Genomic DNA, 172,358 nt, shown 5'->3' on the forward strand with positions numbered 1-172,358 from the left:
ACGGCCTCGACCTGATCCCGTCGAACCTGCGACTGTACAATCTGGAATATGAAATCGCCGGCTACATGGCGCAGAACCAAAACATGGAAATAATCGACCTGATTGCACAAGCGATCGATTCGGTGGTCGAGGACTATGACATAGTGATCATGGACCCACCGCCCGCGCTCGGCATGGTATCGATGGCGGTTCTCCAGGCAGCAAACGCAATGGTGATCCCGGTGCCGCCGAGCCTGGTGGATTTTGCTTCGACTGTCTCGTTCATCGACATGACGAGAACGACGATGAAGCAGCTTGAGAAGCTCGCTGGACGTGGCCGGCCTGCCTATAACTTCATCCGGCTGGTCGGCAGTCGCGTCGATGAAAGCAAGTCTATGCATCGAGAGATTCTCTCGATGATGCGGCAGGTTTTTGGCGGCTCGATGACGCAGTCCGTTATGGTCACCAGCGCCGAGATCGACAACGCGAGCTCTCGCATGAAGACGGTGTTCGAACTCGAGAAGCCGGTCACCTCGCACGAGGTTTATAATCGTTGCTTGCGGCATCTCAACGATGTCTGCCACGACATCGAAACGGACGTTTTGCGCATGTGGGCGAGCAGGGCAAGGGATCAGGTTTAGAGGTCAGTTGCCACGTGGCAACACCACATAAAAGACGGTAAAAACAATAAGTTGGATAGAATTGGCATGGAAACCCGAGACGACGTTTTGCCCCTCTTAAATGCCCTGAAAGAGGCCTTGTTGCCACGTGGCAACAGGGCCTCATCGAGGGGGTGCCGCGCAGTAGGGTGTGAAGAAGGAACGAGCCGATGAGCAAAGGCAACAAGGGCTTCGGCACGATGTTTACGGAGGGCCTCGACGAGGAAGCTGCCCTCGACACATCCGCTCCGGCCGAGGGTATCATGGCAAGCCGCAGCCAAACATTGGCTCGGATCGCGACCGGTAAAACGGTGGCCGATCGGACCGAGTGGGTCGACCCCGCGCGTTGTCGTCCCTGGCGGATGCATAATCGGGATCTCGACCACCTGACGGAAGACAGCTGCCGCGATCTGATCGATTCGTTTTTGTCAGCGAAAAAGCAGCGCATTCCAGCGATCGTGCGTCGGCTGAAGGACGAGCCCGACTACGACTACGAGATCATCGCCGGCGTGCGCCGGTGGTGGACCGTGCGCTGGCTGCGCGACCATCATCACCCCGAGTATGATTATCTCGTCACGATCCAAAACGTCACTGATGAAGAGGCGTTTCGGGTCTCCGACGTCGAGAACCGCTCGCGCAAAGACATCTCGGATTGGGAGCGCGCGAAGGAATATACGGTCGCGCTCGCCGAATTCTACGACGGTTCGCAGTCTCAAATGGCCGAGCATCTCAATCTTTCCCGCTCGTGGTTGAGCAGGCTGCTCGACGTCGCTCGGCTGCCCGAGGAGATTGTCGCCGCGTTTTCCGACACGCACGACATCACTGTTCGTGTGGCTCGCGACATCAAGCCCTTGGCCGGCGACGCCAAGGCCTTCCCGAAGATGCGAGACGAAGCGAAGCGCATCGAAATGCAGCGGGTGACCGAAGGGCTTACCATCAGCGGTCCCGAGGTTGCCAAGCGCCTCGTCAAGGCGACCGTCGAACCTGTGGCGAAGGCTGGCGGTGAGAAAGAGGTAACTGGCGAAGGGGGGAAGGTTATCTTGCGGTACGCGAAGGCGAGGGGAGGGGGGCTTACCATCAAGGTCGCTCCCAAGACGGGCGCCACGACAGCGGAGGTACTTAAAGCAATTGAGGGGTTGTTGACTTAGGTGTGAGTCTCGGCTCCGCGCGGAACTGAGCTCAATAGCAAGGCGCAGACACCCTCACGTCGCCTGCCGATCTCGGCCTCGCGCTGTGGCAGCAGATCCTTTCCTCAAGGCATCAGCAAGGCTTCAGATAGCCGAAATCGCGCCTAGCGGTTAAGCAATGCCGTCATTCTCGGGCACCGTGATCGTCCCAAAGCGGCTGTCGAACTCCGCCATCTCCCGATCGAAGGTGGCGAGGATGTCCTCGACTTCCTTGGGAGGCGCCGCGGGCTGCACGGACTTGCGGGGACGGCCGCGTAGGGCCGGGGCGAGGCCCAGTGCGACTGCGACGTCCGGGGCGGCATAGACCCGCCACGAGCGTCGCCCGCTCACCTCCCTAACCAGGCCGACCTTCGCGGCGCGTTCGAGCAGCTTGCCGGCGCCGGAGAGCGTCAGGCCAAGCGTCTCGGCAGTCCGATCGGGGCTGGTGACCGGATGATGCAACAGCGCGACTGCGAGCGTGGTGAGCTGGCCTGGTCGGTGGAGCGCCGCGAAGACAGCGATGGCACGCCGGCGATCGTCCTCGATCATCGTGAGCGTCGCGAGCGACCGATCCGCGGCCTTGGTCATCTGGCGGAGCAGGCGCAGGCATTGCGGTCCTGGCTGAAGGGTGCCGAACCGCAAAGCCTTGTCACCACAGGCGAGCGCGGGGAGGGGGCATTGGGTGATGCCCATGCGGTGGAGCAGGATGGGGAACCAGAGCCAGGGCAGGATCGACCGGTCGGCCTGGGTGAACTGTCGGGTGATCTCCCAGGCGCGCAGCAAGGCCGGGGCGGCGGCGAACCCGTCGCTGAGTTCGGGCGTGAACGGGAGCTGTTCCTGCCAGTGATGGCCGATCGCGGCCAACGCGCGCCGCCACGGATCGAAGGCCGAGAACGGGTCGTCCAGCGACGATCGTTGCTGCCGACCGGGCAAATGGACCCCTGTTCCCCACGAAAATACGTCCGCTTCGTCGATTTCCACGCCCTGCAGCTGGAGGGCGGTGGCATAACCGCTCCACGCGGCGCGTAGCGACCAGGCCGTAGCCACGGAACTGACGGAAATCCGGGCATCGAGGCGCGCGATCGCGAGGGCGGCGGCCTCGAGCGCGGAGGCGAGTTCGGCCGTCCACGGAACCGATATCAGGGCAGGGGAGGGGCGCGCCATCCCCTGATTATATCCTGGAAGATAGTTTCGGTCCATGTTGTCGATATGCGTAGTGTTGATAATGGACCGTTATCACCACTCTATACAATAGAAGGTGTCTGCGCTATCGCTGGTGTCGGTTTCCCCATACGACCGGACTCTGGCTTACCGCGCGACGTAGCGCGCCAGATTGTCCCCAAACCGCCGGATTCTGGGTAGCAAACCCCCGGACTGGTGCGGCCTCTGCCGAGAAAACCCCGCAGACTGCCCGCATTTTCGAGCTCGCCAGGATGTGAAAGCCGACGCTGCCTGTCCGCGCGGGAGAGCCGGGCTGACAGCGGGTTCTGTGGCCGTCGAGATGGGCCGATCGAACTCGACCACCTCAATCAAAGCTGGCCATAAGGTCCTCGAATTCATATCATATGGGGGCAACCGGTCGTTTGACCCCGTTATATGGAATGTGACAAATGGCTTTGATCGGCTACGCGCGGGTCTCGACCGACGAGCAGGACACGGCCATCCAGCTCAGTGCGCTGCGCGCCGAAGGCTGCACGGTGATCCTCGAGGACAAGGCGAGCGGGGGCAGCCGCGATCGTCCGAACCTCGCGCGTGCGCTCGCACGCGTCGGGCATGGCGATACGTTGCTGGTGGTTCGGATCGACCGTTTGGCACGATCGCTTTCGCATCTGCTCGAGATCGTGGAGACCCTGAGGGGGAAGGGCGCCTATTTTCGCTCGATCAACGATCCGATCGATACATCGAGCGCGCAGGGCATGCTGATGACGCAAATGCTCGGCGCCTTCGCGGAGTTCGAGCGTGCGCTGATCCGCGAGCGGACCCGCGCCGGTCTTAAGGCGGCCGTTGCACGAGGAGCTAAACCTGGAAACCCGAAGATGCGCGCACGCGATCCGGCGGCGATCGCCGATATCCGCTACAGCCTCAAGGAACGCTATCTCAATGAGTTGATCGACGATCGGCACCGCTGGTTGCCGACGGTTGCCAGATTGCGGCCGCATCTGCCTTGGGCACTAGTCCTACGGCAAATCCGCGCCATCACGCCACCCGTGCGCTCGTTCAGCGAGCGAACTCTGGTGAAAGCGTGCCGAGCCCTGGTAAAGGCCGGCTATGCCGATGCAATCATCCTTGACCAGGCACCGCGCCTGCCGCCTGATACGCGGGTCGCGCGGCTTGTCGCCGATCGCCTGAAAACGCATCCGGATTCCTCGTTACGGGACATTGCGTCCTGGCTGACCCGAGATCTGCGTGAGCCAACGCCGCGCGGCGGATTGGCATGGTCGCCCGAGGGCGTGCGGCGGGTGATTGGGCAAGCGCAGAAGCTGCAATTGCTCCAGGATTGATCCAGAGCTTCCTTTTTGCGAATAATTCGCAGATAAGCGCGGTCAGGAATTGCGAAGTTCGCAGGATTCGGGCTTAAGAACACTTTGGAAGGAAAGGCCTCTCGACCTTGCTATGTTGATCGTCCGGCTACTTTCCTTGCTGTTCGTGCTGACGCTGGCTTTCTCCCACGGCGGTCCGATCGCGTCGATCAGCCACGATCACGCGCTCACGGCCGAACATCATCATGCCGGGCATGGCCATAGCCCTAGCGATGCGCCCGATACCGATCATGAATCGGACGGGACCAGCGCCCATGTTCATCTGCTCGTCGACCGGCTCGCGTATGCGGCGCCGGTCCCGGCGACGAGGCTTGACCGAGCGCCCCGACACTGGCCGCACAACCAACCGCAACTGCCATCGGCCGTTCTCGCGCCGCTGCTCGAGCCACCCGCCGCCTGAGCCTGATGCGGCAGCCGCCGCGTGAACGCGGTGCGGGTTTGTTTCGCGCCGTTTCTCCAGGCATGTGCCTGGCGGGCCGCTTGCCCGTCCGGCGCTCAGGAAAGTCATGTCATGAATTCCTTACGGGCCAGACCTCCGGCGATTTGCCGCACGGTCCTCCTTGCCCTGATGGCCTTTTCCTTCGCTGGCGCGGCTTTCGCGCACGGCGTCGCCGAGGGCGATCAGGGCTATATCGAACAGACGAGCGGGCCACAGATCGGCGCGTTCCTCTATCTCGGCGCCAAGCATATGGTGACGGGCTACGACCATCTGCTGTTCCTGTTCGGCGTGATCTTCTTCCTCTACCGGATGAAGGACATCGCCGCCTATGTGACGCTGTTCGCGATCGGTCACTCGACGACGCTGATCGCGGGCGTCCTCATGGGCACGAATGTCAGCGCCTATCTGGTCGATGCGATCATCGGCCTGTCGGTCGTTTACAAGGCGCTCGACAACCTCGGCGCGTTCCAGCGATGGTTCGGCGTCCAGCCCAATACCAAGGCGGCGGTGCTGATCTTCGGCCTGTTCCACGGCTTCGGCCTTGCGACCAAGCTACAAGACTTCTCGCTGTCCCCGGATGGGCTGATCGTCAATCTCCTCTCGTTCAATGTCGGCGTCGAGATCGGGCAGATCCTCGCGCTCGCCGCCATCCTTATCGTCATGGGCTACTGGCGGCGCACGCGCAGCTTTTCGGCCCATGCCTTCACCGCCAACGTCGTGCTGATGACCGCGGGCTTCGTGCTCACCGGCTATCAGCTCGCGGGCTTTGCTCTGGAAGGAGCCGCATCATGAACCAAGTTCCGCAACCCGGCATCGGGGAGTTGCCGAGCCTGCGCCAGCTCAACCGCGCGACCCTGATCGCTCTCGGAGCCGCCGCCGTCATTCTTGTGACGACCGTGCTTCCGGCCGAATATGGCGTCGATCCCACCGGCGTCGGCCGCTTGCTCGGGCTGACTGAGATGGGCAAGGTCAAGCGGGCGGAAGCCGCAAGCCATGCCGTCCCGGCGACGCCCGTGGCCGCAGCGCCCGCCGCATCCCCGGCGCCCGCGCTGAAGGCCGGGGAACCCGTCGAGGTGAAGCTGACGCTCGCTCCCAATGAAGGCCGTGAGGTCAAGGCGACCATGAAGGCGGGCGGCGAGTTCGACTATCGCTGGGCCACGGATGGCGCGGAGGTCCGTTTCGAGCTGCACGGCGAGCCGGCAGGCGCTGCGAGCGACGACTATACGAGCTATGAGAAAGGCAGCTCGGCTGGCGCATCGGGCAAGTTCCGCGCGCCCTTCGACGGCACGCATGGCTGGTATTGGAAGAACCGCACCGACCAGCCCGTCACCATCACCGTGACCGCAACCGGCGACTTCGAGAAGTTCGCCGCGCTTCCCTGAACCTCATTTCCAATCTGAAAAGGATATTTCCATGCGTATTGCTCTTATCGCTCTTGCCGCCTTCGCGCTCCATGCTGCCCCGGCGCTCGCCCATCCCGACCATGACGACGAGGAGCATGAGGCGCGCACCCCCCAGCAGACCGCCCGCGACAATGTGGTGCGGCTCATCAGCCAGGCGAAGCTGCCGGCGAGCTGGTCGAAGGCGACCGTTGCCGGCACGCGCGAGCGCACCAGCCAGGGTCAGCGCCAGACGATCGTGACCTTTCGCAACGAAGCCGAACCGAATGCGGCGCGCAAGCTGTTCCATGTCGTGCTGACGGCAGGCGGCCAGTTCGTCTTGGGCGACTTCCGCCAGCCTTGACCCTGCAAGGACGCCGGGGCCATCCCCCGGCGTCCGCTTTTCCGACTCCGCGATCCTATCGGATCGGCCAGTGCGGATGCAGTTCGTCGATCACGAATATATGGGCCGCGCGACCCTGCGGATGGCCTACGGCGAGATGGGGATGGTCGGGCGGAAGGGCGGCGTGATCGTGCTCCACCACGTCGGCATCCTCCTTTGGCCAGATCAGGAACGCTAGTCCCACGCCGATCAGCGACAGCGCGGCGGCGACCGCGAACGCCAGGCCCATGCCACCCTGCGCGCCGGTCTGGCCAGCCAGCGGATAGGCGACGAGCCAGCACACATGGCTGAGCGCGAACTGCGCGGCGAACAGGGCGGGCCGATCCGCTTCGCCCGACGATCGTCGTAACAGGCGGCCGCCCGGCGTGATGCTCGCCGAATAGGCAATGCCGAGCACCGCCCACCCCGCGAGAATGACGCTCCAATAGCCGGGCGAGGCATGACCGCGCCATGAGAGAGCCAGCGCGGCCAGCGCGATGGTCATTGCCGAGGCCGCCGCAAGCATCACCGTGCGGTCGGGCAGCTTGTCGAGCAGGCGCGGCAGCAGCAGCGCGGCCAACATCGAGCCGCCGCCGAACGCGGCGAGCGTGATCGCCACCTCCCGTTGCCCCAACCCGAGCGCCGCCTGCACCAGCACCGGCGTATTGACGATCACCATCGCGCTCGCGGCGGCGGCGGCGAGCGTCACCGCCAGCAGCCCGCGCAGCCGGGGCGTCTTGAGATAGAGCCGGGCGCCGCGCGTGGTGTTGTCGTAGATGCCGCCTTTTGGCTTGGCGGCGGCAGCACGCGGCAGAACCGTCGTCAGGACCAGCAGCGCCGAGCAGGCAAAGCCGATCGCGGTGCCCGAAAACAGCCAGTGGAAGTTCATCACCGTCAGCAGCGCGGCGGCGAGCATCGGGCTGGTCAGGCTTTCCATGTCGTAAGCGAGGCGCGAGAGCGACAATGCGCTAGTATAGTCCTTCTCGTCGGGCAGCACGTCAGGAATGGTGGCCTGGAAGGTGGGCGTGAATCCGGCCGAGGCTGATTGCAGCACGAAGATCAGGAAATAGACCTGCCAGACCTGATCGACGAACGGCAGCGCCAGCGCGACCAGCCCACGGATCACGTCCATCGCGACAAGGAAGCTGCGGCGCGGCAAGCGGCTCGCATAGGCGCCGACGGCCGGGGCGACGCCGATATAGGCGATCATCTTGATCGCCATCGCCGTGCCGAGCACGGCCCCCGCATCGGCCCCGGCGATGTCATAGGCGAGCAGGCCGAGCGCGACCGTGGCGAGGCCGGTGCCGACCAGCGCGATTATCTGCGCCAGGAACAGGTGGCGGTAGGTGCGATTGGCGAGAACCGAGAGCATGGGCAATTCCTCAGACTGTCCGCTCCCATGCGCGATCGACGCATGGGAGCGGCATGGGTCAGTTTATGGCGGGCGCCATGTCCGGCGGCGTTCGCGTTTCGGGTTCGGCCCTGCGGCCATGCACGAGGCGATAGAGCGCGGGCAGGACCAGCAGCGTCAGCAGTGTCGAGGAGATGATGCCGCCGATCACAACTGTTGCGAGCGGCCGCTGCACTTCCGCGCCCGCGCCGACGTTGAACGCCATCGGCACGAACCCGAGGCTTGCCACCAGCGCGGTCATCAGCACGGGTCTCAGCCTGGTGAGGGCGCCTTCGCGGATCGCATCCTCAAGGCCGTTGCCACTGGCGCGGAGCTGCCGGATGAAGCTTAGCATCACCACGCCGTTCAGGACCGCCACGCCCGAGAGCGCGATGAACCCGACACCCGCCGAGATCGAGAGCGGCATACCCCGGATCAGCAGCGCCGCCACGCCGCCGGTCAGCGCCAGCGGCACGCCGGAGAAGACGATGGCGGAATCCCTGGCGGATCGGAACAGGCCGTAGAGCAAGCCGAAGATCAGCAGCAGCGCGGCGGGCACCACCAGGCGCAGCCGCTCGGCCGCCGAGATCAATTGCTCGAACGTACCGCCATAGCTCACCCAATAGCCGGAGGGGACTTCGACCTCGGCGTCCACCTTTTGCTGAAGCTCCTCGATGAACGAGCCGAGATCGCGCCCGCGCACGTTGGCGGTCACGACGACGCGGCGCTTGCCGTCCTCGCGGCTGATCTGGTTGGGTCCGATCACCACCTCGACCTTGGCGACATCGGCGAGCGGCACGAACCCGCGCGGGTTGGCGCCATTGCCTGCCAGCGGAATCCGCAAGCGCCCGATCTCGTCGGCCTTGCTCCTGATGTCCTCGGGCAATCGCACGATCACCGGGAAGCGCCGGTCGCCCTCGAATATCCGCCCGGCCTCCCGGCCGCCGATCGAGACCGCCACCACCTCCTGGATATCACCGATGTTGAGGCCGAGCCGCGCCAGCGCCGCCCGGTCGGGCGTGATCTGGAGGACGGGCAGCCCCGTAACCTGCTCGACGCTCACATCCTGCGCGCCCTCGATGCCGCTCACCACGCCTTCGACGGCCTGACCGATCTCCAACAACTGATCGAGATCGTCGCCGAACACCTTGATCGCGACATCGGCCCGGACGCCCGACAGCAGTTCGTTGAATCGCATCTGGATCGGCTGGGTGAACTCGTAATTGTTGCCGGGAATGGTCGCGGCGGCTTCCTGCATCTCGCGGACCAGCTCGGCCTTGGGCTTGCGCGGGTCCGGCCATTCGCTGCGATCCTTGAGCATTATAAAGGTATCGGCGACCGAAGGGGGCATCGGATCGGTCGCCACTTCGGCGGTGCCGATCTTGGCGACGATCCGCTCGACCTCGGGGAACCGCTTCAATCGCGCTTCGAGCGTGGTCTGCATCTGGATCGCCTGGCTGAGACTTGTGCCGGGGATGCGCAGGGCGTGGAGCGCGATGTCGCCCTCGTCGAGATTGGGAACGAACTCCGATCCCATGCGCGTCGCGGCAAAGCCCGCGATGGCGACCAGCGCCACCGCGCCCGCGACGAACGCAACCCGGAGCCGCAGGGCGGCATCGAGCGCGGGCGCATAGACCTTGCGCGCCCAGCCCATCAGACGGCTTTCCTTCTCCTCAACCTTGCCGGTGACGAACAGCGCGACTGCCGCCGGCACGAAGCTCAGCGACAGGATCAGCGCGAAGGTCAGCGCCATGACGACGGTGATCGCCATCGGGTGGAACATTTTCCCCTCGACGCCGGTGAGCGCGAAGATCGGCACATAGACCAGAGCGATGATGAGCATCCCGAACAGCGACGGCCGGATGACCTCCGACGTCGCCGACGCGGCGAGCGCGAAGCGTTCCTCGCGTTTCAGCAGCCGCCCTAGCTGGTGCTGTGCCTCGCCGAACCGGCGCAGGCAGTTCTCGACGATGATGACCGCGCCATCGACGATCAGCCCGAAGTCGAGCGCGCCCAGGCTCATGAGATTGCCCGAGACGCCCGCGCGCACCATGCCGGTGATGGTCATCAGCATGGTAATCGGGATCACCGCCGCCGTGATGAGCGCCGCGCGGATATTGCCGAGCAGCAGGAACAGGACGACGATCACCAGCAGCGCACCTTCGAGCAGGTTCTTCTCGACGGTCCAGATCGCCCGTTCGACGAGATCGGTGCGATCGTAGATCGGCACGGCCTTCACGCCCGCCGGGAGCGCCCTGGCCGCTTCCTCGAGCCGCGCGGCGGCCGCGCGCGCGACGATCCGGCTGTTCTCACCAGCCAGCATGAACACGGTGCCGAGCACGACTTCCTGGCCGTTCTCGGTCGCCGCGCCGGTGCGCAGTTCTTCGCCCATGCCGACATCGGCGACATCGGCCACGCGGATCGGTATCCCGCCCCGATTGGTTACGATGATCGACTTGAGATCGTCGATGCCCGACGCCTGGCCCGGCACGCGGACCAGATATTGCTCGCCGTAGCGCTCGACATAGCCCGCGCCGACATTGGCGTTGTTGCGCCCCAATGCCTCGACAACATCGTTGAGAGTAAGCCCATAGGCCGAGAGCCGGTCAGGCAGCGGCGTCACATGATACTGTCGCTCATAGCCGCCGATGCTGTTGACCTCGGTGACGCCGGGGGTGTTCCTGAGCTGGGGCCGGATCACCCAATCCTGAAGCGTGCGCAGATCTTCGGGTGTATAGCGGCTCCCATCCGGCTTGCGGGCATTCGGCGCCGCTTCCAGCGTATACATGAAGATCTCGCCCAGCCCGGTGGCGATCGGCCCCATCTCGGGCGCGACGCCATCGGGAAGCTGGTCGCGCGCCGTCTGGAGCCGTTCGTTGATGAGCTGGCGCGCAAAGTAGATATTGGTGCCGTCCTCGAACACGGCCGTTACCTGGGAAAGACCGTAGCGCGAGATCGAGCGGGTATATTGCAGGCCCGGCAAACCGGCGATCGCGGTCTCGACCGGGAAGGTGACGCGCTGCTCGGCTTCGAGCGGCGAGAAGCCGGTCGCTTCGCTGTTGATCTGCACCTGGACGTTGGTGATGTCCGGCGTCGCGTCGATCGGCAGGCGCTGGAAGGCCCAGACGCCGATGCCGCAGAGCAGCGCGACAACGACCAGCACGGCCCAGCGGAAGCGGATCGCGGAGGCGACAATCTTTTCCAGAAGAGGTGGGCGTTCAAGCAAGGGCGTATGCTTGTGGGTGGCGGTCTCAGTGGTCATGGCTGGCCCCCGACTTGTCGATGTCGGCGCGGATCAGGAAAGCGCCGTCGGTCACATATTCGGTGCCGGGTTCGAGGCCGCCGAGCACTTCGGTCCATTCAGGCGTGCGCCGCCCGATCTCCAGCATCCGCACCTCGTAGGTGTTGCCGACCCTGGCATAGACCACCTCGAAATCGCGGAACCGCTGGATGGCCTTGGTCCTGACCGCGAGCGGCACTTGCGCTTCGGCCACGGCGAACGATCCCTCGACGCCCATGCCGGGGCGGAAGGTTCGCGACGCTTCGGGCGGCAGATGGACATGCGCCATCATCGTCTGGCTGGCGACGTCCGCGGTCGGCAGCACGGCTTCCACGGGCGCGTCGAGCTTCGCTTCGCCCGACAGGCTTCGCACGCTCACCCGCTGGCCCACGCGCACGCGCTCGGCGTCGCGGGGATAGACGAAGAACTCGGCATGGAGCTTCGTGGGATCGGCAACCACGAACAGCGCCCGGTCGCCGGTGGTGTCGCCGACATTGGCGTTCTTCTCGATGATGGTGCCGCTGATCGGCGCCGGCACCGCGTAGGTCTGGAGCGAATGGCTGGACTCGACGCGCAGGAGTGTCTGCCCCCGGCTGACCCGATCGCCCAGCTTGCCGGTCATCCAGACGATCTGGCCGGGAAGCCGGGCGCGGACATCGGCCTTGCCTTCGGGCGTGATCTCGATCCGCCCGCCCATGTCGATCAGCTCGGCAACGGTCGCGGAACCCGCGCGCTCGGTCTTGACGCCTCCGGCCCGCGCCGCCTCGGCCGAAATCGTCGTCCGGCCCTCATAGGAGGCGTAGGTCCAGTTGTGCGTGCGGCCGCCTTCGACCGCGCGCACCTTCACGTCGAACGAATGAGGCTCGATCACCACACCGCCGCCGCGCAGATAGTCCTCCTGCGGGGTGAAGGCAAAACGATCGACCTTGCCGCCAAGGCGCGACAGCTCGATCGCAAGCTGGACTTCGCCTGGCGGAATGGGCTTGTCTTTCCGGTAGGCATAGACGTGGAACTCGGGATCTACGCCATCCTCGAAGATGGTGATCTCGACCGCGAAATCGCCGTCGCGCAGCATTCGCCCGCGATGCGGCCCGCGTTCATAGTCGTCGGCGGCAGCGGCCGCCTTGGGTTCGGCCGCCTCCTTGGTGGCAGGGGACTCGCCGCATCCGGCGAGCAGGGAAAGAGCGAGCAGCGAGCCCGCGAAAAGGAAGGATCGTGTCATCAGCGGTTCTCCGCGCTGGCAAGGAGGGAGGCATGGCGACCGGTCAGCCGGTCGAGCCGGGCGCCATCGAGATGGAAGCGGCGCAGCAGCTCGACCCGGCGGGACCGGGCATCGACGACGGCCTGCTGGGCCTGGTTGACTTCGAGGAAGGTGAAGGCGGTGCCGCCGCGCGCGAAACCATCGCGCACCAGCACCACCGCGCGCTCCGCGCTCGGCAGAACCTCGCGTTCGATCCGGACGATCTCGGCGGCAAGGCTCGCCCGTTCGGCTGTCAGCCGGTCGATTTCACGCCGCACCTGCACCCGCGCGACGGCGATCTCGGCTTCGGCGGCCTGAGCTTCGGCATTGGCGCGCGCGACATTGCCGCGATTGGCGGCGCGGTTGCCGAGCGGGATCGAGCCGCCAACTATAATCGCCACGTCATTGCCTTGCCCGAAATGGCGAACGCCAACCCGCGCGGTCGGGTCGCCGGCATTGCCGGTCTCCGCAAGCCGCACGCGGGCACCGGCAGCGTCGCGCTCGGCGGCGAGCAGGGCGAGGTCGGGACTGTCCTCGGCCGCCGTCGCGCCGGGGGTAGCGATCCCGAACGGCGAGGGATCGAGACTGTAATCGGCCGTGCCGCCCCAGAAGGCAGCGAGACTGGCGCGGGCGATCCGCGCAGTCTCCCGCGCCTGATCGAGCGCGATGCGGGCTTGCGCCACGGCGGTCCTCGCCCGTTCGCCCGCGAACAGCGGATCGAGCGCGCGCCCGACACGGCGGCCGGTCTCCGCTTCCACGCGCTGGGCGGCGGCGAGGCGCTGTTCGGCAATAGAGATCACTGCTTCGGCTGCCAGCGCATCGACCCAGGCGGCTTGCACCTGGGCCAAGAGGTCGAGCATCCGTAGGCGGTTGCGCTCGACAGCGATGCCCAGGTCCGAGCGGGCCGCACCGATGCGGGCTTCGCGCTTGCCGCCGCGTTCCCACGTTCGCTCATACCAGGCGGTGGTCTGCGATCGTTCGAGCGGGGAATAGGGGCCGGTGCCCGCGAAATCCTCGACATCGACGCCGACGACATCGCGTGGCCGCACATCGGCTTGGGTAATGGCGGCATCGGCCGCACGGAGCCGCGCGGCGTTCGCTGCGACGGAAGGATCGCCGGATGCGACGCGCGACAGCGCATCCGACAGGCTGAGGGACTGCGCCGCGCCGATTGAAGGCGCGGACAGGGCGGCCAGCGCTGCGCCTATCGCAAGCGCGCGCCGCAAACGCGCCGGTCGGCGCGCAACGAGGATGGAAAGCATGACAAGAACGGCCTCACGAGCAGGCGTGGCAGATGCCGCGCCTCACATGACGCGGCGGCTCAGCTTGGGATCGCGAGGCTCTTGGGAGGTCGTTCGGGGCCGGGAATGCGCAGGCCTGGTGTCTGGTTATCCGGCGCAAGCCCGAGCAGTTCGCTGGACAAAGCGACTTGGACGGAATCCGCCGAGGCCGTCACCGGCACAGCCGAGCCGCCATCGCCATGATGGTGATGGCTGCCGGGTAGATGGTCGGACGGATCGTTGTCGCCGGGTTGGGGCACGTGATGATCGTCGGCATGGTCTTGTATGATGGAAGCATCGCTGAATAAGGAATGGTCGTGTTCGAACGAAACACCCGGCGCATGCTGGATCTTGTCGATAGACGTGGAAAGCGAGGCGCCAGCAAAGACGACGGCCAAGGCGATACAAAACATCGCCCAAAACCGGTTCGCCAGGAAGAGCCTCGAAATGCGCATGGATGGGGTTCTAGCCGGTGAAGGGCGGGGGCTCAATCAGTAACCGCTTCCAACGACATGGAATCAGCTTTGGCCAGCGAGATCGCGAGGTTCGGTTTGTTCGTTTGTCGATGCATGGGCGAATACGTTGCGTATCGCTCGATGCGCCGCTTCCAGCTTCGAGATCGTGAACCGGCGGGCCATTCGCTCTCGTGCGGCTTTGATCTGAGAGATAAAGGCGGAAGACCAGTGTCCGTCTGTCATCAGCAAGCGATCGAGCACGCCACGATCTGCTCTGGCAATGAACCGTTCGATCGCTGACGGTGCGTCAGGACCAAAAAGCGCGGCGCCTATCTCGGGATTGGTCTCGATGATGCCGCAAGCGGCGGCAAGCAGGCGCCGGCGCAGGAGCGGCGATGCGGCGGCGAGCGGGTTGAGAGTGTCGCTCGAATAGAATTGGAGGCCCATGTAACCGGGCGTCATCGCGTCGCACGCGAAATCGTTCAGCGGGATGTTCCGTGTCCTGCACCACCAATATTCGTCGTTTGGCGGCTTCCTGGTCAGGAGGCGGCAAATGCCTCGAACCTCGTTGAGGAGTTGGTCGGCCGACGTGAAGTTGAAGCGGAACTGGTCGGGGGTCCTACCCTTTATCGCGCCTATGCATTGCTGCTCGAACGCAATAACATGATCCCAGCAGAGCAGGGCGTCCTTCCCGGCATAAATGGCCGGGGCCGAGGTTCTTTCCATCGGTTGCCAGCAGGCATCGCAAATCATCCGCAGCGGACCGCGCGCGGGCATCGCAAATCGCCATGTCCGCGATCCGCAACCATTACAACGATCCTCCAGCGGCCAGCGGTGCCGATGGCAATAGCCCACAGCGGCCAGTACCCACTGACGCCGGACGTGCGCTGGCCGGTCGGATGCGAAATCTTCCGCGAGGCACCGGCTGCACCAACTGACGTGCAGCCGCGGCACCGGGATCAGCCCGGTAGAACCGGCTGAGCCCGGCGGGTGTTCCCAAGCCAGAAAATCGACCGGTAAGTAGGGATAGTGCTTCGCAAGACTATGTTCGACTAAGCGCGTCGCCGGCACGTTGAGGTCGTCGGCAGTCCCATTGAGCCAGGCTCTTGTCGGGCGAATATCCGGGTGGCGCCAGTCGCCCTTGCGATTTCGGACAGCCTTTGGCTCCGGTAGCGCTCGCCCTCGGCGGGAATGGCGCTGACGCGCGTGCCAGGACGTCAGCAGTTCGTCAGCGAAAGGATTTTCATGCCGCACGGCGCCGCAATGCCCGCTTGGCACTGGCGATGACCTGCATCGAGACGAGCGGGAGCAATAGCTGCTCATCATCGAAGCTGTCGGCGTCGATCATCTCGCGGCCGCTTCGGATCGCCGCGATCGCGACAGCCTCCATCAACCGGAAGATTCGGCCTGTCACGCCCTCACTCAATGCGATGACGCGCTGGCGGACCTCAGCTTCATCGAGCAGGGAAGGGCGGCGCAAGGGGAGCAGACCGGCGAAGCTCGCCATGAGCTGGCGCAGGGCGTGATCGTTGCGCCAGGGTGAAAGCTCGAATGCGGCGAAGCGGTCGGCGAGATTGGGATCGGTGAGGATCGCGATACGCGCATCTTCCGTGCCCGCGCACACGATCGGAATTCTGAGGTCGTTGGTCAGAAAGCGAATGGTGTTGAGAAAAATCCGCTGCTGGCGCGGCGAGCCCGCCAGCATCTTGTCGATTTCGTCCAGAACCAGCACCTTGGTCCCGAATTCCCCGAGGGTGCGACGGGCCAGAGAGCGCAGTGATCGCAGGGAGATATGGTCGAACTCGGAGTAGTTCATAGCCAGCATAAGCTCGGTGTAGAACTCTTCCTCGGTAGGCTGTGGCGGCATCTGGACCATGACGACCGGCATAATCGTAAGGCCGGCATTCTTATCGTACCGGGTTGCGTGCAGCTCTGCGAAGCGATTGAGGATCTCGCTCTTGCCCATGCCAGTGGAACCGAAAAGCAGGAGGCAGGGCATGCGGCCGCGCGGGGGATAGGTCAGCAGATCTTCGAGCCTGCCGAGCGCGGCTTCGGATTGTGGCAGCGATAGCCATCGATCGCGTCTCAGCCAGTCGATGCGTTCGTCGTCGGATAACCCTGCCTGCTCGCGATATGCCGGAAACAGATGATCGTAGAGGTCGGTCATAGTCGCTCCTCGATCTGGAATGGAACGATAGGCGCGCTATCCTCCGGCTCGGACGATACCGGCAAAGCCATTGAAGGAACTGCGGTGGCAGGAGGGAGGCCAGCCTCCAGCGCATAGGCGATGCGCTGGGCGGATTTTCGCGCAGCCTTGGTCTTGTGGGCCGCTTCGAGGACGATGCGCCGCTGCTCGTTCACCATGTCAAACAGCGATTGCTCGTCGACGGCCTGACGCCCGCGTTCGCGCAGTGCTCGCACCGCGAGGTCGTGCTCGAACTTCGTGATGGCAGGCCGCCGCCGATCACGGAGCGGAACCGTCAAATGCTCGGTATCGGACAGCTCGACGTAGACAGCCGAGAGGTTGAGCGGATTATACTTGATCGGGAGCTTGTGATCGCAGTTCGCGAGGAGGCCGGACAAACTGCCATGCCAGTAAAATGCATGGAACAGCTCGATACCCTCACGCCTGACCTTCCGCATCTCGAACGGGAGAAAGTTGAAGAGGAAGCGAGCGGGATCAGCCGGGAGCCGGAGCGGGTCAGCGCGGCTCCCGAGCCCGTCAGCCCAGGCCGTGAGCGGAGGAACGCCAAGCTCGCTGTGAATCGAGCCATGATAGACGCCGACCTCGAGTGTAAACCAGCGCTCGAACTCGCGCAGCGTCATGCAGGCTTGGCCCTCCGCGTCGTAGTCGCCTTTGGCCTGGATGTTTGAGAAGGTCGTACCCGGTAGGAGATGCACGGCGCCGACCGCGGTTCCGATCAAGCGTTCGATGTGGCCACCGTAGTGCGGCGTGCGCCGGGGGCGGTGCTTGAGGTCGATGCCATGCTGCTCACAGCCACGCTCGAGCGCCCTGGACCTAAACTCTGCGGCATTGTCGAGATGCAGAGTTTCGGGGATGCCAAAGACGGGATAGTCGAGATTGATCTCGCGTTCTTGAAGCCAGGCTGCCTTTGGCAGGACCGCATGGCGGATCGCCATGCCTACAGACGTAGCTGAGGGTTTCTCGAGCGAGATGTAGAAGCCCGGAATGACTCGGGTCGCTATGTCGATCTGGAGGGTGAGCGTTGGTCGGCCAAGCGGTTTGCGGAAATGCTCGTCGACGATGATGATATCGGCGGGTGTGTGGTCTATTTGTACGATCTGCAGCGGGTAGTCGGCAGTGTAAGATCGAATCACGGGTCGGTATCGATCAGACGCTGCCTTCGCGCCTTCGCGCGTTCTGGTGAGGCGTTCTCGGTCAATCGCGGCAACGCGCGCGGCGATGGTCTTGCGAGTGGGCGCGCGAAGGCCGCGTTCATAACAGGCATGCCGGATGTCGCGCTGCAATCTCGCGAGGGTCGGTTTGGGGCGCGTCAAGTAGAACCGTTCGATTTCGGAGGCGATCACTTGGTCGATCTCCGGCGCCAGTCGGCGACGCCCTTTGGGAAAACCTTCGGGCCGATCGACGAGGGAGCTGGTAACGGGCTCAGCGCGATAGCGGGCGACAAGCTCAAAGACGCGCGACCTGCTCAGGCCCAGCTCCGCGCTCGCGTTCAACATCGCAGCGCGGGTAATCTTGGGCAGGCTGGCGAGTGCACGAATAGCCGGCTCGCGATTGCAAGCAATGCTCCAGGCTGTAGAATCCGCTCTCGTAAGAGCTGTGCCCGTTTCGGCCATGACCTATCCCCGATCTTGCCAGGGACTCGTGTTGCCGGGTCCACCGGTATTGTATCAGAAACGGGATGGACGGGCGAGAGTCCGGAGGTATTTGGGATAGATGAAGATTGAAAAGCCTGGCAATTTCGGTCTGTCCGTTTGGTCAAACTGACAGCTGGCCCTGTCGATGCAGACGCTGGCAGGATCGGCGATCCTGGGCGCCGCGCACCGGCGTTCCGTGCCGCGGCCGGGCCGTGCGAGAGGCTCGCACGCGGCGTGCGCGAGAAGGGAGCGTGGCGATGACCGGTGAAGCCGACCTCTATTATCGGGACCTGGCCGCCCATCTCGATCCGGATAACCCGGCGCTGGGCGCGTGCGCGATCGATGTCGCCATCCTGCGCTTGCTGCGCGCGCGCTACGCGCGGCGCAACCGGTCGCGCCTGATGTGGCTGCTTGGCCAAGTCGGGACCGTCATCGGGTTGGTGTCGATCGGGTTGCCGATGCTCCGGTGGCTCGACCCGCAGCTGCCGCACACGATCGTCGACGATTTCGTTCGGGTCTTTCCGCTGGGGCTCGGCTTGGCGGTGCTGGCGGTGTCGCTGGCGCTCGTTGCCACCGTCACCCTGCGCGATCCCGAGGGCAATCCGGACAGTCTCCCGAAACCGCCGCCCGCCATCGCCGCCTGGCTTGCCGCGCGGGGCAAGACGCACGGCTTGCGCTATTGGCATGAGGTCTATTGGCCGGATCTGAAGCGCCGGGTTCACCGCCGCGAGGTCTTCGGGTTCACCTTCTGGCCGAAGGAACCCGCACCCCTTGCCGTCTACGAGGCGCTGATCGCGCGCGACCTAGCGCGGGGGCGCAAGAAGGGCGCGTCGGCCGCCGACCTCAAAGCCTATGCCGACCATTTCGAGGGATTGCGGCCGCGGCTATGAGGGGTGCCATCGCGCGGCCTCAGCGCATGACCGCCAGCCCCGGCACCGCGCTGCTGCCCCGGCGTGACGAGGGCAGCATCACGCTCGTCGACGAGGTGCGCGCGCTCGTCGGTGCGGCTACCCCGATCGACACCGCGCTGCTCGACGCGGCGATACGGGGGTGGTCGGCCAATACGCGCCGGGCGTTCCGCTCCGACCTGACGCTCTGGGGCGCATGGTGCCGCAAACGGCGCGTCGCGGCCGCCAGCGCCACGCCCGAACTGGTTGCGGCCTGGGTCCGGGCGCTGGCCGGTACCGACCCTTCCGACCAAAAGCCGCGCGCGGCCGCGACGATCGCGCGCTACCTCGTCCATGTCGGCTGGGCCTACCGCATGGCCGGGCTCGACGATCCGACCGCCGCGCCGCTGGTGCGGTTCGAGGTGAAGGCGGCGCGCAAGACGCTTGGCACGCGCCAGCGCCAGGCGCGCGCGCTGCGCTTCAAGGGCGACATCGCCGACCTCGACAGCCCGGCGAGCGGCGTCTGCCTCGCGCATCTGCTCAAGGCCTGCCGCCGCGACCTGTTGGGGTTGCGCGACGCGGCGCTGCTGCGGGTCGCCTATGACAGCGGCTGCCGGCGCTCGGAGCTGGTCGGAATCGCGGTCGACGCGATCGAGGGGCCTGACGGCGAGGGGGCGGGGACGCTGTTCATTCCGACAAGCAAGACCGACCGCGAGCGTGCGGGGGCGGTCGCCTATCTGTCGCCGGGGACGATGCGCGCGATCGCCCGCTGGCGCGAAGCCGGTCCTATCGACAAGGGACCGCTGTTCCGCCGCGTGGAGACGCATTTCGACGGGTCGGTGCGGTCGGTGGGGCAGGGGGCTTTGCACCCCAACAGCATCACGCTGATCTACAAGCGGCTGATCCGCGCCGCGTTCGACAAGAAGCTGCTGGGCGAGATGAGCGAGGCCGAGCGCGACCGCTGGCTCAAGGCGGTGTCGAGCCATTCGATCCGGGTCGGGGTCGCCCAGGATAATTTCGCGGCCGGCGAGAGCCTGCCCGCGATCATGCAAGCCTATCGCTGGCGCGATCCCAAGACGGTGATGCGCTATGGCGCGAAGCTCGCCGCCAAGAGTGGGGCGGGCGCGCGAATGGCGGCGCGATTGCGGGATGAGTGATCGCGCGGCGAGGCAGAGCATAGCGATCTGACCACGATTTACAGGATTTCGATAAACCGCTATAAGATCGCTATGGATCGCCGTCGCAACCCCTTTGCTCCCGGAGCTGGCACGCCGCCGCCCGAGCTTGCGGGACGCGACGATTTGCTGGAGCGAGCCGCCGTAGCGCTGGCGCGCGTTCGTGGCGGCCGCGCGGCACGCAGCGTTATCCTCTACGGATTGCGCGGCGTCGGCAAGACCGTGTTGCTGGCGACCATGTGGAACGCCGCCGAGGACGAAGGCATGGTCGTGGTGTCGATCGAGGCTCCCGAGAACCGTTCCCTGCCAGGCATCCTCGTGCCCGCGTTGCGCGCCAGCCTGCTGCGCCTCGACCGGATCAAGCGCGCGACAGCGGGAGTCACACGTGCGCTGAAGGCCCTTGCGGGCTTCGCCAAGCTTAAATTGCGCTACGACGATCTTGAGGTGGCGCTTGATTTCGAGCCTGAGCCCGGTTTGGCGGACTCGGGCGATCTCGATGCGGATCTTGCCGATCTGTTGGTCGCGGTCGGCGAAGCGGCAAGGGAGCGGGAGACCGCGGTTGTGCTCGCCATTGACGAGCTGCAATATGTGCCCGAGCTGCAGCTTGCGGCGCTGATCTCGGCTCTCCACCGGGCGAGTCAACGCCAATTGCCGATCACCATGATCGCCGCCGGACTGCCGCAGCTGCTCGGGCAGATGGGCAATGCCAAATCCTACGCCGAACGCCTGTTTGAGTTCGTGCCGATCGGAGCGCTTGACGCGCCGGCCGCCACCGACGCGCTGCGGCTACCTATTGAGCGCGAAGGCGAGGCGATTGACGAGGGCGCGATTGCGGCGATCATCGCCGACACCGAGGGCTATCCCTATTTCCTGCAGGAATGGGGCAAGCATAGCTGGGATGTGGCCGATGCGTCCCCGATCGGCGTGGCCGATGTGACAACCGCGCGCGCGATCGCTCTCGCAGACCTCGACGCCAGCTTCTTTCGCGTTCGCTTCGACCGGCTTACCCCGAAGGAGAAACAGTATCTGCGCGCCATGGCAGAGCTGGGACCCGGCCCCCACAGGTCGGGCGACATCGCCGACGCCATGCGTGTCAAGGTGACCAGCGTCGCGCCGACGCGCAACAGCTTGATCGCCAAGGGTATGTTGTTCAGCCCGTCACATGGCGACACCGCATTCACCGTTCCGCTGTTCGATGCCTTCATGCGGCGGGTTATGCCGGATTTAGCCTGATCTCGCTGTTTCGCCGGGTCGAGACGCATTTTGACGGGTCGGTACGGAGGGTAGTGCAGGGGCCTTTGCATCCCAACAGCATTACGCTGATCTACAAGCGGCTGATCCGCGCCGCGTTCGACAAGAAGCTGTTGGGCGAGATGAGCGAAGCCGAGCGCGGTCGCTGGCTCAAGACGGTGATGCGCTACGGCGCCAAGCTCGCGGCGAAGAGCGGGGCGAGTGCACGGATGGCGGCGCGAATTTCAGCCCTGGCCGAAAGTGACGGATAGGCACACATAGCCGAGCGGCGACGAAGTGTGGGCAGCTTTTGTCATGACAATGTCGGACAAATAGGCTATATGCCGATCCGCAAAGGAGTCGTAACCATGGGTGTTGCAGCGTCACGTACCGAAAAGCTGGACCTTCGCCTGACGTCGGCCGCCAAGCGCACCTTGCAGCAGGCCGCGCTTGCGGCACATCGTTCGGTCAGCGAATTCGTGCTGGAAAGCGCACTCGCGCGCGCTGAGGAAACCCTACCGGATCGGCGGCACTTCGGCCTTGACACCGAACAGTGGCAAGCCTTTTTGGCGGCGCTCGATGCACCGCCGCGCGCGACGCCGAAGCTTGATGAGCTGCTGTCGAAGCCGAGCGTGTTCGAGCAAAGCCGGTCGGCATGATCCGCCTCTTGTGACGGCACCATTGCGGATCGAGAAACTGGCGCGAGACCATCCGCTGGAGGGGTTCGATTGCGGCAGAGAGGCGCTCAACCGCTTTCTGCATCGCTTCGCCTGGACCAGCCAGCAGGCTGGTGCATCGCAATCCTATGTGGCGCTGGCCGATGACGCTCTGGTTGGCTTCTACACGCTCGTCGTCGGCGACGTTGACTATGCGGGCGCACCCGAGCGCTTGACCAAGGGGATGGCGCGCCATCCCATTCCGCTCATGATCCTCGCGCGTCTGGGCGTCTCGATCGACTGGCAGCGCCAGGGCCTCGGCTCGGGTCTTCTCAAGGATGCGATGCTCCGGACGCTGCAGGCGGCCGAAATTGCCGGCATTCGCGCGCTGGCGGCGCACGCGAAGGATGATGAAGCCCGCGCTTTCTACGAACGCTATGATTTCATCGCTTCGCCCAGCGATCCCTATCATCTGTTTCTCTTGCTCAAGGACATTCGGGCACGCGCGTAGTGGGCTTGGAAGATCAGCCGGCGGCCCTTTATGGCCGACTGAATGAAAGCGCATGGGCGGCTGTCTGAAATCATACTCGAGAGATGCGGAAGACTCGCCTATCCGTTGTCAGCGACGACGGCGGCTTTCCGACACGCGATAGCGCGGACATTTTTGATCGGCCTTAGCGCAGCAGACGGAGCGCGACGTCGCCGTAGCTGAGAGGATGAACGTTGTCTTTTGAGAGAAAGCGCATCAGATCGAGGGTTTCGTCGCCGAATGTCGCGGCGACAGAGCTGACGGTATAAGCTTGCGGCCGCGCGTAGGGGAGAAGCCAGATGACCCGGCGTGTCGTGATGCTGGCCCGAATTCTCAGTAATCGATCAGCCAATCTCGGGCCCGCGTCATCATTGGAGCCGATCGCAAGGATTGACGTGCCATATTTCTTCGCAGGGTGCCGCCACGCGAGAATCTCACCAGCTGTGGCGCGTTCGGCGGCCTGCACATCGCATTGCTGGGCGTAGCGCGCGTTGATCGCTTGCGCCGTGCCGACGCCAGTGCTGTCTCCCAGGATCAGGCACTCAAACATGCACGGGTCGCTCCCTGCAAGCAGGGTAATGCCAGCAGATCGAAAGCGAAATCGAAAACTGGAAAACGATCATGATCGTTCAGGGGATGGGCAGCACCCCACAGTCATCGGCGTTCAACTCGTCGATGCGATCCGCCAGCTCCGTGAGGTCAGCCTCGGCGAGGATGAAAAGATCGCCCTCGTCGGCGAAGAACATCTTGACGCGTTGTTGCTCTTCGAGAGGGTAGGGCTCATCGCGGAACCGTTGGTGCCACCCGCCGTCCACGAACTTCATAAGCGCGGTCCATGCGGCGGGCTCGGCATCGTGGACTGTAATCGTCTCGACGCCCTGATAGACAATAACGAGGACCGTCACCAGCATAGCTCTGTCGTCCGCCTGGAAGTCGGTGAGCCCGGAGCCAAATTCCGGTTCACCTAGCCTCATTCACGTTGTGCAACGCAATATGTAGTTCCCCGACACTTGATTTCTCGGCGATTATGCGATGGTGTGTTGCCGTTTGACGGTGAGGCAAAACATCCAGGTTGGGGATATTGCCTGTACGACGGCGGTTAAGTCTTTCTTCACCATGATCGGGTAGAGGGCGGGGCAGAGATGTCAGGCGGAACCGCCACATGCTGGGCGCAAATCTGAGGCGAGTAGTTGGAAGGGCGATGACATCATCATGGCGCATCTGACACAGGTCGAGATCGCGAACTGGATCGCTCTGTACGTCGCCGCAGGCCTGTGTTGCGGCATCGCGGTTGTGCTGTCGGTCGCAACTACCTGTATCGAAGTCTATCGCGAGCGAGCGTGGACAAATATCGATTCTTTCCGCTCCGCAGCTCTCTTTCTGCCAAAGACCTGGTGGCGGTGGCAGAAGCTCTATTTCATATCGACCCCCATCACGCTCGGCATCGTGGGCGCTTTCGCCGCCTCGATGTCATGGAGTTGATGGTCGCCGCCTCGCTATAGCGGATCAAGCGGAGAGCGCGCCAGCCAGAATGCGCTGGACATGGCCCTCGCGGACGTCTGCGGCCGAGATGCTGACCATCGGGGCGATCTGCGCCATGCGTGGATGCGTGACGGCCTTTGATGCCTTATAGTCCTCATCCTCGAAGCCCATTGCTTCCACGATGAATTGCCGGATCTCGCCCGTGGAGCGTGAGCGAGCCTCGAGGAGGAAATCCGGCCTGCAGGCGCCGATCGGCGTCAGTGTGTCAAAAACGGGCTTCTCGATCGCGATGTCGATCCCATCTCGATCGAAATAGCGCCGCGCCTTCAGCAACTCGCGCAGAACGGTCCGCTCAAACTCTGAATCGACAGGAATGAACCGCCTTCCCGAATAGATGGGCTGGGCATAGGCCCGCAAGGGTGCGTAGCCGTGCGCTTCGGGATACTCGCCGGCGACGACGATGACGAGATAGGGGCCCTTGATCGGATTTCCCCGCACAGAGGGAGATTGAACCCGATTGGCGATCACGACGGGTTCGCACCCCGAAAGGTGGACGAGCGAGCCTTTGAACGATGGCGAGAAGAGGGTTAGGAACGCTTGGGGTGCATGGCCTCGGGGCCAGTTTCGAGACAATTCGCGAAGTCCGGCATAAACCCGGTTGCTGTGAAGCGCCTTGGCGTGGGTCCACAGCGCTCGGCCGAGTTCAATGCCAGGCGCGATCTCGATCTTGCTCGCAGCGGCGGTGAGCGCCTTGAACTCATCGCTGATCGAATGGTCGGCCAGGTCATGCGACAGCGGCGGGCAGAGGTTGAGGCCCGAGACATCCAATAGTCGCCATAGCAGCCGTGCGAGGCGGGGGACCGAGGCGTGCCGGGTCCGATCGTCGCTCGTGTCTTCCTCCGGTCGCTGCGCCAGCTTCTCGGGAGCGGGCCGCAACACCTCGAAATAGCCTATGGGAGGATCCGCCGGCGTCTGGCGGCTACGGACCTCGGTGATGCGGTTCGTCATCTGATCGCGGAAGAATGGGCAATCGGGTTGATGTTCGGGGCGTTTCACGCTGGTGAGGCGGCGCAGATAGTAGGTCTCTGCCTCGGAAAGAAAGGCAGGCGTCAGGATGGGTGGCGGCGTGTCGTCGTCGAGGCAGTCACACGCGATCCACTTACCGCCGATCCGGGCTTGCTGGACCAACGTGATACCGGCTTCCTCGTCCCCTCGGGAGCCCTCGCCGACGTACCAACGGACTAGAGCCGACCTGACAGGGTCGGGCAGGGGGATTCGGCGCGCACCGCGCCCGTCGCTAAAGCGATCGATCAGCCACATGAACGACCCTTTCGGAAGGGGGATAGGGCAATTCTCACTCACGCTAGCGGGATTGACAACCTCGTTTTGTTTGATCTCCACTTTCGAAATAGTGGTTCAGGAGGCCGAAAATGAGGTCTTATCTTCTGGTTGGGATAGCAATCTTGATGGGCAGCGCGTCGATGCTGCAGGCGGCGCCTCAAGGTCGAAAAGCCGTTCGCACCGTGCAGTTGATCTCGATGACGGGCGCCACGCCAGCGCCGGCATCGGCCGAAGCGCCGCGAGCGCCGGGCGCTGGAATAGGGGAGAACGCCAAGCCTTCAGTCGACGCGGGGGCCGAATTTCGGGTGCATGATCTCAGCCGGCGGTGGGTCGAATTTCAGATGGCCAACAGCTTCGCCTCTCCAACTCCTTCAGCGGCGCAGGCGACCGTCGACGACGAGGATCCGTTCGCGCATGTCGGGGTCGCCCAGCTCGGCGCAGCGCCCGTCGCAGGCTATACGGTCCCTTCGGTATCGTCGATGCCGATTCCGGCATGGATGAGGGGAGGGGCCGTGTTTGCGGCCGCAGTGAACCGTTATGTGCCTGGTGGCTGCGCTGCGGCCGGCTATCGGCCCAGCGGCTTCCTTACAGGCGACGCCGAATATCGACGGCAGAGTTACTATTCGATGATGAGCAACATCGCCTGCCAGTACGGCATCCCGGTCGGCCTGTTCGATGCGATGATCATCCGCGAGAGCCGCTATCAATCTGGAGTCTACTCCCCCAAGAACGCCTTCGGCTTGACGCAACTCATGCCGGACACGGCAGCGGGCCTTGGCGTAAATCGCTACAATGTCGAGGATAATTTGCGAGGCGGGGCCAGGTATCTCCGCGAGCAGCTTGATCGGTTCGGTCAATACCACTTGGCGCTCGCGGCCTACAACGCGGGACCAGGCAGGGTACGCAATGGCGTGGTGCCGCGGATCGCCGAGACCCAGGCCTATGTCGAAGATATTCTCCTGAACTGGTCTCGACTGAGCGGACTCTCGAGGATGGCCACGGTTGAGACCGGGTCATCGCCGGTGCCTTCTGTCCAGCGCGCGCGGCTCGGGCGCTCTGCCACCGTGTCGACCTTCTGAGATCACGCGCAATCAGATCAAGAGCGTCCGTGTCCTCAGGAAACCGTGATAAAAAAAGCCCGGACGGGCTTCGTTGTCATATTGTGAGACTGGCTATTTCTGAAAGACTGGCTCTGCGGGCGAGGACGGAACTTACTTCTTTGACCAACCTTTGGACCACCGCTGTTTGCAGTGGCCCTGCCCATTCTTTTCGGACTTCGGAGCCATCCATCCCTTCGATTTCTTCCAGGGCTGCGATCAGCATCGAGGGCAGGCCTTTGAACACTTCGCTTAGCATGGCAATCAGCGTGGCGTAGCGTTGGTCGCGCAGGAGCGTCTGGTCGCGAAACGTCTCTACGCGAATGATGGCTTGGATAATGTTTATGTCCAGCGCGTGCAGGACCGTCTGGAATTCGACCAGCGTCATGAGGGCGCGCTTGGCTGGATCGTGATGCAGGATAAGGGCGAGGCGGGTCTTGCTGATGCCCGTTTTCAGGGCAAGCTTGCGCTGACCCGTGTCCTTCTCGGCCATCGCCTGAAGGATCATTGGAATGTAATCCCGTTGCTCATCTTTAGCCGCTAAAGCGGGTGCTTCGGTTGCCTCTATCCTGGCAAGGGATGACATTGTCGGGCCCCCTGTTTTTTGCTCGGCTCAAGCAGCAAAACATACGAGCACAGCCATGGCAACCCCGTCTAGCGACGAAGATTGCGCCACGATGAACCGGTAACTACTTGAGACGAAGTACATTTTCGTCTTGCGACTCGATCGCATTCGACTCGACGCATTTTCCCTTCGGCTCGTCGAGACCGAGCCGTTCAAGTATCCGCGTCGCCTTCTGTTCGACGACGTAGTCAAAAAGAAGTATAGACAGAGCGTCTCCGACGGTCAGGTTTGACCCGATCTGATCTCCGAGGCGTTTCTTTGCTTCCACAAGTGAATCGGCGCTGGAGCGCGAGATACTGAGGTAAATCCGGATATCGCCCTTCGTCGGTATCGTGACGAGGTGATCACGTATCGTCTCGGGATCATGCTCTTTCATTTTACAACTGTAAGCGGCCCGAGCGTTAACCAGGCTAGCAAGCGTCTGATATCGCTTCGTTTCATTGGAGCGCAGGCGCAGACTTTCTGTGGTCAAGTGGAAAAGGTGCTCCGAAATATCGAGCGCATAGCCGCGGGAGTCCCCACTCATTCCTGTACGTCCTGACCCTGTTATTGTTTACCCTCGGCGAACGGCCGACCGCAGAGCTTACTGGAATTTTAGGCGTCTGAAACCGCCTCGATTCCAGAGTGCGAATCTACTCCCATCCGGGCCGATCCGCAATTGACCGAAAGGCCGCCCCGCTATGCGGGGCAGCATGCCCCGAAGCACGGGGCGGAGTGCCCCGAAATACGGGGCAGGGTGCCCTGCCGGGCGGGGCAGAGCGCCCCGGAAACCGGGGCAGAAGGTCCTTGAGCTGAGGAAAATTTCACGATTCGCCAGGTTCTCCGAAACCTCGCGTTGCAGCCGGACTCCTGCCGGGGTCACCTTTCGAATGGGCGCGGATCCGTCGCGTCTCCACTGAAGGGAAAACCCATCATGCAGTCTGTCTTGAAAACGAGCGGACGCGCGGAGTTGGCGATCCTCGCCCTTGCCGCACTCGCGTTTGCACTCCTCATGTTCGCCGGACCGGCATTCGCCGGCGCCGACACCACGTTCGATACGGCCCTGACGAAGTTCACCGACTTCCTTGAGGGTTCGGGCGGCAAGATCATCACCGTCCTGTCGCTCGCGGGCGGCATCGTCGCGCTGGCCTCGGGCCGCTTCTCCATGGGCCAGATCGCGATCCCGGTCGGCGTCGGCGTCGGTGCCGGCACCGGTATTCCGATCGTCACCTCCACGGTGACAGCCACGATCTGACACGTCCCAGGACCGGTCGAAGTAGCAGCTTCGATCGGGCTTAGGAGAGGGTGGTGCAATGGCCGCGGACAAGTACGTCATACCGTCTCATCTGGATGATCCCGAGCTGATCGGGCTGTGGACGCTGGATGAATTCCTCGCGATGGTGATCCCATTCGTCTGGGGAATCCTGTCTCAGCATATCCTCATTGGCATGTTGCTCGCGGGCGCAGGCTGGTGGGGTCTCAAAAAGGCTAAGGCAGGTCGGGCGGCGTCCTGGCTGCTCCACATGGCTTATTGGCATCTTCCTGCCGGCTTCACCGGCATGAAGGCGACACCACCCTCTTATCTCCGCTTGATGGCAGGGTGACATGGAAATCACATATCAGCACGCGCAAAATCAGCGCATCCTCAAGCAGCGCAATCTTCTTGTGGTGGTGGCGGCCGCGCTCGCGGCCCTGACGACGCTGCTGTTCTTTGTGACCGTCACGCGCGATCGTGAAATCGTCCTGCAGCCGGTCCTTCGCTCCCCGCTCACCGTGAGCAGCGTAGGCGTCTCCCGCGAATATCTCGAGCTGATTACGCGCGACACCGCGGTGCTCACGCTCGATCGCAGTCCCCAGAATCTCGAATATTGGATGAAGTCGGTTCTCGACATCACCGCACCGAGTGCCCAGGGCAAGCTGAAAGCCGATCTCATGAAGATCGTGAATGAGCAGCGTGGGTCATCCATTGCGCAGTTCTTCACGATTCAGACGATGGAGATCGACCCCAAGAATCTGTGGTCCACGGTGACCGGCGATCTCCACACGATCGTCGGCAACAAAGTCGTCTCCAACGAACGCCGGACCTTTCGCTTCGACTGGGAATATTCCGGAGTCTCGCTGAAGCTGGTCGGCTTCGGAATGGTGACGACCGGCAAGGAAAAGGATCAATGATGTCGGTCTACGCCCTTGGCAGCGCCGTGACCGGCGTCGTCTTCCTGTCGCGCACCTATTGCCACGCAAGCCGCTTCATCGGGGCGTCTCTGGTCGGCCTGGCTGTTCTTCTCATGGCGGATCCTGCCTGGGCCGATCAGACGATCATGGCGTCGGATAGCAGTCAGGTCGATTGCGCTGCGTCGGCCAAGGATCTCACGCGGATCAGCCTCGTCGAGGATGAGTTCGCGTCCGTGTCGAAGATTTCGACCGGTAATCCGCAGGACGATTTCTCGGTCGTCAACGAGCCGGTGCGAGGCGATATCTATCTGTCGGTCCCGGACGGCTTCGGGAGGCCGGCGCTGTCGTTCTTCGCGACCAGCAAGCGCGGTTACGTCTACAAGTTCGTATGCCGCATCGCCGGCGAGCAGGCGGTGCAGGTCTTCATCTCCAATCCCGCGATAGCCAAGGAGAAGGCGGGCGAGAATGCGGCGCCAGAGAAGGCCGGACCCCAGGATGCCGCCGTCGAGCTCGTCCAGGCCATGTATTCCAACAGCGTCGTTGACGGCTACGAGATGCGCCAGCGTGCGCTCAAGCCCGTCTATGTCGGCAATCTCAAGGTCCAGATGATCGCGGAATATCGCGGGTCTGACCTGACCGGCAAGGTGCTGCGGATCGAGAACAAGAGCGATGCGCCGGTCGAGTTGACCGAGGCGACCGTTGCCCCGGCGAGTGCGCTCGCTGTCTCCATCGCCGAGCCCAGGCTCGCACCCGGTAAGGTCACCACGGCCTACCTCGTCTCGCAGAACGGGAGGTAAGGACATGGCTTTTGCCGATCTCTTCCAACGCAAGCGCAAAGCCTTCGACAGCGAGGAAGGGGAAGGGGTTTCCCCCGTCGCCAACGAGCTGTCGGCCAATGAGGCTGTGCGGAAAAAGCAGCGGATGCTGCTGGCCGGCGTCGCTGGCGCCGGCCTTGTCGCGTCGTCGTTCTGGATCTTCGGCAGCAGCGAGGACAAGGCCAAGGTCGCTGGTGATGGTGTCACCAAGGTCGAGGTCTCGACCAACGATCTCGTCAATCGCAATCTCTCGCAGCAGGAATGGATGGCGCTCTCCGAGAACCGCTTCCAGTCGACCGAGAACCAGCTCAAGTCGGTCAGTTCGCAGCAGCAGCGCATGGATCAATTGGCTCAGCAGATCGAGCTTCTCAAAGGCCAGAACCAGGCGATGCAGGCTGATGGCGCGCGCGTGTTCTCTGCCTATCAGGCCGAGAACGAGCAGCTCAAGCGGCAGATCGCCGACAAGCGTGCCGCGCCTCCCCCGGTTCCAGGTCCTGGCGCGATGTACGGACCGAACGGGACGCAAGCCTATCAGCGCCCCGACGGCGCGCCTGACTCCCGCCTAGCCGACATGGGGCGGGGGAGCGAGGTCAAGATGGTCAGCTTCTCGACGGCCGATACCGGCACGGCATCGAAGGTGGCCAAGGGCAACACCGTTTACACCGACAGCATCAACTACCTGCCGCCCAACAGTTTCGCATCGGCGAAGGTCATCGTGGGCGTGGACGCGAGCGCGGGTGTCAACAGCCAGACCGATCCGCTGCCCGTGGTTCTCCGGGTTACCGGGCCTGCGCGGTCCGTCTACCAGAATGGCAGGTTGCTCACGACCAAGATCGAAGGCTGCCTTATCAACGGTGCGGCGCGCGGCGATCTCTCGAGCGAGAAGGTCTACGTCAAGCTGCAGAAGATGACATGCCCGCAGCCGGGCGGGCGCTATGCCGTCTCCGAGGTGAAGGGATTCATCGCCTTTGGCGGCAAAACCGGGGTCCGCGGTCGTGTCGTGTCGCGCGAGGGTTCTCTGGTCACCCAGGCATTTATCGCGGGCCTAGCCGGGGGCTTCGGCCGCGGCTTTTCGGCCAACGCCAATTCCGTTTTCCAGGGCACCAACATCAGCACCAATGGCAAGCGCGACAAGCTGTCGACGGGTGAGATCCTCGAAGGTGGCTTTGGCGAGGGCGTGGCTCAAACGGGCGACATGGTCTCGAAATATCTGATCGAGCGCGCCGAGCAGTACCAGCCCGTCATCGAGATGCCGACCGGTGTCGACGTCGAAATCGTCTTCTTGGAGGGTGTGTATGTTCGCAATTGATCGTTTGGGCGGCTTTCGCGCACTGGCGCGACCGTCACGCCTGATGCTCGTGGCTGCGGTGCTGAGCGTTGCCGGCATCGCGCTGGCAGCCGACGTTCAAAAGCCCGAGGACAAGGTTCGCCTTCTGCTCAAGACGCGGTTGCCGAAGACCCCGATCAGCGCAATCGACTGCGGCAAGGTCAGCGGGCTCTGCGAGATAACCGCTGGCTCCAACCTGTTCTATGTCGATAGCGGGGCGCGATATCTGGTCATCGGCCGCGTTTACGACATGCAGACGCGGCAAGACATAACGGCCGCGCGCCTGCTCGAGATGAACCCCGACATGCTCGTTGGCGGCGCGGCCAAGGCGAACGCCGCTGCCGCCACCGGAGAGCCGGAGGAAGCATCGGCCGATATCCGGACGCCCGCTGCCGGTGTCAGGAGGACGTCGCTCCCGTCGAAGCCGGCGATGCTGTCGCTAGCCGGCCTTCCCAGGGAGGGCGCAATTGTCTGGGGCAACAAGGCCGCGGCCGATACCGTCACCGTTTTCACCGATTTTCGCTGCGGCTATTGCCGCGCGCTGACTTCCGTGCTGCGCAGCATGAACGTGCGCGTGGTCGAGCGGCCGATTTCGGTCCTGGGCAGCCGCGACGTCGCCGATCGTGTCTACTGCGCCATGAACCAGGAGCAGGCGCTGCACGCCGCTTATGCTGGCGAGCCGTTCAAGAGCGAGGCGTCGTGTGACACCAAGGGGCTCGATGCGAACGAGAGGTTCGCGCATCAGCATGGCCTTAGCGGGACACCGGTCATAGTTCGCAGCGACGGCGCGGTGCTCGAGGGCTACCGACCCAAACAGTTCCTCGAGGCTTGGCTCAAAGGAGCGAAGTCGTGAGCGCGCCCGCCCGTCGCGGCGTTTCGCGGCGCCTGCCGGCGTTCGCGAGTTTGATGCTGATGGTGGCGCTTGGCGGATGCGCCAGTTTCGGCGGCAATGTTAAGGGCAGCTTTTCATGCGCCGCGCCAGATGGGATCTGTGCGCCGACGTCGACCATCGACGATCGCGCGCTGGCGATGATCTCGGGCGATGCCAACGGCGCCTCGACGGCGCCAGCGGGGCCGTACATCGACACCGCGCCGAAGGCCCGCGGATATCGTGCCGCAGCTTCCGACGTGCGCACCCCCGTGCAGCAGGCCGATGCCGGCCGCACCCAGGAACGCGTGCTGCGCATCGTCTTCCAGCCCTATATCGACGAGCGCGGGCGTCTGCATGAAGCGAGCGCCGTTCATGCCGTTGTCGCGCGCGGCGAATGGCAGCAACAGGCGCTGGCGACCGCGACGCCGATACCGGAACGGAACGCCCTCGCGACGTCGCAGCGCCCCGAAACGCTCGTGGAAGCGGTGGACCGGGCTGATCCGCCAGACACGGTTGTCGCGTCGATCGATCCCAACCTTCCTGATCCCGCCGCGGTGGCCGCCGCTCGTGCACGCAAGGCCGATCCCGTCGATGCGATCAAGGCCGATGTTGCGGCCCGCCTCGCCCCCAAGGCGGGTCGCACGCCGACCGTCACGACGGGCGCGCCGGCAGCCTTTACCCCGGCGAGTGGGGCGCCGGGTGCGTCGCAACCCGTAGCGTTGACCGTTCCGTCGGCCGCCTCGAGAAAGACGTCTCCAGCGGGCACGTCGGCGCCGGCCCAAGCAGCGGCTGCGGCCACGACGCGGCCGGCAGGCGAACAGGCTGCACTTGCCGCGCCGCCTCCGAAAACGACCTCGGGTGTCGAGGCGCAGGCACGAGTCAAGGGCGATCCGCGCTATCGATCTGCAACGCGCAGCGTTGAGCAGACCGCCGAGCAAGCGGCATCTGAAGCCGTTCTTCCAGAAGCGAAGCCGACGTTGAAGCCGACGATCCGTGCAACCGGGTTCCCCGCCGCAGTCCCGGAGGACAACTGATATGAGCGCCCAGTCCGGCTTCTTCGACAATCTGCTTGCCGGCGTGTTCGGCGACGCCAAGCGTCCCGACGCGCAGCGACCCGATCTCGCGGCGCCGATGCTGGCGCATTGGCTTCCCTACCGCAGCTACGACCCGAAAACGGGAATATTCTACAACAGCGCCTCGCGCGGCTTCGTGATCGAGACAGCGCCGCTGGTCGGGGCGGACGAGCGGACGGGCGAGATCCTGACGCAGTTCCTGTCGGAGGGAATCCCGGCGCCGGGCTGCCTGCAATTCCATCAGTGGATGTCGCCGCGGATCGGCGAACGGCTCTCCAAATGGTATCTCCCGCGCTACGCGGCGCGCGGCGTCTACGAGCGCATGGCCAAGCATCGTGTCGACTTCCTGACCGATGGTGTCTGGGAATCGCTCTCGGCCGATGCCCCATTCTGCCTGCGCAACCACCGTGTCGCGATCTCCTACTCGACGCCCGAGACGTCCAGCATCTCGGTCGAACAGATTGCGTCGATCATGGACGGTCTCATATCCGCCCTTGCGTCGGTGAATGTCTCGGCCCGCAAGATGGATCCCGTCGCGCTGATCGGGTGGATCGACGACATTACGTCGCCGACGACTGCCGCCGGCGACGACGTTGTCAGCTACAATCCGCTGGACCCGATCGCCGATCAGGCGGTGCGCCGCGATATCGAGCTGCAGGTCGAGCCCGACCGGATGCTGCTGCGCACCGAGCGTTTCCGCCCGACCGGCAAGAAGGTCCAGGGCGCGCCCGAAATCGGCGAGATCTACCCCGACGTGTTCGACGTTCGCTCCTTTTCGGTCCGCAACCTGCCGAACCGCTGGGCGCCGTGGGATGTCGCGCGCCTGATCGGCGACATGTTCACCGACAAGCTCAGGATGCCGTGCCCGGTCTCGACGAACCTTTGCCTCGAATATCCCGATGTCCAGGCGTCGACGAACAGGGCCAGCTTCAAGTTCATGCGGACGACGAGTCTCGCGGACTCCAAATCGGCGCGCTTCCTCCCGCAGCTACGCGATCAATCGCAGGAATGGCGGTACGTCAACGAGGAAATCCGGCAGGGCCGCAAACTGGTTCGCTGTTTCTACAGCGTGACGTCCTTCTCGCCGAAGGGAAGGGGGGACGCCAACGAGCGGGTGCTGAAGTCGGTCTACCGTGCCGCGGGCTGGGATCTTCTCGACGATCGCTACCTGCAGGTGATGGGCCTGCTGTGCGCCATGCCCATGACGATGGCCAACGGCCTGTCCAAGGATCTCGAGCGCATGAAGCGCATGAGGACGCTGCTGACCACGACGGCGGCCAATCTCGCGCCGCTGCAAGGCGAGTATTTGGGTGGCCAGGTCCCCCACCTGCTGCTCATCGGCCGCCGCGGTCAGCCGTTCTTCTGGAGCCCGTTCGAGAACGGCGCCGGCAACCACAATGTCGCGGTCTTCGGCAAATCGGGATCGGGCAAATCTGTCGCGCTGCAGGAACTGTGCGCCTCGCTGTGCGGAGCCGGCTCCAAGGTGGTGGTGATCGACGATGGGCGATCATTCGAGCACTCGGCGAAGTTGCAGGGTGGGGCATTTGTCGAATTCACGATGAGCTCGGGCTTCTGCCTCAACCCGTTTTCGATGATCGACGAGGAGCAGGCGCGGGAGGACGAGGACTATCTGCTTGACTGCATGGCGATGCTCAAGGCCATCATCAACCAGATGTCGCGGCATATCGACCGGCTCAACGATACCGAGCGCGGCCTGATCGACGGCGCGGTCAATGAGGTTTGGGAAAAGCACGGGCGTCACGGCTCGATCGACCATGTGATCGAAGCGCTCGACGCGACGGGCAACCCGCTCGCGGCCGATCTCGGCATCGCGATGCGGCCATTCTCGTCGGGCGGCACCTACGGCAAGTTCTTCAAGGGCGAGGTGTCCTTCGAATTGAAGGCGCAGCTTACCGTGTTCGAGCTGTCCGACCTGTCGGCCCGGGAAGAGCTGCGCAGCGTCGTGCTCACGGCGATCATGTTCATGTCGCAGCAGATGATGCGCAAGGTCGACCGGGCGATCCCGAAGGCGCTCCTGCTCGACGAGGCGTGGCAGATGCTGCGCGGCGGTGCGATGGCCGACTTCATCGAAACCTATGCGCGCACCTGCCGCAAATATGGTGCGTCGCTGGTGACGGCGACGCAGTCGCTCAACGACTATTACAAATCGGCCGGCTCGATAGCCGCGCTCGAAAACTCCGACTGGTTCGTCATCCTACAGCAAAAGCCGGAGACGATCGCGGACTTCAAGAAGCACGATCGCTTCGAGATGGACGATTACACGGACGCTCTTCTACGGTCGCTCAAGCGCAACGGGTTCGAATATTCCGACATCATGATCAAGGGGCCGGAGACGCTCGCCGTTGGCCGCCTGGTGCTCGATCCTTATTCGGCCGCGCTGTTCTCCTCGAGCCCCAAGACCTTTGCCGCGATCGACGCGATGATCGCTGAAGGGCTCAGCATGGACGAGGCGATCGAGCGCATTGCCTATCCCGACAATCCCGAGAAATGGGTGAGCAATGTCGTCCCCCATGACGACGTCGCCATCGCCGCGGAGTAAGCCAATGGCGACGATTATTCCCGATCCGATCGACCAGGTCGTTCCTGCGCCCCGGTGGTCAGCCATCGATGGCCGGTATCTACTCTATTTCTACCTCCATTTCGCCGGGTTTCTGGCCACGACGCTCCTGATGACGTGGGGGCTGTTCTTTCTCTTTGTCCTCGCGATCGGCGGCTTCTCCTTCGATGGGCTGATGCACCAGCTCAACAATCTCGCGAGCCGGTATGTCGCAGCGGACGCCGACCGGATCGCGTCGTTCAAACAGACCATCATCATCGCGCACCTGATCCTGTCGTCGGCGATCATTGTCTTCCGCCGGAACAGAATCCTGCCCGCGCGCACCCCTGAAGGGAGCCTCCGACATGGCTGAGCAGCCCGAACTCGATCTTCCGCCCGGTTCCCCATCCGCGCCTGAAGCCGTTGCGGTGAAGCGCCGGACTGTCTTCGCGGGCTTCACAAAGGCGCAGATCATCATCGGCGCCCTGGTGCTGCTGGCGATCATCTGGTGCATGTGGGTGACGAAGGCCCTTGTCGCTCCGAAACAGGATCACATCGTCTCCGCGCGGCTGTCGTCGATCGTGGGCGAGTATGTGCAGGGGCAGGCTCGGTCAGCGTCGCCGCCCGCTCAGGTCGAGTCTGAAATGCGGACCTTCATGGCTTCGCTCGACAGGGAACTGCAGCGGCGCAGCGCCAACGGTCAGGTGGTGTTGGTTGGCGAAGCCGTCCTGACGAAAAACGTACCGGACATCACGGACAGCCTGAAGGCGGCAGTCTATGCGTCCGGTATTGCGCGTCCCAAACCGGCATCGACCGAGGATCTGCAGCGGCTCGAACAGCTTGGCGCCGCACAGATCCCGGCACAACCGACGGCGGCGGCGGCGCCCTTTGGCCCGGCTGCAACGATCGATCCGATGGCTGCGGCCCAGGGCATGCCGCCACAGGCGATGCCGGTCCAAGCCCTGCCGCAGCAGCCGACGCAGTACGAAGCGCCGGGAGCCACGGTATCCACCTTTGGAGGCCCCGATGGCAACGGCGGTCAGTGAGGCGTCCGCGCCGTCCTGGCGGCCGCGCAAGCGGCTCTGGGGGATGCTGGGCGCGTTCCTTGTCGGCAGCATCGTCCTGACGGCCGTCAGCGATTGGCGCGACACGCACGCCTTCCTCATCAACACCACGGATTCGCTTCCGAACTGGGCATTCGTGATTCACCGGAACCAGCTGCCGGCGCGCGGCGACTATGTGTTTTTCGATCCTCCCAGCACCCCGCTGGTGCGTCGTCATTTCGGCGCCAAGCCAAAAATGTTCGGCAAGATCGTCTATGGAGTGCCGGGCGATGTTGTCGGCCATGACGGGCCGAACGTGACGATCAACGGCAAGACCGTCACGCGAATGAAGCCGCTGACGCGGTTCGGTGAACCGCTTACCCCCGGCATCGTGGGCACGATCCCGCACGGCTGCTACTTCGCCGGCACGCCCCACAAGGACGGCTTCGACAGCCGCTACGCAGATATAGGTCTCGTCTGCCGCAAGCAGATCGTCGGGACCGGGGAGCCGATCCTGTGAGACCGGCGCTCGATCTCCTGACCGTCGGCGTCGCTGCGTGCGTGGTCACTATGACCGCAACGTTCGTGGGCTCTGCGCGGATCGAGGCCAAGGATTACGGGCAAGCGGGGCAAGCCTTTCCGGTCATCGAGCCGGATCTGCTTACGACGATCGAGTCGCGGTTGAAGCGCGCGGAAGCTTCCGGCGAATTGGCGAGAACCAACGAGATGTTTGCCAGGCGCGCCGAGGCCAAGGTGCGTCGGCCGACCCCGGTCGCGGGCATCACGCCGGCGGAAGAGGCGCGGACCTGGGACTATGATCCGTCGGTCACGCTCGAGCGCGACATCCGCGATCAGAAGGGCAATCTGATCGCGGCTGCTGGGCAGAAGATCAATCCGCTCGATTTCATTGCGATCAAGCAGGATCTCGTCTTCATCGACGGCGACAATGCCGCGCAGATCGCGTGGGCGACTGGTCGCTACACCGATCTCAAGGCCAAGATCATCTTCGTGAATGGCTCGCCGATCGAGGCGATGACGGCCCGGAAGCGGCGCTTCTATTTCGATCAGGAAGGGAAGTTGAGCGGCAAGTTCGGCATTCAGCATACGCCTGCCGTCGTGACCCAGGCCGGCAAGATCATGCGCGTTTCCGAGCATGTGCTGAAGAAGGGGAGCGTCGGTTGATGCCGCTGTGGCTGGATCTGCTCCGCACGCCGATGGCGGCGCCCGAGAGCCGCTCGCTCCGCCGCATGCGGTTCACCTGGCAGGGGCTTTGCCTGTCGCTGGCGCTCAGCGTCGGCCTGTTCACGCCGTTTCATCGCATGGCGGGCCAACTGGCGCCCGTCCTTGTGGCGGTCCTGCTGCTGGTAACGGCCCTCTACACCGGCCTCTACGTCGCGCGGAAGCAGCGCGTCGACAAGGCCTTCCTCGAGGGGGTTGGGGAGAGCGGATGATGCACCGGTTGCGTCCAATCCTCGCTGTCCTCTTGGCTTTGGCCGTCGGGTTCGCGTTTGCGCCCAAGGCGGAGGCCGCGGGACCCACCTGCAACGGCAAATTCGTCAATCCGATCACCGACGTCTGTTGGTCGTGCCTGTTTCCCCTGTCGGTGGGAGGGCTCAAGATCTGGCCGAGCAGCCGGCCCGACCCGAGCAATCCGGCGTCGCCGGTATGCGTCTGCAACGATCCGCTCCCGCGCATCGGGATTTCGGTCGGGTTCTGGGAGCCGGCGCGGCTTGCCGACGTGACGATGAAGCCGTGGTGTTTCCCCAATCTCGGCGGGCTCCGCATCGCGCCTGGCTTCGATATCGGCCAAGGCTATCTGGCCGGGCCGTCGATGGTCGGCGGTCGCTCCCAAAGCACGGCCAAATGGCACGTCCACTGGTATGTCTATCCACTTCTCTACTGGATGGAGATCCTGACCGATTTCGTGTGCTTTGAGCAGGCATCGTTCGACATCGCCTATATGACCGAGATCGATCCGCTTTGGCAGGATGATGCGTTGACCACGCTCATCAACCCGGAAGCGATCGTCTTCGCCAATCCGATCGCGCAGGCGGCGTGCGCGGGAGATTGCATCGCCGGCACGGTCGGGCTTCCGCTCGATCCGCTGTTCTGGTGCGCCGGTTGTCAGGGCAGCATGTACCCGCTCAACGGCAACATCCCGGCGTCGATCGGGCATGTGCAGTCGTCACGTCTCGCAATTTCCCGGTTCGCCTACAAGATGCACCGCGAGGCGCTGGCTTGGGGAACGATGGGCTCCAAGGGCCTGTGCAAGAAATATCTCATGCCGATCATGCGGAAGCAGCAATATCGCTTCCAGATGGTCAACCCGATCCCGACCGTGAGCGGCCGCTTCGCCTGCTCGGCGATCGGGGCTTCCACCATGCCGCCCGATGCGGGTCGCGCCTACCCCGCCGGCGGCGAGGACATGGGCTATCTCATCTGGCGCAAGCGCAATTGCTGCGTGCTGTAGGGGACCGACGATGCGCCTATTCGCTTGGGGCATCACCGCCCTCTTGGGAACCGCCGGCATTTCGGCCCTGCTCGCCCAGACCGTCGATGGGCTCGACGTACAGGCGATCAAGAAGCGCTCGGCCGACCTCGCGGCCGATGCACAAGCCTTCGTCGACCAGGTCAAGGACCGTGGAGACGAGTTCAGGGAAGAAGCGGTCGCGATCCGCGAGGCCGGCACGGAGAACATGCGCCAGGTCGCGGCGAAGGATCTGCCCAAGGGCCCAGCCGGGCCGATCGACTTCGATGAGATCGTGCAGGGGGCTTCGAAAAACGCCAACGCAAAGGGTGGGGACGCCCCGCAATTCATTGCTTTCGCAAGCCTGTCGATGCCGCCGCAGTCGCTCAAGCAGCTCATCAAGGATACGGCGAGGGCAGGGGGCGTCGTCGTCTTCCGGGGTTTCCCGAACAATTCCATGAAGGCGTTCGCGGGCAGGCTCGGCCAGATCGTCGAAAGCCAGGACGATTTCACAAACATCGGCATCGATCCGCGCCTCTTCCGCGCGTTCAACGTGCAGGCGGTCCCCACCTATGTGGCGGTTTCCTCGGACTTCGACCTCTGCGCCGGCTTTTCCTGCCAGACCAGGGTTCCACCCTATGACCGCATGACCGGCAATGTGACGGTCGAATATGCGCTCAATTCCTTTGCCGAGGGCAACGGACCGGGGGCTCGCATCGCCGCGGTCGGGCTTTCGAATATGCGGAAGGGGCAGGAGTGAAGGCTTGCGCTCTTGTCATCGGGCTCGTCACCGCCTTGCTCGCCGCCGGTCCCCTAGGGGCGCAGATGACGGTCGAGCAGGCGCGTGAGGAAGGAAAGGCGATGGCCGATGAGAAGCGGTCGGACTCTTCCCTCGTTCCCACCGACAATGCCCAGGCAGAGGCCGTCCCCGGCTATAGTGGGACCTCCCTGCCCGAAGGGTCCTATTTCGATGATCCGGACAAGCTGGAGGCGGCCGCCCAATCTGCGAAATCGACCGATGAGCAGTATCGGATCGTGACCGATGCCGATCGCACGCGCCCGACCTTCAGTAACGCGGAAATCCTCGCGACGACCGAGCGCGCGACGGCGGTCGAGAACGACCCATCGACCTATCTTGAGGGCGAAGACATCTCGAGTGGCGCGGGAACCTGTACACCCTTGCCGCCAGCCACCGGCAGCGCTGGCTATTATGAGGCCACCTGCAACGCCGGTGGAAAGGTTGAGGAAACGACCGCGACATGTTCGGTTGGCCTTAACCACCAGTTCGACGACCGCTTCAAATACACCTGTGGGACCGCATTTCTGACGCGGGAGCAAACCACATGCGTCAGATTTGTGGGTCGGACATGCGCGGAATGGAAGACAACGATCGTACCGATCGAGACGCACAACAGCTGCACGGGCTTTGAAAGCGCCGCGCAGTGCACGATGACCTCGGAGGCCCTTGGCGACAATCATCGCCGGATCACGGTCGGACGGGGCATCACCTACTGGTCGACGACGTCCAACAGGACCTATAGCTGTACATCCGAGGCGGCATCGACGCCCGGAGGCAATGCCACTCTGTCATATTGGCGCCGGACTGTCGCTCCGCCCAATTTCGCGGGAATGGAAAAGCGCTACGTCGGATCGTCGCGTGACGAAAGTGCCTGCTCCGCCTCCGCCGGCAACTCTGAATGCAGCCTCAAGGAGGAGGTCTGCACCTCAAGCGATCCGGTGACGCGGATCATAGATGGGGTGCCGATCACCCAGCCGTGCTGGGCCTGGAGCCGTACTTATAGCTGCAATCACATCACCACCGGCAATGACTGCGGGGAATTGGAGGCGAAGAAAGAGTGCACCTATGTGCGCGACGAATGTCTCGACGAGAATCCCGACGGCGGTCCCTGCAAGGTAACGGAAAAGGTCTACCGGTGCCCAACGCCGGGTCCGGCTACGACCGACGACAAGCAATATATCTGCGGTGACGATGTCTATTGCATCAACGGCGATTGCGAGCCGATCGTCCGGGAGGCGTCGACGGAGTTCAAGGACGCCCTTGTTGCCCTTCACTCGATCGACCAGGCGGGCAAGGAGTTCGACAAGACCAATTTTACGGTTTTCAAGGGCACGCGTGAGACCTGCCACAAGCCGGTCTTCGGCCTGATCAATTGCTGCGCGGGCAAGGTTTCTGGCGCTGTGCCGGTCGCCGCCGGCGCGGCTGCGCTGGCGGGTGGCCCACTTGCGATCGCGGCCTTCGCGACGCCGTTCCTCACCCTGTTCGCCTGCTCTCAGGATGAGATGAAGCTCGATATCAAGGATCGCATGGGCTTCTGCCACAAGGTCGGGACATATTGTTCGTCCAGCTTCCTCGGCATCTGCAAGACCAAGCGGACCGCCTACTGCTGTTTCGAAAGCAAACTCAGCCGCGTGCTTCAGGAGCAGGGTCGGGTCCAGCTCGGCAAACCATGGGGCACGCCCAAAAAGGAACAGTGTAACGGCTTCACGATCGAGGAGTTTGCCTTGCTCGACCTGTCCGTAATGGATTTCACCGAGGTGTATGCCGACTTCATGGATGCAGCCAAGCTACCCGATGAAGTCGAAACCATGAGCGACATTCAAGACAAGATCCAGGGCTACTATGATCTCCATGGCAAATGACCTGCTCTCGTCAGGCGGGGGTTCGCCCAGCGGGTGGAACATGACTGTGTTCCAGCTCGCGATCTTCATGTGCAGCTATCGCGCCAAACAGCCCATGCGCCTGGAGGAGCTTTGCACCGTCCTGGCGGGCTGGTTCGAATGTGCCATCCCGCCGCAGGTCGCAGCGGGACCAGTTGCCGACATGGTCGAACGGGGCTGGCTGATTCCGGTCGCTGATCGGCTGAAGGCCAGCAACGAAGGCCGGGAAGCGGCACGTCCACTCATGAACGGGATGATCAGAATGCTCGATCAGGGCACGCGCCTGATCGATGTGGCGCTGATGATGTCCGTCCTTCGGCTAACCAAGGGGGAACTGGACAATGGCAATGTTGATCGTTGAGCCCTCCATTATCGCGTTGATGGCCACGGCGATGGCGGCGACAACGCCCGCCGCCCCGCCACCCTCTACGCCGAGTGCTCTCCCCTGCGGCACGTCGTCGCCAGCTAAGGGCTTCGACTGCTGCTTCCACTACGCGATCTGGCAAGGACCATCTTCGGCCAGCGATCGCCCCATCTATTCCGCGCCTGCGGACGCAACCGACGGAAGGACGATGCGCGATGTCCAGACTCGCTAAGCTGTCGATGCTGCTCCTCACGTTGTCACCGATCGCGGCGGCGGCACCGCTTCGAGCTCAGGATGCTGCAGCATCCCGCGACTCCCTCGACCGTGATGGCAGCGGCGATGATTTCTACTGCGGCGAGCGCAAGCTCGGCCAGTGGTTCTATTGTGCCAAGCCGAAGCCGCCGGAGCCCAGGCAACAGGCTCAACAGGTGCCGGAGATCAGCGCGGCCGAACGGATGGCGGCGATCACCAAGCAGCTCGACGAGTTGAAGGCCCGCGCCATATTGGAGCCGTCCGAGGAAAACGTGATCGCCTATGTCCGGTTCCAGCGCGAACAGCTCGATCGCGCCTCGACTTTCTCGGATACCTGGCAGCGCGCGCTCTGGCAGAACCCCGATCTCGACTACACGCTGCAGCGGCCAGTCTCGACGGTTGGCAAGCGTGCCTGGCTCGACAACCGCAAGGCGGATCGCGACGCCGTCCTGACCAATCTCAGCCAGCGCTACGGGCTCTTCTATTTCTATGCGCAGAGCTGCGGCGCGTGCGAGCTGTTTGCCCCGATCCTGAAGTCGGTCGCCGACAGTCATCGCATGGCGGTGATGGCGGTCTCGATGGACGGTGGTCCGAACCGCGAATTCCCCAACTATGTGGTCGACTCCGGGCAGCGGGCGCGGATGGGCGTGCCGGGCAACCAGACGCCGGCGCTGGTGCTGTTCGATACGCGGACCAAGCGGACGATCCCGGTTGGGTACGGCGTCCTGAGCGCTGATGAGATCATGGATCGGATCTTCATGTTGACCAACACCAAGGTTGGGAGCGACTATTGATGGAACAGGATCGCAGAAGCGGCAGGGTCCGCAGATTTCTTCGGCAGGCCGCAGGGTGCTTGAGCCTGGTAGCGGCATCGCATTTCGCGCTGGCCGGTGTCGCCCGCGCCGATGTCGCGTCGGAAATGAACGGGTTCTTCAACGACGCCGGCGGCGCGGCAAACGTGACCGGTCCAACTGCGTTCCAGGGCCAGTCGGCCGGTTACTATTCGCTGGGCAACGTCTGGACGCGTTTTCCGCAGAAAAGCGTGTCGCCCTTCAACCTGCAGCTACCGAGCGCGCGTGCGGGGTGTGGCGGCATCGATCTGTTCAGCGGCAGCTTCTCGTTCATCAACGCCTCGGAAATCGTCGCGATGCTGAAGGCGACGGCCAACAATGCCCTCGGGTTCGCCTTCAAACTGGCGATCGATTCCGTGTCGCCGGAGATCGGCAAGGTCATGGACGAGTTCAGCCAGAAGGCACAGCTTCTCAACCAGATGAACATTTCCAGCTGTGAGACGGCGCAGGCGCTCGTGGGCGGCATCTGGCCCCAGATGGAGACCACGCGCTCCACGATCTGCGAGGCGGTTGGCAACAGTCAGGGCGTGTTCTCCGATTGGGCGGCATCGCGTCAAGGCTGCAACAACGGCAACCGTCGTGACAGCACGATCGCCGGCAACACCGATGCATCGATGAAGGACCAGCTCGTCGGTGAACCCCACAACTACACCTGGGAGGCGTTGAAGAAGTCGGCCAAATTTGGCGCGTTCGACCAGTCCTTCTCCGAATATATCATGACGCTGGTTGGAACGGTCGTGACCACGCCATCGACCGATCCGAGTGTCGGCGGCAAGGTCGTCATGTTTGGGCCGGCCGAAGAGGCTGTGGTGACGGCGTTGCTCGACGGCACGGCCGATGCGCCCGCGGTCAAGATGCTGAAGTGCAATGATGAGAACTGCTACGACGTAGGCGAACAGACCCTGACGGTGCCGGCGTCCTCGGCGCTTCGGCCGCGCATCAGCACCATGATCAAGTCCATGAGCGACAAGATCCGGACGGATACGGCGCTCGACGCGGCGGAAAAGCAGCTCCTCAACCTTGCGACGGTGCCGATCTACAAGATACTCGCGGTGCAGGCCTACGCCCATTATGCGCTGACCGACGGTGAGATTCAGACGCTGTCGGAGATCGTCGCGGTCGATCTTTTGGCGGCGATGCTGGACAATATGCTCGATCGTGTCGAGCAGGCGAAGGTCCACTACCAGACGTTCGATCAGGAAACCGCGACGCAGTGGAAACAGCAGATCGCCGCGACCCGGGCTAAATTCGCCCAACGCGATGTGAAGCTGAACAACAAGCTGCAGGTGACGATGCAGATCATCAACCGCAGCATCATGCTCGAGTCCACACTTCAAAACTCAATGACGCCCGGCATGGCATCCGCGCTCAATTTCTCGCGCGGGTTGAACGCGCAGGGCCTCATGTAAGGGCGCGGGAGCAAGGCGATGCTGGAGGTCTTCACGGTTGGCGGCGGCGAGTATCTCGTCAATACCTTCAATGCCGTGGCCGCATGGTCGGGGGGAGGGGGCTACCGCTCGCTCCTCCGTGTCGTGATGGTGATGGGCCTCATCTACTCGCTGCTCGTGGTTGCCTTCACCCTCAACTTCCGCGCCTGGATGAACTGGTTTCTTCAAGCGACCGCGATCTACCTTTGCCTCATGGTCCCGACCATCAGCGTCAAGGTGACCGACCGAATCAATCCTTCGCTGGCGCCCGCGACCGTCGACAATGTCCCGCTTGGGCTTGGTGTTTTGGCGAGCTTCACGACCCAGGTTGGGGATTGGCTCACACGAACGGCCGAAACGGTCTTCGTGATGCCGAGCGAGCTGAACTACACGACCAACGGCATGGTCTATGGCACGCGCCTTTTCGATGCGACGCGCAATTTCGTGATCCGCGACGCGGAGTTTTCGACGAATCTGGAGGAGCATTTCAAGAAGTGCCTGTTCGGCGACGTGATGCTCTATCAGAAATCGCTGACCAATCTCGCCAATTCCAAAGACCTTTGGGCTTCAATCGGACCTGGCTCTGAGGCGCGCTCGCAGGAATGGCTCGAGCGACAGGGGGACGGGACCGTCCAAAGTTTCATCATTACCTGCAGACAGGCGTATCAGGCGCTCGACGCGCAGTGGACCCCGATGATCGAGGCGAACGCGCCACTGTGGGGCAAGGAACTGTACCCGAAGCTGAGCAACGCGCTGGCGGCCGACAAGCTCAAGCACGATCTCCCGATCGTCAATTCGGCTTTCACCGGGTCGGGAAGCAACTTTACCGAGGCGATGCGGCAAAATACGGCGATCAACGCTTTCATGCAGGCCCGCAACAGCATGGCCGGTGGAAGCGGGTCAGCCGCAATCGACACCTTCGCGCAGACGCGTGCCGATATTCAGGCGCGCAACACCTATAATTCGATCGCCCAGCAGGCGATGGCCTGGGTGCCGATCCTGAATATCGTGCTGACGGTCGTTTTCTTCGCGATGTTCCCGGTCATATTCCCGCTGTTCCTGATGCCGCAGACCGGCGTCAGCTCGCTCAAGGGCTATGGGATGGGGTTCTTCTATCTCGCGGCATGGGGGCCGCTATACGTTATCCTGCATATGATCTGCATGACGCGGGCGGAATCGGCCGCGGCCGGGGTCGCTTCGGGCGGCGTGACGCTCGGGAGCTATGCCGGCATCGGCGCGGTCAACGGGGAGACGGCGACGATCGCGGGCTTCATGCTCATGAGCGTGCCCTTCCTGGCCGCGGGTCTCGCGCGTGGTGCCATGTCGATCGCTGGTCAGTCGATGTCTATGCTCGCCCCGGCACAGAACGCGGCCGAGGCGGCGGCCGTGGAGCAGACGACGGGCAACTACTCCTATGGCAATGTCAGTTGGGCCAATGCGACGTCGAATATGCGGCAGAGCGACCAATGGTCGACTGCGCCCAGCTTCATGGGCGGCGGCCCGAGTTTCGGGTGGCGTCAGGACAACGGCGCCGTGGTGTCAGGCTTCGGGAACGGGCAGGACGTCATCGATACGAGCGGCGCGATCTCGCGGCTCGGCTTCACGCCGACCATGAACACCGGCACGGTCGCGGAATGGCGGGAGATGGCCAGCGAGGCGCATCGGCAAGCCCAGGCTTATGAGAATGCGGCGAACGACATCCTGACCAGCACGCACACAAATCGCAGCGCGTTCGGCACGTCGAGCGAGCGTTCGTCGGGGTGGGATTCGAGCAGCGGCCGGTCGGCCAACACATCGATCGACCAGTTTGATCGGACGACGGGAAGCAGTTCGCAGGGTCTCGAGGAGCGGTCGTCTACTGGCCAGAGCTTGCGCGTTGCCAACGCTCACGATCGCTCAGCGGGAACGCTTGATCAGGTCAGCGGCCGTCTCGATGGTGGAATTGGTAGTAGCGGCGGGAAAGGTGGTTCAGGCGGGCGGAAGCGGGTCGGTGGGCTCCTCCCGTCTGTGGGCGGAAGCCTTGGTGTCAGTAAGACTGGACAGCAGGCGGACAGTCTGCGGCATGGAACGGAGGAGTCGCGTTCCTCCGATAGCTCCAGCTCGGCATCGAGCGGCGTTCGCGATGAGCATTCAAGCGGCAGCGGCGCTAATACGTCCGACGGCACCTACGATCGCGATGGAGTTTTCAGCCGCGCGTCACAGTCGTCGTCGTCTTCCGTCAGCACCGAAGATGCGCTGGCGAGGGCCAGGTCTTACTCGGAGACGGCCCGGAAGCTCGAGGAGCTGTCGCAGTCGCTTTCCCGCGATGCCAGCTATGCCGAAACGCACGGGATGCAGCTCAGCGAGAACCTCAGCCAGGATCTTGCCCGATGGTATCGGCAGCAGCAAGCGTCCAACAGTGGTCTGAACGCACCCGAACTTTGGGCTACGGACCTGACGGATCATCAACGGACCGTGCGCCAGGAGATGATCTCGCGCTGGATGCAGGATAAGCGCGATGCCATTCGTGAGGAGATCCAGGGCCGGATTGACGCGCCCGATCTCGTGGACGTGCATCAAATTGACATCGGCAGTGCCGCCGACGTGCGTGCCACATATCGTCCGCATGGCGCTGGCGGGATCCCCGCAGGACCGGGGGGCGGAAATCCGGGCGCAGCCGCGGAGATCATCGAAGCGGGACGGACGTCGCTTGAAAACGATAGGGCCGCAGCGCAGGCGAGTCGCACCAGCCGCGCGCAGGGATCGGTGGACGTGCAATCGGAGGTAAACCGGGACCACAACCGCGGGTTCTTCAACGATCCCGAATTGAGGAAATGATCGCAGTGTTAGAGGGCCAAGCCCAGATAGGCGCCAGCGGCGGCCAGCAAGCCAAGGGAGATGAAACCCGCGATCAAGCCGCCGCGGGTCGCAGGTCCGGTCGCCTCATCGTCGATCTGAGAGGGAGTAAAGACTGGCTCTTCCGGACGAACGATTGGCCCACCGGGAAGCGTTTGCGTAAGCCCATAGGTGACGGTGTCGATCATTGTTCAAACCTCCGAACGTGTAGAATATACGGCGTTCGAAGTTTGTTCACAAGCTGGCTGAGCGCGGAGATTTCCTGATGGCAGCCCGCTTCCGGGAGAAGGATATGCGGCCGAGCCCGCTCGAGCATCTGAACCTCGGGAATGCGCTGGTATTCGGCTTCTCATGGATGCTGGTCATGGTGATTGGGCTGATGCCGATCTTCGAGACGATCATTCAGCGACCGCCGTCGATCTCGATGCCGGCGGTGATTGCCTTTTTCACCGCCGTCGGCAGCGGGGTGGCGCTACGTAGACAATATGGATGGGTTGGTTTGGTTCTTCACATATTTGGTCAGATCCTGATCTGGTTATCGATATTCGTGATGTCGCTAGCGGCGGTCCTGTATGCGCGGGCCGGATGAAGGGATCACATCTCCAAGTCTACGGACGCAGCACCGCAACAATTCATCGGCTGAAATCGGATTGAATGGGCTATCAGAGCCATTGCTCGACTGCCCGACCGGATCACGGCAACCTCAAAGTCGCTCGATCTCTACGATGGTTGCCGTTCCTTGCGCCTCAAGTCGTCGCGCATCATCGCGGACGCTTTTGTGATGCGTGAAGAGCAGGACCTGATTGGTTTCGGCGAAGCGGGCCAGCAGATCGAGCGTGGCGGCGCTACGCTCATCGTCGAAATGCACCAGAATGTCGTCGGCCACAAAGGGCAGCGGCTCGGTCGACGCGGCATAATTTTCAAGGCTGGCCAAGCGGAAAGCAAGGAAGAGCTGGTCGCGCGTGCCGTCGCTCATTGTGGAGACCCCGACCGTGGCCCCCGACTGGCGCCGTCCAACCACGACGGGCAGGCCCTTCTCGTCGATGTCGGTATCGATCCCGGCGAATTCGCCATGCGTCGTGAACGCGAAGAGTTCGCCGGCGCGGCTGACGAGCGGATCCTGCTGCTCGCTCCGGATCCGGTCGATCGCTTCGGTGATTAAGGCGCGGGCTACGGAAAGCTCGACATAGCGCTCGACGGCCGCCTGCATCCTTGCGGCCGCGCTCTCGCGCTCGGCAAGCGCCTGATTGATTCCTGACTCGGTCGCATAATGATCAAGTGCATCCTGCGCCGATTTCTGCGCAAGGATTGCCACCTCGACGTCTGTCTCCAGCTGGTCGGATCGCTCGCGGGCGACGGCGAGGGCGCCCCGCAGGGTGTCGAGATCGCGTCCGGCCGCCTGCTCTCGCAACTCGGATACGGTGAGGCCATCGCTGACATCGGCGATCGAGCGCTCGACTTGCATGGTCTCCTGCAGAAGCCGAGCGCGGACCGCGCAGCGGCTGGCAATGCCAAGTAGCGCTTCGTCTTCATTCGCAACGCTTGCGCTGACGGCGAGCGCTGCCACCGCCGCATGTGCTTCTTGCCCGCCTGACTCGAGCGCCACGCAGTCGGCTTTGGCGTCCTCGACATCGGGGGCGAGCGCGACACGCTGAAGGCGCGTCGCGTCCTGCTCCTGCCATCGCGCCGCTATCTGGTCGGTCGCCGCCAGCGGGTCGTCAGGCAACGAAAGGCCAAGCGTCGTGCCCAGCGCGGCAACTGCAGCCTTCAGCGTGTCTTCATCTTCGTCCATCCGCGCTAGGCGTGTGCGGGTCTGTGCGATCGTGCCGAGGGTCGCCCGGGCACCTGACCATTCACTGACCAGAGCGCCAGCGCGCTCTGGCGCAAGATCGGCATCAAGGCCCAGGCCGGCCAGGGCGGCACTCCACTGCTGCTGCCAACTCTGTTGCGCGGCGAGCATATCGGCGAGATCCTCGTCGGCCCGCTTGGCGGTCGGCCGCAGCGTCTCGCTGTCGCGCAGATCGCGTCGAAAATCGGCATGACCAGTCTCATGCTGGCCGAGGGCGGCGCACAGCGTTTGCACCTCGACCGCAAACGCCTGGCCTTCGACGCGCGAGACCTTCATCACATTCTGCGCGCTGTCGAACAGGCTATGCAGCGGCTCAAGCTCAGTTGTCTGGCGGTCGGCGTCGTCCGAGAGCCCGCGGGCGGCTGCGATCGAGTCGAGCGCCTTCGCGCGCCGTTCGACAAAATCGAGCAGGCCTGCAAGTTGCGGGAAGCGCGTCGTCGCATCGGGAAAGGCTTGCGCAAACGCTGCCGAACGCTGCTCAAGCCGTGCGCGAAGGTCGCCAATCAGCGTGCCGCATCCCGCGATCTCGCTCGTGCTGGTAGCGAGCTGCTGACGGGCTACTGCAAGGTTCGCGGCGCGTTGCGCCTCGGCCGCACGCCGGTCCGCGAGATCATCGGCACCCAGAACCTGGCCCTCATAGGCATCGATGCCTGCCCGCCGCACCGTGACATCCGCAGGAACGTCGGCATCGAGATACGCATCCCGCAGCGGCGACCAGGCGCTAGCACGGGCTTGGCGGGCATCGGCCAATGCTTCGTCTGACGCAACCGGACCGGCAGCCTCGAGCTGTGCGATCGTCTCGCTCGCGGCCTTCGCCTTCTTCTCCGCCTCCACCCTTTTTTCAATCTGGTTCGCCATCGCTGTCTCGAGTTCGGCGCATGCAGACTGTTCGGCGCGGATCGTGTCGGCGGAGGGACAGACATAAGCGGCAAGAGCCTCCGGTGTAGCGACGCCAAGCGCCGTGATGGCGCTGGTTGCCGCCGACAGGGACTGGTCGGCTTGCCGTCGTGCTGCTCCCACCGAGGCCGCCTGCGCGGCCAGGCCGGAAAATTGCGACGCACTGAACGCAGCCGGCTTGTCGTGGCCCGCCGCGATGGCAGCATCGAGGCGATGCTGCAAAGTGGCGAGCCGGTCGGCGAGATCAGCCGTCCGCTCGCGGGCGGCTGCAATGGCGCCGGCCCGCTCGATCGCGTCGGTGGCCAGTTGCTGCACCCGGTCGAGCGCGTTCTGGCCGGGCAAGCGCGAAGCGAGATCGGCATCGGCAGGCAGGTGCAACATGCGGCGCAGCGTCGCGAGCCCGGCTTCGGCAGCCTCGATATCGCTGAGCCGATTGGGACGATCTCCGCGCGCCTTGCGGACGTGAATCGCTTGCTCGGTAAGATCGCGAACCTGCGCCTCCGCCTCGATAAACGCCTCCGACACAGCGAGCGCGTCGAGCCGCTGCACGAGCCGGTCCCGCTTTGCTTGTCCGTCCGAGAGAGCGGTGGTCGCTGCATCGCGCCGCTGCAGGGCTTCGTCCACCTGCCGGTCGAAGTCCGTCGGAAGCGCAGCAAGATCGGCATAATCGCTTAGCGATGTCGCCAGCCGATCGAGCTCGAGCATATGGGGGATGGCCCGGACCAGGCGCTCAAGGGCAGAGATTTCAGCGCTCACACTTTGCTTCTCGGCCCGGGCCTCCGCAAGCTTGCCCTTCGCGGCGTCGGCAGCCTTGCGGCTCTGCTCATAGGCTTCGCGCGTGACAGTGCGCTGCTTCACGTCGCGGTCGGCAGCGTCGAACGCATCGAGCGCCTTGTAGAAAATCCGGTCGGCGGAGCGACGCGACGCGAAAAGCTTGTCCGCTTCTTCGTCGAGAGCGTCCAAGCGTGCCATGAGTGAGCGAAGACCGCCACCTGCCTCGACGATCAAACGGCCGATATCGCCATCGGCGGCGAGAAGGCGTGATCCGCCGGAACGCAGCGTCTCATGATTGAGGCCGAACAGCGTGGCGAACCGCTCGCGGGTCGTGGCGCCGAGCAGGCGCGTGAGAACAGAATCCTCAACCGGCGCCCCGGCTCCGTCCGTCAGCGTGCGGCCGCGTCCGCGCCGCCTGCGCAATGTCATAGCGGTCCCGCTCGCATCGACCAGCGTCGCGCTCACGCGCATTCCGTCATAGCCGAACAGGGTGGCATGCGGCGTGCGTTCCGGAATTCCGAAGAGAAAGTCGCTCAGTGCGACAAGACAGGTGCTCTTGCCGGCTTCATTCGGTCCGTAGATGATCGTGAGGCCCGCGGTCGCAGGGATGGCGAGGCTGCGCTCGGCAAAGGCGCCGTACCGCTCGAGGGTCAGCTCAGCGAGCCGCATCGCCGGCCTCCGTCTCGCCGATCAGGGACAGCGCCAAGGCGCGGGCGCGCGCCGGCGCATCGCTGCGCAGGGATTCGAAGAAAGCCTCGGCATGCGCCCCCGCCGGCATCTTGGCGCGAACCTCGGCCAGCCGAGCTTCGATCAAGTCGTTCATTTCGTCGGCCCCCAGCGCGCCGATCTCGGCCGCGAGCCGACCGGATACAGTCGGATCAAGCGTGCTTGGCTGTGCCGGTGCTGCCGTCGCCATCACCAGCTTCTCCAGCCAGATGTCGCTGGCCAGCGTCGCCAGCAGCGCGGCGACATCGTCGCGCAGTGACTGCGGATCGATTAGTAGGCGATGGTGCTGGGATGTCTCGCCGATGAGGCGCAAACGGACGGCCAGCGCGCGGTCACCCGCCTCGGCGCAGGCCTGCTCAATCGTCTCGCGGCTGCGATCGAGCAGCTCGGTGCGAGTGTCAACCCCCGTTGCGTCGACCGACAGCGACGCCCAGCGCACGACGTCGAGGTCGTGATGCGTGACCTCGCTGATCCGGCCGTCGTTGACGGCGATGAGCGTCACCCCCTTCGGCCCGGTTTCCCTCGGGCTTCGTCCCTGGAGATTGCCCGGATAGACGATGTGCGGATCGGTGTGCAGCACCGCGCGCGCATGGACATGACCCAGCGCCCAATAGTCATAACCATGATTGGCGAGCTGCTCGATGGTGCATGGCGCATAAGGCGCATGGTAGCTCTCGCTGCCCTGGCACGCGGTGTGGAGCACGCCGATATTGAAATGGCCGGCGACCGCGGCGGGATAGTCGCGGGCGATGTTCTCGGTCACGTCGCGTTGCGGGAAGCTCCGCCCATGGACCGTGACCTGCAACGCTTCGATCGCGATCGCCTCGGCATGCTTGCTGTTGAATACATGGACATTGGTCGAAAGGGAAAGCTTGGCGGCAAAGCGATTTTCGGCATCATGATTGCCGAGGATGAGGAAAGCCTGGATGCTGGCCTCCTCGAGACGCCGTATCTGGTCCATGAAAAACAGGCCGGTCTCGAAATTGCGCAGATCGCCGTCGAAGATGTCGCCCGCGAGCACCACGAAGCTGCAGCTCTCCTCGATTGCCAGAGCGATCAGCCTCTCGAAAGCATCGCGTGACGCACGATCGACCCGCGCGGCGTAATCGGCCGATTTGGTGGCCAGGCCGAGCAGCGGGCTGTCGAGATGTAGATCGGCGGCGTGGAGGAACTTGAACATCATGGCGCAGAGGCCTCCCCTTGTCGGTGCATGTCGCCTATTCCCATCGGGTGATCGAGACAGCGCTCCAGCAAGTCCACCTGCGCGCCGAACTTCTCGGCATTCTGGTCCCGCAGCCGCTGCAAATTGAGCAATTTCCAGCGCACTGCGGGCAGCTCGGCCATCTGGTCGCTGAGGCCGATCGCGGACCAGTCGGGATCGAGCATGAGAAAGCTGGTCAGGAAGCGGCGGCTGTCCGCGGTCCCGGCGCGTTGCCGGACCATGCCGATAAGGGTCTCGCGGGCGGCGAGCAACGTGTCGAGCGCTTCGACCTTGACCGTCATTCCCGCGAACTCGTCATTATATTGAGGCGCGATGTCGAGGCGATGCGGACAGAGGAGCTCATGCGCCGGCCGCGGATGGCTGACGAGATAGATCAGAAATGCGCGAAACAGGTCGTCATCGATCCCCTCCTGCGCGAGCAGATGGTGAATATCGAACAGGTCGCGCGGATGCTGGCGGTCAAGCGCTGCCGCCATCTTGCCGGCGTAGAGATCGGGCAGTGACACAACCTGCATCTCGGCAAAGCCAAAGCGCTCCTCCACGCTCGGACTGACCGATCGCATCTCGGGCGGGAAGACCGTGCCGCGCAGCACGGGCGAGACCTCCACCTTGATGGCGGTGCTGCCCGAATGCACCAGCAGGCGCTTCCCGTCGACAAGGAGATGCCGCTCGACCTTGAAGCCGAGCCGTGCTTCGAGGCGTTGTGCGATCCGCTCCAGGTCGTCGCGGACGGCATTGAGCGACGCCTCCCGCTCCGCAACGGGCAAGTAAACGAGATCAATATCGACCGAGAGGCGTGGCAGGTCGCGCACGAACAGATTGATCGCCGTTCCGCCTTTCAGGGCGAAATCAGGTTCGGAGGCGATTTCCGGGATCGTGCGCAGCAAAAGCGCAACCTGGTCCAGATAGCGCTCAGCCGTCATCGCTCGCCTGGTCGACGCTGGCGGGGAGCGAGGCGGGTATGGTGATCTGGTAGCGGGCGTCGAGCCGCCCACCCGGCGCCAGCTGCCGTTTACCCTTGCCGAGATCGACATGCGTGCGATCGACATGCTTGACCCACGCATGCGCATGGCGGTCGGCATAGAAAAAGAAGAGCCGCTTCGCCCGCACGCTGCGGCATGTTTCGAGCAGGCGGGTGACGAGCCGCGGCCGCAGATTGGACAGGCCCTGGAAGATTTCCTCGGCATGGTCGAAGCCGACCTTGCCAGGAACCTCGTCGAGCATCTCGATCGCCGCACGTTCTTCGCCGGCAACGCGGAGGAAATGGTCCCAAGGGTTCGTCTTGGTCGGCTCAGCGACCGCCGCACCGAGGCGCCCGGTGCCAAGTTCGAAGCGTCGCCATTCCAGTCCCAGAAGAGTGTCGGCAAAGAGCGAGCGGGTACGCAGCAACAAGGTCGCATCGAGCGGCAGTTTCATCAACCAGGCCGGCGCGGTGCGATCGGGATCGTACAGATAGATTGCCGGATGTCCGCCGAGGCGCAGATAATGGCTTCGCCCCAGGAGATCGAGCGCGGTGAGCCCGCCGACATAGAAGGTCGATGGGCGCAGCTCCAGCGCGGATAGGATCGCAGCATCCCAGCGTTGGGCGGAAGACTCCGAGCCGGTGGGACGGCGATAGACACGCGGCGCAACGCGCTCGAGCCAGCCGTTCTGGACATAGGCGTGGATCGAGGGGCGCGAGACGCCTTGATCCTGGAGCCAGGCGCTATCCACCAGCTGACCGGGATCGAGCTGGGACAGAAGCCGGTTTAGAGAGGGTCGTCTTCGTTCATTCACGCTGAACTTTTTGGCACATTTGTAAACTGGCGGCAAGATCGGGTTTAGGGGAGGCGTATAAAGTTCATCCTCGGTGAACAAAACCCACGATTGATAAACTGGAGGCCGAAGGCCCTTGCGACGCTGCCACACGGCGGCGGCGGGACTGTCATGGCAAGCCACCCTCATCCCTGCGGCATCTCGGGCGCGGCAGGCAGCGCGATGATATTCGCCGCGCCGAACCAGGCCGTCAGCTTCGCCATGGCGTTGGCGCTCAGGATCTGCGTGAAGAGAAGCGCAAGGCGAACCTTGGGGCGTGAGCAGGCGACATAGAAGAGGTTACGGTTGCTCTCGAAGAGGGCCGCCTTGTCGGCAGGCGGACCGGCATCGATCCACTCGAGCATCTGCGCGAAATTATACTTGTTCCAGCCGCGACCGACAATCACGAGCACATTCTCGAACTCGGCGCCTTTCACGCCATGCTTGGTCGCAAACGGCGTGTGCCCATCGATGAAGCGGTCGAGGGCGATAAGCTCCGTGTAAGGAACGGCGCGCAGCTTGCGCAGCTGGGTAACGCGGCGGGACTCTCCCTCTACGGGCTCCGGCCCCACGTCCGCCAACCTGCGCTCACGGTCCTCGACCGCCTCGGGGAGCCGCATGTGCGGTTGCGCGGCGATGAAGTCGATCACCTCGCCGATCGAGGCGGACAGGCGAAGCGCGATCAGCGCCTGCATCGCCTCCGCCCACGCAACCTTGTCCTGATGCCGTCGAATGCGCGGCATGCCTGCCCCGAAACATTCGAACATTTCGCCAAAACGCTGGCTCGCAAAGGCCGCGCTGGCGGGCTCAAGCTGATCGGTCAGGAATTTGATATGCGGATCATCCTTCTTCAGCCAGGGATCATTGAACTGGCCGTAGATGGGCGGGATGCTGGCATAGCCTTGCTCGCGTGCCAGCACGCTGTGGCTGAGCATGAGGATTTTGGTCTTCTCGATCGCAAAGTCCCAGCCTTCATCGGCAAGCCGCGTCTTTATGTGCTGGAAATAGGCCCGGGCTGCTTCGGGGCTGGTGTCGCCGGTCCAATGACCGCCGCCCTGGCCCGTGCGCCGGACGCCCGGCCAGCCATTGGTATGGAAGACGCGCGCTTCCCCCGGCGCGTCAGGATCGCCCACCATCTGCGGAAGGGCAGGGCGCATGCGATTCAGCATTTGGACGATCGGATCGACCGAGCGAAAGTTGGCGTTCTTGTCGATGACCTCCAATGCGGCGTGCTCGACCAACCCACAACCCTCGCCATAGATCTTCTGCCAATGATCGCCGAACAGCCCGATCAAGGGACCTTCCCCGAGATCGAGGAACCAGCCCTTGAGCGCATCGACAAAGGGGGCGTCGGTATCCTGATATTCGTCGATCAGCAGGATAGGATAGCGCGCGGTCAGCACCTTGCGAAACTTCGGCAACGCCAAGGCTTGAATCATCAGCGCCAGCACGTCCTCGTGCCGAAGCGTGACCTGCTCGTCGCTGACACTGGGATATCCCAGCTCGTAGTGGACACGCCGCGTGCCAATGCCGCCGACGGGTTCGAGGCGCTCGGGCCAATCGGGAAGGTCGGGCACCAGCTGACGCAGCGTCGTCTGGAAATCCTGCAGAACCGACCAGCAGAAGCCATGCACCGTTTCTGGGCGAACCGCGGGATGCGCTTGGATGCGAGAATTGATCTCGTCCTTGGCGACATTCGTATATGTAATGCAGCCTACCTGCTGACGCCGGCGCAAAAGCTCGACGCCACGCCGGTCGATCAGCCGGCGCAGCGCCTTCTCGAGCGAATAGGTCTTGCCCGCGCCGGCGCCCGCTTCCAGGCGAAAGCTCCGGCCCTCGTCGAGGCAGGCGAACATGCGCTCCAGCGCGACGCGGCCGGCGGCATCGGCGGGACTCTCGGGTCCGTCAGCCATCCTCGCCAACCTCGGCCACATTCACCTCGACGCCCACTGCATCGGCGATGATCTCGATCGCGACGGCCACTGGCGGCACGGCCGGTGCCGGGTTGCCTTGCGCCAGCCAGCGCAAACCCTCGGCAATGTATCGGGGCACATTCCAGTCGGTGTGCTCGATCGCATGGGCGAGCGCGAAGGTCGATTTCTTCTGATCGGCGGCATGTTCATAAGCGAGCATTGCCGGATCGCCCTCGCCGAGGTCGAAGCGATCGGGATTGGCGAGAATGAAGGCGTCCTCGAAGCTGCGCGCGCACGGCCCGCCGTCCGCCTCAGGTATTTGGTAGGCGAGTCGGCGGCTACCGGCCGTTTTGTCAACCGGCGCCTTGGCCAGCAATTCGGGCGGGGACACGGCGTTCCCGAACCAAGCCTTGATGCAGCCGTTGCTGGTGAACTCTCCTTCGGCCACGGGGACTGCCTTGCGTTTGCCGTTCTCGCTAGGCTTCACGGCGTCGATGTCGGTGATGATCAGCGTCCGCAATTCGAGGAAGGTGAGGAGATCGAAGAAGCGGTGCGCGTAGGCGCCGCCGACTTCCATCAGCGTCAGATACTGGCTGCCGAGCTGGGGCTCTCCGGCAGCGGCCGCATCCGTCTTCCGGATCATCGCAGGGAGCAGAAGGCGCTCCGAGGTTCCTTCGATCAGCACGGCCTTGTCGGCGAAGAACAGGTCGCACCGCGTGAGCGTCAGATACTGGTGCAGGAACTCTCGATCGGGCGCAGGCGCACCCCCCATGCCCTGGCGCAGATCCTTGACCACCGAGCGCCGCAGACCATCGCCGTCGGCTACCGACAGGAAATAGCGCATCGACTCGAAGCGGGCTTCATTCGCCATGTGGGGCGAATGGGTCGTCACGACGAACTGCACCGGCCAGGGCCGGTTTTCATTGAGCTGCGCCACGAAAGCATTCGCGATTTGGTCGAGCTGGCGGATGAAGACCTCCTGCATCTGGGGATGCAGATGGGCCTCCGGCTCCTCGATGAAGATCAAATGGACGCCAGCCGCCGCCGGGGTTGCCTGATATTCGCGAAAGAAGCGCAGCAGCTGGAGGAGCATGTACACCAGGTTGCGCACGCCGAGGCCGTTATAGGTTTCGGGCAGGGTGACGCCGTTCACGCCGACATAACGGACCTTGGTATGGTCGTTCAGGAGCTTGTCGACGTCGAAGCTGGTTTCGGTAACGAGCCCGGGATCGGCCAGGCCCGGATAGCCAAACAGGTCAAAAGTGGGCAGCAGCGAAGTCAGGTTCGCGTTGAATCCGGCATGAAGGTCGCTCTGGATTTGCTCCACCGCCGCCTGGAGCTGCTCAGCCGTCGAGCGCTTTTCGGGATCCAGCGGATCCACCAGAGCCGATTGAAAGAGGACTTCGACGACCTTGCCGAGCACATCGCGTTCGCGGTGGGTGTCGTCGTCGAGCCCACGCTGCGCGTTAATAAAGCCGCCGTGGATCAGCGCGGTGAGCGTCTTCGGCTCGAGCGCCTTGCGGTTGGTCGGATCGTTGGGATCGACCGCTTCGAGCGAAGTCGCATAGGCGGCGGGCAGACGGCTACCGAGTGCGCGAAACAGCGTGACGCGGTCTGCTGCCGCATCTTCGCCGGGCGCGACGATCCCATCGAACAGCGCCTCGGCAGCCGTCGGGCGGGGATCAAAGGTGAGGACCAGCCGCGCGTCTGTACAATCGGGATTGAGATCGATGATACAGTCGCTGAGGGGTCCTAGGTCGGGTGCGTCGACATCGTAGGCGATATCAAGCGTGACGGTGATCGATGGCAGGTGATCGCGGACGTCGGCAGCGCCGGCGCGATAGGCCTCAAACGCGGTCCAGAAGCATTCATGGCAGCCTAGCGAAAAATCCTCGAGCCTGAAGGTTAGCTTCTTGTCGGAAAGCAGCCGGCGGAACAATTCGGCGATCGAGGTCTTGCCGCTATTGTTGCGGCCGACGATGAGCGTGGTCCGCTCCTCCAGCCCGACCGCGACGTTCCGTAGAAGCCGGAAATTCTCGATCTCCACATGTTTGATTCGCATGCATTTCCGCCCTCATTCGCCCAACGCTCAGTGTCGCGATTATCTCTGTGCCGACAACCTCATTCGCTCGTGTCGGTTGCAGCATGACTGCATCGGCCAGCGTCACCGTCATCCTTGAGAAACTCAAGCAAAGACTGCAGCTTGGCGAGCAGCTCATCAAATGTAATGATGATCACGTCCTTCAGTCCATTGCGGAAGAGTTCAAAGGACTTCCTTTTGGCTTCGTCTCCGGGATTGCGGCCCGCGATTAAAACGCATTGAATTCCGTAGGAGTAGATGTCGAACTGGTGGGAATCGACTTTCTTCTGTTTGATATCCATCTGGAGCTTATATCGCTGTTCGGCCACTTGCGTGACCGCGCCTGACAAATGCCTGGTGGGCGCATGCACCTCGTCGCGATAGCTTCGTGCCTCAACCAGACCGGTCTGCGGCGTCTTGATTTCGATGATGCCAAGATTGCCATATAGACCGGCTTTCATCACGAAATCCGCAATCTTCCCGCCGGAGCCATCAAACTTGGTGCCTCCGACCGTCACTTGATCCCTGAACAATATCACCGGAAGGCCAAAGGCGAGCCGCAGCACGAACGGATTGGCGAGGAAGAACTTCTGCCAGAACGCCTCGGCGTGATTTTCGTCGATGCGCAGCGACAGGCGCGCGATAAGATCCTCAAGCGTGATCAGCTCTATCTCTCGGCTCAGGTCGAGCAGATCGACCGGATCGGCTTCCACGAGTTCCCGAGCAGATGCCTTAACTGTCTTCAGCGCAGCTGCAGCCACACCCAAGGGGCGCTTGCGGCCGGTTTGGGCGAGGGAGCTGGCGAGCGATGTCGCGAGCGCGTCGAGATCCTGAGGCTGAGCGGCGCTGCCGGCAATGCCGAGCTCTCGCTCCACCTGGCCGCGGAGATAGGTCTGCTTTGACTGATTTCCGAACAAGACCGCCGTGTTGTGGCTCCGCCGGATAGCCCGGCGCCATCGATCGAGAGTGTCGTAGGGGAGGCGCAGCGTCCCCTCGGCCTGAGTGGTTTCGAAATCCTCGCACAAGGTGATGTCGCTGACACCCTCTATCCGCTCGAGTGCCTGGATGATGAAGCGATATTCGTGATTGAGTCCGAAACCCGCATAGGGCTGGCGCACACAGCCAAGCGGCAGCTCCTCAAACTCCAGCGAGACGTTCCCGTCGCCGCCGAAGATGTTGCCGTGGCCTTCAAAGGTGATGGTCCGGATTTTCCGATATTTCGGCTTGAGGAAATATCGGCTGTCGCTCGTCAGCGTCATTGGGAAGGTCGTGAGCCGGTCATGGTCCACGTCGTATCGTGCCAGGACGATCCCTCCATCCGGCACAGTGAATTCTGGGTTGGCCGTAACGGCGCGGGTAATGGCCTTTTCCGAGAGGAGGACCTGCAGCATGAAATGTCCGGCGCTCCGGGTCAGCTCGAGCCCAAGCGCGTCCTCCGTCCGGTGCGCCACGGCGTAGACTTGGAGGAAGTCGTCGGTGACCGCAGCGCGCTCTATCTCGAGCTTCTCGGCCGACGGTCGGATAGGACGTCTCATAGGAATTGCGCCCCAGCTTGATAGCGAACGGGTCGGACAGGAGCGCCCTCATCCGCATGCGTAAGGCATGGCTTGCTAAGCGTGGGTTTCAGCCTTGGTTCGGCGGCGTCGTGGCGCTTCGGGCTCCGCTTCCAGATCACCAATCTCCTTGATAGTGACCGGCGGACGATCGGGAAACTCTGCGACCAGATTGAGGTGCCCGCCCATCGCTTCGATGTAACCACGGAGGGTGGACAGGTGCATGTCGGTGCGCTGCTCGACACGAGACACGCCGTCCTGACCCATCTTCAACTTACGCGCGATCGCCTTCTGCGTGAGGTTTCGCGCTTTGCGAAGATCGCGCAGGGTCAGCTCTTCAGCGATCAGGGCGCGCGCGCGCGCCTTGACGCGTGCCTGCCGCTCCGGCGACATGCTGTTGAAAACGTCATCGATGGGAACGGTTTTATAGTCATTCGCCATGGTTGGCCTCACTTGCCCGCAAGGGCTGCTAAATGTTCGTCGAAACGCTCGTCGGCCTTGTCGATGAGTTGCCGATAGAAGCGCTTCTGCTTCACCCCTGACTTGTCCCCTCCCGTCAGCAATATGGCCTGGCGGTCTGGATCGAATGCAAACGCCACCCGCCAAACCCCATCGGCTGCTTCAAATCGCAGCTCTTTCATGTTTGCATGCCGCGACCCGCTCAACGTGTCGCAATGCGGGCGGCGCAGCTGGGGACCAAACTTCTTGAGCAACTCGGTCATGGCCACCAGCTCATCGACGACTTCTTCCGCCAATTCGTCAAGCTCGACACGAAACCGGGGGTGCAGGTCTACCGTCCAAGCTATCACCGCATATATGGCTTAGATGACATATGTTGTCAACGCCATATTTGCCAATGAGCCAGCTAGGTCGGCGGGCGACCAGAAATCGTCGCCGCTACAGAAATTGCGCACCGGCATGATCGTCGAACAGCTCGGCGCTGCGCACATATTCCGAGAGCACCTGGACCGACTTGTGCCGGCTGACGTCCTGCATCTTGAAGATGCTCGCCCGGTTGGCGGCCGCTTCGGTGAGGAACCCCGCCCGCAGCGAATGACCGGCATAAAATGCCGGATCGTAGCCGGCCGCCGCAGCAGAGCTCTGAACCAGGCGCGCGATCGCCCGGTCGGACATGCGATCGTCGGTAAGCTGGTCGCCGCGGGTGAGCCGCCGGAACAGGGGCCCCTCGGCGTGGCCGGCGGCGGCCATCCAGGCGAGCAGCAACGCCTTCGGCCGGATCCGCTTGCCTTCGGGAATGGCGACGATGACGCCTTCGCGGGTCTGGTCGGTCTTCGATTTGGCGATCATGAGCTCGATGCCTTTCGCGACGAGCCCGACATCGGGCACATCGAACGCCACCAGTTCGGACCGGCGCAGCGCGGCCGACATGCCGATCGCCAGGATCGCGCGGTCGCGGACCGCCCGCAGGCCATCGCCTTCGATCGTATCGAGCATGTGGCGGAGCATCGACGCGTCGGCGGCACGCTTGCGGACCTTGGGCTTGCCGTGGGTCGCGCGGATGCCGGCGAGCACCTCGAGCAGCCGGCCGGAGCCGGGCACGGTGTTGGGCGGGGCGTAACCCGCCTGGCGGTGATAGTAGGCGATTGCCGAGATCCGCTTGCCGATGGTGCGCGGATTGGTGCCGGCGTCGGCCTCGGCGCTGGCGAACACGGCGACGGCGTCGGGGCTCGCCGGCAGCGGATCGATGCCATGGCGATCGCACCAGGCAGTGAAGATCTTCCAGTCGGCCTCATAAGCGCGGCGGGTCGACGGTGCGCGCGAGGCCCTGGCATAGTCGGCGGCGCGCTCGATCTGTGCGTGGAGAATATCCGGCAGCGCAGGCTGTGCGGGCACCACCGGCAAGCGCCGCGACGGATCCTTTTCCTCGGTCATCGCACGACCCATATCTTACCCCTATCCGCGCATCAATCCACTGTCCGAGAATCACACTTCTCGGACAGTGGCGGGGCCGTCGCCCATTTCGAGCGGCGCCTGATCTCCGAACGCACGCGCGACGGCATCGCGGCCGCGCGGGCAATAGGGCAAGCGGCCTGGTCGGCCGCCCCTCGACATGACCAAGGTCGATGCCGCCATCAAACTGGTTGAAGCCCGGATTTCGCCGGCAGAAGCCGCCAGGCAACTTGGAATCGGTCGATCAACCATCTATCGGGAAATGCGCAGGATGGGTGTCGAGCGTCCCGCCTGATCGGCGGGTTAGCTGGATTGTGGACGGTCCGCTGTTGCGCCAGAAGGTGTAGTTTGCGAGAGAACACGAAATCCTAACGCTCAGCGCGTCATGCGAGCACCTCGATGATCGGGCAGTCTGGCACCATATCGTCGGAGCATTGCGCAGCGGTCTGGGTCAGCACTTTCTCGATGCGCCTGAGATCGGCGATCTTCGCGCGCACATCGGCCAGATGCCGCTCAGTGCGCTCCTTGACCTCTGCGCAGGTCTGCGCGCCGCCCTCGACGAGGGCAAGCAGGCCGCGTACTTCGTCGAGCCAAGAGCCGAGTTCGCGGCCGCGCAAGATGAAGCGCAGGCGGGATACGTGGTCCTCGCCATAAATGCGGTAGCCGGAGGCCGTGCGCGGCGGGTCCGGCATCATGCCGATTTTCTCGTAATAGCGGATGGTTTCCAGATTGCAGCCCGTAAGCTTGGCCAAGTCAGCGCGCTGCATTCCCTTCCCGAAAACGTGATCGCTCATCGGTCCAAAAAACCTCTTGTGTCTGTAGTACCTACAGAGCGTAGCATGAAGTGGAATAGCAATCGAGAGGTGAGTCGCATGGATCGCGCCAATGTGCAAATGCAGGTGCCCGAGCAGCCAAAGGCAACGGTGAATCGCCGGCCAGGATGGTTCGCGGCGGGCGGCGTGGTCGGAGCGATCCTCGCCTCGACCTGTTGCATCGCGCCGCTTCTCCTGCTGATGCTCGGCGTTTCCGGCGCCTGGATGGGCAACCTCACGGCCCTTGAACCCTACAAGCCTTACGCCGCCGCCGTAGCGCTCGTCTTTATCGGACTCGGTTTCCGGCAGGTCTATTTCAAGCCGAAGGCGGCCTGCGCGGAAGATTCCTACTGCGCCCGCCCGCAATCCTCGCGCATCACCAAGGCGGCGCTATGGCTGGCCACGGTTCTGGTCCTGCTTGCCCTGACAATCAGCTGGTGGGCGCCGCTGTTCTACTGATCACGCTACCCCATAGGAGAAACCCATATGAAACGACCCCTTCTCATCGCGATCGGCGCGGCGGCCCTGGGCGCCGCCGGCCTTCTCTCGGCGCCGACGTTTTTACCGCTTGCCGCGCAAGCTGCCCCCGCCCAAGCCGCCGCGGTCCAGAAGACAACGTTCAGCATCGAAAACATGACCTGCGCCATGTGCCCGGTGACAGTGACAAAGGCGATGAAAGGCGTCGCCGGAGTGAAGTCCGTCACCGTCGACTTCGCCGCCAAAACGGCGACGGTCATTTATGACCCGGCGACCGCCACCGTCGCAGCCATTGCCGCCGCGTCCAGCAATGCCGGCTATCCGGCCCGCCCGGCGTGATGAGGGCCGCAGCATGAAGGACGCAACGCTTCTGAAAACCGGCATCGCCGGCTCGCTCATTGCTGTGATCTGCTGCGCCACGCCTTTGCTGGTTGTCCTGCTCGGCGCAATTGGGTTGTCGGCCTGGCTGGGCTGGATCGATTATGTCCTCATGCCGGCGCTCGCCTTCTTTGTCGTGCTCACCGGCTATGGCCTCTGGCGCCGACAGCGCGCCGCAGATTGCTGTGCGACTGAAACACAAACGAACAAGGAAAATAGCTGAACATGTCAGACTGCTGCACCACCGAAGGAAGCCGTAAGGGCGGCTACGACCTTGCCGTCATCGGCGCCGGATCGGCCGGATTCTCGGCCGCGATCACCGCCGCCGATCAGGGCGCCAATGTCGCGCTGATCGGCCACGGCACCATCGGCGGCACCTGCGTCAATGTCGGCTGCGTGCCGTCGAAGACGATGATCCGCGCGGCCGAGGCGCTGCATGGTGTGCGGGCCGCGCAACGCTTTCCCGGCCTGGTCGGGGAAGCAAGTGTGGCCAACTGGCCCGCGCTCGTCGCGGCCAAGGACGAGCTGGTCACCAGCTTGCGGCAGAAGAAATATATTGACCTGCTGCCCGAGTACAACGGCGTTGCCTATCTGGAAGGCGCGGCGCGTCTGAACGGGCAGGGCGTGATGGTGAATGGCGCCGCGATTTCAGCGGGCAAGATCATCATCGCGACCGGCACGTCGCCGGCCCTGCCGGACATTCCCGGCATTGAGGATGTGCCTTATCTCACCAGCACGACTGCCCTGCAGCTTGGCGCGCTGCCGCGCTCATTGCTCGTCATCGGCGGCGGCTATATCGGCTGCGAACTGGCGCAGATGTTCGCGCGCGTCGGCGTGGCGGTGACGCTCATCACCCGCCGCCGCTTGCTGCCGGAGGCCGAGCCGGAAATCTCCGAGGCGCTGACCGGCTATCTCCGCGACGAGGGCATTACCGTCCGGACCGGACTATCTTATCGCGGAATCGCGCGCACGGCTGCCGGCGTCGAGCTGAGCATCACCACCGACGGCGCACAGCAGGTGATCGCCGCCGAGCAGGTGCTCGTGGCCACCGGACGGGCGCCGAATACCGATGGCCTCGGCCTTGCCGAAGCGGGCATCGCCCAAGCCGGCAACGGCAGTGTGGTCGTGGACGACCGGATGCGCACCTCGAGACCGGATGTCTATGCGGCCGGCGACGTCACCGGGCGCGATCAGTTTGTCTATATGGCGGCCTATGGCGCGAAGCTCGCCGCGCACAACGCGCTGAACGGCGACGACCTCGTCTACGACAATACGGTCATGCCCTGGGTCACGTTTACCGACCCACAGGTGGCGGGCGTGGGACTGAGCGAAAGTGCAGCGCAGGCAGCGGGCTTCGAGACCAAGACCTCGATCGTCGCCCTCGACCAGGTGCCGCGGGCACTGGCCGCTCGCGACACACGGGGGTTGATCAAGCTGGTCGCTGACAAAACGTCCGATCGCCTGCTGGGCGGTCAAATCGTCGCGCCCGAGGGAGCCGACAGCATCCAGACCATGGTGCTCGCGATCAAACACGGCATGACGACGAAGGCGCTGGGCGAGACGATCTTTCCCTATCTCACCACGGTCGAGGGCCTGAAACTCGCCGCACAGGGCTTCGGCAAGGATGTGGCAAAACTGTCCTGCTGCGCAGGATGAAAGAGAGCGTCATGAGCCCCACTACATATATCGAGCATTTCCCGTCGATCAGTCGGTCTCAAGATTCCGCGGAACTCCTCGTCGCGCTGTTGCGGGAACTCGCCAAGGGGCGCCCGGTATCGCGAACCACGCTTGCCGGGATTCTCAACTGGCCTGATGAGCGCATCGCCGCCGTGCTCGCGCAAACCGCCAGTACCGAATATGATGATGACGGAAACATCATCGGTCACGGCCTCACCCTATGCGAAACGGCGCATTGTTTCGAAATCGACGGTCGCCTCCTCTACGCTTGGTGCGCGTTGGATACATTGATGTTTCCGGCGCTGCTCGGCTGTACAGCCCGCGTCTCATCGCGTTGCGCTGCCACCGGAGCGCCCGTTTCGCTTACCGTTTCACCCGTCGATATACAGGCTGTTGAACCCGCCGACGTCGCGGTATCGTTGGTGCCGCCGCAGGAAACAAACGACGTTCGTCAGTCCTTCTGCTGTCATGTCCATTTCTTTGCTTCTACCCATGTGGCGCAAGACTGGGCCTCCAAGCGTCCGGGGTTGACCATCATCGGCGTTCGGGAGGCTTTTTGTGTGGGCCAGGAGCTGAATCGACAGCTGTTGCACCCCGCCACACCGGGCAACGCCATGATCGCATACAACCCAGTTGACATCGGATTTGCAGCGCGCGGATCGAACTCCGGGGAGCGCATGCCCTGCCGACTGAGGAGGGAGGTGTCCGATGCCCCTTACACAGCGTCCCGTCTGGCCCATGATGCCGGAGTGAGCGTACATATTGTGCGCGACTATGTGCTGCGCGGGCTGCTGCGCCCGGCGCGCCGCACGCAGAGCGGTCACCGTCTCTATGACGATCATGCGCTGGAGCGGCTGCGCTTTGTGCGCACCCTGTTCGAGGCGGGCGTCGGCCTCGATGAACTGACCAGGCTGTGTCACGCTCTGGACGGCGGCGGCGATGCCATCGAATTTCTGCTATGCCTGCGGGCACAACTTGCCGCGCGGCGCGCGGCCCTGGACGTGCTGGACGGGCATCTGGAGCAAATGATTTCCGCCATCGGTGCCGACACCGCCAAAGAATCCGCCCGTGCCTGACAACCCTGCTTCCGAATCATCCTTCCACTGCCGCCTTTGGCCGGGCGGGTCGCCGCAATTGCGCCCGGCCAGCGCCGCATCGCTGACCATAGGCGATCATACCCGTGAGCCCCCGCCCGGGCGATCGCCTGTTCGCGGCGGCGATGCGGCGCATCATCCCTCGTCGAGCGCTGCCACGCGCTTGATGGCTCGCGATAAAGTCATTCCCAATCCGGTTATCCTAGACTTCAATGTCGAGCGGCTCGAGCGGGTGACGCTTGAGGGTCCGCCAGCGCTGACCGAGCGCGCTCATATGAGCCCCTACGTCTGGGCGGCCGAGGATGGGGGCTATGAGATACTGATCCGGGCGCGCCCAAGGAGGCAGGCGGCGTGCACCGACACCGGCGTCATCTGGCACGGCCGAAGCAAGGATGGCGTCCATTTCATCATGACCGACAGGCCGGCGATCATGCCCGGTCCTGACCCGATCGACATCGGGGGATGCGAGGATCCAACACCGGTTTGCATGCCTGACGGCAGCTACGTCGTTTACTACACAGGCGTTCTCGATGATTTGGCGACTGGCCAGCTGCTCTACGCGACAGGGCCCGCTATTGATCGGCTGCAAAAGAAGGGCATCGCGCTCGCCTCATCGAAATCCAAGGGCAACACGAAAGAAGCGACGGTGATCTGCGCGCCTAGCGGGCGCTGGCGGATGTTTTACGAATATGCCGAGGATGACCACTCGGTGATCGGGCTCGCGTGCGGCCCAGACGCCGCGGGTCCCTGGAAAGAGGGACCCGAGCCCTTCCGTCCGCGCGAGGATAGCTGGGACAATTGGCATCTGTCGACCGGCCCTATGCTGACCGATGATCCTGACATGCCAGTGATGTTCTATAATGGCGCCACCCGTGACGCACGATGGCGCATCGGCTGGGTGGCGTTTGACCGCGATTGTTCTCACGTCGTCTGCCGCGGCATCCAGCCGCTACTGACGCCGCCGCCGGTCGAGGATCGTTCCGCGACCGACATTGCCTTTGCGTCGTCTGTAATCGTTGAGGACGGACGCATCTGGCTCTATTACTCGTTGAAGGACGCCGAACTGGCACGCGCGGAGCTTCGACGTAGCTAGTCGCTTAGCCGAGCCACAACCCGTCGTTCTCGCCTACGGCATCGGCGTCAACTCCACCGCGCTGCTGGCCGAACTGGAATCGCGCGGCGAAGCGCCTGACCTGGTTCTCACCGGCGATCCCGGCGGTAAGCATACGCCGAGGACCGCGGCGAAGTTGGATCAGGCGGCGATAGCGACCTTGACGGCGGGCCAATTCCACGGGAGCAATTCGTCGAGACGACTGACAGGATGATCGGCGATGCGGGCAAGGACATCGGCGAGCCAGGCCTGAGGATCGACCTCGTTGAGGCGACAGGTCTGGATCAGAGAATAAACGACCGCCGCTCGCTGGCCGCCTCGATCGGAGCCGCAGAATAGCCACGACTTGCGCCCAAGAGTCACGCAGCGCAGAGACCGTTCGGCGGCGTTGTTGGAGAGGCAGACCCTGCCGTCATCGAGGAAACGGGTGAACGCATCCCAGCGGCGCAGCATGTAGTTGATGGCCTTGGCCACGTCGTGGTTGCGTGAGATCCGGGCGAGCTGCGCGTTCAGCCAGTCTTTGAGTTCCGCCATCAGGGGCGCGCTGAGTTCCTGACGAACCGCGAGGCGCTCGGCCGCGCTCGTGCCATTGATGTCGCGCTCAATGGCGAACTGGGCGTCGAGCTTCTGCACGGCCTCCAGAGCGATCGGGTAGATGATCGGCGCCTTCTCGCCGCGGCTCTTCTTGCGAGCCGCGCCCTCGACGTCGGCCAGTTCGAAAAACTTTCGGCGCGCATGGGCAAAGCATCCTGCCTCCAGGATAGGCGCGGGCTTGCGATCGGCCGCGTACAGCTCGGTGAACCCGGCATAGGCGTCGGCCTGCAGGATGCCGGACCAGGCCGCAAGGTGGCCTCGTGGGCGATCGCCGCGTCGGTCGGGCGAATAGTAGAAGACGACCGAGGGCGGATCACTGCCTCCGAAGGGCCGGTCGTCGCGCACGTAATCCCACAATCGGCCGGTAATGGTCTTGCCCTTGGCCATGATCGGCACGGTGGTGTCGTCGCCGTGCAACCGCTCGGCGGCCAGCGTGTGGGCCTCGATCAACTGGTAGATCGGCATGAGCGCTAGACAGGCAGCGCCGATCTGGTCGGCGAGCGTCGATAGGCTGAGTGGCACGCCTTCGCTGGCAAAGCGCTCGGCCTGGCGGTGGAGCGGCTGATGCTGGCCGTACTTGTCGAACAGCAGCATGGCGAGAAAGCTCGGGCCGGCCCATCCCCGCGAGGTGACGTGGAACGGCGCAGGCGGCTGCGTGATCTTCTCGCAGTCCCGGCAGGCGAACTTCTCGCGTACGGCCTGGATGACCTTCCACGAGCGAGGGATCACCTCGAGCGTCTCGGTCACATCTTCACCGAGCTTGGACAAGCGGTCGCTGCCGCAAGCCGGGCAAGAGCACGGCGCGGAAACGACCACGCGTTCGCGTGGCAGATGTTCGGGAAACGGCTTCCTGACCGGCTTCTTGCGCTCGAATGCGGGAATGGTCGTCGTCTTCGCCGCGGCGGCTTGGGCAGCCAACTCGTCCTCGGCCGCGTCGGCTTCGAGATCCTCAAGCACGAGCTCGTACTGTGCGAGCAGGCGCTCGGTGCGTTCGGCGCTGGCGCCAACCGCGTCGCGCCTGTTGGTCTTTACCCTGTCGCCTGGTCTCCTCGGGATCAATGATGGCGCGACCACGTCGCAAGGGTGACCCATGGCCGTGATCAACCGATAAAGACCGTAGCCGGTCGGTCCGGCTTCGTAGCAGAAATGGGCGTCGCCTCAAGGTTTGTGCGTCAGACAACGATTTCATGGACAAAGGCGGGAAAGGCTTTTCATGTCGCTGATCGAAGGTACTGATAGAGGGTTTCCCGGCTGATCCCAAGATCGCGAGCGATGGTAGCCTTCTGCTCGCCAGCTGCAACCCGTTGCTTCAACTCGGCCACCCTGTCATCGGAAAGCGACTTCTTCCTTCCGCGATAGGCGCCGCGCTGTTTGGCGACAGCAATCCCTTCGCGCTGTCGTTCGCGGATCAAGGCCCGCTCGAATTCGGCAAATGCCCCCATCACCGACAGCATCAAATTGGCCATCGGCGAATCTTCACCCGTGAACGCCAGGCTTTCCTTGACGAATTCGATCCGGATGCCCCGCTTGGTGAGGGACTGGACCAGCTTGCGCAGGTCGTCGAGGTTGCGCGCGAGGCGGTCCATGCTATGCACGACCACCGTGTCCCCCTCGCGGATGAACGATAGCATGGCTTCAAGCTGTGGCCTGTCGACGTCCTTGCCCGATGCCTTGTCGGTGAAAATCTTGTCGAGTGCGACACCATCCAGTTGGCGATCGACATTCTGATCGAATGCACTGACCCGGACGTATCCGATCTTTTGCCCATTCATCGTCCGCTCCTGGCCAATATGTCAGGTTGGACTCTATAAACTTGGTACGCATATGTCAAGAAATGTGATTCGGCGTTCTTATCTGACACAATTACCGCAAGCATCCTGACGTCCAGGTAGACTATACTCCAGATTGACGACAGAAGATCAAATCCCGCAAAAATAGCGGCCTCACTTGTCCTATACGGACGAAAACTGAAGTGCGTCCAAAATAGGACATTCGGCAACGTCGTCGCCGGTGCATTTGTCTAATGTTGTCGCCAGCGCCGCCTCTATCTTCTGCAAATCGGCAATACGGCGACGGACATCGTCAAGGTGTGCTTGGGTTCTCCCCATCACCTCTGCGCACGTTTGCGCTCCAACGTCGGTCAGCGACAACAAAGACCGAATCTCATCCATCGCAAAGCTCAGATCGCGGGCGCGCAGGATGAACTGCAACCTTTGCACCAGTTCCGGCGAATAGACCCGGTAGCCATTGGCGTTGCGCGCCGGTGCTGGCAGCAATCCGACCTTCTCGTAATAGCGGACGGTTTCGAGATTGCAGCCGGTCCTCCGGGCAAGCTGAGCGCGTAAAATGCCAGATTGTGGCTGCATGAAAAACCTCTTGAGTCTGTACCTACTACAGAGGCTACACTGCGAATCACGAAGGCGGAAGAAAGGATTTGCGGCATGGCCTCAGCGCCTGAATCAGGACAGTCAGCCCTCACTGAAAACGACGAGCCGAAGCGGGCGAACTGGGTCGCCACGGGCGCGCTGATCGGCGCGGGGCTGGCCTCCGCCTGCTGCGTCGTGCCGCTCCTGTTCGTTACGCTTGGCATATCCGGCGCGTGGATCGCCAACCTGACCGCGCTCGAACCTTACAAGCCTTATGTCGCGGCGGTGACGCTGGCTCTGCTCGGCTACGGCTTCTGGCATGTCTATTTCAAGCCGAACCCACCCTGTGAGGACGGCTCATATTGCGCTCGTCCGCAATCGGCCCGCACTACCAAAGCGGTGCTGTGGCTGGGTCTCGCCATCGTCATCCTCGCGCTCACCATCGACTGGTGGGCACCTTGGTTTTATTGAAAGGGTACACCCATGAAGAAGACTATACTCATTGGGCTGGCCGTGCTGGCAACCGCCGGTGGCGGGGTCGCCCTAGCACTTGACAATTCAGCACAGGATCGCCCTGCGGCCACCGCAACCGCTCAGAGGCAAGCCACCTTTGCCATCGAAAACATGACCTGCGCCACCTGCCCGATCACCGTGAAGAAGGCGATGGAAGGCGTGGCAGGTGTCAGCGCGGTGACGGTTGATTTCGCCGCCAAGACCGCGCGCGTAACATATGATCCTCGCCGCGCGAATGCTGCTGCGATTGCCGCTGCGTCGACCAATGCGGGTTATACGGCGCGCGCTATTCAAAACTGAATGACGGCGCCCGTCGCGCCTGAAGAAAGCTGTATCCAATGAACGATTGTTGCAACCGCCCTGGGCGGGATGGATATGACGTGGCCGTCGTCGGTGCGGGCTCGGCGGGTTTTTCCGCCGCGATCACCGCCGCCGAACTCGGGGCGAAAGTCGCGCTGATCGGCCATGGCACGATTGGCGGCACCTGCGTCAATGTCGGCTGCGTTCCGTCCAAGACGCTGATCCGTGCCGCCGAGGCGGTGCACGGTGGGCGAGCCGCCACGCGCTTTCCCGGCCTTGGCGGTAACATTCAACTAGGCGATTGGGCGCAGCTCGCGGCATCAAAGGATGAATTGGTCAGCACGCTGCGCCAGAAAAAATATGTCGATCTTCTGCCCGCCTATTCCGGGGTAAGCTATATCGAGGGCAAGGCACGCTTCGCAGACGGTGCGCTGATCGTTGACGATGTGCCGATAAAAGTCGGCAAGGTCATATTGGCGATGGGTGCGCACGCCGCCGTGCCGCCGATTCCGGGGATGGACAGCGTGCCCTACCTAACCAGCACATCGGCGCTAGCGCTGGATCGCCTGCCCAAATCGCTGCTGGTGATCGGTGGCGGGGTGATTGGGGTTGAACTGGGACAGATGTTTTCGCGTCTGGGCGTTGATGTCACCATCTGCTGCCGAAGCCGCCTGCTTCCCGAAATGGACCCGGAAGTGAGTGCCGCGCTAAAAAACTATTTGGAAGCCGAGGGCGTGCGGGTTTGCGCAGGTGTCGGCTATCAGCGTATCGCCCAAACACAGAGCGGGGTCGAATTGACCTGCGAGGGGCATCGCGACACCGTCGCGGCGGAACAGGTGCTGATTGCCACCGGACGCCGACCCAATAGCGACGGGCTTGGGTTGGAGGAGCGCGGCATAGTGCTTGCCCGTAATGGTGGAATCGTCGTCGATGACCACCTCGAAACGTCGGTCTCAGGCATTTACGCGGCGGGCGATGTAACGGGACGGGACCAGTTCGTCTACATGGCCGCCTATGCCGCAAAACTGGCCGCGCGCAACGCGGTGACGGGCAACCAATACCGCTACGACAATTCCGCCATGCCATCCGTCGTTTTCACTGACCCGCAAGTCGCCAGCGCAGGCCTCACTGAAACTACAGCACGGGCGCAAGGCCTGGACATCAAGGTTTCGCTGCTCCCGCTCGACGCTGTGCCAAGGGCACTGGCAGCACGCGATACGCGGGGTCTCATCAAACTGGTTGCCGACAAGGCAAACGACCGTTTGCTGGGTGGCCAGATCATGGCACCCGAAGGCGCGGATTCGATCCAGACACTGGTGCTGGCGATCAAACATGGCATGACCACCCTGGAATTGGGTGCAACGATATTTCCTTACCTGACCACTGTGGAAGGCCTCAAACTGGCGGCCCAAACGTTTGATAAGGATGTCGCCAAACTGTCTTGCTGCGCCGGGTGATTGCTCGGGGATCAATCTACAACGAATAGACACCCTCCAGCGCGAGCCGCTTTGGTGTTAATTTTGTCGTTCGACTCAGCGGGAGAGCAAAATGGCACGGCGCCGACTTCTGACCGGAGACGAGCGACAGCGCCTGTTCGATCCTCCTGTCGAGGAAATCGCGATCATTGGGCATTATACCCTTTCCGCGGAAGATGTTGAATTGGTTGGGCGCCGCTATGGTCCAGCAAATCGCCTCGGTCTGGCTGCACAAATCGCTTTGATGCGACATCCCGGCTTTGGTCTGCAACCCGAGATCGGGCTTCCCGACGTCATTCTTCAGTACCTCGCGGCACAGTTATTCGTCGATCCTTCCTCCTTCTCTGCATATGGTCAGCGCGCGCAAACACGTACCGATCATGCCGATCTCGTGGCGCGTTATCTTGGCATACGCCCGTTTCGACGCGGCGACCTGGCACTTGCCCTGAATCTTGCCGCGCAGGCCGCCGAGTATACAGACAGAGGTGAACCGATTGTTCGCGCCCTAATGGTTGGCCTGAAGGGTGAGCGGTTCATTCTTCCGTCAGGCGACACGCTGGAACGCGCCGGTCTTGCTGGCCGGGCACGCGCACGCAAAGCTGCCGCAGCCGCAATCGTCGAAGGCCTCAGCTCTGCTGAACTGACACGGCTAGACGAACTCGTAATCAACAACCCGGATTTCGGCATGACGCCGCTGGCGTGGTTGCGTAATTTCAAAGAAGCCCCGACTGCGGCCAATATCAATGGCTTGCTTGAGCGCCTGCGCTATGTTCGCGGCATAAGTGTCGACCCGGCAGTTGGGGGCGCCATTCCGGAATTCCGCTTTACCCAGTTTCTCCGCGAAGGCGGCGTGGCACCGGCATTCCTCCTGTCGGATTACAGTGTCAATCGCAGGCGGGCGACGTTGACGGCCGCAGTGATCGACCTTGAGGCCAGACTTGCCGACGCGGCGGTCCAGATGTTTGACCGGCTTATCGGCGGCATGTTCACGCGTGCCCGACGTGGGCGCGAACGTCGCTATCAAGACAGCATTCAGTCGGTGGGGCAACTTATGCGGCTGTTTGGTGCCACAATCACAGCACTTGATGAGGCTGTCCAGAATGGCGGCGATCCGTTCGAATTGATTGACGAAGCGGTGGGCTGGCACCGACTTGTTGCGGCAAGGGCCCAAGTCGATGCCCTTGCTGATCTTGCCGGCGAGGACGCACTGGTAACGGCAACCGAGCGTTACGCCACGCTACGGCGTTTCAGCCCAGCATTTCTGGACGCTTTCGCGTTCAAGACATCGGGAAGCGGATCGGCACTACTCAAGGCTATCGATGTCATTCGCGATGCGAACACACGAAAGTCGCGCGACCTTCCCGATGGCGTTCCACTGCCATTCCCCAATCGGCAATGGAAGCGCCTCATCACCGAAAACGGCCGTATCGACCGCCGACGTTATGAAATTGCGATCATGGCAACCTTGCGCGATCGTTTGCGCGCCGGTGATGTATGGATCGAGGGAACCCGCAACTATCAGTGCTTCGATGCCTATTTGCTGGGTCGGCGCGACGCCGCCAAAGTGGCCGATGCGCTTCCGTTCGATTCAAATGCTGCGTCCTACCTCGCTGACCGGTCACGAAATCTTGACTGGCGGCTGCGCCGATTTGCCAAACAGTTGAAAGCAAACAAGCTTGAGGGAGTGTCGCTCGAACGAGACCGGCTCAAGCTTCAGAAAATGCCGCCTGTCACCCCACCGGAAGCTGAAGCCCTCGATCGTAAGCTCGATACCCTGCTTCCCCGCGTGCGCATCACCGAGCTGCTGCTTGAAGTCGCCGAACGCACTGGTTTTTTGAACGCATTCCGTGACCTGCGTTCAGGCAAGGAGCATGACAACCCCAGCACGGTACTCGCCGCAATTCTGGCTGACGGCACCAACCTCGGGCTGGAGAGGATGGCCAATGCCAGCGAAGGCGTCAGCTATGCCCAGCTCGCATGGACCCACAACTGGTACCTTTCCCCCGACAATTATCAGGCCGCACTGGCCATGATTATCTCAGCCCACCACGAGTTACCCTTCGCGCGGCATTGGGGTGCTGGCACCAGTTCGTCGTCCGATGGCCAGTTCTTCCGGTCGGGGCGGAGCCGTTCGGGGGCGGCGGACGTCAATGCCAAATATGGAACCGAACCTGGCGTGAAAATCTATTCCCACCTTTCCGATCACTTCGCATCATTCGGATCACGGATCATGTCCGCGACGGCAGGTGAAGCGCCCTACGTGCTCGACGGCCTTGTCCTGGGCGCTGGCAACCTTCCGTTGCATGAGCACTATACCGATACCGGCGGCGCGACCGATCATGTTTTCGCACTCTGCCACCTGCTCGGGTTCCGCTTTGCGCCCCGACTGCGCGATATTGCCGACCGCAAACTGGGTTCGATCGCTGCGCCATCGACATACAAGGGCATCGAAAGCCTGATGGGCCGCACCATCAAAACCGCAGCGATCGAGGCTGATTGGGATGACATCGTCAGGATTGTCGCCTCAATCAAGGATGGCACGGTGGCGCCGTCAGTAATCTTGCGAAAGCTTGCCGCCTACAAACGCCAGAACAGGCTGGATTTTGCATTGGCTGAACTGGGCCGTATCGAGCGCACTTTGTTCACGCTCGATTGGCTCGAACAACCGGAACTGCGCCGTGCCTGTCAGGCCGGTCTCAACAAAGGCGAAGCGCGGCACACGCTTGCCGCCGCCATCTATACCAACCGGCAGGGCCGGTTCACCGATCGCTCGCTGGAAAATCAGGAATTTCGTGCATCTGGGCTGAACTTGCTGATCGCGGCGATTTCCTACTGGAACACGGTCTATCTCGACCGCGCCGCCAAGCACCTCAACGCCGTCGGCACAACGTTCGATGCGGCACTGCTCGCGCACCTGTCTCCGATGGGCTGGGCGCATATCAGCCTGACCGGCGATTACCTCTGGGAACAGGCAAGGCGACTTCCCGCAGGTGAATTCCACCCACTCAACGAGCCAATGGCGCGGTTGAAGCGTGTTGCGTAGCCGATGTTCCGCTTATGTCCGAGAAATCGTTGTCTGGCGCACGAACCTTGAGGTAACGCCGGATGGGTACGATACAGGATCGCCTCGACAATGCGCCGCAGCGGCCATTTGCGAGGTCGCGCAGCATGCGACGCTGGAGGCAACAGCGGCTCCAGAACTGCCCACTCCGCATTAGTCATATCGCTTGGCACATTGCGATGCCGTCTGGGGAGGGCGGCAACCACCCCATCTTGGCAAAGCCAGCCCGCTTCGCGCATGAAGGGCGCGAGTGGTATCAGTCCACATCGTTGGATCCACGGTAGTTTTTGGCGAAACCCCTGAATCAACGACAGGCAAAGCCGTCAAGCTAACCTACTGATACCACTCAACTTAATTTCCGATCAGACACTTAGATGCCGCACAGGTGCGTGGATCACAGAAAGCAGGATTTGCTGAAGCCCCTGTGCACAAACATGTCTCAACGGGCATGTACAGCTTATTGCCTCACTTTCTGAGGCGGCCTTTCAGCGCGAACAATGGCCGAGCGTGGGATAGCCGTTGGAGCGTCGGACCCTCCGACCCGGTCACGATTCGGCGATAGAAACAACTGGTTCGGCCGGTGTGACAACAGCCGCCGTCGCCCGCGACGCGCACCTTGAGCCAGACCGTGTCCTGATCACAGTCGATGCGCAGTTCATCGACCTGTTGGATCTGCCCGCTTGTCGCGCCCTTATGCCAGAGACGCTGGCGGGACCGGCTCCAGTACCAGGCCTGGCCGGTCTCGATCGTCTTGTTCAACGCCTCCGCATTCATCCACGCCAGCATCAGCACCACTCCACTCGCGACGTCTGTCGCCACAGCGGGAATGAGCCCGACCTCATTGAACCCTGGCAACAAGGCCGAGCATTCTTCGATCATCTCCGCAGGGTCCGCTCTTAATGGGTCAGGTCGCTGATCTTCCAGTGGCATGGCATTCCTTGATTGGCACGTACCAGTTCTATGGATGATCGTCCGGCCTGAGCGATCGCACCGTGCGCTCCGGACCGCCCGAATCATTGCGATTAACGGGTCCGCCGTTCGTTCGCAGGCTTGACGATATCAAGCTCGACGTCCTGCCGCGCTTCAGATACATCGCATGCGCAAGTCGGGTCGGCATCCACGCGATTGGACGAAGCCCTGCGCCAACGCATCACGGCGTAGCCGATGGCCGCGGCCAAGAATGCCAGCACGGCGGTCAATGCAAGACCCTGTCCGCTAAGCCAGCCCACGACACCACCTACTGCCGAGCCGATAAAAAGCGGCCCAAGGCAGCAAAGCGCGACCAGTGGCGCGACGACAATCGCCGTCATAAGTCCGGCTGCTGGCTTTTCGTTCATGAAACCTCTCTTTCCGCGCTAGTGGCGCTGCCAAGCCATCTGTGCTGCGCTGCTCGTTAGTTCACATTGACGATCGTCACGTTAGAACTGCTACACCCTGTACTAAGTACAGGGTCAATGCCGAATTTTCATCCGATTGGCTCGTCGACTAGCTTCACCATGTCTGCGCCCGCGCTCCTGGGTTGGCGCATCGCCGACGAAGCGATTAGCTACGTCGAAGCTCTGCGCGTGCCAGTTCGGCGTCCTTCAACGAGTAATAGAGCCAGATGCGTCCGTCCTCGATGATTACAGGAGACGCAAAGGCATTTAGAGCATGTAGCCGATATCCGAGGCGCCGGTGGGATACGCGAACATCGTCGTCTTCAAATTGTCGGCCGTTAGGTCGTGGCGGATCGCCAGGGCAAACAGATTAATTACTTCATCGGCATGTGGTCCGACGAGATGTGCGCCTAGGATACGCCTGGTGTCGTCCTCCACCATCACCTTGAAGCCATAGGTCTTCTCTGCGGCCTGGCGAGCAGTAAACCAGTCGGACGCCTTCTGGGACTTGGTCTGGAATTTCAGGCCCTGCTGACGTGCTTCGTCCTCGCTCAGTCCGACAGCAGCGATCGGCGGAATCGTGAAGGCCACGCTCGGCACACCGCGATAGTCGGGCGTATGCCGATTGCCCTCCAGAAGATTAGCGGCGACCACCTTGCCGTCGTGGCTTGAGACCGGAGTGAGTGGTGGGCCCTTCTGTGCCGCATCGCCGGCGGCGTACACGGCCGGGTTCGAGACGCTCTGCAGGTGCTCATTCAGTTTGAGCCGGCCGTTCTCCGTCGCGATGCCGCCGGTTTCAAGATCAAGCGCGTCGAGCGCGGGCGCCCGACCGGCCGCATGAACAACAAGGTCGGCTTCAAACGTCGTGTCACCGCTTTCTGACGAGGCGCGAACGACAAAGCCAGCACCCTTCTTCTGGATTGTCTGTACTGTGGTCCGCAGGCGCACATCGATCCCGATCTCGCCGAATTTGTCCATGAGCCAGCCGACAAGTTCAGGCTCAAAGTGCGTAAGCATCCGCTCGCCACGTTGAAGGATGGTCACTTGCGCACCCGCGCGCGCGGCGATGTGGGAAAATTCCGACGCGATATAGCCGCCTCCCACCAGCACAATGCGTTGGGGTAGTCGCCCCATCGCTAGGAAATCCTCATTGGTCGCGAAATATTCTTCACCGGGAATGTTCAGCTTTATCGGTTCGGCGCCCGCAGCGATCAAAACGTGACGGGCTTCAAGGCTCTCGCTACCCACTGTCAGGCTGTTCTGGCCTACGAAACGCGCGTGACCGTGATAGGTATGGATGCCCTTTTCGTTGTAACGATGCTCGTGCTTTTCGGGGACCGGGTCGGTAAAGGTGCGCTTGAAGGCGATCAATTCTGGCCAGTCGATATGGACGTCGCCGGCAACGCCATTGCCACTCATGCGCCGGACATGGTCGAGAGCCGAGGCGCCGCCGACAAGCATCTTTTTCGGGTCGCAGCCCCGCAGTGCGCAGGTTCCCCCGAAAGGCCGGAAGTCGATGACCGCCACGCTCCAACCGGCGGCGCGCACTCGCATCGCGGCGACCATGGCCGCAGTGCCGGTTCCTATGATTATAAGGTCGTATTGGTTGGCCATTGGTCTCTCCTACTTGTTCGTCGTTCATCGTTTTGTATACGTGTTGCTACCATACGAACGTGGCGGTAACTCCGGGGAGAACACCCGCATGGACCGCAGCATCATCGTGCCTGCGCTGGCCGCACTAGTCGCAACAGTACGTTTTCGCTCCGCACGGGCTGGGAAAGTTCACCACAGCGCGCAGGTCTGTACCGCCTCGACGGAACGGGATTAAAGGTTTGCCAACCGGGCGGACATTCTCATAGGCCGCCACGCTGCGTCTCCGTATCTGGTCGCCCGGGCTGCGGCGAGATGGTGGGTTTCAAATCGAGAACAGAAGCACGCGAATTGGTTCGCGAGCCGTCGCCGTTGATGTCCTGCCAGATGGCCTCACGGGCGGCCGTTCGTTTCGCGCGATCGGCATGCGTTCCAGCGAGGGCTTCCACCCCCTTGTTCTCGTAGAGCTGCAAGTGAATGGCGCTGTTGATCAGAGCGAGATGCGTGAAAGCTTGGGGGAAATTGCCGAGAAATGCACCGTCGTGTGGACGGACCTCTTCCGCATACAGGCCGAGATCATTGCCCTTGTTTATGAGGCTCTCAAATAACGAGCGCGCTTCCACCGCTCTATCCAGCGCAAGGAGTGCATCAACCAGCCAAAAGCTGCAGATGAGAAAAGCGCCTTCGCCGCCGGGAAGCCCATCAGGGGTCCTGTAGCGCAGGACGTAGTCGCCCTCGCGTAGTCGCCTCTCCACGGCATCCACCGTGCGGGCTAGCAGGTCGGGCGGAACCGGGAGATCGAGCAGCGGGGCCAGCAAGAGTGCGGCGTCCGGTTCCCGGGACCCAAAAGCCTGCGTTAAGTAGCCGCCCTCGGGATCAATGCCGGAGCGCAGGACCGCCTGAAGCACGGCTTTCCGCTCGGTTTCCCAGATGGGATTTGGTCCCAGCAGACGGATCGAGCGGTCGAGGGCAACCCAAGCCATGAGCTTACCGTGAACATGATGCCGCGGCTCGCCGCGCATCTCCCAGATACCCTGATCGGGTTCGCGCCAATGAGCGGCCACATAATCGGCAGCGCCGCGGAGGATTTGCTTCAGAGTCGCGTCGAGGGGCTCACCAAGCGCGTGATGGAGAAGTGCCCAGTCCGCAATTTCGCCGTAGATATCGGCTTGCTTTTGGCGGTAAGCGGCATTGCCGACGCGGACAGGCCGGCTGCCGTCATAGCCATCGAGATGGTCCAGCCTTTGTTCGCGGAGCTCCGTCTCACCGCGAATACCATAGAGGATTTGCAGTCCAGGTAATGTCTGCACGCAGCAAAGGCGTAGGAAATCGCAATAGCGGCGGGCTTCACCGCTGTAACCAAGCGCCGCGAATGCTTGGAGCACGAAGGCGGAGTCTCGAAGCCAGCTAAAACGGTAATCCCAATTCCGTTTGCCGCCCGGTTCCTCGGGCAGGGACGTGGTAGGCGCGGCGACTATGGCCCCCGTCGGGGCAAAGGTGAGCAGCTTCAGGGTTAACGCGCTGCGCCGCACCGCCCCGCCATACGGGCCTTGATATTGGCAGCGGCCGCACCACTCTTGCCAGAAGGCGCACGTGATCTGCAGTAGTCGAGCGGCCTGACCAGCGGGGGCTGCGGTCGCGGCCGATACCGGCGCAAGCACGAAGGCAAGCCTTTCCCCAGCGGCGACTTCGATCGCTTCGTTGGCGGCCGTGACTCCTTTGGGCGCCCCTCGGCACATGTAAAGGGCGAAGGTTTCGAATGCGCACACATCCTGGGGCAGCTCGTCCAGGGCGGCGCCGTCGAAGGAGGCTTTTGGCGGACGATACTGGACCCTTATCGTCACGCGGCCCGCCACGCCTTCCACGATGCGCACCAGCCAGCCCGGAGCGGACAGGGTGACATAGTCGTCTTTCGTCGCAGCAGGCGCCCGGCCGACCGGCACAAAGTCAGTCACCGCAACGCGGCCGCCGCGAGTCGTCCAGACTGAGCGCAAAATGTTTGTATCAGGAAGATAGGCCCGCTCCACCTCCGCATCATCTTCGGGACAGATTTCAAAGACCGGGCCCTTTTCGGCGTCGAGGAGACGCCAGAGGACTGGGTCAGCGTCGAAGCGCTCTGGGCACCACCAGTCGATCCCGCCGTCGCGGGCGACTAATGCTGCGCCATGACAGTCGCCGATGAGTGCGTAATCTCGGATAGGAACGTAAGAACGCCGGCTCGACGCGGCCAAGGGTTCGGCGGATTTGTGTGGTGTCAACACGGTTAGCCGCCCTCCCGAAAGGCGGGATACAGCACCATCCCGCCATCCACGAAAAGGGTTGTGCCCACGACATAATCGGAGTCATCGGAAGCCAGCCACACCGCGGCCTGGGCCACGTCCTCGGGCTCGCCGACCCGGCCGTAAGGAACGAGCTTGAGCAGCTTCTCTTTAGCGGCTTCGGTTTCCCATGCCTCCTTGTTGATGGCCGTCTTGATCGCGCCTGGCGCGATAGCATTCACCCGGATCTTCTCCGCCGCTAGTTCCTGCGCCATTGTCTCCATGAGCAACTTCAGTCCGCCTTTCGCAGCGGCGTAGTTGGCATGTCCACTCCAAGGTATTGTTTGGTGGACGGAATTAGTGAAAATGATCTTGCCAAGCGCGGGTGAGCGGTCGGGACGAAGCCCCTGTTTGCGAAACCGCCTGACGGCCTCCTGCGCGCAAAGGAATTGGCCCGTCAGGTTGACGTCGATGACCATGCGCCAGTCATCCAGGGTCAGCTCCGTAAACGGGGCGTCGCGTTGGATGCCAGCATTGGCGACAACGACATCAATGCCGCCGAACTGATGCGCCGCCGCATCGAATAACCGATTGCAATCCTCAGAATTTGAAATGTCTCCCTGAATTGCTACCGCGCTGCCCCCGCGTGTGTTTATCTCTCCAACTACCCGCTCGGCCCCTTCGCGGTCCGACCTATAGTTGACGAGAACCAACGCGCCCGCCTGGGCGAAGGCCCGGGCGATCGCTTCGCCGATGCCGGTACTAGCGCCCGTTACCAATGCCCGGCAGTCCTGAAGTGCTCGGTCTCTCATACATGTTCCTCACTGAGGATGACGCGGCTCGCCGGCGCGGTCAGCTAACGCGTGGAAACTCTTCGGCTGCGGCAGCCAATGCGGCGCTGTAGGCCAGATGGCCAAGCAAACTTCGCATGTACGTTGCGCCCGGGCACTCTCGGTTCGATGCCCGAAGCCGCGCTCTGGCGTCACGGATTCGTTCCGGGATGACCGACATGCTGATTACCGATGATAGGAAGGGGTTTCAGGTGGCCGCTTTCTAGGGCCATCTCATATATCGCCACGTGCCAGCGATTGGCTCTGTGATAGTTGCGAATGAAGGCGTCGCGCACATCGGTGCGCTGGCTCATGATCGCGAAGTTGTCCCACAGCGTCATGAATCCGCGGATGGCGAACCATTGCGCGATCACGATGGCGCGGTCGTTGATCGCGTTCATGTCGACTTCGCGAATATCATCCGGACCCTTCGTTTCCTCCATGGGGGCGGGCAGCGTGTAGCCACCATCGTCAAGTATCTTTTTCATTTCCTGGATGTTCGGATTGCAGACGTCTTCGAGGTAAACTTTGATCGACTCTTTGATCTTCGGATCCTTGGCCGACCCGAGGTAAAGGTTGCATTGGCCCATGCACACGAACTCGCGAAGGTATCCCTCGGTCACCGCCACATACTCGCTGGCCGAGAGCGTCTGGCGCTGGCTCCGGGCCTGCTCGTAGTAGCGTTCGGCGTATCCGCTATAGGATGTCTTCCCTTCGGGGCGACCAATCTCGACCTGCTGAGCCATGACAGCTTCCTTTCATCCAGTTAGATTTTCGGGGTAATGGCGCGGCGGCCCTCATTGCGGGGACAGGAGGCGCAGCCGCGTTTGAAGTACCAGACGAAGCCGACTATTCCGAGTAGGGCTAGAACTCCAGCGGCTACCGGCCAGTAAGGCGTTATAAACGCGAGTGATACCCCGGAGAGCAGCAACAAAGGCAGCCCACAGCAGATGAAATGCAAGAACGCGAAAAGCATTATCTTCCCGCCTGAATTGCTTTGAGTGCCTATGGGCATGATTTCGACCAGTCCGCTTGAGGATATGCTATGCTTGCCCGGCTCAAGGAGATGGCCGCAGCTACCATAAAATTGGAAACACACCTGTAGCGGGTACAGGTTTCACGCGAATGAGACTTTTTTTGATGCCAGAGAGACTGAACTGGCGAGCTCAGCGTTCCCGCAGAGAAATTTAGCCCGCAGCCACGCTCAGCAGGCCAGATGGAATGGCGGCTCATACGTCACAGGGGGTTAGGCACGAACTGCTGCCGGTTGGGCCGCACGCACGGTCACTAAGCTGTCCCATCGGGCTGAAGACTGTACGGCGAGGTATGGCGCCTTAGCGATGGCCACGGGGACTTCTCGCCGGTTTTGTCCCTGGCTTTGCCGATCTGGCCGTAGGTTCGCGGAACAAGGTCTCGATGAGCGGGCATTCCGGCTGCGTGCCGTCTCCGCATTGAACGACGACGTTTTTGAGCACGCCCTCCATGCGCTTCAAATCGGCGATCTTCGCCCGCACGTCCTGAAGGTGGGTAGCTGCTACGGTGCTAGCTTCGGCGCATGGTCGGTCGCGCTCTTCTGCCAACCGCAGAAGCTCACGGATCTCTTCCAGGGAAAAGCCAAGTTCGCGAGCTCGCAGGACGAAGCGAAGGCGCCGTTCATGCGTCGAGCTGTAGGCACGATGACCACCCGAGGTGCGCGGCGGCTCTGGCAAGAGGCCAATCTTTTCGTAGTAGCGCACGGTCTCGATATTGCAGCCCGTCCGTTCGGCAAGCTCTCCCCTCTGGAGGCTTTTTACTCCTGCGTGACCGCTCATCGAATTTCCTTCTTGCACCTGTAGTGACTACAGCCCGTATAATACGATTCGAATCGATTTCGGCAAGGGGAGCAAGGTCTGACATGGTGAATGCATCGCACCCCGTACCGGCGGCGACAACGCCTGTCACCGCGGATTTGCACGCGTCGCAACACGTCGCTGTGGAGCGGCGGCGCTTGGTTGCCGTCGGCGGTATTCCTCGGTGCGGTGGCCACCTCGTCCTGCGGTATCGGACCGCAGATCATCTTCAGCCTCGGCATCGGAGCGGGGCCATGGATCGCCAACCTGACGGCGCTTGCGCCCTACACGCCGCTGTCAGTGGCAGGAACGGCCGGGTTCCTCGACTACCACTTCTTCCTTGGTCTGCTGGAAGCTCAGCGGGCTTGAGTCGAAGAAGCTTGCGCGCTGCCTCCCCCCGACGGCGTCGTGAAGTTTTAGCCGGGCTCAATGCCACTCAAACCCAAGGCGACGGCGTGTTTCAGCCGCGCGGCGCGGCCCGACCGCTGATCACAGGGGAGATTTGAATATGGCCGCCGCTACTACCAATTTCGACGACTCGATTTTCGATGGCTTTCGACAGGGGCGAACGTCCAGGGACTTCTGGCTGCCGCGCATCCTGGCGCTTGCGGCGTCCGTTATCGGGCCTCTGCCTCTGATCCTCGACGTCAGGTGGGGCGTGCCGATGTCGACCATCGGACCCATCTTCTGGCTGGTGTCAATCCTGCTCGTCATCGGCTCCGTCGCTCTGGCCAGACGGGCTGGCGATCAGCGTTTCGTCTCGACGGTCATCGTGGCTCTTCTGGCCGGCTATATGGCAACCGCGACCTATGATTCCAGCCGGGTGGCGGGAATCAGCGCCGGGGTGATCGACATGGACGAGGCGCTTGGTTTTGGCATGCGCCTCTCAGGGCACGGCTCCATGGGCGATTCAATGGGTGATTCCATGACTAGCACCGCGCACGGGTCGCAAGGCGCGACGCCTCCCATGGCTGATTCAATGGCTAGCAGTGGCCGCGGGTCGCAAGCCGCGGCACCTGCGATGGGTTCGGACGCAATGGCGCCCTCGAACGGGGCGCAAAAACCACAAGCAGGACACGCCGGAAAACCCGAATCCGTTTTGTCCCGCAGCCGCCTGGCAATCGTCGCTCTGGGTTATGCCTGGCATTATTGGAGCGGGATCATGTTCAGCCTGGCATTCCTGGTTCTGTTCGGCGCGCGAGGATGGAAGTGGTCGATTCCCTTCCTGGTGCTCGTGTTTTATCCTGGCATGCTCCTGGCAATGCCCTCCACCAGTTTTGCCAATTTCATCTGGGAGGGTTTGGGACACGCGGGCTTCGGTCTTACCTTAGGCATTGTAAGCAGTGCTCTCCTGAGCCGGGGATGAAACGTCAGGAAGGTGCCCTCAGGCTGATGATGGAACAAGCCCAGCTCGGAGATACGACGGCTTACCGAACTCTCCTGGAACAGCTGAGCTCGCTGCTTCGCGGCTATATGAGGAGTAAGCTGAGCCAAATGGGACGGAACGTCGCCGATGCTGAGGACGTCGTCCAGGAAGTGCTATTGGCGGTGCACACCCGACGAGATACCTATGATCCCTCCGAGCCCTTCACGCCATGGGTGTACGCGATCGCTCGCTACAAGCTTATCGACCATCTCCGCCGGAGCAAGATGGCCCATGCCGAGGGGCCGCTCGACGCGGCCGAGGCAATGTTGGACGGGTTCGATCATATGGCGGTGGAGTCCGGAATCGATATGGAAAAACTGCTTGCGACCATCCCGCAACATAGCCAGCGTGTCATTCGCGACGTCAAACTCGACGGACGAAGCGTCGCCCAAGCCGCCGCTCGTGAAGGCATTACTGAGGCGGCCGCGAAAGTCCGGATCCATCGGGGACTCAAGGCGATGACTGTTGCCATCGGCGGGAGGTTGTGGCGTGAAGACCGCTGATCTGATCAACCGGTTGACGGTCGATCTCAAACCCGTTGACTATCGTCGCGCCTCACGCGCCTTAGGCCTCGCATTCGCAGCGGGAAGCCTAGCGGCTGTCGCCGCGATCTGCCTGACCCTCGGCCTGCGGCCCGACCTTCGAGAACCCCACGCTCTTGGCTTTCTCATGCTGAAGCTTGTATTTGCGGCTGGAGTGGCGGCCACCGCCTTCCTGTTGTTGCTCCGGTTCGCCAGGCCGGGGCAAGCACGACGGTCGTCGAACTTTGTGGCGGCGCTACCTTTCGTCGGAATCGTGTTGCTGGCGGCGCTGGACCTTTACGTAACACCTGCCACACAATGGGCAGCTTTGATTGCTGGTCATGGGTGGCCGAAGTGCCTGGTGATCATCCCGGTTATGGCCGCGGTGCCCTACGCCTTGATGGTGCTGGCGCTGCGCTGGGGGGCGCCCACAGAACTCTGGCGCACAGGCGCACTCGCAGGGCTGCTAGCCGGCGGCGTCAGCGCTAGCGCCTATGCCCTCGCTTGCGGTGACGATTCTCTGCCCTTCGTCGCTTGCTGGTACAGCAGTGCCATCCTGATGTGCGGCTTGATCGGCGGCATGCTCGGACAACGGCTTCTGCGCTGGTAGTTCATCGCGAAGTTTCTGTCCTCGCGGAGAAATCGCCTGCACCTTCCGGTCGAAACCGACATTCGATGTAACCGATCGAGCCGCGCTTGCGAACTTATGTTCGTATGGGCGCCTGTCGGAGGCGCTTGGAGCCATCTGGAATTTGCATGCTCGCCAATCCCGTAACTTTACGTTGTTCTGAGCTGTTTGACAGCAGAAGCCATGCTGTCATCGGCATCAGCCCCTTCAACAGCTACTTCTCAGAGATACGAATTTCTGAGCTTGCTCGGTGGGCGCGCCGAAACTTTACAGCCTTTCACTTCTATGTGCCCGACAGATCCGCTGCGCTCACGCTCGAGGCGCTAGGGTATTCTCCCGCACGCGCAGAGAAGAAGGCGCGACGACAAGCGAATTACCTCGAGAACAAAATCGCTCGCGCGCTTTCGACCGTAGAAGCTGAAGACGAGCTCAGCACCATATTGCTGAACGGTCGCGTTCTCGATGAACATCGCAACTATTCGGCCGGGCACGCTCGTTATCAAGACCTCTTCGCCTCCGATCCCGAGTTCCGAGAAGGTTGTCTTGAGAGTGCAGCCTGGGTTCTTGAGAAGCACCAAGATCGAAAGGGCCCCTTGACGCCAACGGCGATTGAGATGGGCGCCCGCTACTTCCTCGCCGAAGTGCCGTTCTTTCTGGACACGCCGTCTATTTTGGGCGTGGAGCACTCGGTGTTTTGTTACCATCAGTGCCCGGTTTTTCTGCGCAAGCTGCTTGAGACACAACGGGGAGCGATAGCCAGCCCTAACCAGGGCTTTATCGAAGTCACCCCAGTGTCCGGCTAACCCCATGGGGCGTGTTCGAAATTCACTGAGTGAGGCGGGCCGCGGAGAGTCGCCGGTCTGGCTCAGGCGGGCCACCGTTGGGCCGCGCCATCCTGCTGCGCGACGGCATCGCGCAATGCTCAAGCGGCGGCTTCGTCACTGGCAGTTGGCGGCTCAATATCTCACGCTCAAGTTCGCGCAAATAAATCACATTCGATGTAACCGATCGAGCGGAGCTTGCGAACTTATGTTCGTAGGGCGCCTGCAGCGCGAGCCGAAGACCTCGCTCGCAACCGTTACAGCATGTCGGCAAAAAATGACGTCGGTGGAAGTTCCAATGGAACCTTCGAGAGAAAGGAACAATAGATGAGAAAAACCTTCATCGCCTTGGCGTGTGCGGTGGTTAGCGTCCTGTGGACGACGGCCAGCTTTGCCGACGAGGGCAGGTCGAGGGTTCAACCCGAGACTATAAGCTTGTTCCAAGTGCCCTGGCAGTGCCCCGCGGCTCCGGAGATCGCATGCGGCGGGCTCGCCAAACCGGTTCTCCTCGAACTCGAGCAAAATACGGGAATTGCTGAGGCCTGGATAAACCGGACCGGGACCGTGCTCGCCGTGGTGGGATCAGACCGGAACCGCGAGGCGCGCACGAAAACCGTTCGCACGCTCCTGCAGGAAATATTCGAGAAGGATGTCGCGACAGAGCTCCAAGGCGAAGCACGGACAACGGAGCTGGCCAGCTTCCGGTCGGACGCTCCTTGGTATCGAGCGGCTCAGGTGGATGCCCTCAGCATCGAGGAGGCCGATATCATCGCCGCCCGGCTCGTGCACCGAATCGAGGCGAAGGTGGCGCTCTCCGAAGACAAGACACGGTTGCTGACGGTGAGCTTCGCCGACATCCTCAAGGCACGTTTCATCCGCAGCTCCGATGCGCCCCGCACAGGCGATCAAAAGCCCCGCGATGAGCAACTTCGAGACATAGCGCGAGCACAGCTCGGCACAGCTGGAGTGTCAGCATTCGACGAGGCGCTTGCGAAGGGAGAGCGCCCCGCGCCCGGTGAAAAATAAGACGCTTAGCTCGTGTTGGACCACGCGCGAGCATTCTGGTCCAGATCGCACCTGCCGCCGGTTCACCCTCAGAGAAGCAAAGCAGCTTTCGCGCTGTGCATCCCAAGGAAATAGCTATGAAACATACACGCTACATCACCGAAATTGCTGAAAGTCTGGCGCCAGCTAATCAGCCCGAAGGGTTCGGGCAGCTGTTCGTCGTGCTGCTGCGTGAGCTGGCCAAGGGGCGTCCGGTTTCGCAAACGACACTTGCCATGTCTCTCGACTGGCCTGCTCAGCAAGTGAATGCCGTGCTCGAACGGGCCACCAGTACCGAGTACGATAGTGATGGGAATATCGTTGGTTATGGCCTCACCTTGCGCGAGACTTCGCATATCTTTGAGATTGATGGCCGCCGTCTATACGCCTGGTGCGCACTGGACACCCTGATGTTCCCGGCGTTGATCGGCAAGACGGCCCACGTTTCGTCCCATTGTGCCGCAACCGGAGCGCCAGTTTCACTCACGATTTCGCCGAACGAGATAAGGGATGTCGTGCCGGCCGACGCCGCAGTGTCGTTGGTCCTGCCGCAGGAAACAGCGGACATTCGTCAGTCATTCTGTTGCCATGTCCATTTCTTTGCATCGGTCGTGACGGCGAAAGATTGGGCCTCCAAGCATCAAGGCGTGGAGATCGTAAGCGTCCAAGATGCCTTCCGCTTGGCCCAAGAGCTTAGTCGACATCTGCTGCAGACGATTCCATCGAGAAAATCGTGATTGGATAACGATTCTACAGCCCGGTATTCGCTTCGTAGGTGCTGATTGCACTCTGCGAAATCGACCCGGGTAGCCCCGCGAAGCAATCAAAGCGGGTGTCTAATGGTTCCCTACACGGAATCTCGTCTGGCCCACTATGCCGGCGTGAGCATCGACCGGCGGGGGCGAGGGTCTTGCCCGTCTCGGGCCTGTGCCATCCCGCGCGCGTTGCCCGAGTCGATTGGGTCTTTGGTGGTCGTCCAGCGCAGCGGCTCCGCCTGTCCCTTGGGAACTGCGGTTGCAGGGCTGCGCCGCGCTCCTGCCTGGCGTCGAGCAGTGCAGGCAAAGGCGCTTAGAAAGCGCCTTCAGTTCCCGCTGAAAAACAACATTCGATGTAACCAATCGAGCCGCGCTTGCGAACTTATGGTGAGAGAGGCGCTTGTCGGCGGCGCCTGGAGCGCGAGGCTGCACGGCTCGCTCTGAAACAAGACTTGAACCTGTAGGCGATACAGACCCTATCTTGAAAAGATCGAGGAGAAAAGGAATGAGTGAGCATGTTCGAACGGCCCCGGCACGGCTGACCGGCAAACCCGAAGCGGGGAGGTCGCAGGGCGGGCAAAAACTGTTGATGGCGGGCGGGGTCCTGGCCGCCCTTGGTGCATCGTCCTGCTGCATACTGCCGCTTGTTCTGTTCAGCATTGGCGTGAGCGGGGCGTGGATCGGAAACCTGGCTGCGCTTGCGCCTTACCAGCCCGTCTTTGTGGTCGCAGCGCTTGTCTTTCTCGCTGTGGGCTTCTGGCGCGTCTACCGCCAGCCGAAGGTGGCCTGCGCGGAAGGTAGTGCTTGTGCTCGCCCGGGCACGAGCCGGATTGCCAAAATCGGACTGTGGACTGCGACCGTGCTCGTCTTCGCAGCGGTGGCGTTCCCTTACGCTGCGCCGTTCCTACTCGACCTCTGATGCAACCTTTCAAACCAGGAGACTTGTGACCATGAAGATCTTGATTCGCACTGCAGTGACCGTTGCCGCCTTGACTCTCGCCGGTGGCGCTTACGCCGCCCCTCGGACCGCCACGCTTGCGGTGGAGAATGTGAGCTGCGTGTCCTGCGCCCCAATCGTAAAAAGAACGCTCTCGCGCATCCCCGGCGTCAGCCAGGTCGTGGTCGTGGAGCGGGACGGTCGAGCCACGGCGACCGTGACCTACGACGATCAGAGGGTCACGGCCAAGGCACTGGCCCAGGCGACCACGAATGCAGGCTATCCTTCGACCGTGGCGGGCGTGAAGACCGCGGCTCCCGCCCGCTGACGTGACCGGAATTGAATAGTCGCGCCCTTTTTCGAACCGGCTTCATTGGGGCGGTCGTGGTGGCGCTCTGCTGCGCGACCCCAATCCTTGGGATTGCGCTAAACGCGGGACGTTCCCTTGGCCCCGCCGGCCCGGGAACCTGTAGTGGGTTCAGCTTCGTTCCCCTCCAACTCAGCTTCGTTCCCCTCCAACAAAGGGACAATGGCGATCAAGACCGATGACCCCGCTGCCGAAAGCGAAACGCAATTCGCGAAGAGCTCGGGCCTTGCCTGGCTGGCCGTTTTTTTCCTCGTGCTTTGCTGCGCAGTGCTGCCGCTTGTGCTGGTTTCGGGGGTATCTCTGGCGCTCGTGTCGAGATGGCCGGTCATCGGAGCCATTGTGGCGGTGCTGGGGGCGATCGGGTTGGTCTGGTATTGGCGCAAGCGCTGTTAAAATCGCGAGGCGAGCCGAGACCAAGCCTGTTCGAGAGGCAAATCGTCTCATGGCGGCTAGGCTGAGGACTGGGCATGGACTGTAGCTCGCTCAAGGTCAGTTACGGAGTTCTCTTCAGTTACGGAGTTCTCTGCGGTGTGCATGGCCAGTCCACGGCCCGGCCCGGGCAAGCGATCGGGCCGTCCAGGCACGGATACGAGGCTCGTGAGGATGGTCGACAAGAACGTTCTTGAGGATCTTGCGCCCAGGTTCACCATCGGCGTGCTATCGCGCAAGACTGGATGCAACATCGAGACGATCCGCTACTACGAGAAGGCCGGGGTGCTCCCGCATCCAGCGCGATCAGGCGGCGGCCATCGGCTCGATGGCTCCGGGCATCTGAGCCGGCTTGCGTTCGTCATGAAGGCTCGGTCCCTTGGCTTCAGCGTGTCTGACGTCAAGGCGCTGCTTCTGCTCGTCGATGAACGGGACCGGCCGTGCGCCGAGGTGCGGAATGTGGCGGCTACGCGCCTCAAGGACGTGAAAGCAAAGCTCGCGGATCTCCGGGTGATGGCGGCCGTGCTGAATGAGATGGTGACCTCCTGCGAAAAGGAAGAATCGATCGAATGTCCACTCATCGAGCGCATGTTCAAGGAGCCCAGTTCCATTTGATGACCGGTGCATGCCGACGCTAGCAACGCTGGTATCGAGGGCAGGCTCGTCACCCGGCAAGGCCTACGGCCAGGCTGCGCCAAAAAAAGCTTGCACCTGTAGTGGGTACAGGGCCTATCCGCTCGGCCAAGATTTCATCGAGCACTGGCGGGCCAGTCGTCAGCAGCTCATTATGCCACGGGAGCTTTCGTATGGCCACTCAAGATACTGTCACCCGGACCGCTGACAAAGCCGGCGTCATCGGCGCGATCCTTGCAGCAATGGGCTGCGCTGCCTGTTTTCCGGCGATCGCCAGCCTCGGCGCGGCGATCGGCCTGGGATTTCTGAGCCAGTATGAGGGCGTCCTGATCCGCTACGTGCTGCCGCTGTTCGCGCTCATCGGCCTGGCCGCCAATGTCGCTGGCGGCCTTCGTCACCGCAATTGGTCGCGCATGTTCCTCGGGATGATCGGTCCGTTGCTGGTGCTCGCGGCCGCCCTGCTCATGGTATTCTACATGAAGCGGGCAGAATGGCTGCTCTACCCTGGCCTGGTGCTCATGGTTGCAGTCGCCATCTGGGATTTGGCCTCTCCGCCCCGCAAGAGATCGTCTCGGCCCGCCTGACGGTTCTCTGCTCGAAGGCAAAGACCGCCCATCCAACGCGTGGGATGACCTTCCTGCGGGCGGATCCCTGGCGATTAGTTGGTCAGCTCTCGCTGGCGATTCCAGTCGCGCCAAGTGGACCCAGCTATGACGCGAAAGAAATGAATAGCTACAACCGGTCGAGGTAGTTTGGAGGTCCTCCGGAACATGCACAACGTGCCGCCGTTCAATTCCCCGGCGGATCCCACCAGGAGGCACCCCTTTTGGACACGCCGCGCAATGAGATCGATCCGTCTGCTACGACGGATTATGGAGCGAAACCTCCCTTGGGCCTTGCTGTCGGTCTGGTGACGGCGCTCCATCTTCTGTGCTGTGGCTTGCCCCCTCTGCTGCTTTCCGGGGTCTCGCTCGTCAGGATCATTCCGAGTTGGCCCGTAGTCGGCGGAATTCTCGCAACCCTCGGGCTCATCGGTTTCAACTGGTACCTGCGCAAGGGCCGCGCCACCTGCGCCGGTCCTACGTCATTGCCTGAACAGGTGAACTTCCAGGTCAGACAAAGGAGAGAGCCAATCCAGGATCAAGCCGAACGCGACGCCTGCAGCGGAATTGTACCGTGCCGGCCAAGCGGCTCCTGAAGGTCCGGCGCCAATGTCCGGCGCATTTGGTCAGACGATATGAACGGTGACAGCTCGCTCAAGGTCAGCGCCAGACCGGCGGCGCGAGCGGGGGATGCGCCTGTGTGGCCGGCGCCAAACATGCGTTCGGCGCCGGCGCGACATCCGTCATGTTCGCGACTGGCATCGAGAACAGCTATCCCACCATTACCGGCTCGGACGGCCGCGACCGCCGCGTCGATGAAATGGCGAAGACGCGCCATTACGAGCGGTGGCGCGAGGATTTCGCCCTCGTTGCAGAGCTCGGCATTGAATATCTGCGCTACGGCCCGCCCTATCACCTGACCCAACTCGGGCCGGACAAATATGACTGGGATTTCGCCGGCGAGACCTTCGCGGAGCTTCGGCGACTCAACATCCAGCCCATCGCCGACCTCTGTCACTTCGGAGTTCCGGACTGGATCGGCGATTTTCAGAACCCCTATTTTCCGGAACTGTTTGCAAAATATGCCCGGGCATTCGCGTCGCGTTATCCCTGGGTCCGCCTCTACACGCCGGTCAATGAGATCTTCGTCGCAGCGTGCTTTTCGGGGCTGTTCGGCTGGTGGAACGAACGCCTTCGTTCGGACCGCGCATTCGTCACCGCGCTGAAGCATCTGGCGCGAGCGAGCGTGCTCGCCGAAGCCGCGAGCCTTTCGGCGCGGGGAGAGCGCGGCACCCTGTTAATCCAAAGCGAATCGACGGAATATTCCCATTCGGCGGAACCCGGGGCCGCTGACCGCGCGGATCTGCTCAACGAGCGGCGGTTCCTGTCGCTGGACCTTTGTTATGGCCACGACGTCCGCGCCTGCATGTACCAGTATTTGACCGACAGCGGCATGACGCGAGCTGAATACGATTGGTTCATCCAGCACGCACCGAGGCTCAAGCCCTATTCGATCATGGGCAACGATTATTATTTGACGAACGAGCATATGGTGGCCACCGGAGATGGGCCGATCACGCCGTCAGGAGATATCTTCGGCTATTACATCATCACGAGGCAATATTTCGATCGCTACCACCTGCCCGTGATGCACACCGAGACCAACCTCGCCGACGCGAAGAGCGCTCCCGACTGGCCCGAGAAGGAGTGGCTCAACATGCTCCGTCTCAAGCAGGACGGGCGTGCCGATCATCGGATTTACCTGGTACAGCCTCCTCGACCAGGTCGATTGGGACACCGCGCTCCGCGAGGACAACGGGCACGTGAACCCGCTCGGGCTGTTCGAACCTCGATCGCAAGATCAGACCCGTGGGCGAAGCCTACTGCAAGCTCGTATGCCGCTGGAGGGATATCCTTCCAGCGGAGAGCGTCTGTCTCAGCGCGGACTGAGCAACCGATCGGCCGAGCCGTTCGGCCGCTTTCTCCGCTGCGATCAAAGGTGCGGAATTGGGAGCGAAAGTCGCGATCATCGAGCATGCGACCATCGGCGGCACCTGCGTGAACATCGGCTGCGTGCCATCCAAAACGCTCATCCGCGCCGCCGAACACTGCTTCCATTCCGCATATCCCAACTTCGAGGGACTGGCCGCCTGCCCGCCGCCCTCAGATTGGCAAAGGGTGATCGAGCAAAAGAATGAACTGGTCGCCGCCCTTAGGGAAAATACGTCAATGTGGCAGGCGCCTATCCCAACATCACGATCGTCCGGGGACGCGCCGAGTTGACGGGCGGGCGGGGCCTTGATGTCGACGGCCGAGCCGTGACCGCCAGCAAGATCCTTATCGCCACCGGCTCACGTCCCGCAGCGCCGCCAATACCCGGGTTGAAGGAAGCCGGTTATCTCGACAGCACGGACGCGCTTGACCTTCCTGTGCTGCCCAAAACGCTGATTGTGATCGGCGGGGGCGCAATAGGTCTCGAGCTGGCCCAGCTCTTCAATCGTTTCGGCGTCAAGGTGACCGTGCTCGAAGGCGCGGCGCGGATCGTGCCGCAAGAGGAGCCGGAAATCGGCGACGCGCTGTGCGGCTATCTGAACGATGAAAAGATGGAGGTCTTGTGCGGCGTCAAGATCGAGCGAGTCCATCGTGACGAGAGCGGCTACAGGATCGACCTGGTCGTCCACGGCGCGAAGCGCACCATTGAATCCGAACAGTTGTTGGTCGCCACCGGCCGGCGGCCAAATACGGAAGATCTTGGCCTTGAACGCGCTGGCGTGAAGCTCGATGAGCGCGGCGGAATAATCATCGACGGACGCTTGCGAACCGACAATCCGGACATCTACGCCGCCGGGGACTGCATTGGAAATCCAATGTTTGTCTACGTCGCTGCCTATGCCGGCGGCCTCGCCGCCGACAATGCTATCGGGAACGCAGAGCGCGGCTATGATCTGACCGCATTGCCGCGCGTGACCTTCACGGATCCGCAGGTTGCGAGCGTCGGCATGACCGAAGAACAGGCGCGGGCGAGCGGTCGAAACGTGAAAGCAGCCGTGCTGCCATTGGACTATGTGCCGGCGGCCATCGCGGCCCGTAACACCAAAGGCCTGATCAAGCTCGTTGCCGAGGAAGGCAGCGGAAAACTAGTTGGTGCGCATGTCCTCGCTGCCGAGGCGGGCGAGGTCATTCAGGAAGCCACGCTCGCCATCCGCTTAGGCTTGCGGGTCCACGATCTCGTTGAAACCTTCCATCCCTACCTCACGAAGGCGGAAGGCCTGAAGCTCGCCGCGATCACCTTCACCAAGGACGTCAAGCAGTTGTCGTGCTGCGCAAGCTGATGCGGCTTTCGGGTGCAAGAGCCGCACCGCGGAACGGATATTTGGCAAAACGCCTACGGCAGGACTCGGCTTCCAACTCGATTGGCACCCCGGGGCGGATCAGCATTTTTTCCTTTCGCCTCCGCCTTGTGTCTTGCCCCAGGAGGCACGGAGCCGGGAGTCGGGGCTCCAGAGCAAAGGCGCAATCGGATTTTCGCTTGACCCCGTAGCCCCTACAGAGCGCAAGACCGATTCGCTGAATCGGAGGGCCCGACCAGGCTGTCCTCCGATCGGAAGGCAGGAGCGACGAAATGACAACAGCAGCAGCAATTCCGAAGCTCGGGATAACCAGCTATCCTTGGTTCTCCCCACGCTTCAGAGGCCTTGACGGCCCGATCATCTGGGGACGCTGAAGGTTGGCAAAATCCCTCCCACGAGAGCGGGTTTTGACACGCCGTGATCCATCGCGGGTGGGGCTTCTCTTGTGCGGCGGTGGCAGTCGCGGTGCCATGGAGGCTGGATTTTACCGGGCGCTGACAGAGGCCGGCGTGCGGCCGGATTTCATCCTCGGCAGTTCCATCGGGGCGCTGAACGGCGCCTATATTGGTGGTGGCATGGCTCCGTCCGAACTCATCGCGCTGTGGCGCGCGTTTCGGCTCCGCCGAGCAATCTCGCCCAATTGGGCCTGGCTTTTCCATCCGAGGCGTCGCCCCGGCTTCCTGAGCCTCGCGCCGCTGCGGAATTGGCTGCGTCGCACGCTGCCTGCGACGCGGTTTGAAGATCTCGCCATCCCGTTGGCGGTCGTCACGACCGACCTCGAAGCGGGCCGCGCCTGCTATTGGCATGGACAGGGGGATCTGGTCGAGCCGGTGATCGCTTCGATGAGCCTGCCAGGCATATTCCCGCCGGTCGAACTCGACGGCCGGCTGCATGTCGACGGCGGCATCACGAACAACGCTCCGCTCGACAAGGCGCACGAGCTCGGCGCCCGGTCGGTCTACATGATCGAATGCATGTGCGCAGAACGCTGCCCCACTCCGCTGCGAGGCTGGGCTGACATTGTCATGCGGAGCTTTTCCATTGCGCTCGACAGCAAGTATCGCGCCGAATTGAAGCATTTTCACCGGCATATCGAGGTTCATTCCATCCGGCCAGATCTCAGAGAGGAGGTGGACGTCCTGGACTTTCGGCATACGGGATATCTCATTGAGGCTGCCTATCGGCAGACCCGCGCCCGATTGGCTGCTCGCGCCGAGCCGGGAATGAGCTGAAATTGCCCGCATCCGGTGTTGGAGGACTGGGCCTCCAGCCACCAAGGCTTTCTCCCCGCGGTGCGCCGCAGTCCTTACCTCGCTGGATGGACAAATGGAGCACATGATTTCCGCTGGTGGTGCCGACAGCAAAGCTTGCTTCACTAGGGAGCCCCTCCATGCTGTTTCCTGAGCTCATCATCGACATCCTGCTGCCCCTTGCTGTCGCCGCGGCGGTTGGCCTGACGCTGGGCCTCGAGCGGGAACTGTCGCGCAAACCCGCGGGCCTTCGGACGCAGTTTCTGGTCACGGTGGGCACGGCCATATTCGTCCTGGCCGGGCGGTCCGTCCCGGGGATGGAATCCGGGCGGATTGCGGCAAATGTGGTGACCGGCCTCGGCTTCCTCGGGGCGGGGGTCATATTGCAGCATCGCGGGACCGTGCGCGGACTGACTACTGCCGCTCTTATCTGGGTGAACGGCGCCCTGGGCCTGGCCGCCGCCGTGAAGGAATATGTGTTGGTGGGAATGGGCGTCGGCTTGACGCTCGCCGCGTTGCGTGTGCTCGCGCTCATCGAGAAACGACTGGGCGAAAAGTGGCGCATCCTCGAATATCAAATCACGACATTTGAAAATGAGGACGTCGTCCAAGCCGTTCATGATGCGCTCAGCAAATGCCGGTTCCAGGAGGGCCCGCTTGCATACCAGCGGCTGCAGGGAAAATTCCTGATGCACATCTCATTTTGTGACACGCCCACGCGGCATCGCGAATTCATGGATCGACTCCGTCAAATGTCAGACGTCACTGATATCAGGGTGCTGTGATGCCGGGCGGCGCTGACCGATCGAGCCGGAATCTGTCAGCAGCCCCACGCATTTTTCGCACTTTCGCAGCGGCAGAAGAAAAAGGCCGTGAACCTACCAAATGGAGAGACACCAACCTCCAGCGGCCTCTCCGTAGGCGGCGTGGCCATGGCGGCGCTCGTCCACGGACGTCGTGCCCACCTGTCGGGCTCCAGATCAAAGGCACTCGATCGGATTTTTCGCTTGACCCTGTAGTCTCTACAGAGCGCAAAACCGATTCGGTGAACGAGCGCAGACCCTCGAATGAAGGTCGCCAGGCTGCTCGCCTCCATTAGGATAGGAGCGATGAAATGACTGTAGCGGCAATTCTGAAGGCCAAAGGTGACTGGATGGTCATGGCCGAGCCGGACACGTCCATTACCGAGGCCGTTGAGCGGATGAGACTTGACGCGATCGGGGCCCTGCTTGTCAGCACCGACGGCCGCAAGCTGCTCGGGTTCCTTTCGGAACGTGATGTTCTGCTTGGCTTCGCAAATCATGGCGCCGCCCTGGTCAAGCTGAAGGTTCGCGACGTGATGAGCCCTCCTGGACCAACCTGTTCTCCGGATGACAGCGTCAGGCGGGCGATGGAGATAATGACCGCAAGCAGGGCGCGTCATCTGTCGGTGCTCGACTCTAATTGCTTATGCGGCATCGTCAGCATCGGCGACGTGGTCAAGTTTCTCCTTCGAGACGCGGAGTTGGAGAACAAGGTGCTTCGTGATCTTTGCCCGATGCCAGGCTTTGGGCGGCCGTCCCTCGCGCTCTAATCTCCTTCGGCACGCTGCGCGGAACGTCACCTAGCGCCAGACGGCCACGTCCATGACGCGCCGGCACTCATTTGGGGCTCTGCGCTCAGGAGCTCGCAAGCGTTCGATCAGACGTCAGCATTTGGAATGATTGAAGATGACCATAAATGGATATTCTCGGGTTGCTCGCACGACATTGCCGCTCGACGTTAATGGCACGTCGAGGGTCTTGTCGGCGTACGCATATCGTCGCGACCAGCCTAGGGACGAACTCATCGCGCTCGTTCATCGCGCGGCAGACTCCGAGGGTTTGCTGCCGATCGTGCGCCTTCACAGCGCCTGCGTGACCGGTGACGCGTTAGGCTCCCTCCGGTGTGACTGCAGATATCAGCTTAATGCCGCACTATCGATCATTGCCGCGAGCAATTACGGCATACTGATCTATCTTAACACGCAAGAGGGTCGCGGTATCGGTCTTTCCAACAAGATCAGGGCCTATGCTCTGCAGGATACCGGCGTCGACACCGTCGACGCCAATGTCGAGCTTGGCCTTGCGATCGACGCCCGGGACTATGCGGGCGCAGCCGCGGTGTTGCACGATCTCGGAGCACCCAGCGTCAGGCTGCTTACGAATAACCCCGAAAAGGTCAGAGCCCTACATCGATTTGGTATTGCGGTGGAGGAGCGTATCCTTCTCACTGGTGGCGAAACACCATTCAATCATCAGTATCTGGCGACGAAAAGATCCAGAATGAATCATTGGCTTCCGTGAGTGCGGAGAACTTGTGGAGGCCGGTCAATCCCCGATTTGGCAAAGCCAGTGCCGGAATATCACCTCCGAGTAACCGGCCACTGACGTGCAACGAAAAGGGATCGGGGTTTTGTGTCTTGAAGGAGGAAAGTCATGAGCGCTACCGCAATCGCCACTGCCACCGCAGCGTTCGCCATCCTCGCCGGCTGCACCCAAGGCGCCCAAAACTCCCAGAACCAGCAGCAAACCGCTGGGGCGAATGCTCCCAACGCCGAGATGGGCAACATGGCGATGGGCGGCAACATGGCCGCGCAGGGCAATATGGCGGCGATGAACGCCACGATGGCCAAGCTGGGCACGGGTTCGGTCGAGAAATGCTATGGCCTTGCGCGAGCCGCGCAGAATGATTGCCAGGCCGGACCGGGAACGACCTGCGCCGACACGTCCAAGGTTGATTACCAAGGCAAATGCGTTCAGGCTGGTCCCCAAAGGGACCTGCACTAAGATCAAGATCCCGAAAGGCACTGGACCGCTCAAGCCGATCGCTTGATCGAAGCTCGCAAGAAATACCGTTGTGGGGGCTCGCAGTGCCGGGCCTGCAGCGCGTTCGTTGCCGAAAGATACTTCTAAAGCAGGTGCTGGCCGCCGGGCGTCAGAACGGCACGGATCTTGCCGCTGTCATGGTCGAGTTCGCCCCTGACTAGCCGTTGCCGCTCCAGTCCGACGAGAGATTTCTGCAGAGACGGCGCCGGAACGCCGACCAGACCGGAGAGCCCGTCCAGCGTGAGCTCGTTGTGCTCGTCGGCATAAAGTGCAAGCAGAGCGTCCCAGGCCGCTTCCCCGAACATTGTTGGGGGGACAAGATCGGCGCGCGTGAAACATTCGACGCGCACCTCGTTTCTCCAATCGCATTTCATCGAAGGTCTCCCACGAATGAGATTTGCGGCGTGCGGCCAGCCACTTCGGAGCTACTGGCAATCAGGCCGATGGCGACCGTCCCGATCATCAGGCTGCGCAGATACCTATGGTCCTGCTTCGGCTCCAATTACACAGTGCCGGCAACAATGCGCCGATCATGAAGAGCATGACGAGCGGGCCCATCAGCCGGTACAGGAGCGACGAACCTCCGAGCCCTACATCGTGCAGCGACCAGAGGACCGTGGCCGCGTAGACCGCCATGTAGGCCCAGGCGCCCGCGACGTGCCGCCTGGCGAGCAAAGTCCCTGAAGCGATGAGACCGAGGCCGCGAGCATGTAAAAGATCGACCCGTCCGAGGTGGCGAATACGCCGGCCGCCGCAAGGATGGCTCCCCATCAAGGCGAACAGCGAGCCCGAAATGGCCAGAAGCGACCTTGCCCAAAGCGGCGTGTCCCGCGAGGCGGCACACCAGCGCTGGTGAACAATCATCGGCATGGACATGGCTGCATTCCTTGAAGCGAAGGGCTCTGCCCGCGCGCACGAGTCGGGGCATTGACTCGGGGCGCGGGCAGAGCGTGAACGGAGCTGGAAGGTCGACGGGAGGGGGCGATCGACTCTTCCAGCCCCGAAAAGAACTCGAGCAGATCATCCTGGATCACGGGCATGCAGCCGCGGCGCCGGGCAACATGCTCGAGAATTCGGAGAATGTCGGCGGGTGAATAGCCGGCGTCGATGCGCGCGAGCCGCTTCAAAAGCCCATCGGGATTGAGGCTGCGCGGCCCGTCCGCTTTGGCCATTTCCACTATTTGCCACTCGACGTCGCGCCGATCGATCAAAGCTGGTTTGGTTGATGATTCGCTCCGGCGGTCCGGCATGGCGCTTGAAATCCGGAGGGCGCGATCGGCTGGAGAGTGTCCATTGCGAATCACCTTGCGTTCAGACAGAGACCGTATAAGGTCTGTAGAACGTACAGGCTCAAGGACTTTTTTTCGCATGACCCATAAGCTGATAGGCTTGCAGCGGGCTCAGCTGGCGCGGCAGACCGGATGCAACCTCGAGACCATCCGCTATTATGAGAATATCGGGATGATGCCCGATCCGCCACGCACGGCAGCCGGGTACCGCATCTACGATCAGACCCATGTCGCTCGCCTCCGCTTCATTCTCCGCGCGCGGGAGCTCGGCTTCTCGATCGAGGAAATCCGCGGGCTCCTCACGCTCATCGACGTCGCCGGCCAGACTTGCGCCGAAGTGAAGGAGCGGACGGAGACGCATCTCGCGGACATTCGCGCGAAGATCCGCGACCTGAACCGTATCGAGAGCATCCTGGCCAAGACTGCGTCGCAATGTTCAGGCGGCACCGTCCCCAACTGCCCGGTGCTTGACGCGCTCGCGGCGTAGGAATCACCGGAGCGCTCCAATTAGATTGAAGACGCGGGAAGGCCGACGTCGCGGAAGGTGGAACCGCCATTCGGCACCGAGCGGAGATTCGATGCCGTCGATCGCTTCTCGCGCTACCGAGGCGCTACTCCGCCGCCAAGGGTTCGATGTCCGGCGTCATGGGATGCGCAATAGATGGTCGAGCGAGACCCTGCCCCCGCCGCGGGCGATCAGGGGGATCAGGATGGCGGCCAGCTCAGATGCGTCGGCCACGCGTCGGGATAGACGAAAATCTCGATCGTCAGCGTCATGATGAACAAAGCGAGCGCCGAAAGCCGGGTGAATAAGCCCAGCACGAGCAGGATCGGGAATATGTGCTCGGACGCGGCGGCAATGTACGCCGCTGGGACCGGAGCGATGAACGGCAGCCGGTATTCGGTCTGGAACAGATAGAAGGTGCTGTCGGTCAGGGTGAAGATGCCCTCGACCTTCGTCCGGCCTGACTGGGGAAGAACACGGCCGCGATGCCGACCCGCTGGATCAGCGGGAGAAGCCAGCTCGGGATCGCTTCCGCCGCGCGGGCGAAAAGACGGAACGGCGTCCACAATCCCGGACGTCCCTCAGCAACGGTCACCATGGTCTGCCGTCCTCCAAGGGCCTGATCGTGAGGGCCGCGGTCGAAATGATCGTCGTCAGCGATTTCGAGAGGTCCGCGTCCGGGTGGGATTCGGCAGTGGCGGTGATCGCGGACCCGAGAGGGTGGCCGCTCTTGATTGCGGCGAGCATGGCATGGGCGGCCTCGTCGATGAGATTCACGCTGATCCCGGCTGCTGCGGCGGGTGACGAGCGCACTCTCTGCTTTCCATTCGGGCTCGAGTTCCTCGAACTCGCCGCCGGCGCGGTGCGCCTGCCAGATCGTCACGGCCGGCGTTTCGAAGCGCGCGATCCGCGTCGCGGGATGCAGACGCACCTTGCGCCTCACCAGTTGCGACGGTTTCAAGGTGGCATAATCCTGCTCTTCGAGCACGGGCGCATCGGGAGCGAAAAAGCTCTCGGTCCAGATGATGAGCGCGCCGGGCGTTCGCGAGCAGCTGTGGCTTGGCTCGACGTGGCAAACCTGCCTTGTCGCGATCACCATGGTGCCGGTGCTGCTCGGGGTCGCCTGGGCGTTCAAGCGGCTGGCGCCGACGCGACTGCGGCTTGCCGGCTTGCTCGCGGGAGTGACCGCCGGCTCTACCGTGGCGGTTGTCTATGCGCTCTTCTGCCCCGAGACGACCGCGACGTTCCTAGCGAGCTGGTACACGGCAGGCATTTTCGCGGCCGGAGTAATCGGCCTGCTCGTCGGGCCCCCCTCCTGCGCTGGTGACTGCAGCCGATGGGGGTCGCGGCGGGAAGCCCTTCAGTCCGAGCTCCGGAATGCCCAGTAGCAGCCGTAGCTCGCCACCGCGAACGGCACGAAATAATTGAGCGCGAACTTCCAGATGATCAGCGGATGGCCGGCGATCAGCTCCGGCCCTTGATTGATCGCGTTGAGAACCGTTCCCACGGCGACCGCCACTGTGAGCGAGCGCCGGAGCGGTGCCCGGGAGCAGGTGCGTCGTAGGGCTTCCTTCGGCGTCATACCGGATTGCTGCCACGCTGGCGCCTGGCGCACAATCGGCATTTGTTGTGTGGCCCAGCGATCGGCCTAAGTAACCTTTTCCCGGCTTGCCGCGAACTAAGGGTGAGGCCGCCAGCCCCCGCGGCCTTTCATGCCGCACGCCCCTGCGGCCGCCGGCTGCGCGGCGCCCCTGTTCGCGCAGCCGGCGCTTTGCCAAGCTCTGATGATCGCGCGAACCGATGAGCCGATCCGCGCGGCGACTTCTCCCGTTGCGCGGAACCCGCGGGTCGAAGCCCTGTTCGTGATTTCAACGGCGACGTGCCCGTGATGCGCATCGGAAAAATTTTTGCCGGGAAGGAGAGTTCATCATGGCCTTGACCATCGGGCGAGCGCCCTTTGCTCCGAAGGCGCCGGCTCCTTCAATTTCGAGCGGCAAGGGCCGGAACAGACCCTCTATTGGGAGGAATTCCCGAAGCGCGTCCGCGTGGAATTCGGCGGCGAGACGATCGCCGACAGCCGGCGGGGCGCTAATCCTCTTCGAAACCAGCCTTCCGCCCCGCTTCTGTTTGCCGCCCGAGGCGGTTCGGACCAAGTTTCTGACCCGCAGCCAAAAGGTGACGCAGTGCCCTTACAAGGGCGAGGCCCGGCACTGGCATGTCGAGGTCGAAGGCAAACGCGTCGAGGACGCGGCCTGGACCTATCCGGCGCCGTTCGGCGAGGCCGACCCTATTCGTGACTGCCTCTCCTTCTATCCATCGAAGGTGCGCATTGAAGTCGACGGCGAGCAGCTCGGTCCGGAGTGAGCGAAGGTCGCGGCCTCGCGCCCCCGGCCGCCATGCGTTTCGCTGGTCCACGAACGGAAGCTTGGCCGGGGGCCAGAAGCGAATCTCCGAGCGCCGGCGATAGGCGGGAACGCCGGTCTGGATGCGAGCCGGCCGGTCGTAGGTCACGCTTGAGAGCCCGGAATCAGCGCATCTCTCGTTCCCCCGGGCCGCTGGCATAGTCTCGGGCGCGTGGGATACCGATGGCTGGCATTGGTCTCCTTGAGATCGCCCCAGGTCCCGTTTCCCGGCGCCTGGCTTTGACCTGGGAAAGCTGCCGGGCCCTCGAAACCATCGCTCTCGTACTCATTTCCCCGCCCGTTTGCACGGGCTCCTCGCGGCCGCTTCGCTCACAAATGAGCGCTTCGCTCCGGTCCTCCGCTGCCGCTCCGGCCCTTCGGGTTCATGGCCCCGGCTCCCGGCCGTCCCTTTGAGGTCAGCTGTCGCCCGGAAATGGTTCGGGGCGAAAGAAGGAGACTTATCAATGCCTGCAATCGGACATGTCACCCGCAATTCGAATGGCGGCTTCAAGGGTCAGCTCGGGATGCTGACGATCCGGGCCGAGATCGACATCGTGCCCAACGAGAAGAAGGCCAGCGACGCCCAGCCCGACTTCCGCATGCTCTCCGAAGGCATCGATTATGCGTAGCGCGGGATGGCCACACTGATCCAGAGCAAGAGCAGCGCGAACCCAAGGAACCGCGATGGTTTGGGCGCTACTGTGCTGCAGCACCGCGACGGGATTATAGCGAACGAATCCGAATGCCATTCCCCAACCGACGACGGTCAGGATTGTAAATGGCCCTCGGCCGACCCGTCCCTTCAGCACGAAAAGAACCTCGCCCAATGTCCATCGCCCCCTCCCCCTTTTCTCAGTTTCTCCTGGCCGGGACCGGCTTCGTGGCCGCCGTGGGTGGCGCTGCAGGCGGGGTCGTGGCGACAGGCGCGATCCGCCGCTGCGCGTCGAGCGTCAGCTTCCTGAAGGCGTCCAGCATGGCGAGGCTAAGCACTTTGCCCGGGTCCGTGTTCGTATATGCACCGCCTAGCGCGCCGACGCCCAGACTGAGCAGCAAACCGCCACCGACCACGCTATAGTCCTTCTTTCGCGCGGAACCGGTCGCAACGGCCTGCTGGATGCCGGTCTTGACGTTGACGAGGGTCAACATGGTCTGGGATTCGAGGGTCTTGGTCTTGAGGCCCACGGCCGAACCGAACATGCCGCCGCCAGCGCCGCCACCCTTGCCGTTGTCGTCGGTATAGAGGACCTGGGCGGTCAGGAGATAGTCGGCCGCCTTCAGGGTTGCGCCGGTCAGGGCCGAGCCATTCTCGACGGAGCCGCCAGCGGCAAGAAGGCGCTCCTTCTGCAGCGCGTCGAATGTCTCGCCGCGCTCGGCCACCTGAAAGCAGCCCGATCGGGCCACGAGCAGCTTCAGGAGCGGCAGCGGATCCACGCGCGCGGTCGACCCGCCGTTCTGGCGCTCGGCGAGTTGCACAAGTGCCCGCATGCCAGGGGGAAGCTGCTCTTCAACTCCGGCGACGCTGCTATCTTCAACGAGAGCGACGATGCCGAGCGACTGGCTGCACTGCGGCAGTTCCGAACTCTCGTCGACGCCGGTGCCTCCCTTGCCAAGTTTTTGTGCGGTTGCGGGCGAGGCGAGGGCCGCAGCGGTGGCGAGAGCGAGGACGCAGGTTTTCATGGGTAAAGTTTCCTCATGCAACGCGGTACGAGTCGACGGGATCGGCTCGCGCAAATCGCCGACGGGCGCGAGGACGCCGGGAATTGTGGGCCGGGCTGGTGCGGAGATCCGGACGGTTGTGCAGGGTATTCACCACCGTCCCCTCCCGCTCAGGTCCAACCGTCGCGGCGGCCCTCGCCGCTGTCGCGCAGCGAGCGGCCATCGAGCGCGGAGCGACGGATCTCCAGTTCGACCTGGTCACCCTTCCGGCGGGTGCGGATGTCGCGCACGTCGATGTTGTTGCGCTTGGCATAATCTTCAGCGGCGCGTTCGCTGCCGAATTTGCCTGCTTCTTCGAAATCCCAACCAGCCATAGTCAGTCTCCCTAAATTGCCCCCGGCACCATGCCGGCGGGTATGCACTTACAAATCGAGGCCCAGACTGCGCTCCGGCAGCGGCGGCACCACGTCGCCGCGGTCGGGCTTGAGATCCGGGGGCGCCTTGAGATCGGCGCCCTTCGCCGGCTCCGCAGGCTTGGCGGCGCGGTCGGGAAGGGGCGGAAGATCGGTGGGCATGGGCGGCAGATCCGACAGATCGATGCCGTCGATCAGGCCGGGGTCGAATTTCTCGGGCTTCCTCGGCCCCTTCTTGCCATCGATATCGAGGCGGCCGAGCGTTTCGAGCGCGGAGGTCTTGTTGCCGGGGTTCAGGTCGAGCTGACGCTCCAGCTTCTCCTTGTCGTCGACCACCATCGTCAGATCGTCACGCACGCGGGTGACGCCGACGTTGAACAGACGCTGGTTGGAGAGATTCCGCTCGTGGCTCGACATGACGGTGATCGCCTTGTCGGTCGTGATGCCCTGCGCCATGTGCATGTTGAGGCTGTAGGCAAGGTCGAGCCGCGACAGCATCGGATCGCCCAAATCGAGGGTGAACCGCTGTTTGCCGGCGGTTTCGACGGTGACGCCGTTCGCGTCGACGGTGAGCACGCGGGCGAGCGCGGAATTGTGCAGCCCGCGGTCCTTGTCGTTGACGGTCCAGCGGATCTTGTCGCCTTCGCGCAGGTGGAGGTCCTTCTTTTCGGTGAGCTCGAGCCGGTCGCGCTTCTCGGTTGGCGACAGCTTTTGCGGATCGAAGCGGATCTTCCTTCGGCCGTCGTTCAGCTCGACCTTGCCGTTGGGCAGCACTTTGGTGATGTCGTAGCGACCCTGCTCAAGGCCGACGTCCTGAGCGCCCCCGCGGCCGACATCGAGCGTCTGGCCCTGCCGGTAGCTCGACGCGTAGCGCAGTTCCTCCCGGGTCAGGTTGACGCGCTCATAGACGGTGAGGTGGATGCCCTCCCCCCTCACGCTACCCTCTGCCGCCAGTCCGTCTTGAATGCGCTGATTGATGACCGCTCTCGAGGCACGGCCCGAGGCGAAGACGGCGGTGGCTTCGCGATCCGCCGAGGAGAGCCCCAGCCACATTTCGGCGGCGGCATCGGCGGGGCTCGCGCTTTCGACGACATTGCGCCCAAGAACCTTCAATGCCTCGCCGGCCTTGCCGACATTGGCAAGGGCAGCGACCGTGCGCAGCGTGTCGGTGCGCTGACGGATATTCTCGTCCATCCGCGCCATCGTGCCGCCGCCCGCCTGGATCATCGCGAACGACTTGCCGGCGTCGATCGACGAGAGCTGCTGGCGATCGCCGACCAGGACCAGCTTGTCCACGCCCAGCGCTTGCGCGATCTGGTGCAGCTTGAGCATGTCGTCGCTCGAGACCATCGACGTCTCGTCGACGACCAGCATGGTGCCGTCGAGTTTCGCCCGGGCTGCGTCGTAGCGCGGGGTATCGCGCTCGCTGATGTACCGCTCGTTCGCCAGCACGAACGATGCGATCGTCTGGCTCTTGATGCCGGCACTCTCTGCCAGGTCCGCGACCATCTTGTTCTGGAAAGCAAGGCCGGTGATGTCGCGGCCCTGCGCCTCGGCCATTCGCGCGACCGCCTGCAGCATGGTCGACTTGCCGGCGCCGGCGACGCCCTGCACAGTGACGGTGCGGTCGGCCGACGAAACGATGAGCGTCGCGGCGGCGAGCTGGCCAGGATTGAGAGCCCGTGTTGCAGCAGCCTGCAGTCGCGACGGCGCGTCGCTGGCCGCGATCATGGGCGATGCCCTGCCGCTACCCGCTGCCACCGCCTTCAGGATGCTCTCCTCGGTGCGGAGCGCCTCCTGCGTCGTCACCATGCGGATGCCCTTGTCGCCGTCGCGCACGGCGCCCGGGATGAGCTGCCGTTTCTCCACCATCTGCGCGATGCGGCGCTCGACGGTATCGATCGTCACGCCCTTCAGGCCGAGATCGAGCGCCGTCTTCGCGACGAGATTGACGTTGAAGGCCGCCTCGCGCTCCGAGAGGATCCGGACGGCCGATGCGACCGCGAGTTGGGTTCGTGCCTCGGCCGGCGATTGGGTCACGCGCGAGAGCGCGCTGTCGACGAGCGGATCATGCGGGCGAAGGAAGCTACCGAGCTTTTCACGCGCACCGCTGATGGCTTCGCTGACCGCGCGGAAGCCCCGTTCCAATTTGCTGTCGGCAAGCGAGTGACCCGCGCGCGCCACGGCGGAGGCGACTAGGCCCTTCCCGTCGAAACCGAGCGCAGCCGCCTTGTCGATCCAGTCCTTTTGAAGGCCGTCGCGATCCTCGACGTTGAGCTTGGGATCTCGCGTGTTTGCCGTGACGGCGAGGCGTCCCTTCGGGGATACGATCCCGAGTTCTGCGGCCTTTTCGAGGATCTGTTCACGCCGCTGGCTGAACGCCTCGAGGACCGCCTTCGGCACCCCGGAAATCTCGAAGGTGCCGTGCTTGCCCTTGGCGTCGATCTGGTAGCCGAGCGTCTCCAAGCCCTCCCGCAGGAAGGCGTGGTAGATCGAGCCGATCGTGGTGTTGCTGCTCCAGATTCTGTCGGCATGAAGCGCCTGCCATTTGCCGTCGGGCATCTTGGTGAGATTGGCGATGACGGCATGGATATGGGCCTGGGGATCGAGCGCGCGGCTCGTGTCGTGCTGGAAGAGCGCGTAGACGAGATTGCCGGTCTGCACCGGCACCTTGCGTCCCTCGACATCCTTGCGGCCTTCGGCGAGGTTCTTTTCGACCCATGCCATCGTCTTGCGGACGGCCGCCATATTGGCGTCGAGCACGCGTTTGTCGCCGGCGATATAGGCCATGACCGATGCCGACTTCGGCATCGAGAATGTGAGGTCCACCCCAGCACGCCGGTTTTCGTGCCTCGCGACCCCTTCGCCATTGGGGAGTATGCCGTGTAGGATTGCTTCGAAGGCGTCCTTTGACACCTCGCCCTGCAGGCCGAGCGCGTCGGCGCCCTCCCCTTCCCACATGCTGACTTCGGACGAACCGTCGGCGGTGTAATAATTGTCCTTGAAGTCGTCCTTGGCGAAGTAGTTCGCAGCGCCGGATGCGGAGCGGACGGGGGCGACCGAGAGCATGGGCTAGATCCCCATGTCCATGCTGTCGTCGTCGCGTCCAGGAGTGAACGCCTGGCGCAGCTCGACGAGGGTCTGATCCTCGACCTGTGGCGCGCGCTGGGCGTGGTGGCCGTCGCGCCGATCATCACGATCGCGCGGGGCTGTCGTCTGCTCCTCGCCATTGCCGCGCGCCGCCTGTGCCTTGTCGGCGGCGTGGGTGGTCGGCGGCGACTGCTCATCACGATCGTCACTGCGCTGGGATGCTCTGCGGGCGGTTTCCGCATTCTCCTCCTCGATCGGATCGGAGAGGATCCGCGCCGCCATCTCCTTCGCGATATTGGTGGCGTCGACCACCTCTTCCACGATCTGCAGGGCGCCATCACGCCCGCCTGCTTCGCCGCCGTCCCCGCCAAAGACTTCCTCTCCGCGCCTCGACCGGACGGGCTGCAAATCGGGCCGTGGAATGAAGCCCTCCGCGACTTGCGGGTAGTCCTTCCACTCGAGCAATATCCGGGCGGCGGGGAAGCCGTCGGGGAATTTCACGAAGCCGTGCATCGACGGCAGGTTCGTGATGTCGTCGGCGATGACGAGCGGTTCGACCTGCTTGCGGGGCGTCAGGGTCGAGGCGTCGCGGGTGTTGTTGTAGCCATAGCTGTACGCCTCATCCATCTGGCGCACCTCGCGGTTGCCGATATAGCGCGCGCATTGCTCGGCGGTGTCGAGATCGGCGGTGGCGAGGATCAGCTTGGAGCGGGCGAGCGAGGCCAGGTTGCGGGCACCCTGTTCGCCGTAGACCTCGACCAGTTTTTCGAAGCTGTGGATACCGAGGATCATGGCGCCGCCGAAGGCGCGGGCGGTCTGCAGGCCGTTTTCGATCGCGGGCAGTTTATGGAGCGCGCCAAGCTCATCGAACATGAACCAGGTGCGCAGCGAGCGGGTGCGCGGCATGGTCATGAGGCGGTTGATCGTGAGGTCCATCCACAGCGTCAGCAGCGCCCGGTTCATCGGCAGATCGACATAGTTGGAGGTGATGAACAGGATGCTGCCGGGCTTCTTGTCGCGCGTGATCCAGTCGCGGATCGAGAAGGGCTCGCCGGTGTCGGGCAGGAAGCGGAGAACCTGCGCGTTGGTATTGAACACGGCGCGGATCGATTCGGCCATGCGGGCGGCTTCAGGGGCCGTCAGCGGATCGGCGATGGTGTTGGCGAGGAAGCGGTGGACGCGCTTCAGATCGGCGGTCATCAGGTTCTCTGACAATGCGAGATTGGTGGTCTGTCCGCGCTCCTGCAGACGGACGCACATCTCGATGAACAGGGTCCGCGCGGCGAGCGCCCAGAAGGGATCGGACGATCCACCGTCGGAGGGGATCAGCGCGGCGGCCGCGGCGGTGAATTCGCTGTGGGTGCGGCAATCATTGAAGATCGACCAGGCCGGGCATCGCAGGTCCATCGGATTGAGGATCGTATCGCGCGCCGGGTCGTAGAAGGCTTCGACATAGGCACCGGTCAGGTCGAAGATGACGGCGGTGTCCTGGCGGTCGCGCATCTGCCGGACCAGGCTGCGCAGCTCGGTGGTCTTGCCCGAGCCGGTGGTCCCGATCAGCATCGTGTGCGACTGCTCCATCCGGTGCGGATAGGGAATGCCGGCGAGCGAGTAGGGATGATGGATGCCGGCCGCTTTGCGCTCCGCGAATGGGAGCTGCAGGACCTTGGCCGGTGACATGCCGGGGAAGTGCTGGCGGGCTTCCTCTTCATATTTGGCGAAATTGTGCTGGCTGACCTCCGAATAGAGGATGTCACGCGTCACCAGCATCGCCCCTCGCTCATGCCGCTCCTGAAGGATATACTTGCCGCGCCGGCGCGAGATATCGACGAACCAGAGGGATAGCGGAAGGACGACAAAGACCGAAACGAGGAAGGAGCCGAGGAGGCCACGCATGGCGACGGACCAGGCCTGCTGAACCTCAGGGATGTGCGGGACGACGGGCATGATCGTTCGCATGATTTCGCCGGTCGGGAGCGTGACGTTGACGCGCTTGTTGGGATTGAGATCGACCCAGTTCCAGAGCGTCGCGTAGAGCTTCATGCAGATGAGCTGGAACCCGTGTTCGTCCAGCTTGATCGACAGGATGATGAACCAGGCCGCGAGGAAGACGAAAAACCAGACGACGAACGGCAGTTTGGCGCCCGAGAACCACATCAGTATCTCATGGGTGAGAAGCTGGCTGCCGCGGGTGAAATTGCCCGAGTTGCGATGGACCTGACCGCGCGCCGAATGGTGGGTCAGCGGGATGTTCTGCCCGTTCGAGCGGATGTCCTTACGCGCCATGATATTGCACCAGGCGCTTGTCGGTTTCCGCGATGATCCGGTCGCGAAACTCGGGGAATTGCTCGCGGATAATGATGTCGAGCGCGAGTTGCTGGAACTCGCTTATCCGCGCCAATCGGCGCTGGCTGGCTGTGATGAGATCGGCCGACGTCAGGAAGGCGTCAACGGCGCTCCTGATCAGTTCGGAGGGGCTGCAATCGCGCTCGGCCGCAATGGCGACGACACGATTGTACTTCTCACGATCGAGCCGGACCGTGCAGTGCTTGAAAGCGGTGGTCAAACCAAGCCTCCTAGCAGGGAGGCTGGCGGGGTCTCAAAAAGTGTCCCGCTTATAGCGTGGGCCGGGCTACGGGGCAAGAAAATCCGGGAAGGCCGAAATGGCGTGTTCGCTTGTAGCACGCCCAAGCCTTTGGAATTGCAGGATATTCGATCCTGCCGAAACGTGTCCCACAACGTCCCACACGTTATTCAATGGATAACCATTTGTAAAACAAAGGAAAAGTCATGCACCTTGGTGCGTAAGGTGTGCTAATCCTTAGAGATTGATCCCCTGCTCCGGGTCGTCTGTTGGCGTTTCTGGACGGGGGTCGTTTCCGAGTCCGGCGAGGTTCAAAGCCGTCCTTTGGACGGAACCGGCTGAGGGTCCCCGGCGCTGCTTCAGCATCGTTGGAATGCCGGTCGCGGGCGAATGATTCCGGGTTCGACCGCGGGATGCGAGCGGAGCGATACCGTCCCAGCGCGCATGGGGCGAAGACCCAGCGCGCCATCGACGGTGGCCCCGTCCACCGTCGGACGGCAGGGGATCGTTACCCCACCGGGCGGAGACAACGCGCCAGCGTTGGCTCCGTGAGCTTGGTCGGCGGCGGCCCGAAGGGGCGTCGGCGGCCTAGCGAATAGAGCCCCGGTCGGCGGGCCGAAGGACCGCCGAGCCGCCACGCTCAACTGCATCTTCCGGCCAACCAGATCAGCGGCTATAACGTCACCGTTCATAGCCCGATCAGCGTGAACCAAGAGGCCCCTATGGCACGCACATTGGAACAGGAAAGAGCGGCGATCGAAGAGGACGCACGCAGGTTGGAAGAGCGTCGGCAGAAGCTGGCGGACAAGGAGCGGGAGCAGATGATTCAGGCGGTCGAAAAGTCCGGTCTGCTGAAGCTGGCACCCAAGCGCCTCGATGAGCTGGTCGGCAAGATCCGGAAGCTCGGAATCGAGGAAGTCGAGAAGCGGCTAGCGGCTTGAGGCATCCCCGCCGCGACGACAGTCGCGGCACGGGCATGGGGGGCTCGATGCCCCTCATGCCCGTATTGTCCGACAGCAAAAAAGGGGAGAGGCCCGAGGCCCCTCCGCTGTCGTTTCTAGAGTTCGTCGTCCATGCGCCCGGGCGTGGTGTAGACGATGCGGTCGATGAGCGTCGTCGGCAGGGCGCCGTAATCCGCTTCGTCGATGGTGAAGTAGCCGATGTCCTCGTCCTCGATAACGTGCTGGTCGAAGAAGCTGTGGAGTGCGCGGCGCTCGGCGCAAGCGACGGCGGCGAGGTAAGCGGCGGTATCGGTGCCGGCGACGGTCGAAGTGGTCTGCATGTGAGCCTCCTGCTGTCTTGAATGACAGGGGAGTGGCCGTCGTGGGGGGTGAGGTCGGGTCAGGGACGCGGGCGCAGCCCGCGCCGCGAAGCGGGGAGTGGGGGAGCCGATTTTGTCGTGGGTGGAGTGGAGCGTAGCGGAGCGGAGGCCGCGGCAAAATTGGGGGCACCGCTCATCCTTGACGCGGCCTCGCCCCCCACGACAGACTGGGAAGTCTGTGAGAGATTTTATTCCTCTGAGGGTGGGGATGGTTGCCCGGCCGCCATGCTCTGCCGCAGAAGGGTTTCGAGATGATCGGCGGCGCGTTGGTGAAGCGCGCTGCTATCGCTCGTCAGCTTCTCACCGGAGGGCATCCGGCCGCTTTCCACAGAGTCCCGCAGCAGGTTGATGGCCGCGCGAAATGCGATCTCGTCTTCGCTCATGCTGCTCTCTCTGGTTGGTGCGCATCGCCATCACTAGCGCATTGGAGTTGAGCGCGTAACCGACGCCAGGCGATCTGCCCGTCGAAGAAGATGGGTGCGCCAGCGGACCGACGCCCCCGTCCCCGTCGCGATAGAACGCGGTGGAATTATGCCCATTCCGCTCGGGTCGCTAATCATAGACGCCGAGGGCGATGAGGCGCTCCGTTTCGAGGTGCGAGATGATCTCGTAGTCGTCGCTTTTCCAATGATAGTCGCCGTTGGAGATGTCCCCCAATGTGGCCCAGCTGCCGTCGGCCCAGAGTGCGATATCGTCGCAGCTGCGTGTTGCTTCGTTGGTCATGATTTCCTCCATCCATGAGAGGCCGGTGCCGGGGTCATGCGAGGCGCGTCCGGGGCAAGGACCGCACGCTTGCGGGCGGCCGCCCGGCGGGGAGCGGGGGAGCCGATTTTGCCATGAGCAAGCGTAGCGAAGCGCAGGTCAAAATTGGGGGAACCGCTCATCCTTGCGGCGGGCGCGGGGTGCATGGCATCATGGGATGCCTGTGGAAGCTGGGCCCATTCCAGTCGGGACGTTTCGTCGGAATCAGCCGTGGCGAGAAGCCGGTCGAGCCGCTCGACATAGCCGGCGACCCCTTCTTCGGCGGCGCGCCTGCGGATGGCCGGATTGGCGAGGCGTTCGCGGATCGTTTCGATCGGGATTTCGCCGACGCTGTCGGGGCGCAGACCGAGGCTTTCGAGCAGCGCGTAGGCGTTGCTCGAAGCGAGGTCGAGCTCGAGGCCGAGGTCCGATGTGAGCGCCATCCGCATGTGGATCGTGCCGCCCCGCTCACAGCGGTAGACGCTGATGCGCCGGCCTCGGAACTGGGCTTCCTCGACGACGCTGATGACATCGGGCGCGAAGTCGAAGACCTTGGCGAGAGCGGCGAGCGCAAGCGGGCAGACGCGGGCCTCGAAATGATAGGACAGGAACGCGTCCTCTGCCGCGTCGGGATCGAGTAGCACTGTGCCGATGCGCACGCTCTCCTCGCGCAGATAGGTGCGCAGGGCGGCAAGCTGGCGGGCGTTGATCGTGGCGATCGGGCCGTCCAGGTCGTCGGCGGCCGTGGCGATGCGGAATGTGATGGACATCTCGTCCTCCCTTGTTGAACCACACCCCCCATCCCCCTCCCCTTTGCCGCTCTGGCGGGTCGCGAAGTGTCGGGCGCGCAAGCGCGCGAAGCCCCGCGGCGCGAAGGGGCTCGATGCCCCTGAGCGCCGCCGTCCCACGCACAAAAGAGGAGAGGCCCCGGCTGCGAGCCGGAGCCTCTCCGAATGGGCGTCATGCCCGGCGTTCGACACGCTGCTGGGCGAGACGGACGATGTGTAGCGGGACGCCGGCCTGCCGCAGTTTCTGGGCGAGGTTCTGCTGGATGCCCGATCCTTCGCAGATCACCGCTTCGACCGGCTTCAGGTTCAGGATGCGGTCGTTGCGGACGAAGGCGGCGCGGTTGCCCTGGCTCCGATCGAGGCGGAACTGGATGACCTTGACGCCGCGCGCTGCGGCCCAGGCGTGCGCCACGGCATCGCAACCCTTGGCCTGCGCGGTGGTCGCCAGGATCATCTCCGGGATGCGCGCCTTGATGCTGTCGAGCCCCTTCCACAGAAGCTCGCCATCCTCCCAGGCCTGACCGCCGGAGAAGGCGACGACGGGACCCTCGGGGGCGAACTGCTCGCGACGCTCCCGGGCGCGGGAGGCGAGATAGTCGCGGGCGTCAATCATCGAGGCGTTGAGCGCGCTCGACACCCGGCTGCCACGCACCGGCGAGAAGGGCTTGCCGGTCTCGACGCGGTACATTTCGGCGGCATGGTCGCGCATGCACTCCATCGCCTCGCGGCACCCCTGCAGCGTCTGGCAGAGGAGCTGGGTGTCCTCCAGCTCGGTCGCGTAGATCTCCGACGGGTCATAGGCGCGGGCGAGTTCGCCCAGCTTCTTGGCGGCGTCGTCCTCGCGGCCTTCGATGCGCTTGGCGACGACGTGGAAGCTGTTGGCGAAACCCCAGACGAGGTCGGTCGCGAACGGCTCCATGCGCGTGTCGCGCAGCACGTCGAACATCGTCTGCATCATCATCTCGACCGCGGCTCGCACCTGCTCCGGATCGGGCATGTCGAGTGCTTCCGGCGCATCGACAATGCTGAGCTTCGCCATTTCGCTATGCTCGATGAACGCGCCCTCGTAGGTTTCGGTCAGATCCTCGTTCACGCGCGCTGCCGCGATGTGGCTGGCAAGATCGGCGAAGTTGTTGAAAGAAGTCATCATAGCCTCCGAACAAGTCGATCTCTCATCCGGGATTGGATGAAAGATGAAATCTCATCGGATGAGCTGGCGGGCTTTTGTCAGGGACGCGGGACTTGTCCCCGCGCCGCGCAGCGGGGCGCGGGGGAGCCGATTTTCCTGGGTCCAGAACGGAGCGAAGCGAAAGTGGCGGGTCCATGAAAATTGGGGGAACCGCGCATCCTTGCACAAAAGGCCTTAAGGCTCATCAGACTATGGCGATGAAGCTTGTCTGATACCGAGATGTTAGAGAGAGAATTGGATTTGCCCCGGCCGCGCTGCGGGCGGGTTAACAGCAAATCGCCTCCAGCTGTCCTGGTCGAAAACGCTGGAGCATTCCCCGCAAGGGACTGTCAGGTGAGAAGTCGCAGATTCGCTTCGAGGTACGGTTCGTACCAGAGCGTCGATCACCGTTGCCGCCGTTCGCATGCCCGAGCGAATCCTCGGTCTGTCTGTGTTATGGTCGGAGTCGCGACAAGCGACATGGCGGCGCGGCCCGGGATCGTTCGGACAGACCACCTGTCGAAACCGCTGCGCCACGAGGTCAGTTATGAACGAGGAAATGATCCGCGAAGCGGCGCGCGCGCTCGCGGCGAGGCTCAAGCACTTGTTGGATGAAAGCCTGGCAGGTGAGATCCGGCTGACCCGTGACGAGGCCGTGCTTGCGCAGGGTTTTGCGGAAAGCGTTGCGGACCTGCTGTCCCCCTCGAGCGGCGGAAAATAGGATGGGGGAAGAACCGCATGATGATCGGGAGGACGGCGCGACGCATATCGCCGGGATCTCCGAAGATGGCATCTCGGTGGTGATTGATGGCGAGCAGCGCCTCATCGGCTGGTCGGCGGTCTCTGGCATCTCCAGCGCTGTGTCGAAGCGCGACGACGACATGGTTTTCGTCGCGATTGCGATCGACGCCGCGGATGGCGAGCGCAGCCTTCTCGTCGCCCAAGATGATCCGATATGGACCGAACTGGTCGAACTGCTCCATCTTTGCCTGCCCGTAGCACCTTTGGAAGCGTGGGCAGCGGGAACAGCGGCGTTCCCTGGTGCCTACACGCTGTACCGGCGCCCGATAGTCGGATGATAGGGGCGGCGCCGGAGCGCCGCCCGATCGATCAGAAGAAATCGATCTTGTCGGCGATGATTTCGCAGCCGTAGCGAGTAACCCCGTCGCGGTCCTCCCAGCTCGAATAGTGGAGCCGCCCGGTGATCGCGACGACGTTGCCCTTCTCGCGGGTGGCGGCGGCTTTGCCGAGCCCATTGAAGCAGGTGACCTTGTGGAACTCGGTCTCCTTGGCGGTGTAGCCGGTGGCCTCGTCGACATAGGTCTTGCCGTCCTTGAGCTTGACGCGGTCGGTGGCGACGATGACGGTGGTGACGGTGCCGCGGGTCTCGGGATCCTTGGCAACCCGGCCGGTGATGTTGACGTTGTTCATGGCGGTGCTCCTTGGTGGGTCCGACGGCCTTCCCGCCGGTGACACCGAAAGAGCGGCGTGCGGTGTCGCATCGCACCGGAGCGCCAGCGGAGGGGAACCCGCGTGAGGGAGCTGGCGCGGGCAGCCGCGTAGCGGCAACACGGGCGACCGTAAGCGGGTTGCGATGCGACGCCGTCTCGCCGCAGGTGTCACAGGACAGGCGACGGAAGGCCTTCGGACCCGCCGGGGACTTGCGCTGCCGCGACGTCACCGATCTCCGGAATCGCGGAGAGGTTCGGCCGACCCGCAGGGCCTTCGGCCCCTGCTGCAATCACCGCGCGAGGCTAGGAGGTGCGATCGATCTGGCCCACCCGGCGCGCGTCGAAGGCGGCGAGCCATTTGGTCCGAACGAGATCGTACAGGCCGGCGGGGAGAAGCCCGTAGGCGACATTGGCGTCCGCATCCCCGGAAACCGGGCGCAGGTCGGGACCAGGCCATTGGAAGCGGTTCGCCTCGGACAGGACGATCCAGGAGCGCGCGTCGTCGAGGCCGAGCCGGGCCTTGGTCCCGGCCGGAATCTCGACGGCCAGGCGTTCGTCGGCCGGCGGCGTGTGGGTCACCGGGAGCACCGTGACGATCTCGCCGCCGTCCTTGGTCGTCGTCGCCAGCAGAACGGCGCAGGGCCGGTCCTTGCTGCCGTCTTCGTTCCCGGCCTTGGCTTCATGACTCCAGAGGAATGAGTATCGGATGACGAGGCCTGGAACCGGCTTGGGAAGCGGCATCAGCTATGCCGGAACTCGTCGTCGTACTGCGTCGCTTCGGCCGGCGCGCGGGCGGCGGCGATGGCGGCGCGATCCTCGTCGGTGAAGTCGCCAAGCGCGAGCACCTCGCGGTCGCGGCTCTTGAGCCGCTGATATTCGGCGTGCGACATGAGCACGAGGCTGTCATGGCCGTGATGGGTGATGGTAAGCGGGCTCTCCAGCGCGCGGCGGCTGATCCGGCCGAACGCCTTCGACACCTCGACGGAACTGACGGACTTGGGTATGGCGATTCTCCTATCCGGAAAATACGGAGTTTCCGGAGAGATTGCAAGGTCTACGTGCGCAGTGCGGGCCACTGCGGAACAAGAACAGGGCCCGCTTCGCAGGCGCGAAGCGAGCCCTGTGAGGGGGCCGCGCGCCTGACGAAGGCGCGCGGTCGGGGAGAGGCGGTGCGATCGATCAGTCGGCCATCTCGGGCGTGCGGCGCTTGCGGCCACCGGCGGCGGCAGGCTCGCCGCCGAACGCGCCGTCGGCCGAGGAGTCGCCCAGCCCGTCGCCACCGGCCGGAGCGGCAGGCGCTTCGGCGCCGGGCAGCGGCGGCAGGCCGTCGTCGGCCGCGACCGTGTCGGTGGGCGCATCGCGGCGACGGGTCGGCCGCGACCAGACGATGTTGTAGGAACCGTCCTCCTGGCGGAAGGCCGAGATGTAGAGCGGCTTGTCGAGGCTGGGATCCTCGATCTTGCCGTTGAGGAAGGTTTCGCCGGTCGAGTTGGAGGACAGTTCAAAGAGCGCGCCGACCTGAACCCACTGGCGGGCGGCGGAAAGCGCGAGGATCTCGAACTTGGGCGCGCGCGGATTGGTCGACTGGACGGTGCGCAGGGCGATCACGATGGCCACGGTGAGCGTCGAGATCTTGCCAGTGTAGGTGCCGCTGGCGTTCTGGGTGATGGTGCCGATGTTCATGGGAAGTCTCCTGAGTTGTGCGCTCGAACCCCTTGTCCGAACACACTCTCTCACCCACTCAGCTCCTCGGCCGTTCGGCCGAGTAAGGCGCGTCAGCGCCGCTCCGACGCGCACCCCTTCGGCGCCGTCGGGTCGTTCTGGACCGCCTTAGGGTCGTAAAGGCCGTCAGGTGGTGGGCGGCGGCGCCGGCGAGCGCCACATCGCAATGATATCCTGCATCTCCTCAGCGAAGCCGAGGCTGTCGATATAGACGGCACCGCGATCGTTCTGGCCGAGAAAGCCGATCACGGTCGTGATGTCGTTGGCGATCGCGAAGTCGAGGCCGAACATGTCGGCAATCTCGAAATGGCCGAGGTCGGGACCGTTCCACCAGGCCATCAGGAAGTTGGCGACACGGCGCGCCTGACCGGTGTCGCTCATCGCGATGGGCAAGAGGCGCGTCAGCGCCGCGCGCGCGGCATCATAGTCGGTCGGGATCGAGGTCATCGGCTGTCTCCGAGCGCCGAAGGTATAGGTCTATGCGGAGGGCGCAACTGCGATGTAGGGGTCAAAGGCGAAGCGGCGCGGGCAGGCGAGCCATTCCGGCTGATCGTGGGCGATAGGCACGTCGAAATTCGCGGCCTCGGCCTCCGAGAAGATCCTGGCGCGGGAAAGACGATCGAACCCGTCGGTGTCGTTCCAGAAGCTGAGGCCATGTTCAGGGTGCCGGATCGTCAGGACAAAACCGTCGGCGCCTTCGTCGCGGGCGCGACCCATCGCGCGATCGAGCATCTGCGAGGTGTGGCCAAATTCCTTGGCGGTCTCGGTGATCGCAACATAGCCGCCGCCGAATTCACCAGGGCGCAGACGATCGTGGTCAGACGCCCATTCGAACCCGAAGGGGAGCGCCGATCGCGCGCAGCGCTGGATCAGATTGGCGGCGGTCTCGATGCCGAACTGTTCGCCCGAGAGGAAGACGATGACCTGCCCCTCCGCATTGGGTTCGCCGATGTCGATATCGAAGTCGAGGACGAGGTAATTCTCGTCGGGGAAGAGGTCGAGCAGCCCATCGAAAGGGCTGAGCTCGGTGCGCGGGAAGAGCGCAGCGAAATCTGCGCCGATGGTCGCGTAGTGCGCCTCGAGCGCGTCGATGCTGGTTTCGGCATCGCCGATCATCTCGATCGCGGTGATGACGCGGCGCAGGAGATCGGCCTCGGCACTGGTAATGGCCAGGCCGAACGCGGCCTTGGTGTAGCTATTCGACATGCGCTGCTCCTGCCGCATGAGAAATGATGTCCATTGGTGCGGCGGGCTCGAGGACGTCGCCTTCTACGACGAGCGGCGGCACGGCGAAATCGGCGGCGGTGAAGTGCGCGAGGACCGCGTCGAACGAGCCGAGCTTTTCGACAGCTTCCCGCGCGATGACGACGGCGTCATCCTCGGTGACCGCATAGGAGGTCAGTATCCCATCGCCGGTGTGGACGATCCGCTCCGGACCCCACTCGCCGCCATAGCCACCAGACCATCTGGCGAACGCGACCTGATTCCGGGCACACCAGCTTTCGAGCTCGTCGAAATAGCCCCAGGCTACTTCATGAGCGCAGAGGCTGAGCGACTGGCCGATGGTTCGGTGGTGCGGTTCGAAGGCCTCGCCGTCCCATTCGATGGAAAGGCCCTCGTTGCCGATGATTTCGACAAGTTCGGCGAAAGCTGAGGTCGAGAGCGATCCGCCGAGAACGATCGACGCTGAAACGCGGTCCGCCATATGTGGCTCCTTGATGGTCGGCGCCGAGAGCACACGACGCTGAGCGCGGCCGACAATGCCGGCGACGAGGGTGGGTGAAGGAGTGTTCGGGTGGCGGCCGCATCGACCGCGAGATCATCGACGCGAAAGCGTCAGCGGGTGATCAGTGGATCGAGCCAAAAAGCGACCGCTTGGCGGCGGCCTGGTGGCGGCCATCCTTGATGCCGGCAGTCGCGTGCATCTCTGCCGTCAAGCGGTCTGCAAGGTCGCCGGGGATGTCCGCATAAAGCGCGACGACCGCGATCGCGGCCTCGGCGGTAGCCAGCTCGCCGGGTTCGGTGCCGTGCCAGATCAGCGGCTCGCCCTCCTCCTCGGCCTCGGTACGGAAGAATATCTGCGCGAAGAAGGTCTGAAGGGGTCGGTCCCAACCGACGGTCACGCGGACGACGTCCGGATTCTCGGCCTTGGGCTGAAGATCGTGCCGGCTCATCCAATCGTCCTCCGGATGCGATGTTGTACGTGCCGCGCAGCGCCTTCGGCGCTGCTGATCGCTTTGCCGGCCGCCGAGGCGGCCTGGCGGGCGCCGGCCTGTCGCAGCAACGTACGGGCTTCGCGCAGACGCTCAACCGCTATTGCAATCGCTTGGCCGTGTTCGGGCGTGGCAGGCGTTATCCGGCGCATGGGGTTCTCCGGTCCGGTGTTAAGAAAAGCGGTACGCCGACCGCAAGGCTCACGGCTGCACGGCCTCGGTCGTCCCGATCGGCTCGATACAGAGCTCCAAGGTGTCGCGGCCGATGACGGCATGAAACTGCCGTCCTTCCGGCGCGAACCATTGGACCCGATAGGCGAGCACCGCTCTCAGGCGCTCGAGGAGTGCCGCGTCGTCACCCATGAGGATGCGCGTTGCCATCTCGCGGGCGTCGAGAAGGAAGCGATCGTGCTGCGTTTCCCAGCTGTCGGCGTCATGATCGTCGCTGGAGGAGAAACAGGCGCCCTCGAGAAGATCGACCAGTTCTGCCGGCGTCACGGCCTCGCGGGAGGTCATGACGACATTGGCTTCCTCGAAGCTCCAGAAACTGCTGTCGTCATATTCGATCATCACCGGCGCCGAAATCGCGACGCTTTCCGTCGCCGGGCCCGCGATGGTCAGCATCAAGTCGAGACGGTCGACGATGCCGCTTTCGAGGCCGGGAAGATTGGTATCGTCGAACAGGCAGGTCTCGCCGACGCGCTCGATCTCGAAGGTCATGCCGGTGATGCGCGCAAGCCGGTCGTACCAGGAATAGCCCACCATCTTTAGGTCCGGAGAAGCGAGCCGGTCCGCGAAGCGTCCGTCGCGGGACAGCGCGAAATGCGCGCACTGTTCGAGCGCTGCGCCGAAGGAGTCGACGAGGAGGAGATCGTCGGTCGATGTGAGCTGGCGCCTGGTGATCCCGGTGTGAATGTCTGCGGTTGCCGGCGACCATTCGGTCAATTCGGAGCGCGCCTCGGGCAGAGAAATGCCGAGGTCTGCGGCCTCGGTCCAATGTTCGAACGACAGGCGGTGGCTGCCTTGGGTCCCGATGTGGCGATAGATCGCGCGGCGCGCGGCGCGGCGCAGCCGCAGCAGCGCCTCGTTCTCGACCATCTCCTTGCGAGCCGGCAAGACGAGCTGCAGCTGTGGCGCGTCGACGATATCGACGCGGACGCACCAGCTGACGTCGCTTTCGGCGATCGACGGCAGAGCGCCCGGGACGGTGACCCCGTGAAAGTTGATCGAGACGCTGTGCCGATTGGCACGATGATCGTCGAAGACGCCGATCCGGACGCCGTCTTCGACCAAGACGGCCTTCGCGCCATCCGACCAGTCCTGCTGCTTGAGGCGCTCGCCGTTAAGGTGGACGGGGATCGGGCAATGGCGCGCGGCGTTTTGCGCCGCCGAGTCGAGCGCATTGGCCCAGGAAGGATCAAGGGTCACGACGACCTCGGTTCCGAACGACCGGGCGCAAGGATCGACCGGAATAGGTCGGCTGTCTTCCCACGCATCGGGCGCGATCGCGATCTGCCATCCCTCGCCCGTAGATCGCGGGCAGGATCGGATGACGACGTGGCGGCCGGCCAGGCTGAAAACCCCCATGCCGGCGGGATCCTCGCGCTTCGCCACCGTCTCACTCCAGTCGGACCGGCCGAGCGCGAGCACCACCGAAGGGTCCGCGATGCCCATGCCGTCATCGGCAACGGACAATTGCGCCACGCCCTCGGCCTCGGTGACATGCAGGTGGACGATGCTGGCCCCGGCGCGACGGGCATTCTGGATGAGCTCGGCAAGGACGTCGCCAATCGTGTTGTTGAAGAGGCGCGTCACCTTGGTGACGGCGGCCGGATCGACTTGACTGCGGATGACGGTTGGTAAGGTCATCTCGGTGCTCCTTGCATCGAGCTTCATTGCTCCCCAACCCCACCCCTCTCTTCTCTTCTCTCCTGCGGGCGCGGGGGTAGGCGGCGCGGCGAGGATTCAATCATCCTCGGGGAGCATGATCGTCATGACGCGCGTCGTGAGGGTGGCATCGGCGGGATCCTCGGAACCCCATTCGAGCGACGGATCATAATAGTCGATCTTGAACCGGACGATCTGCGCACGGACGACAAGTTCGCCACGATTGTGCTCAGCCCCGTCCTCGGGCCTGAAGACATAGCGGCGGACCGCCGCCATCACTGCGGCCTGGGCGAGGATCCCGGCCGCGGTTCCGTTATCCGTCGCCAGAGCGGCAAGACAGGATGCGGTGATGAGAATGCGCGCATTGCGGTCGAGGCCGAGACGGCACCGATCGTTCAGATTTACGATCCGAGAGAGTTGATCGGTCATGCTGCCTCCATCAGGCCGGCGTTGAATGTCTCGATCCACGCTTCCATCGTCGGCCGCTCGCTCAAGGGCACGATGCTGGCGGCATCCTGGAAGCGGATGAGATCGGTCGGAGCGTCGCGGCGGATCGCATCGATCTCGGCCTCGGGGAGCAGCCGCTCGCCGCGGATGAAATCGGTTATCCTGCCCGGTTTGGTCTTGGTCGAGCGACGCCAGAGGCCCTCGACCGTGCGTAGCCGCGGTTCGGCCCGCGCTTCGATGAGGACGATCAGCCGAAGGCACCATGGCGGCAGCGCGCGAACCTCGTCGGGCTGGATCGCGCCGCAGAAGAAGCAGCTCGATTTGGGTGGCACCGGCAGGCCCGCTGCTTCGATGCGCGCCGTGCAGCGATCGCGTGTCCAATTCCATTCGCGCAAGGGATAGCGGCATTCGAATAGCGGATCGGAAAGCGCGGAGGCGTGCGCATAGCGCCGCGTATCCGCTGGCGACGCATCATAGCCGATCAGCCGGATGACCTTCTGGCCGCGCGCCCAGGCCGCCTGGGCCGGCGCCCATCGCTTCAGGAAGGCGTCCTGTGGCGCGACCTTCCATTTGAGCGAGCATTAGGTCTGGATCGACCTGTCTTATTGGCCTCGCAAAGCTCGCATTTCCGTCGTTCCTTCACCCTCTCCCCTTGCATGACGCCCGATTAGGGCGTGACCGCCTTCAGGCAACAGAGGGATCGGGCGCTCCGGCGTTGGTGCGGATCGGAACGGGCCGGCGCATCCGATCGAATTCCTGCACGAGTTGCGCGTTGCGGCGTTCGAGCCGTTCCGCCCGCTGCTCGGCTTCGACAGCGCGCTTCAGCAGGCTGGCATTATGTGTTGCAAGGGCGATGTTCCTAGCTTCAGCATCGCGAAGAGCAGAGCGTGTGCGATCAGCCTCGCCTGCGGCCGTTTCAGCGGCCCCCTCACGCTGCGACTGAAGCTCACGCAGGGCGTCGAGAACGCCGGCATGGTGGGTATAGATGATGTTGCGGCCGACCCCGGCTGCTCGTGCGAGCCCGGCGACCGTTGGCGCGGTGGACGCGTTATTAGCGAGGACGCTAAGGGCTTCGCGCAGGCGTGCATCGGTGTTCGCCCGCCGACGGGCTTGTGGGGTGGACAGATCAGTCTCGGACGCCATCGGCATTTCCTTTGTCGAGCTGGGCCAAGATGCGGAGAGATTCCTGGATGCGTGCTTCGGCAAGCGCGCGGCTCTCGGCATCGAGGTCATCGCGCTGGGTCAGCGCGGTGTTACGTTCAAGGCGCGCCTCCCAGACCGGCCTATGCCGGTCAGTCACGGCGAAGTTGGCGCAACTTGAGCAGGTGCTTTGCGTGCGAAGCACTGGGTTCGGCTCGCGCTCGCCGCCGAGGCAAGCGGATGTCTCCCGGCGGTAAAGGCAATAGCCCCAGTCGCAGACGCCGAGGCGCATATCCGTTTCGGCGAGGATTTCGGTAATATAGGCATCGACATCGCCCGATCCCGTGCGCCCGCGGAACGGCGATCGCTCGGAGAGCATGACGCCCGCCTTCCCCGCAACGTGCGGAGCCAGGAGCAGGTCTTCCAGCGCCTTGCGGGTTTCTTCGGCGGCCTGCTCGTCGATCAACTCGGCAAGCTCGAAGTCGGTGCCGACATAGGCCCGGTCGGTCATCGCGCGGTGGACATGCCCGAGATGGCGTTGCAGCGCCGTCAGGCCGGTGCGGTCGCGCCGCCCGATGAACCGCGAGAACGTCTTGCGCCCCTGATAGGTGGTCAGGCGCCAGGTGCCGCCTTGGTGGTCCGGCAAGGCGAGGAACGGCGCAAGCCGCTCGTTCAAGCGGACATTGACCATGGGTGACCGCAGTCGGGCGACCGGCATCATCGTCGGGAGCGGTGATCGTCCCCGACCGAGCTGGTGGAGCCAGAGATTCTTCTCGCCGCTGAGTTCGCGGAGCGGAGCGGAGAGACGCTCGAGTATGTGGATTGCGCGCTGGACCGGCTCGGGCGCGAGCCAACGGTGGAGGTCGCCATGTTTCGTCAGCGACGTCTTCGTGATCGTGCCGACCAGATAGACGTGTTCCTCGCCGTCTTCGTCGGTCGCGCGCCGTTCGAGGCAGCCCTCTTCAAGCCTGAGTATCTCGGAGGCGCGCGCGCCAACAAGATAGGCGATGACGGTGAAGCAGGCATCGCCAAGCCGGTCGAGCATGAACGCCAGGCGGCGCAGTGGCCATTCCGGATTCGGATACCGATCGGCGCAGGGACATGGCTCGGCCAGCATCGCGCGTCTGATATGCCAGTGGAGCATTCGTCCCTGGTGCCGTGGTCGGAGCCGTTCATACAGGTCTGCGAGATGGTCGCGCAGGGCGATTATCTGGTCCGCCGGATCGCCGAGCAACTCGATTGCCCCGCTGATCAGCGGCACGGCGATCTCGTCAGGGGTATAGGGATGACCGCCATAAGGCTTCCAGTGCCGCTTCCCGACCGAGGCGGCGCGAGGCGGTGCCGTCGGCGGCGCGTCGTCCAGCTTGTCGCGCTGCATATGGAAGGTGCGGATCGTGCCGAGATGGCCTTCGGCGGTGCTGAGCGAGAGCAACGCGCCGTTCCTGCCCGGGCGCGCGCGCAGCATCGCCACGAAGCGACCCACGGTGTCCTGATCGAGATCCCTGAAGCGTCGGACGTTTTCCGCCGCCATCCACCGGGCAAGGAAGCGGATATGACTGAAGTGGCCGCGGATCGTTTCCTTTCGGAGCGGCATCCGGCCTTCGGGTGGATCGTGCCGCAGCGAGAGCAGGAACAGTTCGGCCGCGTGCCGGAGCAGCGTCCACTGATCGTCGCTGAACCGGCTTCCGTCCGGCATTTCGAACCCCCAGTTGAACGTCATCGCGGCGGGCACGCCTTCGTTCCCGAGCAATGGAGCCGGAACCTGGGTGAACGTGGATGTCGGGACGGAGGCCATGAGGCTATTCCAGGTCTGGCAGCGAAGGCAGGGCGCACATGAGCCGTTCGGCGTCTGGCATCATCTCGGGCGGGAATGCCGGTAGCAGGTCTTGCGTCAGCACCTGAAGGCTGGGCGCGTAAAAGAGGCCGAACCGGATCGGGTCGATCCGCTCCCGCGCAGCTTCAAGATGCCAGGTGGCCTGGACGATCCGCGCGAGATGATCCGGGTCGATCGGGACGATCAGGCCCGGACAGGCAAGGCAGCCTCCCAGTTTCGGGCACACGCGACCAGGATGGGCATGTCCGCTGTCAGTCGGGCGAAGGCAGTCGTGGCCGAACAGCGCCGTCACCGGCGCGCCGGTATCCGCGCCTCTATGTTGCGAGCGATCCGAGATTGTCTCGCCGCGGACCCATGTGATCATCAGCGCCTGAAGTCGGGCGATCGTATCGCGTTCGAGGCGGCGAACGGCATCGCCGGCGACGTAGATATCTGTGGTGGCGACACTCGCATGATTAAGGACCGCCTTGGCCGCCATGATGTCGCCCTGCGATGCAGTATAATGGGCGCTTGCCATGCTGCTGCGGAACAGCTTGGGCGAGAAGTCGGGAAGCAGCGCACGAGGCTTTTCGGGATGCGCTTCGTTCCACGAGGCGATTGCAGCGTTCTGGCGCTCGTAGAAGCGCAACATTGCCGATCGCAACGTGGCCTGCACGATATGGCCGGCGTGATGATCACGCTCAAGGCGGCCAGTCGTCATGAGGAAGCGATGCAGGAACAGCCGATCGCGCCTGGACGGTTCCACATGCGGCAACAACGGCGCCGTCATCGCAAGGAGCTTTTCTATCAGGCGAGGCGCCGCATAGGGCCGGCGATTGTCGAATGACCGCCGTTGCATGCGTTTCACCTTACCGCCGGCGCGGGGTTTCACCCACTCTACCATGACGCGATGCCGCTCGAGCGGATGGGGCACCAGGCAGTCGCGCTTGATCTGGCGTAGCGGACCGGCATTTGCCGCCGTCTGGATCAGCAGCACAATATAGAACGCAACCAGCGTGTCGGTCGTGAGGTGGAGATAGCTTTCCAGCTCACGGAACCCGCCTGCGTCGGCGATCCGCTGCCGATCGGGCTTGTTAAGGTCCGAGCCTCGGGCGGGCGGCATGACGCCGTGGCCGAGGCGGTGGAGCTTCCATATCCAGCGATCCCGTTCGGCGGTCCGGCCACCATGGAGCGGCAAGTTCGGAAGAGCGACGATGGTTTGCCCGTGCTGGAACTTGTCCCAGGCAGTGTCGATCTCGGCATAGCAGACTGCCAGCAGGGCACGCATTGCGGAGGTCGTCAGCCTGTCTTGCGGTAGCCGCTGGACGCCGGCGAGCGGGATCGCATTGTTGGGAACGGCGAAGCCCGGTGCGAACAAGCCGGGATTGTCCGCGATCGCGCGCTTAAGGACCGGCCGGATCATACCGAGCTGACCGGATTGCGACTGGACGCCGCGCCTGCGCCCGTTGGTGGGCTTCGCCAGCCATGTAATGAACCGGCGGATCGTCGCCGTATCGAGATCGACCGCGCGCCTGACACGCCCATCTTCGCACAGGAACCTGCCGAACACGCGGAGCGCGAACCAGCGTGAGGTGCGGGTGGCGGCGCTGGACGCCACATCATGATCGCGGAAGGCGCGCGAGATAGCTGCGCTGATGTCGTCCGGCATTCCGAGCAGCGCCGGGTCGAACCGTTGAACGATCCTGCCCCATTCGTCGCGGAACTGGATTTCGGCGATCTCCGACGGATGGTCCGCCGGCGTCGGTTCGAGCCGAAGCGTCCGATCGAGGCGGTTCCTAACCATCGGCCGGGATCAGCTCGCCATAGAGATAGGCGAGGCTTTCGCTCAGGTCGCGCTCGTGCAGTTCGACACAGCGCAGATAGATCGCCGTCGTCGTGATCGAAGCGTGGCCGAGCAGCACCTGCACGACCTTGAGCGGGTTGAGGTCGGGATTGGTGCGGGCCTGGACCTGGAGACGGGCCAGCATCGCCATCGCAAAGGTGTGCCGGAGCCAGTGCAGTGTGCCCTGCAGCCCGGAAGCGGCAAACGCTTCGGCAAGCTGCGCCGTCAGGAGCTTGCGCGTCATCGCCCGTCCATGCTCGTTCAGCAGGAGATTGGACGGCGCGCGATAGCGCCGGTCGGAACGGCGGATACGGCGGATACGGCGGACGATCCGGGCGCGTTCCTCGCCGATATACCAGTGCGTATGATCGAGCAGCCGAAGCGGCGGATAGACCGTCCTTGGCCGGTCGCCCTTGGTGATGTGCAGCGGCACGCCAACCAGCGGGTCGATGCCGAGGTCGAGTGGCCAGCTATCGGGGATCTGGTCGACGGCAAGCGCGCAAAGTTCCTTGCGGCGCAGACCCGCCCCGAGCGCCCATTGCGCGGCAAGTCGGGCGGTAGGCCTGAGATGCGCGAACAGCCGCGCCAGTTCGTCGGCGCGCAGCGGCCGTGGTAGCTTTTCGGGGCGCGAGACGATCAGCTCGTTGACCTGGCGCCGCTGCAAGCCTGGGCGATAGGAACCGTCAAGCATCAGCGTCATCTTCTCGGTCAACCGGAACGGGCAATGGTCGATCAGCCCCCGGTCGAGCGCCCAACCGTAAAAGCGGCAGACGGTCGAGACGCGCGCATTGATCGTGGTCCGGGCATAGGGCCGCCCGGTATGCGTGCTAGGATTCTCCAGCATCCGGTTGCGATAAGCAGCGATGACACGCTCGTCGGCCTCGCGCCATTCGATCCCCGATTGTTCGAGCGAGTCGAACCAGTCGTGGAGATGTTCGCCATAGGTCCGGACGGTTTCAGACGCCTGCGCGCGGCCGCTCAGTTCGGCGTGCTCCATGAGCCAGACGAAGGCAGGCTCGATGATCGCCATGTCGGCGTCGAACAGGATAGGGAAGCCAAGTGGGACATTGGGCATGCCAGAGAATGCCCGAATCATTGATACCACGGGCTATCTCCCTCGCCCGCACAGATGCGATTTCGAAAGTAGCGCAATATGGCCGGTTTGACCGACCCATTTCGATGGAATGGGCGGTTTCCTCGTCATGTCGAAGGGTGTCGTTGCGACTCGACACCAACCACTCACCGTGGCTGCTGACACTTGGCTCCCGCCTTGATATGAGTGAACGATGATCGAGGGGGGAAGTGGTGGCACGTCGGGTATTCTTTAGCTTTCACTATGACCGTGACGTTCGACGGGTCGTGCAAGTCCGCAATTCCTGGGTGGTTCGGCCCGGTGGCGAAGCCCAGCCCTTCTATGACAAGGCAGAGTTCGAAGAGGCGAAGAAACGAGCGGGCGGCATAGAAAAATGGATCGAGGAGCAGCTCAAAGGTACGTCCGTGACTGTGGTGCTGTTTGGCGCGGAGACGTATGACCGTGAATGGGTCCGGCACGAGATCAAGAGAAGCTACGAGCTTGGAAAAGGCCTCTTGGCCATCGACATCCATAGCGTAAAAGATCCGCAACTTGGGATTGATCGTCAGGGGACCAACCCACTCAGCTATTTTACAATTAAGCAGAATGGCCGGGATGTTCCGCTTTCGAACCTATACGGGGCGTATGATTGGGTTCGGGATAACGGCTATGTCAACATGCCGGCTTGGATTGAAACTGCAGCAAAGGCGGCCGGTCGCTGACATCAATGAGTATCTATGAATTGGCCATACTTGGCGCCGTAACGCCCGGGGATCGCGCAACACTAACCGCGACGCTCGCCGATATCGTTTCCGACTTCGGATTGACGTTGGGCGACGATGTAGTTGTGCATAATGCGGACACGCTGAGCGGACGACACAAACCAGCAGCATTCGCATGTGCGTATTTCGGAGGAAACGCCCAACAAGATCTAGAGGCGGCCCAGGAACTCATCCGAGCGAGCGCGCCCATCATTCCCACGATCGCCGCCGGCGCAGACTTCAATGTTCACATCCCCCAGTTCCTCCAGCCCATCAACGGGCTAACGCGGCGTGCTGACGATCCAGCGATGACCGAACTCGCATCGGCGATGCTGGAATGCGTTGGCCTGCTCCGCCGACAGCGACGGGTATTTGTCAGCTATCGACGCGTTGAATCCCGAGCAGCTGCGTTGCAACTCCACGATCTCCTCGCATCCCGCGGATTCGACGTTTTCCTGGACACACACGATATTAGGCCCGGCGATCCGTTCCAAGATGTGCTTTGGCACAGGCTCGTCGATTCTGATGTTATGGTTATGCTCGACACTCCAACTTATTTTGATAGCCGATGGACGCGACAAGAAATAGGAAGAGCACGCGCAAAGGAGATTCAAGTTCTTCGTGTCATTTGGCCTGCACATACACCGAACAAGCTGACTGATCTTGCAGAGACCATTTATCTTGATCCAGAAGAACTCGAGGGGGCGGATGGACCGATAGTAGCAAAAACGGCCGATGCAATCGTTCTTGAGGTGGAACGGCTACGAAGCCGAAGCATCGCATCTCGATATATGTCGATAACCGGCAAGCTTCGCGCTGACGTCGAAAAAATTGGAGCATCGGTGGAAGGCGTCGGCGCACACCGAGCTGTCGCTGTGCGATTGCTGGATGGTCAAAAGATTTGGGCATATCCGATTGTTGGAATCCCCACGGCCGAAATTTTGAACGATGTGGCCGATAAGGCGCGACGAGCGGAACAGCAGGAGATACCGGTACTGGTCTACGATCATATCGGCATCCGTGATGCATGGAATGCCCACCTACGATGGCTTGGAGAGCATATTCTCGCGGTCCGCACGGTTAAGGTTTCCGAAGCCGGATGGGCTCTCGCAGCATGGGAGAATTGACCATGGCTGAGGCCATTTTCCTATCGGCAGGTGTGCCAGATCCGAAGCGAGGGCCACAATATGCGGCGACCGCCGACACTGTCGCGATTACGGCCGCAGTTTCCGCTTTGGTGCACGTCACACTTGGTCGCAGACTTCTTGTTTGGGGTGGACAACCCGCAATCACACCGATGATCTGGGTGGTCTCTCAAGACATCGGAGTAAATTACGGACATTGGGTACGGCTCTATCAGTCCCGCCATTTCGAGGATGAATTCCCCGAGGACAACGAGCGATTCAATAACGTGATTTATACAGACGAGGTTGAGAAGGATCGGGAGAAGAGCCTGCTTGCCATGCGCGAGCGCATGTTTTCCGAACACAAGTTCAAAGCAGCGGTATTCATTGGTGGTATGGGTGGGATCGTACAAGAGTACGAAATGTTTCGACGCCTGCAACCAGAGGCTGCAGTGATACCAGTAATCTCCACGGGCGGCGCGACGCTTGAAGTGGGGGCGCAAGTTGGGTCTCTAGCGCCCGACCTAGCGGAAGACCGAGACTATGTTGCGTTATTTCACCGCCACCTTGACGTTTCCGTCCGAGAGGAGCGCTTCGAAAGCCCGGCCCTCCAACCGGCTGTCGTTGAGGAGCGATTTTGGCAGCCCCCTGCCACTGCTTAAACGGGGTGGGAACTCATCATTCGCCAGCCAGCCATTCGCTGAGCTCCGTAGCTGTGTTCCTTTTCTCGTCGAGAACCATCCAGACACGCTTTTGATGACCCTGTAGATCCCCCCAGACAATGCGGCGGTATAATCCCAGATACTCCCACGATGCCCATGCTTGCTCATGCGAGCTGTCGGATGCCGGGAACAGCGCGATCTTCGTCAGCCCTTTATACCCATCGGCCACGCCTAACTCCCAGGGCACCCAACGGCTGTCCTTGCTGTTCTTGCTTGCAAGAAGGACAAAGCGCTTGGTCTGGCGAATACGGCTCTTTAACAGCCCCGCCGTTTCCTCCGTCGTGTATGGGGGCATTTCCGGGTCGATTTCATCGACATAGACCCTGGCTCCGTGCCCTTCCAACACACGAATAGCGCCAACGACCAAATCATCATCTTTGCTTGAGTGCGAAAGAAATGTGGTGCCTGAGAGGCTACGAGAAGCAGCAGATTTTCTGAGACTTGCCTGTTCGCTAACATTTAACTTATCGGCAAAATTCCGAAGCTCGGATTTTGTAATGTATTCGATCATAATCGAAACTCTATCATCGAATATCGCACGAATTCACGGAGTTCCATCAGTTCTTTGAGCGGATCGCTATCGCGTCCTCAATCCAGCTCTCGATCCCGTTTTTGATCGAATCATAGACTGCCTTGCTATCTGTGCCTGAAGGGGTGACCAGCTTCGCTATGGACGATAGCTTTTTCCCGGTATTTCCATAGCCGACTTCGTCAAACGGATTGCTACCAGCCGCGCACGAATTCCCGTCGTGGCCGAGAAGTTTGTTTATCCGAATGCCGACCACTCCTTTGCCGGCATCCCAGCCTTTAACGATCTCGCGGACTACCCAAGGGCGGCTCGCTGTTTCAGAACCGACAAGCACCACCACACAGCTCTTGCCGTACATGTTGTCATCGATCCATTCTTCGATGGAGGCCTTGCCCTTCCGCTTGACCTCTTCCCACGCATTCGCGGTGCAAAGAGTCTGCCCTTCAAGAGCACCGATGTTACGCACTTGCTGGGTGCGCCAAAAATCGTTCGCGAAGTGGAAACTGAAGAAAACGCGCCGCGCCATAAGGCCCCCTTTTGTTCTCCGGTCTTCTACAAGCCCAGGCTTTGTTTCGCCAGTGAAATCGATCCTGAAATGATCTGCTCGCGAATGAAGTGCGGTAATTGAGTCCAAGCGGATTCATCCGGCAATCAGGCGTCGCTGCGCGACGCGAGTGACGGGCCGACCACCGCCAGCTCTTTGGGTTAGCGCGGCGGTCGGCCCGTCACTCATCGCGAGCAAAAGAGACAGTCTCTGAAGCCGGACCTAACGAGCAGCTGTGCCGCCCCAGGCTGATGCTGGGGAGTGTCGCGTTGGTCAGCACATTGGCGAGGATGGAATAATAGGGTGGCCAGTGCTTGAAGCGTTGGGGCACGTAACGGACGACCTCGTATGGGATGCCGCGCGCTGCCATCCATGAGGCGATCAGCTTCTGATATTCGTAGGTCTCCGGTTTCTCGGCGCCGGGATCGGCGGTCAGGACAAGGTCCGGAACCTCGCCGCGGGCCGCGAGCTCGACGAGAAGCGCGGTCGAATCGACGCCGATGCCGTAGGCGAGGACGGTGGGCGGCGGCGCAGCGACGGTGAGATAGTCGACCGGCCTTGGCGTACCAGGCGGTCTGACGACGATCGGATCGGTGTGCATCGGGAGGGCCTCGGCTCTTGAGAACGGCATGTCGCCGCACTCCCAAACCCCCTCTCCTCTCAAAGCGCGCGCGTGACGTCCGCTTCAGCCAGCCAGCGAGGGGGCGGCGTTACGTCCACTCCGGTGGCCACAGGACGTTGGCGGGAGCGCCCGCAAACAAAGGCTCGATATCGCGGCGGGAATATCCGGCCAGTCCACATCCGACGGGCGTAAGCTGAAACTGCTCCTCGCGATGGGCGACGGCATAGTCGAGGAACGCTCGAACATGCCCTTCGATCTCGGTCAGTGGCAGCGTGCGCAGCTGAGCGCCTTGGTCGGGATCGCATAGCTATTGCCGTGGCGACCGATGCCCTCGCCGTAGATTGCGCCGCGGTGCTGCCGCGCCCAGAGCGCGGCTCCCTTGCCATGGCGACCGGCAAGGTTCGAGCCGAAAACGAAAACCGGGACGGTCATGGCATCACCTGTGGATCATGGCGCGACATCTCGCGGAATTGCCGCAGCAGCTCGGCCTGGGCGGGATATCGATCCTCCCATTCGGCCCGAGGTATCAGGAAGCCGCTCTCGATCAACTGGCGGCGCAATTCCTCGGTCACGATGCGCTTGACGTTCTCGGCAATTGCCAGCGGAAACGCGTGAAACTGGCACAGCCACGAGACGTAGTCCGGCTCTTGATGGTAGCGAAAATATTCGGCGTCGAACAGCAGATCGGATCGGACAACAGCATCGCCCTTTACAAGCATGTTCCATCAGCCAAACGAATGCCGGCTCGATGATCGCCATGTTCGAGTCGAACAGGATCGGGAAGTCGGCCGGAACGCCGGACCCGCCGGCAGCGGCCCGGATGATCGATACCATCTTCTTGGATCCCCTCACCTTGGGGTTCCGCCGCATGATACCGCCGGACGGCGTTGAGCCGTCGATTGTTTCGGTGGGACGGTGGCTTTCCACGATGCATTGCCAACGCGCGCGCGGTTGACTCAACGATATTACGGATATACCCGTAATATCGTTGAGTCGTCATAGGAGCCATCCCTTGAAGCGTATGCATCTGCACGTCAGCGTGCCCGATCTGGGCGCATCGATTGCCTTCTACGAGACGCTGTTCGGCGCCGCTCCCGTCGTCGTGAAGGACGATTATGCCAAGTGGATGCTCGATGATCCCAAGGTCAACTTCGCGATCTCCGAGCGCGCTCGTGCCACCGGCGTCGACCATATCGGCATCCAGGTCGACAGCGCGGAGGAGCTGGGCGAGCTCGCCGGGCGCCTCAAGGCCGCGGGCGCAGACACCTTCGATCAGGTAGCGACCACATGCTGCTACGCACAGTCGGACAAGAGCTGGGTGCAGGATCCCGGAGGCGTGCGCTGGGAGACGTTCTTCACCTTCGGCGAAGCGACCAGCTATGGCGAGGACGAGGTGCTGCCCGATCCCGCCGCTGCCGCCTGCTGCGGTCCCGCCGCAGCGCCCGCGCCCAAGCAGGCGTGCTGCTGATGGACGCGACCGCCGCCGTCTCCGGGCTCTCGGCACTCGCCCATTCCGGGCGCCTCGAGGTGTTCCGCCTGCTCGTCCGCGCCGGCGCCGAGGGCATGGCCTCGGGCGATATCGCGCGGGCGACCGGGCATGTCCCGCAGACGCTCTCGGGCAACCTGAACATTCTCGGCCATGCCGGGCTCGTGGCTTCGCGCCGTGAGGGCCGCTCGATCATCTACACCGCCGACTATGCCCGCATGACCGACCTGCTCGGCTTCCTGATGGAAGACTGCTGCTGCGGCGCGCCGGAGATTTGCGCCCCGCTCGCCGAGGTCGTCGCCAAGGCCGCCTGCTGCCAGCCCGGAGCTGTCCAATGACCGACCGCATATTCAACGTCCTGTTCCTCTGCACGGGCAACTCGGCCCGTTCGATCCTCGCCGAGAGCGCGCTGAACAAGCTCGGCGAAGGCCGGTTTCTTGGGTTTTCTGCGGGCAGCTTTCCCAAGGGCGCCGTCAACCCCGACGCGCTGGGGCTGCTCGAGCGCATCGGCTATCCGACCGATGGCCTGCGCTCGAAGAGCTGGGAGGAGTTTGCCGAGCCCGGCGCACCGGCCATGGATTTCATCTTCACCGTCTGTGACGACGCGGCGGGCGAGTCCTGCCCGGTCTGGCTCGGTCAGCCGGTCACCGCGCATTGGGGCATCGAAGATCCAAGCCATGTCGAGGGCATCGACATCGAGCGCGAACGCGCCTTCGTCACCGCGCTCCGCTATCTCGAGAACCGCATCAAGCTGTTCCTCGCACTGCCGTTCGACAAGCTCGACGCGATGGCGCTCAAGGCACACGTTCACGAGATCGGCCAGGGCGAAGGCGCGAGCAGCCGGCACGGGGACGCCGCGTGACGGGCGCCGCCACGGCGCCGAAGCCCGCGATCTCCACCTTCGAACGCTATCTGAGTCTCTGGGTCGCGGCTTGCATCGTCGTCGGCATCGCCCTCGGATATGCGCTGCCCGGCCTGTTCGCGGTCATCGCCGCAGCCGAGCTCGCGCGCGTCAACATCGTCGTTGCCGTGCTGATCTGGCTGATGATCATTCCCATGCTGCTGAAGATCGACCTCGGCGCGCTGGGCTCGATCCGCCAGCACTGGAAGGGCGTCGGCGTCACCCTCTTCATCAACTGGGCGGTGAAGCCCTTCTCGATGGCGCTGCTCGGCACCTTCTTCCTGGGATTCCTGTTTCGGCCCTTGCTGCCCGAAGCCGAGATCGGCTCCTATATCGCCGGCCTCATCCTGCTCGCCGCCGCGCCGTGCACGGCGATGGTGTTCGTCTGGTCCAACCTGTGTGACGGCGAGCCCAACTACACATTGAGCCAAGTCGCACTCAACGACATCATCATGGTGTTCGCTTTCGCGCCGATCGTCGCGCTGCTGCTCGGCGTCGCATCGGTCACGGTGCCGTGGGACACGCTCCTCCTATCGGTCGGCCTCTACATCGTCATCCCCGTGATCGCGGCGCAGCTGATCCGGCGCGGCGCGCTCGCGTCGGGCGGGCAGACTGCGCTCGATCGGTTGCTCGCCGGGCTGGGGCCGGTGTCGCTCATCGCGCTGCTCACCACGCTGGTGCTGCTGTTCGGATTCCAGGGCGAAGCGATCATCGCGAACCCGCTGGTCATCGCGCTGATCGCGGTCCCGATCCTCATCCAGGTCTATTTCAACGCGGGGCTCGCCTATTGGCTGAGCCGCCAGTTCGGCGTCGCCTGGTGCGTCGCGGCGCCCGCTGCGCTGATCGGTGCGTCCAACTTCTTCGAGCTCGCCGTCGCCGCCGCGATCAGCCTGTTCGGCCTCGGCTCGGGCGCGGCGCTCGCCACGGTGGTCGGCGTACTGGTCGAGGTGCCGGTGATGCTTTCGGTCGTCTCGATCGTGAAGAAGACCCGGCCCTGGTATGAACAGCGCGCAGCGGCGGTTAGCGCCTGACGAGCTGGATCATGAACGGCTCGATCTTCGGCCAGAGCAGCGCCAGCCCCGTCATTCCCGTTGCGAACGCCATGACCACAAGGGTCCGGCGCGCAGGCCGGCGCTTGGTCGACCAGCTTTGCCAGCCGATCCAAAGCCACCCTGCGGCGACCGCAAGCACCGCGAGCGGGACCATCCATCGATAGGCATCGGCGAACCAAGCGAACACGCCGCCGAGAGAGGCGAGCATGGCCGCGGGGAGTGCGAACGGAAGCACGCAGCACACGCCGCACGCGAGCGCCGCTGTCGACGCGGTGGCCGCCACCGCGCCGACGCCCTTGCTGTTGGGAAGCGCCTCGACCTGGGGAAGACTTGTCTCGCTCATGTTCCACACGCTCCCGTGCAGCCGCAGGGACCGGCCGCGATGGTCGTATCACCCTTGGACGCGAACGGCTCGAACAAGGCTTCGGCCGCTTCGCGCGCATCCTCGGGCGCGGTAACGGTCAGGCGGACCAACCCGTCAAGCTCGGCCAGGTCAAAGGCGAGGAACGCGCAGCACGCCTGCTCTCCGGCCACCATCCGGCGGACATCGTCGATCGCGCCGGGCGCATAGTCGAGGACGAGGGTGAGATCATCGTGCTTAGAGCTGCGCAATGTCCGCGCGTTGAGATCGGCGATCCAGTCGAGCCGCTCCTTGAGGTTTCCCGCATCGAGCGTGCAGGCGATCGGGGTGTCGACCGTCTCTGTCATGAGTGTCTCCTTCATGCCGCCGATAATGGTTGCGGCGGTCGAGCACTCTTGTAGGAGTTGAAGCTACTTGAGGTTCAAGCGCTTTTTTCACGAGGCCATATGTCAGGATACAAGATCGGCGAGCTTGCCCATCGCACGCGCACCAGTGCGCCGACCATTCGCTATTATGAGCAGATCGGCCTCCTACCACGACCCGAACGGCAAGAAGGCAACCAGCGTCGCTACGCCGATGACGATGTGGGCCGGTTGACCTTCATCCGCCGCTGCCGCGAGTTCGGTTTCGGCATCGAGCAGGTGCGGATGTTGACTGGATTGGTGGCTGACCGGTCGCGCTCGTGCATGGAAGCGCGCGACATTGCCCAGGCCCATCTGCTCGACGTGCGGGCCAAGCTGCACGAACTCCGCGCATTGGAGAAGAGCATCGCCGCGTTCGTGGACCAGTGCGATGCCGAGTGCATCGGCGGCCCAGGTCCCGATTGTGTCATCCTGGACGATCTCGCCGGAGCGACCGGGAAGAAGCCATGCTGCGCAGCGAACGCGGTCGCCGCCGCATGACCATGTCGGCTCTGCGCGATCGGCTCGAGGGCAAGCAGGTTCTCATCTATTTTGCGGCCGTATGCATCGCCGCGATCGCCGCCACCTCGCTCAGCGGTACCGAGCGGCTCGAGCCGGCGATCAACCCGGCGCTGGCGCTCATGCTCTTCGTCACCTTCCTGCAGGTGCCGCTCGCCTCGTTGCGCGAGGCGTTTCGCAATCGACGCTTCTTTGCCGCGCTGCTCGCCGTAAACTTCGTCGCGGTGCCGGTCCTGGTCGCCATCCTCGTCCAGTTCGCGCCGCCGGACCCGCTCGTCCGGCTCGGCATCCTGATCGTGCTCCTCTGCCCCTGCATCGACTATGTCGTCACCTTCTCGCACCTCGGCCGCGCCGATGCGCGGCTGCTGCTGGCGGCGACGCCGGTCCTCCTGATCGTGCAGATGCTCCTGCTGCCGCTCTGGCTCAGCCTGTTCCTCGGCGCTGAGGCCGCCGAGCTTGTGCAGATGGGGCCGTTCCTCCACGCTTTCCTTTGGCTGATCGCCATTCCGCTCGGCCTCGCGGCGCTCTGCCAGCTATGGGCCGCCCGAAGCGCAGCTGGCGCGCGTGTCACCGGGGCGCTCGGACTCCTTCCGGTGCCCGCAACCGCGCTGGTCCTGTTCATCGTCATCGCCGCCGTGGTCCCGCAGCTCGGCCAGGCATTGACGACCGTCCTCGCCGTCGCGCCGCTCTACATCGCCTATGCCGTGATCGCGCCGCTGATGGGCTGGGTCATCGCGCGGATCGCCAGCTTGGAGGCACCGGCAGGCCGTGCGGTCGCGTTCAGCGGAGCGACGCGCAATTCGCTCGTCGTGCTGCCCCTGGCGCTTGCGGTGCCCGGAGCAATCCCGTTGCTACCCGCGGTCATCGTCACCCAGACCCTTGTCGAGTTGGTCGCTTCGCTTGTTTATATAAGACTGTTGCCGCGTTTGGGCGCGGCAGCCAACGCGAGTGTGATGCCGTCACGATCATAACGGGCGAACCCGGCCCGCGAACGCCGCTGACGCGGCGTGATGATTGGACTGGCCTCCGCCAGCTCTTGGGTAGCGCTGCGGCCAGCCCAATCATCGCTGAGCTAACGAGCAGCTGTGCCGCCCCAGGCTGATGCTGGGGAGTGTCGCGTTGGTCAGCACATTGGCGAGGATGGAATAATAGGGCGGCCAGTGCTTGAAGCGTTGGGGCACGTAGCGGACGACCTCGTATGGGATGCCGCGCGCTGCCATCCATGAGGCGATCAGCTTCTGATATTCGTAGGTCTCCGGCTTCTCAGCTCCGGGATCGGCGGTCAGGACAAGGTCCGGAACCTCGCCGCGGACCTCGAGCTCGATGAGAAGCGCGGTCGAATCGACGCCGATGCCGTAGGCGAGGACGGTGGGCGGCGGCGCGGCGACGCGGCGACGGTGAGATAGTCGACCGGCCTTGGCGCACCAGGCGGTCTGACGACGATCGGATCGGTGTGCATCGGGAGGGCCTCGGCTCTTGAGAACGGCATGTCGCCGCACTCCCAAGCCCTCTCTCCTCCTCAATCCGGCGTGCCGGGTTCGCCCAGAAGCACGACGGCGATCGACGGCTTGTCGATGACGTCGAGCTTGCGGCTGTCGAAGACCCGGCGGCCGCCTTGTCCGATTGTGAGCATGTCGAAGATCGGAGACTGGCCGCCGTTCGCGTTCGGAATCGTCGCACCTTGATCGTGATATTGAATATCAACGAAGCTCGGCGCCGCGCCGCGGCGATACTCGCCGAAGAAGAATGTGATGCGGCGTCCATCCGACGTCCTGGCGCTGATCGTGAAGTTCCCGTCGGGAATGTCGATCGGCAACGTCGGGACGTCGTTAAACCGGGCGAAGCCGATGCTCTCGGCATCGGCCGCGGTCATGACGGGCAGGCGCGTGATGTCGGACATGTCAGATTTCCTCCGGTGACATAAAGAGCGGAAGGGTTGGATGAGCGAGCGGGAGCGTTTTCGGGTAGGGCAGGCGCGGCAGGGCGCGCCCGCGCCGCCGCGCTTCGCGCGTAAGTTCGAAACAATAGGCGAACAGTCCGGCTTGCTGGTGGCGAACGAGGTAACGGTCGCGTTGAAGCCGCCAGAGCCAGCTTGGCGGATCCTCGCCGATCGCCGGCCTCGGGAGTCCGAGCGAGACCAGCTGGTCGATCGCACCGGTGTGCCCTTGCTCGCCCAGCCGTATCTTCGACAGGGTTCGGCCCGAGATCGTGACATCGCCGGCGCGCAGCACAAATCGCGGTCTGGTGACTGCCCGATGGGCGGCGGACAGCGCGCAGTAGACACGACCGATATGCCCCGCGCCGGGATCGCTGTATGAGACCACGGCCTCGATGCCGGGCCGCTCGCGGCGAAGATGGCGGAAGGCGCGCGCGACAAAGAAGCTCTCGCCATTCTGTGGAACCGCGTCGGTGAGGATGAGGCGCGCGAGAACGCAGCCGCGGCTCGGATCGTCAAAGCCGGTATGGCGGACGATGACGGCGTTGGTGGTCGGGACGGCAAAGACGGCGACGCCTTCGAGCGCGGCGTTGCGGCCGAACAGGCCGATGGCGATCTGAGCGGCCGGATAGCTCGGCAGATAGTGATGCTTGGCGATGAATGTGCGCGCGGCGGCATGGGCGATGACGTCGACGGCGTAGTTTTTGGGGTCGATCACGGTGAGATCGCGCGCCCACAGGGCGCGACGCTCGCGCCATCGCTGGCTGCGGGTCGTTTCCATGTTGGAGATTCCTCGAAATCTAGAGAAGACGGAGCTGATCCGCGTGACTGTCGATCACGGCCTCGACGAAGGGCGCGGCACCGGCCTGGTCGGCGCAGGGGAAGAGTTCGTGGCCGGTGAAGAGCTGGAATGTGCCGTCGAGCTCCATCGCGCAGAGCCAGCGCTGGCACCCACCGATCTCGACCGTGGCCAGCGGAACGCAGCGGCTTCCACCAAAGGGACGGGGCTGAAGCGGATCGCCCGGAAAACCGGCCAGCGTCCAGAAGCGCCATCCAAGCGGTGCTTCCCGGTCGACATCGGCGGTGATCGCCAGCCCCCCCACTTCGGCGCGAATCCGGGTCATTTTCGGCGCTTTCTGGCGCCGATCGCCATCAATTCCCGGAATCTCTCCACAATGGATATTTCGGTCGGGAAGCGTTCGGCGAGCCCGTGCCTGGACAGAATAGGACGGCGCGCAGCCAGGATGGCCGACGCTTCGGCTGCGGTCGGAAGGCGCGGTGGCCAACCTTTTACATAGCGTAGACCGGAGGGCATCGCCGCCTCGATGCGCCGGCGTTCGGCCTGGTCGGCTTTGGCGCGGACGATATCGGTGTTTAGGCCGCGGGACAGCAAGTGCGGCGCGACGTCGGCAAGCCAGCGCGAGGGCTGGAATGGAAAGGTCGAACGCGCCTCGATCCCGACCAGCTCGCGGTAGACGGCGGTATTGGGCGGGGCCGCGGCCGATGCCTGCAAGTCGTGCAGCGACGCGAAGATGCAGTAACGGCACGACAGTCTGGTGGCCCGCCAGACCGAATAGGCTTCGTGAAGCAAGAGACCGAGTATGTCGTGGGCGCGGAAGACGTCGGCCGTGGTCCAATCGACGATCGGATGCCAGAGCGACATGGCCGTACCATGGCGATTGCCCGGCGGGGCAAAGCGCGTGTCGGCCTTGGCGACAGGCGTTTGGGTGCGGTTGTGGCTTTCGTCCCGGCGAATGCCGACAACCGAGATCACCTGCTCGCCGCGCAATGCGCGCGCGATGGCCGGACCGATCGTAGCGATCTTCATCTCGCTCTGGCAGAATTTAAGCGAAGCGGAGGACCAGGGTCCGATGAGATTGTAGGTTTCGAGGGCCTCGTAGCGCCGCTTGCCGCTTTCGAACCGTTGGATCCAGCGATCGACAAGGTCTCCGGCCGCGCGGCGCACGACGGTCAGCGGAACGCCGGCGGCGGCAGCGATCGCCTCGACCGTCGCCGGTGTCGAATCCCATTCGGCCCGTCCGAGGTCGGCATGGATGGCCATGCGGCGCTGGCGCGGATGGCCGACAAGGTCGAGGTAGAAATTGACGGCCGCCATCGCCGCCGTCGAATCCTTACCGCCGGACAGGTTGAACACGACCCAGGCGCCTGCTTGCAGCGTAGCGATGACATCGGGCGTGATCGCGATCTCGGGCAGCGCACAGATGCCGAGAGGCTGGCGGAGATCTGGAACGGTCATGCCGCCCGCTTTCCGAATTGATCGACGCCAAGCGTGTCCGCGGTCAGATCTTCGATATGAGCGGCAAGCGCCTGGTAGCGGCCGGTGAGATCGCCGACGCTGGTGTAGATCGCGGCGTCGTCGGGATTTGCCGGGACCCGGAGCAGGACTGGCAGGATAACAGCTGTGATCTCCGGATAGAGTTTGCGAACGATGATGGCTTCGATGCGCTTGGCGACCCGATCAATCGCGCGGCCCTGCTCATGGCGGGCCGGACCTGGTCGCAGTCCGAGGTGTGCCATGGGAGCGATGACTTCGCGCAGACGGGCGAGGTGGTCGCCGGCGCGGCCGTGGCCGAAGTTCGTTCGGTAAGATATGAGCGACTGACGCTCGGGGGACAGCTGGTCGAACGGGATGTACAGACGATACGCAAAGTATGGATGGTGCCCCGCCGCACGGGTTCGCGTTGCTATGATCTGCATGGCGGTCTCCGATCATGCGAACAGGCGCGACGGCTCCGCCGCGGGAATGGTGAGACCGAGTTCGCGTTGCAGACGCGCCGCAAAGCGGTCGGGTGCGAGAAGGTCGCGGACCGAGGCCCAGCGATTTCGGTCGCCGAAATGGTCGCCGCGCCCTTTCACCTTGCGGTATGCGATCTCGTGGTCGGGGCCGAAGACTCCGAGCGAGAGGCGGACCCAGACCTCCTCGCCGTGGAGCGTGATGTCGCCCGAGACGGCCGGTCCACCCTTGTCGGAGCGGACATCGTAGGTCCCTTCCGCAAGGCTCAACGCCTCGGCCAGGCGGCGCAGCGCGGCGCGGCCTTCGGAATGAAAGACGCGCTTCGCCGGTTCATCATAGGCGACACCGCGATAGGCGAGCGTCTTGAGTGCGGGGTGCCGGCGGATCTCGGCGATCGCATCAAGGCATGCGCGTCGCAAAACCAGATCGGCCGGCTCGGCCTCGCATACTCTGGCAAGCCGGCGCGCCAGCAACACCACTGCCGGGTCACTTTCGAAGTCCTTGCCGGCGTTGCGACAGTCGGTGATGGCGGCCTGGATGGCGTGAAGCGTGGCGCCGATCGTGGTCAGGGCGCTGGGTTCGAGCGCTTGTTGATAGCGCATCGTGATGTCGTACGGCATGGGCGAAACCTCCGGTCTCGAGCACTTCTTCGCTCGACCGGCTCGCTCCCCCTCCTCTTTCCCTTCGGTCACAGGTGCCCGGCCTGGGACGCGGCGACGTCAGACCCTCGCCAGGCAGTGGTCAGCAATGGTTAACGGGGTTACGCTAGATTTGTCCAAAATGGAGGAGAACGCCTTGGGCATCGACATCATGGAATGCCTGCGGGCCGGTGTGACGGATCTCCGTCTGCCTGGGGCCACGATGGCCGGCTTCGAGAATGAGCGGCAGGCCGGCCCCAGCTCGACCGGGGTGATGTCGGTTATCGGACCCATTCAGGTCGATCTGTTCGTCGCGGCCGCGAGCGCGATCGCCATAAAACGGGTCGAATTGCGGCCGTCCGAACAGGTCGATGTCGAGACAAGATATGTTCTGGCGCAGCCTTGGCGGTTTGATGGCATGGTGGACGCAGTGCGTTGCCGGCGAGACGGATTACGGGACGAGCGTGTCCAACTGACTCGGATTCACATCCCCGGCCTGCCGGATATGTATAGCATGATCGAGGGCTGCCACCGGGCGTTCGCGGCGCGCGAATCCGGCGATCTGGTCATGGCGGCGGATGTTCAGGCAGCGATATTCTGCGACGTATCGGCCTTCTGTATCGAGGGCCGCGTGCTTATGCGCGAGATGGACGGCAAGCGTTCGCCAGTATCGCCGACGCACGCCTTCGGATCGCTCCTCGCTCCCGATGACGCAGTTCTGACGCTCGACATCATTTATGTCCTGCAGGCGCTCGGGATTCGTATCTTTCCGGCGCAGCGCAAAGCGAGGCTCGACATGAGCGTTGGCAAGACCGTCACAGCGGCGTCGCTGCAACAGAATTTGGTTTAACCCGCTTCGCCGTCGGCGGTGGTCGCCTGATCCAGCAAGATCCGGACTGCGCGTTTCAGGCCTTCGTCCCCGGTCTCGTTGACGATCTCGACAGCGGGCTTCCTGGCCTTGATGGCAGCGATGACGTGTGCAGCGGGCCGCTTCTTCAGCGGGTAGGTGTAGACCTTCCCGTCTTCGATGGTGATGATCCTGGCGCGCAGTTGCCGGCGGAGCATCTTGATGTTCTCGGACTCGTCCATCAGCCGGGCGACTTCATGTTCGAGATCGGGCTCCAGCTCGGTTCCCTGAAAGACCGGCACGGGGCGGTTAGCCTTCAGCCAGGCATTGACCTCGGCCTCGGTGATCGACCCGACCTGATGATAGTCGTCCATGCCACCGTGCCCGCGATTGCTGGCGCGGAAGGCCAGCCTGCCGTCGATCCAGATCTCGGCGGTGTAGCACGGCGTTTCCTCGGAGAGCTCCTGGATGATTTTGAGCTTTCGCAATTCGATCAGCATGACGGGGTCTCCATGGTTGGGGCCACAATGTCCTCGGCCTCGGAGCGGACGAGAGATTCAACAGTGGAGTGATCAGCGGCGCCTGCGGCCCGGAGCCGGCCCGATCGCGCGAGCGATATGGCCGGCATAAACACCGCACGCAGCCCAATAGGCTGCGACCGGCGGCTTCCGGCTGAGCCAGCTTTTTTCGGCCCGTTGGCGTGCGTCATGCTGGATATCGAGAAGCACAGCCTGCAGGGCGTGCCGTGCCGCGGGATCGAGCGCGCGGAGGCTGGCCACCGACGGCAGAGCAAGGATGGGGTTGCGAACCTCGGCCCGGTTCGAGCGACCGGTCATTGGAGCTGGCCCATGATCGAGCGCATGTCGAACGCGTCCATGTCGAAAGCGGCCTGGCGATTGTCGACCACGAGCGCGAGCGCGCCGGGCTTCACCCAGATTTCGCTCGCCGAGAGCGTGAAGGTCGCGCCTTCGGCCGCGAGCAGGAGCGCTTCGCCGATCGTCTCGGCGATCCCCTGTGCCGATGGCGGAGGAACAGCATTACCGGTCCATTCGCGTTTCGTGGCGTCGGAACCGCCTTCGAGCTGGAAGCCGAAGCCGGCGGCCAGCACTTCATCAAAGGATTTGCAACGATCGAGAATGTGCTGCGGGAACGACTGCTCGGGGTCGAATAGCCCCTGGATCGAGGCCAGCTCCATCGAGGTGAAGGGTCTGTGCCAGGTTTCGTCGAGGGCGATGATGCGCGCGACCAGTCGGTCCTCCGGGTTGGGAAGGACGATTGGTGCGTCGTCGATCGGCACCTCGCGCGGTTCGGCCACCGACCATGGCCCATTGTTGTTCTTGGCGAATGCCGGCACTGCGCCCGTCGGCATCGACCAGTCGGCGACACCATAGTGGCGCTGCGTCACATACGAGTCCCGGTCGGGTCGCATGAGACAGGCCGGCCTCGGGTCGGCGACCGACAGCGCACCCGATCCAACGCGATCCGATGTCGTGATCACGGGTGACGGCGACGACGCCGGTACGACGCGCATCTTGTTGTGGTGCTGACCAAGGCTGGTGCCGGCGTATTTCGGATCGGCGACGACGAAGGCGCCCATGCCGGTGGTACTGGCGCCGATGACGGCGTTGGCGACCATATCGTAGCCGGTGACGCGGTACTTGCCGTTCACATGACGGCCGACCGGCGCGCGCGGGTCGGCAACCGACAGTCCTCCTGCAGGTCCGCCGGGGCCCGCGACCGCCGGCGACGGATCCTTGAAGCCAACGATGCGATAGGTGTTGTTGAAACGGGGGCGGCCGTTAATGCGCGGGTCGGCCACCGAGTTGGGCCCCGATCCGACCCACATGTTCGCCGTGACGACGCCTGCAGGCTGGAGCCAGGTCTTGACCCCGCATTGGACGCTGGCGGGATGGCCATCGATGCGTGGATCGGCAACGCAATGCGCGCCGCTGGTCGGCCTGGATGAGCCGGTGACGACGCCCTTCGTTGTATCCCAGCCCAGGACGCCGAGGATGTAGCGGTGCGTCGCCAATCCATAGGCCGGGCGAGGATCTGCAATGGAGAAGGCCCCGTTCGTGGGTCCGCTTTTACCCTGAATGACGCCGGACGCGTCGCGCCAGCGGACGACACCAAGCGTGCTGTCGCGATCACGCTCGCGATAACGAGGGTCGGCGACCGAGTAGCTGCCATTGGTTGGCAGCCCGCGCGAGCTGATGACGCCGACCGTCCCGGACCATGGATTGACGCCCAGGAAGCCCGAACCCTCACGGCTCGAGATTGCCCGCGGATCGGCGACCGAAAAGCGCCCCTGCCCCGGCGCCCGCGCGCTCGTGATGAGTGGACCGCGATCGTCCCACCGGCAGACGCCATAGGCGTTGTCGCGCAGCGCCAGCTCCGGGATGATCCCATAGTCGCGCAGCATGCCGTTCTCGACGACGAGGCGGTTGAGCGAGCGCCAGTCTTTGCCGGGCTCGACGAAAGCGAGGCGGACCCAGGTCTTCCACTGCAGCGCCGGGACACGGTGCATCACGCCAGCGCGGGGATCGCCTGGAAGCGGCAGTTTGCCGATGACCTCGCCGACACCGCGGAGGCGGTGTTCGCGGGGTTGGTAGATGTAGTTGGGGAGCTTCTCGGGAAAGCGGGCAATCAGCAGGAAGCGCTTGCGGCTTTGGGCCAGATTGCCGATCACGCCGCAATCGTGCGTGTCCTCGTTGACGCTGTAGCCGAACGAGCGGAGCAGCGCTTCGATCTGGTTGAGGAGCCACCGGCCACGGGTGGCGATGCGCGGGACATTCTCGAAGATGATCGCAGCGACGGGATCGTCACGATAGGCCTCGAGGAGCAGCCAGATGCCGCGCAGCGTGAGGGCGTTGAGCGCCTGATATTTGTCGGTCAGGCTGATCGACTGCGACAGCAGGCTGCTGAAGCCCTTGCACGGGAAGCTTGCAAAGGCGACATCGAGATGGCCGAACACCTCGCGGATGTCGTCGGGAACGGCCTCTCGCCAATCCGGGCCGGGATCGCGTCCGTGAAAGGCGCGATATTGGTCGCGGCTGAACAGGTCCATGACCGTGCCCTTCACGCCGGTCATATGTTCGAAGTTGGCGATCGCGCCGGGATCTACGTCGATGCCTCCCGCACATTCGAAGCGGCCACGCATGTTGCCGACGCGCGGATTCGCCATGTTGAAGCCTTTGGCGCCGGCACCGATCCCGCAGGCGAGATGTCCGTGACGAAAGACGCGTTCGGAGGTGATGGCAGTCTGCAGCATGGGGAGCTCCTCGGCGCTGGGAAGCGGCTTCGACCCGCCCCTTCATCAGCCCTCGAATCCCCCCTCCCCTCGCTCAGGCGGCGAAGCCGTCCCGGTAGATGTCGGCCGCCCACTGCTCGATCCACGGTGCGATCAATTCGTCATGGTCGAGTTCCCCAGCCTCGATCAGCTCGCGAATTTCGGCGCGCGCTTGCGCTATCGCGGCCTCCCAAGGGTCGCAGGGACCGCGATCAGGTGGCTGGGTTTGGCACTGGGGAAGCTGCAGAGGCCGCGCGGCGAGGCGCGTGCGCTGCACAGAAACCCAATTTTCCATGTGATCGGCGACGAGGGTGTCGGTCTTCGAAATGCCGCGGCGGAAAGCGGTGCGGCGTGCGTCGATGCCGTAAGCCTGGCTATCGATCGACGCGATGCGTCGGCCATAGGGAAGGAGGAAGGGGAGTGCTGCGCCTTTGACGCCGAAGGCGTGGAGGCGGACGCACGAGGGTAATATGCGGTCGAGATGATCGATCACGGCGATCAAACCTTCAGGACCATGGACGTCCCGTCGGCACATGCTCCCGACACCAAGGGGCGAACCCGGACGAAGCGAGGCCCACAGCGCGTCGACGCAGCGCTCATAGTCATCTGGTCGGCGGCCTTGGATCACGGGCATCATGGTGTCGGCAATGCCGAAATCCTCGGCCAGCCGCCGGCAGTCTCGATTGGCGCGGATCGTCCGCGACAGGCGATCGACGACCTCTTCGCGATCGCGGGCGATCTCGGGCTCGACACAATAGTCGGCGCTCGCCCACCACCGGAAGGGATAGGCCGCCGCCAACGCGACATAGTCGGGTATCGTCCAGGGAAAGCCGCCATACCGCGATGCCGCAACGAAACCGGCGGAGTCGAGGCAGAGCCCGGCCAGACCGCGCGCGTTCGACAGCTGCCCCAGCCGCCAACCTGCCCACTCGCGCCAGCCTCGCCTGCTGGACCAGTGCGAGAGCGCGTTCGCCGAGATGAGCGCGGTCTGCTGCAAGGCGCATGCGCGCGTCAAGATCGGGCCCTCGTTCAGATGCGGCAGGCCGATGATGATTTCGAGCGACATCGAGATTTCCCTCCGTCTGAGGCATCGCGCGGGTCACTTGACCGTCAGGCATGTTCACGGTACGTTCCGAGCGCAGGAGATTTGCGATGAAGAAGACCGCTTTCCACGATCGTTTTGATCTCGACATCACGCTGCGCGACGCGGCCCTGGACGCCGAGAACCGGCCGACCCGCCGGATGATCGCGAACGCGGCGATCGGCATGCACGTCGAGGATGCCTATTATTCGGTGCGCGAGCTGCGCGAAGCGGTCAGCTGGGTTCATGAGGGCGTGCCCGCTGGTAAGCAGAAGCTCGCGCAGATCCTCGCCAATGACGGCGCCGACGATTTTCAGCGCTGCATCTATTTTTGCCTCGCGGGTCGCGGTGTGGTCGCGATGCTCGACGACCTCGAGTGGCTCGAAGATCTGCTGGAGCGGCGCGGTCGGGTTGCCGGCGAGGTGATGCGGCTGAGAGGTTCGCGCATGCCGCTCACCAATCCTTATGTGGCCGATGCGCCCGATGGGCCACTGGTGCGGATGGACGGGGATTTCGAGCAGGGTCCATCCTGGTGGGCGGACCCGACGCTGGTCTGAATATGCCCGGGCGTCGGACGATCGTTCGGCGTGCCGAGCGTCAGTGCTCGCACTGTAGCCGGTCGCCGCGGCGCCAGCGCTCTGGTTCGAGCCAACGGCCGGTCAACGCCCCTGCCCCGCTCGCCTTGGCTTGGACGAACGCTGCGTGGTAGCGCGCCGCCCGAGCTGGATCGTCGCGCAAATATCCGGCCTCGGGGATAGCCAAACCCGCGCGGATCAATCGCTCGCCCAGATCCTGGCCATCGACCGTCACCACCGCGACGGGTCGGCCATAGGTGCTGTTCGGCGTAAGGCGAATGACCGCCGTTCTCGAGCGCAAGGCGTTGGCGGCGAAATCCTGCGCCGCCTTTCCGCACTGCCAGCAGCCGCTTGCCCGCTCACAAAGTTGCCGGCGCTCGAAAGCGTCCACCCCGAGCAACCGGAAATCGACAGCCACGGTATCACCGTCGAGCGCGCGGGCCTTGGCTTCGAACGCCTGGTGGCTGGAGGGATTGGGCGAGGCGCTGTACGAGGCGAAGGCGAGCGCTACCAGCAGGATCGATCGCATCAGGATACCATCTCCACCTCGACATGATCCCCGAGCGAGGGAGCCGTGCAGACACGAAAAGGCTGCAACGGATTGCAGGTTCGCACGATGCTGATCCTGCCGGACTGCGCGTCGAACAGGCGGGAGGCGACACGATTTGCGTTTTCGCGGCTGCACAGCAGCAGCCGTTTGGGCGAAAGGCCCGGTCTTTGGGCGAGCATGATGGATCCCTCTTCAGACTGCATGATACCGGCAGAACAGCTCAGGCAAAGAGCGTCTTGTGCACCTTGGTCCTCGGAACGACGTCCCAAGCCAGGTCCATGAAGCGGCTTATGCGATATCGGCAATGCCCCTCCGGATCGCGGAAGCTCAGCTTGCGGCCACGCTTCTGGACGATGAACTCATCACCGACATGACCATCCGTGAAGGTGATCGCGGCAGCGAGTTTGATGCGATCGCCGTCTTCGATCTTGCGAGCCCGCCGCTTGAGATTTTCGGCACAGCGGCGGCGCCAGTCGAGCGCATATTCGCTCTGTGTCGGGGTGAGGAGATCAAGGATGTTCTGCGGACAATTATCCTCATAGGGACCCATCGATTCCGACATGTCCTTGTAACCGAACTGTTCGCCGGTCTTGCTATGGGGATTCCACAGCACCTTGCAGATGATAGCGAAAACTTCGCCACCGACACCGTTCGTGATGACCTGCGCGGCGGCGTAATAGGTACGGTTCTGGAGACAGGATGAGGCCAGCACCTTGAGGCCGGCGGTGCCGCCCTCGACATCGCGGCTATAGGTGAACTGGTCGTCGAGATAAGCCTTGGCGGTGGCATGACCGCCCATCGCGTGCCGCGACATCGTGAGCCAGCCCATGGCGGGTCTCCTTCATCGGTTTGAGTTTGGCCTACCAGTCGAAGGTAGGCAGGTCGGGAATTGGTTCGCAGTCTCGGTCGAACTGGACCCATTCTGCGCCGGCGGCCTCGACGAATTCGAGGCAGGCCTGCAGTGAGGCTGGCATCGCGGGGCGGCCGGAAGACTTCACCCAGACGAACCAGCCATATTCCTGCCAACGCTCCGCGACGATCATCCCTTGCCAGATGTCTGGGTTCCTGATCGCGGCAAGCGGCAGCGGAAATTGGATGAACGCGTCGAGTTCCCGGGCTGTGCTCTCATCGACGTGAGCCGTCGAGAGACAGGCGAGGATCTTGGTTTCGAGTGACATGATGGGCTCCCTCAAGCGGCTTGGGCGAGAGTGTCGGCGGTGTCGCTCGCCGGATCGTGTGTTTCCTCGACGGCAGTCCCCTCGCTGAAGGACAGCAGATAGTTGAAGGCCTGCTCGGCCTTGGACGCGGCGTGGATGATGGCGGTTTTGTCCCCTCGGAGGATGCCGAGCCAATGCGCGACATAGCTAGCGTGGCTGTCGTGGAGTTCGTTCGGGAGGCCGAGTTGCGCGCAGACGAGCCCGCTGCCGATCTCGGCGACATATCCTGACAGTCCAGCCCAAAATGGCGGTTGGAAGGTGAAAACCATCGGTTGCCTCCAGCACTGCCCAAAAGCCCCATGGCCTCCCCCGAGGCGGGGGTGGGCGGCGAGAGCGACCGGAGAGGCCTGCTGAAGCGGCGGGCTGCACCCGCAGGGGCGAAATGAAATGGAGCAGCCCGGCGAAGCCGAGGCTTGCAGCGCGCCGCGGCGGGCCTAGCAGGGAGCGCCGACCACTCCCGCATCGAGGGAGAGGCCAAAAAATCGGAGCCGCCGCGCAAGCGGCGTCCGCTTAATGGCGGGCGACAGCCCGCATCGACATGCATCGCGAAGCGGCCGATCGCGCGAGGGATCGGCCGCCATGGCAGTGGCGCTCGTGCGTTAAGTCAGCATGTAGCCGACGTCGGAGGCGCCGGTCGGATAGGCGAACATGGTGGAGCGAAGATCGGCCGCGGTGAGGCCGTGGCGGATTGCCAGACCGAAAACGTTGATTACCTCGTCGGCGTTCGGCCCCACGAGATGCGCGCCGAGGATGAGGTCCGTGTCCTCGTCGATCAGCAGCTTATGGCCGTAGACCGGCTCGGCGAGGCGGCGGGCGGTGAACCAGTCTGGCGTCGAGGCTGCGTTGACCCGGAGCGCGACGCCGCCGCGGCGCGCCGCCTCCTCTGACAGTCCGACGGCGGCGATCGGCGGCAGAGTGAAGGCCACGCTCGGCACGCCGCGATAGTCCGGCTGGTGCGTCGGGCCATCCAGGAGGTTGGCGGCAACTACCTTGGCATCGTGGCTGGACACCGGCGTCAGCCGCGGTCCGACTCCGGCAGCGTCGCCGGCGGCATAGACCCGCGGGTTGGAAATGCTCCGCAGATGCGCGTCGAGCTGCAGGCGCCCGTCCTGCACGGCCACCTCGCCGGCGGACAGGTCGAGCGCCTTGAGGTCAGGACCGCGCCCGGCGGCATGAACGACGAGATCGGCGGCGACGCTGAGATCAGGCTCGCCCTGGCGCTCGGCGTGGACCAGCAGACCGCTCCCGCTGCGCTCGACCCGGGTAACGGTGGCACCGGTCTCGACGCGGATGCCGAGCGCCTCGAACCGGGGCGTCAGCCAGCCCACCAGGTCGGGATCGAAGTGCGGCAGGAGCCGCTCGGCCCGCTGTAGGATGGTGACCTCTGCGCCCGCTCGGGCCGCCAGATGCGAGAACTCCGCAGCGACATAGCCGCCGCCGATCAGCACGATCCGGCGCGGCAGGGCCTGAAGCTCCAGGAACGCATCGCTTGTGCTCACCAGATCTTCGCCCGGAATGCCGAGCGGGACTGGACGCGCGCCGCTGGCGATCAGGATATGGCGGGCCCGCAATGTCCGGCCTTCCACCACGATCGTGTCTGGGCCGGCAAAGCGAGCAACACCGTGTAATGCGTCGACACCGAGCTCGGCGTAGCGGTGCGCCTGCTTGGCGGGGATCGGATCGGTGAAGGTCCGCTTGAACGCCATCAGGTCGGGCCAGTCGATCGCCAGCGTGCCGTCGACGCCATGTCTGGCCATGCGCCTTGCCGCGTCGATCGCTTCCTCGCCGCTGACCAGCATCCTCTTGGGATCGCAGCCACGCAGCGCACAGGTGCCGCCGAACGGACGGTGATCGATGACGGCGACGGACCATCCAGCGGCACGGACCCGGCCGACCGCGACCTGCGCTGCCGTGCCACTGCCGATGACGATCAGGTCGTAGGAAGCCATGGTCGCATCTCCATCCGCATCGGCGCAAAAATCGCGCGCCCAACCTCGAGCGCTTCGGCCAGGCACAGACGAATGCCGTCATCGGCTCCGACCGGACCGCTCGCGCACCAGGCCGCCAGATGATCGTCATCGCAGAAGAAGGCCTGCAAGGTGCAGAGCGACGATGCCGCGCAGCCACTGGCATAGCGACGGCCGGACCAGACGACGATCGCGCCCGGCTCAACCTCTTCCAGCTCGCGGCCGCGGCTGGGGGTATGGATGGCGAGCGTGCGCCGGCACTGGCGGCAGGCCGAGCGGATCATGCAGTCCCGCTCCAGCATGGCGCCGATCCCCAACGCGTCGATGGCGCACATGGCGCTCATGGTCACTCCGCTGACTTCGACTTGATGTTCGCTGGGGCCGTCGGTGAACGGATAGGCGCCGGTCACCCGGCCCGCGCCGTCGAGGACCACGAGATCGCGCCCGGCGAGCCGCTGCAGGGCCGAGCCGACCTCGCCGGAGGGGAGTCCCGATGCGGCGGCGATCTGTGCCGGCACCGGCGAGCGACCATCGGCAGCATAGGCTTGAAGCACGGCGCGCCGGACCCGCTCCTCGACGCCGTCCATCCCGCGCCACTTCGAACCGATGAACGCCGCGAACAGTGCCGTCAGGGCTGCGCGGGCGCTGGGTGTTGTGACTGCGCTCCAGTCCGGGACAACGGCACCGCCGGGAAATGTAACCGTCGATCCAAAGGCGGCTTCAGCGGATGATGCGCGCGCCATCGCCCGCCCTCCTCAGCCGCAGCACGCCTTGCCGCCGCTCTCCTGGATCGGCGGACAGGGCACGTCGCCGTAGGAGCAATAGACGCAGCAATCGCCCGGCTTGGGCTTGAGGACCGCGCCGCAACCCCGGCAGTCGTAGAAATACTGGCAGGCATTGGTCGGCATGGTCTCCGTCGCCCGATGACCGCAGTGGGGACAGGTCAGCGTCGAGCGCAGCTCGGGGGTGGCATCAGACATAGCGATAGCCTGCCCAGAGCAGGGCCGCACCGAGCAGCAATCCGATGAGCGTGAGAACACGCATCCAGCGCGGCGTGCATATGCCGCCCGGCCCACAGCGCGCCGCCGTAACTTGCTGGCGCAACAGCAGCGCCGCGCCGGCAAGCAGGCACAATGCGCCAATGAGGAGAAGCGGCGTGCGATACGGCGCGGCGACAATGGCCACGCCGCCGAGCCAAGCTGCGCCGATCCCGGCGGATGCGAAGAGGATCGGCAGCGCACAGCAGGCGGCGACGCCGAACGCCGCAGCGATCCCCGCCAGCGTGAGCGTGGCGGTGCCGATCCCCTTAGGCGGGCTTGGCGTCTGGGTCACGGGCGACTCCTTGTGGCGGGCATTGAGCTATCCTAACATCTGTAGCGACTACAGACTCAAGAGGTATTTTGGGGATGGCCGCAACCGGCGCGATCCAGATCGGCGAACTCTCACGCCGCACCGGATGCAACATCGAGACGATCCGCTATTACGAGCGGATCGGGCTGCTGCCCGCTCCGCCGCGGCGGGGCCGCTACCGCAGCTATGGCCGGGAGGACGTGGCTCGCCTGGGCTTCGTGCGCCGCGCGAGGGAGCTGGGCTTTACCCTGGACGAGGTACGCGCCTTGCTCGGACTCGCGGTTGGCGGTCAGGCCTCCTGCGCCGAGGTGCGCGAGCTCGCGGCGTCGCACCTGAAGGACGTACGCGCGCGGATCGCGGACCTCAAGCGGATGGAACGGGTTCTGGCCGACTCGGTGCGCGCCTGCGATGCCGGTCGGGATCCGGGCTGTCCGCTGCTCGACACACTTGGCGCCGAAGTGCGGGTCGCGTGAGCATTACGGCTGTCGGGCGTGCATCCAGTCGGCTGCCGCCTGCGCCTTGCTCGCCGCGGTGAAGATCGCCCGAGGCTCGTCCTTGAGCAGTTGCAGCCAGGAGGCGATGTAGGCCGCATGATCGGGTCGCGGTTCGTGCGCGATCCCGAGATCGGCAAGCAGGAACGATGCGGTCAGCTCGGCGGTTGCTTCCTCCATCGCGAGCGCGTGCCTGGTCCACTTGGCGCTGAAATCCCGGTCGAGCCGATGGACTGCGCCACTGGCATGAGCCGCTTCGTGAATGTGGGTGGCATAGAAGCCGTGGGCGTCGTGGAAGGCGCTGAAATCCGGCAAGTGGATGCGGTCTTCGGCGATGTGATAATAGGCACTGGCCGAGCCGTAGACGGTATCGATGCCGAGCGCGGCGATGAAGGCTTCGGCGGCGGCGAGGCGTTCGCTCTCGGGCAGGACCGGCCCCGGTTCGGGCGCATAGCCATCGACCTGATCGGCGTTGAACAGGCTGAATGCCTTGGCGAAAAGCCGTCGGTGGTCGTCATCGTCGCCGGCGTCATCGCCCTTCGCGCGAAACTCCTTCCAGAGGACGCCGAGGCTGGCGTGCTCGCCCTTGCGGACCTGCGCGCCGAGCGCCTGCCACTGGCGATAGGTGCCCCAGACCCCGCTCGCATAGCCGCTGCCATAGGCGGCCGCCCAGAGCGAGACCGTATTTATGCCGCGATAGGGCTTGCCGCTGGCGACGTTGGTCGGGCGGGTGACGTCGGCGCCAGAATGATGCCACGGCATGCGCCAGGTGCCGGTGCCGGCTTCGATCGCGGCGACGATCGCGTCGGTGACGCGCGCATAGACGTCTGAGCGTGGTGAGGCTGACATGATCTGTTCTCCGTTCTCGCGCCGGGGACCATCCCCGGCGGCGGAGGCCCGTTCGCGCCGGGCACAGGGGGCTCGCGCACCCGTCAGGGCCGCAGCGAAGCGGAGGACGGCGAAGCCGTTGCGCGGGTGCGCCGACCGGCGCAGGACTCCGCCAACAGCCGGGGTGGTCTACGGCGCGGGAGGGTCGATCCCGGCAATCACCGCGGTCAGGCGGTCAAGCTCGCCCTCAAGCGCGCGGCGCTGGAGATCGGACATGCGCCGTTCGCGTAAATGCGCCCTGGCATCATCGGCCGCGCGCTCCCACGCCGGCCTGTGGCGGCCGGTGATACAGGCGTTGGGGCAGCGGGTCGGCTCGCACAGAGCGGTGAGCGGCTGCCTGGGATCGGGGGTCGTCACGCGCTTGAGGCAGAGCGCGGTCGCGGGATCGAAGAAGCAATCCGCGAGCAGACCGACGTGGAAGGTGCGCGCGACGCTGGCGAGCATGACGCGCAGGCGGGCCCGATCGGCGATCATGGCGGGCAGTGGCCCGAGCTCAACGGCGGCATCGTCGAGGGTCCGCGCGATGCGTGGTCCCGCCGGTCCGCCGAGTGATGCGCCGCCCTGCCGCCGGTCGAAATAGTCCAGCAGATCGTCAATCTGACCGAGCCGGCGCTGCGCCTCGACCTCTGCGCGAAACCCCGATCCACTGGTCCCGGCATAGCCCTCGAAAGCGGCGACCGAGGCATGCTTGTACTGGATCATGCCGGCGATGGTGCCGAACGGACGGTTGGCGATGTGCCACGCGATGGTGCGCCGGAACTGCCGCGTCGTGATGCGCCACGGCTTGCCATCGGGGCCGGGTGGGATGACCGGCGCATCGGGGCTGCCGAAGACGGTGTTGAGGTGGTCGCGGAAGGCGTTGAGCTGGCGGACCACCTCGCTCGACAGATGCGTCTTGGTGACAGCGCGGGGACGAAGCACCGGCCAGAGCGTGTCGCTTCCAGTCTTCCGTGCCGCGTGTTCCGACAGCCGTTCGAGCACCGTGATCGCCTCGGCCACCGGTTCGATCGTCACCCAGCTCGCCGACTCACCGGCGCTCGATCGGCGCTTGTAGAGGGTCGATCGGACGCGTTGCCGCTCGATCAGGCCGTCTTCGCTGCGCGCGATCGAGAGGCAGCCGCGCCGCATCGCCTGGACCTCGCAGTCGCGCATGCCGGTCAGATAGGCGCATACGATATAGGCGGCGGCCTGCAGCATCCGCTCCTCGATCGCTAGGGTCTTCACGTCGAAGCGGGCACGCCATGGCCGACCGCTCTCGGGAGCGATCGAGATCGGCGTGTCCATGCCGCCGACCTCGGTACCAAGCGATGCAACCGCTTCGCGAATGACATCCGGTGCGCCGGTAGTGAGCATGAGATGCATGGCCGGCTCGGCGACGGCATCGATGCCGGCATGCAAATGGAGGAGATGGGCGTTGATCGGCGGGGTTGCATCCCCGGTGAGGGGATCGATGCGCGTGGCGCCGTTGTGTGCCGTCGTCCAGATGGGCACGCCGCGTCCTTGCCGGGCTCGGCGCGCGAGATAGCGCTCGAGGCGCGCGCGCTGCCGCAGGCGGCGCTCTGCATCAGGCAGTCCGCGTTCGGCGGCGAGCAGCCGAGCGCGGACTGCCTCGAGCCGATCGAGCGCGACCCGAGCCGCCAGAATATCGGTCGCGAAGGTCGTGACATAGCGCAGCGACCAGGCGAGCAGCGGCGTGACAATCTCCTCCGGCATGCGTGGGGTGCGGTTCTCGCGCACATGCCGATATCCGGCGACGCGCGCAGCCGCTTGCCCGGCCCACGGCTCGAACCCGAGACCGCCTCCAGGCAGGTGATCCCGGAGATGGTAGAGATCGGTGACCACCTGCAAGAGCTGGCCGACGATGACGGGGCGCCGCGCTGAATCATCCCGCAGGTGGCGCGCATAAGCGTCGATCAGCGCCTGATCGATGCGGCCCAGGTCGAGCCGCCCAAGCCGCTCGCGCGCGAAGGCGAAGAACCGGCGAGCCCGGTTGAATGCCTGTCGGATGCTGGCGGGCGGCAGCTTCGGGTGGTAGCCGGGAAGACCGACGTTGAGGCGGGCGTAGAGATAGGCGCGCATTGCCGCCTGCACATCGGCATGTTCGAGCACGTCGAAATGCACGGTGACGTGGCAGCGCCGAGCGTTCTCGCGGAAGACGGCGGGACCGAGATCCCAGGTCGGGTCGCCGACGTGCGACAGCTCCTCGCGGGCATGGCCCGCCTTGAGCGGCGCGCTCGCCAGCACAGGGCGATCGTCGAACGCGGGCACGAGGGCATGGACGGGCGTGGTCATGCGCGTGCCTCCGGCGGCAGATAGAGCCGTTCGCTCCCCATCTGCCGGCGCGCTTCGGCGATAACGGCATCGGAGAAGACCGGCAGGACCTGGACCGTGATCCGGGTGTGGACGCGGCCGAACTTGGCGGCCCAGTCGCTCGCCGGCAGGCTGCATCGCTGCTCTTCGACGAACGCGAGAAAGGCGAGGATCGCGGGGAGCTTGCGCGCGGTGATGACGGCGTTGGGACAATCGAGGCAGCCCCAGAAGGGCTGCGCGCAGGGCGAACCGGGCTCGGCGAAAGGACTGCTATGGAAGCCCGCGCAGGCGGCGAGCCAGACATCCTGTTCGCCGTCGAGCACCGGACCAACCGTATCAGCCGACATCAGCGACGCGACCTGTTCGGGCGCTTCGCGCAGCGCCTGCTCGGCGGTGGGTGGAAGCACGGTCGGCATCGCCGCAGCGACCGCTGCGCGGAAGGCATCGGCGACGGCCGCCTCGTGCAACGGCCGGAGCGACGGCAGATCGGCATAGTGGCGCGCCGCGACCTCGCGGGTGTGACCGACCGCGAAGGGGGCCATATGCCCCTCGGTCTTGGTGTACCATAGCGCCTTGTGGGTCTTGCGCAGCCGGGAAAGCAGCAGATGGAGCGGCTTCCCATCATCGCCGGCGATACCATGGCGACGAGCCCAGGCGGCGAGTTGGAACTTGGGATCGACGATGCCGGCGCGAAGGCCGCCAACGTTGTGATAGAGCCAGAGGCAATCGTCGGTCAGATGCTCGCGTGCGACGGCGGTGACGTCGATCAGGCGACGCATGAGGCCGCCGGGTGTGCCGCTACCACCATCGCGGACCCGCATGCTCTTGTGCTCGGCACCGCGGGCGCGGCGCTTCAGATAGCGTAGCTCCACCGTGCCGGCATGCGGGTTGGTGAGACAATCCACGGTCAGCGTCTTCAGGCACTCCGGCTCGAGGCCGGTATCGAGCGTGAGCAGCACGAGCAGCGCCGGCAGATCGCGCGCGAGCAGATGATGGCGGCCATGCAGGTCGTCGATGAGCGTGCTGATCGGCAATCCGCGCCGCATGCGCATGAAATAGAGGCGCTTCAGCGCGGGCTGGTCTGCGACGATAAAGCCCTGCCGCGCGATGATCGCTTCGACATCGGCGCGCGCCCTGGCGACGACAGGGTCGCCCTCATCAGTGCGGTCGTCGGCGCCGAGGCGGCGAAGCATCGCTTCGATATCGGCCCTCGCGGCGTCGCGCAGCGCGCGGGCGACGAAGGGGCTATAGGCATCGCGCGGGGTCGAGCGGCCCGCCGAAGTGGCCAGCGTGTAGCGCAGCCGCTCATGCAGGTCGGGCGCGATCCGATCGGGCCGGTCTGCCTCGATCGCGCGCAGCGTGTTGATGACCTTGCCGACCGTTATGTGCCGGTGGATCGCGCCCATCCCACGCCGTTCGAGCGCGGACGCAAAGCCATCGATATGGACTGCGCGCAGGTCGTTGACGCCGGTCACCTCCGGCGCATCATCGCCAAGCCAGGCGAAGAAGTGGCGATAGACCTGAACATACTGCTTGATGACGCTGGCCGCACCGATGGGGCCGCCGAGCGCCGCCGATCGACGCAGCGCACCGGCGAAAGCGATGGCGAGTGGGCGAGGATCGAGCCCGGTCATATCGACTAGGACCGTTCCGCCATGCCGCGCCTCGATGGTGAACTTGAGGCCGAGCACAGGATCGGGCTGCGATCGCTCCGGCGTGATCGGCGCAAAGGCGACAGGCCGGCCCTTGCGGGGACGCCCGCTCATACGCCTTGCGGCCCCGGCAGTAACGCCAGCAGCCCCTCGACGGCCGCGTCCACCGTATCGGCGCGGGTCGCGATATGGTCGAGGTAGATATAGGTGGTGGTGAGGCTGGCGTGGCCAAGCAGGCGTTGCACCTGTTGCAGCGGGTCGCCCAGGATCAGCCGATAGCTCTCCACCGGCCCCACCGGCAATGCCGCTTCGCGCAGCCGCTGCTGGATCAGCAAGGCGAGCATATGGACTGCGAAGGCGTGGCGAAGCTGGTGCGGGCTGATCGACAGCGGGAAGCCGTTCTGTGCGCACCGCTTGCAGGCGCGGGTGAAGATCACCTCCCACGAGTTGGGGCGGACAGGCTGGCCGACCTCGGTCAGCCATAGCGCCGCCGGCTCGCGGGGCGTTCCATCCTCGTCGCACAGGATCAGGCGGCATCGTTCCTCCGGGGTGCAGATATCGCGCATGCGGTCGAGACCGGCGCGGGTGACAGGGATCGGTCGGTCGAAGCTGGCCGCACCGTCGCGCGCGGCGAACTTGGCCACGCCCGCGGCGCGCTCGACCGCGACATAGGCGGCGATCTGACGAAGCAGCCGGCGTGGGACCAGAACGCTGCGTCCGCGGTCGCCCTTGGTGAGCGGCGGCGGAAGGGGCAACCAAAGTTGTTGGACGTCACCGTCCTCGCGGTCGATCGCCGCGAGCTCGGCAGTGAGCAGGCCCGACGCCTCTTCGAGGCGCAGGCCGGTGGTGACGAGAAGATCGGCGAATAGCGCGTTGCGCAGCCCGTTGCGATCGCGAGCGCCGGGGCGCTCCGTGCCGTCAGGGGTGAGCCCGCGCAGGCCGAGCTCGCGGAAAATGCGGTAATCGTCCATCGTGACGAACCGGACGTCCGACCGCCTGGCGACGCGCTCATAGGCGTCGTTGCGCGCCGCGATCATGCCGCGACGGCCACCCTGCGCCGGTCGCCAAACGGCGCGGCGGCTGAACGGCGCGTCGGCGATCAGCCCTTGCTGCTCGCCCCAGCGGTAGAGGCGATCGAGGCTGGCGACGGCCCGGTTCCAGCTTGCCGCCGTGATCCGGTGATCGGCCTCGTCGCGGCGTCGCTCACGATGATAGGCGCCGACATCGTCGCGGGTCGCAGCCCACACGGTCTTGCCGCAGGCATCGAGAAAGCGAAGCCAGACCGCGACATCATAGGCGTAGGCGCGAAGCGAGTGCCGCGAACGGACCCCCGACAGCGGCAGGTCGAGAAAGAAGCGATCCAGATCGGGATGATAGAGCGCATCGCCACGCAGGATCAGCGGCACATGCGCATCGAGGCCCCTGGCCTCGCGCCGCTCGCAAACAGCAATGATCGACACCGGCGCGAAACCCTCCCCCCGGACCCCCCACCCGGAAACTGACCTCGCACCGTTGCGCCCTATGGCCCGGCAGCTATCAGGCTGGCCTCCGCCAGCTCTTGGGTCAGCGCTACGGCCAGCCTGATAACTGCCTACCGTGGGCGTCCATCGCCGACCTTACTGCAATGTTGCGGACGGCGCAGACTGTCCAGATAAGGCGACCAGCTCCTCGAAGCTATAAGCCTTGTCGCCGAAGCGCTTGCCGAACGTCCGTGCGAGCCGGCTGGTGCCGCCTGACCAGTGGGTGGTCTCGTGGGCGCGGACCGATGCGTAATGGTCCATCGTCCGGAAGCTTCGTTGATGTGGCATTTGAATATAATCGAAGGTCGGACTGAAGTACGCACGGTCGCCGCCGTGCCGAACCTCCACCGGGATGGCGTCGAAAAACCGGTCGATCGCGCCTTGATGGACTGACGGGTCGATCGGCGCCGGCTCCTCGGCCTCGGGATAGAAATAAGGCGGAAGACCGTCGATTTGGTCGGCGTTGAAAACGATGTAATGCCGCAGGAAGCGGATGCTCCGCTCTTTCTCGGCGCCGGTTACCGGGTTCGACTCGAGCTTCTTGAAGCTCGAATAATAGACCGACAGCGAACCGTGCTCGCCGCGCCGTACATGACCGCCGAGCGCCTCCGCCTGGCGAAACGTCATCCAGTAGCGCGAGCGGTAGCCCTGCGCGTCGGCGATCGCCCAAAGGTAGAAGGTGTTGATGCCGGTATAGGGCGTGCCGCAATGACGCAGTGGTCGGCCTCCGCTGCCCTCCACGCGCCAGGGGCGGCTCCAGGGAGGCACGCCTTCTTCGAGCTTCCGGATGATGAGATTGGTGATTTCGGCCGCGACGTCGCGGCTCGGCCTCGATTGGGCGGACATGACGAGTGCTCCGGTAGAAGACAAAGAAAGACCGCCGACACCTGATGGCGCCGGCGGTCAGTTGCCCAGGAGGAGGGTGCTGGGTGAATGGGATCGTCAGCGCGTGCTGCCGACCCCGTGCGGTTGCCAATCAGGCGTTCGCGGGTTCCTGCACGACGTCCTCGTTCTCGGCCAACACCGCAGGCGCGTCGGGCGAGGGTTCGGCCGCGTCGGCGACGTCCCCCTCGGCAGCAACGTCCTCGTCCTCGGTCTCGGCGGTTTCGACCGTCTCCTCGGCAACCACATCGAGGAACCGCATCGCGTTCGGCACCCAGGCGAGCGCGGCCTCCTTGACCTCGGGTTCGACGATCGAGTCGCCGGCGAACAGCTTCTGGCAGCTTTCCGAGATCTCGGTCTTCTTGAGCGAGGCGTGGCGAGCCGTGAGCGCCGGTCCGCCGATGTCGTTCAGCAGGCTCAGGATGCTGCCCTTGTTCACCCGATCGAAGAAGTTCTCCGACGTCGGCCGCCACCAGCTCGCGACGTCGATGTCGAGGATCGACGCAAGACGGTTATGGAGCGGGATCTGCTCGTTGCTCATGCCTGGTTTCGCCTCGAGCGACATCGCGACGATGTAGGCGAGCCAGTTAGCCTTGCTGTCATCGTCCAGCGCGCGGAACGCTTCGAACCGATCGACCTCGCTTTGGTGTTCGGTCCACGCCGCCTCGAGCCCTTCGTGTGCCTCCGACAGATAATCGCGCGCGCGCGACGTCGGCATGTCGCCCGTCGTGGGATCTTGCGGCCCGCTTGCGCGGATCGTCGTGCCGTATTTGACCGAGTTGTAGCTGTATCGGCTCGACGAGTTCGTGCGCGCATCGATCATGGCGAAGAGCGCGTAATCGAGAGCCAGGGCCGGCTGAGCGAGCAGGCAGGACGCGAGAATGTCCCGTCGCTGCATCGCCAATTCGTCGTAAAGGCGGGCACTGAGCGGCTTTCCGCCCGGGGCCACCGCCTCCGGCCGGTATTTCGGTTCCGAGGGCTCGGTACCACCGACACGGAAGCCGCCAGCGGCGCGTTCGCCGTCTTCGCCCTCCCCGCCGTCTTCGCCGGTCGGCTCGTCGATGAGGATCTGCTGCTCGCTGTAATATTGGGTGTCGAGCCGCATTTCGCCCTGCGGCGTGAGAAGCAGGAACGCGCCAACGTGCTGCCTCAGCTCGTCGGGAAGGACGGGCGCGCGATTCTCGATCGCTTCGGCCTCGGCGATGAGGCGATCGTCTTCCTGGTCGAGGAGCTTGAAGTCCTCTTCCGAAACAGACTCGTCCTGCATCTCCATCTCGAGTTCACTGCGGCGTTCTTCGATTTCGACCAGGCGAGCAGCCTGTTCCTCGGTCAGCGCCGGGGGCTGCAGGATGGCGCGGTAAAGACCGTGCGCTGCATTGTGCGCATAGTTGCTGGCGATCGGGCGGATCCAGGCGAGACCCGTCTCCTCGCCGATGCGCTTGGCCTCGGCTTCCATGATCTCGCCGGCGAGCCGGTGCGCGACCTCGGGGTTGACCCAGCGATCGTTGCCGTCGGTGAACAGGTCCCCATCGACCTTGCCGCCGGCCTCCCGGTAGCGTTCTTCGCCGACGAGGATGGCGATGGGATCGTTCGCCTTCAGCGTCTCGTTGGCGATGACACGCCGAATGGTGTCGGCGGTCACGTAGCTGTTCTGGTAGCTGTTCCAGACCAGCAGCTGCTTCTCCTGATTCTCGGTCGATGCATAGGCCTTGGCGACATCGAGGGTGATCTCGCCCGTGCTGAGCGCTTCGAAGATCGGTTCTGCAAGAGACGCCAACCGCAGCCGGCCTTCGACGAACCGGCGCGTGACGCCGAATCGCTTGGCGACCGCATCGATGTCGCCGGTCGTGCCGATGAAATGCTGGAACGCGCGGCATTCCTCGGCCGGTGTCATCTTGAGCTGCTGGAAGTTGGTAGCGGTCGAGGTTTCCGAGAGCGTCGCCTCGTCAGCCTGGAGAACCATCACCGGAACATCGTATTCGTCGGCCTTGATGGTGCCGGCTTCGGCGAGACGCTGGAGCGCGCGGAGCCGCCGGCCGCCGTCGAACACTTCGAAAGTGCCGCGCGGCTTTTTGGCAGGTGTGACGAGCAGGTTCTGGAGAACGCCGCGGGCCTCGATGTCGGCCGCCATCTGCGGGATCTGCAGCTTCTCCTCGGGGAGCCGACGGACGTTGATCGGCGAAAGCCGCAGCTTGCTGAGTTTCATGGTCTGGATCACAGGGGTAACTCCTCTTGGCATCCGGCACATTCCGGACACCACCCCCGATCCCCCTTCCCTCTTCCTCAGGCCGTCCCCGGGCCGCTTCCCAAGGGCGCATCGGCCGATCCCGAAACACCGAGGAGAAGCCGATCCAGCGTCTCCGCCGCCGTGGGCAGCGGCAGGAACACGCGGGTGCGATATTGGATGACCTCGGTGAAACAGCCGATCGACTTGAGCCAAGTGAGTTGCTGCGAGGGAGCGCCGACCAGCTCGATGCGCGGCAAGCCGTTTACCAGTGCGCGTCTGATGGTCATCGGAAACGGCCGCGTGAGGTCGACGCTGCGACCGGAGAAGGCCGATTTGACGATGTCCTTCGGCGGCATGTTCTCGGCGCGGTCGATGCCGAGCTTGGTGAAGAGCTGCACGACATGATCGTCGAAGACGAGGCGGCCGAGCCAGCTGTTGCCCGCCTTGTCGGCGATGCGGTTGACGACAAGATGGTCGCTGGGCAGCGCGGACCAGATCGGGAGCAAGAGACCCGTGGCGAGGCGGATCGTCTCCGTGTCGACCTTGGTCGCCGCCTCATCGGCTTCTTCGAGCCACTTCGCCGAAAAGGCGTCGCGATCGAACTTCGTCCACGCGCTTTCGAAGAGTTCGTCCTCCCGCATATATTCGCGGCGTGTGGGGCGCATGAGCTCGAAGCGCGGGATCGGTGTGCCCTCTTTCTCCTCCATGAGCGCGCGGGCCCGAGTCTGAAGAGCGACCTTCCCCGATTTTCCGTTGACCAGAAATTCGGCCGTGCCGTCGGCATCGGCGATGAGCAGAATGCGCTCCAGCGACACGGGCGTGCGGCGGTGGGCGATCTCGATCGTGAGAAGATGCGACGTGGCGCCGCTCACGGGATCGGTTCGCAGGAGCGTGTCGTCGATCAGGGTCGCTGTATCGACGAGGATCGTCTCGACACCGACATCGAGCCTGCCGGCTTCTCGAGCAGCCGATACCCGCGTTTCCACAAGCGACAGGAATTCGTCGAAGATTGAGTTCTGGAGGCCGATCGGAAGCGCGAGGATGCGGTTGAGCCAGCGCTGGATCGGTGGGAGCTCCTCCTTCATCACGCCGTCCTTGTCGCAAAGCTCGAGGCCGGTTCGACGTTCGAAGTCTGCAAGAGAGACGCTCTTGAGCTTGCCGCCGACGAGCAGATGAAACCAGCTCACAAGCGCGGCGCACGCATATTCGCTTTCGAGGTTGTCGGCCGGATCGAACAGGTTCTGTCCTCCGGTCTGGCGCTGGCCGCGGGTCAGCGCGCCCAGGCTGTCGAGACGGCGCGCAATGGTGCTGGTGAAGCGGAGTTCGCCCTTGCAGTCGGTCGTCACCGGCCGGAACAGCGGCGTGCTCGCTTGATGGGTCCGGTGGGTGCGGCCGAGCCCCTGGATCGCGCGGTCCGCGCGCCAGCCCGGTTCGAGCAGCAGGTGGACGCGCTGCTGCTGGTTCGTGACATCGCGGGAGGCGTGATACGAACGGCCGGTGCCGCCGGCGTCGGAGAAGATCAGGATGCGCTTGCGCCCATCCATGAACGCGGCAGCCTCGGCCTGGCTGGTCCGGGTGGAGCGCGTCTCGAGCTTTTGGCGGCCATCGCCGGTCGAAATGAGCCGCTTCGTCCGTCCCGTGACCTCGGCGACGAAGTCGTGACCGAAATGCTCGAGCAGACCGTCCAGCGCCGACATGATCGGGGGCAACGCGCAGAGATGCTCGATCAGCTGCGCGCGCGCGGCCTCGGCCTCGGGGTTGTAGACCGGATTGCCAAACTCGTCTTCCATGGGGACCGACCGCGGCGTCCCGGTGTCATCGGTGAACACGCGCATTTGACGGGTGGGGAATGCCCGCTCGAGATAGTCGATGACATATTCGCGGGGAGAAAGGTCGATTTCGAGGTCCGCGCGCTCGTCGGGGCTGAGCGCCCCCAGGCGCCGATCGAGAATGGATTCGGCAGTCGTGACGAGCTGCATTACGACCGACTGATCGCTCTCGATATGGGCTTTGACCGCGGCGATCACCGTCGGGAGCTTCATCGACAGCAACACCTGGCCGAAGAAGCGTTGCTTCGTGGATTCGAACCGCGACCGTGCCGAGGCTTTGGCACCGCTGTTGAGCGTGGCATTCTCCAGGCCATCGACGACGCTGGTGAGTTCGAGCGCCTTTTCCATGTTCTGATGAATGATCGACCAGGCATCGGCATAGGTGTCGTAGATCTCGATCTGGGCGGGCGTCAGCTCATGCTTCAGAATATCGTATTCGACTCCGGAAAAGCTGAGCGCTCGCGCCATGTAGAGGCCGGTCGCCTTGAGGTCGCGGGCGACGAGTTCCATAGCGGCGATGCCGCCTTTGCGGATGCCGCCGATAAACTGCTCGCGATCGGCAAAGGCCGTCTCCGGACCCCAAAGCCCGAGGCGCACCGCGTAGGCGAGATTATTCACGTCCGAGGCGCCGGTTGCGGACGCATAAAGGACGCGGGCGCTGGGAAGCTGGTTCTGGAGAAGAACGCCGCAGATCCCCTGCTGCGATCCCTCCTTGGCGCCAAGGGCGCCCTCGCCGCCTGCGACACCGCCCATCTCATGGGCCTCGTCGAATGCAATGACCCCCTCGAAATCGGCGCCCGCCCAATCGGTGATCTGCTTCAGCCGGCTGTGATCGCCGCGCAGCGAGCGCAGCGTGGGATAGGTGACGAGCAGCACACCCTGGTCCAGCCTGATGGGCTCGTCGATCTTCCAGTTGGAGATGGGCTGGATATCACCGCTCAGACCGCCGAGTGCGGTCCAGTCGCGGCGCGCGTCCTCCAGCAAGGGCGCGTTCTTCGTCACCCAGATGTTGCGACGGCGGCTTTGGAGCCAGTTGTCGAGGATGCACGCTGCGATCTGGCGGCCCTTGCCCGCCCCGGTGCCGTCGCCAAGGAAAAACCCCTTGCGATAGGTATCGCCGTCTTCGGCGAGCGTGAGGCCGACCCCCTCCTTGTTCGGCTTGAAGCGGCCGGGGATCGTCTGCGACCAGGCGTGCCCGGCATAGACGACAGTTTCGAGCTGCGAGGCAGACAGCAGCCGTTCGGCGACGGTCCGTTCGGGCAGGCGCGGAAGATAGTCGGGAAGCGGCGCCGGGATCGATCCCATCGCGACCGACTCGACCAAGGGAGTCGGATGGTCGCCTGCCTTGTCGAAGACGATGCGGCTCGGCCGATAGGGCAGATATACGCCGGTCTGGTCGAGCAAGGGCGCCGGCGTGTCGAGCTTGGTATAGTCGACAGGCAACACGTCATTGCGAACGGGGGCGTGATAGGACCGGGGTTCAGGCCGGCTGCTCTTGACGGCGCGGAACATTGAAATGCCGCTGGATCGCTTCGGCGCGGGAGCTGGCTGATCAATCCGTGCAGGCGAGCGGTCAGTGATGACCAGCGCATCGAGCAGATCGGTAACTGACGATCGTTGTATGATCGCCGGCGGCGCCTTGCCCGGCAATTTGTCGATCACGAACAGCCGGACGGCAATCGAGGTGCCGTGCTTGAGATAGCATTTCTCGAGCCGGATCGCGGTGCACACGGTGACGTCGCGGAGCACCGTCTCGTACTGATCGCGCATTCTGGCGCTCGGACCGAACCAGTCGGGCATGATGGCGACCAGGCGACCACCTGACCGCAGCCGCCGGATCGCTGCCTGCAGATGGCGCACGGCCGCATAGTCGTCGGCGCCCCTACCGAGCGAGCGCGAGAATGGCGGGTTCATGATGATGAGCGTCGGACGGTCGGCGCTGGAAAGCGTGGAGTTGATCGTCGCCCCGTCATGACCGGTGATGATGGCATCCGGGAAGACATCGCCGAGGCGCCCGCGGCGGGTCGGATCAAGCTCGTTGAGGTGGAGGGCGTGATGCGCGCCGATCTGGGCAATGAGAAGACCGTTGCCGGCGCTGGGCTCGAGGATGATGTCGTCCACCTGGACGTTGGCGAGAAGGACCGCGACGGCCGAGATGTCGACCGGCGTCGAGAATTGCTGCCATTCGAGCTGGTCTTCGCTGCGCACCGTTTGCGTCGGAAGCCGGCTCGCGAGATCGATCATCGGGGTGATGTCGGCGGTGCTCGAAATCTGCTGGCGCGCGGCGCGCAGATGGAGCGCGACGGCGTGTTCGAGAACCTCGAAACTATCGCGCTGCGTCCAGCGGCCTTCCGCATCGGTGCCACCAAAGGTCGCAACCATCGCCTCGTTGAGGAGCCGGCGGCTGATCGGTGCGCCCGAACTCAAATATGGGAGGAGATGGCGTGCAGCCAGACGATCGGCGCGGGCGCGCGCTTGAAAAAGGTCGGTCATGTGGGGATCTCCTGCGTGGCTGCACCCTCGGCAGCACACACTCTCGATCCCCCTCCCCTCTTCCGGCGCGAGCCGACTAGAGACGGCTTAGCCGCGCGTCAGCATCGAGGGCCTTTGCCCAGTCTTTGAATTTCGGCGGTGGAGGGAAGCGGCGGATGACAAGGTCGGGCCGGGCATATCGGACTTCAGCGCTTGCGGCGGCTCGCCGGCCCTCGGGATCATTGTCCTCCGCTATCAGAAGCGTCGTGACGGTGGGCGGGATGACGAGTTGATCGAGGCGCCGCGCTCCAAGGGAAGCCCAACATGGGATAGAGCTGAGTCTCGTGAAGGCGGCCGCGGTCTCGAAGCCCTCGGCGACTGCAAGCGTCGATCCCCCTTCCCCGCCCCGCCAGGCGCCGGCGAGCGGCGTTCCGAGCATGACCTTGCGGACATAGTCGGCAGTCTGCGGATCGAGGAAGATGCGCTGGATGGCGACGAGCTTTCTGATCTCGCGGACTGCGATCAATAGCGCGGGAAGGAAGAGCGTCTTTGGTTTGGGAAGATAGGGGCAGCGCGGATGGAACCGGATGTCGATCGGCAGCGGGAGCAGATTGCGTCGTGCGAGATAGCGCTCGGCAAGAGTGCCCCCGACGTCGTGGGCCTGGTCCCAGATCCGCTCGACATTCGCTGGGCGGCCTGGGCGCGCTGGTGGGGGTTGGGGATAATGCTGGCCCGGTCGTACGCGGCGGAGCTCTCGCAGTACGTCCTCTCGGGCGCAGCCTGCGAAACAGGTGACGAGGATGCCCCGGTCGCCCTGTCGGATCGAGAGGCTCGGATCGGTATCACTGTGCGCCGGACAGCGGCACATCGCGACATTCCCGCTCCACGTGCCTCCCAGGGCTCCGACGATATCGACCAGTTCTTGGGTGGGTCTTCTTGCTGTAAGCGGCATGATCGTGCCTCCTGCTCACCAGCTCGGCCCCCCTCCCCTTTTCCGTTCGATCCGTCTGCTAGACAGGATTCCTTCTGGGCCGCTCCGACTCGAACGGCTCGGAGATCATCGGTCAGTCGTCAGCCCGATTCGCGCGGCGTTCAGCATAACGGATGACGAAGGCCTCCCAGACGCGCAGCCACTCCTTTTCGGGTCGGGGCTTCTTGAGATCGGGGAAGCCGGCGCGAAAAGCGTCTGCCATTGCGTCTACGGCCCACGGATGTCCTTTGGACAAGCCGATGGAGCGGAAAACCTGCTCGCGTGTGCCGAAGCCGAGCGATCCGGCAGGGAATGCCAACAGCGGTTCGCTGATCTTGGGCGATTCCCGACGCGCCGGGACCGATGATGTCGGTGCCGTTTCGGGGGTCGCCGCACCCACTAGACGCAGATGCGGCCCGACAAGCTTGCGCTCGAGGGGCGCCGGTGACGGGTGCAGGATGACCTTTTTCCCAGATAGATCGACATTCGCGTTCGGATAGACCGCCGACACCAGCTGCATCGTTTCTCGGACTGTCTGCCGGAAGCGTTTGCTGTCCGCTTCATTGCCGAGGTGCTTAGCCAGTTGGTCCCACGATATGATCTGACCCTTGTCGGAGCCGATCCGCGGGAGTCGATAGGCAAGATAAGTGTAGAGATCGAGGGCGGTCGGGGTGCCCTTGAGCTCCCGGATAGCCACTTCGTTCAGAGGCACGGCGTGATCGACGAGATGGCTGTAGAACACCTCAGACATGCGGATTTCGCGGGCAAAAGAGCCGTTTTTATCGAGCGATCCGGCATATTCGTTGGATATTTTCACATCCCGAACCGCAAAGGCGTTGTCGTCGGCCTCGGTCCCGTCCCAGCGGATCTGCCACTCGCAAGCGAGGAGTCGATCCACTTGCTCGCGCATCAGATTGGCGGTTCCGCGCGGTCCATAGGAGACCGTCTGATACCCCAACCGCCGCATCCATTCCGTGAAATTTCTGCCGAGATAGACGTCACGCGACTGCTTCATGACGGCTTGTGAAAGAAGATAGATCAGAGCGACTCTCGGATAGGCGCCGTAAGGAACACCAAGGCTCTTCATCACCGACTTGCCGTTCACATTCTGAAGGACGGGTCTTGGATTGATGGCCAGCGCGTATTTTCCATCCTCCCGGACGATCGGCAGAGTATCATCCTTGGGCCGCTTCGTTGGCAGCGACATTGCGCACAAGGCGGAATGGAGAAAAGCCGGGACGGGTTCTTCGTCCTGGACGCGGAGAAAAGCATCTAGGGTGAGCTGGGTGCCGGCAGTTGTAGCGAGCTTGCGGACGCTCGCCTCTCCGCCATTGAGCATGGCTAGCGCGTATTGATGCCCCAGCGGCTTGTGCTGATCTCCATTCATGGTCCGCCCTTCCCCCCGAATCTGTCGAGGGCTCTGATGGGCTTGTCTCAACAGGTTTGGACGATGAAATCAACCCTGTTGGCAGTTTGGGGACGGATATTGCCCTGAGACTTGCAGAAACACCGATGATGTCGGTGCCGTTTGGGCTAATGGGCACCCCTGCCCTTCAATTTTTCAAAATTCAAAACGATTCGCGAATCGGTTTTTTATAGGTTGATTCTAGTAATAGGTATGCGCTCCGACATCATCGGTCGGCGTGCACCGAGATCATTTGTTTAAGGCACCGAGATCATCGGAAAGTACTGAGATCATCGGTGGTTATCCACAGGTAGGTTATCGGCATTGCCAACTGACCGCTCGACTCGGGTTCTTCCGCGAGCGGCACGGAGATCATCGGTCGAATAGTTTTCCGGGCGAGGCCGTTTTGGGTGCTTGACCCGAACGGCTCGGAGATCATCGGTACGTTTGTAACTGTGGTGGCCAATCATTGCTCCAAACTGCCAAGATTGCTATTGGGGGGCATCAAACTCACAAAAGCGGATTACCATGCCCACAGACCCTCTATCTCAGCCGGACGACCTGATCGAGGGCGGCCTGGACGTTCTTCACCGCAAGGCCCTCACGATCCTGAAGCGCATTCGCGACAGTGCGGTAGATCCGGATACGGGCAAGAAGAGGGGCCCGACGTTCTCGATCTCGAAGGCGGCGGCATTGGTGGGGCGAACCGCGTCGGCGATCCGTGAGGCAGAGCGGGACGGGCGGCTGCCGGCGCGCGATCGGACGGCATCGGGCCATCGGGTTCAGTATACCCTCGAGGAACTGGATCACATGCGCGAGGTGTTCGGCACCCGTCCATGGCGCGATCCTGCGGACACGCCTGCGATCATCTCCGTGTGCAATTTCAAAGGTGGCGTGGGCAAGTCCACCATCGCGTTGCACTTGGCGCAGCATTTCTCGATGAAGGGCTACCGCGTCCTATTCATCGACTGTGATAGCCAGGCATCCTCGACGATGATGTTCGGATACCGGCCTGACGTCGATCTTGAGGAGGAAGACACTCTTTACGGGCATTTCCACAATCCCGAGCTGCTTGGGGTCCGAAAGATCATTCGCAAAACGCATTTTC

Annotated in this window: 181 protein-coding genes and 12 pseudogenes; 89 read left to right on the forward strand and 104 right to left on the reverse strand. The window is 63.5% G+C overall.

Translation table 11 applies throughout. The features are described from left to right. Together OVY48_RS05745 and OVY48_RS05750 are read left to right on the forward strand one after the other, a co-directional pair. Window positions 1-620 (forward strand): AAA family ATPase (locus OVY48_RS05745; protein ID WP_313922068.1); only part of this gene is annotated, 620 nt, incomplete at its 5' end. A gap of 188 nt (window positions 621-808) precedes the next feature. Then, complete coding sequence (locus OVY48_RS05750) at window positions 809-1,786, forward strand: ParB/RepB/Spo0J family partition protein (RefSeq protein ID WP_313922069.1); 978 nt, start codon at window positions 809-811, stop codon at window positions 1,784-1,786. Between the two features lie 150 nt (window positions 1,787-1,936). Here the strand turns inward: OVY48_RS05750 and OVY48_RS05755 are convergent, their stop codons facing one another. Then, window positions 1,937-3,004, reverse strand: coding sequence for a hypothetical protein (locus OVY48_RS05755; RefSeq protein WP_313922071.1), 1,068 nt, complete (start codon window positions 3,002-3,004; stop codon window positions 1,937-1,939). A gap of 410 nt (window positions 3,005-3,414) precedes the next feature. Here OVY48_RS05755 and OVY48_RS05760 point away from each other — a divergent pair, with 410 nt between their 5' ends. From OVY48_RS05760 to OVY48_RS05780, 5 genes are all read left to right on the forward strand, one after another. Beyond that, complete coding sequence (locus OVY48_RS05760; RefSeq protein WP_016744730.1) at window positions 3,415-4,305, forward strand: recombinase family protein; 891 nt, start codon at window positions 3,415-3,417, stop codon at window positions 4,303-4,305. Between the two features lie 112 nt (window positions 4,306-4,417). Beyond that, window positions 4,418-4,744 carry a hypothetical protein gene (locus tag OVY48_RS05765; RefSeq protein ID WP_046765592.1) on the forward strand — a complete coding sequence of 109 codons (327 nt, stop codon included), beginning with the start codon at window positions 4,418-4,420 and terminating at the stop codon, window positions 4,742-4,744. Between the two features lie 111 nt (window positions 4,745-4,855). Further along, window positions 4,856-5,575, forward strand: a complete 720-nt coding sequence (locus tag OVY48_RS05770) for a HupE/UreJ family protein (RefSeq protein ID WP_029548567.1) — start codon at window positions 4,856-4,858, stop codon at window positions 5,573-5,575. After that, window positions 5,572-6,165, forward strand: coding sequence for a hypothetical protein (locus OVY48_RS05775; protein ID WP_029548568.1), 594 nt, complete (start codon window positions 5,572-5,574; stop codon window positions 6,163-6,165). The genes OVY48_RS05770 and OVY48_RS05775 overlap by 4 nt, the downstream gene beginning before the upstream one ends. Window positions 6,166-6,196: 31 nt before the next feature. Next, window positions 6,197-6,526, forward strand: coding sequence for a DUF6488 family protein (locus tag OVY48_RS05780; protein WP_016744734.1), 330 nt, complete (start codon window positions 6,197-6,199; stop codon window positions 6,524-6,526). Window positions 6,527-6,581: 55 nt separating this feature from the next. Here the strand turns inward: OVY48_RS05780 and OVY48_RS05785 are convergent, their stop codons facing one another. The 9 genes and pseudogenes from OVY48_RS05785 to OVY48_RS05820 form a co-directional block, all read right to left on the reverse strand. Further along, entirely contained in the window at window positions 6,582-7,916 is a 1,335-nt protein-coding gene (locus OVY48_RS05785; RefSeq protein ID WP_046765591.1) for an MFS transporter, read from the reverse strand. Window positions 7,917-7,974: 58 nt separating this feature from the next. After that, a complete protein-coding gene (locus OVY48_RS05790; RefSeq protein WP_016744736.1) occupies window positions 7,975-11,196 on the reverse strand; it encodes an efflux RND transporter permease subunit in 3,222 nt (1,073 codons plus the stop codon). Next, the gene (locus tag OVY48_RS05795; RefSeq protein ID WP_016744737.1) at window positions 11,186-12,436 is read right to left on the reverse strand and encodes an efflux RND transporter periplasmic adaptor subunit; all 1,251 of its coding nucleotides are present in this window, start codon (window positions 12,434-12,436) and stop codon (window positions 11,186-11,188) included. The genes OVY48_RS05790 and OVY48_RS05795 overlap by 11 nt, the downstream gene beginning before the upstream one ends. Then, complete coding sequence (locus OVY48_RS05800; RefSeq protein WP_029548569.1) at window positions 12,436-13,716, reverse strand: TolC family protein; 1,281 nt, start codon at window positions 13,714-13,716, stop codon at window positions 12,436-12,438. Before OVY48_RS05800 ends, OVY48_RS05795 begins: the two co-directional genes overlap by 1 nt. 59 nt (window positions 13,717-13,775) lie before the next feature. Next, the gene (locus OVY48_RS05805) at window positions 13,776-14,189 is read right to left on the reverse strand and encodes a hypothetical protein (RefSeq protein WP_020372088.1); all 414 of its coding nucleotides are present in this window, start codon (window positions 14,187-14,189) and stop codon (window positions 13,776-13,778) included. Between the two features lie 63 nt (window positions 14,190-14,252). Beyond that, on the reverse strand, window positions 14,253-14,966 hold the full coding sequence (locus tag OVY48_RS05810; RefSeq protein ID WP_029548570.1) for a hypothetical protein: 714 nt from the start codon (window positions 14,964-14,966) through the stop codon (window positions 14,253-14,255). A gap of 57 nt (window positions 14,967-15,023) precedes the next feature. Then, window positions 15,024-15,515, reverse strand: a pseudogene (locus OVY48_RS23850) (TniQ family protein); the annotation flags it as partial. Beyond that, entirely contained in the window at window positions 15,433-16,356 is a 924-nt protein-coding gene (locus OVY48_RS05815) for a TniB family NTP-binding protein (RefSeq protein ID WP_016744740.1), read from the reverse strand. The pseudogene OVY48_RS23850 and the gene OVY48_RS05815, both read right to left, overlap by 83 nt. After that, the gene (locus OVY48_RS05820; protein ID WP_046765589.1) at window positions 16,353-18,008 is read right to left on the reverse strand and encodes a Mu transposase C-terminal domain-containing protein; all 1,656 of its coding nucleotides are present in this window, start codon (window positions 18,006-18,008) and stop codon (window positions 16,353-16,355) included. The genes OVY48_RS05815 and OVY48_RS05820 overlap by 4 nt, the downstream gene beginning before the upstream one ends. Before the next feature lie 278 nt (window positions 18,009-18,286). On the opposite strand from OVY48_RS05820, the gene OVY48_RS05825 reads away from it, so the two are divergent. The 6 genes and pseudogenes from OVY48_RS05825 to OVY48_RS05850 all read left to right on the forward strand — a co-directional run bounded on the left by OVY48_RS05825 (window position 18,287) and on the right by OVY48_RS05850 (window position 22,488). Further along, window positions 18,287-18,919: a hypothetical protein gene (locus OVY48_RS05825; RefSeq protein WP_313922075.1), complete on the forward strand. Its 633-nt coding sequence runs from the start codon at window positions 18,287-18,289 to the stop codon at window positions 18,917-18,919. 26 nt (window positions 18,920-18,945) lie between these two features. Further along, window positions 18,946-20,073, forward strand: coding sequence for a tyrosine-type recombinase/integrase (locus OVY48_RS05830; protein ID WP_313922076.1), 1,128 nt, complete (start codon window positions 18,946-18,948; stop codon window positions 20,071-20,073). Window positions 20,074-20,145: 72 nt separating this feature from the next. After that, on the forward strand, window positions 20,146-21,324 hold the full coding sequence (locus tag OVY48_RS05835; protein ID WP_313922077.1) for an ATP-binding protein: 1,179 nt from the start codon (window positions 20,146-20,148) through the stop codon (window positions 21,322-21,324). Between the two features lie 5 nt (window positions 21,325-21,329). Then, window positions 21,330-21,593: pseudogene (locus OVY48_RS05840) on the forward strand (integrase); the annotation flags it as partial. A gap of 96 nt (window positions 21,594-21,689) precedes the next feature. Then, the gene (locus tag OVY48_RS05845) at window positions 21,690-21,980 is read left to right on the forward strand and encodes a DUF1778 domain-containing protein (protein ID WP_313922078.1); all 291 of its coding nucleotides are present in this window, start codon (window positions 21,690-21,692) and stop codon (window positions 21,978-21,980) included. 10 nt (window positions 21,981-21,990) lie between these two features. Beyond that, entirely contained in the window at window positions 21,991-22,488 is a 498-nt protein-coding gene (locus OVY48_RS05850; protein ID WP_313922079.1) for a GNAT family N-acetyltransferase, read from the forward strand. 163 nt (window positions 22,489-22,651) lie between these two features. Here the strand turns inward: OVY48_RS05850 and OVY48_RS05855 are convergent, their stop codons facing one another. After that, on the reverse strand, window positions 22,652-23,056 hold the full coding sequence (locus OVY48_RS05855; RefSeq protein ID WP_313922080.1) for a hypothetical protein: 405 nt from the start codon (window positions 23,054-23,056) through the stop codon (window positions 22,652-22,654). Window positions 23,057-23,135: 79 nt separating this feature from the next. Further along, a complete protein-coding gene (locus OVY48_RS05860; RefSeq protein ID WP_313922081.1) occupies window positions 23,136-23,417 on the reverse strand; it encodes a hypothetical protein in 282 nt (93 codons plus the stop codon). 301 nt (window positions 23,418-23,718) lie between these two features. Here OVY48_RS05860 and OVY48_RS05865 point away from each other — a divergent pair, with 301 nt between their 5' ends. Then, window positions 23,719-23,988, forward strand: coding sequence for a hypothetical protein (locus OVY48_RS05865; RefSeq protein ID WP_313922083.1), 270 nt, complete (start codon window positions 23,719-23,721; stop codon window positions 23,986-23,988). A 24-nt stretch (window positions 23,989-24,012) separates the two neighbouring features. Here the strand turns inward: OVY48_RS05865 and OVY48_RS05870 are convergent, their stop codons facing one another. Then, window positions 24,013-25,308, reverse strand: coding sequence for a hypothetical protein (locus tag OVY48_RS05870; protein ID WP_313922084.1), 1,296 nt, complete (start codon window positions 25,306-25,308; stop codon window positions 24,013-24,015). A gap of 110 nt (window positions 25,309-25,418) precedes the next feature. On the opposite strand from OVY48_RS05870, the gene OVY48_RS05875 reads away from it, so the two are divergent. Continuing rightward, on the forward strand, window positions 25,419-26,408 hold the full coding sequence (locus tag OVY48_RS05875; RefSeq protein WP_313922085.1) for a lytic transglycosylase domain-containing protein: 990 nt from the start codon (window positions 25,419-25,421) through the stop codon (window positions 26,406-26,408). Between the two features lie 76 nt (window positions 26,409-26,484). Here OVY48_RS05875 and OVY48_RS05880 read toward each other — a convergent pair whose 3' ends face one another. Further along, complete coding sequence (locus OVY48_RS05880; RefSeq protein WP_313922086.1) at window positions 26,485-27,012, reverse strand: XRE family transcriptional regulator; 528 nt, start codon at window positions 27,010-27,012, stop codon at window positions 26,485-26,487. Between the two features lie 103 nt (window positions 27,013-27,115). Then, window positions 27,116-27,577 (reverse strand): hypothetical protein, encoded by a 462-nt coding sequence (locus OVY48_RS05885; protein ID WP_313922087.1) that lies wholly within the window; start codon window positions 27,575-27,577, stop codon window positions 27,116-27,118. 387 nt (window positions 27,578-27,964) lie between these two features. Here OVY48_RS05885 and OVY48_RS05890 point away from each other — a divergent pair, with 387 nt between their 5' ends. From OVY48_RS05890 to OVY48_RS05985, 20 genes are all read left to right on the forward strand, one after another. Further along, the gene (locus OVY48_RS05890) at window positions 27,965-28,285 is read left to right on the forward strand and encodes a TrbC/VirB2 family protein (protein WP_313922088.1); all 321 of its coding nucleotides are present in this window, start codon (window positions 27,965-27,967) and stop codon (window positions 28,283-28,285) included. A 58-nt stretch (window positions 28,286-28,343) separates the two neighbouring features. Then, on the forward strand, window positions 28,344-28,634 hold the full coding sequence (traL, locus tag OVY48_RS05895) for a type IV conjugative transfer system protein TraL (protein ID WP_313922089.1): 291 nt from the start codon (window positions 28,344-28,346) through the stop codon (window positions 28,632-28,634). Window position 28,635: 1 nt separating this feature from the next. After that, window positions 28,636-29,202 (forward strand): type IV conjugative transfer system protein TraE, encoded by a 567-nt coding sequence (locus OVY48_RS05900; protein ID WP_313922090.1) that lies wholly within the window; start codon window positions 28,636-28,638, stop codon window positions 29,200-29,202. Then, window positions 29,199-29,999 carry a type-F conjugative transfer system secretin TraK gene (locus tag OVY48_RS05905; RefSeq protein WP_313922091.1) on the forward strand — a complete coding sequence of 267 codons (801 nt, stop codon included), beginning with the start codon at window positions 29,199-29,201 and terminating at the stop codon, window positions 29,997-29,999. Before OVY48_RS05900 ends, OVY48_RS05905 begins: the two co-directional genes overlap by 4 nt. Before the next feature lie 4 nt (window positions 30,000-30,003). After that, window positions 30,004-31,326: a TrbI/VirB10 family protein gene (locus OVY48_RS05910; protein WP_313922092.1), complete on the forward strand. Its 1,323-nt coding sequence runs from the start codon at window positions 30,004-30,006 to the stop codon at window positions 31,324-31,326. Then, the gene (locus OVY48_RS05915) at window positions 31,313-32,197 is read left to right on the forward strand and encodes a DsbC family protein (RefSeq protein WP_313922093.1); all 885 of its coding nucleotides are present in this window, start codon (window positions 31,313-31,315) and stop codon (window positions 32,195-32,197) included. The genes OVY48_RS05910 and OVY48_RS05915 overlap by 14 nt, the downstream gene beginning before the upstream one ends. Continuing rightward, window positions 32,194-33,249, forward strand: a complete 1,056-nt coding sequence (locus OVY48_RS05920; protein WP_313922094.1) for a TraV family lipoprotein — start codon at window positions 32,194-32,196, stop codon at window positions 33,247-33,249. Before OVY48_RS05915 ends, OVY48_RS05920 begins: the two co-directional genes overlap by 4 nt. Window position 33,250: 1 nt before the next feature. Beyond that, window positions 33,251-35,848, forward strand: a complete 2,598-nt coding sequence (gene traC / locus OVY48_RS05925; protein ID WP_313922095.1) for a type IV secretion system protein TraC — start codon at window positions 33,251-33,253, stop codon at window positions 35,846-35,848. A 4-nt stretch (window positions 35,849-35,852) separates the two neighbouring features. Further along, entirely contained in the window at window positions 35,853-36,218 is a 366-nt protein-coding gene (locus OVY48_RS05930) for a hypothetical protein (RefSeq protein WP_313922096.1), read from the forward strand. Further along, window positions 36,211-36,891 carry a type-F conjugative transfer system protein TrbI gene (locus OVY48_RS05935; protein WP_313922097.1) on the forward strand — a complete coding sequence of 227 codons (681 nt, stop codon included), beginning with the start codon at window positions 36,211-36,213 and terminating at the stop codon, window positions 36,889-36,891. The genes OVY48_RS05930 and OVY48_RS05935 overlap by 8 nt, the downstream gene beginning before the upstream one ends. Continuing rightward, window positions 36,872-37,408, forward strand: a complete 537-nt coding sequence (locus OVY48_RS05940) for a S26 family signal peptidase (protein ID WP_313922098.1) — start codon at window positions 36,872-36,874, stop codon at window positions 37,406-37,408. Before OVY48_RS05935 ends, OVY48_RS05940 begins: the two co-directional genes overlap by 20 nt. Window positions 37,409-37,458: 50 nt before the next feature. Then, window positions 37,459-38,070 carry a type-F conjugative transfer system protein TraW gene (gene traW / locus OVY48_RS05945; protein ID WP_313922227.1) on the forward strand — a complete coding sequence of 204 codons (612 nt, stop codon included), beginning with the start codon at window positions 37,459-37,461 and terminating at the stop codon, window positions 38,068-38,070. Continuing rightward, window positions 38,070-38,339 (forward strand): hypothetical protein, encoded by a 270-nt coding sequence (locus OVY48_RS05950; protein ID WP_313922099.1) that lies wholly within the window; start codon window positions 38,070-38,072, stop codon window positions 38,337-38,339. The genes traW and OVY48_RS05950 overlap by 1 nt, the downstream gene beginning before the upstream one ends. Then, a complete protein-coding gene (gene traU / locus OVY48_RS05955; protein ID WP_313922228.1) occupies window positions 38,339-39,358 on the forward strand; it encodes a conjugal transfer pilus assembly protein TraU in 1,020 nt (339 codons plus the stop codon). Before OVY48_RS05950 ends, traU begins: the two co-directional genes overlap by 1 nt. A 10-nt stretch (window positions 39,359-39,368) precedes the next feature. Next, the gene (trbC, locus tag OVY48_RS05960; protein ID WP_313922100.1) at window positions 39,369-40,115 is read left to right on the forward strand and encodes a type-F conjugative transfer system pilin assembly protein TrbC; all 747 of its coding nucleotides are present in this window, start codon (window positions 39,369-39,371) and stop codon (window positions 40,113-40,115) included. Beyond that, complete coding sequence (locus OVY48_RS05965) at window positions 40,112-42,016, forward strand: conjugal transfer protein TraN (RefSeq protein ID WP_409592972.1); 1,905 nt, start codon at window positions 40,112-40,114, stop codon at window positions 42,014-42,016. The genes trbC and OVY48_RS05965 overlap by 4 nt, the downstream gene beginning before the upstream one ends. Then, window positions 41,997-42,395 (forward strand): hypothetical protein, encoded by a 399-nt coding sequence (locus tag OVY48_RS05970; protein WP_313922101.1) that lies wholly within the window; start codon window positions 41,997-41,999, stop codon window positions 42,393-42,395. The genes OVY48_RS05965 and OVY48_RS05970 overlap by 20 nt, the downstream gene beginning before the upstream one ends. Before the next feature lie 218 nt (window positions 42,396-42,613). Beyond that, a complete protein-coding gene (locus OVY48_RS05975; RefSeq protein ID WP_313922102.1) occupies window positions 42,614-43,444 on the forward strand; it encodes a conjugal transfer protein TraF in 831 nt (276 codons plus the stop codon). Between the two features lie 65 nt (window positions 43,445-43,509). Further along, a complete protein-coding gene (locus OVY48_RS05980; RefSeq protein WP_313922230.1) occupies window positions 43,510-44,910 on the forward strand; it encodes a conjugal transfer protein TraH in 1,401 nt (466 codons plus the stop codon). Between the two features lie 18 nt (window positions 44,911-44,928). Further along, a complete protein-coding gene (locus OVY48_RS05985) occupies window positions 44,929-47,745 on the forward strand; it encodes a conjugal transfer protein TraG N-terminal domain-containing protein (RefSeq protein WP_313922103.1) in 2,817 nt (938 codons plus the stop codon). Between the two features lie 8 nt (window positions 47,746-47,753). Here OVY48_RS05985 and OVY48_RS05990 read toward each other — a convergent pair whose 3' ends face one another. Beyond that, window positions 47,754-47,951: a hypothetical protein gene (locus tag OVY48_RS05990; protein ID WP_313922104.1), complete on the reverse strand. Its 198-nt coding sequence runs from the start codon at window positions 47,949-47,951 to the stop codon at window positions 47,754-47,756. 77 nt (window positions 47,952-48,028) lie between these two features. Here OVY48_RS05990 and OVY48_RS05995 point away from each other — a divergent pair, with 77 nt between their 5' ends. Next, window positions 48,029-48,352: a hypothetical protein gene (locus OVY48_RS05995; RefSeq protein ID WP_313922105.1), complete on the forward strand. Its 324-nt coding sequence runs from the start codon at window positions 48,029-48,031 to the stop codon at window positions 48,350-48,352. A 114-nt stretch (window positions 48,353-48,466) separates the two neighbouring features. On the opposite strand, the gene OVY48_RS06000 is transcribed toward OVY48_RS05995, so the two are convergent. From OVY48_RS06000 to OVY48_RS06045, 10 genes are all read right to left on the reverse strand, one after another. Further along, a complete protein-coding gene (locus OVY48_RS06000; RefSeq protein WP_313922106.1) occupies window positions 48,467-51,952 on the reverse strand; it encodes an AAA family ATPase in 3,486 nt (1,161 codons plus the stop codon). After that, window positions 51,939-53,192: a DNA repair exonuclease gene (locus OVY48_RS06005; protein ID WP_313922108.1), complete on the reverse strand. Its 1,254-nt coding sequence runs from the start codon at window positions 53,190-53,192 to the stop codon at window positions 51,939-51,941. Before OVY48_RS06005 ends, OVY48_RS06000 begins: the two co-directional genes overlap by 14 nt. Then, window positions 53,189-54,154, reverse strand: coding sequence for a nucleotidyl transferase AbiEii/AbiGii toxin family protein (locus OVY48_RS06010; RefSeq protein WP_313922109.1), 966 nt, complete (start codon window positions 54,152-54,154; stop codon window positions 53,189-53,191). Before OVY48_RS06010 ends, OVY48_RS06005 begins: the two co-directional genes overlap by 4 nt. Further along, window positions 54,144-55,007, reverse strand: coding sequence for a type IV toxin-antitoxin system AbiEi family antitoxin domain-containing protein (locus OVY48_RS06015; RefSeq protein ID WP_313922110.1), 864 nt, complete (start codon window positions 55,005-55,007; stop codon window positions 54,144-54,146). Before OVY48_RS06015 ends, OVY48_RS06010 begins: the two co-directional genes overlap by 11 nt. A gap of 164 nt (window positions 55,008-55,171) precedes the next feature. Continuing rightward, window positions 55,172-56,938 carry a UvrD-helicase domain-containing protein gene (locus OVY48_RS06020; RefSeq protein WP_313922111.1) on the reverse strand — a complete coding sequence of 589 codons (1,767 nt, stop codon included), beginning with the start codon at window positions 56,936-56,938 and terminating at the stop codon, window positions 55,172-55,174. After that, on the reverse strand, window positions 56,931-59,000 hold the full coding sequence (locus tag OVY48_RS06025) for an ATP-dependent endonuclease (RefSeq protein ID WP_313922112.1): 2,070 nt from the start codon (window positions 58,998-59,000) through the stop codon (window positions 56,931-56,933). The genes OVY48_RS06020 and OVY48_RS06025 overlap by 8 nt, the downstream gene beginning before the upstream one ends. A gap of 59 nt (window positions 59,001-59,059) precedes the next feature. Further along, on the reverse strand, window positions 59,060-60,553 hold the full coding sequence (locus tag OVY48_RS06030) for a Shedu immune nuclease family protein (RefSeq protein ID WP_313922113.1): 1,494 nt from the start codon (window positions 60,551-60,553) through the stop codon (window positions 59,060-59,062). Window positions 60,554-60,628: 75 nt separating this feature from the next. Next, entirely contained in the window at window positions 60,629-61,012 is a 384-nt protein-coding gene (locus OVY48_RS06035; RefSeq protein WP_313922114.1) for a helix-turn-helix domain-containing protein, read from the reverse strand. 8 nt (window positions 61,013-61,020) lie between these two features. After that, the gene (locus OVY48_RS06040; RefSeq protein WP_313922115.1) at window positions 61,021-61,380 is read right to left on the reverse strand and encodes a type II toxin-antitoxin system RelE/ParE family toxin; all 360 of its coding nucleotides are present in this window, start codon (window positions 61,378-61,380) and stop codon (window positions 61,021-61,023) included. An 88-nt stretch (window positions 61,381-61,468) separates the two neighbouring features. Then, on the reverse strand, window positions 61,469-62,464 hold the full coding sequence (locus OVY48_RS06045; protein WP_313922116.1) for a tyrosine-type recombinase/integrase: 996 nt from the start codon (window positions 62,462-62,464) through the stop codon (window positions 61,469-61,471). A gap of 72 nt (window positions 62,465-62,536) precedes the next feature. Here OVY48_RS06045 and OVY48_RS06050 point away from each other — a divergent pair. Beyond that, window positions 62,537-62,777, forward strand: a pseudogene (locus OVY48_RS06050) (helix-turn-helix domain-containing protein); the annotation flags it as partial. An 88-nt stretch (window positions 62,778-62,865) separates the two neighbouring features. Here the strand turns inward: OVY48_RS06050 and OVY48_RS06055 are convergent. Beyond that, complete coding sequence (locus tag OVY48_RS06055; protein ID WP_313922117.1) at window positions 62,866-63,276, reverse strand: helix-turn-helix domain-containing protein; 411 nt, start codon at window positions 63,274-63,276, stop codon at window positions 62,866-62,868. Window positions 63,277-63,354: 78 nt separating this feature from the next. Between OVY48_RS06055 and OVY48_RS06060 the strand changes: the two genes are divergently transcribed. From OVY48_RS06060 to OVY48_RS06090, 7 genes and pseudogenes are all read left to right on the forward strand, one after another. After that, window positions 63,355-63,753 carry a mercuric transporter MerT family protein gene (locus OVY48_RS06060; protein ID WP_313922118.1) on the forward strand — a complete coding sequence of 133 codons (399 nt, stop codon included), beginning with the start codon at window positions 63,355-63,357 and terminating at the stop codon, window positions 63,751-63,753. Between the two features lie 27 nt (window positions 63,754-63,780). Continuing rightward, on the forward strand, window positions 63,781-64,110 hold the full coding sequence (locus OVY48_RS06065) for a heavy metal-associated domain-containing protein (RefSeq protein ID WP_313922119.1): 330 nt from the start codon (window positions 63,781-63,783) through the stop codon (window positions 64,108-64,110). 13 nt (window positions 64,111-64,123) lie between these two features. Beyond that, entirely contained in the window at window positions 64,124-64,372 is a 249-nt protein-coding gene (gene merF, locus OVY48_RS06070) for a mercury resistance system transport protein MerF (protein WP_313922120.1), read from the forward strand. 2 nt (window positions 64,373-64,374) lie between these two features. Next, on the forward strand, window positions 64,375-65,805 hold the full coding sequence (gene merA, locus OVY48_RS06075) for a mercury(II) reductase (RefSeq protein ID WP_313922121.1): 1,431 nt from the start codon (window positions 64,375-64,377) through the stop codon (window positions 65,803-65,805). 11 nt (window positions 65,806-65,816) lie between these two features. Beyond that, window positions 65,817-66,368, forward strand: a pseudogene (merB, locus tag OVY48_RS06080) (organomercurial lyase MerB); the annotation flags it as partial. A 135-nt stretch (window positions 66,369-66,503) separates the two neighbouring features. Beyond that, window positions 66,504-66,902 carry a mercuric resistance transcriptional repressor MerD gene (gene merD / locus OVY48_RS06085; protein ID WP_313922232.1) on the forward strand — a complete coding sequence of 133 codons (399 nt, stop codon included), beginning with the start codon at window positions 66,504-66,506 and terminating at the stop codon, window positions 66,900-66,902. Then, window positions 66,895-68,013: a glycosidase gene (locus OVY48_RS06090; RefSeq protein WP_313922123.1), complete on the forward strand. Its 1,119-nt coding sequence runs from the start codon at window positions 66,895-66,897 to the stop codon at window positions 68,011-68,013. Before merD ends, OVY48_RS06090 begins: the two co-directional genes overlap by 8 nt. A 159-nt stretch (window positions 68,014-68,172) precedes the next feature. Here OVY48_RS06090 and tnpC read toward each other — a convergent pair. From tnpC to OVY48_RS06105, 3 genes and pseudogenes are all read right to left on the reverse strand, one after another. Next, window positions 68,173-69,645 (reverse strand): annotated as a pseudogene (gene tnpC, locus OVY48_RS06095) (IS66 family transposase); the annotation flags it as partial. A 191-nt stretch (window positions 69,646-69,836) separates the two neighbouring features. Continuing rightward, complete coding sequence (locus OVY48_RS06100) at window positions 69,837-70,397, reverse strand: recombinase family protein (RefSeq protein WP_062348316.1); 561 nt, start codon at window positions 70,395-70,397, stop codon at window positions 69,837-69,839. A gap of 180 nt (window positions 70,398-70,577) precedes the next feature. After that, window positions 70,578-70,991, reverse strand: coding sequence for a MerR family transcriptional regulator (locus OVY48_RS06105; protein ID WP_007015439.1), 414 nt, complete (start codon window positions 70,989-70,991; stop codon window positions 70,578-70,580). Window positions 70,992-71,066: 75 nt separating this feature from the next. Here OVY48_RS06105 and OVY48_RS06110 point away from each other — a divergent pair, with 75 nt between their 5' ends. From OVY48_RS06110 to OVY48_RS06125, 4 genes are all read left to right on the forward strand, one after another. Next, window positions 71,067-71,462 carry a mercuric transporter MerT family protein gene (locus OVY48_RS06110; protein ID WP_007015440.1) on the forward strand — a complete coding sequence of 132 codons (396 nt, stop codon included), beginning with the start codon at window positions 71,067-71,069 and terminating at the stop codon, window positions 71,460-71,462. A 12-nt stretch (window positions 71,463-71,474) separates the two neighbouring features. Continuing rightward, window positions 71,475-71,804: a heavy-metal-associated domain-containing protein gene (locus OVY48_RS06115; protein ID WP_081096816.1), complete on the forward strand. Its 330-nt coding sequence runs from the start codon at window positions 71,475-71,477 to the stop codon at window positions 71,802-71,804. 38 nt (window positions 71,805-71,842) lie between these two features. Beyond that, complete coding sequence (merA, locus tag OVY48_RS06120) at window positions 71,843-73,261, forward strand: mercury(II) reductase (protein ID WP_030089546.1); 1,419 nt, start codon at window positions 71,843-71,845, stop codon at window positions 73,259-73,261. 91 nt (window positions 73,262-73,352) lie between these two features. Then, window positions 73,353-76,322: a Tn3 family transposase gene (locus OVY48_RS06125; RefSeq protein ID WP_030089545.1), complete on the forward strand. Its 2,970-nt coding sequence runs from the start codon at window positions 73,353-73,355 to the stop codon at window positions 76,320-76,322. A 50-nt stretch (window positions 76,323-76,372) separates the two neighbouring features. Here OVY48_RS06125 and OVY48_RS06130 read toward each other — a convergent pair. The 8 genes and pseudogenes from OVY48_RS06130 to OVY48_RS06165 all read right to left on the reverse strand — a co-directional run. After that, a pseudogene (locus OVY48_RS06130) lies at window positions 76,373-76,607 on the reverse strand (transposase); the annotation flags it as partial. Between the two features lie 198 nt (window positions 76,608-76,805). Beyond that, window positions 76,806-77,219 carry a phosphoribosyl-AMP cyclohydrolase gene (gene hisI, locus OVY48_RS06135; RefSeq protein ID WP_313922124.1) on the reverse strand — a complete coding sequence of 138 codons (414 nt, stop codon included), beginning with the start codon at window positions 77,217-77,219 and terminating at the stop codon, window positions 76,806-76,808. Window positions 77,220-77,362: 143 nt separating this feature from the next. Then, the gene (locus OVY48_RS06140) at window positions 77,363-77,677 is read right to left on the reverse strand and encodes a hypothetical protein (RefSeq protein WP_313922125.1); all 315 of its coding nucleotides are present in this window, start codon (window positions 77,675-77,677) and stop codon (window positions 77,363-77,365) included. Window positions 77,678-77,983: 306 nt separating this feature from the next. Continuing rightward, on the reverse strand, window positions 77,984-79,330 hold the full coding sequence (locus OVY48_RS06145; RefSeq protein ID WP_313922126.1) for an NAD(P)/FAD-dependent oxidoreductase: 1,347 nt from the start codon (window positions 79,328-79,330) through the stop codon (window positions 77,984-77,986). Between the two features lie 239 nt (window positions 79,331-79,569). Next, window positions 79,570-81,567, reverse strand: coding sequence for a glycoside hydrolase family 15 protein (locus OVY48_RS06150; protein ID WP_313922127.1), 1,998 nt, complete (start codon window positions 81,565-81,567; stop codon window positions 79,570-79,572). Between the two features lie 2 nt (window positions 81,568-81,569). Next, a complete protein-coding gene (locus OVY48_RS06155) occupies window positions 81,570-82,376 on the reverse strand; it encodes an SDR family oxidoreductase (protein WP_313922128.1) in 807 nt (268 codons plus the stop codon). Between the two features lie 170 nt (window positions 82,377-82,546). After that, window positions 82,547-83,140, reverse strand: a complete 594-nt coding sequence (locus OVY48_RS06160) for a DUF3231 family protein (RefSeq protein WP_313922129.1) — start codon at window positions 83,138-83,140, stop codon at window positions 82,547-82,549. Window positions 83,141-83,728: 588 nt separating this feature from the next. Then, window positions 83,729-84,205, reverse strand: coding sequence for a helix-turn-helix domain-containing protein (locus tag OVY48_RS06165; protein WP_313922130.1), 477 nt, complete (start codon window positions 84,203-84,205; stop codon window positions 83,729-83,731). A 90-nt stretch (window positions 84,206-84,295) separates the two neighbouring features. On the opposite strand from OVY48_RS06165, the gene OVY48_RS06170 reads away from it, so the two are divergent. The 20 genes from OVY48_RS06170 (at window position 84,296) to OVY48_RS23860 (ending at window position 99,793) form a co-directional block, all read left to right on the forward strand. Further along, window positions 84,296-84,592, forward strand: a complete 297-nt coding sequence (locus OVY48_RS06170) for a mercuric transporter MerT family protein (RefSeq protein ID WP_313922131.1) — start codon at window positions 84,296-84,298, stop codon at window positions 84,590-84,592. Between the two features lie 139 nt (window positions 84,593-84,731). Next, entirely contained in the window at window positions 84,732-85,589 is an 858-nt protein-coding gene (locus tag OVY48_RS06175) for a hypothetical protein (RefSeq protein ID WP_313922132.1), read from the forward strand. Beyond that, window positions 85,586-86,152 (forward strand): sigma-70 family RNA polymerase sigma factor, encoded by a 567-nt coding sequence (locus OVY48_RS06180; protein WP_313922133.1) that lies wholly within the window; start codon window positions 85,586-85,588, stop codon window positions 86,150-86,152. Before OVY48_RS06175 ends, OVY48_RS06180 begins: the two co-directional genes overlap by 4 nt. Beyond that, complete coding sequence (locus tag OVY48_RS06185; RefSeq protein WP_313922134.1) at window positions 86,139-86,780, forward strand: DUF1109 domain-containing protein; 642 nt, start codon at window positions 86,139-86,141, stop codon at window positions 86,778-86,780. Before OVY48_RS06180 ends, OVY48_RS06185 begins: the two co-directional genes overlap by 14 nt. A gap of 146 nt (window positions 86,781-86,926) precedes the next feature. Beyond that, window positions 86,927-87,601: a tRNA-dependent cyclodipeptide synthase gene (locus OVY48_RS06190; protein ID WP_313922135.1), complete on the forward strand. Its 675-nt coding sequence runs from the start codon at window positions 86,927-86,929 to the stop codon at window positions 87,599-87,601. Window positions 87,602-87,946: 345 nt separating this feature from the next. Further along, window positions 87,947-88,645 (forward strand): hypothetical protein, encoded by a 699-nt coding sequence (locus OVY48_RS06195; RefSeq protein WP_313922136.1) that lies wholly within the window; start codon window positions 87,947-87,949, stop codon window positions 88,643-88,645. A 116-nt stretch (window positions 88,646-88,761) separates the two neighbouring features. Then, window positions 88,762-89,400 carry an organomercurial lyase MerB gene (gene merB, locus OVY48_RS06200; protein WP_313922137.1) on the forward strand — a complete coding sequence of 213 codons (639 nt, stop codon included), beginning with the start codon at window positions 88,762-88,764 and terminating at the stop codon, window positions 89,398-89,400. Window positions 89,401-89,923: 523 nt separating this feature from the next. Beyond that, window positions 89,924-90,337: a mercuric transporter MerT family protein gene (locus OVY48_RS06205; RefSeq protein ID WP_313922138.1), complete on the forward strand. Its 414-nt coding sequence runs from the start codon at window positions 89,924-89,926 to the stop codon at window positions 90,335-90,337. A 31-nt stretch (window positions 90,338-90,368) separates the two neighbouring features. Further along, complete coding sequence (locus OVY48_RS06210) at window positions 90,369-90,683, forward strand: cation transporter (protein ID WP_313922139.1); 315 nt, start codon at window positions 90,369-90,371, stop codon at window positions 90,681-90,683. A gap of 201 nt (window positions 90,684-90,884) precedes the next feature. Continuing rightward, on the forward strand, window positions 90,885-91,115 hold the full coding sequence (locus tag OVY48_RS06215; RefSeq protein WP_313922140.1) for a hypothetical protein: 231 nt from the start codon (window positions 90,885-90,887) through the stop codon (window positions 91,113-91,115). Between the two features lie 210 nt (window positions 91,116-91,325). After that, a complete protein-coding gene (locus tag OVY48_RS06220; protein ID WP_313922141.1) occupies window positions 91,326-91,766 on the forward strand; it encodes a helix-turn-helix domain-containing protein in 441 nt (146 codons plus the stop codon). Window positions 91,767-91,957: 191 nt separating this feature from the next. After that, window positions 91,958-92,368, forward strand: a complete 411-nt coding sequence (gene merC / locus OVY48_RS06225; protein WP_313922142.1) for an organomercurial transporter MerC — start codon at window positions 91,958-91,960, stop codon at window positions 92,366-92,368. Window positions 92,369-93,086: 718 nt separating this feature from the next. Then, on the forward strand, window positions 93,087-94,448 hold the full coding sequence (locus OVY48_RS06230; protein ID WP_313922143.1) for a family 1 glycosylhydrolase: 1,362 nt from the start codon (window positions 93,087-93,089) through the stop codon (window positions 94,446-94,448). Beyond that, the gene (locus OVY48_RS23855) at window positions 94,394-94,669 is read left to right on the forward strand and encodes a hypothetical protein (RefSeq protein WP_409592982.1); all 276 of its coding nucleotides are present in this window, start codon (window positions 94,394-94,396) and stop codon (window positions 94,667-94,669) included. The genes OVY48_RS06230 and OVY48_RS23855 overlap by 55 nt, the downstream gene beginning before the upstream one ends. Further along, the gene (locus tag OVY48_RS06235; RefSeq protein WP_313922144.1) at window positions 94,618-95,718 is read left to right on the forward strand and encodes an FAD-dependent oxidoreductase; all 1,101 of its coding nucleotides are present in this window, start codon (window positions 94,618-94,620) and stop codon (window positions 95,716-95,718) included. The genes OVY48_RS23855 and OVY48_RS06235 overlap by 52 nt, the downstream gene beginning before the upstream one ends. Before the next feature lie 449 nt (window positions 95,719-96,167). Beyond that, window positions 96,168-96,968, forward strand: a complete 801-nt coding sequence (locus tag OVY48_RS06240; RefSeq protein ID WP_313922234.1) for a patatin-like phospholipase family protein — start codon at window positions 96,168-96,170, stop codon at window positions 96,966-96,968. 158 nt (window positions 96,969-97,126) lie between these two features. Then, on the forward strand, window positions 97,127-97,771 hold the full coding sequence (locus OVY48_RS06245) for an MgtC/SapB family protein (protein WP_313922145.1): 645 nt from the start codon (window positions 97,127-97,129) through the stop codon (window positions 97,769-97,771). Between the two features lie 329 nt (window positions 97,772-98,100). After that, complete coding sequence (locus tag OVY48_RS06250; protein WP_313922146.1) at window positions 98,101-98,559, forward strand: CBS domain-containing protein; 459 nt, start codon at window positions 98,101-98,103, stop codon at window positions 98,557-98,559. Between the two features lie 136 nt (window positions 98,560-98,695). Next, complete coding sequence (locus OVY48_RS06255) at window positions 98,696-99,310, forward strand: GTP cyclohydrolase II (RefSeq protein ID WP_313922147.1); 615 nt, start codon at window positions 98,696-98,698, stop codon at window positions 99,308-99,310. A 132-nt stretch (window positions 99,311-99,442) separates the two neighbouring features. After that, window positions 99,443-99,793, forward strand: a complete 351-nt coding sequence (locus OVY48_RS23860) for a DUF2282 domain-containing protein (RefSeq protein ID WP_409592985.1) — start codon at window positions 99,443-99,445, stop codon at window positions 99,791-99,793. A 122-nt stretch (window positions 99,794-99,915) separates the two neighbouring features. Here OVY48_RS23860 and OVY48_RS06265 read toward each other — a convergent pair whose 3' ends face one another. The 3 genes from OVY48_RS06265 to OVY48_RS06275 all read right to left on the reverse strand — a co-directional run bounded on the left by OVY48_RS06265 (window position 99,916) and on the right by OVY48_RS06275 (window position 101,082). Then, complete coding sequence (locus OVY48_RS06265) at window positions 99,916-100,206, reverse strand: hypothetical protein (protein WP_313922148.1); 291 nt, start codon at window positions 100,204-100,206, stop codon at window positions 99,916-99,918. 88 nt (window positions 100,207-100,294) lie between these two features. Next, window positions 100,295-100,708, reverse strand: coding sequence for a hypothetical protein (locus OVY48_RS06270; RefSeq protein WP_313922149.1), 414 nt, complete (start codon window positions 100,706-100,708; stop codon window positions 100,295-100,297). Continuing rightward, window positions 100,693-101,082, reverse strand: a complete 390-nt coding sequence (locus OVY48_RS06275) for a hypothetical protein (RefSeq protein ID WP_313922150.1) — start codon at window positions 101,080-101,082, stop codon at window positions 100,693-100,695. The genes OVY48_RS06270 and OVY48_RS06275 overlap by 16 nt, the downstream gene beginning before the upstream one ends. Before the next feature lie 118 nt (window positions 101,083-101,200). Between OVY48_RS06275 and OVY48_RS06280 the strand changes: the two genes are divergently transcribed. Then, window positions 101,201-101,608, forward strand: a complete 408-nt coding sequence (locus OVY48_RS06280; RefSeq protein WP_313912178.1) for a helix-turn-helix domain-containing protein — start codon at window positions 101,201-101,203, stop codon at window positions 101,606-101,608. Window positions 101,609-101,764: 156 nt separating this feature from the next. Here OVY48_RS06280 and OVY48_RS06285 read toward each other — a convergent pair. After that, a pseudogene (locus tag OVY48_RS06285) lies at window positions 101,765-102,224 on the reverse strand (DoxX family protein). Beyond that, window positions 102,218-102,403 carry a hypothetical protein gene (locus OVY48_RS06290; RefSeq protein WP_313922237.1) on the reverse strand — a complete coding sequence of 62 codons (186 nt, stop codon included), beginning with the start codon at window positions 102,401-102,403 and terminating at the stop codon, window positions 102,218-102,220. The pseudogene OVY48_RS06285 and the gene OVY48_RS06290 overlap by 7 nt, the downstream one beginning before the upstream one ends. Before the next feature lie 245 nt (window positions 102,404-102,648). On the opposite strand from OVY48_RS06290, the gene OVY48_RS06295 reads away from it, so the two are divergent. Beyond that, window positions 102,649-103,014, forward strand: coding sequence for a DUF1109 domain-containing protein (locus tag OVY48_RS06295; RefSeq protein ID WP_313922151.1), 366 nt, complete (start codon window positions 102,649-102,651; stop codon window positions 103,012-103,014). On the opposite strand, the gene OVY48_RS06300 is transcribed toward OVY48_RS06295, so the two are convergent. Continuing rightward, on the reverse strand, window positions 102,987-103,250 hold the full coding sequence (locus OVY48_RS06300) for a hypothetical protein (RefSeq protein WP_313922152.1): 264 nt from the start codon (window positions 103,248-103,250) through the stop codon (window positions 102,987-102,989). The genes OVY48_RS06295 and OVY48_RS06300 overlap by 28 nt on opposite strands. A 305-nt stretch (window positions 103,251-103,555) precedes the next feature. On the opposite strand from OVY48_RS06300, the gene OVY48_RS06305 reads away from it, so the two are divergent. Together OVY48_RS06305 and OVY48_RS06310 are read left to right on the forward strand one after the other, a co-directional pair. After that, window positions 103,556-103,990 carry a DUF427 domain-containing protein gene (locus tag OVY48_RS06305; RefSeq protein ID WP_313922154.1) on the forward strand — a complete coding sequence of 145 codons (435 nt, stop codon included), beginning with the start codon at window positions 103,556-103,558 and terminating at the stop codon, window positions 103,988-103,990. Between the two features lie 502 nt (window positions 103,991-104,492). Next, on the forward strand, window positions 104,493-104,657 hold the full coding sequence (locus OVY48_RS06310) for a DUF736 family protein (RefSeq protein ID WP_313922155.1): 165 nt from the start codon (window positions 104,493-104,495) through the stop codon (window positions 104,655-104,657). 223 nt (window positions 104,658-104,880) lie between these two features. Here OVY48_RS06310 and OVY48_RS06315 read toward each other — a convergent pair whose 3' ends face one another. From OVY48_RS06315 to OVY48_RS06335, 5 genes are all read right to left on the reverse strand, one after another. Continuing rightward, window positions 104,881-105,705 (reverse strand): CsgG/HfaB family protein, encoded by an 825-nt coding sequence (locus OVY48_RS06315; protein WP_313922156.1) that lies wholly within the window; start codon window positions 105,703-105,705, stop codon window positions 104,881-104,883. A gap of 149 nt (window positions 105,706-105,854) precedes the next feature. After that, window positions 105,855-106,058 carry a hypothetical protein gene (locus tag OVY48_RS06320; protein ID WP_313922157.1) on the reverse strand — a complete coding sequence of 68 codons (204 nt, stop codon included), beginning with the start codon at window positions 106,056-106,058 and terminating at the stop codon, window positions 105,855-105,857. A 48-nt stretch (window positions 106,059-106,106) separates the two neighbouring features. Continuing rightward, entirely contained in the window at window positions 106,107-109,166 is a 3,060-nt protein-coding gene (gene mobF / locus OVY48_RS06325; protein ID WP_313922158.1) for a MobF family relaxase, read from the reverse strand. A 3-nt stretch (window positions 109,167-109,169) separates the two neighbouring features. Then, window positions 109,170-111,473 carry a type IV secretion system DNA-binding domain-containing protein gene (locus OVY48_RS06330; protein WP_313922159.1) on the reverse strand — a complete coding sequence of 768 codons (2,304 nt, stop codon included), beginning with the start codon at window positions 111,471-111,473 and terminating at the stop codon, window positions 109,170-109,172. Then, on the reverse strand, window positions 111,463-111,753 hold the full coding sequence (locus OVY48_RS06335) for a hypothetical protein (RefSeq protein ID WP_313922160.1): 291 nt from the start codon (window positions 111,751-111,753) through the stop codon (window positions 111,463-111,465). Before OVY48_RS06335 ends, OVY48_RS06330 begins: the two co-directional genes overlap by 11 nt. 740 nt (window positions 111,754-112,493) lie before the next feature. Between OVY48_RS06335 and OVY48_RS06340 the strand changes: the two genes are divergently transcribed. Beyond that, window positions 112,494-112,712, forward strand: a complete 219-nt coding sequence (locus tag OVY48_RS06340; RefSeq protein ID WP_313922161.1) for a hypothetical protein — start codon at window positions 112,494-112,496, stop codon at window positions 112,710-112,712. A gap of 116 nt (window positions 112,713-112,828) precedes the next feature. Here OVY48_RS06340 and OVY48_RS06345 read toward each other — a convergent pair whose 3' ends face one another. The 5 genes from OVY48_RS06345 to OVY48_RS06365 form a co-directional block, all read right to left on the reverse strand. After that, window positions 112,829-113,053, reverse strand: a complete 225-nt coding sequence (locus OVY48_RS06345; RefSeq protein ID WP_313922162.1) for a hypothetical protein — start codon at window positions 113,051-113,053, stop codon at window positions 112,829-112,831. A 227-nt stretch (window positions 113,054-113,280) separates the two neighbouring features. Further along, complete coding sequence (locus tag OVY48_RS06350) at window positions 113,281-113,475, reverse strand: hypothetical protein (protein WP_313922163.1); 195 nt, start codon at window positions 113,473-113,475, stop codon at window positions 113,281-113,283. A 169-nt stretch (window positions 113,476-113,644) separates the two neighbouring features. Next, a complete protein-coding gene (locus OVY48_RS06355; RefSeq protein WP_313922165.1) occupies window positions 113,645-113,815 on the reverse strand; it encodes a hypothetical protein in 171 nt (56 codons plus the stop codon). Continuing rightward, window positions 113,812-114,603 (reverse strand): hypothetical protein, encoded by a 792-nt coding sequence (locus tag OVY48_RS06360; protein ID WP_313922166.1) that lies wholly within the window; start codon window positions 114,601-114,603, stop codon window positions 113,812-113,814. The genes OVY48_RS06355 and OVY48_RS06360 overlap by 4 nt, the downstream gene beginning before the upstream one ends. A gap of 190 nt (window positions 114,604-114,793) precedes the next feature. Next, entirely contained in the window at window positions 114,794-115,771 is a 978-nt protein-coding gene (locus OVY48_RS06365; protein WP_313922167.1) for a DUF2493 domain-containing protein, read from the reverse strand. A 565-nt stretch (window positions 115,772-116,336) separates the two neighbouring features. Between OVY48_RS06365 and OVY48_RS06370 the strand changes: the two genes are divergently transcribed. Then, a complete protein-coding gene (locus tag OVY48_RS06370) occupies window positions 116,337-116,510 on the forward strand; it encodes a hypothetical protein (RefSeq protein WP_200894541.1) in 174 nt (57 codons plus the stop codon). A 1-nt stretch (window position 116,511) separates the two neighbouring features. Beyond that, the gene (locus tag OVY48_RS06375; RefSeq protein ID WP_313922168.1) at window positions 116,512-116,868 is read left to right on the forward strand and encodes a hypothetical protein; all 357 of its coding nucleotides are present in this window, start codon (window positions 116,512-116,514) and stop codon (window positions 116,866-116,868) included. Between the two features lie 31 nt (window positions 116,869-116,899). Here OVY48_RS06375 and OVY48_RS06380 read toward each other — a convergent pair whose 3' ends face one another. The 15 genes and pseudogenes from OVY48_RS06380 to OVY48_RS06450 form a co-directional block, all read right to left on the reverse strand. Continuing rightward, window positions 116,900-117,220, reverse strand: coding sequence for a single-stranded DNA-binding protein (locus OVY48_RS06380; RefSeq protein ID WP_313922169.1), 321 nt, complete (start codon window positions 117,218-117,220; stop codon window positions 116,900-116,902). A 323-nt stretch (window positions 117,221-117,543) separates the two neighbouring features. Then, window positions 117,544-117,981, reverse strand: a complete 438-nt coding sequence (locus OVY48_RS06385; protein WP_313922170.1) for a hypothetical protein — start codon at window positions 117,979-117,981, stop codon at window positions 117,544-117,546. Then, window positions 117,981-118,217 (reverse strand): hypothetical protein, encoded by a 237-nt coding sequence (locus tag OVY48_RS06390; RefSeq protein WP_313922171.1) that lies wholly within the window; start codon window positions 118,215-118,217, stop codon window positions 117,981-117,983. The genes OVY48_RS06385 and OVY48_RS06390 overlap by 1 nt, the downstream gene beginning before the upstream one ends. Before the next feature lie 202 nt (window positions 118,218-118,419). Beyond that, the gene (locus OVY48_RS06395) at window positions 118,420-118,923 is read right to left on the reverse strand and encodes a DUF736 domain-containing protein (RefSeq protein WP_313922172.1); all 504 of its coding nucleotides are present in this window, start codon (window positions 118,921-118,923) and stop codon (window positions 118,420-118,422) included. A 165-nt stretch (window positions 118,924-119,088) separates the two neighbouring features. Continuing rightward, on the reverse strand, window positions 119,089-119,409 hold the full coding sequence (locus tag OVY48_RS06400) for a hypothetical protein (protein ID WP_313922173.1): 321 nt from the start codon (window positions 119,407-119,409) through the stop codon (window positions 119,089-119,091). Window positions 119,410-119,439: 30 nt separating this feature from the next. Beyond that, complete coding sequence (locus tag OVY48_RS06405; protein WP_313922174.1) at window positions 119,440-120,168, reverse strand: hypothetical protein; 729 nt, start codon at window positions 120,166-120,168, stop codon at window positions 119,440-119,442. Further along, window positions 120,158-120,667 carry a hypothetical protein gene (locus tag OVY48_RS06410; RefSeq protein WP_313922175.1) on the reverse strand — a complete coding sequence of 170 codons (510 nt, stop codon included), beginning with the start codon at window positions 120,665-120,667 and terminating at the stop codon, window positions 120,158-120,160. Before OVY48_RS06410 ends, OVY48_RS06405 begins: the two co-directional genes overlap by 11 nt. 142 nt (window positions 120,668-120,809) lie before the next feature. Beyond that, window positions 120,810-121,136, reverse strand: a complete 327-nt coding sequence (locus OVY48_RS06415) for a hypothetical protein (RefSeq protein WP_313922176.1) — start codon at window positions 121,134-121,136, stop codon at window positions 120,810-120,812. A gap of 240 nt (window positions 121,137-121,376) precedes the next feature. After that, complete coding sequence (locus OVY48_RS06420; RefSeq protein ID WP_313922177.1) at window positions 121,377-123,044, reverse strand: ATP-binding protein; 1,668 nt, start codon at window positions 123,042-123,044, stop codon at window positions 121,377-121,379. A gap of 96 nt (window positions 123,045-123,140) precedes the next feature. Continuing rightward, window positions 123,141-123,491, reverse strand: coding sequence for a DUF3768 domain-containing protein (locus OVY48_RS06425; protein WP_313922178.1), 351 nt, complete (start codon window positions 123,489-123,491; stop codon window positions 123,141-123,143). Beyond that, window positions 123,488-124,090: pseudogene (locus OVY48_RS06430) on the reverse strand (hypothetical protein); the annotation flags it as partial. The pseudogene OVY48_RS06430 and the gene OVY48_RS06425, both read right to left, overlap by 4 nt. Before the next feature lie 103 nt (window positions 124,091-124,193). After that, window positions 124,194-124,652, reverse strand: coding sequence for a hypothetical protein (locus OVY48_RS06435; protein ID WP_046194764.1), 459 nt, complete (start codon window positions 124,650-124,652; stop codon window positions 124,194-124,196). Beyond that, window positions 124,636-126,444: an integrase gene (locus OVY48_RS06440; RefSeq protein ID WP_046194730.1), complete on the reverse strand. Its 1,809-nt coding sequence runs from the start codon at window positions 126,442-126,444 to the stop codon at window positions 124,636-124,638. Before OVY48_RS06440 ends, OVY48_RS06435 begins: the two co-directional genes overlap by 17 nt. Window positions 126,445-126,448: 4 nt before the next feature. After that, window positions 126,449-128,266 carry a site-specific integrase gene (locus OVY48_RS06445; protein WP_313922179.1) on the reverse strand — a complete coding sequence of 606 codons (1,818 nt, stop codon included), beginning with the start codon at window positions 128,264-128,266 and terminating at the stop codon, window positions 126,449-126,451. Beyond that, a complete protein-coding gene (locus OVY48_RS06450) occupies window positions 128,259-129,380 on the reverse strand; it encodes a tyrosine-type recombinase/integrase (RefSeq protein WP_313922180.1) in 1,122 nt (373 codons plus the stop codon). The genes OVY48_RS06445 and OVY48_RS06450 overlap by 8 nt, the downstream gene beginning before the upstream one ends. Before the next feature lie 230 nt (window positions 129,381-129,610). On the opposite strand from OVY48_RS06450, the gene OVY48_RS06455 reads away from it, so the two are divergent. Genes OVY48_RS06455 through OVY48_RS06465 form a run of 3 tightly spaced genes read left to right on the forward strand, consistent with a single transcriptional unit; the run spans window position 129,611 to window position 131,924 of the window. Continuing rightward, a complete protein-coding gene (locus OVY48_RS06455; protein ID WP_038577284.1) occupies window positions 129,611-130,099 on the forward strand; it encodes a TIR domain-containing protein in 489 nt (162 codons plus the stop codon). A 5-nt stretch (window positions 130,100-130,104) separates the two neighbouring features. Further along, a complete protein-coding gene (locus OVY48_RS06460) occupies window positions 130,105-131,265 on the forward strand; it encodes a toll/interleukin-1 receptor domain-containing protein (protein WP_084691196.1) in 1,161 nt (386 codons plus the stop codon). Window positions 131,266-131,267: 2 nt separating this feature from the next. Then, entirely contained in the window at window positions 131,268-131,924 is a 657-nt protein-coding gene (locus OVY48_RS06465; protein WP_038575783.1) for a hypothetical protein, read from the forward strand. Window positions 131,925-131,940: 16 nt separating this feature from the next. Here OVY48_RS06465 and OVY48_RS06470 read toward each other — a convergent pair whose 3' ends face one another. From OVY48_RS06470 to OVY48_RS06490, 5 genes and pseudogenes are all read right to left on the reverse strand, one after another. After that, window positions 131,941-132,495, reverse strand: a complete 555-nt coding sequence (locus tag OVY48_RS06470) for a toll/interleukin-1 receptor domain-containing protein (RefSeq protein ID WP_038575785.1) — start codon at window positions 132,493-132,495, stop codon at window positions 131,941-131,943. A gap of 46 nt (window positions 132,496-132,541) precedes the next feature. After that, window positions 132,542-133,039 carry a TIR domain-containing protein gene (locus tag OVY48_RS06475; RefSeq protein ID WP_046194735.1) on the reverse strand — a complete coding sequence of 166 codons (498 nt, stop codon included), beginning with the start codon at window positions 133,037-133,039 and terminating at the stop codon, window positions 132,542-132,544. A gap of 241 nt (window positions 133,040-133,280) precedes the next feature. Further along, window positions 133,281-133,658 (reverse strand): annotated as a pseudogene (locus OVY48_RS06480) (hypothetical protein); the annotation flags it as partial. Window positions 133,659-133,940: 282 nt separating this feature from the next. Continuing rightward, window positions 133,941-134,111 (reverse strand): hypothetical protein, encoded by a 171-nt coding sequence (locus OVY48_RS06485; protein ID WP_313922181.1) that lies wholly within the window; start codon window positions 134,109-134,111, stop codon window positions 133,941-133,943. After that, window positions 134,108-134,398: a hypothetical protein gene (locus OVY48_RS06490; RefSeq protein ID WP_313922182.1), complete on the reverse strand. Its 291-nt coding sequence runs from the start codon at window positions 134,396-134,398 to the stop codon at window positions 134,108-134,110. Before OVY48_RS06490 ends, OVY48_RS06485 begins: the two co-directional genes overlap by 4 nt. 29 nt (window positions 134,399-134,427) lie before the next feature. Between OVY48_RS06490 and OVY48_RS06495 the strand changes: the two genes are divergently transcribed. From OVY48_RS06495 to arsB, 5 genes are all read left to right on the forward strand, one after another. Continuing rightward, on the forward strand, window positions 134,428-134,634 hold the full coding sequence (locus tag OVY48_RS06495; protein ID WP_313922183.1) for a hypothetical protein: 207 nt from the start codon (window positions 134,428-134,430) through the stop codon (window positions 134,632-134,634). A gap of 66 nt (window positions 134,635-134,700) precedes the next feature. Then, window positions 134,701-135,147 (forward strand): ArsI/CadI family heavy metal resistance metalloenzyme, encoded by a 447-nt coding sequence (locus OVY48_RS06500; RefSeq protein WP_313922235.1) that lies wholly within the window; start codon window positions 134,701-134,703, stop codon window positions 135,145-135,147. Beyond that, complete coding sequence (locus OVY48_RS06505; RefSeq protein WP_313922185.1) at window positions 135,147-135,503, forward strand: helix-turn-helix transcriptional regulator; 357 nt, start codon at window positions 135,147-135,149, stop codon at window positions 135,501-135,503. Before OVY48_RS06500 ends, OVY48_RS06505 begins: the two co-directional genes overlap by 1 nt. Then, complete coding sequence (locus OVY48_RS06510) at window positions 135,500-136,027, forward strand: arsenate reductase ArsC (protein ID WP_313922187.1); 528 nt, start codon at window positions 135,500-135,502, stop codon at window positions 136,025-136,027. The genes OVY48_RS06505 and OVY48_RS06510 overlap by 4 nt, the downstream gene beginning before the upstream one ends. After that, window positions 136,024-137,097: an ACR3 family arsenite efflux transporter gene (gene arsB / locus OVY48_RS06515; RefSeq protein ID WP_313922188.1), complete on the forward strand. Its 1,074-nt coding sequence runs from the start codon at window positions 136,024-136,026 to the stop codon at window positions 137,095-137,097. Before OVY48_RS06510 ends, arsB begins: the two co-directional genes overlap by 4 nt. Here the strand turns inward: arsB and OVY48_RS06520 are convergent. Both OVY48_RS06520 and OVY48_RS06525 read right to left on the reverse strand, forming a co-directional pair. Next, window positions 137,087-137,461, reverse strand: a complete 375-nt coding sequence (locus tag OVY48_RS06520) for a hypothetical protein (protein WP_313922189.1) — start codon at window positions 137,459-137,461, stop codon at window positions 137,087-137,089. The genes arsB and OVY48_RS06520 overlap by 11 nt on opposite strands. After that, window positions 137,458-137,826, reverse strand: coding sequence for a hypothetical protein (locus OVY48_RS06525; RefSeq protein WP_313922190.1), 369 nt, complete (start codon window positions 137,824-137,826; stop codon window positions 137,458-137,460). Before OVY48_RS06525 ends, OVY48_RS06520 begins: the two co-directional genes overlap by 4 nt. A gap of 99 nt (window positions 137,827-137,925) precedes the next feature. Between OVY48_RS06525 and OVY48_RS06530 the strand changes: the two genes are divergently transcribed. Together OVY48_RS06530 and OVY48_RS06535 are read left to right on the forward strand one after the other, a co-directional pair. Then, window positions 137,926-138,381 carry a helix-turn-helix domain-containing protein gene (locus OVY48_RS06530; RefSeq protein WP_313922191.1) on the forward strand — a complete coding sequence of 152 codons (456 nt, stop codon included), beginning with the start codon at window positions 137,926-137,928 and terminating at the stop codon, window positions 138,379-138,381. Beyond that, window positions 138,348-139,370 (forward strand): bile acid:sodium symporter, encoded by a 1,023-nt coding sequence (locus OVY48_RS06535; protein ID WP_313922193.1) that lies wholly within the window; start codon window positions 138,348-138,350, stop codon window positions 139,368-139,370. Before OVY48_RS06530 ends, OVY48_RS06535 begins: the two co-directional genes overlap by 34 nt. A 102-nt stretch (window positions 139,371-139,472) precedes the next feature. Here OVY48_RS06535 and OVY48_RS06540 read toward each other — a convergent pair. The 7 genes and pseudogenes from OVY48_RS06540 to OVY48_RS06570 all read right to left on the reverse strand — a co-directional run. Further along, window positions 139,473-139,787, reverse strand: a pseudogene (locus tag OVY48_RS06540) (hypothetical protein); the annotation flags it as partial. A 131-nt stretch (window positions 139,788-139,918) separates the two neighbouring features. Continuing rightward, window positions 139,919-140,299, reverse strand: a complete 381-nt coding sequence (locus OVY48_RS06545; RefSeq protein ID WP_313922194.1) for a hypothetical protein — start codon at window positions 140,297-140,299, stop codon at window positions 139,919-139,921. Window position 140,300: 1 nt separating this feature from the next. Beyond that, window positions 140,301-141,116 carry a hypothetical protein gene (locus OVY48_RS06550; RefSeq protein WP_313922195.1) on the reverse strand — a complete coding sequence of 272 codons (816 nt, stop codon included), beginning with the start codon at window positions 141,114-141,116 and terminating at the stop codon, window positions 140,301-140,303. A 19-nt stretch (window positions 141,117-141,135) separates the two neighbouring features. Continuing rightward, window positions 141,136-141,459, reverse strand: a complete 324-nt coding sequence (locus tag OVY48_RS06555; RefSeq protein ID WP_313922196.1) for a transposase — start codon at window positions 141,457-141,459, stop codon at window positions 141,136-141,138. Beyond that, the gene (locus OVY48_RS06560) at window positions 141,456-142,592 is read right to left on the reverse strand and encodes a phosphoadenosine phosphosulfate reductase family protein (protein ID WP_313922197.1); all 1,137 of its coding nucleotides are present in this window, start codon (window positions 142,590-142,592) and stop codon (window positions 141,456-141,458) included. The genes OVY48_RS06555 and OVY48_RS06560 overlap by 4 nt, the downstream gene beginning before the upstream one ends. Beyond that, window positions 142,589-143,053 carry a hypothetical protein gene (locus tag OVY48_RS06565; RefSeq protein WP_313922199.1) on the reverse strand — a complete coding sequence of 155 codons (465 nt, stop codon included), beginning with the start codon at window positions 143,051-143,053 and terminating at the stop codon, window positions 142,589-142,591. Before OVY48_RS06565 ends, OVY48_RS06560 begins: the two co-directional genes overlap by 4 nt. A gap of 12 nt (window positions 143,054-143,065) precedes the next feature. Further along, window positions 143,066-143,710, reverse strand: a complete 645-nt coding sequence (locus tag OVY48_RS06570; protein WP_313922201.1) for a hypothetical protein — start codon at window positions 143,708-143,710, stop codon at window positions 143,066-143,068. Between the two features lie 175 nt (window positions 143,711-143,885). On the opposite strand from OVY48_RS06570, the gene OVY48_RS06575 reads away from it, so the two are divergent. Further along, window positions 143,886-144,578 (forward strand): hypothetical protein, encoded by a 693-nt coding sequence (locus OVY48_RS06575; RefSeq protein ID WP_313922202.1) that lies wholly within the window; start codon window positions 143,886-143,888, stop codon window positions 144,576-144,578. Here OVY48_RS06575 and OVY48_RS06580 read toward each other — a convergent pair. The 4 genes from OVY48_RS06580 to OVY48_RS06595 form a co-directional block, all read right to left on the reverse strand. Beyond that, complete coding sequence (locus OVY48_RS06580; RefSeq protein ID WP_313922203.1) at window positions 144,575-145,075, reverse strand: hypothetical protein; 501 nt, start codon at window positions 145,073-145,075, stop codon at window positions 144,575-144,577. The two genes, OVY48_RS06575 and OVY48_RS06580, sit on opposite strands and share 4 nt — an antisense overlap. Window positions 145,076-145,147: 72 nt before the next feature. Beyond that, on the reverse strand, window positions 145,148-145,411 hold the full coding sequence (locus OVY48_RS06585) for a hypothetical protein (protein WP_313922204.1): 264 nt from the start codon (window positions 145,409-145,411) through the stop codon (window positions 145,148-145,150). Further along, a complete protein-coding gene (locus tag OVY48_RS06590; protein ID WP_313922206.1) occupies window positions 145,408-147,846 on the reverse strand; it encodes a DNA cytosine methyltransferase in 2,439 nt (812 codons plus the stop codon). The genes OVY48_RS06585 and OVY48_RS06590 overlap by 4 nt, the downstream gene beginning before the upstream one ends. A gap of 73 nt (window positions 147,847-147,919) precedes the next feature. Beyond that, window positions 147,920-148,930, reverse strand: a complete 1,011-nt coding sequence (locus OVY48_RS06595) for a hypothetical protein (protein ID WP_313922208.1) — start codon at window positions 148,928-148,930, stop codon at window positions 147,920-147,922. Window positions 148,931-149,016: 86 nt separating this feature from the next. Here OVY48_RS06595 and OVY48_RS06600 point away from each other — a divergent pair, with 86 nt between their 5' ends. Next, window positions 149,017-149,502: a hypothetical protein gene (locus OVY48_RS06600; protein ID WP_313922209.1), complete on the forward strand. Its 486-nt coding sequence runs from the start codon at window positions 149,017-149,019 to the stop codon at window positions 149,500-149,502. Between the two features lie 40 nt (window positions 149,503-149,542). On the opposite strand, the gene OVY48_RS06605 is transcribed toward OVY48_RS06600, so the two are convergent. From OVY48_RS06605 to OVY48_RS06640, 8 genes and pseudogenes are all read right to left on the reverse strand, one after another. Further along, a complete protein-coding gene (locus tag OVY48_RS06605; protein WP_313922211.1) occupies window positions 149,543-150,049 on the reverse strand; it encodes a thermonuclease family protein in 507 nt (168 codons plus the stop codon). Window positions 150,050-150,290: 241 nt separating this feature from the next. Continuing rightward, window positions 150,291-150,899, reverse strand: a complete 609-nt coding sequence (locus tag OVY48_RS06610) for a DUF6927 domain-containing protein (protein ID WP_313922213.1) — start codon at window positions 150,897-150,899, stop codon at window positions 150,291-150,293. A gap of 31 nt (window positions 150,900-150,930) precedes the next feature. Next, a complete protein-coding gene (locus OVY48_RS06615; RefSeq protein ID WP_313922214.1) occupies window positions 150,931-151,248 on the reverse strand; it encodes a hypothetical protein in 318 nt (105 codons plus the stop codon). 11 nt (window positions 151,249-151,259) lie between these two features. Continuing rightward, window positions 151,260-151,508: pseudogene (locus OVY48_RS06620) on the reverse strand (zincin-like metallopeptidase domain-containing protein); the annotation flags it as partial. A gap of 378 nt (window positions 151,509-151,886) precedes the next feature. Beyond that, window positions 151,887-153,236, reverse strand: coding sequence for a dihydrolipoyl dehydrogenase family protein (locus OVY48_RS06625; RefSeq protein WP_016744716.1), 1,350 nt, complete (start codon window positions 153,234-153,236; stop codon window positions 151,887-151,889). After that, a complete protein-coding gene (gene merB, locus OVY48_RS06630; protein WP_021224338.1) occupies window positions 153,218-153,997 on the reverse strand; it encodes an organomercurial lyase in 780 nt (259 codons plus the stop codon). Before merB (OVY48_RS06630) ends, OVY48_RS06625 begins: the two co-directional genes overlap by 19 nt. 12 nt (window positions 153,998-154,009) lie before the next feature. Further along, complete coding sequence (locus OVY48_RS06635) at window positions 154,010-154,234, reverse strand: GDCCVxC domain-containing (seleno)protein (RefSeq protein ID WP_021224337.1); 225 nt, start codon at window positions 154,232-154,234, stop codon at window positions 154,010-154,012. Further along, the gene (locus OVY48_RS06640; protein ID WP_021224336.1) at window positions 154,227-154,586 is read right to left on the reverse strand and encodes a hypothetical protein; all 360 of its coding nucleotides are present in this window, start codon (window positions 154,584-154,586) and stop codon (window positions 154,227-154,229) included. The genes OVY48_RS06635 and OVY48_RS06640 overlap by 8 nt, the downstream gene beginning before the upstream one ends. Before the next feature lie 74 nt (window positions 154,587-154,660). Here OVY48_RS06640 and OVY48_RS06645 point away from each other — a divergent pair, with 74 nt between their 5' ends. Further along, window positions 154,661-155,077, forward strand: coding sequence for a MerR family transcriptional regulator (locus OVY48_RS06645; protein ID WP_016744720.1), 417 nt, complete (start codon window positions 154,661-154,663; stop codon window positions 155,075-155,077). A 3-nt stretch (window positions 155,078-155,080) separates the two neighbouring features. On the opposite strand, the gene OVY48_RS06650 is transcribed toward OVY48_RS06645, so the two are convergent. The 9 genes and pseudogenes from OVY48_RS06650 to OVY48_RS06690 all read right to left on the reverse strand — a co-directional run bounded on the left by OVY48_RS06650 (window position 155,081) and on the right by OVY48_RS06690 (window position 171,232). Further along, entirely contained in the window at window positions 155,081-155,944 is an 864-nt protein-coding gene (locus OVY48_RS06650) for an ArdC family protein (RefSeq protein WP_016744721.1), read from the reverse strand. A gap of 168 nt (window positions 155,945-156,112) precedes the next feature. After that, a complete protein-coding gene (locus tag OVY48_RS06655; protein ID WP_313922219.1) occupies window positions 156,113-158,275 on the reverse strand; it encodes an integrase in 2,163 nt (720 codons plus the stop codon). After that, complete coding sequence (locus OVY48_RS06660) at window positions 158,272-160,059, reverse strand: hypothetical protein (protein ID WP_313922220.1); 1,788 nt, start codon at window positions 160,057-160,059, stop codon at window positions 158,272-158,274. The genes OVY48_RS06655 and OVY48_RS06660 overlap by 4 nt, the downstream gene beginning before the upstream one ends. Continuing rightward, on the reverse strand, window positions 160,056-161,405 hold the full coding sequence (locus tag OVY48_RS06665) for a tyrosine-type recombinase/integrase (protein ID WP_016744724.1): 1,350 nt from the start codon (window positions 161,403-161,405) through the stop codon (window positions 160,056-160,058). The genes OVY48_RS06660 and OVY48_RS06665 overlap by 4 nt, the downstream gene beginning before the upstream one ends. A gap of 162 nt (window positions 161,406-161,567) precedes the next feature. Then, a pseudogene (locus OVY48_RS06670) lies at window positions 161,568-162,311 on the reverse strand (ArdC family protein); the annotation flags it as partial. Window positions 162,312-162,441: 130 nt separating this feature from the next. Beyond that, window positions 162,442-164,565 (reverse strand): ParB/RepB/Spo0J family partition protein, encoded by a 2,124-nt coding sequence (locus tag OVY48_RS06675; protein ID WP_313922221.1) that lies wholly within the window; start codon window positions 164,563-164,565, stop codon window positions 162,442-162,444. Window positions 164,566-164,630: 65 nt separating this feature from the next. Then, window positions 164,631-168,896 carry a strawberry notch-like NTP hydrolase domain-containing protein gene (locus OVY48_RS06680; protein ID WP_313922222.1) on the reverse strand — a complete coding sequence of 1,422 codons (4,266 nt, stop codon included), beginning with the start codon at window positions 168,894-168,896 and terminating at the stop codon, window positions 164,631-164,633. 76 nt (window positions 168,897-168,972) lie between these two features. After that, window positions 168,973-169,827 (reverse strand): toprim domain-containing protein, encoded by an 855-nt coding sequence (locus OVY48_RS06685; protein WP_313922224.1) that lies wholly within the window; start codon window positions 169,825-169,827, stop codon window positions 168,973-168,975. Between the two features lie 112 nt (window positions 169,828-169,939). Next, complete coding sequence (locus tag OVY48_RS06690; protein ID WP_313922225.1) at window positions 169,940-171,232, reverse strand: replication protein RepA; 1,293 nt, start codon at window positions 171,230-171,232, stop codon at window positions 169,940-169,942. 546 nt (window positions 171,233-171,778) lie between these two features. Here OVY48_RS06690 and OVY48_RS06695 point away from each other — a divergent pair. Then, the coding region (locus tag OVY48_RS06695) for an AAA family ATPase (protein ID WP_313922226.1) at window positions 171,779-172,358 on the forward strand (580 nt) is incomplete at its 3' end.

The organism is Sphingobium sp. SA2, assembly GCF_032227065.1.
Lineage (GTDB): Bacteria > Pseudomonadota > Alphaproteobacteria > Sphingomonadales > Sphingomonadaceae > Sphingobium.

What these genes read in the sequence shown, in the direction of transcription:
- OVY48_RS05805 (WP_020372088.1), bottom strand. Translation starts at nt 14,189, where the DNA reads ATGCGCATTTCGAGGCTCTTCCTGGCGAACCGGTTTTGGGCGATGTTT.
- OVY48_RS05820 (WP_046765589.1), bottom strand. Translation starts at nt 18,008, where the DNA reads ATGGCCGAAACGGGCACAGCTCTTACGAGAGCGGATTCTACAGCCTGG.
- OVY48_RS05800 (WP_029548569.1), bottom strand. Translation starts at nt 13,716, where the DNA reads ATGCTTTCCATCCTCGTTGCGCGCCGACCGGCGCGTTTGCGGCGCGCG.
- OVY48_RS06380 (WP_313922169.1), bottom strand. Translation starts at nt 117,220, where the DNA reads ATGAACAACGTCAACATCACCGGCCGGGTTGCCAAGGATCCCGAGACC.
- OVY48_RS05770 (WP_029548567.1), top strand. Translation starts at nt 4,856, where the DNA reads ATGAATTCCTTACGGGCCAGACCTCCGGCGATTTGCCGCACGGTCCTC.
- OVY48_RS06490 (WP_313922182.1), bottom strand. Translation starts at nt 134,398, where the DNA reads ATGCTTGTAAAGGGCGATGCTGTTGTCCGATCCGATCTGCTGTTCGAC.
- OVY48_RS06410 (WP_313922175.1), bottom strand. Translation starts at nt 120,667, where the DNA reads ATGGCGGACCGCGTTTCAGCGTCGATCGTTCTCGGCGGATCGCTCTCG.
- OVY48_RS06660 (WP_313922220.1), bottom strand. Translation starts at nt 160,059, where the DNA reads ATGAGCGGGCGTCCCCGCAAGGGCCGGCCTGTCGCCTTTGCGCCGATC.
- OVY48_RS06320 (WP_313922157.1), bottom strand. Translation starts at nt 106,058, where the DNA reads ATGGCTGGTTGGGATTTCGAAGAAGCAGGCAAATTCGGCAGCGAACGC.
- OVY48_RS06195 (WP_313922136.1), top strand. Translation starts at nt 87,947, where the DNA reads ATGAGAAAAACCTTCATCGCCTTGGCGTGTGCGGTGGTTAGCGTCCTG.
- OVY48_RS06030 (WP_313922113.1), bottom strand. Translation starts at nt 60,553, where the DNA reads ATGAGACGTCCTATCCGACCGTCGGCCGAGAAGCTCGAGATAGAGCGC.
- OVY48_RS06005 (WP_313922108.1), bottom strand. Translation starts at nt 53,192, where the DNA reads ATGATGTTCAAGTTCCTCCACGCCGCCGATCTACATCTCGACAGCCCG.
- OVY48_RS05930 (WP_313922096.1), top strand. Translation starts at nt 35,853, where the DNA reads ATGGCGACGATTATTCCCGATCCGATCGACCAGGTCGTTCCTGCGCCC.
- OVY48_RS06045 (WP_313922116.1), bottom strand. Translation starts at nt 62,464, where the DNA reads ATGACCGAGGAAAAGGATCCGTCGCGGCGCTTGCCGGTGGTGCCCGCA.
- OVY48_RS06105 (WP_007015439.1), bottom strand. Translation starts at nt 70,991, where the DNA reads ATGCAGCCACAATCTGGCATTTTACGCGCTCAGCTTGCCCGGAGGACC.
- OVY48_RS06400 (WP_313922173.1), bottom strand. Translation starts at nt 119,409, where the DNA reads ATGACCTCGATCCCGACCGACTATGATGCCGCGCGCGCGGCGCTGACG.
- OVY48_RS05995 (WP_313922105.1), top strand. Translation starts at nt 48,029, where the DNA reads ATGGCAGCCCGCTTCCGGGAGAAGGATATGCGGCCGAGCCCGCTCGAG.
- OVY48_RS06025 (WP_313922112.1), bottom strand. Translation starts at nt 59,000, where the DNA reads ATGCGAATCAAACATGTGGAGATCGAGAATTTCCGGCTTCTACGGAAC.
- OVY48_RS06215 (WP_313922140.1), top strand. Translation starts at nt 90,885, where the DNA reads ATGGCGATCAAGACCGATGACCCCGCTGCCGAAAGCGAAACGCAATTC.
- OVY48_RS06125 (WP_030089545.1), top strand. Translation starts at nt 73,353, where the DNA reads ATGGCACGGCGCCGACTTCTGACCGGAGACGAGCGACAGCGCCTGTTC.
- OVY48_RS06170 (WP_313922131.1), top strand. Translation starts at nt 84,296, where the DNA reads ATGCATCGCACCCCGTACCGGCGGCGACAACGCCTGTCACCGCGGATT.
- OVY48_RS06310 (WP_313922155.1), top strand. Translation starts at nt 104,493, where the DNA reads ATGCCTGCAATCGGACATGTCACCCGCAATTCGAATGGCGGCTTCAAG.
- OVY48_RS06470 (WP_038575785.1), bottom strand. Translation starts at nt 132,495, where the DNA reads ATGATCGAATACATTACAAAATCCGAGCTTCGGAATTTTGCCGATAAG.
- OVY48_RS06340 (WP_313922161.1), top strand. Translation starts at nt 112,494, where the DNA reads ATGGCACGCACATTGGAACAGGAAAGAGCGGCGATCGAAGAGGACGCA.
- OVY48_RS06305 (WP_313922154.1), top strand. Translation starts at nt 103,556, where the DNA reads ATGGCCTTGACCATCGGGCGAGCGCCCTTTGCTCCGAAGGCGCCGGCT.
- OVY48_RS06220 (WP_313922141.1), top strand. Translation starts at nt 91,326, where the DNA reads ATGGTCGACAAGAACGTTCTTGAGGATCTTGCGCCCAGGTTCACCATC.
- OVY48_RS06405 (WP_313922174.1), bottom strand. Translation starts at nt 120,168, where the DNA reads ATGTCGAATAGCTACACCAAGGCCGCGTTCGGCCTGGCCATTACCAGT.
- OVY48_RS06530 (WP_313922191.1), top strand. Translation starts at nt 137,926, where the DNA reads ATGTCAGGATACAAGATCGGCGAGCTTGCCCATCGCACGCGCACCAGT.
- OVY48_RS06500 (WP_313922235.1), top strand. Translation starts at nt 134,701, where the DNA reads ATGCATCTGCACGTCAGCGTGCCCGATCTGGGCGCATCGATTGCCTTC.
- hisI (WP_313922124.1), bottom strand. Translation starts at nt 77,219, where the DNA reads ATGATCGAAGAATGCTCGGCCTTGTTGCCAGGGTTCAATGAGGTCGGG.
- OVY48_RS05810 (WP_029548570.1), bottom strand. Translation starts at nt 14,966, where the DNA reads ATGCCCGCGCGCGGTCCGCTGCGGATGATTTGCGATGCCTGCTGGCAA.
- traU (WP_313922228.1), top strand. Translation starts at nt 38,339, where the DNA reads ATGCACCGGTTGCGTCCAATCCTCGCTGTCCTCTTGGCTTTGGCCGTC.
- OVY48_RS05760 (WP_016744730.1), top strand. Translation starts at nt 3,415, where the DNA reads ATGGCTTTGATCGGCTACGCGCGGGTCTCGACCGACGAGCAGGACACG.
- OVY48_RS05830 (WP_313922076.1), top strand. Translation starts at nt 18,946, where the DNA reads ATGACCGCCAGCCCCGGCACCGCGCTGCTGCCCCGGCGTGACGAGGGC.
- OVY48_RS06375 (WP_313922168.1), top strand. Translation starts at nt 116,512, where the DNA reads ATGGGGGAAGAACCGCATGATGATCGGGAGGACGGCGCGACGCATATC.
- merF (WP_313922120.1), top strand. Translation starts at nt 64,124, where the DNA reads ATGAAGGACGCAACGCTTCTGAAAACCGGCATCGCCGGCTCGCTCATT.
- OVY48_RS05900 (WP_313922090.1), top strand. Translation starts at nt 28,636, where the DNA reads ATGGAAATCACATATCAGCACGCGCAAAATCAGCGCATCCTCAAGCAG.
- OVY48_RS06510 (WP_313922187.1), top strand. Translation starts at nt 135,500, where the DNA reads ATGACCGACCGCATATTCAACGTCCTGTTCCTCTGCACGGGCAACTCG.
- OVY48_RS05985 (WP_313922103.1), top strand. Translation starts at nt 44,929, where the DNA reads ATGCTGGAGGTCTTCACGGTTGGCGGCGGCGAGTATCTCGTCAATACC.
- OVY48_RS05765 (WP_046765592.1), top strand. Translation starts at nt 4,418, where the DNA reads ATGTTGATCGTCCGGCTACTTTCCTTGCTGTTCGTGCTGACGCTGGCT.
- OVY48_RS05750 (WP_313922069.1), top strand. Translation starts at nt 809, where the DNA reads ATGAGCAAAGGCAACAAGGGCTTCGGCACGATGTTTACGGAGGGCCTC.
- merA (WP_030089546.1), top strand. Translation starts at nt 71,843, where the DNA reads ATGAACGATTGTTGCAACCGCCCTGGGCGGGATGGATATGACGTGGCC.
- OVY48_RS05815 (WP_016744740.1), bottom strand. Translation starts at nt 16,356, where the DNA reads ATGACCGACCTCTACGATCATCTGTTTCCGGCATATCGCGAGCAGGCA.
- OVY48_RS06370 (WP_200894541.1), top strand. Translation starts at nt 116,337, where the DNA reads ATGAACGAGGAAATGATCCGCGAAGCGGCGCGCGCGCTCGCGGCGAGG.
- OVY48_RS06330 (WP_313922159.1), bottom strand. Translation starts at nt 111,473, where the DNA reads ATGGCGCGTAAGGACATCCGCTCGAACGGGCAGAACATCCCGCTGACC.
- OVY48_RS06565 (WP_313922199.1), bottom strand. Translation starts at nt 143,053, where the DNA reads ATGCAGATCATAGCAACGCGAACCCGTGCGGCGGGGCACCATCCATAC.
- OVY48_RS06680 (WP_313922222.1), bottom strand. Translation starts at nt 168,896, where the DNA reads ATGACCGACCTTTTTCAAGCGCGCGCCCGCGCCGATCGTCTGGCTGCA.
- merB (WP_313922137.1), top strand. Translation starts at nt 88,762, where the DNA reads ATGAAACATACACGCTACATCACCGAAATTGCTGAAAGTCTGGCGCCA.
- OVY48_RS05885 (WP_313922087.1), bottom strand. Translation starts at nt 27,577, where the DNA reads ATGAGTGGGGACTCCCGCGGCTATGCGCTCGATATTTCGGAGCACCTT.
- OVY48_RS06585 (WP_313922204.1), bottom strand. Translation starts at nt 145,411, where the DNA reads ATGACCGGTCGCTCGAACCGGGCCGAGGTTCGCAACCCCATCCTTGCT.
- OVY48_RS06600 (WP_313922209.1), top strand. Translation starts at nt 149,017, where the DNA reads ATGAAGAAGACCGCTTTCCACGATCGTTTTGATCTCGACATCACGCTG.
- OVY48_RS06525 (WP_313922190.1), bottom strand. Translation starts at nt 137,826, where the DNA reads ATGACAGAGACGGTCGACACCCCGATCGCCTGCACGCTCGATGCGGGA.
- OVY48_RS05870 (WP_313922084.1), bottom strand. Translation starts at nt 25,308, where the DNA reads ATGTGGCTGATCGATCGCTTTAGCGACGGGCGCGGTGCGCGCCGAATC.
- OVY48_RS06010 (WP_313922109.1), bottom strand. Translation starts at nt 54,154, where the DNA reads ATGACGGCTGAGCGCTATCTGGACCAGGTTGCGCTTTTGCTGCGCACG.
- OVY48_RS06205 (WP_313922138.1), top strand. Translation starts at nt 89,924, where the DNA reads ATGAGTGAGCATGTTCGAACGGCCCCGGCACGGCTGACCGGCAAACCC.
- OVY48_RS06505 (WP_313922185.1), top strand. Translation starts at nt 135,147, where the DNA reads ATGGACGCGACCGCCGCCGTCTCCGGGCTCTCGGCACTCGCCCATTCC.
- OVY48_RS05795 (WP_016744737.1), bottom strand. Translation starts at nt 12,436, where the DNA reads ATGACACGATCCTTCCTTTTCGCGGGCTCGCTGCTCGCTCTTTCCCTG.
- OVY48_RS06065 (WP_313922119.1), top strand. Translation starts at nt 63,781, where the DNA reads ATGAAACGACCCCTTCTCATCGCGATCGGCGCGGCGGCCCTGGGCGCC.
- OVY48_RS06250 (WP_313922146.1), top strand. Translation starts at nt 98,101, where the DNA reads ATGACTGTAGCGGCAATTCTGAAGGCCAAAGGTGACTGGATGGTCATG.
- OVY48_RS05880 (WP_313922086.1), bottom strand. Translation starts at nt 27,012, where the DNA reads ATGTCATCCCTTGCCAGGATAGAGGCAACCGAAGCACCCGCTTTAGCG.
- OVY48_RS06165 (WP_313922130.1), bottom strand. Translation starts at nt 84,205, where the DNA reads ATGAGCGGTCACGCAGGAGTAAAAAGCCTCCAGAGGGGAGAGCTTGCC.
- OVY48_RS05905 (WP_313922091.1), top strand. Translation starts at nt 29,199, where the DNA reads ATGATGTCGGTCTACGCCCTTGGCAGCGCCGTGACCGGCGTCGTCTTC.
- OVY48_RS06300 (WP_313922152.1), bottom strand. Translation starts at nt 103,250, where the DNA reads ATGCCGATTGTGCGCCAGGCGCCAGCGTGGCAGCAATCCGGTATGACG.
- OVY48_RS06385 (WP_313922170.1), bottom strand. Translation starts at nt 117,981, where the DNA reads ATGCCGCTTCCCAAGCCGGTTCCAGGCCTCGTCATCCGATACTCATTC.
- OVY48_RS06570 (WP_313922201.1), bottom strand. Translation starts at nt 143,710, where the DNA reads ATGCCGTACGACATCACGATGCGCTATCAACAAGCGCTCGAACCCAGC.
- OVY48_RS06315 (WP_313922156.1), bottom strand. Translation starts at nt 105,705, where the DNA reads ATGAAAACCTGCGTCCTCGCTCTCGCCACCGCTGCGGCCCTCGCCTCG.
- OVY48_RS06245 (WP_313922145.1), top strand. Translation starts at nt 97,127, where the DNA reads ATGCTGTTTCCTGAGCTCATCATCGACATCCTGCTGCCCCTTGCTGTC.
- OVY48_RS06580 (WP_313922203.1), bottom strand. Translation starts at nt 145,075, where the DNA reads ATGCTGATCGAATTGCGAAAGCTCAAAATCATCCAGGAGCTCTCCGAG.
- OVY48_RS06100 (WP_062348316.1), bottom strand. Translation starts at nt 70,397, where the DNA reads ATGAATGGGCAAAAGATCGGATACGTCCGGGTCAGTGCATTCGATCAG.
- OVY48_RS05855 (WP_313922080.1), bottom strand. Translation starts at nt 23,056, where the DNA reads ATGTTTGAGTGCCTGATCCTGGGAGACAGCACTGGCGTCGGCACGGCG.
- OVY48_RS05825 (WP_313922075.1), top strand. Translation starts at nt 18,287, where the DNA reads ATGACCGGTGAAGCCGACCTCTATTATCGGGACCTGGCCGCCCATCTC.
- OVY48_RS06685 (WP_313922224.1), bottom strand. Translation starts at nt 169,827, where the DNA reads ATGCCGCTTACAGCAAGAAGACCCACCCAAGAACTGGTCGATATCGTC.
- OVY48_RS06270 (WP_313922149.1), bottom strand. Translation starts at nt 100,708, where the DNA reads ATGTCCATGCCGATGATTGTTCACCAGCGCTGGTGTGCCGCCTCGCGG.
- merB (WP_021224338.1), bottom strand. Translation starts at nt 153,997, where the DNA reads ATGGCGCGCGCATCATCCGCTGAAGCCGCCTTTGGATCGACGGTTACA.
- merA (WP_313922121.1), top strand. Translation starts at nt 64,375, where the DNA reads ATGTCAGACTGCTGCACCACCGAAGGAAGCCGTAAGGGCGGCTACGAC.
- OVY48_RS06445 (WP_313922179.1), bottom strand. Translation starts at nt 128,266, where the DNA reads ATGGTTAGGAACCGCCTCGATCGGACGCTTCGGCTCGAACCGACGCCG.
- OVY48_RS06420 (WP_313922177.1), bottom strand. Translation starts at nt 123,044, where the DNA reads ATGACCTTACCAACCGTCATCCGCAGTCAAGTCGATCCGGCCGCCGTC.
- traL (WP_313922089.1), top strand. Translation starts at nt 28,344, where the DNA reads ATGGCCGCGGACAAGTACGTCATACCGTCTCATCTGGATGATCCCGAG.
- OVY48_RS06545 (WP_313922194.1), bottom strand. Translation starts at nt 140,299, where the DNA reads ATGTCCGACATCACGCGCCTGCCCGTCATGACCGCGGCCGATGCCGAG.
- OVY48_RS06175 (WP_313922132.1), top strand. Translation starts at nt 84,732, where the DNA reads ATGGCCGCCGCTACTACCAATTTCGACGACTCGATTTTCGATGGCTTT.
- OVY48_RS06645 (WP_016744720.1), top strand. Translation starts at nt 154,661, where the DNA reads ATGGCCGCAACCGGCGCGATCCAGATCGGCGAACTCTCACGCCGCACC.
- OVY48_RS06355 (WP_313922165.1), bottom strand. Translation starts at nt 113,815, where the DNA reads ATGACCAACGAAGCAACACGCAGCTGCGACGATATCGCACTCTGGGCC.
- OVY48_RS05970 (WP_313922101.1), top strand. Translation starts at nt 41,997, where the DNA reads ATGATCTCCATGGCAAATGACCTGCTCTCGTCAGGCGGGGGTTCGCCC.
- OVY48_RS06435 (WP_046194764.1), bottom strand. Translation starts at nt 124,652, where the DNA reads ATGGCGTCCGAGACTGATCTGTCCACCCCACAAGCCCGTCGGCGGGCG.
- OVY48_RS06655 (WP_313922219.1), bottom strand. Translation starts at nt 158,275, where the DNA reads ATGACCACGCCCGTCCATGCCCTCGTGCCCGCGTTCGACGATCGCCCT.
- OVY48_RS06190 (WP_313922135.1), top strand. Translation starts at nt 86,927, where the DNA reads ATGCTCGCCAATCCCGTAACTTTACGTTGTTCTGAGCTGTTTGACAGC.
- OVY48_RS06625 (WP_016744716.1), bottom strand. Translation starts at nt 153,236, where the DNA reads ATGGCTTCCTACGACCTGATCGTCATCGGCAGTGGCACGGCAGCGCAG.
- OVY48_RS06055 (WP_313922117.1), bottom strand. Translation starts at nt 63,276, where the DNA reads ATGAGCGATCACGTTTTCGGGAAGGGAATGCAGCGCGCTGACTTGGCC.
- merC (WP_313922142.1), top strand. Translation starts at nt 91,958, where the DNA reads ATGGCCACTCAAGATACTGTCACCCGGACCGCTGACAAAGCCGGCGTC.
- OVY48_RS06520 (WP_313922189.1), bottom strand. Translation starts at nt 137,461, where the DNA reads ATGAGCGAGACAAGTCTTCCCCAGGTCGAGGCGCTTCCCAACAGCAAG.
- traC (WP_313922095.1), top strand. Translation starts at nt 33,251, where the DNA reads ATGAGCGCCCAGTCCGGCTTCTTCGACAATCTGCTTGCCGGCGTGTTC.
- OVY48_RS05860 (WP_313922081.1), bottom strand. Translation starts at nt 23,417, where the DNA reads ATGCTGGTGACGGTCCTCGTTATTGTCTATCAGGGCGTCGAGACGATT.
- OVY48_RS05790 (WP_016744736.1), bottom strand. Translation starts at nt 11,196, where the DNA reads ATGACCACTGAGACCGCCACCCACAAGCATACGCCCTTGCTTGAACGC.
- OVY48_RS06535 (WP_313922193.1), top strand. Translation starts at nt 138,348, where the DNA reads ATGCTGCGCAGCGAACGCGGTCGCCGCCGCATGACCATGTCGGCTCTG.
- OVY48_RS06280 (WP_313912178.1), top strand. Translation starts at nt 101,201, where the DNA reads ATGACCCATAAGCTGATAGGCTTGCAGCGGGCTCAGCTGGCGCGGCAG.
- OVY48_RS06365 (WP_313922167.1), bottom strand. Translation starts at nt 115,771, where the DNA reads ATGATGACTTCTTTCAACAACTTCGCCGATCTTGCCAGCCACATCGCG.
- OVY48_RS06495 (WP_313922183.1), top strand. Translation starts at nt 134,428, where the DNA reads ATGATCGCCATGTTCGAGTCGAACAGGATCGGGAAGTCGGCCGGAACG.
- OVY48_RS06160 (WP_313922129.1), bottom strand. Translation starts at nt 83,140, where the DNA reads ATGGCTCAGCAGGTCGAGATTGGTCGCCCCGAAGGGAAGACATCCTAT.
- OVY48_RS23860 (WP_409592985.1), top strand. Translation starts at nt 99,443, where the DNA reads ATGAGCGCTACCGCAATCGCCACTGCCACCGCAGCGTTCGCCATCCTC.
- OVY48_RS06000 (WP_313922106.1), bottom strand. Translation starts at nt 51,952, where the DNA reads ATGCGGCTCGCTGAGCTGACCCTCGAGCGGTACGGCGCCTTTGCCGAG.
- OVY48_RS05845 (WP_313922078.1), top strand. Translation starts at nt 21,690, where the DNA reads ATGGGTGTTGCAGCGTCACGTACCGAAAAGCTGGACCTTCGCCTGACG.
- traW (WP_313922227.1), top strand. Translation starts at nt 37,459, where the DNA reads ATGACCGCAACGTTCGTGGGCTCTGCGCGGATCGAGGCCAAGGATTAC.
- OVY48_RS06140 (WP_313922125.1), bottom strand. Translation starts at nt 77,677, where the DNA reads ATGAACGAAAAGCCAGCAGCCGGACTTATGACGGCGATTGTCGTCGCG.
- OVY48_RS06555 (WP_313922196.1), bottom strand. Translation starts at nt 141,459, where the DNA reads ATGACCCGGATTCGCGCCGAAGTGGGGGGGCTGGCGATCACCGCCGAT.
- OVY48_RS06350 (WP_313922163.1), bottom strand. Translation starts at nt 113,475, where the DNA reads ATGAGCGAAGACGAGATCGCATTTCGCGCGGCCATCAACCTGCTGCGG.
- OVY48_RS06635 (WP_021224337.1), bottom strand. Translation starts at nt 154,234, where the DNA reads ATGTCTGATGCCACCCCCGAGCTGCGCTCGACGCTGACCTGTCCCCAC.
- OVY48_RS06415 (WP_313922176.1), bottom strand. Translation starts at nt 121,136, where the DNA reads ATGAGCCGGCACGATCTTCAGCCCAAGGCCGAGAATCCGGACGTCGTC.
- OVY48_RS05950 (WP_313922099.1), top strand. Translation starts at nt 38,070, where the DNA reads ATGCCGCTGTGGCTGGATCTGCTCCGCACGCCGATGGCGGCGCCCGAG.
- OVY48_RS06210 (WP_313922139.1), top strand. Translation starts at nt 90,369, where the DNA reads ATGAAGATCTTGATTCGCACTGCAGTGACCGTTGCCGCCTTGACTCTC.
- OVY48_RS06360 (WP_313922166.1), bottom strand. Translation starts at nt 114,603, where the DNA reads ATGTCCATCACATTCCGCATCGCCACGGCCGCCGACGACCTGGACGGC.
- OVY48_RS06610 (WP_313922213.1), bottom strand. Translation starts at nt 150,899, where the DNA reads ATGGGCTGGCTCACGATGTCGCGGCACGCGATGGGCGGTCATGCCACC.
- OVY48_RS05835 (WP_313922077.1), top strand. Translation starts at nt 20,146, where the DNA reads ATGGATCGCCGTCGCAACCCCTTTGCTCCCGGAGCTGGCACGCCGCCG.
- OVY48_RS05775 (WP_029548568.1), top strand. Translation starts at nt 5,572, where the DNA reads ATGAACCAAGTTCCGCAACCCGGCATCGGGGAGTTGCCGAGCCTGCGC.
- OVY48_RS05915 (WP_313922093.1), top strand. Translation starts at nt 31,313, where the DNA reads ATGTTCGCAATTGATCGTTTGGGCGGCTTTCGCGCACTGGCGCGACCG.
- OVY48_RS06605 (WP_313922211.1), bottom strand. Translation starts at nt 150,049, where the DNA reads ATGCGATCGATCCTGCTGGTAGCGCTCGCCTTCGCCTCGTACAGCGCC.
- OVY48_RS06265 (WP_313922148.1), bottom strand. Translation starts at nt 100,206, where the DNA reads ATGAAATGCGATTGGAGAAACGAGGTGCGCGTCGAATGTTTCACGCGC.
- OVY48_RS06275 (WP_313922150.1), bottom strand. Translation starts at nt 101,082, where the DNA reads ATGCCGGACCGCCGGAGCGAATCATCAACCAAACCAGCTTTGATCGAT.
- OVY48_RS06450 (WP_313922180.1), bottom strand. Translation starts at nt 129,380, where the DNA reads ATGCCCAATGTCCCACTTGGCTTCCCTATCCTGTTCGACGCCGACATG.
- OVY48_RS06615 (WP_313922214.1), bottom strand. Translation starts at nt 151,248, where the DNA reads ATGTCACTCGAAACCAAGATCCTCGCCTGTCTCTCGACGGCTCACGTC.
- OVY48_RS06180 (WP_313922133.1), top strand. Translation starts at nt 85,586, where the DNA reads ATGAAACGTCAGGAAGGTGCCCTCAGGCTGATGATGGAACAAGCCCAG.
- OVY48_RS05990 (WP_313922104.1), bottom strand. Translation starts at nt 47,951, where the DNA reads ATGATCGACACCGTCACCTATGGGCTTACGCAAACGCTTCCCGGTGGG.
- OVY48_RS05755 (WP_313922071.1), bottom strand. Translation starts at nt 3,004, where the DNA reads ATGGACCGAAACTATCTTCCAGGATATAATCAGGGGATGGCGCGCCCC.
- OVY48_RS06485 (WP_313922181.1), bottom strand. Translation starts at nt 134,111, where the DNA reads ATGACCGTCCCGGTTTTCGTTTTCGGCTCGAACCTTGCCGGTCGCCAT.
- OVY48_RS06440 (WP_046194730.1), bottom strand. Translation starts at nt 126,444, where the DNA reads ATGGCCTCCGTCCCGACATCCACGTTCACCCAGGTTCCGGCTCCATTG.
- OVY48_RS06020 (WP_313922111.1), bottom strand. Translation starts at nt 56,938, where the DNA reads ATGGCTGACGGACCCGAGAGTCCCGCCGATGCCGCCGGCCGCGTCGCG.
- OVY48_RS06115 (WP_081096816.1), top strand. Translation starts at nt 71,475, where the DNA reads ATGAAGAAGACTATACTCATTGGGCTGGCCGTGCTGGCAACCGCCGGT.
- OVY48_RS06690 (WP_313922225.1), bottom strand. Translation starts at nt 171,232, where the DNA reads ATGAATGGAGATCAGCACAAGCCGCTGGGGCATCAATACGCGCTAGCC.
- OVY48_RS05780 (WP_016744734.1), top strand. Translation starts at nt 6,197, where the DNA reads ATGCGTATTGCTCTTATCGCTCTTGCCGCCTTCGCGCTCCATGCTGCC.
- OVY48_RS05865 (WP_313922083.1), top strand. Translation starts at nt 23,719, where the DNA reads ATGGCGCATCTGACACAGGTCGAGATCGCGAACTGGATCGCTCTGTAC.
- OVY48_RS06035 (WP_313922114.1), bottom strand. Translation starts at nt 61,012, where the DNA reads ATGGCGAATGACTATAAAACCGTTCCCATCGATGACGTTTTCAACAGC.
- OVY48_RS06590 (WP_313922206.1), bottom strand. Translation starts at nt 147,846, where the DNA reads ATGCTGCAGACTGCCATCACCTCCGAACGCGTCTTTCGTCACGGACAT.
- OVY48_RS05875 (WP_313922085.1), top strand. Translation starts at nt 25,419, where the DNA reads ATGAGGTCTTATCTTCTGGTTGGGATAGCAATCTTGATGGGCAGCGCG.
- OVY48_RS06145 (WP_313922126.1), bottom strand. Translation starts at nt 79,330, where the DNA reads ATGGCCAACCAATACGACCTTATAATCATAGGAACCGGCACTGCGGCC.
- OVY48_RS06255 (WP_313922147.1), top strand. Translation starts at nt 98,696, where the DNA reads ATGACCATAAATGGATATTCTCGGGTTGCTCGCACGACATTGCCGCTC.
- OVY48_RS06650 (WP_016744721.1), bottom strand. Translation starts at nt 155,944, where the DNA reads ATGTCAGCCTCACCACGCTCAGACGTCTATGCGCGCGTCACCGACGCG.
- merD (WP_313922232.1), top strand. Translation starts at nt 66,504, where the DNA reads ATGCCCTGCCGACTGAGGAGGGAGGTGTCCGATGCCCCTTACACAGCG.
- OVY48_RS06465 (WP_038575783.1), top strand. Translation starts at nt 131,268, where the DNA reads ATGGCTGAGGCCATTTTCCTATCGGCAGGTGTGCCAGATCCGAAGCGA.
- OVY48_RS06550 (WP_313922195.1), bottom strand. Translation starts at nt 141,116, where the DNA reads ATGGAAACGACCCGCAGCCAGCGATGGCGCGAGCGTCGCGCCCTGTGG.
- OVY48_RS05935 (WP_313922097.1), top strand. Translation starts at nt 36,211, where the DNA reads ATGGCTGAGCAGCCCGAACTCGATCTTCCGCCCGGTTCCCCATCCGCG.
- OVY48_RS06155 (WP_313922128.1), bottom strand. Translation starts at nt 82,376, where the DNA reads ATGAGAGACCGAGCACTTCAGGACTGCCGGGCATTGGTAACGGGCGCT.
- OVY48_RS06060 (WP_313922118.1), top strand. Translation starts at nt 63,355, where the DNA reads ATGGATCGCGCCAATGTGCAAATGCAGGTGCCCGAGCAGCCAAAGGCA.
- OVY48_RS05940 (WP_313922098.1), top strand. Translation starts at nt 36,872, where the DNA reads ATGGCAACGGCGGTCAGTGAGGCGTCCGCGCCGTCCTGGCGGCCGCGC.
- OVY48_RS05890 (WP_313922088.1), top strand. Translation starts at nt 27,965, where the DNA reads ATGCAGTCTGTCTTGAAAACGAGCGGACGCGCGGAGTTGGCGATCCTC.
- OVY48_RS06345 (WP_313922162.1), bottom strand. Translation starts at nt 113,053, where the DNA reads ATGCAGACCACTTCGACCGTCGCCGGCACCGATACCGCCGCTTACCTC.
- OVY48_RS06595 (WP_313922208.1), bottom strand. Translation starts at nt 148,930, where the DNA reads ATGTCGCTCGAAATCATCATCGGCCTGCCGCATCTGAACGAGGGCCCG.
- mobF (WP_313922158.1), bottom strand. Translation starts at nt 109,166, where the DNA reads ATGCTCTCGGTCGCCCCCGTCCGCTCCGCATCCGGCGCTGCGAACTAC.
- OVY48_RS05910 (WP_313922092.1), top strand. Translation starts at nt 30,004, where the DNA reads ATGGCTTTTGCCGATCTCTTCCAACGCAAGCGCAAAGCCTTCGACAGC.
- OVY48_RS06475 (WP_046194735.1), bottom strand. Translation starts at nt 133,039, where the DNA reads ATGGCGCGGCGCGTTTTCTTCAGTTTCCACTTCGCGAACGATTTTTGG.
- OVY48_RS05975 (WP_313922102.1), top strand. Translation starts at nt 42,614, where the DNA reads ATGTCCAGACTCGCTAAGCTGTCGATGCTGCTCCTCACGTTGTCACCG.
- OVY48_RS06110 (WP_007015440.1), top strand. Translation starts at nt 71,067, where the DNA reads ATGGCCTCAGCGCCTGAATCAGGACAGTCAGCCCTCACTGAAAACGAC.
- OVY48_RS06425 (WP_313922178.1), bottom strand. Translation starts at nt 123,491, where the DNA reads ATGACCGATCAACTCTCTCGGATCGTAAATCTGAACGATCGGTGCCGT.
- OVY48_RS05785 (WP_046765591.1), bottom strand. Translation starts at nt 7,916, where the DNA reads ATGCTCTCGGTTCTCGCCAATCGCACCTACCGCCACCTGTTCCTGGCG.
- OVY48_RS06560 (WP_313922197.1), bottom strand. Translation starts at nt 142,592, where the DNA reads ATGACCGTTCCAGATCTCCGCCAGCCTCTCGGCATCTGTGCGCTGCCC.
- trbC (WP_313922100.1), top strand. Translation starts at nt 39,369, where the DNA reads ATGCGCCTATTCGCTTGGGGCATCACCGCCCTCTTGGGAACCGCCGGC.
- OVY48_RS06395 (WP_313922172.1), bottom strand. Translation starts at nt 118,923, where the DNA reads ATGAACATCGGCACCATCACCCAGAACGCCAGCGGCACCTACACTGGC.
- OVY48_RS06460 (WP_084691196.1), top strand. Translation starts at nt 130,105, where the DNA reads ATGAGTATCTATGAATTGGCCATACTTGGCGCCGTAACGCCCGGGGAT.
- OVY48_RS06295 (WP_313922151.1), top strand. Translation starts at nt 102,649, where the DNA reads ATGATGAGCGCGCCGGGCGTTCGCGAGCAGCTGTGGCTTGGCTCGACG.